Raw genomic sequence first — 230,686 nt, forward strand, 5'->3', positions numbered from 1 at the left:
TGTTGTGAAACATGCTTATGAGGCCGGCGCTCATGATGTCTATATCGAGTGGAACGACGATGAGATTACGCGTTTAAAATATGAACTTGCTCCTGATTCGGTGTTCCATGAATATCCGGTGTTCCGTGCAGCCGGTTGGGAGAATTTTGCCGAAAATAATGCTGCTTTCCTGACGATCACTGCACCCAATCCCGATCTTCTACATGGAATAGATCCACAGCGGATCATGAATTTGAATGCATCCAAAGGTAAGGCATTAGCCAAATTTCGCAGCTACGGCATGTCCAACAAGGTCAGTTGGTCTATAGTTACGGTTCCATCAACGGCTTGGGCAGCCAAGGTGTTTCCTGATGTTGCCGAAGAGTGTTTGATCGATACGATGTGGGAAGCTATCTTTAACGTTACGCGGATTAATTCGGAAGACCCCGTTGAGGCATGGAAGACACATCTTGAGCTGCTTAGAAACAAGACGGAGCAGCTTAATCGTAAAAAGTATCGAGCACTTCGGTACCGTGGACCTGGTACGGATCTGCGGATAGAACTGTCGCCTAAACATATCTGGGTAAGTGATGCGGACAACATCAACCAAAAGGGTGTTTCATTTTTGGCAAACATTCCGTCAGAAGAAGTATGGACTGTTCCGTTAAAGCAAGGGGTGAACGGCACGGTTCGCAGTACTAAGCCCCTAAGTTATGAAGGATATCTAATTGATGATTTCTCCTTGACGTTTGAAAACGGGAAAATTATTAATATTCAAGCAACGCAAGGGCTTGAGGTGCTAAAAAGATTAATTAGCATCGACGAAGGTGCGGCCTATCTGGGCGAGATTGCGTTGGTGCCGCATCATTCCCCGATTTCAGAATCAGGGCTTGTTTTTTACAACTCTCTCTTTGACGAAAATGCATCCAACCATCTCGCGATCGGTAATGCTTATCCATTCTGTCTTGAGGGAGGGAACGAAATGACTGAAGTGGAAAAGGCGGCAAACGGTGTCAACTCAAGCCTCATTCATGTCGATTTTATGATTGGATCGGCTAATATGGACATTGACGGAGAACTTGCAAATGGTGGCTTGGAACCTGTGTTTCGTAACGGTAACTGGGCGTAGAATTAATAATCATAGATCAATCATTGGTAATAAAACGGAGGAGGATTCAAATGTCACCCAGAAACATTCTGAAGGACCAACAAATGAGAAAGGAACGCATTGAGCATATCTTAAATTCAGCCTTACAAACCATGGCGAAACGTGGGATTGATTCAACCAATATTAAAGATATTGCCAAGGAAGCAAAACTTAGCGTAGGCAATATCTATACCTACTTTACTTCGAAGGACGAAATTTTCAGTGAGGTTCTGCGTCGAGGACAAACGATGTATGGGAGGACTATTGCACAAATAGCAGACATGGATATAGATCCTCGTGAAAAACTATTCGAGATTAGCAAAGGGTGGTTATCAAACGAGAGTAACTGGGCCTTCACCATCATGCTCCAAAGTATACGAACAAATCATGCCGTCAGCACTGAAATAAAACAAGCTGCAACCCAGAGATTTACGGACAATCTGGAACCTTTGGCAGAGATTTTTCGCCAAGGACAGGAGGCGGGCGGCATCATACAAGGCGATACTCGACAACTTGCATTTTATTTTGTAAGTCTGATTCAAGGTCTGACCTTGCAGCTCGCTCCCGGTTATGAAATACAAGTAGATATTGACCCCCAAAAAATTGTTCGACTTTTTATGGAACCAGAAACAGTGGTATCAACCTCTGGTCTATTTGAAGGAAATAACGATTTAAGTTACATAAATAAAAAAATGTTTGACAGGTAAGAAATGGTATTGGTAATATATCGTATAACAAAACGAACCGAAATTCACTTTGTTGATTTGCAATCGTAGAGATTTACACTGCCCCGCTTTATTTGCAGTGGAAAGGGGTAAATCTCTTTTTTTTGCCTCAAAACCAAGTAAACATGTAAGTATTATTGATTAAATGTGAAAGGGTGTCTTTAATGTCTGGGGATATGCTTATGATCAGTGACCTGAACAAAACGTTTGTCGCCCCTGTAGGCGAAATCATTGCGTTAAACAACATTCAGCTCAAAGTTCGAAAAGGTGAATTAGTAACTATCATTGGTCCGAGCGGATGTGGAAAAAGTACTTTGCTTAAAATTGTGGCTGGCTTAGATACACAGTATACGGGAACCATGTTGCTCAACGGCAAACCGATTGCAGGCCCCAGCATAGAGAAAGGATTCATTTTTCAGGAGCCCCGGCTATTTCCATGGTTAACGGTGGAGAAAAACATTGCAGCCAATCTCTCTCTTAGAGATCCTGTTGTCCGCCGAAAGGTGGAGGAACTAATTGAACTGGTCCGTTTAAAAGGGTTTGAAAAATCATACCCTCGTGAATTGTCAGGAGGTATGGCACAGCGCGTCGCCATTGCCAGAGCTTTGCTGCGTAACCCGGATGTATTGTTGCTGGATGAGCCTTTTGGAGCGCTCGACGCATTTACTCGGTCTCATTTGCAGGAAGTACTGCTTGATATTTGGCAACGCAATGGAACTACAATGTTGTTTGTAACCCACGATCTCGATGAAGCCGTCTTCCTAGGGGAACGAGTCGTTATTATGAATCCGCGTCCAGGTCATATTCGGAGTATTCTCTCGATTGATTTACCTTTTCCTCGAAAAAGATCAAGCAGTGCATTTCAGGAGATGCGGAGACTGGTATTAAATGAGTTCGAAAAAGTGGATGAGCCTTTATATGATGTAGGCGGAGGTATATAGCATTGTCCAAAGGATAAGAAGAATGTACAGCATATTAAAGGGAGAGTGGTTTATATGAAAAAATCTCATCTAGTTCTTGTTATGGTGCTCGCGTTGTCTTTATTGACTATGGCTTGTGCAACCAAAAGTTCAAATGAAAACGCAAGTGGTTCAGGCAAGAGCCAAAATGTAACCGTCAAAATTGGGATTCAGGGAAGTGGGGGCTTATTCGGTAAAGCACGTGAAGAAAAATGGTTTGAACAAGAATTTGAAAAAACAGGGGCCAAAGTGGAGTGGATTGAGTTTCAGAGCGGACCGCCCATGACAGAGGCTATTGCTTCCAATAAGCTGGATATCGCCAGCCTGGGGAACATGCCAATTATCGCAGCACAAGCAGCGAATATTCCTTTCAAAATCGTATCGCAAGTTCTAGACGGAAAAAATAACGTTGCAATTATTGTACCTGCCGGTAGTACCGCCCAGTCACTTAGTGACCTGAAAGGCAAGAAGATTGCCGTGACAAAAGGAAGCAATGCATATAACTTTCTATACCGTGGCTTGGAGAAGTCCGGTTTAACAGATAAAGATTTTGAAATCATTCAGCTACAGCCCGACGAGACACAGTCTGCGTTTGAAACCGGCAGTGTGGATGCCTGGGCGACATGGGACCCTTACATTACACTTAATACCTTAACGGGAAAAGGAAAAGTGTTGTCTGACGGAGAGCAGCTTGGCGTATTGTCTCCTTCGTTTACGATCGCGGGATCTGATTTTGCAGAGGAGCATCCAGAGCTTGTTACTCTGTACTTGAAGGTAGTTAATAAAGCATTGAAGTGGGAAAGCGAGCATGAAACCGAAGCGATCGACAGATATGCAGCTGAACGTAATGTTCCTGCCAGTGTTATTAGTGGGACATTCGAACGTTCCCGGATGATTAACACGCCAGTTAATGAAGATATCGTAGATGAAATGCAGCAAACAGCGGATTTCCAATATAAAGTGAAGAACATTCGGAATCAGGTTGTGATCAAAACTATAACGGACAATCAATATATCGACGCAGCTCTCAAGGATCCACTGAAATAAACATAATGACCCCTATAGAAGAGAGGCGTTCACTACATGCAAATGCGTGCGGAAAAGGCAGTTATTCCCCCTTTAATTCAAAAGAAAAACTCGGTTAAGAGGCGAAAGCTTTACTTAAGAGCTAGCAATATGGTACTAGGGCTTATCGTTCCGGTGTCTTTGTTAATTGTGTGGGAAGTAGCCGGGGCTATGGGATATTTGAACCCGGTTCTGCTTCCAACGCCAAGCAGCATATGGAAAGAGCTTGTCAGCATGACGGAGACGGGTGAACTTGTGAGGCATTTAGGCATATCGACGTGGAGAGCTCTGCTTGGTTTTCTGATTGGAGGCGGTCTTGGTCTAAGCATGGGCTTGTGGGTCGGATTTTCTTACAAGACAGAGCGACTGTTGGACCCTTCTTTTCAAATGCTGCGGACGCTGCCGCACTTGGCCATTGCCCCCTTGTTCATTTTGTGGTTCGGTTTCGGTGAAACTTCAAAATTGCTGCTGATAGCTAAAGGCTCTTTCTTTCCACTGTATGTTAATACTTTTCTGGGTATCCGATCCGTTGACAGCAAGTTATTTGATGTAGGAAAGGTGCTGCAATTCAGCAAATGGCAGATGATCACGAAGTTAATTCTTCCAGCATCTCTGCCGAATATCTTTCTGGGGATACGTTTATCCGTCAGTGTCGCCTGGCTGGGTCTGGTCGTTGCGGAATTGATGGGTTCTAGTGCAGGCTTGGGATATCTGATCAATGATGCTAGATCGTTCTCACTCACCACCGTAGTGTTTGTGGGAATCATTGTTTTTGCTGTCGTGGGCAAACTGTCAGATTCCATCATTAAGCTTCTGGAGGCGAGAGCGCTACGGTGGCAAGACGGTTTTAAAGGAGAAGAAGCAAAATGAGCAAGCTGGAGATTGGTAAACAAACCGAACGAGCAGGAGATTGGCTGAGCAGAATTCCGGGTCGTCTTCACGGGTGGATTATTCCGTTGGCTATTCTCCTCATTTGGGAATTGGCTTCTGCCCTTCAGCTGGTTTCAGCGACCATGCTACCTGCTCCTTCCAAGATTGCAGAGCAGTTCATCCGTCTAATCTTGAACGGCGAGTTGCTGGAACATCTCGGGATCAGCTCCTATCGAGCGGGCTTGGGTTTTCTGCTTGGAACAGCTACGGGGCTCATGCTAGGCCTATCCACAGGGCTTGGAAAATTGGCGGAGCGCACACTTGACCCTTCATTACAGATGCTGCGGATGATTCCGCTCCTTTCTCTCATTCCATTATTCATTTTATGGTTTGGTGTAGGAGAGTTTTCAAAAATTCTAATGATTTCGCTAGGCGCGTTTTTTCCTGTTTATGTGAATACATTTCTCGGTATACGAAATGTTGATATGAAGCTGATTGAAGTCTCCCGGATTTACCAGTATTCAAGATGGGAGCTACTTGGCAAGCTCATTATCCCTGCGGCACTTCCTAATATTCTGCTAGGAGTGAGACTGTCTTTGGGCGCGGCGTGGCTAGTCCTTGTTGTTGCTGAAATGATGGGAACCAGTGCAGGCGTCGGCTACATGATACAGGATGCTCGTGCTTACTCACAAACGGATATTGTATTTGTCGGTATTGTAGTCTTTGCGGTTGTAGGCAAGCTCTCGGATTCGGCTGTGCGACTGCTTGAAGACAGATGGCTAAGCTGGCGAGATACGTTCAAGGGATAATCCAAAAATGGAAACAAGAAGGGAAGATATATATGGGGACTAGACAAGAGCAGCTTCATCTAGGGGCATTCATTTATTATACAGGTCATCATCACTATGGCTGGCGCCGCTCGGATTCAGGAGCTGAACAGATTTTTGACTATAAGTTTTACCGGTCCATCGCACAGACAGCTGAACGAGGCAAGTTTGATATGATGTTTCTGGCTGATCTTCTCTATGTAATGGGTGCTGATCAATCGGCTGCAGGGATGCTGGACCCGCTAACGCTCCTGTCGGCATTGGCTACGGATACAGAAAAGCTGGGTTTGACCGCCACGGTGTCGACTACCTATAACGAGCCGTATAACGTAGCTCGAAAATTTGCCACATTGGACCATATCAGTGAAGGCCGCGCAGGATGGAACATCGTGACCTCCCAATTGGATGTGGAAGCAAATAACTATGGACGAACAGAGCATCCTGAGCATGGGCTTCGATATAAAATGGCCCGGGAATTTGTCGAAGTAGCCACTCTGCTCTGGGATAGTTGGGAAGATCACTCCTTAATTGTGGATCGGCAGGCTGGACTATTTGCGGACCCATCTAAATTAAAGGAAGTTTCATATAAAGGGCAGTGGTATTCCACCCAAGGTACGATCAATGTACCTCGTTCGCCGCAAGGATACCCTGTACTCATCCAAGCTGGATCATCCGGACCGGGACAGGATTTTGCTGCCAACTATGGTGAAGTGATTTTCACGGCCCAACAGTCTCTGAATGCTGCGAAAGAGTTCTATAATAACGTCAAATCCAAACTCGCTCTATATGGACGCGAACAAAGCAGTATGAAAATAATGCCTGGTTTATCACCGATTCTGGGTAAGACGGAGGAGGAAGCTCAGAGGAAATATCAAGAACTGCAGGAGTTGATCCCTCCGGCGGCTGCAGTTGGTATGTTATCCGGGATGCTTAAGTTTGACCTTTCGGAGTATCCTGTTGAAGGCCAGTTGCCTGACATTCCAGATCCCGTAGAAGCTTCCAATGGCATGAAAAGCCGGGTACAGCTGATTATGGACATGGCACGAAAAGATAAGTTGTCCATTCTCGAGCTGGGTCGGAGGCTGATAGGGGCAAGAGGGCACATGCAGTTTGTGGGGACCTATGAACAATTGGCTGATTTGATGCAACAATGGTTTGAAGAATATGGTTGCGACGGATTTAACATCATGCCACCCGTTCTGCCGGGAGATTTGAATGAATTTGTGGATCATGTGGTGCCGATTCTTCAAGCACGTGGACTCTTCCGTACGGATTATACGGGCAGCACGCTTCGTGATCATCTTGGGCTGGATCGCCCGGGTATAAGTCATTTTCAAAAAGAGAAGACGTTAGATAAGACCTCCATAACAATATGAAAACAGCTGTTTCAGTCTGATTTTCAATTGCTGGTCTCCCTAATGAAGAAAGAGAAAAGAAGTCGCCTATTGGCGGCTTTTTTTCGTTTGGGACGATATAAGTTCTTGTTCCCAAATAAAAAAAATTCATTTCTTTAAAACTATTTTCGACTCTCAGCTGTCTAACATGCGAAACAACATACAAAGTAAGCTTTATTAAAAATGCGGCAATAATCAAAATATACAGTCGCAACGGGGGTGGACAAACTGAGTAAGGAAAGTACAGCACTAACTGAACAGCAGTTCAGTGATCGTCTGGAGGCATGTAAAGAAAAGCTTTATCGCTTCGCGTTCTCTTATGTGAAAAATGAACAGGAAGCCTTGGAAATTATATCTGAGGCATCTTATAAAGGTTTTCTATCTTATGAAAAAGTGAAAAGTCCTGATTATTTTGAAACCTGGATGACCCGGATCGTCATCAACTGTTCTCTGGATCACATCAGACGAAAGAAGAAATACACGTATATGGAAGACAGTACAATACCGTTTGCAGCCGAGGAGAGTTCCATGGGGCTTGAAGAGCAATGGGATTTATACGAAGCACTTGATCATCTGCATCCCGAAGATAGGGCATTTATCGTTTTGAAATTTTTCCAAGATCAGCGATTCAAGGATATGGCGGAGGCACTGTCCCTGCCGGAAAGCACGGTGAAGACCAGGTTCTATAAGATCTTAAACAAACTCAAAAAACATCTGACCAAGGAAGAGGTTGATTTTACATGACAGGAAAAGAACGATATGAACAGATTAATATCCCATCCGGCCTTTCCGGAGTTATTCAGCAAGCCCGGCAGCGCGCACGAAACCAAAAGCGTAGAAAAATGATGATCTGGCGTAGTTCATCCCTGGTTGCTGCCTGTGCTGCAGTGATGATAACAGCTAACGTTCCAGGTGTAGCCAAGGCATTATCCGATGTACCTGTTATAGGTTCTGTCGTCAAAATTTTGCAAGTTGGTGGTGGCGGGGAGCGCACAGATGGGGTTTCGGTTACAACAACCAAAGAATCGGATACACTAAACATTAATTTTCAGATCGATGGTGAACAGATCACCTCTGCTCCATCGTATACTGTGGATCACAAAGAAGGGCCGAATCGTCTGATCTTCACCTTCAATGGGGTACGTCATCTGGATTATGACAAGTTGGAGAAGGATATTAAAGCACTTAAGAATGTAAAAGATGTCTATCAAAATATCATTTTGGATGATTCCGCGATTGGCTTTGTGGTTGAACTTAAGGATGATGTCGATTATTCCGTGTCAGAGTATCAGCAGCCTGGATATATTCAATTGAAGCTTTCTTCCGACGGGAAGTCAACGCAGTCGCATAAACTTTTCTTCGTACGGAGCGAAGACATGGAGCAGGGTGAAGCATTGGCTATGTTGGCTGAACAGTATTCTGCCGATGGCAGCAGCGTAGTGCAGACCCAAAATGGGAAATTCACCGTCGTTATGGGTGCCTTTGAGAATCGTGCAGATGCAGAGAAACACCTGAAAGAATTTACTGACCGGGAAGACTACAGTGAACCACTGCATGTCGACAGCTGGGGGAGTAATGAAAATCCTCAATAATGGAAGAAGCCTGCCCTAGCGCAGGCTTTTTTTGTTGTAACTATGAGATGTGGAGATGTGTAATCTTACATCGTTGTCAGTATTGTGTAAGTTTGATCGATAGGAGCTGAAGTGGCCTTAATATACACTTAAAACAATTCAACGCACTACATTCACACCTTTAGGAGGCCAAACAATGAAAAGTGCATATGCGGATCTACTGAAAATATTAAGTAAAAACAAGCTATCTATTCGGTTGAGGAAATCATTCGGATGTACCGAGATACTTGGGCTGAAATAGATTTAACGCAAATTCGCAAAAATATCATAGAGATCCGCAAATTTCTACCACGTTCGACCAAACTAATGGCCGTTGTTAAAGCAAATGCATACGGCCATGGAGATATCGAGACGAGCAAAGAAGCAGTAGAGGCAGGCGCGGATTATTTAGCGTGTGCCTTCATTGAAGAAGCCATCCGCCTAAGGAATGCGGGCTTAAAACAACCGATTCTTATTTTGACTCCGATTCGTCCTGAACTTGTACCTTTGGCTCTGGAACATAATTTGATGCTTACCGTTACACAAGCGTCTTGGTTTCAGGAGATGAGAAAATACAAGCCTGTTCACACCATGCATAAGTTATCTGTGCATGTGAAAATGGATACTGGACTTGGGAGAATCGGTATACGCACGCAAGAAGAGTGGCTTGAAATGGTTCCGTGGCTCAGAGCACCAGATGTAGTAGTCGACGGTTTCTATACTCATTTCGCGACAGCAGGCGAGGCAGACAACCGTTATCTACAGCTTCAGATTCAACGCTTCCTGGAAATGAAAGAGTGGAGCAGTATTTCACGGATTCCAATCAATCATTACCACTGTGCGGGAAGTGTGGCAGCACTTCGATTTCCGGAATTGTGCATGGATATGGCTCGAATAGGAGCTGCAATCTATGGCTTTTATCCGGAAAAATTAGTACCTAACATCCAACTAAAACCAGCATTCAGTTTACACAGTAGACTCTTGCAAACGAAAAGATTAAAAAAAGGCGAATATGTGGGTTACAACAATGCTTATCAAACAGACTCAGATCAATGGATCGGAACAGTGCCTATCGGCTATGCCGATGGATGGTCGCAGAGAATGCAAAATACGGAGGTGTTGGTGGAAGGGGTTCGTGCAGAAATTATAGGGAAAATCTCCATGGATCAATTGATGGTCAAGCTTCCCATGTATTTTCCGGAAGGATCAAAGGTGACCTTCATTGGCTATTCAGGTGAGCAGGAAATTCCGATTCAGGTACTGGCCAATCATATCGGTGGTGTCTCTCAAGAAATAACGAGTTCCATCACGGACAGAGTGTTACGAATTTATAAAGAAGGTGGGGAAGTTCATCATGAATTCACGGGAAGTCGTACAAAAACATATTGAAATCAGCGTAAGTAACGAAGAACGGTTTCAAGGACACTTAGTTTTAATAAATGATCAAAACCCAATCAGAAGGCAAGTACAAGTCCATCAACTAGAGTCACTGGATTCCTTGCCTTCAATAAAGAAGTTAAATAAGGAGATGCTTCTGGAGAAGCAGTGTTTCAATCAATTTCATGCTCTGCTTAAAGCTTGTGGGGGGACGGATGAAATTGTCGCCGTCAGCGCATATCGAACAAAAGAAGATCAAGTCCAGATCTATCAAGATTGTTTGATAGAACAGGGTTCGGAATATACTTCCAAATACGTTGCCTTGCCTGACCATAGTGAACACCAAACGGGGTTGGCTATCGATGTGGGTAAATTGAAATCGAATATCGATTTTATTGCTCCTTCCTTTCCGGACACGGGCATTTACAAGTCCTTCAGACAACATGCCATACAATTCGGTTTTATCCTTCGATATAAACAAGAAAAAGAATCGATCACTCGTATTGCTTATGAGCCCTGGCATTTTAGATATGTAGGATATCCCCATTCCAAAATCATGGAAGAAAACAAGCTATGTTTAGAGGAGTACATCGATTTTGTACAGCAATATCGGTACTCTGGAGAGCAGCTTACAATTAAAGAAAAGGACATGACAATCCAGATATATTATGTTTCCGCGGATAAAGGGACATCTAGCCATATCCCGATCTTGAGCTGTGATTCTTATCGCATATCAGGAACGAATCGTGAAGGATTCATTGTTACGACTTTCTCCAAAAATTAAGTTATAGCAATAAGGATGATCTAGATTCATATCACATTTTAGGAGGCTTTTACGATGCAGAAGAAGTCGATTGCGGTATTGTTTGGCGGATGTTCAGGGGAGTATAACGTTTCTTTGAGCTCAGCCGCTTCAGTGATTGAAAATTTGGATACCGAAAAATACAATCTTGTGTTAATTGGAATTACAGAACAAGGTTCTTGGCTCCGATATAGTGGAACGGTTGAGGATATTCGCAATGATCGATGGCATTTGCATCCGAGTTGTAACCCATCCTTTTTCTCGCCGAGCAGAGAAGTCAAAGGACTCATTGAGCTAGTTCATACGGAACATCATGTAACAACGATTGATGTTGTGTTTCCAGTGCTTCACGGCAAATACGGTGAGGATGGAACCCTGCAAGGATTATTGGAACTGTCGGGTATACCGTTTGTTGGATGTGGCATGTTATCCTCTGCGTTATGTATGGACAAGGAACTGGCTCATAAACTGGTGCAGGCAGCAGGCATAGATACGCCGTGTTCCCTTACAATACATAGGAGTGAACGGATGGAAGAAGTGTTATCAGAAGCAGAAGCACTGGGCTTCCCACTCTTTGTTAAGCCGGCTAGATCAGGATCATCATTAGGCATATCGAAGGTGAACAATAGGAAAGAGTTGATTACTGGAATTGAACACGCCTTCATACACGACAGCAAAGTTGTCATTGAGCAAAATATTAATGGTTTTGAAGTGGGGTGTGCTGTATTGGGCAATTCTGATCCCAAAATCGGCATGATTGATGAGATTGAACTACAGGGGCACTTTTTTGACTTCTCGGAAAAGTACTCCTTGATCAGTTCGAAGATTCACTTGCCAGCCCGCATTAATGAGGACACTGCAATAAAGGTTAAAGAGAGTGCCTTGACTATTTATAAAACGCTTGGGTGCAGAGGGTTTGCGCGAGTAGATATGTTCCTGACCACTGACGGAAGAATTGTGTTTAATGAAGTTAACACGATACCTGGTTTCACGTCGAATTCCCGCTATCCTAACATGCTCCAAGCTAGCTGCATGACTTATGCAGATATTCTTAACCAGCTCATAGAGCTTGCCATTGATGAGAACTGAGAGCGGCCAAATGGAACATAAAACTGAAAAGAAATATTTGATTACCCATTGTGTAATAATACATAATGGGTAATAGTATTATCATGAAGGAATGAAGACTAAATCTACCCTAACAGAAGGGCGGGCATTATTTAGCGATGAATAAACCAAGTTTGCGTGATATCAAAAGAGAGGCAACCACCAAAGCGCTGGCCAGCGCAGCGTTTGAACTTGCGGTTGAGCGGGGATTGGATGGATTCATTATCGATGATCTCGTTCAAAGGGCTGGGTACTCCAGAAAAACGTTTGCCAACCATTTCTCTTGTAAAGAAGAAGCGGTAGCCATGGCGGCAATACTTACAACAGACCATTACGATGACGAGCCATTCAATGAAATTACACAACAAAACATACTGCCGTTGGATGCTCTATATGTATTGATAAAGAGATCACTAACCGCAGAGTATGTTTCTAAAATGCGTCAACTCGTATCGCTTTCCAAACAGTACCCGACGCTAGAACCCTATCTTCTCAGCGTGCTTTCTCGTTTGCAAGCTACGGCTCAGGAAACACTAACCGATTTATCCCAGGGACGGTATCCCCAAGGATACTCCCATCTTCTTTCGGGGGCTGTATACGGCGCTGTCCTTGCGATATTCGACGGAAGTATCAACGTGCTGCTTTCAGGGCAAGGGACAACAAATTCTCCTGGGGAGATGACGTTGGATCAATATTTGGATGACATGTTCAACTACTTGCGAATCGGATTTTAGAAAACTCCTGAAAGGATGGGGAACATGATGAGAGTTACAACTAAAATGATTGACAAACAATTAAGAGTGAAAGGCAAACTGATTGATTTATTAATGAAATCTTCTCATGAAGAAAAGTGGCTTAACTCGATGAGGAAAATCAAAAAAAGATCGGATTCAACAGCGGGGAAAGACATCGACGGTTTACAGTGTAGTGAAGAATGGATACCACGTACAAGTGATGGCTCCAAGATACGTGTTCGAATTTATAAACCTCTACATGCCAAAGGTAATGCGCCAGGTGTTCTTTGGACACATGGAGGGGGATATGCCATGGGAAACCCGGAGCAATTCGGGGCAACCTACAAAAAATTAATTGATGCAGGGAACTGTGTAGTCGTTGCACCAGATTATCAATTATCGATTGATGCTCCCTATCCAGCAGCGTTAGATGATTGTTATGATACCCTTTTATGGATGAAAGGCCATGTGAAAGAACTTGGGATTAGAGAGGATCAACTCATGGTAGGCGGAGAAAGCGCTGGAGGGGGTCTAACCGCTGCACTTACTCTTTACGCCAGAGATAAGGGAGAAGTAAACATTGCATTTCAAATGCCGCTGTATCCCATGATCGATGATAGAATGATTACTGAATCCGCTAAGGACAATAATGCCCCCATTTGGAACTCTGATTATAATCAGTGGGCTTGGAAATTGTATCTTGGCGAATTGGTAGGGAAGGATGTACCTCCCTATGCGGCTGCTGCCCGAGCTACCGACTACAGCAATCTTCCTCCGACAGTCACTTTTGTTGGTGATTTAGAACCGTTTCGAGACGAAACGATTCAATATGTAGAAAACTTAAGAAAAGCAGGTGTACCTGTTGATTTTGAACTCTACAAAGGCTGCTATCATGGCTTTGATATCATTCAACCCAATGCAGAAGTGAGTAAAAAGGCAGTTTCAGTTTTTATTCAATCATTTAAATATGCAGTGGATCATTATTTTGCTGAGCAGACAGCGAAATAATGATATTAAAAGGCGGACATTCCATAGCATAGGAATGTCCGCCTTTTATAAACGAATTCTTGAATTATTTATCTATTCAACTTAAACCGTTGCTGCAACGTGCTTTTCACGAGCAATCTTGGTTGCATCAACCATGTTGCGCAAGGAAGCGACGGTTTCTTCGAGTCCACGAGTTTTGAGACCGCAATCCGGATTAATCCAGAACAATTTAGGGTCCAGCACACGCAAGGCGCGTTCGATCATGCTTGTCATTTCATCCACACTTGGAACACGTGGGCTATGGATATCGTATACGCCAAGTCCAATACCCAGTTTATAAGTGTTCAACTCAAAGCTGTGAATCAGTTCACCGTGACTGCGGGATGTCTCGATCGAAATAACATCGGCATCCATCGCTTCGATGGAATCAATCATGTCATGGAATTCGCAATAGCACATATGTGTGTGAATTTGAGTTGTGTCTTGAACCGTGCAAGTAGAGATACGGAAAGCTTTGACAGCCCAAGCCAGATAATCGGCTTGCTCGTTTTCCTTCAACGGCAGTCCTTCGCGAACCGCTGGCTCATCGACCTGGATCATACCAATACCTGCTTGTTCCAACGCTTCGACTTCTTGTCTCAGTGCATACGCCAATTGATATGCGATATGCTCGCGCGGAATGTCTTCCCGTACAAATGACCAGTTCATGATGGTGATCGGTCCAGTCAGCATACCTTTTACAGGACGTTGTGTCTGGGACTGTGCATATTTGGTTTCTTCAACGGTCATTTCTCCGGTAAATGCAACGTCTCCGAAAATAATTGGTGGTTTTACGCAACGGGAACCGTATGATTGAACCCATCCGAATTGTGTAAAGGCAAACCCTGCAAGTTTTTCGCCAAAGAACTCTACCATGTCGGTACGCTCAAACTCACCATGTACGAGAACATCGATCTCGATCTCTTCCTGAATTTTGATCCAGATATCAATTTGATCCCGGATGAAGGCAGCATACTGCTCATTGTTCAACTCACCCTTACGCCACAATTGACGTGCTTTACGCACTTCTGCGGATTGTGGGAAGCTGCCGATAGTCGTTGTCGGGAAAAGTGGCAATTTCCATTTGTTCTGCTGCGCGATATGACGCTCGGCAAACGGTCGGGAACGTTCCGGCTGTTGAACGCTGAGTGTTGCCACGGCTTCTTGAACAGCAACACGATTGCGCTCTTCGGATTGCTGGAGAGCCTGGATCGTACGATCGGAATTTTCAATTTCAGCGATGATTCCAGCATTTCTTGAAGTCAATGCTTTCGTCAACAGAACGATCTCGTCCAACTTTTCATCTGCAAACGCCAGAGCATTTTTCAGTTCGGATGTGAGTTTAGTTTCACGCTCTGTCGTTACCGGAACATGAAGCAAACTGCATGAGGATTGCACGATTAAACGTTCAGGTGTCACGAGTTCAGCCAGTTCATCCAACAGCTTCAGTTTTCCTGGCAAAGAGGCTTTCCAGATCCCACGGCCGTCAATAACCCCAGCACCCAAAACTTTATCCGCTGGGAAACCGGACGCTTGAATGGACTGAATGTTACCCGTAGCTCCATGTACAAAATCAAGTCCGATACCTTGAACCGGTAGGGCAACAATGTTGCTATAGTTCTCTACGGATTCAAAGTAGGTTTGCAGCATAATGTTCAGACCTGGTACAGCAGATGCAAACGTCTCATAAATTTTACTCAGCAGCTCTAGGTCAGCATCACTTGTTTTGGTAACGAGGATTGGCTCGTCAATCTGTACCCACTGAACTCCTTCATTTGCAAGCTCTTGAAGCACTTGTACATAGAGCGGAAGCAGGCGGTCCAGCCAAGCGTTCGTTTCGGATTTATCATATCCTTTGGACAGCTTCAGGAAGGTCAACGGTCCGACAAGAACCGGTTTTCCTTCAATACCGAGCTTCTCTTTAGCTTCGCGATAAGCAATAAGTGGTTTATTTTCCGTAAGGGCAGGGGAAGCACCGTCCAGTTCAGGCACGATATAGTGATAGTTCGTGTTAAACCATTTTGTCATTTCACTTGCTGCTGCATCTTTCGTTCCCCGTGCAATTCCGTAATAGACGGACAAAGGTACAGCGCCACCGTCATATGCAAACCGTTTTGGAACAATTCCGAACATAACGGCAGTATCCAGAATGTGATCATAGTAACTGAAATCATTGACAGGAATAAGATCGATACCTTTTTCTTGCTGCTTGCGCAGGTGATCTAACCGAATCTCCTGCAATTTTGCTTGAAAATCTGTTTCTTCGAGCTTACCTGACCAGAATGCCTCCAAGGCTTTCTTCCATTCCCGATCCGCACCAATTCGTGGATATCCCAATACACTGCTTTTTGCCATGACGTAAAACTCCTCTACAATATGTTACCAAAAAGTTATCACATATCCGGAGTTATAATGTAATTCCATTAAGTTATATCTAGCTATAGCCTATGGCTATACCAAAAAGAGGTTGAGAAAACCGCTGTCGATTCAGACTGGGTTAATCGATCGTTTTAGTATATAATGACGTTTGATTCAGAAAGGAGAGGTATCCATAATGCGCGGAATAGGGGCATTCACAGGTTCAAGGCATTTCCGATTGAATGAGGTTACTGAGGGTGTATTTGCTGCGATTGCAGTTCCCGGTACAGGTTCATTGGGCAATGCCACAATAGTTGACTTAGGCGATGAAACGCTAGTTGTGGACACATTCACGACGATACAGGCTGCAGAGGATTTGCAGGCAGCCGCTGAGTACCTCACGGGTAGAAAGGCTTCTTATGTAATCAACACGCATTGGCATAGTGACCACACATGTGGCAATCAAGTATTTGTCCCTGCAGCACAGATTATTTCCACATCGATTACTCGCGAAATTATGGATACTTTTGTTAGGAACAGGATAACGCAGCAGTTGGCAAAACCTGAAGCGATATATGATGCTATAGACGAACTCGATGAACAAATACAACGAGAGACAAACGAAAAGTTAAGACAGGAAATGCAATGGGATAATGCCAGTGACCGTGAATATATGAAGATGCTCCCCGATCTGGTATATTCATTACCGAACTTAACGTTTGATCAGCACATGACTATTCATGGCAGTAAGCGCAGTGTTGAACTTATTACTTTTGGCGGAGGTCATACTCAAAGCGATGCCCTGGTGTTTATTCCGAAAGACAGAATTGCGATAATGGGGGATCTGGTCTTATCTAAACATCATCCGGTTCTCATGTATGCTAATCCTCAGCAATGGCTGGATATTTTGAACAAAGTCGAACAGCTGGATATAGAAATCATCGTACCGGGGCATGGAGAAGTATGTTCATTGAACGCACTACATGAAGTCAAAGACTACATAACGGATCTATTGGAAATTGTGACCGATGCTGCTCAAAGAAACCAAAGCTTGGACGAAATTACTGTACCATCAGCCTATCAGGAATGGTTCTTCACTACGTATTTCAAGTCCAATTTGCAAAGCATGCATGAGTGGATCAAGAAAAGTGGTAAAAGTTGAACCTGACTCGATCCGTTATTGTCCTCACATCATACTTATAGTTTTTAAGAAGTCGCCCTATAAGGCGACTTTTTTGTTTTGATCCTTCTCAGCAGGTACTATTCAGGATCATGGTTGTTAAGAAGATAGACTCATAATAGAGACTCCTTAACAAATGTTGGGGAGCTTTTTTTTCGTTTTTTCAATCGTTTTTTATCTCGATTAGAAGGGACAGCTATACTTGATGCATAATAATGATAACTAGATCATTGTTGAACTGGAAAATGTGGAAAGGGTGATTTGATGGGTGTACCTACTTTTCTTGAAACAGGTCATATGACTGAAGGTTTTCCAATCAAGGTAATTCATACCGAGGAACAGTTTAATTTTGCCGCACACTGGCATGAAGAGGTTGAATTGGTTGTAGTCAATGGGAAAAGCGCGAGAATTGGCATCAATAACCATGTATTTGACCTTGAACGCGGAGATGTGCTGCTTATTAAACCGGGAGACATTCACTGTTTCTTGCCAGGTACAGATCATTTAACTATTATCCTGTTTCGGCTGGAGTTATTAACGGGAAGCTTCACAACCGAAAAAGAAACCCATGACCTGGGTGAGCTTTTCAACAAAACGACGGTCATCCCGTCCAACCTTTGTAATGAGAAAAATCTTGGGAAATATATAGATGCTTTAGCGAATGAAGAGAAAGATCAACAGGCGGGGTATCGCTGGTTAATGGTTGCCAGATTATATGATCTCATCGTTCATATGCTGCGCACAAAGGCACCGATTACAGATGAATTAACTTCAGGATGCCTTTGTACGCCTTCCAAAAAGTTTGAATTTCTTGAATCGGTCTGTGAATACCTGGAGGAGCACTACGCTGAACCCGTCAAACTGGATCAAGTCGCAGAGCACATTAAATTCAGCAAGTTTCACGTATGTAAATTGTTTAAAGAGATCAAAGGAATCACACTGATGGAATACCTGAATCATTTTCGAATAATCAAATCAGAATGGGCGTTATTGTTTCGCGACGAATCTATTCTGGATATTGCCATTGGTCATGGGTTCAACAATGTGAACTCATACAACCGTCTGTTCAAAAAATATAATGATTGTACCCCGTCCGAATTTCGCAAGAAGCATCGTACAAATATCACAACATATGAAGGATGATTCACAATATTTGGGGAGAAAGCCTTCTCCAAAATCCATATACTCTAATAAATTGTAAGCGTTTCCTTTTTGAAGGAGGGGGCCCATGAAGAAGTTTAAGCTTAAATATATCTCCATGATTGCACTCGTAAGCGCAGTGTTAATGGTGTCCGGCTGCCAACCAAGTGGAGCCAACCAGTCCAAGCAGGAGGAAATCACCGTCTGGAGTTTTACGGATGAAGCAGGTTATGCTATTGAAAAATTCGAGGAGAAATATCCTAACATTAAGGTGAATTTTGTCAATATTCCGGGCAATTTCTACATCACCAAGCTTAAGTCTGCACTACAGACAACGTCTAAGGCTCCGGATGTGTTTATGATCGAGAATGCAAATATAAGAGAGCTAATTGATGTGCCTTATCTGGAGAATTTATCGGCAGCACCGTATAACGCCAATGAATTAATTCCAGAGCAATATGCTTTTGTGCAGGCTAATGAGAAGGATAGCGAAGGAAATATTAGAGCGATCGGTTATCAGGGAACGCCTGGAGGTATTTATTATCGGAGAGATCTGGCCAAAGAATATTTGGGTACGGACGACCCGGAGAAGGTAGCGCCGCAAATTGATACATGGGAGAAGATATTCGAGATTGGAGAGAGAGTTGAGCAGGAGAGTGGAAATAAAGTTCATGCCCTTGCCAACTGGAATGCGATATCCAATTCATATGATGGTATCCCTTGGGTTAAGGATGGGAAGTTAGTCATCGATCCTACTTATATGAAGGTGCTTGACCTTGTTCGTGAAGCCCGTCAGCGGCATGTGCTTGCAGAGTTGGATGATGGTAGTGCCGGATATGCGGCTTCGATGCAAAAAGGCCAAGTGATGTTCTATCCGGGAGCAACCTGGGCGTTGCAATACACCTTTAAGGCGAACGCTCCGGATACCGAAGGATTTTGGGGTCTCGCGCCGGGGCCATCCGCTTTTAGTGCCGGTGGAACTTATATTGCGATGTACAGCAAAAGTGACAAAAAGGATCTGGCCTGGAAGTTTATTGAGTTTTATAACTTTGATCATGAATTTCTCTCTGGGCTGGCGAAGGAACAGGACTATTTCACAAGTAACATGGTCGTGAATGATCAGCTTGCGGGATCTGTATCTTCAGCGTATTTGGGAGGGCAGAAGCATTTTGAGTTTTTCTCGGAAGCAGCCAAGCAGGTTCCTGTATATGAGCGAACCAAATATGATTCAACCATTAACAATGACATCTTCAAAAATGTTCTCCAGTTGTATCTCAATAATGACATTCAGACCAAAGAAGAAGCCGTAAAACGAATCAAGCGTGATGTCAAATTGAGATTTCCGGAGCTGGAAGTGGATTAGCTTAGAAGTAAGCGAATGCCTTTTAATCATCCGATGACTGGGGGTACAAATCATGTTTGCCAAGTCAATCCGCAAAGATCATTACGGATACTATTTCATTGCTCCGTTTTTCATTCTTTTCGCCATTTTTGGGCTATACCCCATTCTGTATTCTCTCTATATCAGCTTCACCAACTTTGATGGGATTACTACGCCAGACTTCGTCGGAATGGGTAACTATATTGCTGTTCTGCAAGATCCTTTGTTCTACAAGACATTATTTAATACTCTTTTTATCTGGGGTGTCTCTGTGGTCCCACAACTTACTGTTTCGCTTGTACTCGCCTTTATCCTCAACGACAAGTTACTTAAGGGAAGAGACTTTTTCAGAGCGGTTTATTTCTTTCCCAACATCGTTACCGCTGCATCATTGGGTCTGCTTGTGAGTCTGATCTTTGATTGGCAATCCGGCGGTTTAAATCATTTTCTGGTTCAAGTTGGATTTATCGATGATCCAATTAACTGGAAAAATGATCCTTGGTTTATGCGACTGATTGTTTCATCCATTCTGTTCTTTCAATACTTTGGTTACTCCATGGTCATCTATCTGGCAGGGCTGCAGGGTATTGATCCGGCACTGCAGGAAGCCGCTCAAATGGATGGGGCGAAAAAGAAACATATTTTCATTCATATCATCGTTCCAATGCTCCGTCCAATCATTCTATTTCAGATGATCACGTCCATTATTGGGGGTATTCAGATTTTCGATCAGCCGTTTACATTGACGAATGGAACGGGTGGTCCGGATCGTGCAGCCATGACGAGTATTATGTATCTGTATAATGTGGCATTCCAAAGTACACGTTTTGGTTATGGGGCGGCCATTGCATTCTGTCTGTTCATCATCATTATCCTGCTATCGGTCGTATCCTTCATGATGACGAAGCGCAAGAGCCGTGCATAGGGAGGGGGAAATGAAATGCCAACCGTCAAACCAGTCGAACAACAAAAAGTTACTCTACAGCAGTACGATACTGTGAGGCGTCTGACACTGGGCAAAGTCATTATTTATCTGTGTTTGATTAGCCTAGCCGTGCTCTGTATCATTCCATTTTATCTCATGCTCATCTATTCCACACATAATAATGCGACGATTGCATCGACATTTACGTTTCTGCCAGGCCCCTTCTTGCTGGATAATTATACGAACATGGCTTCCAAAATCAATATCTGGCGCGGGTTTGCCAACAGCTTTTTCATTGCCGGAACGTCTACGGTGCTATCTTTGTATATCGGTTCACTAACGGCTTATGGCTTCGCCAAGTTCAAGTTCAAAGGTCGCAACTGGCTATTCCTGTTCTTGCTTGCCACCATGATGGTGCCTGGGCAGCTCGCGCTGATCGGGATGTATCGTCTGTTCAGTACGTTAGGTTTGCTGGACAGCTATGCAGCGATCATTTTGCCGGCAGCGGCGAATGCATTTAATGTGTTTTTTATCAAACAATTTATGGAGAGCAGCATTCCAGACGAGATTATTGAATCTGCACGTGTAGATGGTGCAGGGGAGTTCCGCACGTTCAATCAGATTGTCTTGCCCATTCTGGGACCGGCCATATCGGCCCTTGGCATATTCACCTTTATCGGTTCGTGGAATAATTTTCTCACGCCGCTGGTCCTGTTTTTCTCCCTGGATAAATACCCGCTTCCGGTACTCGTTGCGCTGGTACAAGGATATTATGGAATGGATTACGGACTGTTGTATTTGGGTGTTGCGATCTCGATCTTGCCTATTATCATTGTCTTTGCGATATTCTCCAGACAAATTATAGGCAGCGTTGCATTAGGTGCGGTTAAGGGATAGCACGTGTACGGAAATAGTCGCCTTTTTGGCGGCTTTTTTTGTTGTTTTACATGATATTTCTATGTCGCTGGGCACTTAAATCATGGACATCGATGCCTGAAAATTGGTGGATTACCTTTTTGAAAGCCCTTTCCTAAATCTATGATATACTACGATATGACTGAATACTATGTACACCAAGATAGTCCCCTTATAGTTTGCCTTCACTTTACTTGCAAAGGAGATGTCATGATGTTTAATGTTCTTGTTGTTGACGATGAGTGCGTGCAAAGAGAAGGCATTAAGGATTTGATCTCTCACTACGGCTTTCCCTTTCAAGTATTGGAAGCCGAGAACGGAAAGAGCGCAGAGCGAATTCTGGTAGAGAACGCGATTGATATCCTCATCACCGACGTCAAAATGCCTCTTATGGACGGACTAGAGCTTAGCAAACAAGCCAGGAAAACGCAGCAGAATATAAAGATTGTGATCTGCAGCGGTTATGATGAATTTGAATATGCCCGCAGTGCCATTCGACTGGGTGTGGTTAATTATTTGCTCAAGCCACTGGTTAGGGAAGAGTTTCTACAGGTGATGGAGGATATCACGCAGATCCGTGCTTATGGCGGAGGTCCCGAACCGGAATCCGTGGAATCGAAGGTCATTCGACAGGTGAAGGATTATGTGAAGGATAACCATCAGAGAGATATTTCATTATCCGAGGCAGCCCACGATGTTTATCTATCTCCAGGGTATTTGAGCATTTTGTTTAAAAAAGAGACTGGGGAGAACTTCTCGAAATATTTGACCGATTATCGTTTGCGGCGTGCAAGCCATCTGCTGGCTCATTCGAATATGAAAATCAATGATATTGCAGGGGCCGTTGGCATCGACAATCATTCTTATTTTGCCAAGCTGTTCAGAAACAGGTTTGGCGTCAGTCCGTTACAGTTCAGAGAGTGCGGGGTGCTTCATGATCGGATGGATCAAGAGCAAATTCAATGATATCAGGTTCCGAAACAAGCTGCTGTTATCCCATTTGGTGATTGCACTCATTCCGATCCTTCTGCTTGGACTGCTCTCCTTCATACAGTCTTACCGTATTCAAATGAAGGAGTTGCGGAGCGAAGCTGTAGCGAGTCTGGAGCAGGTGGCCAACATTATGGATTATAAGATTAATCGCTACAATACGCTAAGTGAGTTCATGGTGCTTAACCGGGATTTATCACAAATATTTACGAAAGACTACGAAGATAATTATTATAATATGTACCTGGATTTCCGGGACATTCTGGAGCCATTGATTTCGAACATCCGGCTGATGGATGATGATATTGAAGGCATTACCTTTTATACATCCGGGGAGTTATTGGGGATCCGCAATAATATTTTGCCAATTGGGGATCTCAAGAGTAAGGCTTGGTATGACGGATTTCGAGGCAGGCGTTGGATTGTGGATGGGGAGAAGCTTTATCTCGTTCAGGAACTGATCAGCAATCCGAAAGACAGCAATTTTATGGTGATCTCCATTCAGCATGATAGCATCTTTGCAGATCTGGACAATCTGTCGGAACATGTAGCTGTTCATATTGAGGACGCGAAGCAGCATGTGATATTTCAGGAAAACCACAAGCGTGTTGCTGTGCCCGCAGGTTCGAAAGTTGGGGAGTCTGGCGATCTAAGTCTTAGCCGCTCACTCGCCAACAACGGCTGGACCATTCACTATAATCTGCTGAATACCAATGCGTACGCCAATGCAATGAGTATTTTTCAAATTACGCTGTTTGTCATCATCCTCAGCCTGGTCATTACCTTCCTGCTCATTTATGTCATCTCTAATAACTTTACGCAAAGAATTATCCATATCAAGAACAAGGTGGACAAGGTAGAGCGGAACAATCTGGATGTGATTATCCGGAGTTCATCCAGGGATGAATTTGGTGAGCTGACTAACGGTATCGGTAAAATGCTGACAAGGATCAACAGCCTGATCTCTCAGGTGTATCACGCCGAAATTGCCAAGAAGGAAAGTGAATATAACAAGTTGATTAGTCAGATCAACCCTCACTTCCTGTACAATACCCTTTCATTTATACGCTGGAGGGCCGAGAAAAAGGTGGATATAGAAACGAGTTATATGGTATCTGCATTAGCCCGTTTCTATAGAACAACACTAAACCAGGGGAAGAATATGGCCACCATTGAGGCTGAGGTGCAGCATATTAAAGCGTATCTGGATTTGCAGCTCATCATGAACGATGGTCGATTTGATGTGGATTACCATATCAATGACGAGGTATTACATACCGAGGTGATTCATTTTATTTTGCAGCCAATTGTGGAAAATGCCATCAAGCATGGTTTTGTGGAGGCAGATGCGATAGATTATCGCATTCACATTACAGTTAACCGGGTGGGAGAAGGGATTAAACTAACCGTTTGTGATAACGGTGTTGGCATGACGCCTATGCAGACGGCAGGGTTGTTAACAGGAGAGAACGGCGGATGTGGTGTTCGGAACGTTAATGACCGAATCAAGCTGTATTATGGTCGGGATTACGGGCTCGTTATTCATAGTGAGCCAGGCAGCGGAACGGAAGTGTCAATCGTCCTTCCTGCCACATGATTGCGTGTAGTTACATTAAAAACATAGCGTTAGTACGGAAGCGGTTGCTGTTGCGACCGCTTATTTGTTACTGTTATAAACTTTTAATACAGAGAAATAAAGTAAATTGGAGGTCATAAAAAAAGTGTTACATATCCGAAAAATGTGGCATATACGCCAATTGTGAAAACGCATACAATTTGGTTATCAAAAGCAAATCAGATAAAGGGGATGACAGAATGAAGAAGCGCAGTAAGATGGCTACGCTGCTGATCGGAAGCATGATGATAGCTGTAGTCAGTGGTTGTACCGGGGGCAATAACGAGAGTGCACAACCGCAAATTTCACAACAGGACTATGAACCTTATGGTAAATATGAGACACCCGTGGAATTTACGATTGGCCGAAATACCAATCATGTGAACAATCTGCCTGCCGGCGATACCATTGAAAACAATTTGGCTACACGCTATGTAGAAGACCGGGTGAACGTCAAGGCCAAGGTAGCTTGGGAAACAGATGATATGGATCAGAAGCTGTCACTCTCGATGACGACAGGCGACCTCCCGGATGTAATGCTTGTCAGCCGCGAAATATTTAATCAACTGGTGGATAACGATCTCATTGCCGACATGACAGAGGTGTACGAGAAGACAGCATCCGAGGGTGTTAAAAATATTTATGGTTCCTACGGAGATTTGCTGCTGAATCAGGTAAAGGTGGACGGTAAAATCATGGGTCTGCCTATGACAAATATCGGAAACCAGCACCAATTGCTGTGGGTCCGGAAGGATTGGGTGGATAAAGTAGGCGCGAAGCTCCCGGAATCCGTCGAGGATGTATGGAATCTCGCGAGAACGTTTGTGGAGAAGGACGTTTCGGGAACAGGCAAGACGGTAGGCATGGTCATGGATTCCAATGCGATGAACTTTACGCCGATCTTTGCTGCACACGGTGCCTTTCCGATGAACTGGATTCAGAAGAACGGTCAGGTTGAATATGGATCTGTTCAGCCTGAAGTGAAGCAAGCGCTGACAGAGTTGAGTGCCATGTATAAAGAAGGTTTGATTGATAAACAGTTTGCTGTCCGGTCGAGTGAAGAGAAGGAAGCTCTCGTCATCAACGGACAGGCCGGAATGGTGTTTAATCCATGGTGGATCGGCTACACCAACTACAAGGATTCCATCAAACAAGATCCTGAAGCAGTCTGGGTTGCCGTATCTGCACCAGTGGATGAAAATGGCAAGTTCAAGACGATCCGGCAAGATCCGGTGGGCGGTGGCATTGTCGTTGTGAAGAAGGACTTTGCGCATCCTGAAGCGATTATGAAATCAGTCAATTTAACAACGGATTTCCTGTACTCCTTAACGGAGGACGCAATCAATTACAAGAAAGAGCATGCTGACGAGTTGCTCACCGATGCAAGCCGCTGGAACAATGATCCTACCCAGATTCCGATGCAAGTGGATTATGACGATGTGCTAAAGCGGTATTACGATGATCTGATCAAGGCGGATGAGGCCGGAGATGCTTCCGCTGTTCAAGAAGATCGAATGGTTTCTTTCAAGGCCTATCAGGAATTCAAAGAGAAAGGTAATGCGATCGATGCAAACACCTATGGTGAATATCTCTCCCGGATCGAGGGACAGCGTGAGGCGAATAACCCGAATTTGGAAGTGATTCCCGCAGGCTTCTACGGAACAACCGAGACGATGAAGCTGAAGTGGGCGAATCTGCAGAAGCTCGAAGAGGAAACCATGCTCAAGATCATTATGGGGGAAGCCCCTGTAGATGAATTCGATAAGTTTGTCGACACTTGGAAACGTACGGGTGGTGACGAGATTACAGAAGAAGTCAACGAGATGAGCAACAGATAAGGATCGCGTGAGCTTAGGTGCGGAAGCCTGATGGTGGACTTCCGCACGGGCTTTCGTCGATAAAGCCTGTCCAATTAGGCACATGATGGAGGTGGAAAGGACAATGCCGCAAATGGAAACAACCGTTAATCAAGAGCGGGAAGTGCGTTACCGGAGCAAAAAGAAACGTAAAACCTTTGACGAAATGACCTATCATTTTATGCTGCTGCCTGGCATGATCATGCTGTTCATTTTCTCAATTGTACCGATGTTCGGGGTCGTGATGGCATTCCAAAAGTTCATTCCTGCCAAAGGAATATTCGGGTCAAAGTGGGCAGGGCTTTCCAATTTCACATATATGTTTCAACTGCCGGACGCGAAGCAGATTTTCATTAATACATTGGTTATCGCGGTTGGAAAGATTGCTCTAGGGTTGATTGTACCCATCGTATTCGCTTTGCTGTTAAATGAGGTGCGTCTGAAAGTATTCAAGAGTACAATTCAAACCATCGTCTATTTGCCGCATTTTATGTCCTGGGTGGTTCTGGGCACCATGCTGACCATGATCTTTTCTTTCGACGGCATGGTGAATAACTTCCTTGAGTTTCTCGGACTGGAGCGGATTATGTTTCTGGCGAGTAATGACTGGTTTAGGCCGCTGCTCATTGTGACGGATACGTGGAAGGAATTTGGCTACGGGACGATTGTCTATCTGGCTGCATTAACGGCAATCAACCCTGCATTGTACGAATCTGCCGCAATGGACGGCGCAAGTCGCTGGAAACAGACGCTGAATATCACGCTGCCGGGTATGTTCCCAACGATTATCCTGCTGGGTACGCTGAGTCTTGGTAATGTACTGAATGCGGGTTTTGATCAGGTGTTTAACCTGTATAATCCGCTGGTATATGAAACGGGCGATATTATCGATACTTTTGTATACCGTATGGGTCTGATCAACATGCAATATTCATTTGCAACAGCGATTGGACTGATGAAATCGGTGATCAGCTTTGTTCTGATCGTGATTTCCTACAGACTGGCTTCGAGGTATGCGGGGTACAGAATTTTCTAGGAGGGTTAGCATGATTCAATCCAAATCGCTCGGCTCCAGGCTATCCCGCCTGTTGATTATGTTTGCGTTAATTCTGATTACGTTCATGTCCTTGGCGCCGATTGTCAATACCATTATGGTGTCCGTCAGCAGCAGTACAGCTGTTAATGCAGGTCGGGTCTATTTTTTTCCAGTGGAGCTGAATTTCTCATCGTATGGCCAGATTCTGAATGATACGAAGTTTTGGAAGGCTTTTTTCATCTCGGTCGAGCGGGTGGTGCTTGGGGGAGCAATCAACATGTTTTTGACCATTCTCATGGCCTATCCGTTGTCACGAAGCGTCACACAATTCAGATCGAGAAACACATATATGTGGATTATTGTGTTTACTATGCTTTTCAGCGGGGGGATCGTTCCATGGTATATGGTCATCAGCAAGTTGGGGTTGATCAACAGCATTTGGGCGCTGGTTCTGCCGGGGGCAGTTCCTGTCTTTAATGTGATTCTCCTCATGAACTTCTTCAAGGGAATTCCAAAGGAACTGGAAGAGGCCGCATTTATTGACGGTGCCAGTCCGCTTAAAATTCTGCTCAAAATCTTCATCCCCATTTCCATGCCGAGTCTGGCAACGATCATGCTGTTTGTTATTGTTGGGCACTGGAACAATTTCTTTGACGGCATCATTCTGATTAACGACAGCTCCAAAATCCCGCTCCAGACCTATCTGCAGCAGCTCAGCCTCACACGTGATCAGATGCAGAATCTTTCGGTCGAACAGCTGCAGCAGTTCAATAAAATCTCCAATACAACGTTGAATTCTGCCAAAATTCTGGTATCCATGATTCCCATTCTGATGATATATCCTTTTCTGCAACGTTATCTAATCCACGGAATCGTACTTGGAGCCGTAAAAGAATAGTTCTGGTTATCAGCATCATCTGCAGTTCTGCCTGAGAAATATGGAAGGGGGTGAAGGAACACCGTCAGGGACAGGCGTGAACAGAGCTGGAGCAAGGGATTGACACTGCTTTACGGGTAAAACTGTTAGTTATAAGTCGATTGGAGAAGGGAAGGGATCTGATGAGCAAAAGGAAAATGGTGAGCCTCACGCTGGTACTCAGCATTATTCTGGTCACCACCATGGGGGCAACAAGCGGTGGCAAGAATCGCTATGCAGATCAGGCGCAGTGGTCGCAAGAGAAGCTGCATGAATACTACTGGAACGATGCATCAAAAATGATGAATAATGCTTATCCATCAACACCAGAAGGTGAACAGGCATTGAATTACTGGTGGAAGGCCCATGCGGTCGATGCATTGGTGGACGGATATGAACGTACAGGAGACAAGGCCTACACTGAGCGTGCAGAAGAACACGTTCGCAGTATCATTGCACGCAATGGTTCACTTCACAATGAATTCTACGATGATATGGAATGGCTCGCGCTCGCCGGGCTTCGTCTGTATGATGCAACAGGCAGTGAAGAGATGAAGGGATACGTAATGGAGTTGTGGGATGACATCAAGACCGCCTGGTGGGAAGATGAGCTTGGCGGTATGGCTTGGAAAAAGGATCAGCGTTATAACCGAAATGCATGCTCCAATGGGCCTGCCGCTATCTTGGCTGCAAGGTTGTATGAACGTTTTGGCGATGAGCGGGATCTGGAATGGGCCAAAAAAATATATGATTGGGAGAAACAACATCTGGTTAATCCGAAAACGGGCCTGGTAGCGGATGGTTTGGTGCTGAAGGAGGATGGCACACTGGATGTGAATGAAGCATGGATCTTTACGTACAATCAAGGCACGTTTATCGGAGCGGGTGTTGAACTCTACCGGATAACAGGAAAGAAGACGTATTTGAAAGATGCCGAGAAAACCGCAGCTGGTTCTTTGAAAACCTTAACGGATGAGAAGACGGGCATATTTAAAGAGGACGGCGACGGGGACGGTGCGTTGTTCAAAGGCATCCTGATCCGCTACATGGTTGAGTTGTATGAAGTCGGGCATAACAAGAGCCTGAAAAAGGCAGTCTATCGCAATGCCGATGCCTTACTGAAAGGTAGCCGGGACACTGGATTATTCGGTCAGGCATGGGGTAAAGCAGCCCAGAACCCACTCCACCTTACGGCTCAGCTCAGCGGCGTATTTCTGCTGGAAGGAGCTGCTAAGCTGGAAGACGGCAAAGCGGATAAGCCAGGTAAACCGGATAGACCAGTGAAGAAGTAGCCATTTGAGTGGAAGATAGGTTGATAGGATAGTAATTATTAGAGGTCAGCGCCTGCATGAGTCTTTCCATGAGAAAGATCATGCGGTGCTGTTATGTTCCGGTGTCACTGTTAAACGGTAAATCAGCGGTGAGGCTTCATTCGAAAAAAGCATCGTACCCAATTACTCAGGGTACGATGCTTTTATGCGTCTGCAAATTCATTGTAGGTATGGTGATTACTTGCTAGCGGGTAAGTTGTAGCTTTCTCGGATTAGGGAGAAATAGTCATCAGCACGGACAACCTTGAATTCTGTTCCGAGTTCTTCGGTGATCGCCAGTGCATCGGATGGAGTCGTACTCCATGCAAGCAATCCAAGGGAAACGAACAATGGCGATTTACCATCCCAATTCGCTTTCGCTTCATTCAGCACCTGTAATCCATCCTGCACGGTACTTATCCCACGAATTGTGGATACGGGCAGGCTATCATCAACGATTTCCACACCATAGTTGTCTTCATAGCTGATGAATAAGCCGGGTGCATGATAATCCTGTGCATAAGCCTTGGCTTTAAATGGCGTGAGAGGTACATTCTCGCTGTCTACACGGTTCAACACATAAGGAATGGTCATGCCAGTCTTTTTCATATATTTTTCAGTTTGCTGCAAAAATTGCCGGAAGCTTGAGTCGGGCCATGCCTCTGGATAGAAGTATCCTGCACCGGATGGTCCTGCGATCAGCAGATCATTCGGGGTTGCGGTGTTCACATAATAATTCAATATTGCTGGTGCACCTTCGTAGAGAAGCGGGCTTGAAGTCCAGTTAATCGGAACCTTACCCCTGGCCGGATCATCCCACATCACACGCATGCGATGCTGGTTATACTGAAAATTATCGCCTTCCGTAAAGGTATACGTTACATAGATTTTGTTCTCCAGCGCAGGTCGCGGAGATTTTTTCACCGGGGTGAGATTCGGTTTTGTCCCCGAGAAAACAGTCAGGTTGCTGAACCAATCCGCTGCGAGAACATAGACGCCATATCGAGATGCGATCTCAACGGAGCTGAACTCACCTTCGACATCATTGCTAAACCAGCCAAGGTAGGGAGTTCCGGGTTTTACATCAGACATGATCTTCTCGAAGAGTGCTTTTTGCTCAGGTATATTGGAATCCAACCAGAATACCATCGCTTTATTAGCGACTGCATAATCCCTTAAATATGCATAGGGCTCCCGTTGCTCAGCCGAGAGAGGGCGGATATTACCCGCGGATACTTTATACTGATTCCACATGTCCACTTCAGCCGTCAGGTTCTGAGTACCCGCAGGAGGAGTGAATTCATACACAAAATAATTACCATTATCGGCGAAACGGTGGCCGCCTTCTCCTTCAGCAACCTTGGAATTCTGTCTATCATACAGGAATTGTTCTTCTTCCGGTGTTCCTGCGATGAAGTTAGCGATCTCTTTTCCATCGGCCTTGACCGTAACCTCATGTACAGCCGGTCCCCAGCCATCTTGAGTGAAAGCGTCATCAAATCGGAGATATACTGAAGATTTTCCCAATAGTGTAGAAAGATCCAGGGAATACGTATCACGGTTGCTTGCATCTCGAATCTGTTGTTTTTCCTCCGCAATCGTAACAAAGGATTCAGGCATGCCGGATGGAATGCGAATCGCCGTATCCGGATCGAGTCCAATTAACATCTGGTGGTTCGTTTTCTTCCACAGATTCTCATACTGCCAGGTATAGGCATCTATCCGACTATTGAATTTACCCCGCAGGTCATCTACAATCTTCAATTTGTAAGGGGCTTTGGACAATTTGACTGCTAACTCGGGACTGGCAACCACAGCATTCTTCAGTCCTGCGAGCGTGGTTGCTACGTTAATCGTATCAGGTACTTTGGGATCATATACAACCATGCCTTTGACTTCGTTGCGATAAGCAGAGAACACTTCCCAATAATCCTGATGAAGCGTGTAAGGCACCTTGATGTCCTTAAGCCAGGTCAATTTTCCTTCTTCCTGGGACTCAATCAGATAGATTCGGGGTTGTTCTCTGTTAACGATACCCTGTAATGTTCCCAGCAACAATTTGATGTCACCTGGCGCATCATAGATGTCGGCTGCATCCAAATGTTTCGGCTTTTTGAAACTTGGCAGTTCACGGTGTTTGGACCCATCAGGTTTGGCTGTCTGTACATCCGTTTCCGTAGCTGAAGCAGCGCCGGCGGTTAATGAAAAAGCGCATATGAGAGCTAAACAGAGCATCGTGAATCTACGAGCCATGGCGAATTCACTCCTTGTTATAGTCAAGAATTAGAGCTGTGCCTTCGTAATACCCACCCTCCTTTTTTGGTCAAAAGCCAATCCACACATCTCTATCCAACACATATTAAATATATTCATATATAATTTTACAAGGGGTTCGACAAAACTTCCCATTATACCTGGAAATCAGGCATATTAAATGCGATGATATTAAGGAGATAATCTTTGCAACTGCAGATAAGCTCAGCTTGTTTATTGCACTTGCAGGTGAAAGGATATATTATATATCTCAAATATTATGAATGAATTGGTGATGTGATCAAAATGAGTACAAATGATCGAATTCCACTGTATCAACAAATCCAGGACTATATCAGACATGTCATAACTCAAGAAAATATGAAACCCGGTGATCGCATACCGACAGAGAAGGAACTGATGGATCAGTTTCAGGTCAGTAAAATTACAGTTGCCAATGCCTTGACCGGATTAGCAAATGAAAAGTTAATTGCGCGTGTGCCGGGGAAAGGTAGTTTTGTAGCTGAAGAAGCGGATAGTGCTTTTATGACCTCAACGCAAGCGAACACAATGAAAGGTAGAGAGGGGACACTGTCTACAGGAATGATTGGCATCATTGTGCCCTCCATCCATGATTATTTTGCCATCCGGCTCGTTGAGGGAATTGAGCAAGCCTTGCGTGACGAAGGATATCGCAGCATGATCATGTTTACGCATGGCAAAGTGGATAAAGAGAAGGATGTCATCAAGGAAATGAAGGCGCTTGGGGCAGAAGGTCTATTAATCTTTCCTGTGGATGAAGAGAACTACAACGAGGAGATCCTTGGCATGAAGCTCTCGGGTTTTCCTTTTGTACTGATGGACCGTTATTTGCCAGGGGTCGAGACACATTATATTGCGGCAGATGGCAGACGGGGCACAAGGCTAGCTGTGGAGCATCTGTGGGAGCTGGGACACCGGGATATCGCTATTTGCTCGGATTCTCCCCTTCAGACGGTTACGGTTCAGGAGCGGATCGAAGGTTATATTGAGGCTTTAAAAGGCAAAGGCGCGTTAATTAATCCTGCTCATATGATCACAGATTTCCAACCGCTAACTGAACTTAAGGAAGCAGAGGCCCACCCTTTGTATCGATATATCCAAAATCGAATGGTCACAGCCTATGTTTCGCTTAACGGCAGGTTAGGTGTGCAAATCTATCAAATGGCCAAACAAGCAGGGCTTCGAGTGCCTGAAGATGTATCGATAGTAAGCTTCGATGATCCCACCTCAATCGTGGAGGAATTCAGTATATTTACCCATGTTAAGCAATTTGAGCGGGATATGGGGTATCGGGCGGCTGCTAAATTACTTGAAGTATTACGTGGTCATGGGGAAACGAAAAGTTATAGCAAAATGCTGATTGAACCCGAACTGGTCGTACGTCAAACTACCGGAACGGTTCCTCAAGCTTAATTTAACAAGAAAAGAAAACCTTTTCCGTAGAGAAGCGGAGAAGGTTTTTTTATGTTTGTATAAAAAACATATTGAATATATTCATATCATATATTATAGTCTAGAAAAAGATGGATAGTCATACATTGCAACCCAAATCAAATACGAGCTTGGGGAGGTTAAGAAAATGGCACGAGATCGAAAGGAAGAGCGTACGGGATTTCAAGAATCTGCAGCTTACCATCCGGATTATGATCTGCAGACTGACTTTGTGATGGTTTACGGGATTGATGAGTCGATGCAGGAACGCATTCTGAAGTGGAAAGAAAAAGGATATGTGGTTCATTTGATGACAGGAGTTGCTTGGGGGACCTACAACAGCTATTTGGATGGTGAGGTCGATGGAGCAACACATTGGGATGAAGCTCAAATGGACCGGGAAGGCAACATGATTCTTCATGGGAGCGAGCCAGTCATTCCATACATGGTGCCTACCATTTCCTTTGGTCATTACATAGCGGATCGAATACGTATTGCCGTTGACGCCGGTGTGGAAGCCATCCATCTGGAGGAACCTGAATTCTGGGTAAACGGTGGCTATTCAGAAGCTTTTAAACGGGAATGGCAGTTGTATTACAAAGAGCCTTGGATTCCGCCACATGCTTCACCTGATGCCCAATTTCGAGCTTCCAAATTAAAAGCGTATTTATATACACGTGTCCTGGACCGATTATGTGCCGAGATGAAGGACTACGCGTTAAAACGTTATGGTCGTGTCCTTCGCTTTTATGTTCCGACTCATAGTCTGATTAATTACACACAGTGGCGTATTGTCAGTCCACAATCTCAGCTTCTAGAGCTGCCCTCCATCGATGGGTATATTGCACAGATCTGGACCGGGACATCCCGAACCCCCAATGTGTATGAAGGGTTGCGTAAGGAACGCACGTTTGAAACCGCTTACCTTGAATATGGCGTCATGCAGGAACTGGTTCGTGGGACCGACAGACGAATGTGGTTCCTGCATGATCCGATCGAAGATAACCCGAATTATACCTGGGCTGATTACCGCCAGAACTATTTAAAAACGGTGGTTGCCTCACTGCTGCATCCCGGGGTCGCCCATTATGAAGTCGCACCTTGGCCTCGACGAATCTTTCAAGGCACTTATCCATCCGAGGATGGCTCTGGCAAGGAGCAAATTCCGTCAGACTATGCCACAACTTTGCTTCAGGTCATGCACACGCTTGGTAACATGAATCAGGATGTGATTGAAACAGCAGAGGAGACATTACAAGTTGGCGTTTTTATTGCTGACTCAGCAATGTTTCAACGAATGAAGCCAGATCCATATGCACCTCATGCCGGTAAATACGATGGGACAGATCCTGAAGGATTCCAGGAGGATGGCGATACAGAACTACTCGATTTTTCTCCTTTTTACGGTCTGACACTGCCGTTATTGAAACATGGTATTCCTGTCCGTCCACTTCAACTGGATAATGTAAGGCGGTATCCGGGTTACTTGGCAACTTATCGTGTGCTCATACTGAGCTATGAATTTATCAAACCGGAATATCCGGACATTCATTATGCCCTTGCACAGTGGGTACAGGATGGTGGAGCGTTAATCTATGTAGGCGATGACAGCGACCCGTATCACGATATTCGTGCATGGTGGAACCATGCACGCAAGCAAGAGCAGTCAGATCAGACGTATAACTCCCCTCGAGCACATTTGTTTGAACAGCTAGGTCTAAAAGATAAGAGGCAAGGTGTCAATAAGGTAGGAAAAGGGGTAGTTTGCTGGCTGGATGAACATCCGGCTGACTTCACTTTATCCAAGGCAGGGGCTGATCGGCTGCGCCAATCTGTGAAAGAAACGATGGAAGCTGTCCACGGACCAGAACTACAGTGGGAATCGAAACCATATTTCAAAATTAGACGAGGTCCCTATCTAATCGTATCGGTTCTCGATGAATCGGTCAGCGAAGAGGCAGTAGTCATTCCAGGTCCGATTGTGGATTTGTTTGATTCAAAGCTCTCAGTGCTGAACCAGGTGACCCTAAATCCGGGAGAGCAAGCCTTGCTCTATGATATTGAAGCGGGTCGTCCAACGGCTGGAGAAGTATCCGTCATTGCTGCTTCTTCCCGAATAGAAGGTCTGTCTCAGTCGGCCACAGGTTTTCGATTCATTGCAAGAGGACCTTCCAACATGAAGGCAACAGCAAGGTTGTATTGCAAGGCCAGACCATTATCTGCCCAGTATGTCATTCAAGAGCAGATGGTCCCCGTGGTATGGGAATGGGACCCGGATTCAAAGACAGTGCTTCTTCAGTACGAACATGGCAACGAGAACAATGCAGAGGTTCATGTCCGCTGGACTTCCTGAATTCACAATACAACCTGATTGATGTAACAGAGAGGAGTATACTAGTATGCCCTACGAACCGATAAGGCCAGAACGGTTAAAACAGATGTTAAACAAACTTCGGGAAGCCATATATGAGCCGATTGCCGAATTAGAAGTGACGGCTTGGATTACACCAGAGCCCGTACCTTACGAGGAACGGATGACCGGCACGAAAGTGACACTCAAGCAAGGAGAACAATGGGGAGAATTATGGGATTGTGCCTGGTTCCGTTTTGCAGGTAATCTTCCGGCAGTCACAGGTAACCAAACCACGGTCCTCTTGCTGGATGTCAACGGTGAGCTGTGTCTGGTTGACCATGAAGGGTCACCTATCCAAGGGTTGACGACGATTAACTCCGAATTTGATTTTTCATTAGGTCTGCCTGGCAAACGAGTCGTGCAGCTCCATGAGACATCTGTAAATGGACAGGAAGTTGAAGTGTGGGCAGATGCAGGCAATAACGATCTGTTCGGCAAGTATCGCGGAGGGACGCTGAAAGAAGCACTCATCGCCTACTGCAGGGGAGATATTCGGGATCTCTATTACGATACCGAGGTGCTCTTGGAGACCGCAGAGCAGCTCCATGAAGGTTCCGCCCGGAAGGAGAGAATCTATCAGACGCTCTATGATATTTCAGTACAGTTGATCGATTTCTCGAAAGGGAATGTCGAGCAAGCGAAAAAACGACTAAATGAACAGCTAACCCTAGAGGGGGGCGATCCGGTCTTAACCCTAAGCGCTGTGGGTCATGCTCATATAGATTTGGCTTGGTTATGGCCGATCCGTGAAACGATCCGTAAAGGAGCTAGAACGTTCTCAACTGTGCTTCGCATGATGGAGCGTTATCCTGATTATGTGTTCGGAGCGAGCCAACCGCAGCTGTACGATTGGATGAAGCAGCATTATCCCAAGCTGTATGAGCAGATCAAGGAACGTGTACGTGAAGGCAGATGGGAACCGCAAGGCGCCATGTGGGTAGAATCGGATACCAATGTGCCTGGTGGTGAATCACTCGTACGCCAGATTTTGTATGGCAAACGTTATTTCCAGCAGGAATTTGGTCTGGAAATGAAATCGCTCTGGATGCCTGATGTATTCGGCTACTCGGCAAGTTTGCCCCAGTTATTAAAGAAATCCGGTGTGGATTACATGATGACCCAGAAGCTCTCCTGGAGTGAGTATAACCGGCATCCCCATCATTCCTTTCTATGGGAGGGAATTGATGGTTCAGCTGTATTAACACATATGCCACCAGAGGATACTTACAACAGTCCTGCAGCTCCGCGTTCGATCATCAGTGCTGAACAGGGGTATCTGGATAAAAATGTATCAAACCATGCGCTAATGCTCTTTGGTATAGGAGACGGAGGACCTGGCGAAGAGCATTTGGAGCGGCTGACACGGGTGAAAAACCTGCTTGGCTTGTCCCCTGTTATACAGGAACCTTCTTGGAAATTTTTCGAACGACTTAATGAGGAACGTGAACGGTTCCAGACATGGCGCGGTGAGCTTTACCTGGAGAAACATCAAGGAACCCTGACCAGTCAGGCGCGAAGCAAGCGGTATAACCGGAAGATGGAGAAAGCACTGCGCGAATTGGAGTTCGCCTCAGTACTTGTAGCTTCACAGCTTGGCAAGTCTTATCCGTCCGAAAAACTGGAAACGATATGGAAGGAAGTCCTCCTGTATCAGTTCCATGATATCCTTCCGGGGTCTTCCATCAAGCGTGTGTACGATGAGTCACTCATACGATATGAAGAACTTTTAGATCAGACAGAAAATATGATCAACGAAACCTACAGCCATATGGCAGACCAGATCTCTTCAAATATCGAATCCTCATCCAGCTGCTCCGTGGTGATATTCAATTCATTGCCTTGGGAGCGTCAGGAATGGATTAAAACAAATGGAAACTGGCGCAAGGTTCAGGTTCCATCCATGGGATACACAATGGTATCAGATCATGTGGACCAGGGTGCTATAGAGGAAATCGCATCATGCGCCCAGTTAGTTCCGGGAATACAAGAGTCGGAATTTCACGTTTCCGCTGAAGAACGCTGTGTGGAGAACGACACATTCATCGTGAAGTTTGATCGGAATGGAGCCATTATCTCCATCCAGGACAAGGCTGAAGCGCGGGAAGTCATTCCGCAAGGTCATCCAGGAAATGCACTTCGTGTGTATCATGACGAAGGAGATGCTTGGGATTTCAGTCATGACTATTCCGCACATACAGGAATGCCATTAACGCTTCATGACATTCGTGAGCTTCGTGAGGGTCCAAAAGTCGGGCTGGTCTTCGAATATAACTATGGAGAATCCACGCTGATCCAGACGGTGGTTCTGACAGAAGGCAGCAGACGGATTGATTTCGAGACGACCGTGGATTGGAGAGAGAATGGTAAAATGCTTCGTACTTCATTCCCGGTGAATATCCGTACAGATCAGGTTCGCTGTGAGATCCAATTTGGCAGTTTGACCAGACCAACTCATCGGAATACGATGTGGGACTTCGCCAAGGATGAGATATGTGCTCATCAGTGGATTGATTTATCGGAGCCAGATTATGGAGTCGCATTGCTTAATGATTGTAAATATGGTCATAGAGCCATCAATAATGTGCTTGGTCTGAATTTGCTGCGCAGCAGCTCGTATCCTGATCCGGAAGCAGATCGTGCGGAGCATGCGTTTACCTACTCGTTATATCCGCATCAAGGCAACCATGTTCAGGCTGAGATCTATCGAAGAGGTAATGAACTGAACATTCCGCTTCGTACAGTTTCTTTATCATCTGTATCTGGTAAGCAGAACGGTAAGCTCCCATATTCGAAAACATTTCTTCAGCCGGATCATCCGCACATCATGGTGGAATCCGTCAAAAAAGCCGAGGATGGAGACGACATCATCGTCCGTCTATATGAAACTTCGGGAACACATGCCACCACGGCATTACATCTTGGATTCCATATAGCAGAAGCCTGGACGACTGATCTTATGGAAAATATCATTTCACCCGTTTCATTTGAAGGAGCATCCGTATCCTTCACGCCATTTGAAATCATCACGTTACGATTGAAGTTAGGGCAGTTATAGCTGGGATGGTTGACCGTCCATCATGAGAAAGGAGAGGTTGGAATGTGATCAAGACACGAGTGAGCAACAATCGATTGATGAAGCGAATCTGGCAGCATAAACTCTTTTATTTGTTTATGCTGCCCGGAATCGTCTGGTTTTTCCTGTTCTCCTATGTACCGCTATATGGAATTCAGGTTGCTTTTAGGGATTACAATTTCGTTGGCGGATTCACCGGAAGTCCATGGGCAGGCCTTAAGTACTTTCAACAGTTCTTCAATTACTATCAATCCGGTGACATCATCCGTAACACGATCATTATCAGTCTCATGAAACTGCTTATTGGCTTCCCGATGCCAATCATTCTTGCACTCCTCTTAAATGAAGTCAGAATGATTAAATTCAAAAAGACGGTTCAGACCCTTTCCTACTTGCCTTATTTCGTATCCTGGATCGTTGTGGTTACGCTGATGCAACGGCTCCTAACGCCGTATGGGGGGCCAGTCAATGACTTATTGGGTTCATTTGGAGCGGAGTCGATCCAGTTCCTGAATAATCCAACATGGTTCTATCAGATGATCGTCGGTTCAGACATCTGGAAGAATATCGGTTGGAATTCCATCATCTTTATGGCCGCGATTGCGGGTATTGATCAGCAGCTTTACGAAGCTGCCAAAATGGATGGTGCGGGACGCTTCAGACAGATGTGGCATGTATCGCTTCCAGGTATCCGCAATGTAGCTATCATATTATTCATACTCGCTGTGGGCAGTCTGATGAGCGCAGGTTATGAACAACTGCTTCTCCTGAATGGACCGGCAACCGCAAGTCTTGGCAGTGTACTGGACGTGCATGCCATTAACTCCGGGATTCGAGAAGGACGTCTCAGTTACGCTGCAGCTGTAGGACTATTCCAAAGTGTTATCGCACTCATTCTGGTTGTAACCGTTAATCGCATCGCCCGCAAAGTCAGTGATGTATCCCTGTTCTAAGGAGGTGACCTTATGGAACGAAAATGGTCCTTATTCTCGGTACTTAACTATATTTTTCTTGCTTTGGTTGGATTCTCGATGATTTACCCGTTTATATATATCTTGGCTTATTCACTGAACGACGGTAAGGATTCGATGCAAGGCGCGATTTATTTTCTTCCCCGCCAATTCACGTTGGATAACTATGCTCAGGTATTCGATAACGCAAGGATCTGGAAGGCATATCAAATTACGATTATGCGCACCGTGCTGGGTACTTTTCTCCACGTTGTATTGTGTACACTCATGGCCTATGCACTTTCCAAAAAAACATTGCCAGGTCGCTCCTTTTTCACCTTTTACATCTTTTTGCCTACGATTTTCAGTGCGGGGTTCATCCCGTTCTTCATTACACTTCAAAAACTGCATCTGATTAATAGTTTCTGGGTGTACGTTTTGCCCTTGTTGTTCAACTTCATGCACATCATCATCATTCGGACATTTCTGCAAGGGATACCGGAGGAACTGGAGGAATCGGCGCGTATTGACGGGTATGGTGATTTTCAAATCTTCGTACGTATCATTCTGCCTCTTTCCGGGCCGGTACTTGCAACGATCTCGCTGTTCATTGGGGTAGCCCACTGGAATGACTGGTTCTCTGGCGCCTACTACGTATCTAACAAAGATTTGATACCGGTACAGACCCTACTGCAAGAAATGCTGACAGAAGCAGAGGCATTATCCAATTCGATGCAGCGTGCAGCACAGCAGGGTGGTCAGACGGTTGGTGGAGTCGGTGGAGCAGGAGCAACACCTGAATCACTTCGAATGGCATTGCTTGTTATTACGGTTTTCCCGATCTTATGTATATATCCGTTTCTACAACGATATTTCGTGAAGGGGGTTATGATTGGTTCGGTTAAAGGGTAGATCATCCTGACCTGAATTTGCTAGAGCTTTACCGAGATCATTTATTCAAGGAGGCGATTGGTTTGAACAGGATTTGGTCGAAAGGCGTATCCATCTTGCTCGTGTCCATCATGGTTGGAGGTTTGCTGAGCGGTTGCACGAATTCATCAGGAAACGGGGAAGGCGCAGAAGGAGAGAACGGAAATAAACTCAAAATCTTGCACAATTGGAATGGCTCAGGCGGATCGGATAATGGGATAACCCCTGTCGAGGAAGTCATCAAAGAGAAAACTGGCGTCACATTAGAGTGGGAATATACGAAAGGCAGCGAGACGGAGAAAGTAAACCAGATTTTCGCCACACAGGATTTGCCGGATATCTACACCGGACCTGCATGGGGCGGCGAGCTGGACGGGATCATCAAGGCTGCCAAAGAAGGACAGCTGGTAGATATATCCGATAAATTGGGGGATTACCCAAACCTGGCGAAATCCATCGCGAAAGAGAATGTTCCGCCAGCATTGTATGAAAAAGCGATAGATGCGTATGACGGCAAGAAATATTTACTTTTACAAAATCAGCCCGCAACGAACGAAGATGGCATGGATTGGCTATATGGCTTCTATGTTCGCAAAGACATAGCCGAGAAAGTCGGCGTGGATCCTCAGTCTGTCGTGACGAAGGAAGACTTCTATAACTTCCTCCAAAAAATCAAAGATGCCAACCTGAAGGAGAGCGGTCAGCCCGTGTTTCCACTGGGCGGATTTAGTAACGGATGGTCCGTAGGCATCGGAAACACGATGTTCTATTCCGGAGCAGGCTATGTAGACAAAGGTGACGGAACGGTAGAACATAACTTTTTCACCAAAGGATACGAAGAATACACGCTGTTCTATCGTAAACTGGTTGAGGAAGGGCTGATGGACCCCGAAGCCTTTACTCAGACGGATCCTATTGCCAAAGAAAAAATTAATCAAGGACGCATTGCTATCCTTGCCGCACATTATCCGGCCATTTTGGACGCCTCCAAAGAATATGTTACTTCACATCCTGGAAGCGATTACATCCCGATCGGACCATTGGAGCGGGCAGATGTTGACCCGAGCCGGCCTGTTGATCTTGGCATTCAAGGAAACAACGTAACGGCTATCACCAGTAGCTGCAAGGGCGAGTGTGTAGATGCAGCGCTCAAGTTTCTCGATTACATGGCTTCTGACGAAGGTTTCATGCTGGCCCGGTACGGAGTTCAAGGGGTTCACTGGGATATGAAGGATGGTAAACCTGTACCGAATCAAGAATGGTTCGATAAGTTTACAGCAGATCAATCGGGTAAAGTCCGCAAAAACGAGGGCATTTCCATTGGGCTGGAATCGATCACGGGGCTTGACCGGATCAATTCGGCAGCAGGCGGCGACATCTGGGCAGACCAGGAAAGACTCGATGCCATGGAAAATGCCCGGAAAATCTTACGTCCAAACGGTATTCATGTAATCACAGCCTATAACCCGGGCGATGTGATCACCAAATCACCGGAATGGGAAATGTTGAAGCCTTCCATGGACCGGATGGGAGATGCCTGGAAGGAAGCTATTTTCGCAAAATCGGATGAAGCAGCCCTTAGCATTATCAACGACCTCAGGGAACAGCTTCGGAAGACCGGATACGACCAAGCGATGCAGTTCACCAATGAGAACCTGAAAGGAAAAGATATCGTAACTGTTCAAATGCCGAACTGATGCTGAAGAGTTAGGTTAACGATTATCACGGAAATCAAATAGGCTTTGCAGCGCCTTGGTCAACAAGGCGAGCGAAGCCTTTCCCTTTTGAATCAGGATGTACCGTTTTCGTTGAAAAAATGAATTGAAGGAGATGAAATAAATGACGACATTTAGACCACCATCCGTACCTTTGGTCACGGTAGACCCTTATTTCAGCGTATGGTCTGCTGCTGACCATCTCTATGATGATCACACTAGGCACTGGACGAATAAAACTCAAGGTATGGTTGGCATGATTGTCATTGACGGCAAAATCAGAAGGTTTATGGGGAAAGTAGGCGTTCACGAAAATTCAACCATTGAGGAGCCTGATGTGCTCAATCAGACGAATCTAACCGTTGAGCCTGTAACTACCCGTTACACCTTTGAAGGAGAAGGCATCGAACTTGAGGTTCATTTTACCACACCGCTATTGCTCGATGATCTTGAACTGTTATCCAGACCAGTGACGTATGTTACGTTCCATGTTCGAGCGATAGATGGTCAAGGCCATCAAGTGAAAATCTATTTTGATGTGACAGGTGAATGGTGTGTACATACTCCTGATCAGCAAGTCACCTGGGAGTCTCATATAATTAATGAACAGTTACACGCCATGTCTATAGGAACGGTGGAACAACCTATATTAAAACGTGCCGGAGATGATACGAGAATAGACTGGGGTTATATGTATCTGGTGGTTCAGCGATCTCATCAATCTCAAGCGGTCATCCATGCGGTATCCAAGCGTGAGGAGTATGCCCGGTCAGGTCTTTTTAAGACAGGAGATGATTCTATCCAGCCAAAATCCATATCTGGCGATATGGCTATTATGGCAACTGAACTGGATTTGGGTCTTATCCATGAAGAGTCGGCATCCCGCTACCTGATGCTCGCCTATGATGATATTCATGCAATTGAATATTTTCACCAACCACTGAATGCGTATTGGAAGAAAGATGGTGTGACATTTGAGGAAATGCTGGTAAAAGCAGCGGATCAATATGAAGAGGTAGTACAACGATGCGACCGCTTTAATCGGGAACTCTTAACGGAGAGTCAGGCTACAGGTGGGAACCAATATAGAGACATTCTGGCATTGACCTATCGGCAAGCGATTGCTGCACATAAATTGGTTGCTGATGAAGCAGGAGAAGTATTATTTTTCTCCAAAGAGAATTTTAGTAACGGCTGTATCGCGACGGTGGATGTGAGCTACCCCTCGATTCCGTTGTTTCTGAGGTATAACACCGAATTGGTCAAAGGTATGATGCGTCCAATCTATAAGTATGCCGAAAGCACGGATTGGACGTTTGATTTTGCTCCACATGACGTGGGGACTTACCCCCAAGCTAACGGCCAGGTTTACGGAGAGAACAAACTCGAATACCAGATGCCCATCGAGGAATGTGGCAATATGCTCCTGATGACAGCAACGGTATGCAAATATGAGAAGCATGCGGAATTTGCCCGTGAGCACTGGGGACTTCTAACAACTTGGGCTTCATATTTGTTGCAACATGGTCTGGACCCTGACAATCAACTGTGCACGGACGACTTCGCCGGACATCTAGCGCACAATGCGAACTTATCGATTAAAGCGATATTAGGCATTGCCGCCTATGCGTATATGTGTGATGAACTTGGTTTGCCGGATGGTGCCGTTTATCGTGAAGCGGCTGAAAAAATGGCAGAGGAGTGGTCATCCATTGCGACAGCAGGTGATCACTACAAGCTGACTTTTGACAGCTCGGATGAGTCATGGAGCATGAAATACAATCTGGTGTGGGATCGTTTGTTGGACTTCAACCTTTTCTCAAAAGAAGTGGCTGCTAAAGAGTTGGCTTATTATCAGCTAAAACAGAATCGATATGGCATACCGCTGGATAGCCGTGAGACATACACCAAGTCTGATTGGCTCGTATGGTGTGCCTCCATGAGCGAATCGCAGCCTCAGTTCGAACAGATGATTTCTCCTCTGTGGGACTTTATGAATGAAACATCGAGCCGTGTACCTGTAACAGACTGGTATGACACCATCACCGGAAAGCAGTTGAATTTTCAAAATCGGTCGGTTGTCGGTGGATTTTTCATTCCTTTGCTGAGAAAGACATCTGTATCAAAATCATGATGAGATCAGGTGATGAATTGGAGTTGAAAATCACGGATATTCATAAATTACAACAGCAGTTCAAAAATCCTGAGGCGACGTATCGTCCACAGCCCTTTTGGTTTTTGAACCACAGTTTTAGCAAGCCTGAGTTAGAAAACCAAATTCAATCCATGGTTGAAGCCGGTGTTGGCGGTGTTGTATTGCATGCACGTCACGGGATGCAGGCCTCGTACCTGTCAGAAGAGTTCATGGATACGCTGGATTTCTGCACAAAAGAGTGCCAGAAGCGTGATATGGTGGTCTGGCTGTATGATGAGGACAATTGGCCGAGCGGAACACTGGGAGGTAAACTGACTAGGCAGTATCCCGAATATCGTATGAGATACTTGAGGGTTGAGGAACGAAGATATTTACACGATGCACAGCAGGAAATGTTATCTCTCGATTTTGCCACCTACGCTAACAATGAACTCATCGCAATTCTCGCTTATCGTGCCATCCAGCAAGAAGGGGAATGGCTGATCTATGATCAACCTGAGGATATTACAGAGTTATGCGGACAGGAATGGAAGCCTGATAACGACGAGGATTATATTATACTTGCCTGCTGGTCCTGTGAAATTGCTGAAGGGATCACGTTTGCAAAAGGGTATTATCTGGACACGTTGAACCCGGAAGCCGTGCAGGCTTTCATTCAGTCGGCATATGAGCCGTTTCAGCAATTTCAGCCTCATTTCGGAGTGACCATTCAAGGTGTATTCACGGATGAACCTGGGCTCATGATCCACGACGGTTTTTTTGGAGTCGAAGCCATCCGAACGTCGGTTCAGGATGTGAATGCAACTCTGCCCGGAATCGTATTCGCTTGGACACATGGGATGGTGGAGCGGTATGAGCAGGAGAACGGATATGATCTGATTCCAAGATTAGGCGCGTTGTTATATGGTATGGCCGATGGCAGCAGGTCTGCGAGGCAGGACTATTATGATACGATTACCCGTTGGTATGTGGAAGGTTATCATGAAGCTATTCGTTCGTGGTGTGAATCACACAGCTTGCTGTACATCGGCCATACGCTGGAAGAACCCGTCTGGGGGCAGGCTCGGTCGCAGGGTAATCAAACCCGTGTATTGCAGCAGTTCCATTATGCAGGTGTGGACTACCTGACACATGGAATCGGTACAAAGGAGAATCCACATCGTATCGTATCCGTAAAGACGGCCGGGTCTGTCGCACAGTTGGATGGAAAAAAAAGAGTTATTTGTGAGTCATTTGGTGCAAGCGGTCATGCCTATGCCATGCGACAAAGGCGGCTTGATGCAAATTTTATGGCATTTTTGGGTGTTAATTTGTTTATCCCGCATGCATTTTACTATTCGTTTGCAGGGTATCGGAAAACAGACTTTCCACCTACGGAATTCAAGCATGCACCGCATTGGCCACATTATCGGGCTTTTGCCGATTATCTTGGTCGGTTGAGTGTACTTGGTTCTTTCACGAAGCGTACACCTGAAGTACTTCTGTTGTCACCTATCCACACGGTATATGAGCATATGTTCTTATCCGGTGAATCGAACCAGCATCCAGCTGCGGATCAACTGTTTTCGTTATTGTCAGACCGCATGCTGCGCAGCTCTATTGATTACGATTATGTGGATGAGTATCAGCTCAGAGAGGCAAAGATTACTCATTCTGGGGGATATCAGTTTAACGGAGAACGAAACGAATATTCGATTTTGATTTTGCCGGAAATTACGGTCATGTCTGTAGATATCGCAAAACAGCTTGTTACCTTTGTAAACTGTGGTGGAAGGCTTATTGCGGTTGGGGCAATTCCTTGTGACAGTGAGCGACAGCGCCAAGATCCGGAATTACGGAAGTATATGAACGAACTATATGGTTCCAATCCTCAAGACGGGAAATTACAAGCGGTTGGCAAAGGGTACAGCTTATTCTATTCCATGAAAAACACAGCTCATAACGACACACTTATGAACTTGTGTGTTCAGTTAAGAGAGTTAACGACATCATCACCAGCGATTGCCTGGAAACAGATCGAGGGGCAAGCTGAGGATCTCATTAGCGTTGAACGCAAAATTGAAGATCATGTGCACACATGGCTGATGAACTGGTCGGAGCAGCCCGTGACCATTCAACTCCATCAGAACCCTGTGAAAGAACACATAGAAGAACAGATGGAAGAATGGAACTTGGAAAACGGGAGTATAAACCCGTTGAGTCATGATGCTGTTCTAACATTTGTACCGGGAGAGCTTCGTCTTCTATCCGTTAGACTTGATCATTTACCTGATCCGCTTCACACTGAAGATTCGACACATCCCAAACCGCAAGAGCCTATAAATCATAAAGTGCAAGATACCTCCGATGTGTTGGTACTAGGTGATCATTGGCAGTTTCAGACCGTCGAACCCAATGTGCTTGTGTTGGATCAGTGGCAGGTCACATTGAATGACCGTCAGTCCAGAATGAATGCAACGATGCCAGGCCAAGTCAACACGTACCGGACGACGTTTGTCGTAACTGAAGAATGGATCGAGTTTACGAAATTACAGCAAGATGCAGTCCATTTAAACGAAGCTGGAAATGAGCGGATCTTCACGATTGAGCTAATCCTTGACGATATCGAGCAAAAAATTCCATCCCATATTGGTTTCCTCCAACGCAGACGTAATGTTGAAATCTTTGTTAATGGAGTACGGATGGAAGCACTCCAGCCTTCACTGTGGCAAGATATTCATTACGCTGGTGTGGACATTACCAAACAGCTTGTTAAAGGCGAGAATGAGCTTGAAGTTCTCACGGTTTCACTGCTGGAACCGATGCCAGCCATTTCCTTTCCTGCTTATCTGATTGGTTCATTTGCTGTAGAAAATCAGACTACATTAACCGTTGAACCTGAACAAATGACTGGGGTTTGGAATGTTGAAGGTTATCCTTTCTATTCGGGAGCAGGAGTGTACTCGCAGCAACTGGATTTGTCTGATTTCAGCTTGAATTCGGCAAATGAAATTTGGCTGGAAGCGGAAGATATTAGAGAGACGGCTTGCCTGTATGTGAATGGGGAGCAGGTTGGCGTCCGGTTATGGCCACCCTATCATTGGAACGTCACGTCTTACATGCTTCGAGGTAATAATTTAATCGACATTCATGTGGCTAATACACTGGAGAATCTATATGGAAAGTCTTCACTACCTTCGGGCATGTATGGGCAGGTAAAACTTGTAACTAAAATATAAAATAATGCATGATTCAGGTTTAGGTTTTGGATTCGCGGGGGAAGAATATGAACACGATAAAGTCGCCAAACTGGCGGCTTTTTTTGCATTGGAACAAAAAGACTGAGCTTTACTTCGCTGGAAATAATTATATTTGAACCGGGTTATTCATCAAATGATTAGACCTCATACGTAATGAAAGCGATTTAAAATTGTGTTGACGAAAACCATTTTCATAATTATTATGTAAATGAAAATAGTTTTAGAGAGGTGGATATCACTGTGAAGCAATATTTTGAGAAGGCTCAGAAGTTTGGTAAATCGTTTATGCTTCCTATTGCTGTTTTACCAGCGGCGGGTCTATTACTGGGGATCGGAGGGGCCTTGTCCAACGCCAATACGATTAACTCGTATCCATTTTTGCAGATCACATGGTTGCAGCAAGTGTTTACGGTGATGAGCAGTGCAGGAAGTATTGTGTTTGATAATCTGGCATTGATCTTTGCTATTGGTGTGGCTGTTGGACTCGCCAGAGCGGACAAAGGTACAGCAGGATTGGCAGCAGGACTGGCTTATCTGGTCATGAATGCATCGATCAATGCGATGCTGGTCAATTCGGGGAAACTTGCCGCGGATCATTTGGCTAGTGCCGGTCAAGGTATGGTACTTGGAATCCAAACCCTGCAAACCGGTGTACTCGGAGGGATCGTCGTCGGATTGGTTACCGCATGGCTTCATAATCGGTACAACAAAATAGAACTTCCTCAATTCTTAGGATTCTTTGGAGGTTCACGTTTCATTCCTATCGTTTCATCTTTTGCGGCCATCTTTATTGGTATTGCTTTGTTCTTGATCTGGCCAACCATCCAGCTCGGCATAACGCAGCTTGGAGGTTTGGTCGATAGAACTGGGTATATCGGAACACTGTTATATGGATTTATTTTACGGATGCTGGGTCCACTTGGGTTGCACCACATCTTTTATCTGCCTTTCTGGCAGACGGGAGTCGGAGGAACAATGGACGTTGCGGGAAAAGTTTACGAAGGAACACAGAATATTTTCTTTGCTCAACTGGGAGACCCTGCAACCGAGAAGTTCTTCTCGGGTACATCCCGATTTATGTCAGGACGTTTTATCACGATGATGTTTGGTTTGCTCGGTGCGGCACTCGCTATTTATCATACGGCCAAGCCTGAACGTAAAAAAGTAGTTGGCGGATTGATGTTGTCTGCGGCACTCACTTCGTTCTTGACAGGAATTACGGAGCCTCTGGAATTCTCATTCCTGTTTGTTGCTCCAATCCTGTATGTCATTCACGCCGTATTTGATGGATTGGCATTTATGCTTTCACATATTTTTGAGATTACAATCGGTCAGACTTTTTCAGGTGGATTAATCGACTTTATCTTATTCGGGGTACTTCAGGGTAATGCCAAAACGAACTGGATTATCGTTCCCATCATCGGAGTGGTCTGGTTCTTCCTTTATTACTTCACCTTCAGAATCTTGATTGTGAAGCTCAATTTAAAAACTTCTGGACGTGAGGAAGAAGTAACATCAGAGGCAGACGCCAAAACGCAAAGTCAGCCCTCCAATACACCCGCATCAACGAAAGGTGAAGAACGCTCCATCGCTATCCTGAATGGACTTGGCGGTGCAGACAATATTAACGAATTGGATTGCTGTGCAACACGGCTTCGCGTATCTGTGAAGGATATCGAGAAGGTTCAAAAGGATGCGCTTACAGCTACTGGAGCCAAAGGGGTAGTACTTGTCGGTAACGGAGTGCAGGTTATTTATGGCCCTCAGGTTACCGTGATCAAAAATGAAATCGAAGAAATTATGGAAACGGAGTAATTGCAATGAATTTAGATAAATTAGATAAATTAGGTTTACAAGGTGGTCTCGTTGTATCATGTCAGGCTTTGGAGCACGAGCCACTTCATAGTTCGCTGATTATGGGACGCATGGCAGTCGCAGCAAAAGAGGGAGGAGCGATCGGTATTCGTGCGAATACTGCTGTAGATGTGAAAGAGATCAAAGAACAGGTTGATCTGCCCGTCATAGGTATAGTGAAAAGAAACTACGGAACCAATCCCGTATTTATTACACCAACGATCTTGGAAGTAGATGAACTTGCCGAGGTCCAAGCAGAGATTGTTGCGGTTGATGCCACTTTACGTGCACGGCCGGACGGTAAATCACTGGATGAATTCGTACATGAAATTCGCACCAAACATCCTCAACTTCTATTAATGGGGGATATTTCAACCAAAGAGGAAGCCATCAATGCAGAACGACTTGGTTTTGACCTGATCTCCTCTACATTGGTCGGATATACAGAGGAGACAGCAGGGATTAAACTGTATGATAATCAATTTGCAGCCTTGAAAGAAATTCTAACTAGCGTACAAACGCCTGTTGTTGCGGAAGGGAATATCATGACCCCGGAGATGGCAGCAACGTGTCTCGAAGCTGGAGTCTATTGTGTTGTTGTTGGTGGAGCCATTACGCGTCCTCAACAAATTACGGAACGTTTTGTCTCAGAAATTGCTAAATTGAAAAAGCCTTCTCCTTCTGTCCAATAAAAAAAGAAGAAATCAACAAAACAGCCAACGAAATAGGTTGGCTGTTTATTTATTCAGCAGAATAAAGAGCTTTTAACGTTTGCTGCCGCGCATGGAGTAAATGTTCATCCTCAAGTAATAGAAGAGAAATCACATCCAGGATGTAAATAATGGCTAATTGGCTGTTGATGAAGCTCACATCTCCGGTTCGCCCGATATCAGGTGTGAAAATGCACAAATCCGAGACTTCAGACAGGGGTGTGTGATCAAAATTAGTAATTCCAACAACTTTGCTTCCTCTTTTTTTGGCTGCGTTTAATGCGTCACTGACTTCTAAGGTTCGTCCTGAATTGGATAAACCTACGACCAGATCATCTTCGCCCAAAAGAGAAGCACTCATGATCATCATGTGTGAATCCGTCACCGCATCAATGACGATATCCATCCGCATTAGTCTGTATTTGAACTCCAGAGCAGATAAACCTGAACTTCCCAAACCATAAACATAGATTCTGCGAGCTTTTTTTATGTACTGGACCACTTGTTTGATTCTGTCGGTATCCAGCATTTCTGCGGTAGCGTTGATGATATCATTGTGGATCTGCTGTGTTCTGATAAAGAAATCCGTTTGATTGCGGGGTTGATCCACTTCACGGTTAAGTCGAATTTTAAAATCTACAAAGGTAGAACAACCTACTTTTTTACAAAATCGAGTAATGGTTGACATGGAAGCATTGGTGTAAGCAGCCAAATCCCTAATATTAATATTATTAATGGATGATTTATTACGCATCACATAATCAGCTATTTCCTTTTCTTTCGCTGAAAAACGTTGATATTCAAGCTGCAGCATGTCGATGACACTAGATGACATTATGATTCCCCTTTCCCAGAACATGTTAACTTTTGTATAGTCTATCCTCATTAGTCTACTTCCTAAAAGCCAATTCATCAAACCTTTAAAAATAGTCTGTATATTTTGATCCAAATAGGAGGAAAACCATATTAATTATTATGTTAACTAAAAACATTGTCCATATTATAAGTCAAATAAATGTAAGAGTTTACATAAGTTTTACTTCCCGCTAACTGAATGCTGATCTTCTCTTGTTATGCTAGGCCTGTTTGGATTTACATAAGCCAACCAATCATACATACAAAGGAGAGAATTATGATCAGTCACCTCTACAAAAAAGTGTTATCCATCCTGTTATCGATTGCTTTGGTATTCGGATGGCTTGCGGGATTTGGGGGAGTTAATTCAGCCCAAGCCGCATCATTGTCTGAGCCTGAGATGCTGTTAGAGCGTAATGCCAATTGGCATTATTTCGATCAGGGTCAGGATCTACAAGCGGAATGGCGCGCTTCATACGATGATTCGTCCTGGAATTCGGGACAGGCTCCATTTGGTTACAAAGACAACGGTAATGGCGTAAGCACTTCCTATTTTGGATCACTCAAAACGGAAGTCAGCTACGGTCTGGACAAAAAAAATAAACCCCGCACAACCTATTTCCGGACAAACATTAACGTTAACAAGGATCAAATTGACGGTTACGGGCAAATTCTCGGCACATTCGGTATTGATGACGGTGCAGTGATCTATGTGAATGGTGTGGAAGTCATTCGTTTTGGCATGCCGGATGGAGAAATTGTGTACTCCACCCAAGCAACCTCAAATAAGGACTTGCCGGTAATGTATGAGAATATCGACCTGACTGAGCCAATGAAAGCCAATTTGCATGAAGGCTCAAACGAAATTGCGGTCGAAGTGCATCAACAGAGCGACAGCAGCTCGGACCTGTATTTTGACATGGAGCTTAAAGCCTTGGCTAATGCGCCATCGCTGGATATCAGCAAAATAACGGTTACCTTCTATGGAGATGCAACAAGTAGCAAAGGCTTCACTTGGTATACGCCTCTTGCATCTGCACAGAGCACTGTTCAAGTGGTGCCGAAACAAGGAGGAGGCGTTGCCGACTTCAGTCAGGCCCAAATTTTCAATGGGCGTGCAACCGTCGCTTCCAACTCCCCGGGAGAAATGGTGCATAAGGCGGAAGCGACAGGCCTTTCCCCTGACACTTCTTATTCTTTCCGTGTTGGTGATCAGGATCTGGGTATATGGAGTGAGGTTGGAACGTTTAAAACGGCTCCGGTTGACGGAGCATTTACCTTTATTGACCTGACGGATACACAAGCGAAGGAAGAGGATGAGGCGATCCTGTCCGGATCTACTCTGTCCAAAGCACTCGCGACTGTTCCGAATGCTGAATTTGTCGTCCATAACGGAGACGTTGTGGAGAATGGCACTTCAGAGCAAGAATGGAATTGGTTGCTTGGTCATTCGCAAGCCAGTCTTATGAACACGACCATTGCACCGTCTGCTGGCAATCATGAGAATAAAAATTATGCGTTCTACGAGCATTTTAATGTGAAGCAGCCAGACGGTGCTACAACGGTAACAGGCGCATATTATTCGTATAATTATAGCAAAGCTCATTTTATCGTATTGAACTCCAACGAGGATTCATCGGATTACGCCAACTTCTCGAATGAGCAAGTCGCATGGATGAAGCAGGATGTAGCGGAAGCAAAAGCCGCAGGAGCCAAGTGGATTATCGTGAACATCCATAAAGGTCCGTACACGACATCCAATCACGCCACGGATAACGACATTATTGGTGCGAACGGTGAACGAAAAAAAATCGCTCCACTCATGAACGAACTGGGGATTGATCTAGTCCTTCAGGGACATGACCATATCTATGCACGGACGAAACCAATCAAGAGCGATGGTACTGCTGAAGATGTGTCCAAAATAACGGAGACCTTCAATGGACAGAGTGTCGAATACGCGGTCAAACCGGATGGAACCATTTATATGATTCCTGCTACCGCCGGGGCTAAAGTATATTTCAAAAACCAGAAAACTGAATTAGGAGATGCATATTTTAATTTGTTCGAGCGTGCGGAGGAAAACCACGCTCGGCAATATGGCGACACCACGAGCGCAGCCAGAGGGAAGGTTCAGAACTTCGTTTCATTGACTATTGACGGAGACAAGCTGTCCGCCATAACGTATGAGATTGACCAAAATAAGAATGCAGAACCATTTGTCGTGGATACTTTCGGGATTATCAAGGAATCGGATACAGTTTCTGTTCCAGAACAGGTAAACAAGGTAACGGTAACGTTCCATGGAGATCCTACCAAGAGCAAGGGGTTCACATGGTACACTTCCGATCAAGTAACGAATAGCGACCTTCAGGTTGTGGAGAAAACAGCTGCAACACCTGATTTCACGCAAGCCAAATCGGTTCAAGGGCGCTTTGCACAACCTGCGAATGCTCCTACAGAACTGATGCACAAAGCAGAAGTGACAGATCTGAAAGCTAATACAACCTATTATTTCCGTGTAGGGGATGCTTCCCAGCAAGTATGGAGCGAGATAGGTACCTTCAGTACAGCACCGGAGAAAGGTAAATTCACTTTCATTGATCTGGCGGATACACAAGCGAAGGAAGAGGATGAGGCAATTCTGTCCTCTGAGACATTGGCCAAAGCATTAGCTACAGTACCGGATGCACAATTTGTCGTTCATAACGGGGATATCGTGGATAATGGTGTGAAAGAGGAGCAGTGGAACTGGCTGCTTGGGCATTCGCAGGAAAGCCTCTTAAATATAACCATCGTTCCATCCGCAGGGAACCACGAGGACGAAAATTATGCGTTTATCGATCATTTCAACATCCAGTCACCGGTAAATTCTGCTACGGAGACGGGAGCTTACTATTCTTATGATTACAGCAATGCGCATTTTGTTGTGTTGAACTCCAATGAGGATTCGGATGAGTATGACAACTTCTCATTAGAGCAAGTCGAGTGGCTGAAGAAAGATGTTCAGGCTGCCAAGAAGAATGGATCCCAGTGGATAATCGTCAATATTCACAAGGGACCGTACACGACGTCAAATCACGCAACGGATTCCGACATCATGGGAGCAAACGGTGTGCGTACCAAGATTGCACCGATCATGGCGGAGCTTGGCATTGATTTTGTACTCCAGGGACATGATCACATCTATGCGCGCACAAAACCGATTGATCAGAAGGGGAAAGCGCGTCAGCCAGAAATGATCACGGAGATGCAAAACGGACAGAAAATCGAGTACTCTGTGAATCCGGATGGCACGATCTATCTGATTCCGGCAACAGCTGGTCCAAAAGTGTATTACAAAAATCCGAGCACAAGTCTCGGTGATGCTTATTACAATCTTTTTGAACTGGCAGAGGAGAATCATGCAGCCAAATATGGCCCTGATCCGAATGACAACCGTCGTCCAATGCGCAGTCAGGTACAAAATTTTGTGGGCATTACGATTGACGGCAGCAAATTGACAGCTATAACGTATGAAATTGACCAAAATCAAAACGGAGCAGCCCCGTTCATTGTTGATCGGTTCGGTATCGTGAAGAAGACAGAACCATCGAATCCAGGACCAGGAACTTCCAATCCGGGAACATCGAATCCCGGCTCGGGTTCAGGTTCAGGTAATGGATCTGGCAGCGGTAATGGCTCCTCAGGAAGCGGTGGCGATACAACTACCGGTAACGGTTCGAACAGCGGTAGTGGTAGCGGAACTGATTCCGGCAACAAACCGGATACTGGATCAGGCAATAACGGAAACGGAGGGACTGCGCCAGCGTTGAAAGATACAGCCGGACACTGGGCAAAATCTGCAATTGATAAAGCCCTGGCGGCTGGATTCGTCAATGGCTATGGCGATCAGACCTTCCGTCCAAATCAGAAAGTCACACGTGCCGAGTTCATTACGATGCTGGGCCGTGCCTTGAATCTGAATACCGTAAGCGAGAGTATTCACTATACGGATGATAACAAGATTCCTTCATGGGCGAAGCCTTATATTACAGCAGCTGCATCCGCTGGCATTGTCAATGGTTACGAGAATGGCTCGTTCGGCCCTAGCAAGACGCTGAGCCGGGCGGAGATGGTAACTATGATTGCACGCGCTGGCGGAATCCAAACGGATTCCAATGCGAAACTGGATTTCAAAGATGCAAAAGATGTCCCAGCATGGGCAGTATCCTATGTAGCTTCTGCTGTGGAAGCAGGTCTGGTGGGCGGTGTAGGTGGCAATCGATTTGCTCCGATGCAGACAGCTACCCGTGCTGAAGCAGTTACACTTATTGTTGGGCTTCTTGAACAATCGAAATAACGCTAAACCTAATTTCCAAGAAACCAATGCGGGACGTTCCCGCATTGGTTTCTTGTTTTATTCTAGAGACCGGGAAATATTAGAGACATTGCAAAAGAATCAGAGTCCCTGTACAGTGGATGAATCATTAAGCAACAATGACTCCAAGAAGGAGGGTATTTATGAAGTCCCACACCTCTGAGCGTATTAAATTCCCGGCAGGGTTTTGGACAAGCTTGCATCAATTAGGGATTGCGGCCCACGATGTAGCTCGCAAAGCACAACTGCCGCTCACGATTATGACTGAACCAGCCGTCACGACTGCTCAATATTTCGCGATCTGGCAGGCATATTCTGATCTCGTCGGTGACACTGCCGAAGGAATCATCAAGCTTGCGACCGTCTTTGAAACGGGGAAATACCCGCCGAGTGTCTTAGCAACCTACCATGCGCGTGACTACCGTGATGCATTACACCGAATGGCTCGCTACAAAAAACTTTGTCCCCCTGAAAGCTTGCGTATTACTGAGGAGGGCGATGATTGTTCAATTGAACTGAAATGGTCTAACGAACAACCAGGTCCGTCATTGCTGGTTGGAGTCACACTGGCATTTCTCCTCGAACTCGGGCGCCGGGGAACAGGTCAACCTTTGACTGCGCGGCTTGTCGAATTTTCGCGCACCATGGGCGATGTTCGAACCCTTGAGACTTATTTTGGCTGCCCAATTCGGATGGGTGCAACTTGTAACCGGCTTACCTTACATCGTAAAGATTTGGACCGTCCGTTTCTTTCATACAACGAAGAGTTACTGGAGATCCTTACTCCCGCCCTGGACCGATCGCTGGATGAACAGCAGGGCAGTCGTTCTATTACAGACATGGTCAAATGGATTATGAAACGCAGTCTCACAGGAGGTCGCCCCGACATTCAAGTCGTTGCCAAGGAATTGGGTATGAGCGATCGGACCTTGCAGCGCCGGCTTACAGAAGAGAATACAAGTTTCAAGCATCTATTGACGCAAGCCAGACATGAGCAGGCACGAGCCTACTTGGCAGACCCTACACTGGATATTAAAGAAGTAGCTTTCTTAATTGGATATGAAGACCAGAACTCGTTCTACCGTGCCTTCCGCTCATGGGAAGGGGATACGCCAACGAATTGGCGTACGGAATATTTAGGAACGAATTCGCTATCCGAAGGACCGCCAGAATCATCAAGGCTTCATTAACTGAATGCTTTATACCATTTGGCGTGTTATGCAAGAACTTTGGCGCAACACGCTAGTTACTGGACAATGTAGACAAGGTAATATAAATCCTATCCGGAGCACAAGACTGTTTTTAACATGATAACAATTCAGCTTGCCGCTACAAGAAAATAAAAGGAGTAGTGTGATATGGATATGGGTTTATACGGTAAAACATCTTTGGTTACAGGATCGACGAAGGGGATAGGGAAAGCCATTGCCATTGAACTTGCCAAAGAAGGGGTTAATGTGCTCATCAATGGACGAAATGATGCAGAGGTTGAGCGCGCGGTTCATGAAATAAAGTCCGAGTTTCCCGCTACCTCACCTCAAAAAGCTACAGCTGATCTGGTGGACATTGGTCAAAGAGAAGCCTTATTTGAAAAATACCCCCAAATTGATATCCTAGTGAACAATATGGGGATTTATGAAATGATGCAATATGAAGATATCAGCGATGAGGTTTGGGAGAAATACTTCCGTACGAATGTGCTCACTGCAAATGCATTGTCCAAGTTTTACATGCCTAAAATGTTGCAAAATGATTATGGCCGCATGATCTTTATTGCGAGTGAAGAAGCCATCATGCCTTCAGGACAAATGCCTCAGTATTGTATGACCAAATCCATGTTATTATCGTTGTCCAAAAGTTTATCGAAATTAACGGTAGGAACAGAAGTTACCGTCAATACAATCATGCCAGGACCAACCCTCTCTGAAAATGTGCAAGAAATCATTGAGAGCATCTACCCTGATGAATCGATGACTTTTTTAGAAAAAGAGAAGGATTTTATGCGCAAAAACCTGCCTCAATCCGAAATCCAACGATTTATCAAGCCTGTTGAAATTGGCAGATTGGCCACATTTGTATGCAGTCCGTATGCATCGGCATTCAAAGGTTCTCCAATCCGTATGGATGGGGGAATGGTGCCAACCATCTTCTAAACTTTGTTTTTCACTATACAACTGAACGTAAAGAACCTTGAGGGAAGCCCAAGGTTCTTTTTTTGTTTCTATATATCTATAAGCTTAATGGATCAAATCCGATTCGTTTTCTGATACACTGATTGATTTTATAACAAGCTCACTGAAAGCTTTAATGGCTGGAGATAGCCATTTTTTCTTTTTAATCAGCATATGGGAGTAAATGAGGTCAAACTGTTCGGAATGACTCACAATCTTAAGTTTTCCTCGTTCCACGTCTTCTTTAACTGTCATGTAAGGTAAAAAAGAAAAGCCGAGTCCACTCATAACGGTTTGTTTGATGGCCTCAATACTCCATAACTCCATCGTTTGAAACGGAGGAATATCATGTTTTACAAGATATTTTTCAAACATGGTTCGATAACTGCATCCTTCTTCGTTGGTGATAAAAAAGGTGGGGTTGTTCTCCAGTTTATACGCATCAAAATGTTCCGGGCCGTCATTGCTGGAAACCAGTACTATTTTTTCCTCGATTAGCTGGTAATGAATGCATTTTTCCGGATGCAGCTCGGGGTACACCATCAAAGCTACATCTACACGCCCACTTATCAAATCAACCTGGTTTTGCTCACATGTACCGTTGGTAAGGATGAATTGAACTTGAGGATATTTCTATGAATACTCCTTGATGATCGGACTTAATCTGGAAATTGTTAAAGACTCTGGTGCAGCTACCCTTAATATACCTTTAACTTCCTGTTCGCTTCTTATGCTTTTAATCTGATCATGAGTTGCCAGCAAATCTTCTGCCAGTGGTATTAATTCCCTCCCAAGATGCGTAAGCTTCAATTGTCTTTTTTCGTATGTGAAAAGCTCCCCGCCAATCTCTTCTTCGAGGGACTGTATATGAGCCGTGATCGTGGATTGTGTGTAGCCCAATTGGGATGCGGCCCCGGTATAGCTTCCAACCTCGACAATCGTCTGAAATGTGACAAGATGTCTAATTTCCATCCAAGTTCTCCTTAGCTTGAGACATGTATCGATAAAAATGATAATGCTTTTAATAATTTCGATTTTATTAAGGGTTTAATTCATCATACAATAAAGTCCTTCAGATCGTAAATGATTTCATTGGGGGGTACAGCTTGAATATTGTAGCATTTCTAACGTATGTGATCGTGACCTCCATAACACCTGGACCAAGCAACATCTTGATGATGAATGAGGCACGGAAATTTGGCTTTATTGGATCATGGAGATTTAATGGTGGTATTTTAGCGGGGTTTGGCTTATTGGGGATCATAAGCGGCGTATTTACAACAAGCCTATATCACTGGTTGCCAGTTTTAGGGCCGTATTTTAAATGGGCTGGTGCAGCATATATGCTTTATCTGGTGTGGCTTATGATTGGGAATAAAAGCTCGGAAAAGGATTCGAGGGATGTGCAATCGTCATTTTTATCCGGTGTTATGCTCCAACTTATCAATGTCAAAAGTATATTGTTTTTTCTAACGGTGATGAGTGCTTTCATTTTGCCTTCTTCACCTTCTGGCGGGAGTCTTGTTATTTATTTGAGTTTATCGATCCTTCTGGGATGGTTGTCGTTACTTGTATGGTCGGGGTTTGGCTCCATGTTCAAAACCTTTCTAACTGTCCATGACAGGTCATTTCGATTGCTGATGTGTCTGTTGTTGACATACTCAGCGATACGTATTTTTATTTAACTCAAAACGTAGGAGGATAATTGAAATGAAACCGTTCAAGATCGCTATTCCAGAGCAACAATTACATGATTTATCTAACAGATTGAAACAGGTTCCATGGCCCTCTCGATTCTCTGAAGAACCATGGGCTTTGGGGACAGATCATTCCTTTTTGAAGCGATTAGTGGATTACTGGAGTTCGGAGTATAACTGGCGCGAGCAAGAAGCAAGACTGAATCGTTTCCCGCAATATATTGAGAACGTGGATGGTTTCGATATACATTTTGTTCATGTTCGAGGTGAAGGAGTTTCATCACGGCCGCTGCTACTGACTCATGGTTGGCCAGGATCATTCGTAGAAATGTTAGAACTGATTCCTTATCTAACAACCCCATCATTATATGGTGGACAGGCTGAAGACGCATTTGATGTGATTATTCCTTCTTTGCCGGGATTCGCATTTTCGAGTAAACCCACTCAGCCTGGGGTAGGTTCCAAATATGTAGCTACACTTTGGGCGAAACTGATGGATCGTCTGGGTTATGAAAGGTATTTTGTACAGGGAGGGGATATTGGAGCAGGAGTCTCAACGTGGTTAGCCTTCATCTACCCTGAGCGGGTGAGAGGACTTCATCTTAATTATATTCCTGGAAGCTACAGGCCACCACTTACTCAGAATACACCTTCGATGAGCAAAGAAGAGCGCACATACCTTGACTCCGTAGCGGAATGGTCGGAACGAGAAGGCGCTTATAGCGCCCTTCATAGAACCAAGCCGGAAACTTTGGCTTTTGCACTGAGTGATTCCCCGGCAGGTCTTGCCAGCTGGATGGTAGAAAAATTTCGGGGGTGGAGTGACTGTAAAGGAGATATTGAGAGTTCCTGTTCACTTGATCATATCCTCACGAATATCTCGATATACTGGTTTACCAATACAATTGCATCTTCCATGCGAATCTATACTGAAGGTGGCAAAATGCCACTGCATTTCACGGAAGGCCAGCGCATTACTGTTCCAACAGGGGTTTCCGTATTTCCCAAGGAGTTGCCGATGCCTCCACAAAGCTGGGTAGAGCGTGTGTATCATGTTACGTACTGGGAGGAAGCGGATAAAGGGGGGTATTTCGCTGCGATGGAACAGCCAAAGTTATTAGCTGAACATCTTCATCGTTTTATTCATTCCATTAATTAATTTCTCATACAATCCTTTTCTGGATTTAACGGGAACAAAACGTAACCATTCAGAAAGTCGCCTGTTGGCGGCTTTTTATATAGTTATGCAAGTTTGTTTGGTTACGAATGATATTCTCTAACCGTATATATGCAGTTTCTTCCTCCAGCCAAAATATACTCTCCACGTTCAATATGAACTTGATCCCCCAGAACCGTTTTGAATAAATGCAATTCATTCTTACATAAGCCGGTACATACTGCTGCAGCTTCACAGATGGGACAATGCTTCTCTATAAATAAGAGGCTACCATCGCCTTGATCCTTAACCTCGGCCATATAGCCTTCATTTGTTCGAATTTCAGCCAGTTTCTCCAGCCTTTCCTTCACGCCGGATGTATCGCCAATGTACTGTAGATATTGCTCTTGCATGTTCTTATTCCGAACATTGAGGAGCTTGTCCAGCCCTTCATTTCCGAAAGCTTCTTTCATGGAATTGATCAGACTGACGGATAACTCCGAATATCCACTAGGGAAAAAACGATCAGCAGCGGGGGTTAATCTCCATAGCTTGGTTGGTCGACCCATGGGACGAGCTTCTTCTTCGAAAGTAACCAATCCTTCTTCTTTCAGTGCATTTAAATGCTGCCTGATAGCCATTCCAGATAACGCAAATTGGGAGGAGAGTGCCACAACATCCATTCCACCTTGCTGTTTAAGCAGGTTAATGATTGCTTTTCGGGTACTGGTTGAGGCATCCTTTTTCGTTTGATCCCGGCTCATGGTGAACCTCCTTTTTAAGCAACTGAATCTTCATTATTTCATACATTTTAAACAAATACATTGACAAAGTCAAAGGCGAACTGTAGTTTAAACTTTGTAAAGTAAAATGTTTACTAAGTATCCGGATACGATGTATACATAAAATTCTCTTGGAGGTCACATACCATGTCGTCCCATTCACAAAGTATTTTCAGTCCGCGTTATTTTGCATTATCCATAGGAATTATATTGTCAGTAATGGCTGTTGGATTTGAAGGTTTGTCGGTAACGACAATTGCTCCTTCCATTGCTGGAGACCTGAACGGTCTTAACCTGTTTGGCTGGATATTCAGTACATATCTGCTTGCACAGATTATAGGCACCTTGGTTGTTGGTCGGATTATTGATAGAAGGGGACCCGCAGTACCATTTACGCTCGCACTTCTATTGTTTATTGTCGGGCTGGTCGCAGCCGCAACTGCAGGAGATATGTATACCATGATCGCGTCACGGGCCATGCAGGGTTTGGGTGCTGGAGCTATGATGACTTGCGTGTACACGGCCATTTCCTTAAGTTATCCGGACGAATTACGTGCCAAAATACTGGGAGCATTCGGTACAGCCTACGTTCTTCCGTCCATGCTTGGTCCATACATTGCAGGCCTTATTGCAGATCAGTGGTCATGGCGCTTTGTGTTCTGGGGGATTCTACCGATCTTGTTGATTTCAGCACTCCTTAGCCTACCTGCATTTACGAAATTAAAATCAGAGCCTGCACAAGGGGAGAATGGAGCTGCCGCTACTTGGATGGCACTGCTATTAACGATAGGTACGGGGACTTTATTAGTGGGACTTGGAAAGCTTCCGTCAATTATTGGATTTGTTATCGTCTTTATTGGGGGAGTACTGATGGTATACCCACTGCGCAAACTGCTGCCGGAGGGAACCCTTGCTTTGCGAAGAGGTATGCCCGCTATACTCGCTACGCGTGGACTGTTCTTCGCTGCTTATACCAGTACACAAAATTTCTTGGTATTGGCTTTAATTGAGGTGAAAGGCATTACACCTTCTCAGGCTGGTTTAATTGTAGCAAGCGCTGCACTGAGCTGGTGTGTCATTGCTTATTTGCAAGGGCGTTGGGACTCGGCAGATCAGGGTCGAGGACGTCATACACGAATTATTATTGGTGTACTCCTGCTTGTCATCGGAATTACCATCGTATTTTGGGTTCCTGTTGTGACCGTTACCGTAGCGGTTATAGGCCAAATCATAGCTGGAATAGGAATTGGATTGGCACATCCGATTAGTGGTGTTGTTGCGTTTTCCCAAACAGGAGAGGAAGGCGTTGGCAAAACCTCGGCAAATCTGCAATTTGCAGATTCATTTACACCGGGCGTAGTCATCGGGATCGGTGGTTCTATCCTGGTGGTGTGTCAAGCTGGCGGGATGTCATTGCAATCAGGATTAATCGTAACGATGGGCTTTCATCTGGTGTTAATCGTCTTGAGCTTGATTGCCAGTACTCGAATTGCACCAATAACAGACCAAATAAGAACGGGACTGCAATCGTTAGGCTTGAAAAACAAATAAACGGGGGTAAGCCAAGGAAGGTGTGTTCATGCGATGTTGACTTCGGATACCGAGAAACTTTTCACAGCCTATCGTATTATCGGAACGAAATGGACGATCCATATCCTATGTACTCTTTCGCAAGGTCCTAAGAAATTCAGCGAAATTTACGAAAATGTGCCTTCCATCTCAGAAGCGATCCTCTCCAAACGATTAAAAGATCTTCAGAATGATCAGTTGGTGAAGAGAAAAGCCCTAACACATCCCATACAGATCATGTATGAACTTACACCCAAAGGGGCCGCTCTAGCTGCTTTCATACCTTGCTTGATGGAATGGTTTACTACAAACATGAATTAACGCAAAGGAATATCCTGCGATTGCCATCATTTTATCCGGAGGTTTTCTGAATGAACCATGTGTTAATCCTATCCGATACGCATCACATTGTTAAAAGTTTAAGTTTGTTGATTCAAACCGAGCCGTCGTTACATGTACTGGAGGCTCCTCGTGATGTGATCGGCAACATGGATCAACTTCCGGATAATTCTGTGATCATCGTAGATATGAATGTGGACAATATTGAGCTGCTTATAGAACAATTTCCCGAGAAATATCGAGTGATATTGTATAGCGGGTCGCTGGAACTTATGGATATTCCTATCCATCTGCAATCAACAGGTTGTCGTTATTTTAATGCATATACGAGTCCTGAAGAAATCATTAAGATTTTAATGGGCTGCGTTTGAAAAACAACCGGCTAGCCAAAAAATACGCTCCAAGGAGGTATAACAATGATTCAGGTCAGTGAAGCAGCAGCAGAAAAAATCGTTGAAATCCTGGCAAGTACGGATACCCAGAATTCTTTCCTTCGGGTCAGGGTCGATGAGGGGGGATGCAGTGGTTTATCCTATAGCCTTATCGTAGATGAACAGCAAGCAGAAGGGGATATCTTATTAGATAAAGGTGTATTTCGTATATTGGTTCACACCAATACGGTTCCATATATTGAAGGACTTGAGATTGATTACGAAGAAAGTGGAATGTTAGGGGGATTCACCATGAATAACCCTAATGCAAAAGTTTCATGTGGATGCGGGGCCAGTTTCCGAATGGCGAATTACCGTGGTGAGGTCAAAAAATGTGATTAATTGTCAGGATGACGGAATATTTTCAACCAATATCTCATATTAAACATACAATGAAGGAGCTTTCTATTTGCCGATCGTGCAATCATGTCTTTTCAACTCAGGGAGAGAATGTCATGAATATTTTTGAGAATCACATACCTTTGGAAAAATTGAAATGGAATGAGCCATTAAAAGACCACACGTATATAAAGCTGGGTGGTAAAGCAGACATACTTATCCATCCCACAACGAAAGAAGAAATTATTAACGTGGTTAACATTGCAAAAACACATCAAATACCTCTAACGATTATTGGAAAAGGATCAAATGTCATTATCAAAGATCAGGGCGTGCGTGGAATAACGCTCTCTCTGAGCGAATTTGATCAGATTAAAGTCTATGGTGACAAGATTGTCGCGCAGAGCGGTTCCAACATTATTGATGTGTCACGTACTGCTTTGCATAACAGCTTAACAGGTCTGGAGTTTGCATGTGGAATACCCGGAAGTACAGGTGGCGCCTTATATATGAATGCGGGAGCTTACGGTGGTCAGATGGATGAGGTCGTTGAGCGAGCGCTAGTGGTTACTAAAAACGGAGAGCTGATAAACATGGTCCGAGATGACATGCAGCTTGGTTATCGAAACAGTATCTTTCGAACGGATCAATACATCATACTTGAAGTGGAATTTAAGCTTAAACCAGGGAATAAGGATGTCATTTCGAGTATCATGCAGGATTTAACGTTTAAACGGGAATCCAAACAACCGCTTGAATTTCCCTCTTGCGGAAGTGTATTCAAACGTCCAGAGGGACATTATGTCGGAAAACTCATTCAAGAGTGTAATTTACAAGGCACTCGCATTGGGGGAGCGGAAATTTCCAAGAAGCATGCTGGTTTTATCATTAATGCAGATGACGCCACTGCTGAGGATTATTTAGAATTAATCAAATTAATTAAAAAAACAGTACGTAATCAATTTAATATTGAATTGGAGACGGAAGTCATTATCTTGGGAGAGTAGGCAGCTATGAACAGTGAGCTAAGTGTTGTCATCTATATTCTGGTTCTCCTTAGTTCACATGAAAATGAGAAACTAACCAGTACTCAGATCTCTGAAAGGATTCGGGTGAACCCGGCGAGGATACGCCGAGTCCTTAGCTCGATCAAAAAAGTGGGATACGTTAAGTCAAAAGAAGGTATTGACGGTGGTTATGTTTTGTCTAAAGACCCGTATGAGATAACCTTGAAAGATGTGTACACCCTGGTGTCTTCCAAACCGCTTCAGATTCCCAAACCATCCATTATGAAAAAAGGGAGTTTAACTGCAGAGGTAGATATTCAGCTCGCAAACATTTTCATAGAAAGTGAACAACAGTTAATGCAGCAGTTAGAAAAAATCACCCTAGGCAGCATGCTTCATGTGATGAAGGAATGTGCGTTGGAAACCATGGAATAGTTTGATGATGAAGAAGAAATCATAGGAGGTTAATGTTGTGAAATTAATCGGATTATCCGGGTCACTGATTGGATCAAAGACACCAGTGGGTGTGGATGCTGTACTCCAATTCGTAAAAAATAATCATCCAGAAATTGAAGTGGAACTCATAGATTTAAGAGATTATAAAGGGATCGAATTTTGCGATGGTCGCAAGTTGGAGGAATACAATGAAGACACCCAGTTGGTGGTCCAAAAATTGATTGATGCTGACTTTTACGTTATCGGCACACCAATATATCAATCCTCTCTGACAGGCGTACTGAAGAATGTATTCGACCTTCTGCCCGTGCAGAGCATTTACAATAAAGTGATGGGTTTTATAGCAACCGGGGGCACCTATCAGCATTATTTGGTAGTGGAAAATCAATTAAAACCGATTGCCGGCTTTTTCCGCTCTTATGTCGCCCCAAGCTATGTATATCTGAATAGTGATCATTTTGATGCTGAGAATAACATTAAAGATACTGAAGCACTAAGTCGGCTGGAAAAGTTGGCTGAGGAACTGGTCTTCATGCAGACTCAACTAAAAGCTTCATCGAGCTGAAATAAGCAAGGATTAAATTTATGTTTCATTAAAGAACAAAGGTAGCCGATCAGTACGATCGGCTGCCTTTGTTTATTTTCAACTTCAAAAGTTAGCAGAATTCATATCAAAGAGGTGGGTAGTCAAAAGTTATTTTTCTCATGCGTGGCTTTTTTGCTTCCTCCGGTGTCTAATTATATGTAAATCAAGAGGAGGTTCCCCACCATGTCAGGAGCTCATGACACAAAACCTGTTTATCCGGATGAACAGGAAAGCATCACCATCTTTGAGAACACGTATGAGCAATATCGTCAACGAATCAGCAAATACTTCTCACTGAAATTGAACCCGTTGGTTGCAGATGATTTGACCCAACAGGTATTTTTGAAAGCAGTCGAAAATATTCACAGCTTTAAAGGAGGCTCTAATTTATTCACCTGGATCTTTAAGATTGCTCAGAACACGGTGAAGAACGAATATCGCAGGTTATCGCGACAAAAAGAATCTCCTTATGATTTTACAGATTATGAATCGCAATCGATCTCTCTTGAATTTACGAAACATGTTGATATTCGAATTGATATTGGCTCTGCATTAGTAAAGCTGGATGAGATTGATCAGGAAATTATTGCATTACGCTTTTTCGTTGACTGCACCTTGCCCGAAATATCCAAGATAGTTGGACGACGGGAAAGTGCAGTAAAGAACAGACTATACAGGGCTTTGGAGAAATTAAGAAAAGAACTAAAAGAGTGGGGGGATATTGCCATCATGTCTATTCATGAACTGATTTCCATTGTAAATAAAGGTGAAAACCATGATACGAATGATCGTACGAAGAAAGTGCATCAAGATTTGTTCGATGAACTCAATAATAGTGTTGAACGAGTGTCGACCAAATATAAACATCATCCATCACAAAAGGTAGTTATTGAAATTTATCCTGATCTACCAACATTCCATCAAGCCGTCGGCGAAACAGATGCCCCCAATTGGTTTATGGGCACATATGAAGGGCGTACTCTGAAGATTGTTTCTCCATTGAACCCGGGACCGGAGCATACGTATCAATCCATTCTGAAAGGCACAGTCCACTTGTTCGCCATGTGGCTAATCAGCGACATTAATCCTGCAGCTCCCAAATGGATAAGACAGGGCATTGGTGGATATGAAGCTAAACAGATGTCCCAAGATTTCATTAAAGGATCAACGGAAGATAGCATACGCAATCAGTCGATTCCATCTTTTGATGAATTAAATAACGATACGTGGGATTTTGAAACGATGAAAGGTTTTCAGTTCTCTTACATGATGGTGGAATTTGTGGTTGAGCGATACGGAGTAGATGCATTGAACAAACTAATCCGCAGTCCTCAAGATTTCGAAGGGATCTTTCAATGCAGTGAGACTGAACTGCATGAGCAATGGGTGAAGTATATAAAAATATAATTGAAATACAACCTTATACTTTTGATTGTAAGCCCCGGTGATGAACCGGGCTTTTTTTGTATGAGTAAAGGTTTGGGGCATTGAAGTAGATTCGTTAATATTTGACTTAGAGTACAGTCTAAGCTGTAAACTTGAAGAAGACCCCTCTGGAAGGAGATTATTTTGATGAACCAGAATAATAATTCAAAAACCTTACAACATAAAATCGGTTCCGGATTCAACCATCGCACGACAGCTGAGGAAGTATTGAATAACACGGATTTATCAGGAAAACTTGCTATCGTCACGGGTGGATATTCCGGATTGGGACTGGAAACTACACGTGCACTCGTTCGTGCTGGAGCCAAGGTTGTTGTGACCGCACGTCGGCCAGCCATCGCCAAAGAGGCTCTTGAAGGGCTAGCTGGTGTAGAGATCGATGAACTGGATCTCGCAGATCTCGCTAGTGTCCGTGTTTTTGCCGATCGTTTTCTGGCAAGCAACCGCAGTATCGACATGTTGATCCTGAATGCGGGAATTATGGCTTGTCCAGAGACTCGCGTAGGCCCGGGTTGGGAAGCTCAATTTGCTACGAACCATCTTGGACACTTCACCTTGACGAACTTATTATGGCCGGCACTCGTCAGCCATGGAGGAGCACGGGTTGTTTCCGTTGCATCAACAGGGCATCATTTCTCAGCAATTCGCTGGGACGATATGCAATTTGAGAACGGCTATGAAAAGTTCCCTGCATATGGACAGTCCAAAACAGCAACCATTCTGTTTAGCGTCGAACTGGATAGACGTGGTGCAGATCAGGGCGTGCGTGCATTCTCTGTACATCCCGGTGGCATTCTGACGCCGCTGCAACGACATATGCCGAAAGAGGAAATGATCGCATTGGGCTGGATTGATGAGTCTGGTCAAGTCGCTAATCCAAACTTTAAAACACCTGAGCAAGGGGCAGCAACGCAAGTATGGGCAGCGACATCTCCACAACTTGATGGAAAAGGTGGAGTGTATTGCGAGGATTGTGACATCAGTGAGCCAGCTCCTGCGGACGGAGCTTTCTTTGGAGTCAAGGACTATGCTATCGACCCTGAGCAAGCCCGTCGTCTATGGGAAGTTTCAGCCCAGTTGACTCAAACGGATCTACCAACCTCTTAAGATCTTTTTTTCTGTTCATGAGGAAAGTCGCCTGAAATGGCGGCTTTTTTTGTGTTGGAAATGCCCTTCGTTATGTAAAAGACGTTTTAAAATCGTTTGTTATATACGCCCCCAATGGTCTGTTCTGTATAATTCGTTGTACATCTGGATTCGCTTGCGGATGATGAATGAGGAGGACAATGATGACTTTTTTTCAAAATGGGACACATGAAGAACTTGAATGTTTGCTCGTTCAGGCGAGAAGTGTATGTCTAAGGGCATTAGATCAGTATGAATTAGCATGGGATTGTATACATTTTATTCAGTTGTCAGATACCATCACGTACAAAATCGATACATCTCCATTGAAAAGCTATTTGCTTCGCATTCATTCCAATCGGCTAAGTAAAGAGTCTATCCGTTCAGAACTTACTTTGCTTCAATCATTGGGCACATCTGATGATCTCCACGTACCTCAGGGTGTGGCGAGTCGCGATGGCTCGTATGTTTTGTTCATAGAGGCAGAAGAAGAGGGGATGTACTTTTATGTCACGATGATGAATTGGGTGGACGGAGAGCATATGGATGGAAATGAGGTTAATGAACATTGTGCATACCGTATGGGCTCTATGGCCGCAAAACTCCATGAAGCAATTACCCGTTTTGTACCATCTGTTGATTTTTCTCGTCCCATATGGGGAGAAGAGAGTTTTAAAGTGGATATGACCAAACTGAGACGTTATTATACAAGGTTTTTATCCGATCAGGCATGGAAGACGTATCAGAGAGCATCCCATAAAATATTATCCCAACTTGCAGACTTGGATCAGAATCCACAGCATTACGGAATCATCCACGGAGATTTACATATTGGTAACATCGTATTCAACGATGAACAACCTAATCCAATTGATTTTGGACGATGTGGCTACGGATATTATCTTTACGATATAGCAAACACAATATTAGGGCTTTTTCCCGCACAACGTTTGGAGTTCATCAGAGGTTATGAAAGTGTAAGGACACTGCCAACAGATTATGTTGAGGTTCTGGAAAGTTTCTTTATCATGTGCATAATTGAGAATTACAGCCACCACTCTTCCGATCCTAGAGAAGCATCACGATTAATTGATGAGCAGCCGTACGCACAAGCGTGTATCAGAGAATATTTAATGAATGCTCCATTTCTTTTCAATGGGATAGAAGTACAGGAAGTTACTTAAATGAATGTCTTGGAATCAGCTCTACTGCTTTTTATCTTGCTCGCATGGCATCACGTCTTCAGGAAGTTTCAGAAAAGTTCAAGGTTGAAATATAATCATTTCAAAAGAGAAACGTAAAACGCATCGAATCCATAGACGCGATGCGTTTATTTTATATTGAAGTCAAAGGTTTATTTTTTAGTATAAGATCCTAATTGTTTTTGTGAAAAAGGATGAACGGAGTTTTTGTTTCTTAGCCACATATTGCCTTTAACAATTAAAACATAGACAGCTACGACAAAGTAAATCATGCTCCAAAGCCAGTCTGTTGGTGTTAACATATTCTGTTCATAGGCACTTTTAATGTACCAGATTCCAATTGGCAAATGCAGAAATATCGCTGAAAATAATCCGGGATTATATATGCTTTTTGCTTTTATATTAGCGAAGATGCCATGCCAGATAATCTGGAAAAATCCCATTAATATAGGTGCCAGACCCAGCCATACAACGGAAGGGAAGAACACAGGCGGTAAATAAAACACATAGGCGATAATCAGATTAATAATCATGGCTGACTGCTGATTTAACGGATATCTCTCAGGTGTTTTACTTTGGAACAAAACTTTATTAAACAAACCTGCAAAGTAACCCGGCCATCGATATTCTTCAAATTGATGCAGGAGTATGGCAATAAAGCTTAACCATAAAATGCTGTTAATGCGCGGAAGTGTTCCCCAGTCCAAGATGAGATAAATACATACAAGGAATGCAATGATCGATCCCAAGTCTTGCCAATGTTTTCTTAACATGTTCAACTGAATCGCCTCCATCAATGTTGTTTAATGAAAGTATCTTTCAAAGAGCAAGTCAATTTGTGCTTCTATCGGAGCAATCTTCACAGAAGCGCCTTTTTCCAGAATAGGACTCATAAGTGCCGGGAGAAAAAGCGCCCCGAAAACTTGCGTCATCATTGTGGTCAGTCGTTCCGGTTGTTGCTCTCCGGTTATCTCTTTTAACGTATTTTGAACTTTGGGGAACCCCAATAAATTTAAGAATGAACCGTATTCCTGTTGAGATGAGAAATCTGCTGAACCCATAAGAATAATTCTGGATAACAATTCGGGATATTCACGGATGACTTGTAAATAGTCCATTAAGAATTGCTTTAATCGATCTCGGGCGGGAATGGATAATTCATCGAGTATAACAAAGGTATGCTGAAAGCTACTCAGAATCATTTTAATAGATTCACTGATCAAATTTTCTTTGGAGCCGAAGTAATAATTAACCAGGGATACATTTGTACCAGAGGCTTCGGCAATTTTTCGTATGGTGATGCCTTCAAATCCACTTTGTTTGGTGAACTCTAGTGTGGCTTGCATAATCTTTTCTTTTGTTTCACTTTTCTTGTCTGGTTCCATATGTAAAACCTCCAATAAAGTTATTCAAACAATGTTTTAAACAGTGTTTGAATTTATATTAGCACGTTTTCCTAATTTTGCAAGTTATACATTTGGAGTATTGACCATTAACTAAGAAACATCATTTCGAAGGCTTTTCATGAAGACATGTTCAGTTTTTCGTGGGTGTTTTATTATGAAATGCGAAAAGGTTGATGTAACAAAAATATCTCTAAACAAAAAGCGTTATACCTGTGGTATGTTTTACGTACGAATACCGCTTTAATGTGAGAGGAGATTGTATGCCACAAGTGAAAAGAGTAATTCGGAGCAAGTGGTTTCTATGGATAACAGGTGTTATCGGTATTTTTATCGCTGCATTTTGCGTATTATCCTTCTTCCTGGTAAATTCGGTATCGGCTACTTTTGAAGCCGGAAGTGTTGAAGAAAAATATGCTCTACCCGGCACGTACGAGGTAGATACGCTGGAGATCAAGGACGAGCAAGGCGAGAAGCTGTACAGGATTTATTCTCCGCAATCAACGGATGTCTTGCATCCCCTCATCGCTTGGGGCAACGGAACCGGAGCATTACCTGACAATTATGATCAGTTGTTAAGACACCTGGCCAGTTGGGGATTTATTGTCATTGATACATACAGTCAAACCACGGGTACAGGAAAAGAAATTATGGCTGCGATCCAATATATGCTCAGTGAAAATGAAGCGACGGTCAGCCCGTTCTATCACAGGATTCAAAAAGATCAGGTCGGTGCGGCAGGGCATTCGCAGGGATCAACGGGTGTGATTAACGCTCACACGAATTTTGAGAACGGGGATCTCATCAAAACGGTTGTATCGATTGCTCTGCCTGAGCTGAAATATTGTGATCCAGAGGACGTGTATGATACATCAGCGCTGAAGGTTCCATTTTTTGTTATAGGAGGAACCCGAGATTTCATCATCTCCCCGTCAGACTCCAACAAATTGGCCTTGAACAATACCAGTCCGGATCTTCCGGTCTTGATGGCCATGGCTAAGGGCGCTGCACATACAGCGATAGAGCAGGATGGCGGGCAGCATAGAGGTTATTTGACAGCTTGGATGAGATATCAATTGATGAATGATTCGGAGGCAAGCATGGCCTTTGTTGGAAAGCATGCTGAAATAGGAACGAATAATCATTGGAAGAATGTTACTTCCGCAAATTTACAATAGTCATGGTTCACATAAATCGAAGGACCCTTCTGAAATGGAAGGGTCCTTCGATTTATGTGGAAAACAATTTGAGGCATTGAAATGGCTTTATCTAATGCCACTATAAACGTTTTCAGAAAATTCATCCTGTTGAACACCATGTAACGGTAGCTATGATTTCGCCTTTGCTGTTGATTGTCTGGGAATAAGCATCGTAGGTAATTTAACTTGAAGGTACTCACTGTTTGGATTCTCCACTTGTTTCAGGATGACTCTGCCCGCTTCTCGTCCGAGTTCAAGTTCCTGCTGTACAACAGCCGTGGGCGGAATGATACAGAAATCCGGAAATTCGACATCATCGAAGAACACGACAGATAAATCTTCTGGTACAGAGATTCCCATCTGCATCGCCGCTTGAATAACATGAGGGCTGAAATTGGAGGATAGAAGGGCCGTCATCTGCGGATTGGCCTGTAAAAACTTCTGAATCATCATGATAACCTCTTCATCGCTAGCACTCATGGCCAGACGTGTCATCTGTATACTGCGATCAATCAGAATATGACGGTCCTCCAAGGCTTTCTCATACCCATGCAATCTGTCCTCAATACTTGATGTCCCCTCAGCAAGAGTGGAAATAAAGCCAATTCGATTGTGCCCAAGCTCATGAAGATGCTTAACCGCCTGAATAGCTGCCTCATGGTTGTCCGAGCTGATGGAGTTGGTCTCCACCCCTTTTAGATTGCGGTCCAGAAGGACAAGGGGAAAGCGATTTAGCGTAAGCGCAAGAATCTCATTGTTATAGTGCTCACCCTCAACGGGATAGATAATTAGTCCTCTGACGCCTGCCTGTTTCATTTCCTGAATTTTGAGAATCTCTGTCTCTTGTGAATCATTCGTCTTGGCAAATAACAATTGATAGCCATTCTCTGAAAGGGTGTCCTCAATTCCGCTCAGCAGATTGGCGGTGAACCTATTGTCAAGACGGGGGAGAAGGAACCCGATTGTTGGTACTGTGAGCTGCTCTTTTACCGCTGAAGTGATGTTATGAATTTCCTCTGGACTGTGATCGTTAACAAAGGTTCCTTTGCCTTGAAGGCGGTAGACCACTCCTTTATCAACTAGAGCAGTAAGGGCATTTTTCACCGTGATACGGCTCACACTGAATTGTTCAGCCAGTTCATTTTCGGATGGAATTCGGCTGCCCGGTTTCCAATTTCCGCTTCGAATCTGGTCAATGATATAAGTCTCGATTTTCTTGTACATTGGCTTGAAGGTTCTCACCATCGCATTTTATCTCCATTTCACTATTAGTTCGTTCTAAATATATTATATTAATACAACATATACAAGTTCTAAAAATCAATAACAAGTGAGTAAGACAAGAAGATTGAAAATACGAACAAATATGATGAAAAAACCTTATGAATAAACAATTTATTAGGAATACATTCTGTTAAGTTGTATCTAAAAATAAACATTTACAAGTAAAAGTATGTTGTTTATATTGTTTTTAAAGTTTGTTGGGTAAAGCGTTTCCAATGAGCCTTGACAATCTTATCTATGCCACAAATTTTTTCTCAAGTGTTCCTTAATTCGAAAAAGGGGGTGCAGCGGTTCTTAACACTAATTGGTTGCTGTGGAATATTCATTAAGCTAGGAAAGATCAAAAATTAAAGATAAGGGTGGTTAAAGGATGAAAAAAAGAGCAAGCATGATCGTTACTTTGATAACTGTTTTCTCACTCATTGTAAGCGCTTGCGGTGATGCGCAGTCCGGGGGGACGGAACCCAAAGCGAGTAAAGAGCTGACGATGTGGACGTGGAAGGTTGCTTACACGCCAGGGATTGAAGCAGCTGCGAAATTGTATGAAGAGAAAACAGGAATCAAAGTCAAACTCGAGACCTTTACACCAGATGATACGTATCGCCAAAAATTCCAGGCGGCAGCCAACTCCAAAAATTTGCCGGATATTGTGAACTGGTGGGCAACGGCAGGCGATTCCATCGAGAACTCAGTGCTCGAACTGTCAGGTGAAGTCGACGATGATCTGTTGAACAGCTACTACAGTGCTGCAATGGACCCGATCATTGTCACACAGAGCCAGGTTGATTCCTGGAAAGAAGACAAGAACGCCACCACAATTCAAAAGTCACTGAAGACTGGCCAGTTCTACGGACTGCCGCTTGATATCGGAGGATTCTTTACTTTCTATGGTAACAAGAAGCTGATCGAAGAAGCAGGGTTGACAGCCGAAGCGCCCAAAACGTGGGAAGAGTTCGTCACCATGATGGAGACTGTCAAAGAGAAAACAGGTACTCCTGGGCTAGTGTTTGGTGCCAAGTTGCCTGATCTGTGGGAGAACTGGGCCGGTTCGGCACTGTCCATCATGCTGAACGAACCTCAAGGTTATATTGATCTGCTCGAAAGAAAGTCCAAACTAAGCGACCCTTCAAATCTGCCGGTAGTAAAAGCGATGGAGACATTGGCAAACAAAGATCTGCTTATGCCGGGAATTTTGTCAACGGATATTGATGGAGCAGACCAGGCGTTTGCTGCTGGCAAAGCCGCTTTCGATCTCGGTGGTTCCTTCACAATGTCTACGCTACTGGCTATGGGAATGAGTCCTGACGATATTTTCACCTTCCCGGTACCTCCGCTTGAAGGATCGAAAATTAACAGCTGGACGACTGATCCATTCACGTTAACGATGTTGTCAGTAAATAAAGATTCGCAGAACAAGGCTGAAGCGCTCGATTTCATTAAATTCCTCACCGGTGATCCGGATGCTGCTGTTGCTTTTGCTAATGCGGCGTATACAGTACCTGCGCTGAATCTGGGCGATCGTGCAAATGATCTGGACCCGAACCTGAAATCAATTTCAGATGCATTCGCTGCCGAACCTGGTCCTTACAGTCAAGCTTCACCTGCAATCAATACGTATCGTGGCAAGCACAAAGAGTGGGAAGTGTATGCCCAGTCCATGCAATCCATGATCGAGAAAAAGATGACTGCTGAACAAGTCGCCAAGAAGTTCGACGACACCATGGAAAGTCTGAAAGCGAGCGGGAACTAGAACACCAAAGCAATTGGCAAGCCCCGTAAGGGGCTGTCGATTGCCAAATTGAGAGCAAAAGGTGATTGATCATGATAAAAAGTCGAAATAAGTGGATGCCGTATCTCTTTTTACTGCCTGGCGTGCTTTTGTTTCTAGCCATCGGCGTGTATTCGGTCGGATTCTCGATCATGCTCAGCTTTTATAACTGGTCCGGGATCGATTTTTCCACCGCAAGGTTTGAAGGTCTGGCGAATTTTCGTCAGTTCCTGCTTGGTGATGATCCGATTGTAACCCGGAATTTCTATAATGCCGTTCTGCACAATCTGATTATTGCCGTTTCACAGGTTGTGGTCGTCGTTCCAATCGCACTTGTGCTGGCTTTTGTGCTGCAAAATACGAAGGCAGCAACGTGGTACCGGACGATTTATTTTCTGCCGATGATCGCATCTGGCGTAGCTATCTTTTATGTATGGAAAGGTTTGTTTGAACCTAGTGGAGCATTCAACTCACTCTTCTTATGGATGGGCTTGGATTTCCTTGCTGTACCTGGTGGAATGCTGGGGAGTTCGTCTACTTCTTTACTCGGTATTATTTTGACATCAATCTGGGGCGGTCTGCCTGGAACGCTGATTCTGTACTACGCTGGTCTGACTTCCATTGATCCGACACTATATGAAGCAGCAAGTGTGGATGGTGCCAAGAAAACAACCATGATATTGAAAATTACCTGGCCGTTACTGAAGCCAATCACGCTTATTGCCGTCATTCAGATGGTGAACGGAGCCTTTCAGGCTTTTGAGAATGTGTTCATCATGACAGGCGGCGGACCGGCTGGCAGTTCGGAGGTTATTGGTACACTCGTGTACCGCACAGCTTTTCTAAACAATGATTATGGTCTGGCCAGCGCAATCGGCTGGGTATCATTTCTGATTACAGGTGCCATTGCCATATTCAGTATTCGCTCATTCAAGGCAGACATCTAAAAGGAGGAGCACATGGTCAAATATATTAAGCATATCATTCTAATCTTGTACGGATTGACCTGCCTGTATCCTTTTGTCTGGATGATCGGCACTTCGCTGAAGACATCACAGGATGCACTAGCCAATCCACAGAGTCCGTTTCCACAAGCTGCACCGATGTGGTCCACATTTGGTGACGTATGGAACAAATTGAATTTCTATCAGTTTTTCATCAACAGCGTGATCGTAAGTGCGGTCGTGATTATAGGCGTTATTCTCATCTATACCATGATGGCCTATTCGTTTGCCAAATTTGTCTATCGGGGCAAAAAATTCATCTATTACACGTTTATTGCCTTGCTGCTCGTTCCAGGTGTAACCACATTGATTCCGCTTTATATCAACATGACCAATCTCGGGCTGCAAAACACGTATATTGGCATGATTCTGCCCATGATTAATGGTGCTGCACCCTTCGCCATTTTCCTGTTCACCAGTTATTTCCGCACAATCTCACATGAGTTATACGAGAGCGCCGTACTGGATGGATGCAACAATTTCAAAATCTACTACAGAATCTATCTGCCATTAGCGTTGCCAGCTATCGGAACCATTGCGATTCTGAACTTTATCGGAAGCTGGAACAATATTTTGTGGCCGATGATCATCGTGGATAGCCGGGATATGTTTACGTTACCAATGGGACTCATGTATTTGGATTCATCTTCATTTAAGAAATGGAATGAACTCATGGCAGGGGCTTTGATTACGGTCATTCCAATCCTGCTAGCCTTCCCGTTCATGCAGAAGATGTATGTCAAGGGCATGACCGTAGGTTCAGTAAAAATGTAATTACACAACAACCAAACCATACAAGATTGGAATGAAATGAATGACTACAAAAACCGCACATATTGTCGCACATTCTCACTGGGACAGGGAGTGGTATCTATCCTTCGAGAAGCACCGAATGTTGCTTGTTCAGCTTATGGAGGATCTAATAGAGACGTTTGAAAATGACCCGGAATTTACGAATTTCCATCTGGATGGGCAGTTTATTGTGCTGGAGGATTACCTGGAAATCATGCCGCACAGGTCGAATCAGGTTCGCAAGTTAATTGAAGAGGGCAAGCTGATTGTCGGTCCATGGTACATCCTTCAAGATGAATTCCTCGTCAGCAGTGAAGCCAATGCACGCAATCTTTTAATTGGTATTCAAGCTTCAGAACAAATGGGAGGATATGCGAAAATCGGATATTTCCCGGATTCCTTCGGCAATATGGGTCAGGCACCACAACTCATTAGCCAAGCAGGCATTGAGGTAGCTGTATATGGACGTGGAGTGAAGCCAGTTGGATTCAATAACGAAATTCAGTCTGGCAATGAACATACCTCCAAATACTCGGAGATGTATTGGGAATCACCCGATGGTACTCGTGTACTGGCGATCCTGTTCGCCAATTGGTACAACAATGGCATGGAAATTCCGGTGGAACCAGAGAAGGCCAAAGCTTACTGGGCCAAAAAGCTGGCTGCAGCAGAAGAGTTTGCTTCAAGTTCGGAACTCCTGTTCATGAACGGATGCGATCATCAGCCGCTCCAGAAGGATCTGACACAAGCATTAAAGATGGCTACCGAGATTATGCCAGATGTGACGTTTCGTCATTCCAGCTTTCCCGAGTACATTCAGGCTTTTCAAAAAGCGAAACCCCAATCCTTGGACGTCATTCGCGGTGAACTTCGAAGCCAATGGACCGACGGCTGGATCACACTTGTAAATACTGCTTCAGCAAGGGTATATATCAAGCAGCAAAATGTAAAAAGCCAGACGCTACTGGAGAAAGTGGCTGAGCCATTGGCAGTCATGGCCTCTCTGTCCACAGGCATTTATCCACGGCATGAGCTGTTATATGCCTGGAAGACGTTACTGAAGAATCATCCTCATGACAGCATCTGTGGGTGCAGTGTTGACGAGGTTCATAGGGAAATGATGACCCGATTTGCCAAATCGCAAGAAGTGGCTGAAGCCATATCGGTTCAGAGTGCTCGTACAATAGCCGAATCCGTGGATACATCAGGCTTTGACGCAGATTGTGCGTTGCCTTTTGTAGTGTTTAACACTTCGGGACATCGTCGATCCAATGTGATTGTAAATAGAATGGATGTTGAGCGACGGTACTTTGACCACCAGCCTCCGCATGAAAAGTATCAGGAATTTAAGCGCGAATATGAAGCCTTTGACCCGAACGATTGGGTTGTAATGAACGCGGAAGGCTTGCAAGTAGAAGCCGTGATCACACCCATTGGACCGACATTTGGATATGATTTGCCGGATAATCGATTCCGTCAACCTTACTGGGCATATCAAGTGGATGTAGAGCTTCATGTCCAGAACATCCCGGGTTTTGGATATCATACTTTTGCTCTTGTGCCTAAGAGTGTTTCTGGAGAGAATGCGCTTAGCGAACTGACTACCACTGAACTTGTTACAGAAGAGCAAGTGATGGAGAACGATTATGTGCGGATCGAGATTGCGGGGGATGGATCGTTTACCATGTTGGATAAAGTGAACGGTCGTAATTATACAGGGCTTGGTATTTATGAGGATACGGGGGATATCGGAAATGAGTATATGTACAGACAACCGGATCAGGAAGCTCCGCTGACTACGCAGGGACTGCCTGCCCAGATTAAGCTGGTACATCATACCCCCCTGAAAGCCGTTTATGAGATCGTGCATAACTGGAAGCTCCCGGTAGGCGCTGATGAACTGCTGGATGAAGAGATCCGTTCCATGGTTCCATTTCGTTACCGGAAATCCCGGCGGCTGGACGAAACTAGAGAAGTGAGCATTCGTACAGAGCTGATCCTTGAAAAAACGGGACGTTCGGTTGGCATTAAAAGCTATATCGATAACACGGTTCAGGATCATCGTATCCGCATGTTGTTCCAAACGGGACTCGAAGCAAGTCATGTTACCGTCGACTCTATTTACGAACTGGCTCAACGCCCGATACAGCCGGAAGCGGAATGGAGAAATCCTAGCAATGCGCAGCATCAAAATGCATTTGTCAGTATCAGCAATGGTCGTGAAGGGCTAACGATTGCGAATAAAGGTCTTAATGAGTACGAAGTATTGGCTAATCAGAATACCATTGCTGTGACACTGCTGCGTGGGGTACGCGAGCTTGGGGATTGGGGAGTATTTGCAACGCCGGAGGCCCAATGTCTCGGACAGCACATTCTGGAAATGGAGCTCATCTCACATGATCTGGATGTTATTGAGTCCGATGCTTATGTGCAGGCGTATCAGTTCCCGGTTCCCTGGACCGTTCAACAGACAGGGGTACATGGTGGTACGTTACCCGTTACCCACGAGTTTTTGCAATGGGAGGGTGATCATCTTGCTTTTAGTGCGCTTAAACGGGGCGAGGCAAATGATGACATGCTGTTCAGGGTGTTCAATGTATCATCGGAGACGACTTCACTGAAGGTAACGCCTTCGTTTGAGGCTAAGGAAGTGTACGAAAGTACAATTGTTGAAGATCAAGGTGAAGCCATGAAAGTAGCGGATGAGGGAAGTTATGCTTTGAATGTGGGATCAGCAAAAATTCAGACGATCGGCATTCAACCCACAACACGTTTAAAATAAACAATTCAGTCTTGGAGTTCTCTCCACTGCTGCGAATTGAAAACGGATGCATCATGTTCCACATACGACAACCCTGTTTTCGTGCAGCTTGATTACATGATCAAGTTAATGGGAGGTACGATTGTGAACAAACGATTATGGTTAGGTGCCAGGTGTACCATTTCAGTGCTGTTGACTATTGTCATGTTATGTTCAGGGCTATGCATCACACCAGCAACCACACACGCGGCAGCAGAGAGGGAAGATATTACTGAACAGGGAGACGTCCATCCAAATGATGTGTCATCTGACTCGGTAAGTATTACGTTGGGGGAAACTCCTGTGCAGCAGGGCATAACGGCTCGTCCCGGCGATGGACCTCCAGCAGGTCTTCAAGTGGGGACGTTTGACGGGAAGGATTATTGGAAAACCAATCAGACGGTGAATCCAACAAATCCGGCCGATAACATCCTGTACTTTTACTTCAATGTTGCGGATGAATATTTGTTTGAAAATACCGATCAGGACGTGTTCGTCACTGTTGAATATTACGATAGCGATAGTGGAGCGTTGTCTCTGCAATACGATTCGAAGCAATCCAATTTCAAGGATGCTCCTTTGTTCCGGTATGAAAATACGGGAACCTGGAAGACACATACCTTCAAGCTCAGCGATGCCAATTTCGGTAACCGCACTCATGATGCGGATTTCCGAATCGGGGTTAGTGGCGCAGGGGCACCAGCCAACAATCCGGAACTTCATCTGGCGAAAGTAACCGTCCATAAGCAACCTCAGCAGCAGTCGGGTATTCAGACCAAGGTCTATGATACGGAATTCCCTACATCAGATATCGTCATTGCAGATCGAAGCGTAACCGATTATGGAGCAATAGGGGACGGGGTCTCAGACGATACTCAAGCATTCAAAGAATCGCTGGCAGTAGCCGGAAATCAAGGTGGGGGAGTTGTGTTCGTACCATCTGGAACCTATAAATTAACCGGAGAGCTGGTTATTCCAACAGGCGTTACGCTTCGCGGCGATTGGGGGAATCCCGACGAGCATGGCGGGCTAGTCAAAGGTACGATCCTTGCTGTATACGGCGGCAAAGGTCAAGCTAACGGGAACAGCTTCATAAAGATGGAACCTTCTAGTGGGGTAACACATGTGTCGATCTGGTATCCCGAACAGAATATGAATAACCCGGTGGCCTATCCATGGACGATGGAACAGCTTCCAGGTGACAGTGCCACGGTGAAAAATGTAACACTCGTCAATGCGTACCAGGGGATTAAGATTGGCCCGGAATGGAACGAACTTCATTATGTGAAGGATGTATACGGCACCACACTGAAAACCGGTATCTTTCTGGATTTCACAACAGACATTGGGAGACTGGAAGAGCTTCACCTTTCCCCGAATGTATGGGCGAACTCTGGTTTACCAGGAGCACCTGAGCAATCTCAATTGCGTGAATATATGATACAGCAATCAGAAGGTATCGTAATGGGGCGCTCGGATTGGGAGTATATGTCGAATATTCATATCTCGGGTTATAAGACAGGGATACGAATCACGACAAGAACAGGAAGCCTTGAAACAGCCAATGCGCAGCTGTACAAAATTCAGATCGACGACTGCAACGTAGCGCTGAAGATTGAAGGCGTCAATGATTATGGATTGCTGGTGACAGATAGCCAATTCGAAGCGAGTGCTGGTCCGAATCCTGTTGCCATTTATGCAACGGAAGGCTTTCACTCCATTGCCCAGTTTAACAGCGTAACGGTGGGCGGGGAGCCCAAACATGCGGTGGTGAATGAAGGGCGTGGAACGTTGTCCTTTGAGAGCAGCTCTTTCGAGAATTGGGGTGAAGGAAGCGGAGATTATGCCATTGTTGCCAAAAGTGGTTCGCTTATACTGGGTAGTTCTACCTTCGCCAAGCCGGATCGGCACCTGCTTCTTCAGGGAGATGTGGCCACAATCAATGCCATACATTCCGGACACGAAGGCAACCTTGCAGTGAACGATGAAAGTACCTCGGCGGAACTGAACATCCACCAGGAAGAAAATTTGGTGTTGGAAACCATCCCTAATGTTCCTTCAGTGGATATTGCTGTGCAGCCCAAGCCGGGTACTCGCGAGTTGTTTAACGTAGTGAGCCAGCCCTATTTGGCTGATAACACAGGGAATACCGATTCATCCCAAGCCATTCAACAGGCATTGAATGATGCCGAAGCAGCAGGAGGAGGAACGGTCTATATGCCGGCTGGCATATACCGCGTTGAGCAGGCTTTGGTGGTCCCGACTACTGTAGAACTGCGGGGTAATTATGATGTACCTCATCATACGATCGGGAATGGAACCGTTATTTTTACGAACTATGGAGAAAATGCTCCGGATGCCGATGCCTTCATTCAGCTAGAGGAAGCAGCGGGATTACGAGGATTATCCGTCTATTACGATCAACAAACATGGTCTGATGCCAATCCGGTGAAGCCTTATGCCTGGACTGTGCAAGGTCAAGGGAAAAACGTATACATGATCGATACAACCTTAGTTAATCCCTATCAGGCTGTCGACTTCGGCACCTATGATACAAGTGGTCATTATATCGATTATGTAGCGGGATCACCGCTCAAGGAAGGCATATATCTTGGTGGCGGGTCAGACGGAGGATACATGCGGAATGTGCAGTTCAATCCGCATTATTATGGTCGGAACAATTATCCGAATCATCCATCGAATGATGAAGAATTTAATCAAATTTGGAATTATCAAAAAGAGAATCTGGACGCCTTCCGTATTGGGGATGTCACAAATCAGGTTAATTTCAATACATTTGTATACGGTTCAAAGTACGGCATTCATTTTGAAGAACAGAATGGAAGAGGGCCTGAAGCCGTCGTTATTGGTCATGGCACCGATGGCAGCAAAAAGGGAGCCGTATTACAACATGCGGGAACAGCAGGTCTTTCGTTTATCAACACAGAGCTTGTTTCCATGAGTACAACAGACAAGGTATACGTGGAGGTTGGGCCTGACTTTGGTTCCAAAGCGGTGTTCTTCAATACGTCCATGTGGGGAGACACAACAAGATCTTTTGATATTCACGGAGGAGATATCCGCATACAGCAAGGAAACTTCACGAACGTTGGTGAAATCGGTATTAACGCAATCGGTGGTGATATTACCCTCTACAATTCCTATTTTCAACAGCCACGTACGAATCATGTGGTTGCAGGTCCAAACGTAGAGAAGATGGTGATATCCAACAACCTGTTTAATGGCGGTTTTCAGATGGAGAATGAAGCCCCACCTGGAAAAGTGACGGGTACCAATCTGTTTCCTTTGGCACTCAAACTGAACCAGCTTGGGTATGATCCATCCAGACCAGGTGATCCCGGAAGCATGCTGACTTTGACTAATGTTGCAGGTGAGGCTTTGCTTAAAGGGCAGATCGAACTGATTGAACCGAGTGTGTATCATGGGATGTTTAAGCCAGTACGATTTGAGGGGCTGGGCATTGGGAAAAGCATGGATGTGGCGCTTCCCTATATATCAAGTGACTTGCTCAAATTCAGAATAACGCTTGAGAATGGGTTCCGTTATGAGACTTCAGTCAAGCTGTCACAATCCTTTGCGGCACAAAAAAATGCTGTTGGAACGCTGCCATTCATTGAGGTTTCCAGTCCGGAGCATTACAACAGTGTCGGTGGAAGCTGGGGAGGTCCGAATGACCTCAGCATTCAAGCTAAAGCAAGTTGGGATACGGAAAATTTGGTTCTCAAGGTGGACGTCAAGGACGATATTCACCATCAATCCAATACCAATGGCGATATATGGCAAGGAGACAGCTTACAGCTCGGTATTGACCTTGGCAAAGAGGATGGTGCGGCCAGCAAACAGGTGAATGAGCTTGGTTTTGCACTGAATCAGGAAGGTGTCATCACGAAATGGAGATGGAGAGCTCCAGAAGGGGTTGCTACAGGATTATTGGAATCCGCTTCAGCAAACATTACCCGGGACGAGACGACCCATACTACTCATTATCAAATTACGCTACCTTTTGCAGCACTTCATCAGGAAGGATATTCATTCCAACCTGACAAACCTATCGGTTTTGCATTACTTGTCAATGAAAACGATGGCGAAGGACGATCAGGATTTATGGAGTTTAATGGAGGAATCGGTTCAAGTAAAGATGCACGATTATTCGGAAACTTGTATCTGCTTACGGGTGATTACGTGACATTGTTGGAGCTATCGGCCGAGTCGAGTGTTCGTACTGCGGAGCAAAAGAAAGATGTTACCTCTATAGATACAGCAGCCAACTTCGTCACTCTGCTACCGGGCGGTACGTTGAAGTCCTCATTACTCGTAAGACTCGCTGCTCTTACATCAGGTTCCAATCCGAATCCTGGGGGACCCAATCCACAGCCTGGCTCGGGTTCGCAGCCAAGTGCTGGAGGGGGCTCTACGACTGGAGGGAAGAATGAACCAACACCTGCCGCTCCTGGTGCTACAATGCAGATTCAGCCCAAGCTGGATAAAGCTGCTGCATTGGCAACAGCCGAGCTCACCAACAAGATGATGGAGGATGCATTCAACCGCATCACCCCTAATAAGGACGGGAAAAAGAAGCTGATTGTAGACATTGAATCCGTGGATGGTGCTGAAGGGTATGCTCTGACACTTCCATCCAGCTTTTTGCAGGAAAATCCATCTACCCATTGGTTGGAGATTCGAACAGCATGGGGAGTGCTGCAGGTTCCGAGCAATTTGCTGGCCAATACCCAAGGAACGATTGGAGATCGTATTACCTTGGTATTAAGTAAGGCCGACCGAAGCCCTTGGAGTGCCAAGATGAAATCAGACTTAGGAGAGCGGCCCGCGATTTCATTATCTGTGATATCGGATGGCAAATCCGTTGCATGGCAAAATTCCATTACGCCAATCACTGTAAGTTTACCTTATCAGCCTAATGTAACTGAACTACTGGACTCGGAAAAACTCGCAGTACGACGTATCTCGGATGACGGGCAAATGATCTCCATTCCCAATGGGAAGTTCAATAAAAAATCGGAACAAATGATTTTCAAAACACGGCAAAACGGAGTTTATGCAATCACTCAGGATAATCGAACATTCCAGGATATACAGCAGCTATCATGGGCCCACCATGCCATCGAAGTTCTAGTGTCCAAAGGGGTTATTCGTGGAATGACACCGACAGAATATCAGCCTCAATCCATGATCCGCCGAGCGGATTTCGTAACTCTGCTTACCAATGCCTTAGAATTACAACCTGATCAGGGAAGCAAGGTGGAACGCTTCGCGGATGTACCTGAGCATGTTTATTACGAACAGTCCGTGAATACCGCAAGAACGCTGGGCGTCATTCAAGGGGCAGGCGCGGATCGATTCTCGCCAGCGTCTCCAATTACCCGGGAAGAAGCAGCGGTTATGATCTACCGAGCTATGCAAGTTATAGGGATGCAGCCTCTTCCTGAAGGTGAATCCGGTCTGAATGACTATAAAGATACTCATTTGATTAAGGCATATGCCCGCGATGCCATTGATTCATTAACCAGATCAACAATGATGGAAGGAAGCAATGGCAGCTTCCATCCGGAAGATACAATGACACGTGCTGAGACCGCAGTGCTGCTGTATCGTTTATACAACCGTTTGCCTTAAATCTTCCAGTAGGATCGAAATGGAGCAAATGAGGAGAGTGAACGCATGGCTAAAATTACACGGATAGAATGCATACGTACAAGGCACGACGGAAGCTGGACCATTGTGAAGATTTCGACGGATCAGGATGGTCTTTACGGATTGGGTTCTGCTTCCGATCTTTATAATCCCGAAGCGGTGGTTCAGGTCATCGAACAACTGCTGGCACCATTACTCATAGGGAGGGATGCATCCCAGATTGAAGATTTGTGGCATCTCATGCATATGAGCGGATATTGGAGAAATGGCGCAATACTTCATACGGCCATTGGTGGAATTGACATGGCCCTGTGGGATATCAAGGGCAAGGAAGCGAATCTGCCGGTATATCAATTGTTAGGAGGGGCCTGCCGTTCGGCAGTTCCCTGTTACGGCCATGCCGGAGGTGCTGATATCAGCGAGCTGAAAGAAGATGTTTCTCGTTTTATGGAAGAAGGGTACACGGTCATTCGAGTGCAGATGGGAGGTTACGGTGGCGGGGGATTTGTCAGCGGCAAGGACGCGAATTTGCCACGCGAGCCCTGGAGCAGCGGTCCTGTATTCGATGAACATGCATATCTGCATGCCATCCCTGACATGTTCGAGAAGTTGCGCCTGGAATTTGGTAATGGGATTCAGTTTACTCATGATGTGCATGAGCATTTATCCCCCATTCATGCCATTCAGCTGTCGAAGCGGCTTGAACCTTATCATCTTTTCTTTCTGGAAGATGCACTTGCTCCGGAACAGATCGGATGGTATCGACAGCTTCGTCAACAGAGTGCTACGCCGCAGGCAGTGGGAGAATTATTTGTTAATCCTCAGGAGTGGACGGGTCTGATTCAAGAGAAGTTGATCGATTTTATCAGAGTTCGGGTATCGAAAGCAGGCGGAATCAGCGCTTGTCGCAAGATCGCTACGCTGGGCGAAGCCTACGGAGTACGAACAGCCTGGCAGGAGGGTGGGGAGAATGATCCTGTTAACCAGGCAGCTGCTGTCCATCTGGATATGGCCCTGTGGAACTTTGGTATCCAGGAAATCAATCATTTTAAACCTCATGAGTTGCAGGCATTCCCCGGACATATCGTCAGAGAGGGCGGATATCTATACCCTTCCAATAAACCGGGACTGGGCATTGAACTGGATGAAGTGAAGGCCAGATCATTACTAAGTGACTCATGGGATCACAACAAATATCATCGGCCGTATCCTCTAGACCGCAAAGCGGATGGGACATTGGTGCGACCCTAACGAAGTGACAAGAACAGACAGGAGAGATATAGGAATGAAGACGATTGCAGTTACAGGCGGAGGCGGAAAGCTGGGTTCACAGGTCATTGAGAAGCTGCAATTACAAGGTCATGATGTCGTATCGCTGGATAAACACCTGTCTGACCGGGTGCGTTGCAGACAGATTATTGTCGATCTGAACGATTATGGTCAAGTCGTGGGAGCACTTGCCGGAGTGGATGCGATCATCCATCTGGCCGCAATTCCTGCGCCGCTTCACTACCCTCACAGCTACATTTTCGCTAATAATACACTTTCCGGATACCATGTGCTGGAAGCAGCCTCTTTGCTTGGTATACAAAAAGTGGTCATGGGCTCCAGTGAATCATCCTACGGATTTGCCTGGGCCAACAAACCCTTCTCTCCCGATTATTTCCCGGTGGATGAACAGCATCCGCAACAGCCGCAGGAATGTTACGGCCTGTCCAAGATCGTTAATGAGGTCACTGCAGAGATGTTTCATCGGAGAAGTGGGATACAGGTGATTTCCCTCCGTTTTTCAATGATTGTGGGACCGGGAGAGTACAGACATCTGGCTATTGCGAAGGCGGAAACGTTCAAGCACATATGTTGGAGCTACATTGATATCAGGGATGCCGTGGATGCTTGTTTGGCTGCTCTGCACGCCGATTATGATGGGGCTGTTCACGTTAATGTTACCGCTAATGATACGTTAAGTGATCGGCAAACGACAGAATTGCTCGCCACCTTTTATCCCGATGTAAAAGATCTACGGACACCTTTCTCTAGTCGAGAAGCCATTGTTAGTAATGGAATGGTGAAAGAGCTTCTGTCCTGGGGCCCGAAGCATTCGTGGGCGGATGAAGAACAGGAGTAGCTTATGCGCAACTAAAATGAATAGGGGGATAATATGCTAAATTTCATGCAAAAAAACAAGAAGGTTTTGGCTTTTGCAAGTGCGGCATTATTGATTCTTACGTTGTGTTTGTCTATTTCACCTTCCATCGTATCGGCAGCTTCCGCGTTTAATCAAACGCAGGCTTCCAGTTATAACAGTCAATCCGGAGTCCAACTGGAAAGTTCCAGCGAGGGAGGGCAAAATGTCGCATTTATCGACAACGGCGATTACATTGTATTCAACAATGTGGATTTTGGCGGCGGTGCCAATTCAATCGACGTGAGAGTAGCCAGTAATAACAGTGGCGGTACGATTGAGGTCCGTCTGGATAGCCTAAACGGGACACTCGCGGGAACTGTTGCTGTTCCAGCTACGGGCGGGTGGCAATCCTGGCAAACGAAGTCCGGGTCAATCAGTGGTGCCACTGGTGTACACACAGTCTATCTTAAATTCACGGGCGGAACCGGCAATTTATTCAATCTACTCTGGTTCAAGTTCAGTGCTTCCGCCGCAGGCAGCGGTGGCGATGTCGTAGGCAAGCTGTATGCCGGGTATCAAGGCTGGTTCAACGCAGCCGGAGACGGTTCACCGAACGGGGGCTGGGTGCACTGGTCCAAAAATAGCAGTGCGCCATCAGCAAGTGGCAACGTGAATTTCGAGTTGTATCCAGACATTCGCGAATATTCAAAGCTGTATCAGACAAGTTTGGCGAACCTCGGTAATGGTTCTCCTGCCAAATTGTTCTCCTCTTACGATCAGGAGACGGTCAACAAACATTTTGAGTGGATGCAAAGCTACAATATCGACGGTGCAGCATTGCAACGGTTCGGCGCAGATGAGAGTGACACACCTAACAACTGGAAAAGCAACCGGGACAGCGTAGCCGTCAAGGTTAAAAATGCCGCGGAATCTTATAATCGCAAGTTCTATGTCATGTATGACATTACGGGCATGAATGCGAGCAATTGGGTGCAGGCAGTTAAGCATGACTGGACGACCAATGTTATGAACAACATGCACCTGCCATCATCTTCGGCCTATGCGAAGCAGAATGGCAAAATGGTTGTCTGCATCTGGGGTATTGGCTTCACGGATCGGCCGGGTACTGCAGCAGAGGCGGCCGATTTGATCGGTTGGTTCAAAAACCAGGGGATCTATGTCATCGGTGGCGTACCTACGTATTGGAGAACGGGAAATAACGACTCTCGATCTGATTTTATGAACGTCTACAAATCGTTGGATATGATCTCGCCTTGGTCCGTTGCCCGCTTCGGCAATATTCAGCAAGCGGACAGCTTCAAAACCAATCAGCTTCAACCTGATCTGGTTTTCACACAGCAAAATGGAATTGACTATCAGCCAGTGATCTGGCCGGGTTCGGCTTGGTCGAACATGACTGGTGGCCCAAGAGACGAGAATCCGCGTCTGCATGGAGACTTCATGTGGAGGCAGGCCTACAATCTGAAGAGCATCGGTATCAATACCGGATATATCGCGATGTTTGACGAGTACGATGAAGGTACGGCTATTGCCAAGATGGCAGAGAACAGCTCCATGATTCCAACCAATCAATATTTTCTAACGCTGGATGCCGACGGTGTTGCCGTATCTTCAGACTTTTATCTCCGACTTGCAGGGGATATCAATCGCATGTTCAAAAACCAGATTCCAGTGACGGCAAACCATCCAACAAGTCATCAATAGAGCCCAAATGGCATGATTTTAACAAGTTCGTATACGTTCAGGAGGATTAAAAATGACTACTAATGATATTGGCTTCGAAACCACACGCCAAAAGACGACATCCATGAATCCAGCAATCACATCTATATATACAGCAGATCCTTCGGCCCATGTATGGAACGACGGTAAAATTTACATTTACGCATCTCATGATATGGACCCAGCCAGAGGTTGCGATCTCATGGACAGATATCATGTTTTCTCCTCGGAGGATATGGTTCACTGGTTGGACGAAGGGGAAATACTCCGTTCAAACGACGTTTCCTGGGGCAGACCGGAGGGCGGCTTCATGTGGGCGCCTGACTGTGCATACAAGAATGGGACCTATTACTTCTATTATCCGCATCCAAGTGATTCGAACTGGAATGATTCCTGGAAGATCGGGGTTGCCACCAGTCGCTATCCAGCGCATGGCTTTACGGATCAAGGGTATATCGAGGGACTTGGCGGGTTTGCACTGATTGACCCGTGCGTAATTGTAGACGACGACAACAGCGCTTATATCTATTATGGTGGCGGCAGTGTCTGTCTGGGAGGCAAGCTCAATGAAGACATGATGTCCTTGGAGAACGGCATGACAGAAATGCAAGGACTTGAGGATTTTCACGAAGCTGCCTGGGTGTTCAAAAGAAACAATCTTTATTATCTTACCTATGCGGATAATCTGGAAGACAACAACCGTATGAGATACGCAACAAGCGAGAATCCGCTTGGTCCATGGACGTACCGTGGCATTTTCCTGGAGCCGACCGGCTGTTCCACGACCCATGGCTCTGTAGTAAAATTCAAAGGGCAATGGTATCTTTTTTATCACAATCAAGCGATCTCTGGAGAAGGTACGCTGCGCAGCGTATGTATCGACTATCTGGAGTTCGATGAAGATGGTTCCATCAAGCCTGTGGTTCAGACAAGAGAAGGTGTGTCGTCCGTTGGTCCAGCCCCGGTTCCTGCACGGCAACAGAAGGTTTATGAAGGTGCAGCAAGTCAGGTTTTTGGTGGAGCTGAAATCAGGATATTGCAATCCGGTCAAACCGTGGTCGGGAATCTTCAATCCTCAGAAGCGTACGCCTTGTTTAAGAATATAGATGGAGGCGAAGGCGGCAGAGCATCGATTGAGCTTCATTATGCGACAGGTGAACGACTGGCCAAATTGCATCTGACGATTAATGACCAGGACTATTCCTTGCTGAATGCGCTATCCACTGGCGGTTTGCAGGAGTTCGGCGGAATCACCAATATCACCGTTCATTTGGAGCCAGGTAATGTTAACACAATCCAAATTTCAGGTGGACATGGCGAGATCAATCTTTTAAGTCTCACCGTTACCCCGTTGTTGGATTAATACGTAAGAAACGGGATAGACGTTTAAACCTCAGGAGAGTGTTCCTGAGGTTTTTTCTTGTAAATATGAACGAGTGAGTTCTAATAAAAAATAAGCACTTTTTTCCAACAAAATGCCAAATAAATGACAACGAAATGTTATTTCTATTTGTAACTGCTTACTTTATGCTAGATTTCAACACCCGATGAATAGACTGGATTATGTCTGTACATACGGTTATGAGGGTTAACCGTTGTGCAGAAAAAACAAGTTCTTCGGATGTAAGACAGAAGCGAAAGTAGAGAACATTGATGTATTTGTAAGCGGTAACAAAAAACAGACTAGGAGGAAATCATGTGAGGAAGAGTCGTCGATTCATGTTCACGCTGTTGGTCATTTTATTAATGGTTTCGTCAGTGCCACTCCCTGCCACAGCCTATCAAAATCCGCAAACGTTACCGGATGAATGGGGACAATATGGACTCGGGGACCCCTATGTATTGAAATTTAATGGATACTATTACCTGTATGTAAGCACAAGAGATACGGACGACGGTGTCAAAGTCTGGAGCTCCAAAGACCTGGTGAATTGGTCGTACCGTGGATTAGCTGCAACAGATCCCATTACGCACGGAGCTTATGCTCCTGAAGTTGTTTACTGGAATGGCATGTTCTACATGTATACATCACCTGCCGGAAAAGGACATTACGTGCTGAGCAGCACAAGTCCTACCGGACCCTTCAATGTAGTAACGGGCAACCTTGGAAAGTCGATTGACGGTAATGTGTTCATTGACGATGATGGCTCGTTCAGCTTCTATCACGCAGCACAGGGCCGAATAGATGCAGCACCGATGAGCAGTCCGACTGAGATCGGAGTGAGTGCGTCTACAGGAGTGGGGATGGGAGGCTGGACTGAGGGTTCAACCGTCTTCAAACGAAATGGAAAATACTATATGACCTATACAGGTAACCACGTATTTAGCAAAGGATATCGGGTGGATGTGGCAGTTAGCACCACAGGTCCGAGGTCCGGATATGTTACGGATAGCACAAACCCGGTATTAATTCGTACAGAGGGTCCAACCGTGGGATTAGGACACAACACTGTAGTAACAGGACCTAATCTGGACACTCACTATATGATGTATCACAATTTGGAAGGTAACGGAATCATTGGACCGCTGCGGCATCTGAACATGGACCGAATTGTATGGAATAACGACAAGATGATCGTGCAAGGTCCGACTTCAACGGATCAACCCAATCCAGAAATGCCTGTTTTCTATGACTACTTCGATCGTACTGCAATCGGAAGTAATTGGTCCAACGTGAACGGTGGTAATTGGGGCATCTACAATCAGGAACTCATGTGGCAAAATTCAATGGGCAGCTCAACTTGGTATAAACAAGTGACGGCTTCGAGCAGCGCATCGGATTATACGGCTGAATTTAACATGAAGGAAATGAATCGGGGAACGTCCACCAATCCGAGATACGGCGCTACATTCTCCTATACGAATGAGAACAACTACGGTGTTGCGCTGATCAGTTCGAAAAACAAAAGACTTGAGACATTTTTCCGAATTAACGGTGTGGATCAGGCTTGGCAAACATTCGATCTGCCTGGCGACTTCAATTATTCGAAATGGCATAACATACGGATAGAAAAATCGGGATCAACGTTTAAATACTACGTAGATGGTATGTTCAAAGCAACGCGTACCGCCAATGTAGGAGCAGGCAAAATTGGTGTTCTGACAGAGGATACACATGCGGACTTCGGCTATACTGCTTTTAACAATGATGTGAACGGAAGCAGTGCATGGAATGCCTCCAAGCCGATTCCAGGAACAATCGAGGTCGTTCATTATATGAAAGGAGGCGAAGGTGTCGCTTATCACGATACAACGGCTGGGAACCTGGGCGGGGCTTATCGTACCGATGCCGGGGATATTCGCCTGAATAACGAAGGACTGTTCAACTTAGGCTGGAATCAGACGGGAGAATGGTATAAATACAAAGTAAACGTGGAGTCAAGTGGATATTACGATATTGATTTTCGCATGGCTATCTCGTTGGACGGGGCTCAGATCCGAGTGTGGGATGGTTCGACCGACTTAACGGGTATCGTCAATGTATCTAATACGGGCGGATGGGATAATTGGAAAAATATCTCCAAGAAAAAGGTTTATTTAAATGCTGGACAACGGGAATTAAAGGTTGAATTCGTAACAGGCGAGGCTGATTTCTCAAGAATGACGTTTCAGAAGAATGTTGATGTGACAAGTGTAAGTGATAATTTTAACGACGGCGACGATAATGGATGGACACGGTTTGAAGGAACCTGGGCTGTAGAGAATGGTGAATACAGTGCAGCGAGCACCGGACCTGCCAAATCTACATTTGGAGATTCAGGATGGGCAGATTATACGGTCGAGGCGGATATTAAGATGATTGACTCAGGGGGAGATGGGGGATTACTTGTCAGAGTGTCCAATCCATCCCACGGCACAGAACGAGGTCAGAACAATTATGATGCTTTACAAGGATATTACGCCTATCTGACCACAAGCGGAGTTAGTCTGGGCAAGATGAATTATAATTGGGCGCTCCTCAAGAGCAACGCGCAATCATATTCCACCAATACCTGGTATCATATGAAAGTTGCCGTTAATGGTACAAACATCAAAGTTTATGTGGATGATATGGTCACTCCGAAGATCGATTATACGGACAACAGCTTGAATCCGTTCACGCATGGCAAAATCGGTGTTAGAACGGCAAACAAGCATACACACTTCGATAACGTATCGGTTACTCCCTGAACCGGAAGCCAAGCGTTGAGAATGAAAATGGTTGTAACGAGAACTGAAATGCATATCAAGCCGCCAATTGGCGGCTTTTTTGCCTTAAACATGTAAGCTATTGCGACCAAATGATGCCTTCCTCTGATCTCCTTCACCACCGTCATTTCCCATTAGCCAATCCAACCCATTTCATTGATAATTAAATGATGGTTTCAACAGGAGAGGGTGGTTGGTAATGATGAAAAGTAGTGATCTGCTGATTGGATCGCATGTATCCTTTGGAGGAAAAGAGATGCTTCTCCAGGCTAGTAAAGAAGCCGCTTCTTACGGTGCATCTACTTTTCTGATGTACACTGGCGCACCGCAGAATTCGAAACGAAAATCTATTTCGCAATATAATATAGAAGCAGGTCATTTGCACATGAAGCAGCATGGCATTTCCAATATTGTCGTGCATGCTCCATTCCTGATTAATCTGGCGAATAGTTGCAAACGAGAGGTGTTTGATTTTAGCGTACAATTCCTGCGAGACGAGATTGAACGAACGGCATCACTTGGATCAAATCAGCTTGTTCTTCACCCCGGGGCCCACGTAAATGCTGGATTGGACATCGGTATTCGACAAATAATCCGGGGATTAAATGAAGTATTACAAGACGATAATCACCCGGAGGTACAGATTTCGTTGGAGACGATGGCGGGAAAAGGAACAGAGTGCGGAACAAGCTTTGAAGAACTGGCACAGATTGTCGATGGCGTGCAGCGGAATGAACGGATTTCCATATGTCTGGACACTTGTCATGTTCATGATGCCGGATACGATATTGTTGATAATTTTGATGGGGTACTTGAGCAGTTTGATAAGGTGCTTGGCCTTGATCGATTAAAAGTACTGCATATCAATGACTCCAAGAATGTGCGGGGATCGAGGAAAGATCGCCATGAAAACATTGGGCACGGACATATCGGACTTCAGACTTTGGATTATATCGTACATCATCCCCAGCTCGTGTCAATTCCGAAACTGCTTGAGACGCCGTCGATTGGCAAAATAAAATATAAAAGTGCACCTTATCGACATGAAATTGCCCTGTTAAGAAGAGAGTGCTCCGAACCCGTGCAGAAGGAAGAGGATTCTTTAGAAAACAGTAAATAGAGAGTATTCCAAACATTCGCTCACTCATTCCATGTTTATTCTCACGGGACATATGTTAAAATGGATGTAGAACGTTACTTTTTATTAAAAAGGAGGCCGCCATGCAGCCAATAGAGCCTCAAGACATCCAACACCGGATCAATCAACTTCTCGATCAGGACCTATATTTACACCTCGAACTCACGTCAGGTGCTTACGCCAGTCACTTCGATAGCACAAGGCATCCGGGGTCGGCATTCATTTCCAATGCGGTCATACGATATACGCAAGGATCTATCTCGGGCACAGGCCCATACCGAGTTGGTTTAAAAACCACTCACGGCTGGATATACGCTGAAGGACTTACACACATTGACGAGCTGGAACAAGAACGACTCATTCTGGCTGGTCACGATAGTCAAGGAAAGCTGGTTGTAGCTTTACAACTTAGTCGGGAATTGTTCTGATGAAAGCGGAGGATCAAATAAGCATGAATAACAAACAGATTGAACATCAGCGCATTTTAGTTGTGTTTCCCCATCCCGATGATGAAGCATTCACTGCTTCGGGAACGTTGGCGAAGTACATAGAAGGCGGTGCTCAAGTCACTTATGCTTGCCTGACTCTAGGGGAGATGGGACGTAATATGGGCATCCCTCCATTTGCCAACCGGGTCACCTTGCCAATAATCCGTAAGGATGAACTCATAGAGTCCTCCAATGCGATTGGTATTCAAGACTTAAGGATGCTCGGTTTTCATGATAAAATGATCGAGTTTGAAGACCCTGAGCTGCTAGATGGCCACATCTTAGCCCTGATCAAGGAGCTTAACCCTTCACTGGTCATTACTTTCTATCCGGGGTATAGTGTGCATCCCGATCATGATGCAACCGGAGCCGCGGTTACGCGAACGATTGGTCGATTGCCCGCAGAGGAGAGACCTATTGTGTACTGCTGCGCATTCTCGAACAATCACGAAGAGAGTATCGGGAAAGCGGATGTGATTGAAGACGTGAGCGGATTCCTTGCCAAGAAAATGGCGTCGATTCGAGCTCACCGTTCACAATTCCAAGCGCCGGAACTTGTCGGCAAGGGGAAATTGGACGATGAACAAATCCGAAATCGGTTTGGAAGAGAAGCATTTTGGACCTATAAGTTCAATTAATTTTACAATCTGTACAATCTAAATTACGTAAAAAGTCGCCATTATGGCGACTTTTTTTCGTTTTAAACATAACATATTGTTCAGATGGAGAATGGAGTGAGTAGGGGCAATCGTATGGTTTCCATGCGCTTCCATGGGTAATAACATATTGACTATTAAACTTGTAAGGAGTGATACAATTGAAAGAACTTCGTTCTGTTTTTATTAAAATCCCGATACTCGTTATGTTTGTTGCACTTACAGCTTGCTCTGGAGAAACAGAGCTGCCTGCAACCTCTGAACCATCAGCACCAACAAATGAGTCGGTTACAGCTCCAACCACAGAAAATGAGGAAACATCTGCAACGACAAGACCGCAAACAGAAAGTTTTGATTTGATGACAGGGGAGGGGAATTCATCACAAACGGCCACCTTGCATCAAGGGGAAGGTTTTACATTGTACGTGTTCGAGAAGTTTTCTTTTGATGCTGCCAAAGGCCGCTTGTCGCTGACAAGCAATCCGGACTACTATGTGGATATTGAACCACTGCCCTCAGATTATGATCTGGAAAAGCTTAAGACAACTGGTCAAGAGAACTTGGAAAAATTCGGTGCGGTGACTGATTATAGTGGCGAGTTGATTGAGCACCCGCTTGGTTTCGCCGAGCTATATCTTCAAGCTTCAGGTGAAAAAGGGATAAACGATTATATGGTCTGGAAATCAGAAAAAGGTGACGCTTTTTTATTCCGTCTTCACAATCCCAAAGGGGAAGAAGCTTCCGATTTCGCTAGTCCGGTCCTTGTTTCCTTATCTACGGTTCAGGGCGAATAGTCGTCATCGTCATCTTAAGGAGTGAATGGACATCGTAATGCCAAAAATGCGAAGAAAACGAATCATTCGAATTACTGCGATAGTCATTTTACTTTTGCTCATAACGTGCATCGCATTTGTTTATGTTAATGACAGACCTGGCGGACTAGCCGATCGGCGCATGTCCAAAGCAATGGGAATGAGTGAAACCATGCATATTCCTATAGGAAAAACTGCTGAAGAAGCGATCCGAAAGTTTAGAAATAATGATGATTCATTACAAATCATTCATCAAGAACCGGTAGACGGCGGCATAATTTTGTTCAAACAAAAAACGGGTCAGGAAAATAACAGCAATCTTCAGATGGAGTATGCTCGGAAAATAATATTCGGATGGAAGTGGGCATGGGGTGGCGGATATTCCATTGGTGAATCATCTCAATTCACGTCTGCACTGGATTACATGAGCATACCTGAATTGAGTCACATATCGACACCTTTCCCTATGCTGTTTGGACATATATTAGACCCGGCTATTCAGCGTGTAACAGTCGAGTTTGAGGGAAATGAGAAACCAGTAGTTGCCGAAGCCAAGTTGGTTGAGGTGGGGCCGGAAAGCATAATCTGGTTTGTATCACTGCCCTCGTCTGCAACAATTCCGTATGAAATGAAGGGATTCAACGATAAAGGAGAAATCGTAACCCATAAACAAATTGATGATCCGAATGGCATGGGCGCCATGGTTCTTGGAGAACGTTAAAGAGTGTTCGTACGGAACCTGCGAGTAGGGCGAGATCGTCAAGTCTGGAAGACAATAAAAAGGGAACAACCCACTGTTTAGGGTTGTTCCCTTATACGTTACAAGGAAAATTCGGGTTTACAAAAAAATAAGTAAAAGAATTCCGACTACGAAGCAATAGTATGAAAAGTAAATCAAGTTCCCTCTTGCCATAATTCCCATGAACCATCTCATTGAAAAGTAGGTTACGATAAGGGTCGTAATGAACGCTAAAATGTAAGGTATAGCTAACTGCGCTCGGTGCGGATCGGTTACAATGTCAGAAGCCCCTAATATTACCCCGCCAATGCTGATCGGAATGTAGAGCATAAAAGAAAATTTCAACGCCGTTTCTTGTTTCATCCCGACAGCAATAGATGCAATCACTGTTGCACCAGAGCGGCTTATTCCCGGAATAAGAGCCACCGCTTGAGCCAGACCCACCAGTACTGCGTCTTTCGCAGACAAATCCCCATCTCTTTTGCGCCCGCGAAGGTTTCGAATAAGCCACAGCGCAACCCCTGTGATCAGTAAACTAATCGCAACCGTATAGACAGAAGTGAATATTTCTTCAATTTTATCCTTGAATAGCACAGCCCCGATCGCAGCAGGCAGGGTACCAATGATTATGTATAGACAAAACATAAAATCTGCTCTGTACTCCGCATTGCGAGAGACTAGAAATCGCCAGCCTCCTACAATAAGTTTTTTGATATCTTCCCGAAAAATAAACATAATGGCAATCAGTGAGGCTGTGTTTGTCAAAATTTCAAAGGATAATCCGTTCTGCTGCATGCCAAGCAGTCGTTGAACGATAATCAAATGTCCGCTTGAAGAAACCGGAATAGGCTCTGTAGCCCCTTGTACGATACCTAATAACACATATTTCAACCACAAAATAAAGTCTTCCATTGTATACTCCTACTCATTATTTTCGATTAGCTTTGACATATTTCAGTTGGGCCACAATGATGACACTAATAATCACCAAAAGGAACCACGAACTTATCTTGCTAAAACTGACCAGTTGCCAGGAGTCATGCTGGTCAGGGTATTTCCAGCCGTTAAAAAATGTAGCTATATTTTCAGCAGTCCAGATGAAAAAACCTACGATGACAAAAGCGAGCGTTAACGGCATTCGATAGGTAGTTAATCGTACCCGATAGATAATCCATGTTTTACGAAAAACAATAAATACCAGAGCGGTCAACCACCAACGAAAATCGGGAATAAAATGATGTGTGAAAAAGTTGATATAGATGGCTCCTCCTAACAGAACCGAAGATGCAAACCCAGGCCAGCCTGTCATGTCCATACGCAATCTGCGCCATATTTGGCACATAAAGCTTGCTACACTTGCATACATAAATCCGCTATAAAGGGGAACGCCAAAGAGCTTGGTATAACCAGGCTCAGGGTATGACCAGGATCCCATCCACACCTTATACATCTCCAGTACCAATCCAATCACGTGAAATATACATATGACTTTGATTTCATCACGTGTTTCCAATCCGCTCCGGTACATAAGGTATTGTACTGCTAATAAAACAAGCAGAATGGCATCATAGCGATAAAGAAAGGGTATCTGAATTACGCTAGAAAGGGCCAACGTTCCAAAGATCGCCACAGGAAAAATGCAACTCATCGCCTGATGATAACCAAAATGCAGGAGCTGTACTAAAGGTTTCAAGTTATGTTTATCTCCTTCCTAAGCCTTGTTCATAATAATATATATTTGGTCGGTTTGTAAAAAGAGAAAAAAAGATCTATATATTTTCTTATTTTCAATTCGAGCTTATTCAAAGACAAAACAGGCCCCTCGTCAACTGGAGGGACCTTGTTTTTTGGCTAATTCAATTATGCATTTTCAGACAGCTTGTAGGCAGATTTAATCGTATGTTCAATGAGCGTCGCAATCGTTACAGGACCAACACCGCCCGGTACAGGTGTGATTGCTGAAGAAGGAACAAAGCAAGCTTCGTAGTCCACATCTCCGACGTTGCCTTTGTTATAACCTGCATCAATAACGACAGCACCTGGTTTAATCCAGTCTCCTTTAACAAAGAGCGGTTTGCCCACGGCTGCAATTATGATATCGCCAAGCTTCACGATTTCTTCCAGATTCACGGTTTTGGAGTGGCAAGTCGTCACCGTTGCATTCCGGTTTAGCAGCATGGCTGAGACAGGTTTGCCCAGAATTGGACTTCTTCCGATGACAACTGCATGTTTGCCCTCGATCTGAATATTGTAGAAATCCAAAATGCGCATAATAGCCTGTGGTGTACAGGAAGGGAATTCTGCGTCTCCAAAAGCATTAAGTGCAAAACCGAGAGTCGTAACACCGTCAACGTCTTTCTCGATACTAATGGCATCAAAAGCTGCTCTTTCATCGATATGATTCGGGACAGGGTGCTGAAGCAAAATACCGTGTACGGAAGGGTCATCATTTAGCTTGTTTATTTCTTGAATTAATTCATCCGTGGTGGTATCCGCAGAAAGAACGACCTTAATGGATTGCACGCCTAAGCGAGCACAAGCATTTCCTTTCATACGCACATAAGTCGCTGAAGAAGGATCATCTCCGACGAGAATTGTAGCGAGACAAGGCTGAATGCCTTTTTCCTTCAGAATGGCAACCTTCGAGGCCATGTCTTCCTTCATAAAATCCGCTACCGTTTGTCCATTCAAGATCAGTTTGTCAGTACTCATTTTCACATCGCCCTTTCAACATAAAAAAGAGGCAAGGAAATAAATATTCCTTACCTCTGCCCAGGCGTACGGCTTATTACTAAACCATATGCTCCCTCACGGTTCACCGTGTTCGCCAGTTACATATGATCGATTAAATTGTTTAGATTGATAGTACTTGAAAAAGCAAAATTGTTCAATAGTTATTGGATTTCTCTTATCAAGAGAGATGACCTTAAGGATTAAGTATCTCGTCTATTAATGAAAATTCAACACGATCTACTTTCCAGCCCTTATTTGTATAGACGAGTGTGGCACTTCGGTAGAGTGTTTCCTTGTTACCGTAAACGGAACTAGAACCCGAGTATTGACTTAATCTAGCTGTATTACTGTCAGGGTAAGTCAGGCTGGATTGGCTAATGATTTTGAATTTAAAGTCATATTCCAGCCCTTTATCCTGAATAATTTGATTGATAAAACGATCTGTAAAATAGGTGCTAAAGTACGTCCGAATTTGCTTAATCGACGACAGATTTGTCGCTTCATTTAATTTGTCAACGAAGATTTGCTGTTGTTTGGCCGTTATTCTCTTTGTATTGGGCACTTGCACTTTGGGTTTTGCCATCGTTACCTGTAGTTGCTTACCATCAAGAGTAATAGTTGCTTGGCTGGTTTGTTGATTCCATTGCACGTCAGCGCCTAAAGTTTGACTGATAAACCGCGCCGGGACATAGGTGGTGTTATCGTTTAATTCCGCAGGAACATCCAGAGAAACTACCTCTTGGTTAACCAGTATCTTTTTAGAGTTAATGGTCAAAAGTATTGTCGTTTCACCTTTGGTCATGGTGATATTTTTTAGTTCTTTGTTCCAGTTAACTTCCGCTCCCAAGTTTTCGGACACTGCCCGTAACGGAATTAGAACACGATTATTTTGTAGCATGCCAGTATCCATTGTGATGTACTGGTTTGCAGCTTCCCCGGTAGCCGCAAAGCTCGGCAGGATGAGCAGAGTCGTTGTCAGCAAGGAAATAGTGATTTTTTTAAACATAGGCTCCTCCACTAAGGATTAATTATTTGAATATGTAGACGTTATCAAAATAGAAAATGTTTCTGTATGTAAGATGCCATTTCCCAAGCAGTAAGGTAGCCTAGGGCTTAATTCTAATTTTTTTCTTTTACCAGAGGAAATAGTTGATAACTGTTCTCACTCGTGATATATTGTTAACAAGTAAACTATTTCGGATTAATTTCCTGAATTAGTTTAATCATTCAAGGTTTTTTTATTGTTTATAAGTAAATAAGGAGCGATTGAAGAATGGATTCAAACGATCGAACAAAACAGTTACTGTATGACCAATTTATCCGGTTTTTACATGTATATGAGAATCACAAGGATACGGAAATTGAACATTTTCTAAGTATCGCCCAGCGGGAAAGCATGGACAAAATCCCTCAGCATTTGACCGCGGTTCATATGATAGATTGCATTGGCAAGCATGAGCCTATAAACAACACAGGTATTGCTGAGGCGATGAATTTGTCCAAAGCGAGTATTACCAAGATCGGCAACAAACTGCTGGAGGAAGGATTCGTCAAACGTACGAAAATGAATGACAACAAAAAGGAGAGCTACTTCCGGTTGTCACCGCAAGGCAAAAAGATTTTTGAACTACATGAACGTTTACATGTACTTGAGGCTGAACGGTTCTATCGTTCTTTGGACAAATATTCGGAACCGGAGCTGAAAATAATACATCAATTTCTTCAAGACAGCAGCATGGATATGGAATCCAGATAAACTGAAGGAGAGTGAAACACTTGAGTCTGGCAGAATTAATCAGGGAACGCAGAAGTATTCGTAAATGTAGTTCTACACCGGTGGAACAGGAGTTGGTTGTTGAATTGCTGCACAAGGCTACGCGGCTTCAACCATCTGTTGAAGCTGGCTCATGGCGTGTTGTTTATGCCGGAACCCCCGAAGCACGCAAACGGTTGGTGGACTGCATGCTGGAACAGATGTCGCAGAGCAAGCTCGGCAAGTTGATTCCGGGAAAACTGCTGTATGTGTTTAAAAAGAGGTTTACCGATATTCCTGCTCATGTCATTGTTATGTCGACTGTAGGACCGGATCGTCTGACCAATGACCGCAATTATGCGGCTGCCTGCGGGATGATGCAGAGCTTCCAACTGCTGGGATGGGAACAAGGGTTAGGAATGCTGTGGGATACAGAGTCCATGATTCAGAATGAAGGCTTTTTCAAAGGAATTGGACTGCGTGAGGATGAAAGATTTGTTGGCATTCTTCATATGGGATATTACGACAAAGCGCCAAGAAGCCGGAAAAGAACACCAGCTGAGCAAAAGTGGACTGTATTTCAGGGTCAGACTACGTAGAAGGGAGGATGTAAATATGGAATTGTCCGATCTGCAAGGGGGCATACACAGTCCGAAATATTTTTTGGATCGACCGGTATCACAGGAGCTAATCCTTGAATTGCTCAATCACGCCGTGTGGGCGCCAAATGATGGACTTCGTGAGCCGTGGCGATTTATTTTTGCCGATAATCGTAATGGGAAACTCATGCAGGGAATGCAGGAGCACGCTCCAGCGTATCTTCTGGTTCTGGTGAAGGAAGAGGCGGATCATCATAAGCGGGAAGAGGACTTTGCAGCTGTCTGCTGTCTGATCCAAAATTTTCGTTTGCTTGCCCATGAACAGGGCCTGGGTGTGCGCAGTACGTTGCATGACTGGATGTACGACCGGAGTCGTGCTGAAAAGTTTGGCGTGTTAGGCAACGAGCGAATTGCTGCGGTTCTGGAATTGGGATATGGCGCTGTACAGCTGGAAGGGAAAACTGAGATAACAGAACCTCAGCTTCAGTTCGAACTGCTGTAGCGGAGAAGATATAGGAAAGAAAATTTAAATGAATGAGGAACGACAAAACCTTGATCGGGATTGTCGTTCTTTTTTGTGCGGTGTGTATCCGATTTGTAGATTACAAGTCAGCTATAGCGGATACACACACCTAATCCAGAGATTCACCTATTTTAGAAAAATGATATTCCTATAATGTGTTAATTACCTTGTTATGAGAATTGAATTGTGTTCTATTCTGTAAAGTAGATAAATCACCATCTAAATTCTTCAGGTTGGGAAGGAAAGCTGCGGCGACCGAACAAAGCAAGGGGAGCAGACCCAAAGACAAGAATAAGAAAGGCAGACCATAGAGTTCTGCAACCGCTGCACCTGCAAAAGCACCTACAGGCTGTAGTCCGCCACCAATGAGGAACCGTATTGAGTTGACTCGGCCTTGAAGAGGTCCGGGGACAAGTGTACCATGCAAAGCTGAACTGAGAGAACCAAAGAAAGGTCCTGCTGCACCAGCGGCACATAAGGCAACGAGCGCAAACGGATAACTCGGGAATAGGCCCAGTAAGGCGTTAAAAAGCCCGATGGCGGCTAGGCTGCACAACATAACTGTCCGTCGTCTTTTGATTTCACCCATCCACGAGATGACCAAAAGTCCTATTAATGTGCCACATGCTGAAGCAGTGGTGAGTGTACCCATAGCAGCGGCATCCCGATTTAACACTTCACGAACAAAAGGAATCATCATCGTCCAGATCGCTACAGAAGACATGTTGCTGATCGAAACCATTCCCATAATCGAAAGCATGGCCGGGAAACTACGATAAAAGGAGAAACCTTCATGGATATCTCTGAAATAAGCCTTAATTGAAAATGAGGACTTAGCTGCTACTGGCTTCTGCATTGTGGGCAGATAGAGCAACGTGGCAATGGCGGCGGTGTAACAAACGGCGTTGATGCCCAGCGTTGGCAACGCCCCAGCTACGGCAGTAAGAGCTCCGGCTAAGGCTGGGCCCAACAAAGCAGCTGCATTACGGCAGCCGTCGATTACCGCGAATGCACGCACCAATTTGTGTTTATCTGATAATCCTGGAATAATTGCCATTGCGGTGGGCATGAATAGGGCAGAACATGCCCCGCTTTGTCCTGCGGCCAGGAAAAGATGCCATAATTGCAAGTGGCCTGCGAGTCCCAGACTCAGCGGTAATAAGAGAGCAAGCAACCTAACAGAAGCAAGCACTGCCATGAACCGCCCTCGGTGTAACCGATCGGATAACGGCGAGCCGAGCAACCGAATGGCCACTTCTGGAATGCTAAAGCTTAGTGCCATCGCACCCATGGCCATCTTAGATGCAGTTATTTCATAGACAAGCCATTCCATAGCCAGAAGACCAAATACGTCACCAAATGAACTCAGAGTGACAGTCGCTAGTAAACCATAATAACTGCGCTTAAGCATGAGTGTTCCTCCGTGTGCGTAGGTTAAAGGGCATGATCATCATTCTTCAATATAAGCTGAAATCTGTTCCGAAAGCTTGTTGAGAGCTTCTAAACGCAAGCTGTAAGAGGTCGTTTTCTGGTTATAATGCACGATGACAAGCCCCGCTGCCCTTAATGAAATCAGGTGGTAGTGAACCGTACTTTTAGAAAGTTTAACCTCGCTAACGATCTCAGTGAATGTTAACTGCCTTCCAGCCAACAGGCGGAGGATATATAATCTGGTCTCGTCGGACAAAGCTCGCGTTAGACGCAACAACCGATGTTCAGGCCGACCCGTTGCTGGTGGGAGAATATCGGCAGAGTAACTTGTGAAAATCACTTCATCAAAGATGGCTGAGGTGACAAAGGGACGAGCATGATATTGAGGGATTAGAATCACTTGTTTGAGCAGAGGGGTGGGGTATAGACGCATACCTTCTGTTGCCTCCTCATAGACCTCTAAGTCATTGGTTCCGTTTAAACTGGACCGTCTGGTTTCAGCTTCTAAGGCGAGACCTTCGATAATCGCCGAATCAATTTGGCTGAAATAGTGGGTATCCCATTCACGCAGCGCTTCGGATGTCCGGCTGCGCAGTTCCGGGAGATTGGAGGGAACGGACAACTTCACATTAGCAGCGATGTCATATAGCTGGCCCGTGGTTAGGTCTTCAAGCCAATCCAAAAAACTACTCACTGAGCGTTCACCAGGACAACTCCAAATATAAGGTGCTAGGCTAAAATCATCTACAAGTTTCATCGTCTCCCGCATTTGTTGTAGTTTGGCAGGTGCGAACCGATCTTGTACTTCTCTGACCCATAGTTTTCCAGCATCCAGAGCATTATGATTCTGTTTACTCATGAAAACCGTCAGGCTGCTTACACATTCATAAATGGGCGCGAAATCAACTTCCACTTTGTAGTTCATAGCTCGAATTTCCCCCTGTTCTTTCTTGTTCTATGTTTATAGAACAACTAATTTGTTTTATTTTATACGAACAATCATGGGTTTGCAACAAAAATGTCCAATGATTTGCTTATTCTCTTCAACGAAAAAAGACGTTCCCACGGGTGGCGAGCACCTGAAGAAGCGTCTTTATGATTTATAATGACAGCAAAATGAGCAGTCTGGTTTTAAAATAACTGAATAATACTCACCGATAGTGTATATTGAAAATTTAATCTTGGTTGAGTGCTGCTATCTGATCTTTCACATTTACATTACTTAATCCCCCGTGGTAACAAATGACAGATGTAATATCGAAATCTGCATATTTTCTCAACGAGAGCTTTGCTGCGTTCATATCCGGTGTAGTCGGGGCGTGAATTCCACCAAGTATACCTTCTACACTGTACATGGAATCCCCGGCAATGAGCGTTTTACTTTCCTTCAAATAAAGACTGATATGACCGGGTGTGTGTCCAGGCGTGTGAATAACGCGAATCCCGCCGCAAAACGGCAGTTCCTGACCATCTATTAAAGTATGGTTTACTGTGCCCTTTGGCGGATTATCCAGGTGACCATCTTTTATCAGAGGCAGTTCCCCTTGGATGTACGGCTTATCCAATTCGTGTGCATATACATAAACAGCGTTGCCACGCGTCTGTAAAATCTCCGGTAGATTCCCTATATGATCGACATCCTGATGGGTCAAAATAACTGCATTTAATTGGTCTATTGAAACGCCAGCCTTCTCCATTGCCACACGTAAATCCTTAAATTGATCTGGAAAACCAGTGTCTATTAGAATAGTCATTTCTTGATCCTTTAAAAGAATAGGGTGTATCACATTCCCATGATAGTCCAGATGGAGCATTTCGACTCCCTTTGAAATTTCCATAATATTAATCCTCCGTAGAAAGAAATTTATAAATAAAGTATCTCTTTGTAAACGAATCAAGTCATTAAAAAGATACGGGATAGAATTGGAAAAAAAGATTATTGTTTTCTCGTGAACCAAACCAAGTATAGGATGATCTAATGAATAGAAGGAATGAAGGGAAGGGGGAGCATTGGTGGATTTATCAGAAAAAGCCGAACTTGCAAGGCAAGGAGATAAGGAAGCTTTTGTATTTTTAATACGTGCTGTTCAACAAAGCCTATTTGTTATAGGAAGATCAATCGTTAAAACGGATGAAGATTGTGCAGATGCGATACAGGAGACCATTGCTAAAGCTTTTTCTAATGTACATACACTGAAAGAGCCAACTTATTTTAAAACTTGGATCATTCGGATTTTAATCAATGAGTGTAATCGGATTATTAAGAAAAAAAAGCGAGTATCCCTTGTCCCTTATGATATGAGAAAGACATCTTATAAGGGGGATTTTGAACAAATTGAGCTGTTTGAGGTAATTGACGAATTGGATGAACAGCTTCAAACCATCGTGACACTTTTTTATATCGAGGACTTATCGGTCAAGGAAATATCTAGAGTGCTTGAAGTTTCTGAAGGAACAGTAAAGTCAAGGTTATTCAGGGCCAGACGACAATTATCAGAGCTCGTTCTAGAGGAAGGAGAGGGCAAATATGAATTTTCATGATCCGGTTGACCGTGAGATCAAGCAATTATTAAATGCTAAAAGAAAAGACCTGATCATTCCTGATAAAGTACAACTTGCTATGGAGAACGCACTTTCCTCCATTTCGGAGCAGAAGGTAAAAAAGAAATATCCCCATAAAAAATGGAGATGGGCAGCAGCAGCTTTAGCCCTCTTTTTCATCCTAGGAGCGGTTTCGATTTATTCCGTACCAACATTTGGTGAGATGATCCGGTCTTTATTTGCCAAGGATAACCCGGATATTGGACTTTTGCGGGCACAAGAATTGGGACTAGTGCATAATCCTCACATTAAAGTCAAGGACAAAGGTTATACGCTGGTAATTGATGAAGCAGTTGCAGACCCTACCCGAGTGACGATGGCTCTTCAACTCTTTGATAAAAAAGGTAAGCACGATCGCTATAAGTTACTCCTTGGAGATCTGAACAACATTACAATCAAAGATGCTAACGGTAAAGACTTGGACACCATGTACGATATGGGGTACACAAATGATTTTTATTATATGGTTGCTTTCTTCAATGAGCCATTGGAGACAGACAAGATTACGATAGAAGGGAATATTGGGACGCTTGGCAACAGAAACGAGCCTTCCATTGAAGGAGAATGGAACTTTAGCTTTGATATAGATATGAGAGAGGCTAACCAGCAAACGAAGATAGAAGAATTATCAGGTAGCTACACAACGCCACACGGAATGACAGTCACTTTAAAGAGGTTAACGAGAATGGTACAAGGAGTCCGTTTTGAACTGGAGACTGAACTTAATGATGCTGCAATGGCAAGGTCACCCGGTGATTTATGGGAAAAGCAGATGTTGAGCTTTCACTTTGAAACTAAAGAGAATGAAGAAATTCATTCGGTAAATTCGAGAAAGAATGGTGACATGGTTAGTCTGATGTCTACTGATTATGCAGTCATTGGAGACGGGAAGATTCGTTGGAGTTATATTTTCAAGTACTTGCCAGAGCATGAACCATATCGTTTTATTTTGGATGGTTACTCGGTCGCGGAAACAGACGGTAGCAGAATTTCCTTTAGGCCATCGGAGCTGATAGAACCCAAATCTTTTCAAATATTAACAGACCGCATAGAGTTGGTTGGGACGTCGCTTGAGGACTCACAAAACCCTGATGCCACATTTGAAACAGCCGTATCGTTCTACGGGGAAATGGATAACGAAATAAACAATGAAGAATGGAAAGCATACGATTCATCAGGCAAGCAGTATGACGTTAGTAAGTGGGGGATTTCAACCTTAAAAAATACGCTTTCTAATAATTGGAGAGAGGGATTTATTAGTATGGGGAATCGCGATACGCAGCAGCCTTATGAATATCGGATTATGGGGTTAGACGACATTCCGGAGGAACTTATCCTGGTAAGACGTGTAGTGGATAAAAGGTACAAAGACCCGGACTGGTCCGTAATGCTAAAATAATTTATTAATGTGTAGTCTATCCATCACTAATATCCTCAGCATCACTTTCACAGCCGCCCTTCTGGGCGGCTTTTTGCATATTTGTTTTCTTATAGGTACAAGTCGATTTTTAGAAGGAAAGCAGATATAGATCTAAACATATTAGAGATTAATCTTTAATTTGTCAGGTTTTTATGTAACCGCTATCATTCTATAATTTAGTCAGAAAGGAGGTGGAAGTAAAAAAAATAATTGCATCAAATGGTAATTGAAAACTTCAACCGAGAATCAGACGAAAGCAGTCGATAGGGCAAATACAATCATATTGGGAGGTAGAGTATGTTTAAATTTAGCAAAAAAATGATGACGGTCATTCTTGCGGCTTCCATGAGTTTTGGCGTGTTTGCAGCAACCTCAAGTGCAGCGACAGATTATTGGCAGAATTGGACCGATGGCGGCGGTACGGTTAATGCCGTGAATGGATCAGGCGGCAATTACAGTGTGACATGGCAGAATACGGGGAACTTTGTTGTTGGTAAAGGCTGGAATGTTGGATCTCCAAACCGGACAATTAACTATAATGCTGGGGTTTGGTCTCCATCCGGTAATGGATATTTGACACTTTACGGGTGGACAAGAAATGCACTTATTGAATATTACGTTGTAGATAGTTGGGGCACATACCGACCAACCGGAACGTTTAAAGGTACTGTCAACAGTGATGGAGGAACCTATGACATCTATACAACGATGCGATACAATGCACCTTCCATTGACGGTACACAAACCTTTGCCCAGTACTGGAGCGTAAGACAATCGAAGAGAGCGACCGAGGTTAACTCCGCTATTACATTCAGCAACCATGTGAACGCATGGGCAAGTAAAGGAATGAATCTGGGTAGCAGTTGGTCATACCAGGTGTTAGCGACAGAAGGATATCAAAGCAGCGGAAGTTCCAACGTAACGGTGTGGTAAGTAATCCACGGTAAGCAACCCCATTTAACGTAAGTAAAACAGATTTTTATACATTAAGGACAGGCTCAATGCCTTTTCCTCAGTTCTACTTTCAGTCCGGATATGTTGAAGGCCGTTTCAGCCAGACAAATGGCCTTCGACGTTGCCGGATACGAAATGATAGGTATCATAGGCCATTTTTTATTTTCCATTCGCTTAAAGGAGATTGTTCAATGAGAAAGCTATTAATGTTCTTTTTAATAGCAACAATGCTAGGGATTACTGCCTGCTCGCAGGATAAACCCGAACCGAAGGATAACCTTGTATTCGTGCAAGGTGGAATGTTTAAGAGTAACAAGTCCAATTTTGCTGGAAGAAATGCGACCCTTTCGAACTTTTATATCGGAAAATATGAGGTAACTCAAAAAGAGTGGGAAAATGTCATGGGAAATAATCCCTCCGAATTCAAAGGAGATCAATTACCGGTAGAAATGGTGAGTTGGTATGATGCGATAGAGTATTGCAATCTAAGAAGTATACAAGAGGGCTTGAAGCCGCATTACAACATCGATAAGGATACCCAAGACCTTAATAATAAGAATGAGAACGATAATATTAAATGGATAGTAACGATTAATGAGGGAACTAACGGTTACCGACTGCCTACAGAAGCGGAATGGGAATATGCCGCAAGCGGAGGTCAGGAGAGCAAGAATTACACATACAGCGGCAGCAACAACGCCGACAAAGTCGCATGGTATTGGAAGAACGCCGGGGACAAAATCTTAACTGGAGACTGGAACTGGCCTGCCATAGAGAGCAACAAAACCAAAACCAAATCGATTGGTACCCAACAGCCCAACGAGCTTGGAATCTACGATATGTCTGGCAATGTAAGAGAATGGTGCTGGGACTGGTACAGCGATGCTGAGAGCCAAATGGCTTCATTTCGGGTAATAAAAGGCGGGGGCTGGATCGGTGGTGTCAACAATAACGAGATCGCTTTTCGAGGCAAATTCGATGCAAATGGTTTTGGTCTGGATCAGGGGTTTCGTGTTGTTCGCGGAGAATAGTCGAAACGTTGTAAAGTACCCAAATAGTTTAAGACGGCCCTATATGCTGCAAAGTAGGTCGTTGAACATAAAGAGATGCCCACGCTAATGCAGATTAGCCGGGGCATCTCTTTTTGAAATGCTTGTATTTCATTCTAATGCACAGGATCGGAAAGGTGATGCATTGTTTGTCGTACAAATCGACCCTTTATTTTGCAGGATCAAAAAGTATCCTACGACACAAAAATGATCGGATCATACAAAAAAGTGCGTACTATTCAACGATCAGGGCACCTGATAATCTAACATTCGAAGGGCAAGTTGAATTGTAGTTCAATATAAAAATCGTACTGAAGGGGTGGGAAAAATGCCAGCGTATCAACTTCACTTGAAAGATAAACGGATCGTATGGGGAAACGCAATAGATGTGGAGTCTCTCATTGGCACATATCCACAGGATTCAATTAGACCAGGAGAGAATGCGGCTTTGGATTGGAAATTGCCTAATGGCATATATAGAGCAAAAGAGGTCGTCATAGAGCTGGATAAACTGTTTGAGGCGATACTGGTTCAGCTGGGCGAACCGATAGAAGGTAATCCTTCGGTGTTATTGGACAGCCTTCAGGCCAATTTGGCGATCTCCGGTGATCTTTCATCACTACCGCTTGGACCTTTGGCTTTGAAGGATAAGGCAGGTGTTGAAGTTACGGCACAGGCGGCACGTATCGGTGAACAATTGGTTCTCTGGGCACGAGAGATTAATTCTGAAAAGAGGGCACTGGCACAATATGGACCGGAAACTCTAGGAGAGCTGGAATTTAGAAGTCATTGCTATGGTCATACCCTGATACCGGAAGCTATTGCTCAGGTTTGGGGTCCCGCTGGGGGACCAAGAGTTATGCAGTTATATAATGAATACTTGCACCAATTTGTATTGCTGCGGGATGCATTACTTCCCTTTGCCAATTGGGAACAAGTACCGTTTGAAGTCATGGAACACACGCAATTCAAAGGATTACGTTTTCTGGAGCCTGCCCGTAAGGTCTTTTTAACTCAATTGCTCGGGAAGGAATTAACTCACAAGGCGATTGTTCAATATGCACAGAGTGTGCTTAGCTCGAGTTTGACCTCTGCTGGTTACGGCTTTCAATATCCTTTGGGAACTGTGTTGCCCGCTGGCTTGGGAGAGTCGGCTGGTACGGCTGCACGTTATCTTCTGAAGTGGCATCCGGTACAAACCATTGAGACTGAAGATACAAAAGATTTAGTTGCCATCTCTTTCGAATATGAATATGACGATTATTATGCTGCACCACGCGACGAAGCAGGAACGGGTATACCTGGCAGCAAGGATCACTTTCACATTTCAGAGGATCATAGTGATCTTCCATCCATCGCACGGCTGCTTCCGAATACAGATTCAGATCGAACGACCTTGCGTTTCAGACTGGAGAGGGAAGGTCATGTATCATCTAGTGTAGAATCTAGTGTGGATCTCGGTCAGCTCTTCAGGGGACATCGATTTTCATATCGGCCTGAAAAGAACAACCATTCCAAGGATGCTACTGTGAAGCGAACATCGACCAGCATTCATCAGGTAGCAGACATTTTGTCGCATTCCGGATTGGTGACAAATACGGACAATGGAGTCCATGTCATACCAACAGGCGGAAATGAACTTGTACAGTGGGCTTTGTTAGGCAAGCTGTATCCCGAAAATGTGGTGTTAGTGGACAAAGGAGATCAAGAGGAGCTGGAAGCAGCTTTGGTTTCTGGGAAGGGGTATGGAACGCAATTTTTGGTGTTGTAATGCTATAAACCATTCGTGACAGATGATATGACGACGGCAGCGTACTCGTACAGAGCTGCTGCCGTCTAATTACGACTACTTTAATTTACATTAGCGATGTCGCGGCGAGAGTCATCATTGTCGCAAGATACTTCGTCGGGGAATTTCTCGATATAAGTCGTACCAAACTTGCACAACATCTGTAGCATGGGGGCCAGTTCCTCGCCCAGATCGGACAAATAATATTCTACTTTTGGCGGTGCAACCGGATAGACCTTGCGAATAATCAAACCGTCGCTTTCAAGCATTCTGAGCTGCATTGTAATCATGCGTTGAGTTGCGTCCGGAAGAAGTCGCTGAAGTTCATTAAACCGAATGGGACCTTTAGTTAAGTGATTGAGTATAGAAATTTTCCATTTACCGCTAAGTAAGCTCATGACAATTTCCGAGGTACAGCTATAGGTTTTATTTCTAAAGTTAATCATCCTCCAACACATCTCTTTCACTTTGATTTTGTACTCCCCACTCACATAAACCTTCCAGAACAGGCAATAACGTTTCCGCTTTATCGGTCAGTCTGTACTCGACTTTAGGCGGGACTTGTGGATACTCTTTCCGTTCGACCATACCATCCGCTTCTAATTCTTTTAGTTGTGAACTCAGTGTTTTAAACGTAATCGCTCCAATTTGTCTTTTCAGTTCATTAAAGCGTACCGGTTGGTTTTCTGCCAAAAGATAAATAATGACCATCTTCCATTTGCCGCCAATGACAGACAATGTATAGCCAAAAGGCGTATCTTGAATATGTTTAACCTTACCTTGATATTCAGCCATGCTCATATTTATGCTATCCTTTCGGGTAGTACCTGTCATAATAGTGCGTACTACTTTTTGATTTGCGTTCAGTTTATACTAACCTTACTTTGAAGTAAAGGAGAGAAAAACTTGAATCAAAAAACAATACGTCTGTTAATGCCTCAATGGCAAGGGGGAAATAATCCTAACTACTCTTTTGGGGCGGAACTGCTTGCCTGGCTGGCTCCTGATAATGATCAACCCCTGATCCAAGTTCCTGTACAAGCATATGATGGAACTCCACTGGAAAACGAGAATGGTGTAAATGGGAGAAAACAGCTCATTGAACAATTGGAAGCAGCACAGCATATTATTCATGCTCACAAGCCTGACCGCATCGTTATGTTTGGTGGAGACTGCTTGGTCGAACAAGCTCCGTTTGCCTATTTAAACGAACGGTATAATGGAGAATTAGGCTTGATCTGGATCGATGCGCACAGTGATTTGGTTGGTTACGCGGGTTATGATAACGGACATACGCTACCTCTGGGTAATCTTTTGGGAGAAGGGGATGAAGAGTTTGCAAAACATGTAAAAATCCCTCTAAAACCTAAAAATGTCTTTATCGCGGGGTTGGCAACACCTACAGAACAGGAAGACGAAGTGATCTCAGAAGCTTTTAAACGATTAGGTATAACGACTGCAGAATCAGATACTGAAATGATTCAAAGACTTGGCATTAAAACTGCCGGAGTCAAAGAATTAACGAAAAGTACAGCATCCATCAAACAGTGGATCAAAGAAAGCGGCATTAAACATCTGGCTATTCACCTGGATCTAGATGTGCTTGATCCTAAGGCTTTTCGCTCGTTATTATTCGCTAATCCTGAAGGCCCTTATACGTACTCTCCTGCGGGAAGCTTGCAAATTCCTCAGCTCCTTCATCTGCTCAAAGAATTGTCGGAAGAAACAGATGTTGTGGGATTGGGTATTACCGAGCATATGCCATGGGATTCAATCAACTTGAAGAACCTGCTAGGGGAAATACCTATTCTAAATATATAATATCATTCAATATACTCACCAACGGATTTATAATACTAGAATAATAGGTTGACCATAAAAAATACACTCAGACACTTTATCATTGTGTGAAGTGTATTTTTTTGTGACTGTACGTGAGATAAAAACTTAATAACATTTGAGTCCTGATGATTTGAAGCTATGGCTGGTGATCTGGGGTGCATTGTAAGACACCATTGGTCATTCACCTACATACATTATCTCAGGACAAATGACTATTGAAGTCAGTCATGGAGGTTTTAATCTTATGTCAATTAATCATCATTCGAATACATCACATCCTTATTGGATCGAGAACGTGGGCGGGAGAGAAAGGGAAGCTATGACTCCTCATCCTGTAGTTGTGGAGGTTAGGCAAGTCGCATCCAATCAGATTGTAGTGACGTACGATCAGCCAGCGGATTTAGCATCAGCAACAAACATATCGAATTATTGGATAAGAAGTAATATGTCTAGTCCATCAGATATAGCCAGTGTAGGAATGGGAGAAGCCATCACGAAAGAAAACACGATTCGTGCTGATCGGGGGATGATAGCTCCTATTAATAATTCCAAAACGAGATTTGTTATAACCTTCAATGTTAACGCGACTATGGGTGTTCTTTATATTTTGCTTCCATGCTTTGTCAATTTGGAGGGGAGATCCGGATTCACTGGTGGAAATTGGGGACCGTTCAGTAGAAATATGTTTATTGGATTGTAGTAAACAGTTCAATAGGGCATGAACACAAAAAGTCGCCAGAAATGGCGACTTTTTTATCGATAGAAAGGGTCAGATTTCAAGTTTACGTGTACCGAGCCACTTCACCATTTCTGGGTCGTTATGAGAAAAGAACAGACTTTGCTTCGTATCTAATGCAGTAATTGATTCCATATCATTTTGGCTTAATTCAAAGTCAAAGATATTGAAGTTCTCAACAATTCTCTCTTTACGAACAGACTTCGGAATGACAACGACTTCTCTTTGTGTCAACCAGCGTAAAACGACCTGTGCAACAGATTTATTCACCTTTTTCGCAATGGATAGCAATACATCATTCTGGAAAAGATCATTTCTTCCTTCAGCAAAAGGCGCCCAGGATTGAATCTGAACATTATTTTCTTTCATAAAAGCAGCACTTTCGATTTGTTGATTGAAAGGGTGTGTTTCAACCTGGTTTACCGCAGGAACTACCTCATTATGAATGATTAAATCGATCAGACGATCCATCTGGAAGTTGCTAACTCCAATAGCACGGACCTTTCCTTCACGATACAATTCCTCCATAGCGCGCCAAGAGCCGTACACATCGCCAAAAGGCTGATGAATTAAATACAGATCCAACACATCCAATTGCAATCGATCCAGAGATTTTTGGAATGCTTTTTTAGTGTTTTCATATCCAGTATCCTGAACCCAAAGCTTTGTAGTAATAAATAATTCTTCTCTTGGGACACCACTTCGTTTAATGGCTCGACCAACGGCTTCTTCGTTTAGATATGAGGCAGCTGTATCAATCAGGCGATATCCTGCCATAATGGCATCGTAAACGCTTTGTTCGCATTCATTTTGATCTGCAATTTGATAAACACCAAAACCCATAATGGGCATCTCCACACCATTGTTAAGTATTACTTTTTCCATGTTAAAGCCCTCCTTCTTATAGGTTTATTATGTACCAAATCATCATTCTAGCGTTATATCATTCATATCAAATGTTTGCCTAATTATCTCACGGGACGCATGAAATTGATTTTTGACCTTCAAGTAAAAGACTTCTATTCTGCTGAATAGAAGTCTTTGAATCTCCCTCTGAAAATCCCCTTTTCCAACCTTCCAAGCCAATTGAAAGAACAAAGCTATCTTTTATAGCTTGACCCAGGCCACCAGCCCATCGGGCTGATCCGGGTTAATACCATGGCGTTCGGCATTAGCCAAAGCAGCGATTTGCGAGATGAAGATGAAAGGAATACCCCGCACCGCTGTATTAAGCGGATGACTAGTTGTGATTTCAAGGTCGATGAACTCCTGCGGGATGCCCATCGCCCGATCGGCAAATGTAATAATGGTGGCTCCACGCTCCTTAATATCCCTCAACAGATTGCGTTGATGCTCAATACCGCTGTCCGACAAGGCAGCAATCACTAAAGTATCCGAACCCACGGTGACCATCGGGCCGTGCCGAACGTCAAGAAGATGGTATGCGTGGGCTTGTGTCTTGGCAATTTCGGTCAAAGCGATGGCACCCTCGGCTGCCAGGCCTTGTAGTTCACCGTCTGCAAGCAGGACTGTATTCGTCCAATTGAAGTTGGAGACACGGCGGATGCTGTCCTCTACACATGCCATGTAGGCTTCACCTTGATGAATCGCTTCCTGCATATCGATAATCAGCTCCTCATCACCAGCAAGAAAAGCGGCAAGCAGCAGATTGGCTGCATACAGATTGGTTACTGTGCGGGTCTGGCAAACGCTATGGTCAAAAGCCCAGGGCAGTTCCAGAGGGAAATCAGCGTTTTTGGATAACGGCGAGCCCGTTACACAAGAAATCGTTAATAATGGAATACGTTGATCGGACTGAAGTAAACGCAATGCTTCAACGACCTCACTCGTACTGCCAGATCGTGACGGCGCTATGATCAGGCTACCCTCCAGCATGGGACGATAGCGTTCTGCATGGAGCATGAGATCACCAGCGGCAAGTGACATTGCAGGCAGGCCAGCACGCAAACGGAAGGAAAAAGCGGCCGCTTCGCTCAAGCAATAGCTGGACCCGGCGCCAACAAAGGTTACGGAGGTAATCGCTTGAGCTTGGACAAAGGCAGTAAATTCCGTGCGCTTGGCCAGTAAATAGTTGTAGGTCTGCTGTAGGGCCTTATATTGTTCTTTTACTTCAAGATACGTCAAACTCATAAAAATACCTCCCGGGAATGATTTAGATTGATAGCTTCAGTTTGTGATCTTTTCGATCAAATATATAGTTAAATGATTGTGATAATCATAATTATGCCTTTATATCCCTGTAAATTGCAATAGTTTTCCAAAATAATGATTGATTTAATCAAATAAAAAGATTATTATGATCACAAGCTAGAAATCATCAAATGTTTCCCATACTCATCTGACCCGTGAAGGGAGGTGCAGGATCGTTCAAATCGTCGCTATGTAACGACGAAACCTTAAAAGGGGGAATGGATATGCCACTGATCTCGTCCACTGAAATGCTGCAAACAGCTCGCAGGGATCAATACGCCATCGCTGCATTTAACGTTCATACCCTGGAAATGCTTCAGGCTGTCGTTGAAGCGGCTGTAGAAACCGAATCACCGCTCATTATTCAAACCACGGTGGGCACAGTCAACCACTTGGGACCAGATTACATTGCTCATGCGGCTAAAACCGCAGCGGACTTGACGGATATCCCCATCGCACTTCATTTGGATCACTGCACTGATTTTTCAACGATTATCCGATGCATACGAGCAGGTTATACCTCCGTTATGATCGATGCATCCATGTATCCTTTTGAAGAAAATGTGAACCTAACCCGTAAAGTGATGGAGGTTGCTCAGGCATCTGGCGTAAACGTGGAGGCTGAGCTTGGTAAGGTTGGCGGCGTTGAGGACGATATTGTCGTCGAGGAACAGCATGCTTCCCTAGCAGATCCGGAAGATTGCGTGCAGTTTGTTGAACGTACTGGTGTAACTACACTGGCTCCAGCAATCGGTACCGCACACGGTATTTATAAGGGACAGCCGAACATAGATTTTGAACGAATTGAAACCATTGCGAATCGAGTATCGGTTCCTTTGGTGCTGCACGGTGGTTCGGGCATACCAGCTGAACAGATTCATCGGGCGGTTGCACTTGGGATGTCCAAGGTAAATATAGCCACAGAGCTGCGTATTGCTTTTTCCGAAGCTATCAAAGATGTATTTTTAATCCATCCAGAAGAGAATGATCCACGTAAATACATGGCTCCGGCGAAGGAAGCAGTTAAACGGCTTGCCATGGAGAAAATACGGTTATGTGGAAGCACTGGCAAAGCCGGCGTAGTCCGATGATTACCACGGTCACACTCCATGCGGCCATCGACCGGACATTATACGTTGACAAGTTTGGCGTAGGTCAAATGCATCGGGTGACAAGACAGGTTAATGAGCCGGGCGGCAAAGGCAATAACGTAGCCAAGGTGATCCGGCAGCTCGGCGGTGAAGTCACAGCTACAGGCATTATTGCCGGCAATAACGGTGTATTTATTGAGAGAAATCTGACTGAACGAGGGATACGGACTGCTTTTATCCAATCAGCGGGAGACTCACGAGTCTGCCTCAACATTGTGGATGATTCCAGTGGTAGCTCTACCGAGCTGCTTGGGCAGGGTCCAAATATGTCAGAAGCTGAAGTTGAAGCGATCAAGAAAAAAGTACAGGAGCTCGCCATCCAGTCTAGTGCAGTTATTATGTCTGGAAGCTTGCCCCCAGGTGCACCGGACACATTGTACGCAGAACTGATTTGTATTGTTCGTTCAGCAGGCGCGCGAGCCTTTCTGGATACAGGTGGAACAAGTTTCACCATTGGGCTGAGTGCAACACCCCATTTCGTGAAGCCGAATGAGCAGGAGCTGGCCGAATGGCTGGGGCAGAAGCCAAGAAACGTGAGCGAATGGGCCCGTGCAGCGCACAGGTTGGCGGATCAAGACATTGATGAGGTGTGCATAACACTCGGCAGTGACGGTGCTCTGGCTATTTTAAACGGAAAAGCATATATGGTGAAGCCGCCAACCATTCAGCCTGTGAATACGGTAGGTTGCGGAGACGCCTTTGTTGCCGGCATGGCATATGCAGGAGAGCGCGGCGATTCGGATGAGTCCAGACTGCGTACGGCTGTCGCGGCTGCTGCTACGAATGCAATGTCTTCTAAAGCAGGTGACATCGACTATGTTCTGTTTGAGGAGTACGAACATCAGGTGCAAATTATACCTTTATGATGGTTGAAGGTTTTGAAAATCAGCTTCATATCCCTCATGAATAACCGTTAGAGAGATACTTTTCTTATGGGATGCAGTTCACGTCGACATATTGCAATCCATCCTTTCATCCTACACAATAGAGCTAGCACGGGCTGAAGTTAACGGATATCATGCAGGCCCAGACATATTAAAGGAGAGACTTATGCAATATTCAAAGGGTGAACTGCGCAGAGCACAAACATTGGAACTGATTAAATCGCATGGAAAAATATCGCTGCAAGAGATTGTCCAGACGGTTGGCTGCTCGGAAGCAACCGCAAGACGTGACTTGGACGCACTTGAAAAAGCGGGCGAAATTATTCGAACAAATGGGGGAGCCATATATGAAGGGGGCCTGACGTCGGCGGTATCGGAGCTACCATTTGCAGCAAAACGCGATTTCCGACGGATGGATAAGGAACGGATCGCTGCCACGGCCGCTGCCCTTGTTAAAGAGGGAGACATTATCTGCCTGACGGGCGGTACAACGACGTTCTTTATTGCGAAAGCACTCAAAAAGCATCGTAATATTACGATTGTCACCAACGCGGTGAATATTGCTTATGAATTGGCTGATGCCGAAGATATTCAGGTTGTGGTCATTGGCGGCGTTATGCGGTCTAAAAGCTACGAGTTATGCGGTCCGCTGGCAGAAAGTGTGATCGACAAAATTAACATTACGAAAATGTTTCTCGGGGTGGACGGAGTAACGCAGAATTTTGGCTTTACGATGCATTCCGAGCTTGAAGCTCGTATTGCCCAATTAACAATGGAACGTTCCAGCGAAGTTTATGCTGTATTCGATCAAAGCAAGATTGAGAAAAGTGCTTTGTTTACGATTGCTCCCTTAACTCAGGTGACAGGGGTAATTACGAATAAACAGCCGGAGGGATGGTTTGAGCAGGCGTGCCAGGAGCATCAGATTGCGATACATACAACTACAGACCACATTGCTTCTATTTAAATACGCGTAATACTCAAACGCCCTTCCCTTCATATGCTGGCTAATTTGCAGGACAAGGGAGGATATGCGAATGCATTTTTCCAAGTTTATGCTGATCATTGCGATGGTTTGTGTTGTATTCGCTGAAGCGGGCTGTTCCAGCTCCTCCTCTTCAGGCGGCGATACATCCGCAGACCCGCAAGGTAAGGTGAATCTGGTCTTTTGGAGTCATCAGGAAGATGCCATTGTGGGCGCATACAAGAAATTAATATCCAAATACCAGACCTTACACCCCGATATAACGATCGAGTATCAGACCTTTCCATATGATGTATACAGCCAGAAGCTGAAAGCCTCATTCTCCGCGAAGAAACCACCCGATATTGCCGAATTTTTCGGTACGTGGGTGCCCGAATATTCCAAGAACGATCTGCTTGTCGAAATCCCTGATAGTGAAAATGTAAAAAAAGAGTACTATGATGCTCCCCTTGGGGGATATTTGCGAGACAACAAGTTATACGGGCTGCCACTTGAATACAACATTGAGAACGGCGGCATGTTGATTCACCCGCAAATGCTCAAAGACCAAGGCTTCGATCACGCACCGTCCAACTGGACAGAGCTTGTGGATTACGCCAGAAAATTGACTGTCCGTGAGAACAATGTCATCAAAGTCAAAGGTTTCGATTTTGTATCAGCAGACAATATTACGTTTACTTTCTTATCCCTTATTTTGCAGCAAGGTGCAAGTTTTATGGGTGAAGACGAACATGTTAATTTCCACTCACCGGAGGCGGAGAAAGCGATGTCCACCTTGGTCTCGCTCGTGGCCGATGACAAAGTTGCGGATTTAACCACGTTCGGCGGTGAGCTGGATACCTCTGACTATTTTTTTCAGGGGAAATCAGCCATGACCTATCGCGGTCCCTGGACGATTGCTGCGGGACAGAACAACTATAAGGTTGATGATTTTGAATACGTTTCCGTGCCTTCCTTTACGGAAAATCCACCCGTTTTTGCTGCCGAATCCGGTTGGGGTCTTGCGGTATCCAAGAAAAGCAAACAGCAGGAGGCTGCGCTTGATTTCATCCAATTCATCTCGGAGAAGGACAACCTCTCGACATGGAATACGGATACCTTTACCGTACCAGCCAAAAAAGAAATTGCCGAAAACCCGGAATTCCTGAAGAACAATCCTCATCTAAAGCCTTCGCTGGACATATTGGCGTTAGGTCAATGGATCGGCCCTATAGCAGACCGGGATTTCTTCTTCAAGCAGGTTAACGACAATTTCCAGCTGATGGCTAGTGGACAGCAGAGTGTCCAGGACGGGTTAGCGAACATTGAACAGACGATCAATGATAATCAGGATCAACATAAGTGATAGGGGTGCTGGGGCATGAGTACTGCTATATCTACCAACAAGGCGGACAAGGTTAACCCAGCGGTAAAGTCAACAGCTTACAGGGCAAAACGAAGGTTCATCATCATCTCACTCGTACCGATCTTGCTTCTGTTCGGGGTGTTTGCTTTCCTTCCCATCGCATGGAGCCTGGGCTTATCCGCATTCAAGTATGACCCGCTCAGCTCAAACGCGATATTCGTGGGGGCGGAAAACTATATTCGCATGTTCCAGGACTCCATCTTTCTGAAGTCACTGTGGGTAACCTTCAAATTTGTATTTATCGCCGTATTGATCAACATTGTCATTACGCTTTTGATTGCTTCAGCGATTCAGCGAGTCCGCATCCCGTGGCTTAAAAATGGCTTTCGGACTATATTCTTTCTTCCCACGATCGCTCCGCTGGCGGGAACGGCCATCGTCTGGAATACCATGTTCAATTACAATGACGGCTTGTTCAACATGATTCTCGCCAAGATGAATATGGCGCCGATCCAGTGGCTCAGTGATCCGCATTATGCGCTCTACTCCGTCATTATGATGACCTTGTGGGCTGATATTGGCTATAATATCGTTCTTTTCATTGCTGGACTGGATTCTATCCCGGATATGTACTATGAAGCAGCGACGCTGGAGGGGGCGGGCCGATGGCATGTCTTTCTTCACATCACACTGCCATTGCTGCGCAGAACGTTGCTGTTTGTTTCCATCACGACAGTTGTTTCCTATTTTCAGGCCTTCCCACAATTTCAGATTATGACCAAGGGCGGACCCTTCAACGAAACACGAGTGCTGTCACTGCAAATCTATGAACAGGCCTTCTCCAGCTCCAATATGGGGTACGCATCTGCTATGGCAACCGTATTTCTAATGATCATCCTGCTTGTGACGCTGCTGCAACTTCGGTGGGGACGCACGCAATGGGAACATTAAGAGGAGAGGGGAGTAGAATCCGATGCCGCGTAAATTCAGCCTGTGGGAAGGGTTTACTATCGCAGTTCTTGCAGTTATAGCTTGTGTTATGCTTTTGCCTTATGTCTGGATGGTACTTTCATCTCTGAAAAGTAACATGGACATCGTCTCAGGTTCCGCCGGTTTTTTACCAAGTAAGCCGAGTCTGGACGGATACCGAACGGTTTTTAGCGAGGCGCCGTTTGTCACGTGGCTGCTGAACAGTCTGATGACTTCCGTCATCATAACGGTGGTGACCTTGTTTACAAGCGCTCTAGCCGGATATGTCTTTGCCAAGCATCAGTTTAGAGGTAAGAAACTGCTGTTCATTCTGATCCTGGCAACCATGATGATTCCCTTTCAGGTTATTATGATTCCCACGTATCTGATCACGGCTGAGCTTGGACTGGTTAACCATTTGCTGGCGATTATTTTGCCCAATCTGGTTAGCTCCTACGGCGTATTTCTGGCTAAACAATTCATAGAAGAGATTCCACAGGAGCTGCTGGAGGCAGCAAGGATGGACGGTTCTGGCGAATTCAGGCTGATGCTTCGCATCGTCATGCCGCTTATTCTGCCGATGCTGTCAGCGTTGGGAATATTCACGTTTATGAACTCCTGGAATAACTATCTGTGGCCACTGATTGTATTAAATGATGAGAGCAAGATGACCGTTCCGCTGGCATTGGTCTATTTTAACGGAACGCACCAGGTCAATTACAACGTCGTCATGTCAGCTGCGGTATTGATTACAATACCGGTTATTATAATGTTCCTGATCTTCCAGAAGCAATTTATTAAAGGCCTAGCTATGACGGGCATGAAATAACGGGTGAGGAGAAGAGTTATGACTAAAATCTCAATTATCGGAGCAGGCAGTGCATTTACACGAGAGATCGCTATGGATATCCTGCTGATTGAAGGCTTGGAGGGTGGAACTATTGCCCTGGTTGATATTGACGAGCGGCGGCTTGAGTTGGCACGCAGGCTGGTGCTTCAGATCGTGGAACAGACAGGGAAGACGTGGGAGGTGATTGCCTCTACAAATCGCAGAGAGGTCATCGGCGGTTCACAGTTCGTGATTAATCAAATTGAAGTAGGCGGGCTGGAGACGGTTCGTTATGAATATGAAATTCCGCTGAAATATGGGGTAAAGCAGTGCATTGGCGATACGCTGGGACCAGGGGGACTGTTCAAGACACTCCGTACCCTTCCCAGCTGGATGGAGATTGTGCGGGATATCGAAGCGCTCTGCCCAGACTGCATCATTCTAAACTATACCAACCCGATGTCGGCGGTTACACTCCTGACTTCCCGCATTACGGATATTCCGGTGGTGGGACTATGCCACTCTATCCAGAACACGTCGGCTCAACTGGCTGAATATGCAGGAGTTCCATATGAAGAGATGTCATGGAAAGCCGGAGGTATTAACCACATGTCCTGGTTCGTGGAGCTGTCCCACGCCGGGAGAGATCTGTATCCAGTATTACTGGAGAAAATACAAACTCCTGAACTGCTGCGGCAGGACCCGGTCCGCTTTGATGCGATGAAATACCTGGGTGCATTCGTTTCGGAATCCAGCGGCCATTTCTCGGAATATATCCCGTATTACCGTAAACGCCAATCACTTATCGACCAGCACTGCAACTCAGGTTATAACGGAGCTACGGGATTCTACGCTGACAACTGGCCGATCTGGCGGAGAGAGAATGATGAGCAGATCGTTTCACAGCTTGAGGGAACGGCACCGCTTGAGCTGAAATCCAGTAATGAATATGCAGCCATTATTATCGAAGCAGTATTGAAGAATGAGCCGAAGGTCATTTATGGTAACGTTCCTAACCGGGGGCTGATTGAAAATCTGCAGGCTGATGGTGTGGTGGAAGTGGCCTGTCTCGTTGATAGGAAAGGCGTTCAGCCTTGTCGCTTTGGAAGACTGCCCGAGCATTTGGCCGCATTGTGCCGCTCGAACATGGCTTTTTTTGACCTGGCAGTGGAAGCTGTGAGGAGGAGTGACAGGGAAATGGCTCGCCATGCACTGATGCTCGATCCACTAACTGCTGCTGTATGCTCCCTGGAGGAGATCGGAAGTATGTTCGATGAACTGTATGAGGCGGAACAGGGATTTGTTCCGGTATTGAAATGATGCAGAGACAACAAACAAGTCCCGTTGTTGTCATTGCTGGCGAGCTAAATGTAGACGTCATTGTATCGGGAACGGATGTCATGCCGGAATGGAATCGGGAGAAAATGGTTGATGGCTTCGAGATTGTACTTGGTTCCTCTTCAGCAATTACGGCCTGTGCGCTGGCAAGCCTGGGAGCGGATGTGAGATTCGTTAGCGTAGTGGGAGATGACGATTTCGGAAAATTCTGTATAGCTGAGCTGCAGCGTATGGGCTTAAATACAGAGCATGTTACCCGATTGTCTGGCATCAAGACAGGTGTAACTCTGTCGCTCTCCACACCCGATGACCGCGGGTTGTTAACTTACGCTGGCAGTATCCCATTGTTAACACCGGATTATATCCCGGAGTCCCTGCTACAGCAGGCCTCACATCTTCATTTTGGTTCCTATTATTTGCAGGATGGAATGAGACCTCATTGGCGAGAGCTCTTTACAAGATTGCGGGCAGATGGAATCAGCACGTCTTTTGATACCGGCTGGGATGTATCCAATCAATGGGACCGCGAGGGCATAAGTGCACTACTGACGGTAACTGATTTGTTTATTCCCAGCGAGGATGAACTGCTGCACATTTTCCCTGCCGCTGGGCTAAGCCATGTGCTTGATTCCATGTTTCCTGATGTGGCAGGAATTGTAGCGGTCAAACAAGGGTCAAAAGGTGCTACACTACGTCAACTGGACGAAAGTAGAATATCGGCCGGATCTTACACTTTGACACCCGTCGATACGACAGGGGCAGGAGACTGTTTCAACGCAGGAATTATATATGGATACTTGCTTGGGATGCGAAGTGATGAACTGCTGCGATTTGCCAATGCATGTGGAGCATTGTCCACACTTGGCATTGGTGGCACAGGGAGTTTGCCGACAATGGAGGCTGTTCTTCTTTTGCAGGCTGAGCATGAACAATAAATCCTTGTTTTAATCTAACACAACCAAATTGATCAAAGGGAGTTGAGAATATGTTGAAATTCGGTAAAACATTGCTGGTGGGATTAAGTATGGCGGTAGGGATAGGACTGGTTTCAGGCATTGAATGGTCCTCATCTGCTGCCGCAGCAGGCACAGATTACTACGTAGCGACAAACGGAAATGACTCCAGTGCGGGAACGAGCAGCGCGCCATGGAAGACGCTCCAGCACGCAGCGGATGCTGTTCCTGCAGGCAGTACGGTGCATGTTCGTGGCGGTGTGTACAACCAGAAGCTGAAGATCACCCGCTCAGGCTCCGCTTCACAGGGGCCGATTGTATTCACTAACGATGGCACGGAGACTCCGATTATTGACGGTACAGGACTTTCGGTTAGCGGGATTGAAGGGTTGATTGACCTGACCGATGTGAATTACGTTACCCTTCAGGGATTTGAAATTCGCAATTATACTACAGCTACCAAGGACGTCATGCCCGTAGGCATTTATGTTCACGGATCAGGCAGCTTTATCAATTTGTCTGGTAACAAAGTCCATGATATCAAAAACACGGCCACCCCAACCGGCAGTGATCTCCTTGGCCGTGACGCACATGGGATCGCCGTATATGGAACAAAGGCACCGGAATCCATTCACGATATTACGATTAATGGTAATGAACTGTATAATCTTGTGCTCGGCTCCAGCGAATCCCTGGTTCTCAACGGTAACGTGGACACCTTCTCGGTGACGAATAATGTCATCCACGATAACGACAACATCGGCATTGATCTCATCGGATATGAGGGTAAAGCGCCAAATACGACTTACGATCAGGTACGGAACGGACTCGTGAAGGGCAACAGAGTCTACAATATCACTTCCAACAATAATCCTTCGTATGGGAAGTCACTTCCGAATAACAGTAATGCGGCCGATGGCATTTATGTCGATGGTGGCAAGGATAGTATTATTGAACAGAACTACAGCTACAACAATGATATCGGTATCGAGATTGCGTCCGAGCATGCCGGTAAATCTACCAGCAATATTACTGTTCGCAGCAACGCAGTCTACAACAACCGACTCACCGGCATCGCGATGGGCGGGTATGATACCAAACGCGGCTCCACCGTAAACTGTAAGATCGTTAACAATACCGTATACAAAAATGACACGCTTGGCGATGGCAGCGGCCAGCTTTACGTTCAATACGACACACAAAATAACGTAATTAAGAACAACATCTTCGTAGCCAGCTCTACAGATGTATTGATTTACAATGAATACACCAAAAATTCCGGAAACGTTGTGGATTATAATCTTTATTTTGCCCCTGCCGGAAGCAATGGAGCCAGCTGGACTTGGAAAAATAAAGATTACACAGGATTCTCCGCTTATAAAACGGGAACTGGCAATGACGCGCATTCCTTGTTCATCGATCCCAAATTTGTGAATGCTTCAGGATACGATTTCCATCTTCAATCTACATCTCCAGCGATTGATGCCGGGAACACGGACAACGCAATTATCGGAACACTGGACATTGAGGGGAAACCGAGAGTACAGGGGGCTGCTGTGAATATCGGCGCTTACGAGTGAGACTTATAACCTAACGGGAAGACTCTCCCGAAGGCAATAAAACAAAGGTAGCTGAGTAATCAGCTGCCTTTGTTTTATTTTATTTAAAGAGTAATAATCCTCTTTAAATAGCCGTGCCTGAGTTAGAACTTATCTAAACCAATATTTAGGTAGTCAGCGCCATTTCCATTTCGATCCAAGGATAGTAAAATCGGTTATAGGATGATTAATGCAAAGGTTAATTCACAACTGTAGTCAAGAAAGGAGGATATGGAATGAAACCCGGTTCCATTAAGCACAGCATGGTCATCTATGGGACCATAATCTTAATGCTGGTTTTGGCCGCGTGTTCCCAATCAGAGCAAAGTGAAAATCCATCACTCCCACAGCCCGTTCATCCTAAACAACAGCCGATTGAATACAAGTTGAACCCTGATGAACCCGCATGGAAGCTTGATACCACGCCTGTGGATTTGACCTGGTTTGTAGGTGCGAACTGGTATGGGCACACATGGGGTGAGAGCATGACCTCCAAAATTGTAACAGAGAAAACAGGTGTTAACATCAAATTCGAAGTACCATCGGGTGAAGCAAGCGAACAAATTGCGCTCATGATGACTTCCGGTAAGCTGCCTGATTTGATGACAATAGGCTCGTGGGAAAGTGCGATTAATAAGTTGTGGGAAGGGGATCAGGTGTATGCCTTAAATGAACTGGCGGAGCAATATGATCCCTACTTTTTCAAGGTCGCGGGGGACGGTACACTGAAGTGGTATCGTCAGGAAAACGGCAATACATATGGCATTCCAAATGATTCATACAGCCCCAGCCTAATGCAGACAACCGGTTTGACGGCTGCGAACCAAACCTTTTTGGTAAGAAAGGATCTCTATGAGGCTATGGGTAGACCCGATTTGAGCACTCCGGAAGGCTTTCTGAACGCATTGCAATTGTTAAAAGATCAGTATTCTGTGTATAAAGGTCAGCTCATTAGTCCCTTCTTTGCTCAGGGGAATGTCTCTTATGGGATGACCGAGTACCTGCAAAACCTGCTGGCTATTCCGCATGAAAAGGACGGGAAATTTAACGACCGTATGACCGACCCAGACTATATCACCTGGTTGAAAACCTTCCGTACAGCTTATGAGCGTGGCCTGATTAATGTGGATTTTCTGGTGGATTCGAATGCTCAGGTAGAGGAAAAAACCAGTAATTCCCGTTATTTTATGATGATTCGCGAGTGGACTGGCATGGCGGCTATCAATCCGATATTGGCGGCAGGTGCATATCCAAACTCATACTACATCGCTGTGGATGGCCCGCAAAACAGTCACGGTGATTCCGCCAGATTGTTCCCTGGTAACATGGACGGTTGGATGGTTACGATGATTAGCAAATCCACCAAGAGTCCTGAACGAGCCATCCGATTTTTGAGCTATTTAGCGAGTGAAGAAGGCCAAAGGGATGTATTTCTGGGTAAAGAAGGCGAAACATGGGCGATGAGGGATGGCAAACCGCAGTTGACGGCGGAAATGGTCCAATTGCTTGACACAGATAGGGAGCGTCTGGAAAAGGAATACGGTATCATGGATACCTACTGGATGCTGCGCAACCCTGCCTTCGTTAACCAGTGGAGACCAGAAAAGGCGCCATCCGTTAAGCAAATGGAGGAGTTCGCGAACAAACAGGCGGATATGGACAGCGGCATCTATAAGGGAATAGATCCTATAGGAGATTCCGATATAGCCTTATCCTGGTCGCGTATTTCTCAGAATTGGGAAGAAGTTCTGCCTGAACTGATTACTGCCAAAGATGAAGCTGCTTTTGATAAAATTTTCGAAAATTTCTTGGCCCGTCGTGTGAATTACGGTTTTAATCAGGTAATGGAATACCTTCAGACCGAGCTGAAAGCGAGAAAAGCCAAGATGGCTGAATAATCATTCCCTAACAACCTCGCTCTCTATCGACTAACTTGTAATATATGGTATAACAAAGGTGGTGAGGATTTCAGAGTGAATTACCTACTTACTAGAATGAGGAAACTTTACCGCAATGCCCGTATATCCCAAAAGCTGTTTCTGGCGTTTAGCCTGATGATTGCCATACCCGTTATTTTAGTATCCTTTTTATATATTCGCATGCAGGAAACCCAGCTATACAAGGACGCTATGTCAGCGGGCAACAGCCACGTTTCATGGCTAAACGAACAATTGCGCAGCAGAATGGATATCATTGAGAACGCTTCCAACACGGCACTCACTCAAAAGTCATTTGTGGATTTTATTCATTCCAATATGCTTGTGGATGGACTACGACTGGTGAAATTTAAGCAAATGCAAAATATCATTCAGAGTAATGCGATGATCAGTGAGCTCAGCTTTTACGTGGATAACCCGAACTTGTATGAAATCTGGCCTGAAATCTATCATTATCAGAAATTTTGGCCGCAAGATTACTGGGCTAAACTTCGGGATGAAGGTGGTGCGGCTTACCGCTTATTTTCTTTTAAGGATGGTGAACATACGCTATCATACTACCGGCTGGTTCGCCTTCAGGGTCAGGAGAAAAAAAGGCCTAGTATTATGGAAATTCGCGTTCCACACAGTATGTTTTTCAGCGATCTGCTCCAGGAGAGCAAGGGAGACTTCTTCTCTGTTTTAATGAACGAAAGCGATCCTCCCCAATATGTTTATAACCCCCAGCATGAGTTTTCTCGAAAAGCCGGAGAAGGACTGGACGAAATCCTTGGTGGTATTCATCGCCAGCTGGATGTAATGCCACAGGAAAGTCCCGTTAAGATTAAGGTAGGTGATCAGAGCTACTATGCACTGTACCGATATATCGCTCCGCTAAATACTTATGTGGTCGATATCGCCTCCCATCAGGCATTAATGAAGGGGCCACGCAGCTGGTATGCATTTGTGGTAACGATTACATTATTTGTTCTGCTGCTCATCATGCTGCTCGTATCACATACAACTCGGCGCATTTTCCGACGACTGGACAGCGTACTGGCTTCAATGCGTCAGGTACGAAAAGGAGAACTGGATGCAACGATTGATACCGGCCTAGATAAGAACGAAAGAGGGGATGAGATCGATGAGGTGGCTGTGTCTTACAACAAAATGTTACATGAGGTTAAACGTCTGATGACACAGGTCGTGGATAAACAATTAATCGCCAAAAACGCACAGCTGCATTCCCTGCATTCGCAGATCAACTCTCATTTTTTGTATAACGCATTGGAATCTATTCGAATGCTCGCGGAGGTTCAACGGCAACCCGCTATTGCAAATTCATTGGTATCATTAGGTTCGCAACTTCGCTACAGCATGCAGTGGCGCAGCGATACGGTTGCGCTTCGCGAGGAACTAGCCAACATTCAAAGTTACATTCAATTTATTAATTTAATGGAAGGCGGCAGCATCATGTTGACGGCAGATCTCCCGCAGGAGGTGCTCCGCTATGCAATTCCTAAAATGTGCATGCAGCCTATCGTTGAAAATGCAGTGCATCACGCTGCACCATCAGGCGGGAGTGTGTGTATTCAGATCACCGTTTCAGTGGAGAATGAACGCTTGCTTATTAACATACAAGATGATGGAGAGGGGTTAGACCCGGAGATGTTAGTTCGACTGCAAGCGGCACTGCGGGGAGACTCGGATTCGCCGATTGTTACCAGCAAGAACGGACTTGGTTTGGAAAATGTGAATAAGCGGCTGCAGCTTCATTATGGAGAGAATTGCGGTCTTTGGATTGATAGTGTTCAGGGCGCTTATACCTGTGTAACGATACATTTGCCTTGGGAAAATGTAAATCTTGGAGGGTGGTAGGAGTGATCAATATTCTGGTTGTGGACGATCAAAAGCACATACGTGACGGTCTGCAGGCGATGCTGCATCAATTTCCTCTGGAGCTGAACAACATATACTCTGCCGCAAGTGGGATGGAGGCGCTAATCCTTTTGCGCCAGCATAACATTCACATCGTTATTACTGATATTATGATGCCGGACATGGACGGACTCGCACTGATGGCAAAGACCAAAGAGGAGCGCATCGAGGTGGAATACCTCATTATTAGCGGTTATAGTGATTTTACATATGCTCAAAAAGCCATCGAACTTGGGGCAAAGGGATACTTGTTAAAACCTCTGAAGCGAGAGGATCTGCAAACTTCACTAGAGCATGTATGGCAAGAAATCCAGACACGGCAGACGCTTACGTACAACATGCAGCATGTCTCCCGTCTCGCCCGAGAGACAGATCGTAAAGAATTACGAATGTTTATGCAGGGAGCGTTAAACGATGAGGCCTGGATCCTCCAAATCCAGGAACAAAATCCTTCGCTTTGGCACAATTATCGCTTATGTTTGCTGCGAGAGAAATGTTGGATCAACCAGCCGGGTTCCAGCAGCGTCCATAGCATGGAAGCTATTGCTTATAGTGTGTTCGGTAGACAAGGTTGCGTTTGCCTGCAACACAGCCCGTATCTGATCCTTGCAGTGGATGCAGCGATAGATCCGGATGCTTTGCCAGCGGCACTCAAGGAAGGAATGATCGATGCCATAACCGTTATGACTGACCCGCAGCAAGGATTAAAGATGTTGCCCGGCAGCTATACACAAGTACATGAGCTATTCCACCATAGTTATCTGTTTCCAGATCAATATATCATCCTGCCAGCAGCTATTGAGCATATGGAGCAGCAGTGGCAACTTCCCTATGAAGAACTGTATGAACTGTTCCAGTCTGTTGGGACCGACGATAGTGGTAAAATTGCTCAGGGCATTTCCGCAATATTTCATAAAAATGTGCTTCAACGCTATCATATTGGCTATACCCAACAGCTCTGTGGTGCCACAGTGCAGATGATGGAGGAATACGAACGAGTAATTCGCCCCTACATGGGTGAAGAAGCGCTGGATCTTGAATCTTTGCGTAATCTCTTTGATTATCCGGGGATGCGCGATTATATTCAAGCGCTGCAACAGCAGCTGCTTCGACTGAATCAGTTCTATTTTGAATATAAGCACAGTTATCGCAATTCTCAGGATTTAAATGAAGCCATCCGTTTTATACACGAGAGCTATCATAAGCCGCTGGACCTCGCGATGGTATCCAATCATGTGTCGCTTAATTACGCCTATTTCTCAAATCTATTCAAGAAGAACATTGGCAAAGGTTTTGCCGAATATCTGAGAGATGTACGTATGGATAAAGCACGGCGTCTCCTAGCCGAAACCGATCATAAGATTGTTGAAGTTGCTGCTATGGTAGGCTATGAAAGCTACAAAAGCTTTACGCGAGCGTTCCGCCTTGTGATGGAAATTCAACCCACAGAGTATCGACAAATGATGCGCCAAAAGGTAGAACGTGAAGTGCAATATCACAGTACAAATATATAAATTGAATCAAAACCCAAAAAAATGGGATATAACAAAAATAATTGTACCTTTTCAGCAGATTATCCTATTCGATAGAATAAAGATATTCCCCGATGTAAGCGATTACCTTTATACGCATAGATTGGGTGAAACTATTATCCTATCAAAGGAGGGCAATTATGAAACCATCTCACTTTACGGAGAAACGGTTTATGAAAAAGGTACTTGGTTTGTTCTTAGTGGTTGTGATGCTGGCTAGTGTTGGCGTGCTGCCAACTTCAAAAGTTCAAGCAGCTGGAACGACAGTTACCTCAATGGAGTACTTCTCATCAGCAGATGGACCTGTTATTTCAAAATCAGGGGTTGGCAAAGCCAGCTACGGATTTGTTATGCCTAAGTTCAATGGGGGCACCGCTACGTGGAATGATGTCTACAGTGATGTGGGTGTCAATGTGAAAGTGGGTAACAACTGGGTTGATATTGATCAAGCCGGAGGTTATATCTATAACCAAAACTGGGGGCACTGGAGCGATGGTGGTTTCAATGGCTATTGGTTCACCCTTTCCGCAACAACCGAAATTCAACTGTACTCCAAAGCAAATGGTGTTAAGCTTGAATATCAACTTGTATTCCAAAATATTAACAAAACAACCATCACAGCGATGAATCCGACACAAGGGCCGCAAATTACAGCAAGTTTCACAGGCGGTGCAGGCTTTACATATCCAACGTTCAACAATGATTCTGCGGTAACCTATGAAGCCGTAGCGGATGATTTGAAGGTGTATGTAAAACCTGTAAACAGCAGCACATGGATTGATATTGACAATAATGCAGCTAGCGGCTGGATTTATGATCATAACTTCGGCCAATTCACCGACGGTGGTGGAGGGTACTGGTTTAACGTAACGGAGTCGATCAACGTCAAATTGGAATCAAAGACTTCTTCAGCTAACCTTGTTTATACCATTACGTTTAATGAACCTACAAGAAATTCATATGTCATTACGCCATACGAAGGAACAACCTTCACAGCAGATGCGAATGGTTCCATTGGAATTCCACTTCCCAAAATTGATGGGGGTGCGCCAATCGCCAAGGAACTGGGCAACTTTGTATACCAGATTAACATCAATGGGCAATGGGTGGAGTTGAGTAACTCCAGTCAGAGCAAGTTTGCATACTCCGCTAATGGCTACAACAATATGTCTGATGCCAACCAGTGGGGATACTGGGCCGATTATATCTATGGTCTTTGGTTCCAGCCAATCCAGGAAAATATGCAAATCCGTATCGGATATCCGCTGAACGGACAGGCGGGTGGAAATATTGGCAACAACTTTGTCAACTATACCTTCATCGGTAATCCAAATGCTCCGCGTCCGGATGTATCCGATCAAGAGGATATCTCCATCGGAACACCAACTGACCCAGCTATCGCGGGCATGAATCTCATCTGGCAGGATGAATTCAACGGAACTACGCTGGATACAAGTAAATGGAACTATGAAACAGGATATTATCTCAATAACGATCCGGCTACTTGGGGATGGGGTAATGCAGAGCTGCAACACTACACGAACAGCACCCAAAATGTTTATGTACAGGACGGGAAGCTGAATATCAAAGCCATGAATGATAGCAAATCTTTCCCGCAGGATCCGAATCGGTATGCACAGTATTCTTCAGGTAAGATTAACACCAAGGATAAACTTTCCTTGAAGTACGGCAGAGTAGATTTTCGTGCCAAGCTTCCTACAGGTGATGGCGTTTGGCCAGCACTGTGGATGCTTCCAAAAGATTCTGTATACGGCACATGGGCTGCATCAGGTGAAATCGATGTTATGGAAGCAAGAGGACGTCTACCTGGGTCTGTAAGCGGTACCGTACATTTTGGCGGACAATGGCCGGTGAACCAGTCTTCGGGTGGCGATTATCACTTCCCAGAAGGGCAAACTTTTGCCAATGATTATCATGTATACTCGGTTGTCTGGGAAGAGGACAACATTAAATGGTATGTCGACGGCAAGTTTTTCTATAAAGTCACTAACCAGCAGTGGTATTCCACAGCTGCACCGAACAATCCGAACGCACCTTTCGATGAGCCGTTCTATCTCATTATGAACTTGGCAGTCGGCGGAAACTTCGACGGTGGCCGTACTCCGAACGCGTCCGATATCCCGGCAACTATGCAAGTGGATTATGTACGTGTGTATAAAGAACAGTAATAAAACAGCCGTTTCCGCGATTGGGGTCGTGTCGAGGCCATTCACCATAGTTATGGGTGATAAGGCAAGCTGAACGGAGAAGAAAAGACAGGCAAGACCAACAACAAAATGTTGTTGGTCTTTGTCGTTTGAGAAGGTAGCCGGTTAGTCTCAAGCGAAACTAATCTTTTCTACAATAATGAAGCAGCCTTCGTTCAACAATTGAACGAAGGCTACTTGGAGTCTTTATATCAAGCCTATTTATTTTGTAATTTCATGAAAATGCTTTTAATGACGGGAAGATTCTTGCGCGGGTACTACAGAAGCCTCTTCACGAACTGCCGCTTGAGCCGAGGGACGAGCTACTACAGCTGCTTCTTCACGAACTGTGGGTTGTGCTGCCGAACGTGCTACTACAGGAGATTCTTCAGGCACAACCGCCTGTGCTGATGGACGCGTTACTACAGGAGCTTCTTGACGGGCTACCACTTGGTCATCCGAATGTGGTACCACAGAAACTTCCTCGCGAGCTGCCGCTTGAGCTGATGGGTGTGTTACTACTGGAACTTCCTCACGAGCTGTCGCTTGAGCTGATGGACGTGTTACTGCAGGAGCTTCTTCACGGACAGCCGTTTGCTGCGATGGACGCGTTACCGCGGAAGCTTCCTCACTCGCAACCACCCTCGGAGTATTGCTCGAAGCCCAAGCCGTTGTCACTGTACTAACTGCACCAACAACAAATAACGTCGATATCGCTATAACAAAGGTTTTCTTGTTCACATTCTTTACGTTAAGCATAAAAGTTAATCTCCTTTTTAGTTGTTTGCCGTCCCCGGATAAAGAGGAGCAGAATTGTATAGGTAAATTCCTTGATCCTGCCACTACGTTCAGGATGGTTTCCCCATAGCGTTTACGATCCGCAAGGGTCATTCCCTTTACAACTTCTTCATCGCAGGACAGTTCACTCCATGTATGAATATCTTTGGAAAGCATATGAACCAATGGATTGAACCAATGCAATGCACGGGCTACTAATATGAGCGCCTTGATCCATAGGTCTTTCCTTTTCAAGTGGATCAGTTCATGATGGAACACCATACCGATATCCACACTTTCAGAATTCTTTAGAGGCAGATAAATAGTAGGTTTCCTCAATCCAATTAGAAAAGGACTGCGAATTAGAGTGCTGTAAGCAAGCCGAACCTCTCTCTTGAGACCCAGATTCTCCTTGATTACAGGGAGCAGCATCGCAACTTCACTGTTCTTCGGAACGATAGTTCGCGTAAGTTTTAATGTCTTGAGAAACCTGTGATAACAATATGTTTGCCATGCTGCAAAAGCTATGACCCCGATTACCCATAAGCATATTAAAGCGAGAGCTACATTTGCTGAAATGGTCTGTACCTGGATGGCAGGAGTCGTATTGAATGCTCCAGGTAACACTTGTTGAACATTTAAGGGTAACTCGTTTACTGTAGTACTGGATGTGAACAACGAAAAAATCCAATTAAAGACCAGAAAGATGGGCAATAGATACAAAACTAAAGCCATTTTCCCAATTCCAAAACGCCATTTTGCAGGAATGACTTGAAAGGGAGCAAGGCGCAAAGACAGAATGAAAGCGACAACGACACTTCCGGCAACAGTCAGCGTAGACAGTAATACAAGAATGGTATCCATAGACTACACCTACTTTTCTGAAAACCATTGTCTCAGCTCTGCAATGTCTTGATCAGAAAGCTTGTCGCCATCATACAAAGCTGAAATCAAATTTTTTACAGAGCCTTGATATAATCCATCCAGGACTTGTTGTGCCTCCAATAGCTTGTAGTCTTCGGGCGAAATACAGGGAACATACTTGTTGGTACGTCCATCCCTTGTAGCTGTAAGGGCCCCTTTGTCTACTAGCCTAGAGAGAAAGGTGGAGATGGTTTGCGCCTTCCATGCTTTACCCCTTTGGGAAAACATGTTCAGCAGTTCGGTGGAGGTGACAGGTGGATCACACTCCCAGATCACTTCCATCAGCTCCATTTCAGTATCCGATAATTTTTGAAGATGGTTCACGGTGAACACTCCTTAACTTCGTTATGCGTCCATATCGAAGGTTATTACTACACTACGTAGTAGATACAATTTACTACAACGTGTAGTAGGTAGTCAAGTATTGAATGGATGCTGCGGAACCAGAGTCAGGTTTGTAATAGCTATATAAGTTCAACTAATGAATATTTACACTGACACTCCGATGACAGAACAACCTTCCGATCGCTGTTATCCCCAGATTTTTTTGATTCCTTTTTGAAAAGGGGAAATCCGGGGATAAAGGCGAACGCTTCGCTTCTTCAGGTTATTTCTGTCCTCTCCGTTATCGTGTAAATGTTTAGTTGAACATATATAGTAAGTTCAATCTTTGATTGATTTTAATGCAGAGACGAATGTCTGGAGTATATACTTAGTCTTAAATCCTGAAATCACTATAGAGGAGAAATCATATGAATCTGTTTCATATACAATCTACATTGCAAGAGGTCGACTGGACCGCGTCGTTCCTGGAGAATAACTTTATCGGCATTGGTTGGCCGGCGACAGGAGATTTGGAGCACGAGTCTACAGAAGAATGGAAAGCGCAACTAGTTCAACGCTACAGGATAGGAAAGGCGGAACTTCGTGATGTCCTGGACACGCTCCATACTTTTGTCTACGTCATGCAGGATGGGGATTATGTCTTGATAAATGATGATCAATGGGCATATGTTGGGGATTTGGGCGATTATTTTTACGATGATTCCAACGGAACCGGAGAGGAATACATATGTCATCGACGAGGTGTTACCTGGCTGGGACGTATTCCCTTAGCAGAGTTAAGTGACAAAGTACTTGCACTTGTAAGTCATTATTCAATCATTGCGAAATTCGAACATCCAATTTCTCAGGCTCAACTGGAACCTTGGGTTTCGATCACCTCTGAAACCACTGAAGGAGATAATGATTCTTCAGTTAGAGTAGATGAAGGTACTATTCAAGAAGCGCTCAATGTTCTAAAAAAGGCATTGCATAGCGAAGAAGAAGATCTGCGAATCCGTGCAGCGGCGGCAATTTTACAATACGCCAAATCCTAGGGGCTTTCTCACTTTGATTTCTTTATAATCGGCTTTCTAGTAAGGGATAAGAGGTGGGACAAAGGACATATGTATATGAGTTAAATAATAGTTAGTGTTGACCAGACGCCAAATGGTGTCATAATATTTAAGCGACACTACATGGGTTCGAATGAAATTAACTGCTTTCTCTTGGCAATCATATGTAAGAGAAGAATTATTTTAGAAAACACAATAATATGACTAGCATGATGAAGGATGGTCCCTGATGACAATTAATAAAACAAATCCCAAGGTGGATGAATATTTAAACAAAGCAAAGAAGTGGAAAGAAGAATCGGAGAAGCTAAGAGAGATCGTTCTATCCTGTGGCCTTACAGAAGACTATAAATGGATGCATCCTTGTTACACGTTGGAGAATAAAAACATCGTTATCATTCATGGATTTAAGGAGTATTGTGCGCTTCTTTTCCATAAAGGAGCCTTGTTAAAGGATAAGCAAGGTATTCTAATCCAACAAACAGAAAATGTACAAGCTGCTCGCCAGATCCGGTTCACCAATCTTCAACAAATCGTTGACATGGAAACTATCCTGAAAGAGTACATTCTTGAAGCCATTGAGGTTGAAAAGGCCGGATTGAAAGTGGAACTCAAAAAAAATACAGAATATGATGTTCCAGAAGAGTTTCAAACTAAACTGGATGAAAATCCTGCTTTGAAAACGGCATTTGAAGCATTGACGCCTGGACGTCAACGGGCATACCTTTTTTATTTTTCGCAACCAAAGCAATCCAAAACACGCGTGTCAAGGGTTGAGAAATCTACACAGCAAATTCTGGATGGTAAAGGGTTAAATGATTAAACCGTTAATGTACCGGGGAAGCAGTTTGTTTTGAAAATCATTTTTATGCGTCGAAACACCCGCCTTAGTGGGTGTTTTTTTGTTTTGTCTTTTGTCGAATATGAAAGCATCTTGTCAAATGCAATATTGCATGGTATCGTTGATAACGATTATCAATATCACTTGAAGAAGGTGGGTTTATTTTGCTGAAACGAAGAAACTCGATATGGCTTTTGTCTGCTCTCATTATATTGCTTGTACTGAGTGCATGCGGTCAGGCCGCAACGACAAGCAATACAAGGGAGACAACAACAACCGGTGCTGCGGACACTGAATCATCAACCGACTCCACTTCTGCGTCTGATGCCGCTACCACAACAGGTGCCGAGGGAGAGACCGTTACATATCAGTCAGATGCAGGTGAAGTGGAAGTACCTGTGGATCCGAAGCGGATTATCGATCTGACCGCATTTTCAACAGGGTACTTTGTCGCACTTGATGCTCCAGTCGTCGGTGCAACGTCAGGCGCTATAAACAACAAGTACATCAAGGATCAGCTCAAAAGTGAGGGGGCAACAGATCTGGGAGAGCAGCCAACAGCCGAGCAACTGATCAGCCTAAAGCCTGATCTGATCATCGCATACACCAGTATGGAGGGTCTCGACAAGTTGTCGCAGATTGCACCAGTGGTACAGTTACAATATGGTAAGCGCAATTTCAAGGATCTCATGTTGGAGATGGGTAAACTAACCAATAGAGAAGCCCAGGCAAAAGACTGGATTTCGCAATGGGAAGCGAAGATCAATGAGCTCAAGCCAAAAGTAATTGCCGCTGTGGGAGATCGTACAGTCTCCATTTTGAATCCATACGCCAAAGGATTATTTGTATTTGGGCATAATTACGGTCGTGGTGGTGAAATACTCTATGACGAATTTGGCCTCAAGGCACCAAAAAGGGCTCAGACAGAGGCAATTGACAGTGGCACAGGCTGGGCATCAATCTCGATGGAAGTGTTACCGGAATATGCAGGCGACATCATTTTCACCAGCCCGTGGTCAGGAGATACAACCGATCCGAAGATTGTTTATGATAATACGGTGTGGAAAAATCTAACTGCGGTCAAAGAGGGCCATGTGTTCCAGCTTGATCCGACCTCCGATACATACAACGACCCTGTATCGCTTGAAGGTCAGCTGAAATTTATCTCGGACAGCCTGCTTTCGGTGAAGTAGTCCTTGAGTAATATATATTTTTTCAACCCTTTGGCGAATCTGGCCCAAAGGGTTTTTCAATTTCATTTTCATGATAATATGAGATGAAGTATGCGAAATAAATCTGGGTTAGGAGAAGATAATATGGACGTTTTTGCAGAATATCTAGCACGAATTGATAACCTGGGACATCGGGATCGTACGGAAGAAGTTTTAGAATGGATTATCAAGAAATACCCCAATTTAGTACCTAAAATAGCGTGGAATCAGCCCATGTTTACCGATCATGGCACATTTATTATTGGATTTAGTGTATCCAAACATCATTTGGCTGTGGCGCCTGAAAAGGCAGGGATTAATCATTTTTCCGATGAAATTGTGAAGGCCGGTTATGAGCACACCAAGGAGTTGGTGCGTATCCGGTGGGATGGGCCGGTTGATTTTTCATTACTGGAACGAATGATTGATTTCAACATTACGGAAAAAGCAGACTGTTCAACCTTTTGGCGGAAATAGGCATGATCGATAGCCTACAACAAAAGACCTCGCTCTCACTTACGTCGGTGAGCGGGGTCTTTGTAATGGGTCATTCAGCAATTGATTTGCACATTGCACTAAAATAATCTATGACTACGCTGCGAAACGCGATAGCTGCTTTCGAGATATATCTGTTTTTATGCGACAATAATGCAATTTCCCGCACAAGGTTCTGATCCTCGATTCGGAGATATACAATGCGTTCCTGCGGGTTTCTTGCTGTATTGGGTATAAAGGCAATCCCAATCTCCGCCTCCACAAGTGCAGTTAATCTTGCAGGCTCATCTCCTTCATAAACATACTTCGGTACGAATCCGATGGATTGGCATTTGGAGTCCACCAGATCACGAATACCATATCCTTTTGTCACCCCCACAAACCACTCATCCTTAAGCTCCTCTAATGTGATGCTGCTTCGATCCGCATATCGATGACCGAGAGGCACAGCTACTACAATCGGATCCTGGAACAGCATCTGACATTCGATATCATCTCCCTGGATTGGAGGGGAAGACAGGCAAAAATCAATTTCGCCTCGGTGGAGAAGGATGCACATGTCTTCCAACGTAACCATTTGTACATGAAACTGAACATTCGGCTTATTTTTTCGGAATTCCCGCAAGATTCCTGGTAATGTGCTTGCTGTAGTGACTGCCAATTGAAGTGTACCGTGATCCGGGTTGGAGAGATCAGCAATTTCCTGTTTTCCCTGTTCCAATTCGAATAGGGCTTTTTCGGTCCGTCGAAGGAATGTTCTTCCGAATTCGTTTAACCGCAGTTTTCTGCCCAATCGATCAAATAACGGTGCACCCAAGTCATCCTCCAAACGTTGTATCGTCTTGCTCAGTGAGGATTGAGTGACATGCAGCTTACCCGCAGCTTCTGTAACATGTTCACATCGGGCTAACGTCAGAAAATAGCGTAGCTGAAGAAGTTCCATTTTGCACCACTCTCTTATTCCTTTTAGTTCATCAAATCATAACATAAAATGCGTTGGAATAAATAAAGGGATTCCATTAAGATGACAACAGAAGAAGGAGGGATATACATAATGAATGCTCGAAATATATGGTTAATGATATCTGTGGGCTTGGGAATCATGCTGAATCCGCTCAATTCCTCCATGATATCTATAGCGATTGCAAGACTACAACAGGAGTTTATACTTGATGTTACGACCGTGTCGTGGATTATTTTTTCCTTTTACATTGCAAGTGCTGTGGCTCAACCGGTCATGGGCAAGTGCAGTGATCTGTTCGGCCGCAGAAAGATATTCCTTATCGGTCTGGTTGTTGTCTTTGGTTCCTCCATGTTAGCTCCGTTATCTCCAGACTTTTCTTGGCTTATCGTATTCCGGATCATTCAATCTGTTGGCACAAGCATGATGGTAGCCGTCGGAATGGCGATTGTAAGAATCCACGTTACTGAGAAGCAGACTGTTGCCCTGTCTATCCTTGCGATGTTCCTGTCTGGTGCAGCCGCGGTAGGCCCTTTTATTGGCGGTGTATTGATTCATTGGTGGGACTGGCAAAGTATTTTTCTAGTGAATATTCCATTGGTAATCGCAAGCTTTATATTCGCCTGGAAAACTATTCCCAAAGAAGCGACCCTCAAATCCAACTATGGCGACATGTCCATCAGAAAATGGTTCCTGCTGATTGATGCGCCCGGCATACTTTTGTTCACCGTCGCATTGGTGACTCTCCTAATGAGCGTGCTTTCCGTTAAATCAACCGGACATCTTTTAACTTGGCACCTTATGGCAGGAGGGATCGGATTGCTTGCATTAGCAAGTTTTATCCGACATGAATTGAAAACAGCGTCCCCCTTTATTCCGCTGAGGGTATTTGCCGAATATCCCGAAATGACCTGGGTGAATGTACAATTTATGCTGGTTAACACTCTGTTTTACGCTCTGTTTTTTGGTGTGCCATCTTATTTACAGCAGGTACGCCATCTGAACGAAGTTCATACAGGACTATTGATGCTAACCCTTGGTTTATGTTCACTCATCAGTTCTCCTCTCGCCGGACGCTGGATTGACAAATCAGGTACGCGGCCAGCTTTGATCGTTTCAGCGGTGTTAATAACGTTCGGGTCCATCTTGATTGTGGCATTGGATAAAGGCTCACCAGTGGTGAATGTCATATTGCCCTTAGCTGTATTTGGTATAAGTAATGGGCTCAACAGTGTTGGTATGCAGGCGGCTTTGTTTAAGAGCACACCCAAAGATATGATCGGTGTCGCTTCAGGTATTTTTAATACATCGAGATATCTGGGGACCATTTTGTCATCGTTGTTGATTGGAATTGTCATGGGAGACACATTCAGTTTTATAGGATTTCAAATGCTCGGAATCATCCTGACGGTATTAGCTGCATCTTTAATCATGATGACCTTACGACGCCAGAAATCATCGGCAACGCAGACGTTATAGTGTCGAATCTCATAATTCACATCATTACGTAGTCATATATTGCTTTCGAAATTGAAGCGGAGACAATCCGATATAGCGTGCTCATTTAATACAAACAGCTTCTTTTTTTAAACGAAATTTAAGATACGCATTAATCCAGTGTAAGGTTGATCTTCTATACTTGCCTCTGAGCTTCAAAAATCATTCGAGGGAGAGATTTATATCAATCATTCACGTTCATACACATCAAATCGAATCAGAATAACAGCCATCAGCGCACTCGCTATGATTCTGACCGCATGCCCAATCATAAGTACGGGTAGTGCTGCCGCTAATGCAGCTCCTGTATCTGCGATTACACAGGCCACAAAAGATATTCAGGCTCAAGTGCCTATCCAATATCAAATTCAAGCACGGCTGGATGAGAAGAAGATGACCATAGAGGGGAGTGAATCCATTACTTACCGAAATACAAGCAAAGATACATTGAAGCAACTGGTTTTTCATACTTATGCTGATGCCAACCTTTCGGAATCGACGCAGACGACCATGTTTAAACATTCCAATGAAGAGATTAGCAAAAATAACCTTGATAAGAAACCGGAAGACTTTCTTGGAGGAATTGATATTGAGAAGGTGACGACCGGCGGAAAAACCCTTGATTTCAGTAATAAAGACCAAGCTATGTCGGTGAAATTAGAGCAAGCCCTTCAGCCTGGTGAATCCGTGTCGGTTCAAGTCCACTTTAATCTGAAGATTCCCTATGGCTCACAGCGGTTATCGTATTACAAAGATATTATCAATGGGGCTCATTGGTTCCCTGTAATGTCAGTCTATGATGAGGCCAAGCATGAATGGGATAGCAAACCTTATAGTAAAACATTTGAAACAGATTATTATACTTCCGCGGATTATGAAGTTGAGTTCAATGTTCCCGATCAATATCAGGTAGTTATGCCTGGTACGATAACTACACGGGATGATGCAGAGACTGGACGCAAAGTGGTATCCACCGTAGCCGAGAATACGAGGGAGTTTGCTTTCTTTGCCAGCCCGAACTTCAAAGTGGACAGCGTAACCCGGAATGGCCTTACCGTAGAGTATTATTATTTTGATAACCAGCCAGGTAAGAAAAAGATCATTGACGGGTATGTGGATCAAGCATTCAGAGCCATTGATTTTTTCAGTGATAAATACGGTAAATACCCTTATCCTGAATTCCGGATTGTTGAATCGTATGTAGAAGGTGTAGCTATCGAGTATTCAAGACTTATCCAAATGGGGCAAATCGGAATAAATTCTGCTCCAGAACAAGACACCGTATTTGTGCATGAAATCGCCCACCAGTGGTTTCATGCATTAATCGGGAATAATTCGGAGACAGAGTCTTTCCTGGACGAAGGCTTTGCAGATTTCTCCAAAGTGTATTTTTCTGAGAAGCAGGGAGATACGATGAATGGGTTCAAGTCCATCCAATTTGACGATTCCACTGTGGATAAGGCTATTGCTTCAACTAATGACGAGGTGGGAGATTGGGCAAGCCCAGTTTATTACGATAAAGGCCGTCAAGCGATATATCAATTGTACCGTTCCGTCGGGGAAGAGAAATTCGATGCCTTTATGAAAGAGTATTTTAAACGCTATGTGTACCAAAATGCTACGATTGACGGACTTCTGCAAACGATAGAAGATGTACTGGGGAAAGAGGCGTGTAATGATATGAAGACGGCTTTATATGAGCCTAATTTTACGCTGAAGCCCGAATATCAACTGTCGAATGAGGAGAAAACGGCATATCTGCATGATCAGTTTCAATCGTTGTATGAATCAGCATTAACTCAGGTTCCGAATTTACCTTTTGAAACGATGAGCCGTGTGATGGATAAAGCCCTTCAAGGTGAGCCATTAGCCATTGTGCTCAGTGATCAGGAGAGCAAGGCAGCGAACAAACAACAGGAAGCTATGGTAAACCAACTGACAACTCTGCTGGATTTAACCGGAGTGAAGTATGACCTGATTCAGGACCGGCAGGAGTTGAAGCGAAAAATGAAAAAAGAACTGGCTACCAGCAACCTGATTGTACTTGGCAACGCCAAATCAAATGGTTTTGTACAAGCATTAAAATCCAGCATTATAGACCGTGCTACCCATATCGGGTTTAAATGGAAAACGACTATGAACCAACCGTCTGCTGCTGGAGCCTATGTGATCAAACACCCTTATAATCAAAATCGTTTGATGCTGCACTACTTCTGGAATGAAGATCATCTGAGCAGCGGGAGTCTTGAACCATTTATGATGAAGATGCAGCAATCCATTGGATTCAGCAGCGCTTATTATCAGTATTATGTGTTGAACAAGACTGGCAAGGTAACATTGGATAAAAAAGTGGAAAATCCACTTTCAAAATTATTCGCTGAGGAATAACCCGAAGTGTTCATTCTTTTAAAGAAAGATTAAATTCCCTTTGGCAATTGTCATTGGAAGATCATCATATTGTCTGTTATTGAGTCGCCTATATGGCGACTTTTTTTATTTAAGTTCATTTTAGGTTTTTAAAACCTGTCCTGAAGGGTAAATATAACGTGGATCTTTAAATGGATGTCAAATAAAACGTTGCGGAGGAAAGTGAAGAATGTTAGGGAAAGCATTGATTGTTAATATACTGCAAATAATAACAATATAATGTGCAAAGACACCTAAAAATGTACGACAGTAACATCAATGACAAGAAAATGATTAGGATTCGGAGAACACCGAGATGAGGAGGACATATGAAAACAACCAAGGTCTCATTTTATGTACTATCACTAATTCTGCTCCTAGTGGCGGGGTTATCCGGATGGTCGGGGGATGCCAATGCAAACTCCAATTCAGGTAAAACCTATGTGATCGGTACGGACATCACATTTGCACCATTTGAATATCAAGATGAAAACGGGGATTATGTAGGCATCGATATGGATTTGCTGGATGCGATCGCCAAAGACCAGAACTTCAATTATCAAATCAAAGCGCTGGGATTTAATGCGGCTGTGCAAGCTCTTGAGTCCAATCAGGTGGATGGCGTTATTGCTGGAATGAGTATTACAGATGAACGAAAACAAAAGTTTGATTTCTCAGAACCTTATTATCAATCAGGCGTCGTAATGGGTGTTAGCATAAATAACGATACCGTAAAAAGCTACGAAGATCTCCGCGGTAAAAAGGTCGCCGTGAAAACAGGCACAGAAGGGTACACCTTTGCTGAATCCATTGCCTCAAAATATGGTTTTACCATTGTTCCATTCGACGATTCTTCGCAAATGTATGATGATGTGAAAACTGGAAACTCGGTTGCATGTTTTGAAGATGAACCTGTCCTAAAATTTGGGATAAAACAGAATAACGGTTTGAAAACCGTTACCGATAGAGAAGACGGAGCTTCCTATGGATTTGCGGTAAGCAAGGGGAAGAATCAAGAACTCCTAAAGATGTTTAATGAAGGATTAGTGAATATCAAGGCTAATGGTGAATTTAAGCGCATTACCGAGGAATATGTTGGCGAGAATGCCACTGTCGCAAACCAGGGTCGTTGGGAATTAGTTCAGAAATCTCTACCTGTGCTGTTCAAAGGTATGGGGAAAACACTCTTGTATACGATTATTTCGCTGTTTTTCGCCTTTATCATCGGCTTGATTTTTGCTTTTATGAAAGTGGGTCAAAATAAGTTCTTTCGTGTTGTTGCTACCGTATTTGTGGATATTTTCCGCGGGATACCGTTGATCGTCCTAGCATTCTTTATTTATTTCGGGATTCCTCAGGCGATGGGCTTCACCATGCCGCTGTTCCTGGCCGCCATTCTGACGTTAAGTCTGAATGCAGGGGCGTACGTAACGGAAATTATACGCGGGGGTATTCAATCGATTGATCGTGGACAGATGGAAGCTGCCCGTTCATTGGGACTTCCTTATCGCAAAGCGATGATAAAGATCGTAATCCCTCAGGCCATACGGGTTATGATTCCTTCATTTATTAATCAGATGGTTATTACATTGAAAGATACGTCGATCTTGTCCGTCATTGGTCTGGTGGAGTTGACGCAATCCGGTAAGATTGTCATCGCAAGAACTTTCGCCTCTTTCGACATTTGGTTGACCGTTGCGATTATGTACCTGATTGTTATCATCACATTGACTAAAATAGCTGACTACCTGGAGGTGAGGGTTCGTCGTGGGTAAAATTAACGTTGAAGGATTAAAGAAAAGTTTTGGCACGAATCATGTGCTGAAGGGCATCGATATATCGGTTAACGAAGGTGAAGTTGTCTGTGTTATTGGACCTTCCGGATCGGGTAAAAGTACGTTTTTGCGTTGCATTAACCAGTTAGATGAGATCACAGCAGGACGGGTTATCGTAGATGATCGGGATCTAAATGATCCCAAAACGAACATTAACAAAGCTCGCGAGAACATAGGTATGGTATTTCAGCACTTTAACCTGTTTCCTCATTTCAGCGTGCTCAAAAATATTATGTTTGCACCCAGAGAACTTGGGATATTAAAAGAACAGGAAGCACGTGATACGGCACTTCGTTTACTTGATCGGGTTGGTTTGTCGGATAAAGCAGACAGCTATCCCAACCAACTTTCGGGCGGACAAAAACAACGCGTAGCGATCGCCCGTGCGCTTGCCATGAATCCGGACGTAATGTTATTCGATGAACCAACTTCGGCACTCGACCCCGAGATGGTAGGCGAAGTCCTTGGTGTAATGAAGGATCTTGCGAGCGAAGGTATGACGATGATCATCGTGACCCATGAAATGGGGTTTGCCCGTGAAGTTGCGGATCGGGTTGTCTTCATGGACGGTGGATATGTTGTAGAACAGGGCACGCCTGATGAAATATTCGGAAATCCAAAAAATGAACGAACGATCAGCTTCCTGGAGAAAGTACTCTAAAACCATACCAAAAAGCCTTCAAGGCTTCGTTCTTGAAGGTTTTTTGGTATGTTGTAATTACCTGCTTTTACACCCGGACCTCTCATATCACTCATCCAAATTGAAATTCTTCAACGAATAAGTAGTCATTTGCATGTTATTGGCGTAGTCAATTTGAAAAATACAGGAATAAATCACGTTTAATACGTAGTCAAAGGCAATTTGTGATGAAAATGTACCGATCTTTGCATGTTTTGTTTCGTCATTCGGCACCTGGATACAGATCGTGCTCATTTTGGCCAACTCACTTTGATGATTCGCGGTAATCGTGATAAATGGAATTTTTTCACGCGAGAAATGTTGGGCTGCCTTTAGGAAAATGGGCGATTTTTCATGATAGGTCAAAAAAATGGCGCAATCCTGTGGGGTAAGATTTATGGTGTGGTAGGCCCATTCAGATAGCTCTGTTGTGATCACGACGTATTTATTGATTTTAATCAATTTATTCTGAAAGCTCTTCGCGCGAATCTGAGAATCCCCCAACGCATAGATGAAGATTCGTTTCGCCTGATCGAGCAAATGGGCTGCTTCTGTTAGAGAGGCTTCATCCATAAAAGCAAAGTTTTTCTCAATCGTTTCTTTCATTAGTTCAGCTATATCTTTTGCCACCTGGAGTGAAGATTCACCGAGAGCGAACGGATAATTGGGATCGATATTGGAGATGTTCTGAGCATCTTGTTGAAACTCTCGAGCAAGCTTAATGCTGAACTCCTTAAACCCCGAAAGTCCAAGCTTATGAGTCAATCGATTGATGGCAGAATGTGACGTGTATGTAGCTTTGGCAAGCTCTTGAATATTCAAGTGAAGCATTAGCTCCTTATGAGTCAGAATATAAGAAGCAATGCTTTTTTCATTTGGTGTAAAGTTGTTCATGTCTGTTAATTGGGTCAATATTTTCAACAGGTTCACCCCGGATTCATTGAAATAACGTTGATGTAGAGCGTCCAGTAAACATTTTGTTTAAAGAGAGGGCATCCGAAATACGAATTATTGGTCAAATGTACCGTAATTTCTTCAAAGCTCCTCCGGAGGATTTTCTTCTTCTATAATAAATGAAAAAGAGCCTAAGGGGGAATTCATATGTTAACCATCGGTTATATTGGCAATGGCAAAAGTACAAATCGTTATCATCTTCCTTTTTCATTGAATCGGGATCATTTGAAAGTAAAAACGATATACGCCCGTCATCCGGAGAAAACAGAGTGGGAGAAGGCTCCTGGTGTTCTGTATACAGATGATCTTGCAGCTTTAATGAATGACGATGACATTCAGTTGGTCGTGGTCTGTACACATACCGAATCCCATTATGAGTATGCAAAGAGGGCACTTGATCACGGAAAACATGTACTTGTTGAAAAACCTTTTATGCTGACCAAAGAAGAAGCCGAATCCATTTTCCAATACGCCAAAGAAAAAAATCTCTTGATTCAATGTTATCAGAACCGACGATATGACTCGGATTTTCTGACGACCAAGAAAGTGATTGAATCAGGAAAGCTTGGCGATTTGCTGGAAGTGGAGATGCATTACGATTATTATCGACCGGAGATTCCGAATGCTACCACCCATTTTTCCAAATACAAAAGTTATTTATACGGGCACGGTGTTCACACCATTGATCAGGTATTATCCTATTTCGGGCAACCGGACAAGATACATTACGATGTTCGTCAATTGCTGGGTCCTGGCAGAATGAATGATTATTTCGATCTAGACTTTTATTATTCTTCGCTGAAAGTATCAGTCAAATCCAGCTTTTTCCGCTTAAAGCCACGCCCGAGTTTTGTAGTATACGGCAAAAAGGGGGTATTCGTAAAACAAACTGAGGATCGTCAAGAGGAACATCTGAAGTTATTTTACCTTCCCAAAGGACATCCCGATTTTGGTAAGGATATGCCTCAGCACTATGGCGTACTGACGTATCTGGATGAAGAAGGAATCTATCATGAAGAAAAAGTAACTTCTGAACAAGGCGATTATGCAAGAGTGTACGACGATATCTATGAAGCCATCAACCATGGCAAAGAAAAAGTGATTCAAGACCAAGAAACGATCGCGGTTATGGAAATATTAGAAAAAGGTATGGAGGAGTGTAACTAATATGAAACTCGGAATTGTCGGAGCTGGAATGATTGTAAAGGATCTATTGAGCTTTATTCATGAAATTCCAGCGATTACCTTGGAGGCCATATGTTCCAGACCTAGTCATCTGGATAAATTGCTGACTCTGCAAGAGCAGTATGGAATTGCTCGAATACATTTAGAATATAGCGAAATGATTACGAATGATGAAGTGGATACGATCTATATCGGGCTTCCGAATCATCTTCATTATGCATATGCCAAAGAAGCGTTATTGGGCGGCAAACATGTTATCTGTGAGAAGCCGTTCACTTCCAACCTGCAAGAATTTCTTGAACTTAAAGAGATTGCACGGCAAAAACAGCTAGTGTTGGTCGAAGCCATCACAAACCAATATTTGAAGAACTATTTGTCTATGAAGGAGAATCTGCGCAAACTGGGTGACATCAAAATTGTGGAGTGTAACTATTCCCAATATTCATCCCGCTATGAGGCTTTTCAGGCTGGAGAAGTGCTGCCAGCATTTAATCCGGAAATGTCTGGTGGAGCCTTGATGGATATTAATTTGTATAATATTCATCTGGTCGTAGGGCTTTTCGGAAGCCCGAAGAAGGTGGAATACTGGGCCAACGTGGAACGCGGAATTGACACTTCAGGCATGTTGCTTTTGGACTACGGTGAGTTCAAGTGTGTTTGCATAGGCTCCAAAGACAGCACAGCCTCCAATGCAATGAACATCCAAGGGAATAAAGGATATATCCATATGACGAGCTCGGCCAACAAATGTGAATCCTTTGATCTTGCGCTTCATAAGGAAACGCCGATTCGGGTAGATATTAAGGATCATCCTCATCGCATGTATGACGAGTTTGTTGAATTCGAGCGTATGATTCGTGAACAAGATCTGGAGAAAGTCACAGCTATGCTTGAGCATAGCGAGAAGGTGATGGAGGTTATTGAACAAGCCAAACAATCTGCCAATCTTGTATTTGGACCTGATCGATAATATATTTTGAAATTTCAGAATGATTGTATTGTAACTTTTTGTGCACTTCCAAGATGACTGTGTTAAAATGCGGTGAAAGATATAAGAATTCATGTGTCAGTGAACCAATAACAGTCTTCTTGGGGAGTATTTAATGATAACGATTAAAGACGTAGCAAAGTTAGCGGGTGTCGCGAGTTCAACCGTGTCCTATGTACTCAACGGCAAAAAACATGTAAGTGAGCACACAAGACAGAAAGTACTTGCAGCAGCAAGTGAGCTTAATTACATCAAGCATGGAGCCGCATCCGAATTAAAGCGAAAAAACACACAAACGATTGGTGTTATTGTTCATGATATGTCCGTCCCCTATTTTTCAGACTTGGTGAGTGGGATTGAATCCAGCGCCATAAGTCAGGGATACGACTTGATCGTATGCAGCTCTTTAGGCGGAGAGCGATCGACAGCTGCACGCTTTATCAGGGAGAGAAGGCTGGACGGCGTGATTGTAATCGCTGAAAATATTGAAGATGAGTTGTTGTTGCAGGCTGCCGAAACGGGATTTCCTATTGTAGTGATGGACCGGGAACTCGATAGTGAGCATATTGTAAATGTTCTGATGGATGATGAGCAAGGTGGTTATATGGCAACCCGTTTTCTTCTGGATAAAGGTCACCGCGCAATAGCCTATATTAGCGGGCCTTTAAGTTCGGATTGTAATCTGATGCGATATCAGGGTTATCTGAGAGCTATGCATGAAGCAGGGGTGGAAGAGAATGAGAATTGGAGACTTGGCGGCCAATTTCTGAAAACAGGTGGCTACAACGCAGCCAAGTTGCTAATGGAGGGAGAGCTTCCAACGGCAGTCTTTTTTGCGAATGATGAAATGGCCATTGGAGGCTTAGAGGCTTTTAAAGAACATCAGGTCTCCATACCCGAAGATCTATCCATTATTGGATTTGACAACATACATGTATCCGAATACTTAAATCCACCTCTTACGACTTTTCGACAACCCAAAACAGACGCAGGCTCCTTTGCTGGACATGTACTCATTCAAATGTTAAAAGGAGAGGCTGTTGAGTCTACTTACAGGATCAATATACAGTGTGTCGAACGTGACTCTGTTTCGCAGATGATCCTTTCTGAACGATGAGTGCACATACATTTTCAATGAACAGCCCTACAGCCCTAATCACGGGGCTGTTTTTCTTTTTGTAGAAACCATCCATCACATTCGCCATATCTGACACTTGTCTTAAAGTCACAATGTTGACAAGAGGAGAACTCTCCGTTTAATATTTAATAGAGATTAAGTGGAGAGATCTCCTCTTATCCTTTAAGTACGCCATTTTAGAAAATGATTCAAATTGTTCGCTTCATAATAACAATCTGAGAGGATGGATTGAAGATGGTATTGATGAAGAATAAAGTAGTCATTGTTACAGGTGCAGGAACCGGCCTTGGTAAAGCTGTGGCGATAAAACTGGCTGAAGAGGGAGCACAAGTTGTTTTAGTTGGACGTCGAAAAGAAAAATTGCAGGACGTGGCACAGATCATAAAAAACTCAGGAGGCCAATCTTTGATCATTCCTGCGGATATAACGGATCAGGATGACGTTCAGCGCCTCCGTGACCAAGTGCTGGAGCAGACAGGACGGATAGACGTATTGATCAACAACGCAGGGGGTACAGGTGCGCACATCCCCATTCATGATATGACATTGGAAACATGGGATGATAACATCCGCCTCAATTTATATAGTCCATTTTTGGTGACCAAAACATTTCTTCCAATCATGAGAGCTCAGCATTATGGACGCATTGTATCCATTACTTCCATAATGGCCAATCTGAACTATCCGGGATTCGGGGCATATTCAGCTGCCAAAGCCGGGCTGGAGGCATTAATGAGAACGATAGCAATTGAGGAAGCAAAACATGGAATATTGGTTAATATGTTCGATCCGGGCAATTTGAGAACTGAACAAAATCCAAGGGGTGAGAAGGAACCGGATTCAGTTGTTGATAAAATTGTTAATCTTGCTCCCTTGACGGAAAATGGCTCCAGTGGAGAAGTTGTCAGAGCACTAACGTAGGTTAGAGAGCCCAAAATGCATTGAATTCCGTTTCCTGTTATTCTATTATTAAAAGCTAAAAAGGCGGGACTATTCATGTCCATGAGAAACGGGAAGATAATCAAAGCACCACAAGGACTGGAACGTGCACCAGACAAACAAGGAAGCTTAAAGCAGAATGGGTTATCCGTCATTCAATTCTGTTTACACACACAAGGGACAACAGGCTCCTATTTTCTGAAAGATCATATGTTGTTGTTCGTTATATCAGGCATGTACACGGTTCGATTCATGGATCAGGAGTACACTGTATGCAGTAATGAAATGGTGTTTCTTCACAAATCAATTCGCATTGATTACATAAAGTCGGGTGAACAAGGATCGGAGTTCATACTGGACTATATGATGTTTTTCCTGAACGAAAATATGCTTGCGGAGTTTATTCAGTTTTCTGGCTTCAAACCGACGGATACCGTGAATGAAATCATGCCGGTGTCCATTATTCCGGTCAATGAACTCACTCGCTCTTATATAGCGTCATTGAAACCCTATTTCGAAAATCCAGATGAGGTAAAAGACGGTCTGATCCGCCTCAAATTCATGGAACTCCTGTTTCATCTGGCGCAGGCCAATGATCATTTCTTACACCAACTTCTGCTACCGAATCATGATAAAAACAGTAACATCGGCAAAATAATGGAGGAGAATATCACCAATCCCATCTCCATAAGTGATCTGGCTTATTTGTCCGGCAAAAGCCTGTCTACCTTCAAAAGGGATTTTCAGGCCCTCTACCACACTTCACCCTTGAAATGGATTCGTAATCAGAGGCTGGATAAAGCCAAGAAACTGTTGGCCGAGACGTCTCTGTCCGTTACCGATGTCTGTTTCTCAACAGGTTTCGAAAACGTTGCTCATTTTTCCAAAGTGTTTAAGCTTCAGGTCGGGCTTCCGCCCTCGGAGTTTAGACAGCAATGCAAACGAAGCGAGGGAAAAACAACATAAAGCCAGCTTAATCGGTCCATACTTTAAGCATAAGTGACTATGTACCACTGTTGAGTAAAGCGCTTCGCGATAAAATATCGTGAAACGCTTCTTTTCATTATTTGAGACAAATGAGCTAAATAAACAAATCCAATGAGCTTAGCAGCAAAGAAATGCATCTATTTTCTTGTTATTCTTGTCTCATGCGTTACAACGTTGTCTCAACCTAAATATCTGAGGAGGATTAACCAATGAAATATGTGAAATTAGGAAATACAGGCATGGAAGTATCTCGACTTTGTCTTGGCTGCATGGGATTTGGTGAACCAGGGCATGGATTTCATCAATGGGTGCTGGATGAAGAGAATAGTCGTCCCGTCATTCAGAAAGCCTTGGAGTTAGGTATTAATTTCTTTGATACAGCAAATGTATATGCAGGCGGAACAAGTGAGGAAATCCTCGGTCGGGCTCTCAAGGACTACGCTAATCGAGATGAAATTGTCCTTGCAACAAAAGTGTTTTCCCGCATGCATGATGGTCCGAATGGCGCCGGACTTTCTCGAAAGGCAATTATGAGTGAGATCGACAAGAGCCTCAAGAGGCTGGGAACGGACTATGTGGATTTGTATCAAATTCACCGCTGGGACAACCATACCCCTATTGAAGAGACCATGGAAGCATTACATGATGTGGTGAAGGCAGGGAAGGCAAGATATATTGGTGCTTCTGCCATGTCAGCATGGCAATTCCAAAAGGCTTTGTATGTCGCCGAGAGAAATGGATGGACTCGCTTTGTATCGATGCAGAACCACTATAACCTGATCTACCGTGAAGAGGAAAGGGAAATGATGCCTCTTTGTCAGGAAGAGAAAATCGGAGTAATTTCTTACAGCCCACTTGCTTCTGGTCGGTTGACCAGGGATTGGCAGGAAACAACACAACGTTCCGAGACGGATCAGGTTCAAAAGGCCAAATACGATGCGACAGCCAGCACCGATCAATTGGTGGTAGAGCGGGTTGCAGAAATCGCCGAAAAACGCGGCGTTCCCCGTGTACAAATCGCTCTTGCCTGGTTGCTGCACAAGAATCCGGTTACGGCTCCGATAATTGGCGCTACGAAGACATCCCATCTCGAAAATGCAGCTGAAGCTCTGTCGATTGCATTAACATCAGAAGAAATAGCGTGCTTGGAAGAGCCGTATGTACCTCATCCGGTATATGGACTAAATATTGGATTTAAGTAATGTAAGAAGAAGAACCAATCCGGAAAGCGGATTGGTTTTTTTTGAGCAGAACAACAGAGAAAACAGACTAATTCTTTCTTTGTTGTTTGATCTCATTACTCGAATTCCGAAAACCCTTAGGCGTTTGGTTTTGATGTTTTTTGAAAGACTGAATGAAGTTATTTACATGGTTAAAACCAACCCTATGAGCTATTTCAGTTACTGTATAATCGGTTGAAATTAATAACTCCATGCTCTTTTTGATCCGGTACTTAATTAAGTAATCATACGGTGTCATATGAATGGTCTTCTTAAAACTCCGTGTGCACTCCGAGATGCTCAGATGTGCTGTATCAGCAATTTCTTGCAGTGTGATATTCGTTGAATATTGTTGATGGATAAAGCTGAGCATGAGTTGAAGGCGCTCTTGCTGAAGTTTTACATATTTGGGCGCTTCCTCGGAGGAAAGCGTAATATTATGAATCAATATTAGCCACAATTGTACGGTTTTAATGGAAACCTCATATTCCCATCCCCACTTTTTTTTCATATCAAATCTCTTTTTCATATCCCATAACATATCTAGCACAATCTGTTGCCATTCTACATCGCCCTTGATTACCAGCGATACCAGGGCAGAGTCCGTATAAGGTAATACATAATTTTTCTCCATGGCACTATCCGCGTAGAAGGCTAATAGCTTTTCAGGGAAATTAAAGCTCACATATTGTCCGTTGTGGGTCAGATGCGTCGTAACATGCAGAACTCCCTTATTAATTAGGATAGCTTGACCAGCCAATAGCTCATGATCAACACCGTTTACCTGTATAACTAACCTTCCTTGAGTAACCAATGTAATCTGTAGCTCTTCATGCCAATGCAGGTCATTAAATCCTCTACCTTCAGGAATAATTTTCTCGGAATTAGCTGTGTACATAATGTATGGAAATGAAGCATCAGGGAAAAGAATCGTCTCGTGAAGCTGCTTTGACATTTAAATGTGTCCTTTCGAATGATGATATTTATATATAATATAGCGATATTATTACACAATTAAAACATTAACGATGATATTATTATATCCAATCTTTGTTTTATCACTATAATCCTGTGCACAGAATTTGGATAGAACATGTTGAAGGAGCAAGTTTAGAAATGAATAAATCGTTGTATCCGCCTCATCCGTACATGCTGCTATTTATCAGCATTTTGTCCATCTCAATCTCTTCCATATTGATAAAGTCCTCAGAGACGCCAACCTCTGTAGCTGGGATGTACAGATTGTTCATAACCGTAATACTAATGCTTCCTTTTGTACCTTGGAAAAGTCTTCGAAACCTTAAGATGAACAAAAAAGATTGGAGTGTTGTGTTGTTAGCCGGACTCTTTCTCGGGTTACATTTCTTATTTTGGATGGAGTCATTGGTGCATACCTCTGTTGCAAGTTCCATGGTCATTTTATCGTTGCAGCCCTTATTTGTAATGGTCGGGTCATACTTCATCTTCAAGGAACGAGCAAACATGGTTACCATCCTATGCATGGTCACTGCTCTTGCAGGATCAGTCATTATCGCATGGGGCGACATCGGGGTGTCAAGAGAGGCACTGATCGGAGATGGATTATCTTTATTAGGTACAATCGCGGTTTCGGCATATATGCTTGCTGGACAAAAAGTAAGTCATAAAATCAATGCAAATGTGTACAGCGTTATTGTTTTCTTCCTTGCGGGAAGTGTCTTGCTTATCTACAGTCTATTCAATCATATCTCCCTGACCGGATATAACACTTCAGATTGGATGTATTTCTTGTTGCTTGCCATAATTCCAACCATCTTTGGACAATTACTAATTAATCTATTATTGAAATCTTTAGGCGCAACGACTTTATCTGTGGGTATTATTGGAGAGCCTGTTCTTGCCATCATACTCGCCTTTGTATTTCTGGGAGAAACCATCTCTCTGTTTCAGTTTATAGGCGGGATGATGACCGTACTCGGCATGGGGGTTTATTTTTGGGCAAAATCATTGCCTTATACCATTTCTAACGTTTCTGAGTATCGAACTTGACATGAATTTACAGGAATTATTCTAACCATTAGACAAGTAGAAGAGGAGAATATATATATGGCTACCATTGATGATTTTTTGAAACTGGATATTCGCGTCGGAACCGTTACAAAAGCTGAGTTTTTTGCAGAAGCGAAAGTGCCTGCGATCAAACTTGAGATTGATTTTGGACAAGACATTGGAATAAAAAATTCAAGTGCACAAATTACTAAAAGATATGCCGCCGAGGAACTGATCGGGAAACAAATCATAGGAGTAGTCAACTTTCCACCGCGCCGGATAGCTGGGTTTAAATCAGAAGTATTGGTTCTGGGAGGAATACCCGAAAAAGGGGATGTCGTTCTGTTAAAACCAGATATCAAACTGCCCGATGGAACTCCGATTGGATAATAGCTCGTTTTGTCATATTGGCGTAACAGACAACGGGTAAGATGGCTATCGAGGTGATTGACTTTGAAGAAAATATCAACCAAATCGAGTTGGCCTATCGGAAAAAATGTTTTACTCTCAGCGGCCATTTTGATTGCACTAGCTGGATGCAGTTCTAATTCAGCTTCTCCAAAGCCATTGGAGATTTCAGGGATGAACAGCAGTCAGGAGGAGAAGGAGGCCGTTCCTTCGGAGAAAATGAGCTATTGGAATGAACAGCGAAAAGGGACTAATTTTATGAACTCCACATCCCTCCCTGACAATTATGAAGCAGCCAAGGAACAGGGCATAGAGTTTGTACGGCTTGCGCCCGATAAGTGGAGTAAGGATCGAGATTTTTTGTTTAACGACAAGCCAGATGCCAATATCAACGCAGATTTTTTGATAGGCAGCTCGGATAAGTACGAAGGTATCGTGGAAGAAGATTTTGCCCGACTCAAAGCGGATCTGGACGCCGCGGAAGCTAAAGGGATGAAAGTGATTATTACGGTGCTTAGCTTACCAGGAGATCGTTGGCGGCAGTTCAACGGGGCCAAAAATGATGATCGGATCTGGAATAATACTGAATATCACAAGCAGGCCGCTCAGTTTTGGAAGGATCTTGCACAACGATTGAAGAATCATCCTGCCGTCATCGGCTATAACCTGATTAATGAGCCTCATCCGGAAACGGGTACGGGTTTTCATGACTTCTGGACGCAGGATTATTCAGAGTGGTATACCAAAGTGGAACATACCGCAGCTGATCTGAATTCACTCTATGACACGATAACCAAAGAGATCAGGACGGTAGACCAGACAACTCCCATCATTCTGGATTCGGGGCTCTACGCAACACCTTGGGCTTTTACGTATCTGAAACCGATTGATGATCCTAATGTGCTGTATGCTTTTCATATGTATGAGCCTTATGAGATGACAAGCCAGAACAAGAAAAAAGGATTTACGTATTCTTATCCGGGGAGCGTAAAGGTTGGAGATGATGAGACGGAAAAAGAGTTTAACCGTCAGACTCTGAAACAATTTGTCGAGCCTGTCGCCAAGTGGGCTTCTGATCATAACATACCTGCGAACCGGATTATAGCTTCGGAATTCGGAACGAACCGAATGGTTCAAGGTGCAGATCGCTACATGGCGGATCTGATATCTATCTTTAATGAATACGGATGGCATTGGGCTTTCTATGCATTTCGTGAAGATACATGGGATGGGATGGACTATGAATTAGGCAGTGAGAAGCCCAACTTGAAGTATTGGGATGCCATTGAAAAAGGAGAGCAGCCAGCACGCGGTACGGCAGACAATCCGATTTGGAATGAGATCAAGGAAAGCCTGACGAAGTGAAATGGAGAAAGATCACCATTGCAATATTGCTTGTTCTATTAGGAATCGGCTGTTATGCAAGGGAGATTGAACCTAAAGCACTGGCAGTAACTCGCCTGGATATCGACAATGAATTCGTGCCAATATCAATGAATGGAATTCAAATCGTGCAATTCTCTGACACCCACTTGGGTCCTAATTATTCGGTGGATCAGCTTCAATCTTTAGTTGATCGTATGAATCGTCTGAAGCCAGATATCGTGGTGTTCACTGGAGATTTAATGGATCATTACACACGCTTTGGCTCGGAAAATAGAATGAAAGCACAGCGAGTGTTAGCGAAAATAAATGCCCCTCTCGGAAAATATGCGGTTTACGGAAATCACGACAGGGGAGGCGGCGGCAGCCAAAAGTATAAGCAATACATGGAGGACGCGGGGTTTACCGTATTGGTCAATGAGGTGCACACGATCCGTACCACCACAGGGGATACAATAAACATAGCCGGACTCGATGATTTTTTGCTTGGAAAGCCGCAAGTTAAGCGTACGCTGCAATCGCTCCGTAATGAGGATTTCAACCTGCTACTCGTTCATGAACCGGATGTTGCGGATCAATTGAGCGCATATCCGATTGACCTGCAGCTGTCCGGCCATAGCCATGGAGGGCAAGTCAGAATTCCTTTGATTAAACCGCTTATCACAACTGCATTAGCTCACAAATATGTCGCAGGACTATACTCTTTGCAAGGCAAAAGCAAGCCGCTAAAGCTATATGTCAACCGAGGAATTGGAACCACCAGAATGCCTCTGCGCTTCTTCGCAAAACCGGAGTTAACCGTGATCCGTTTGACTGCCGCAGTAAGCTGATGTTAACTAAGTAAAGCTCCACTCAGGGCAGATGCAACCTAGAATGCAGAACAGCCTCCGAAAAATTATTCGGGGGCTGTTCTTGATTTGAAGTTCATTCTGATGATGAATTCTGGAATAACTAGCAGCAAAGCAATAGAGCCATAAATACTTACAGTGTAGCTTGTAACATAAGCCAACCCGAATCCCAGATGAAAAAGGGAAGTGATGAGGTGAATCAACATGTTCGTGAAGCAAAAGGCATAACTTCGAATCATCCAGTTCCGGTGTTGAACCATTCGTTTCTGTTTAATTTGAATGAGAGCGGTAATCGTAATGAATAGCCAGATGATATTAAGCGCATTGAAACCGATACTGCTTATTTTCCCTCCAGTAGCGTAAGGGGCCATATAACCGGAAGTCAGTACAACAAGCGCTACGGACACAATGTAAACATAACCATTTATACGGTGGAACCTGCGGCTCTTTTCAAAAATCCGATTAGAGAAGTTGAGTAACCCAGACACCATGGCCAAACATGCAAACGCAACATGAACGTACATGACATTCAGCCAGATCGGAAGATGAAGCTCACGCTTCGAACCGGTCTTATGGCTTAAAAAGCTTGAAGCTTCAGGGTCTATCCAATAGTTCTTCACTAGAGCATACACAATAAAGAAAATACTGACGCAGGCCAGCCATCCGTATAACGTTCCTCGTTTCTTCATATCAAACTACAACCCCCGAAACTCTTTTTTGTGCACATAGCTAACCAGGCTAGTTTATTCGTTTTCCTGTTAATTTGGAAGCAGGAAGAAGGCCAGCCTTAGCGATTCCATTCATTTGATCTCCATCCACGGCAACTTCGAATTTCAGATTCAAACGCATAGGTTTAGTAATTGACAGGCTCCAGGTCAACTTGTTGTCGCAGAGTACAGGGTTCATAAATGGGATTGTTTCGTTACCTTGTGTTGCTGTGCCCTGGATCACATCAGAAATTGTCTTTATGTAGAGTTTGACCTCCAGTTTACCGACAGGTGTAGCGATTGTTGTGTCCCAATTCCCATCAAAGACGGTTGTCTGAGTGTTCTCATTAAGCAGTATGCCAGAGGTCACTACCGTTTGATTCATTACAATGTTCGGTTCGTTGTCCGTCAACGACTTGTGAGTGGTGGGCGCAATGCCCTTTGCTCTCCAAACGGTTCCTCTACGCTCATACTCAAACAACTGCTCTATCTCGTGTGCGATACGTGGTCCCAGTTCACGTTCGACCAGATACAACGCAACATCAAGCCCCGAGGTCACACCGCCGCCAGTAACCAGATTACCATCATCCACTACGCGTGCCGGGACAGGAATTGCCCCAGTCGCACCAAGTAAATCCATACCCAAACGATGTGTTACAGCAGATCTTCCTTCCAGGAGTCCTCCCATAGCTAACAAGAGGGAACCACCGCAGACTGTAGCGACTAAGATGTCTTTGTGGTCGAGAGCTGTCTTGATCATTGTAGTCAATTCCGTATTCATGGCTTTACCAAGAATGGCAGGAATCGAGTCTGGACCATCTCCTTCAACATTACCGGCTGCACCAGGCACAAGTATGATACCCCCACGTTCCGGGTCAAGTGTGTTGTTCGCTTCAATTGTCAAACCATTCATACCACTAGTCACTGGTCTTGGACCTTCAGCCGTGACCATCTCTACTCTTACGGCGTTGTCGGTATGCATGGAAGCGGCGCAAAATACTTCGTAAGGTGCAACGGCATCCAATAGGTCGAAGCCATCAAATAACACGATTTGAACAGTTAACATTTCATCCATCCCCTTATCTTTAAGTCGTCCGTACTCACAGTTAGAATCGTAACAAACGAATATCTCAAAGGAAGTCCTAAAAAGGTCACAAAACGATAAACAAATCATCACAGAATTTAGTCTCGACTTGGTAAAGGAAGAAAAAATGATAAACTAGATGGCAGAGGTGGGATAAGCATGAGTATGTATCATACGATACTTGTTGTAGATGATGATCAGAGCATCGTCGAGCTATTAAGGGACTTTCTAGAGAATGACCAATTTCACGTAAAGACTGCTTGTGATACGGAACAAGCTTGGGCCATACTGCAACAGCATTCCATAGATTGCATTGTACTGGACATTATGATGCCGGGACAAAACGGATTTGAGCTATGCCGTAGAATTCGAGGGGACAGCAATGTTCCAATCCTTTTCTTGAGTGCTCGCAGTGATGATGTGGACAAGATCCGTGGCCTTACGCTCGGAGGAGATGATTATATCGTCAAAACGGCTTCGCCTGGGGAAATTGTTGCCAGAGTGAAAGCCGTGTTACGGCGCACTACTTCCAGGCAACCCATGAAAGGGAAGATCTTAGATTATGGACGCATCCAGTTAAATCTGACTGCAAGAGAAGTCCTGGTCGAAGGGGGAAAAGTCGAGCTTACACCTAAAGAATATGAGTTGTTGCGATTATTTGCGGAGCACCCGAGGCAGGTTTTCTCCTACGAACAACTGCTTGCAAAGTTTTGGGAAGGTGTAGGCGACAGGCATACCATTCGGGTTCATCTTAGCCGGCTTCGCGAAAAAATTGAATCCGATCCAAACCACCCACAATTCCTCATCAACGTGTGGGGAGTAGGATACCGTTTTGAGGGAGTGTAACATGAGAAAACTCCGTATTCGTACATTTACTATGCTTTGTTTATTCTTCTTGCTTACATTGCCTTGGATCTTTTTTGTCACGGCTCACTTTATGGACACTCAGTCGTTTAGCATCTCTACAAGCCAACAGCAAAATGAAACGCTGCAAAGACATCTCAGTGAGATGATCCACATGATTGAAGTTGGTACGGATAAATGGACGGATACCGGTTGGCAAAACGAACTTCATACTGAGTTGAGCAAAGCAAAGATGGATGTGGAGATTGAATCTGCGTCCAATGCGGAAATATATCGTTCCAGCCCGAAGCGTCACAGTCGATTCTCGTCGACCGAACAGTTCTCTGTCATAAAGGATGGGGAATTGCTGGGGAGGGTTGTTCTTTATCTGCCTAAATCCAACGGAGTTCCAATGATTGCTGCATTTTTCGGACTGCTGCTTTCTTTCTTTATGGTTGGAGTTGAAATGAGAAGATTCCTTCTTAAACCTCTTGAGAAAATGAGCAAGGCGGCCAGAAAAATTGCAGCAGGACATTGGGAAGTCCAATTACCTAAATCCAGAATCACGGAAATTGCCGAAGTCCGTGATGGATTCGAAGTTATGGTGAAGGGGCTTGAACAATCCCACCGTAAACAAGTGGAGCTTGAGGAAGAACGCAGATTTGTCACCGCAGCCGTTGCACATGATTTACGCACACCGTTGTTTGCCTTGCGGGGGTATTTGGATGGATTGGAACAAGGAATAGCTCAGTCACCGGAGAAGGTCACCCGATATATTGCCGTATGCAAAGAGAAATCCGCTCAATTGGATCGATTGGTTGAGGACCTCTTCACTTTTACAAAAATGGAGTACTTGGAAAGTGAACTTAACACAAGAACGCTAGATTTAACACAGATCCTCCGAAGGTCGATAGAGAGTGTGAGTCCACAAGCTGAGCAGAAACATATTTCTATCTTAAACCAATTAACTGACGGTTGTTTTATTAACGGAGATTCGTATGTATTGGAGCGTGCGATGAACAATATATTGGAGAATGCCGTAAGATATACGCCATCAGGTGGCGCAATAACAGTCCGATGCTGTAAAGACGGCAAGAAAATCAGGTTTACAATCCGTGATACTGGACCTGGTTTCTCTTTCGAAGAATTAGAGCGCGTTTTTGAACCTTTGTATCGTGGGGAAACGTCTCGAAGTCGTGCAACTGGAGGCAGTGGATTAGGATTAACGATCTCACAACGAATGATGAAGCAACATGGAGGCGAACTTATGGTAAGTAACCACCCTGACGGTGGAGCAGTTCTGACAGGATGTTTACCGCTAACTGACCCGAATTAAAAAGATTTGAGCGGTCCTTGTCTCCTAAGATTAGGGTATGTTATTTAACGCATATTATGATGGATTTTGACTTCAGACTGGAAGAGAGGTAAGCCTTATCCCAGCTTCCAGTCTGGATATCACGATATTATGCTTGATTTGTTAACGTGTTAGTTATAATATGTTCATATGTTTAAACTCTTAAACGTAATGGAGTGATTTAAATGCAAGCCATGGTAATTGAGAAATACGGGAAGAATGTTCCCTTGATACAGAAAGAAATGCCTATTCCTCAAATCGGAGATCATGATGTATTGGTGGAAATCCATGCAGCAAGCTTAAATCCGATTGATTTTAAAATAAAAGAGGGCAAGGTAAAGCTCCTGCTGAATTACAAGATGCCATTGATCCTTGGAAATGATTTTTCCGGTGTTGTGGTCAAGGTAGGTAAACAGGTAAACGCTTATAAACATGGAGATGAGGTATATGGCAGACCTCGTAAAGACAGAATTGGAACATTGGCTGAATACATTGCTGTCCATGAAGAAGACATCGCGCTGAAGCCCCAAAACTTAAACTTTGAAGAAGCAGCATCCATACCACTGGTCGGTCTTACGACATATCAAGCCTTTTACGATATTTTGAACCTTCAGAAAGGCCAAAAAATTTTGATTCACGCAGGATCAGGAGGGGTTGGCACGTTCGCCATTCAGTTGGCCAAATTAATGGGAGCTTATGTTGCCACTACTGCCAGCGATAGAGGTTACGCATTGGTCCAATCCCTTGGTGCCGATCGTATTATCAATTATCGTAAAGAAAATTTTGAAGAAATACTGTCGGGATATGATGCGGTGTATGACACGATAGGAGGCGAGGTGCTGGAAAAATCCTTCCAAGTACTTAAGCAGAATGGGAAAATAGTATCTATTTCCGGTTTGCCGAACGCGAGATTCGGGCGAGAAGCCAACTTAGGCTGGTTAAAGACCACACTGCTATCGATTGTGAGCCATAAGATAACAACTCTTGAGAAGAAAAACCAAGCAAAATATCATTTTCTGTTTATGAAACCAAGCGGGATGCAATTAGAGCGAATAAAGGGTTACTTGGAGGAAGGTCTCATTAAACCAGTGATTGATAAGGTTTATGATTTCAAGGATGTCGGGCAAGCATTTCAGTATCTTGAAGGTGGAAGTGCTAAAGGAAAGGTCATCGTTAAAATGAAGTAAAGTGTTCAATGGAGATGGATACCGTTCTTGTCCGAATGGTGGGCAAGAACGGATACTATAATTCTCTTTATTTTATCGGTATCCAGATTTGAGGCGGCTGATGAGGTCCTGGATATACTTCAAGTTCAGGTATACCCGCATGCTTGTAAGGGTTGGAAGGGAACCATTCAGAAATAATCTGCTTCCATAAACGCTGCATACTCTCCGGCATTGGACCTTCGACTTCAAAGACACTCCATTTGGAAGCTGGAATTGTAAAGGATGATAATCCTTCAGGTACTTCACCATCATACGACGTAGCAATCCAGTACTCCATCTGCTTCTCCTGAATCTCGTTCTGATCCACACAGACACCTAATAATCCTTGAATTACACCATTATTCAATTCAAATAAACGATCTTCTGTACCACTCGTATACGCATCCTGCCACATTTTGGCTATGCCTCGTAAGTTTTCCCCATCAATATAAGAGAAAGCCTGCTTTATCCCTACTAATGTAAACGCAGCTTGTTCAACAATTCTGTGATTCATCGGTTCTGCTCCTTTTAGACTTAATTGAATAACCAAACGATTATACGATTTGATAGAAGTACTCTTCTTACGCGCTTCACTGGGGGCAATTCCGTGCTGCCTCCGAAAAGCTTTGGAGAAAGATTCAGGAGTGTCATAGCCATACTTGAGCGCCAGATCAATGATTTTGTGATCACTCTGTATAAGTTCATTTGCTGCCAATGTTAATCGTCTTCGTCTGATATATTCGGCTACGGTAACATCAGTTAATAAGGCAAACGTACGTTGAAAATGAAAGGGAGAAATATGAGCTTGTGCTGCAATTTGCTCCATTGTCATATTTTCGAGTAAATGTTCTTCCATATATGCAATAGCTAGCTGTAATGATTCGATCCAGTTCATACGGTTAACCACTCCTTGATTCTTATAATAGATGAAGACTGATTCAAGAACCTGTCATTATGTGCTTTCATTTGTCCGGTTAGGGAAAGAGGGAGAGGGAAACCCAATACACACGAAAAAAGATGACCCCCTGATAAATTCAAAGGCCATCTTTTGGCAAACGAAAAAAAGAATTGAACGAAAAATAACGCTATGATATAATCGTTAGCGCCATTGACAAACAAAATTAAAGTATGTACTTATTTTTATCCCTACTTTAATTTTACATCTGGAATTTTGATTTGTCAATGCTCTTTTTCATCCAAAAATAGGAAAAGGAGTGGTTAGAGAGATGCAAACAAAAGATTGGCAGCTGGAACAGGAACGGCTGGAGTCTGTAAGGAACAAACTGCAGGCCAAAATCGCAGAATTGGAGCCAAAGGTTGCCGGAATGCATGACCAGGCTACGGAAATTCGCAAGCGCTTTTGGGAAGAAGTTACGATCAACACGAGCACCCATGAAGATTTCGAAGAGACTTTCTACACCATTAACCAGCAGTCCGCGGTATTGGCCGAGCGGGAACGTGGTCACATGCGGTTGACGCAGCAATGGAATAACATGAAACGTTTGCTCCCGTCCCCTTATTTTGGCCGCATCGACTTTCAGGAGAAAGGTCTGGCCCACACCGATCAGATCTATATCGGCGTATCTTCTTTTGTCGACCAAGATGGATTGAGCTTTCTGATCTATGATTGGCGTACACCGATCGCGAGCATGTACTACGATTCTTCCCCCGGCGTAGCGTCCTATGTGACGCCGATCGGAAGAATCGATGGCACAATAGAGCTCAAACGGCAATTTCAGATCCATAACGGAGAAATCCGCAACATGTTTGATGCAAACGAAACGATTGGAGACCAATTGTTGCAGCAAGTGCTCGGCAAAGGTGCGGATTCACAAATGAAAAGCATCGTGGCAACCATTCAGAAGGAACAAAACGCCATTATCCGTAACGACACAAGCCGAATGCTTATAGTACAAGGAGCAGCCGGTAGCGGTAAAACTTCCGCAGCCTTGCAGCGGGTGGCGTACTTATTGTACAAACACCGCCAGACGATCAGTGCTGATCAGATCGTCCTGTTCTCACCGAATCCGATGTTTGGCAGTTATATTTCCACTGTCCTTCCGGAGCTCGGTGAAGATAATATGCAGCAGACCACTTTTCAACAATTTCTCGACTATTGGCTCGGCTCTTCGTTGCGTCCGGAGGATGTTTTTGATCAGATTGAATATGTACTGACCGCGCATGAAGCTCCAGGCTATGAGGCGCGGCTTCAGGGAATCGAATATAAAGCTTCAGATGCTTTTCTGCAGGCCTTGCAGAACTATGGAAACTGGTTGGGGCAGGAAGGCATGCGATTCAACAGCATTCGGTTTCGAAATCGTAATTTGATTACGGCGGAGCAAATGAGAGCCAAATTTTACGGTTATGATCGTTCCCTGCCCTTGTTAAATCGCGTTGTACTCTTGCAGGAGTGGCTGCTGAAAGAGCTGGCTTCCCTGGAACGTATGGAACGTGAAGAATCATGGGTAAAGGAAGAATTGAATTATCTCGACAACGATCAGTATGCGGATATCTTCGAAGTACTGCATAAAGATAAGGAAGTATTTGATATCGCAGAACAGTACGCCCAAATTCGCGAGAAAATAAGCAAGAAGCGTCGAGAAGATGAAGGTGATTTTGACTTTGCCCAGAAGGAGGAGGAACTGCTCGGCCGCAAGATCGTGAAAGAACGGTTTAGCCCACTAAGAAAAGGTATCAAGAAATTCTCGTTTGTTGATATCAAAGGCATATATGGCGAATTGTTTGTTGACGAAGCCACTTATCGGGAGAAAACAAATGCTACGGTTATCCCCTCGCTATGGCCTGAGATATGTAGTCAAACCAAGGAAAGCCTGCTCCGGAACGAGTTGTTCCATGAGGATGCGACTCCCTATTTGTATGTAAAAGAAATGATTGAAGGTGTCCGGACAAACACGGAAATTAAGTATGTCTTCGTTGACGAGGGTCAGGATTATTCAACATTTCAATATGAATATCTCAAAAAGCTGTTTCCTCGAGCCCGTATGACCGTGCTCGGCGATTTCGGGCAAGCGATCTTCACGCAGGCTACTAATTTAGCCGCAGCTGATTCACCATTAGTCCGTCTCTACGGTGAAGCCGAAACAAGTCTTTTCTCCCTAGTACGCAGTTATCGCTCAACGAAGGAGATCGTTGAATTTTCAAGAGCGATGCTTCCAGACGGAGATGAAATTGTACCCTTTGAAAGAAAAGGCCTAAAGCCCCTGCTGACGAGAAGCAACGACAGAGAGCAGCTGGATGCACAAATGGTGGCAGATATCGCTGGGCTAAGAGCCGAGGGCTTTGATTCCATCGCTATTATTACGAAGACCGCCGCCGAAAGCCACAAGGCCTATGAATCGTTACAGATTCAAGGAGGCGAAGCTTTACAGCTCGTTACAAAGGAAACGTTCAACTTCGAAAAAGGTGTAATGGTCATTCCTGTGTACCTTGCCAAAGGTGTTGAGTTCGATGCAGTCTTGGTCTATGATGCTTCGTCTGGAGCTTATAGCCGCGACAATGAACGCAAACTTCTTTATACGGCTTGTACGCGCGCTATGCATCGCCTTCATCTGTACATGGCGGGCGATTGGTCGCCTTTCATACAGGCCTTGCCAGCGGATTTGTATGAGGAATCAGAGGCCTATACAACCAAGTAAACATGCCGGGACTGTCAGATCTAACAGCGTATGAGAATTGACTACTCAAATAAGTAGCACTAGTCGCCTTTTAGGCGACTTTTTTTTGAATTTCTAAGTCATTATAGAGACGAACTTGTCAGCGATAACCTTTGGATTATTTCCATATTGTTATACTCAGCATAAATTTTATTATATGGGTGGACTAAGATTACAGTTATATAATAGAAATACGTAAACAGAAGAATAGATTGTATACATAAAGTATAGAGGAGCTAAGATCATGTTAACCAAAATGAACTTGCAGGGAAGCTGGGAGCTTCAACTGGATGAACATAAACAAGGCGCTCAAGGCCCATTTGACCATACCATAACGCTGCCGAACACGACTTCTCATGCACGCAAAGGAAGAAAGAATGATGTAGCTCACATCGGGTCTTTGACTGATGAATATGCATATGAAGGATGGGTGTGGCTGAAAAGGGAGATTGATATACCTTCAACGCTTGCTGGCAAGAAATGCAGTTTGTATCTGGAACGCACGCGCATAACCAAGTTATGGGTCGATGGTGAAGAAGTTGGAGCACAGGATAGTCTTAACACCCCCCATATATACAGCTTACCGGAAGGGCTATCGCAGGGAGAACACACCCTCACCATCCGAGTCGATAATACGGAATATCCGACGAAAGGCGGACATCTTACATCCATCGATACTCAGACCAACTGGAACGGAATTACCGGGAAGCTGGAGCTTCATTTTTACCACGACGTGCACTTGGGTGAGGTACAGATCTATCCCAATGCTAAAGAGCGAACATTCAGAATCACAAGTACATTGTCCAAATCGATACCAGGTACTGTATTGTCCGTTACTGCGCAAACCTTCAAGCCCCTCTTAAAAGAGACTCATGGATATGTGGCATCAGACAGAAATCATGTGGTGAATGAGCAAACCTATCCATGTAGCCAGGACGAAGTTCATGTGCTCTACAACATGGGAGACGACGCATTTCTCTGGAGTGATTCTGACCCACATCTGTATGTGCTGACCCTTACTCTGATGGGTGAACATGGCGATGTGCTGGATACAACTGAAATCATAACAGGACTGCGAGATTTTGAAGCGAATGGAGATGCTTTTACCATCAACGGTCGAAAGACCTTTCTTCGTGGAAAACATGATGGTCTAATCTTCCCACTTACAGGTTACGCGCCAACCGATGTGGATGAATGGCTGCGAATCCTGAGCATTTCCAAATCATACGGTATAAATCATTATCGTTTCCATACCTGTTGTCCGCCTGAAGCAGCGTTCACCGCTGCAGATCTGCTTGGCATCTATATGGAGCCTGAATTGCCATTCTGGGGAACAATCACGGATGAACTTGACCCACAGCATAATCAGGCTGAACAGGACTATCTTATTCGTGAAGGCTTTGCCATGCTCAAGTCGTATGGGAATCATCCTTCTTTTGTAATGATGTCACTCGGTAATGAACTTTGGGGCAGCAAAGAAAGACTGAATGCCATTATCAAAGCGTATAGAGCATTTGATCCACGCCCTCTGTACACCCAGGGTTCAAACAATTTTCAGTTCACTCCGCTGATTCTAGAGGAAGAAGATTTTTACTGTGGCGTACGTTTTTCCAAAGATAGACTTTTCCGCGGCTCTTATGCCATGTGTGATGCCCCGTTGGGTCATGTTCAAACCGACGTGCCTGGTACTCTGAAGGACTACAACGACATGATTTTGCCCGTTGGAACAGTTTCAGAGAATGAGAGAATTCAAGCAGAAGAATCTGAAATTCAAATTCAATATGGCACGGAGGCCAAGATCGTGAAAGCCGCTTCTGTTGAACAACAGCTCATTCCACATTTACCCGTCATCTCCCATGAGATTGGACAATATGCCATGTATCCCAATTATGAAGAGATCGAGAAGTATACCGGATCGCTGAAGGCAAAAAACTTCGAGGTGTTTCGGGAACGATTGCAATCCAAAGGAATGGGACATCTGGCTGAACCCTTTTTCAAAAGCTCTGGCAAACTTGCAGTAGCCTGCTATAAGGAGGAGCTTGAGGCGGCATTTCGATCCAATCATCTGGCAGGATTTCAATTGCTCGATCTTCAGGACTTTAGTGGACAGGGGACCGCACTGGTAGGTATTTTGGATGCCTTCATGGATCCGAAAGGGCTGGTTACTCCTGAGGAGTGGAGGACGTATTGCTCCGATGCAGTACTTCTGGCCCGATTCGAGAAATTTAACTACAATTCGGGTGAAGATTTCAATGCCTTTATTCAATTAAGGTACTACCGAACAGATTCATTGAGGGGTCAGACTGTGGAGTGGGAAATGCGTGATTCGGATCAGCGGATTGCACAAGGAAAAGACGAGATTTCCTTTGTATCTGGAGAAACTTGGTTTGAGATTAGCCAAATAAAGTTCAAGCTGCCTGATGTGAAAAAGATGACGCCAATCACTCTATCCCTGCATATTCCAGGTACCGATATTCGGAAACAATATGACCTATGGGTATACCCTGATCATGATGTGACAGCTATTGAACATGACTATATTTATAAGGAATTGTCCGATGAAGTAATTGCCTTACTTGAAAAAGGTGAGAGCGTGCTGCTGCTCCCAACACTCGAAGATAACGACAGTTCAGTCGAAGGCACATATTGTACCGATTTCTGGTGTTATCCGATGTTCCGATCCATTTCGGAAAGCATGAATAAGCAAGTTCCCGTCGGCACACTAGGCCTTCTAATCAATAACTCACACCCGGCATTGAAGCACTTTCCAAGTGAGAACCATTCCACTTATCCTTGGTGGCATATCGTTATGAATTCACGGTCTATTATTTTGGATAAAGTCGCAGAGAATGTTCAACCTTTCGTTCAAACCATCGATAATTTTGAACGTAATCATAAGCTGGGGCTGCTGTTTGAATGCCAAGTTGGAAAAGGCAAGCTGCTGGTTGGAGCACTACATTATGAAAAATTGATTAAACAGACAGAAGGGCGCCAGTTACTTTACAGCCTTGCACAATATGTAAAAAGTGAGGACTTCCAACCGGAAGCGAAGATAGAACTGGATGAGCTTCAACAGTTGTTAGGCAAGAAATAGAAACTGCATAATGCAGGTTATTACCGATAAGAACATACACCGATCAGATTCGCCATACTAAACGAGAAGTTTGTTTTCAGAAACTAACAAGAAACCCTTCAAACTGTTTTTTTTACAGTTCGAAGGGTTTTTCTTTAATTATAGCCGTTTAAAGAATCACTTAAGATCTGTTACCAAAAGTATCGACACATCAACAGTAATGATATTAGTTAACGTAAACATTATTATGTAAACTTATTTAAGTCAGTTTTATTTCTTTTTACCTTAATGACATAAAACCTCCATCATATGTAAACCGTAATGGGGTACGCATGAAGGAGGATACATATGAAAAGTCATGTGCATCAAAAAGAAGAAGAGAAACTGAGCTGGATTAGTCTTTCCTTATTTGGAGCGGGGTGTACGCTGGGAACCGGATTTTTCCTCGGAACAAGTCTGGCTATTCATTGGTCCGGTTTATCCGTGCTTGTACTTTTGGTGCTGGCTGCTGCGGGGACCTATTTTGTATTTGGAGCATTAGCTCAGATGACGGCAGAAGATCCGAAAGAAGGGGCTTTTCGAACATATGCCGGTGAAGCGTTCGGCCCATGGGCCGGTTTCGGAAGCGGATGGATGTATTGGTCTTCCGAAATGCTGATCATGGGCAGTTCATTAACTGCTCTCGGATTATTCTCTCAATTTTGGTTTCCCAAGTTTCCGTTGTGGGTGTTTGTGGCAGTATACGCATGTATTGGATTGTTCATCGCCGCATTGGGAGCCAAAGGGTTAACTCAAACAGAAAATGTACTCGCAGTAATCAAGTTAGCTGCAACGGTTGCTTTTATCGCAATTGCAGCAGCGGCTTGTCTGGGCTGGTTAGATGTGAAGATTACGCCGCAGAAAATAACGAATGAATGGTTCCCTCACAAAATAAAAGGCGTGTGGACCGGGTTTATTTATGCCTTTTTTGCCTTTGCCGGGATTGAGGTCATGGGTTTAATGGCAGCCAAGCTGAAAGAACCTAAGGATGCTGTGAAGTCAGGCAGAGTGATGTTATTAACCGTCAGTACGCTGTATGTTGTGGCGATTGCCTTGATCCTGCTACTGGTCCCTGCTGCTAAGTTAACACCAGACGAGAGTCCTCTCGTCAAAGCGATGTCATCGATTGGATTTACGGTCGTGGTTCATATTCTCAATGGAATTTTGATAATCGCCGGATTCTCCACGATGGTCGCTTCAATCTATGCGATTACGTCCATGTTGGTTAAACTGGGTGAAGACGGAGATGCACCGAAGATGTTTACGAAGACTTGGGGAAAAAAGAACATGCCCCTATATGCATTAGGATGCACAGCGGCCGGATTAATTCTTTCTACTCTCATGGCGTTATGGATGCCTAAGAGCTTATTTGAATATGTAACAACCGCAGGCAGCTTGGTATTAATGTATACCTGGCTTCTGATTTGCATCACGTATATCAAGAAAATGAAGCCAACAAGTTGGAATCGCATCAAAGTATGGATCGCCATGGTCCTTATACTTGCAGCAGTAGCTGGCACGGCTATGGAAAAAGCCAGCAGAAGAGGTCTGCTGGCAAGTATAGGTCTTGTTGTATTGATAGCCTTGATTACTTACATTGTAAACAAAGTACGAAAACCGCAACCTTCGCCATCTACTGAACCATCAAAGCCCTGAATGGGTGACTCTGGTATCAGCTATTTCGTCAATTTGCTAATGGCTTGCTTCATGCGCAAAAAAGGACATTTGGAAGGGGTCTGCTCGTCATCGGGCAGGAAATATTGTTTCCATTCCAGATTATCCTGCTCCCCATACCACATGAGCGAAGGATGAGCCGGAACGGCATCATAAGCTGCCAAACGCTTACGAATCAAGGTTTTCATTTTCCGGCCAAGAGGTGTGTTGTCATTAATCGATTCAAACACCCACCGTGGTTGAAAAGCAAACATAAGATAAGGGAAGTGCCTACTGGCTCTAAGTTCGTGCGCGGGAGTGGCACAGAAACAAAAGTAAGGCTCCCCGCCAAAGCAAAATTCCCATGTGGCTTCATGCGGATCAGTCGAAATATGTTCAGGCCAGGAGGCAGTATCCAGTGAACTTACCCGGTTAAGCATCTCCCAGAACAAGGACTGATACTGCTCAACTGTTGTGTTGTTTCTCAAATCATCCGGTGTCTCGCAAATGACAACCAAAGAAGCATAATGTCCCGTATCCCGGGATACGGGTCCATATTGACTAAGTAATTCCGCCATGTCTTCAGCAGAAGCTTGGGTTCGCGGATCCCTGGTGAATCCGTATCTCAAATGTCCGGAGAGAAAACCCATCCGTCCGGGTACACAAGGATACGTATTATCCTCATCTGCAATCATATTGGAAAATTTTGAATAAGCGTCCTGCTGCCATTCGGGCAGACCTTTGAATGATGCATTTATTTCATCGGCACTGTACAGCTCTGCCATGGATTCCCCAACTCCATTCCACATGATACCGTTAACGTATTAATGCGGATGGCGTTGGGTGACTGTCCAGTGTAGTTTTTATGTCAGAAAAAGATAGATCGTACAGCTTCAAAACCGAAGTACAGGCCAAATCCGATCAGACAGATCCCTGAGATAATGGAGATCCAGCGCAAAACGGTTTCGTTGCTGCGTTTATGAAATCGACTAGCCATGCCAGCCATGATGACATCCCAGACAAGGATTCCTATGAAAATACCAGAACTGTATAGTAGCAGATGAGCGGTGTCGGTATGCTTCACGGTTGTAGCAAGGATAGAGCCGTAAATGCCGAGCCAGAATAAAATATTCAGGGGATTGGACAGGGCCATGAGAAAGCCAGAGACAAAAGATTTCCCAACCCTCGCTTCTGCTGTAGAAGAGGTTTGGATACCGTCTTTTAACTTGGAAAGTGTTTCCACACCGGTATACACCAGAATAAAACTGCCAAAAGACCAAAGAAAAGAGCGCATGAAAGGCGTGTCCAGAAAATGGGCAACTCCAAAGTAGATCAGAAGCATGTACACCAAATCGGCAAACATGGCTCCCAGTCCCAGAATCCAGGCATGCATAAATCCGTGGCGGGCTCCGCGATCCAACTGAGCGGCATTAATCGGACCAATTGGAGCGGATAGTGAGATTCCCAGAATAATATAACTAAACAGTACAGACATATACGCGTTCACTCCTTAACGAGTTCGACGAATTGTACCGGTAAGACACACACATATGGGTACAAGTCATCGTATTCCCGTCTGGAGCAAATTAGAACAAGCTGTGCGTCGCTTAATCTGATAAGGACTCTACATCCAGCTGAATGGCTGTACAATGATATCCATTGCATGAGCTTTCTTCACAAGGACAAGCTGACAGACCGATAACCAAATCAATCAATGCTTCCATCTCCACATAATCACCGGCGCGCGAATCTGGAGCTACGACATCAATCTTGCCCAGATCATCTACGACCGATTTCATAAACAAATTAAATGGATAATGCTGATCCGGCGGCAAGATCCCGAACGGTTCAAGAGCCTGATTTAGGTTATGATAGCAGCTGGCATGATCCTTTTTGTCATATAATACTTCATACATTTCCGGACGACAGGCAGAGTTGAAGAAATCATGAACACCAACCGTGTCACGAACGATCTTAAGCAACGGCTGATATTGATTGGAATACACAGACTGTCCTGGTTTGATCCGGTAGGACCGCAGTACGTCCATCGTTACACCTGGGTCTAGTCGATTATTGGCATTTTGAGCATCATATGCAACAAAATCAACGACCTGCTGCCCCTCCAAATCGGTCACCCGAATTAATGAACCTTTATTTACCTTGACGGCATAACCGGTTTTGGCCGGGATACGAACAGACTGTTTATGGCGTTGCGTTGTATTCATATTCATTCGTTACATTCCTCCGCTGTTTTTGCTTTCAGTATGCGGAGCTGACATGGCTTTCATGCACATTGGAAAACATAAGTCTCACATTGAAAATGATACAGGTTGTATTCAGCGTTTATGCTGGAAACAGTGGATTACCCTTCATGCCGACCCATAGTTCGGATATTTCCAGCTGACCAGCCAGATGAAGCAACCAGTCTTCACGGCCTTTCGTTGCCATAATCTGTACACCCATGGGCAGGCCTTCAGGAGTCAGATGCACAGGAACACTCATGGCGGGTTGACCCGTCAGATTCGCGAGCTGAGTGAACGGAGTGTAGGTAAGACTTGGTTCAAACATCTCATAAATCAACTGCTGCTGCTGGATCTTGTCCAAATCGCTAATACGCATCAGATGCTGAATTTGTTCATCATGAGGTGTCAATTCGCCGATTTTGGGTGCCGGAAAAGCATTGACAGGTGTGACATAAAAATCATAGCGTTCAAACAATGTGGACATCTGAGCTGCGGCAACATCCCATTCGGCCAGACTATGTACGAATTCGGCAGCGGATACTTTTTTGCCTGCTTCAGCCAGCACCCAGGACTCGATCTCCATATCAGCAGAGGTTAATGCTCTGCCCATAGAACGTTCCATCGAAGAGATCATCGCCGCCATTTCGCCGCTGTTCATCATGTAATAGTTCTCCATCAATTTGACTCCATTAACCGGACTCAGCTTTTCTTCAACCTCATGACCTTGTTCTTCCAGCCAGCGGACGAGCTTGTATACAGATTCTTTGGCTTCCGCGCTGACAGGTGTCCCCACAGGCGAATCCGTAGTATACGCAATTTTCAGTTTGCGTTGATGAGGATAATTCATATCAGCCAAGTAGCTGCCTGGAAAGAGGGGAGCATGAAACGCAGCTTCGGGTTGAATCACTTGCAGGGTATCCAGCAAAGCAGCACTGTCGCGAACGGAGCGGGACAAGGCAAAATCAATCGAAGCACCCTGCCACTGACGACCAACTCCTGGTCCAACAGGTGTCCGCCCACGTGTAGGTTTTAGTCCGAACAAGCCGCTGAATGAAGCAGGGATCCGGATGGACCCGCCACCGTCACTGGCTCCCGCAAGGGGTACAATTCCCGAGGCTACCGCGGCAGCGGCACCTCCACTTGAACCGCCTGGCGAGTGATTTGTATTCCATGGATTTCGACTTGGACCGTGAAGACGGGGCTCAGTAATATTTTTCAGGCCAAATTCCGGTGTATTGGTATGTCCGATGATAATGAAGCCTGCATCGCGCAGACGGGAAACGAAATTAGAATTCCGCTGTGCCCGATGCTCACTGAGAAGACGAGAACCCGAGGTGAGAATTTCACCTTCCAGGGATTGAGAGATATCTTTCAATAACAAGGGCACGCCGGCAAAGGGCTGCTCTCCCGGGCGAACTATACTCGCTTCCTGACGTGCACGTGTTTCATATGTACGAATGACTGCATTGAGCTGCGGGTTCACTTCTTCCAGGCGTGCATACGCCGCTTCCAGCAATTCGACAGGAGATATCTCCCGTGCGCGAACCAATTCAGCCAAACCTATAGCATCGTAAGATGTATACGAAAATGATGAAGACGAAGACATGATGATCGTTCCTCTCTAAATTGACTTAATCTACTATTCCATAAGTCATCGTACCACCGGAATAGCGAAAAGACAAAAGGCACTGAACATCTCAAAGGATGTCCAGTGCCTTAATTGATTTGCTTTTATATAAAATAAAATTCAATCCGTACGGAGCTTTGGTGCACCGTCAGCCGGAGTCGCTGATCGTTCTTGCTGTTTGGAGATGGCGAATAGGGCAATCCAGATGAGGATGAAGCCCACCAGTTGCTCCCATGTAATTAATGTACGTAATGCAATCCAGTTTACCAGTACACCGGCCATCGGGAAGCTCAGTTCTGCGAGCGTTGCGACTGAGGCCTTGGTGGAGGAGAGCCCTTTGTAATATAACAGAAGACTCAGTAACCCTGGCAGTAATGCCTGACCCAGAATATTAAGTGCTACAGCCGCCTGTTCACCTGTAGCGGAAGGGAATGTCCAGGCAGCACCTTCGTTCCACGTCATTAAGATCAGCAGTGGCAAGGCTACGACAAAGCGCAGAGAGGTGACCGTTTCATAACGGGTTTGCCCCAGCATCAGCCGCCCCATAACTGTTGAACCGCCCCACAATGCAGCTGCACCCAGTGATAACAGGCTGCCTGCATGAACCCAATTGTCCCAGTTGCCAAGGGGAAGGGTAAATCCAAACGTGAGCAGGTATGTTCCTGCAAGTGCAATGATAAACAGTCCACCGAAGCGGCGAGGCAATGTTTCTTTCAGCAGCAGCTTAGCCAGAACAATCGCAAATAGCGGCTGCATCTTTTGCAATAACAAAACGGTGTTGGGATCGTTATGCGTAAGTGCCAGGGTGAACAATACCGTGGCGAGAGCAGATCCTCCCCAGGAGATAAATATCACGGCAATCCAGTGGCGAGCACGCAGGTTTTTCAGATCGGCCCGGAACTTCCATAACACGGGAATCGCCACAAGGCTGACAATAATATGTTCCACCAGTACAATCTGCGTGGAGGTCATCGTTTTGAGCAAAATAATACGGAACAGTGGATCTACACCCCAAAGGGCGGCGCCGAGCACGACGAGCCAGAATCCGGTATTACTTCGTTCCTTGCGGTAAACTGTTGATGCAGGTTGTGTCTTTTCCATATTCAGGACTCCTTCGTCAGAACACGGAATCTTCAGTTGGCAAAATCGACAAAAGCCCCCGTTTTGGTATACACCAAATAAACGGGGGCTCAATCATTGACATGTCGTACGAAAATAAGCCTTTCGGTAACGGCATGTCAATGTGTTGATCTTCTCTCATCCGGACTTTACCGTCGGCCTTGGAGTCACACCAAGTCAGTCGCTGAATCCCTACATCGGGTCAAACAGCGAGTCGCGGGCTGGTTCCGAAGAACATCACCGCCGGTTGGGAATTGCACCCTACCCCGAAGATCCTATTCAATTATATTGTGTATTGAACAAGCTGTAACATTAATAAGTCCATCTTATTCCTGTAAGCGCTAGCAGTTCAAGTGTTTTTTTAGAATATGATATTCCAGCTTCCTTGTTGTCTGCGTAATAATACAATCTGTCCTGCATGATACGCATCGTGGAGTACCCAGCGGGCAAGCTCATGTGCCCATTTTTCATCTGTATCCATGTACGGGGCTTCAAGATCGGATTCTTCTAATGAAGCGAGCTGATCACGAAGTTGTCCGGCTAATTGCGTTGTATTTTGCACAAGTACACTCCAGCCAGCAGTATCAGAAGGGTCGCCCGGATCTCCGAAGGTGGATTCATTGTTTTCGGCAGGAGCACCAGAGGGTGTTGTGCCCTGAATACGACTCAACAAGCGATGATTATAGTAATACATATGGTTAACCAACTGCCAGATGCTTAATCCACCGGATGATGGAACCCAGGCTGCCTGTTCAGTAGTCAGTCCTTCGAGTGCCTTGGATAAAGGCACAATCCAGTTACATTGATCCCAGGTATCATCTTTCTGAATGAGCAATAGTTCTGTTGCTGTTGTAGTCATTGATTTTTCCTCCCTAAAATGAATTCATGGTAACTAGCTAAAGTGCTTAAATGTGGTTACAATTAATATAACCCAAACATGAATGTTTGTAACTATCTTTTTTAATCTAGGTAGTTACATTTTAGCGGAGGTACGTATGGATAGACTATGGACTGATTTTGTGAACAGTGATTACCATGACTGGCGTGGCGGGGATCGTTCAGAGGACAGGCTTGGCAAAACCGAATGGCAGCAAGGATTTCTCAAACAATGGCAACTGAATGCATCTGTACCTGCTTCTTCTGAAGAGGAGGGAGCACTGAGGAACTTCAGAAATGAATTGCAGGCTCTTGCAACTCGTTTATCTGACGGAAATGCATTATCGAACCAAGACCTGGAATGGCTAAACGCCATGATGAAGGAAGGTCAAGTTATAAGAAAACTGAACGTTGGAAATGAGGGACTTAAGCTTGCACTTATTCCTGTAGGAACTCAATGGAAGCAGGTCATGGCTGAGATAGCAGCCGATTTTGCCATCACCGTAGTTGAAGGGGATGGGGGAAGGATTCGTATCTGTGACAATACGGATTGTCGTTGGATGTTCTATGACGATACGCGCAGCAGAACCCAGAAGTATTGTGATGACAAGATGTGTGGTAATCTGATGAAGGTTAGAAGATTTCGGGCAAAACAGAAGAAGGATCAGCAGCAAGAGTAGAGTGTATGAGAGTACGGCGTATGCACAGAGTGATTTGCGGTACTTTTCGACAACCGGGAAATGTTCAATAGGTTTTTTTGTAATCAAAATTGAATGTTTCCATCCTCTTCTATATAATGGTTATATACTTAAAATATTTCAGCTAGTCATTTCATCATCAGAGACTAACATCCGGGATTCAAGCGTATATCCAATAAAAAACAATGATTGGAGATGTGTCTTGTGGGGACAAGTTATCTACTGAAAAATGGTTGTGTATTGTCTATGGATTCGTCGGTAGGTCAGTATAAACGGGCGGACGTTCTTATTGAGGATTCTCTTATAACTGCTATCCGGCCCGACCTGAGTTGTATTGAAGCGGAAGTAATAGATGCATCGGAGATGATCATACTCCCTGGACTTGTAGATACGCACCGGCATGTATGGGAATCACTTGTAAAAACAGCGGGAACCAACTGGTCACTGCCGGTCTATCTGCAGAATCTCTACTATGGAGCGATGGGAAGTAAACTCCGGCCACAAGACAGCTATATCGCCAATTTTCTCGGTTCTTTGGAAGCGCTTAATGCAGGAGTGACCACGGTGCTTGACTGGAGTATGCCGTATTCCCCGGAGCATACGGATGAACTGATTCGCGGACTTCAGGATGCGGGTATTCGGTCGGTTTTCGCTTATGGTCTACCGGGTGAGACGCCCTACTGGAACAGAGAGAGCAAGCTGACGTATTCGAATGATGTGAGAAGAGTCAAGGAACAGTATTTTTCTTCACGGGATCAGCTTCTCACGTTCGGCCTTGCAATTCGTGGTCCGGAGTTCAGCCATTGGGATACTACAGTGAAAGAAATTCAGCTTGCCCAAGAGCTTGATGCGATATGTTCAATGCATGTTGGCTTTGGAATCTGGGGATCCGTAGATCGTTCGATAAGTAAAATGTATGAGGCTGGTTTACTGAGCCCAGGTCTGAACGTCGTACACGGAAATACGATGGATACGGATGAGTATAAAATGTTGGCCGATAGCGGCGCCTCACTGTCCGTCACACCAGAAGTAGAGATGATGATGGGGCATGGGTATCCGGCAACGGGGTACTTCATTGAAAACGGAGGAACTCCAACGCTCGGAGTCGATGTTGTAACATCGACGGGTGGGGATATGTTCTCCCAGATGAAATTTGCACTTCAAGCTGAACGTTCCCGTGAAAATGAACAACTTTTGCTGCAGGGTGAAATGCCTGGCGAGCTTAATCTGCAATCCGGTCAAGTTCTAAGATTTGCAACTTCTGCTGGGGCGAAGGCTCTGGGACTTGAGCGGAAGATCGGTACACTTACGCCAGGTAAAGAAGCAGATCTGATTATGATCCGAACCACCGATCTTAACTTGTTCCCGGTGCATGATCCGGTTGGAGCCGTCGTTCAATTTGCCAATCCATCCAATGTGGATACCGTGTTTGTAGCAGGTCGGCCGGTGAAGCGCGAAGGCAAGCTGCTGCATGTCGATCTGAACGAGGTTCGGCGGAAGGCTTTAGACAGCAAGGAATATCTGCTATCTCAATATCAGATGTCGGATGCAGAGCGAATTGTATTTTCATAAGTTAGATGATCCGTGTGAGTGAAAGAGTGATTCTCTTCCGGAATGAATAGAGTGGATGTTCTTATCTCGTTTATAGATCTATTAGCGTTACAAGTGATGGGCCGCATACGGATATGCGGCTCTTTGGCGTAGTGTTTATCGTGCAACAGCACAGGGGGAGCAAGGAATAAACCGCAAAAAGAGGCGAAAAGGCACTGTATTAGCATAGTTGCATTTAACAACGAGTTTATGATGTTTTGGTTAAGAAAAAAGCTATTAAAAAACTGCGCATAATATAAATTATACGCAGTTTTCTTTTAAATCGATTTTCATATTCTCCCCTGTCCAACAGATCATGATAAATTTCGTCTAGAACGCACAAAATATACCTTCATCCGAAAAATAAATTTAACAAAGCAACGCGACAAAGTGTAGAAATCGATAGATTTTTGTAGTTGATCGGTAAGATAGAACAAAGGACTTTTTCATAGAACAGATGACCCAAACAAAATATTTTAAGTAAAGAGACACATTCATCATTTTCAATACGAGAGGAAACTGTGTATGAACCAAAACCAGAATCGATCTTCCCTGTTTAGAAAAAAGCCAATTGCCACCGGAGATAACGAAAGCAACATGTTGAAGAGGGTGCTTGGCCCATTGGATCTGATGACTCTCGGGGTAGGTGCGATTATCGGTACGGGGATCTTTGTATTAACTGGTGTTGCTGCCGCAAAATATGCAGGTCCCGGTTTGGTACTTTCTTTTCTGCTGGCAGGTATTATCTGCGCCTTCGCTGCATTGTGTTACTCGGAGTTTGCTTCCAGTGTGCCTGCTTCAGGAAGTGCGTATACATATAGCTATACCGCTTTTGGCGAAGTCATTGCCTGGATTCTCGGATGGGATCTTATTCTGGAGTATGGATTTGCGAGTGCGGCTGTTGCCAGCGGCTGGTCTGGATATTTTCAAACGTTATTGTCCGGATTCGGGTTGCAATTACCCCATGCGCTCACAAGTGCATTTAGTCCTGAAAAGGGAACCTATTTTGATATCACCGCAGCGGTGATTACGTTAATCATTACATTCCTGCTCACCCGAGGGGTGAAAGAGGCTGCTCGTGCCAACGGAATCATGGTAGCGATTAAAATTATCGTGGTGCTGATCTTTATCGGAGTGGGTGTGTTCTATGTGCAGCCGGATAACTGGCAACCATTCCTTCCGTTTGGCATCTCAGGGGTAACCGCAGGGGCGGCAACGGTATTTTTTGCTTACATTGGTTTCGATGCGGTATCCACGGCTGCGGAAGAAGTGAAACGTCCTCAACGGGACTTGCCAATCGGTATTATTGCATCTCTTGCAATCTGTACCGTGCTTTACATCGTTGTATCGTTGATCCTGACAGGGATTGTACCTTATCACATGCTGAATGTGAGTGATCCGGTTGCCTTTGCCTTTGAGTTTGTGCAATTGAAAGGATTGTCCTGGATTGTTTCGCTTGGAGCGATTACCGGAATTACCACTGTATTACTTGTAATGATGTATGGTCAGACACGTTTGCTTTATTCTATGTCAAGAGACGGACTATTGTCTCCGGTGTTCTCCAAAGTCAGTGGCAAAAGCCAAACACCTGCTACAGGTACTTGGGTTGCTGGGATCATCGTCGCTTTATTCTCGGGTTTCATCTCACTTGGCCATCTGGCGGAGTTGACCAACATCGGAACACTGTTTGCTTTTGCGGTGGTAAGTCTGGGGATTATCGTATTGCGAAAAAACAACCCGGAACTCAAAAGGGGATTCCGCGTACCTTTCGTCCCATTGATTCCTATTCTGAGTGCTGTTGGTTGTATGTATCTCATGACACGTCTTGCAGCTCTCACCTGGATTACGTTCTTCGGTTGGTTAATTATTGGTTTAATCATCTACTTTGCCTACGGTCGTCATCACAGTCATTTGAATCCGGCACGGCGTATATCGGACACGTTCAAAACAACAAAGGGGAAATAGCTGTCATAGCTGATTCCTACATTGTAGAGATATCTTGAAAGATTAGTAAATTAATTTGTCACACTGAAACTATACGTTAATAGAGTCAACTGCATTGTCTCATACTGCATCGCCAAAGCGGCGCGGTATGGGGCTTTTTTTGTGAGAGCAGTTCATGTAATGCGAAAAAAAGCAGAGATAGATAAGGCTATATTTGGGTATCTAATAAGTAATACATCTATCCTTGTGAGCGGAACCGGGGTTGCGGTCAGGGCAAATATGACATATATTTGGGGGTGTGATATGCCATCAGACATAGGAGAGGGGATGTATCATGAACACACCATTACATACCAATCAACATCACCATAATTCGAATTTCGGTTTTGCATTGGCTGACTCAGCCGTACTTGCCGAGACGAAGCTAATCCTTTCACATCCAGAGGACACAAAACAATTTCAATTGGACATTGATCCGCAGCGCCTTTTGAAGGATGGACGCAAAGTATCGGTTGTTGCACAACATATGAATGCACCGCTGGATCGACAAGATGCCATTATCATATATGGGGAGGAGCTGGGATTTGCACAATATGCAGTTACCCTGCGACCAGACAGTACATGCTCACTCACTCCCATTGAAGGAATAGATCATCCGATCGTATTGAATTTGGGTGACTTTGCAGAAGGGGAATACGAGCTGCGAATTTCACTGCATGTCAAAACACCCCGCATCGCAGAGGGACCGCTGGAGCCCGAGCAGCATGCCATGGTGAAATACGCTCAGGTGGTAACAGTTGCGATATGTCTGTTTCCAGCCGAAGCTTCGCAGATGAATACAGCGCTTGAAACGGTATGGACACGGGATAATCATGTGTTTGACTCCTACGGCAGTGGTGGCTTTATTCTCGCAGATCTGCCTCGTATGGCGAAACGTGTAGAAGATCTGATAGGTTCTGGAAACCATAATCTGATTGAACAATTCAGTGAGGGTGACCTTTCGGACACCTTGCTTGAGGAAGGTCTCATGGCGATTGCCTGGGGAGTAACACCTTGGTGTTATTCGATATATTCGGCTCCGGATGAACATTCGAGAACTATACTTTCGGTAGACAAGCTGGGTGATGAACCTCAGACCACGGGGATATACCGTGTGCATCCTGAAATTAAACAATTAAGTATCGTGCCGGTAAACGAATTGGCATACTGGCCATCCTGTGCAGAGAAAGCATGGCCTGTAATTGATGTTGCGGGTGAAGGCGAGACGTTGCGTATGGACTTGTATGTTCAGATCTGTGAATCAGTGAATGGACTGCACGAAAATCCACTACCTTCATTTGTACTCACCCGCAGTGAGGGACAACCCGAAGCGATCATCCCACTAATCAACGTCGTAATTGTGGACTAATAAATAGAAGTGTGGTGACGAACACAGATGATGACTGAAGAAATTCAGGAGCAATACGCCGATGAGCTTGAAGCTTTTCACATATGGATGAAAGATGCGGGCTACACGGGACATACGGTAAAATCATACACAGGTGATGTTGCCGAATTTCTCGTCTCCATTCATGGAAAGTCACTGGACCAGGTCAAAAAACTTCATGTGTTATCCTTCTTGTCCCGGGCGCGGGAAAGAGGGGTCAGTGACTCGACGCGGAATCGGAAACACGCAGCGGTGAACTGTTTTTATAAGTCATTGATTGAGCTTGAATTGGTGACCAATAACCCCGCTTTCGGAATCAAGAAATCCAAAACCGAGCAAAATCGTGCCCCCGTCTTCCTTGATGAAAGCGGTTTGGAACGATTTTTGCAATCGGTCGAGGGTAAGTATCGAACACGAAACTTGGCTATTTTTCTGCTCATGGGATACATGGGATTGCGGGTCGGAGAGGTACATGCCCTGAACTGCAAAGACTATAATGCGGAACGACGAACGCTGGACGTATTCGGTAAGGGCCGGAAATGGCGTACACTGCCTGTGCCTGAGACCGTTGCCGGACTGTTATCCCAGGCTCTTCAGGAGCGGCTGGATCCATGGCGGGCGAAGGAAGAGGCATTATTCGTCTCGCAAAAGGGGAAACGATTGTCGATTCGCAGTATTCAGCTTATATCGACCGAAACCTTTGAACGCTTTCAGCAGGAATCAGCCTCCAATCAGCGTGTGAACTATTCCAGTCATAAACTGCGTCACTCATTTGCGACCATGATGCTTAGACGCGGAGCAGATCTGCGAACGGTTCAGGAGCTGTTGGGTCACTCCTCCATTCAAACCACCACGGTTTACACCCACGTAACCAGCCGTGAGAAGGAGGAAGCGATGGCCTTGTTGGATGTCAAACTTCCCGCGTTTGTGGCTGATATGTAAAAGATAAGCTTCGCTTATATATTAGAAGAAAGTAATGATAGAAAAGCCTGTCCAAAACGACAGGTTTTTTTTCATTTTGATGGAGTGGATTATTAATACTTTTAATGGAAAATGAGAGGCGATCTGAAATTACAAAATAATTCCGTTTTTATTGTTACAGAATAATTATTATGTAAACTAAAAATCGAAATCAATGTTTACTTTTCTTACCCATATGTGATAGGGTGATAAACTAGCCAGAGGATGACCTTCAATTGAAACTTAACGATATACAACAGTGTAAGCTATTAATAAGACCAAAGGACCACTCGCATCTTCGCAATGAAGATACAGGTGGTCCTTTAGTTATACAACCTTAACGCTATTTAATCATTATAAAATAACGTGATTAGTCAAACGCCTGGATTTGGATTTACTCCAGTCCGGCAATTTGTTCCTTCAATTTGTTAGCAGAGGCTTGGAAAGCGACTTTCTCCGTCTCATTCAAAGGAAGTGGCAAAATCTCACGCACGCCGTTGCGGTCAACTACACATGGAACACCCAGATATACATCGGATACGCCATTGTAATCTTCCAGCAATGTGGAAACGTTCAGTACGGAGCCTTCATTGCCCAGAATGGCAGCCACAATACGGTCCAAAGCGAGCGCAATTGCATAGGAAGTGGCACCTTTGGCATTAATAATCTCATAAGCCGCATTTTTAGTCCGGTCGAAGATATCTTGTTGTGTTTCTTCATCCAGATCCAGATTCGTTCCTGCAACGTTGGCGAGACTCCATACCGGTACTTCGGAATCGCCATGCTCCCCGATAATATGAGCGTGAATACTGCGTGGATCAATTCCTTTGTTTTTACCAATAAGGTAACGGAAACGTGCGCTGTCCAGCAAAGTACCAGAACCAATTACGCGTGAAGCGGGCCAACCGCTTTGTTTCCAAGAAGTATAGGACAAAATATCTACAGGGTTCGTTGCAATCAAAAGAATACCATGGGAATTAACCTCAGTTATACGTTCAATGATCTCTTTGAAAATGCTTGCATTTTTCTTCAGTAGATCAATGCGAGTCTCTCCTGGTTTTTGGGAAGCACCTGCAGTAATAATAATGATGTCTGCGTCTTTGCAGTCGGAGTAATCGCCTGCCCATACTTTAACGCCTCCGGTAAATGGGAGACCGTGGTTCATATCCAGCATTTCGCCGGTAGCCTTATCATGATTCACATCCACAAATACCAACTCGGACGAACGCTGTCTTAACATCAGCGTGTATCCCGTTGTTGTTCCCACCGCACCCATGCCTACAATAACGACACGACTTGGTTTGAGCGCTGCACTGTTTACCATTTTCATATCCTCTCCTTTTTGGGGTATACTTCCATCCATATTAAGGGATAAGCGTGCGAAAAGCGAGCCATGTCTATAAACTTTTTCACATTTCATGTCTTTTTACGGAGGATTTCGTCGAAAACCTGGTTTATGTTTTATACAAGAAACAGATGCACTAAAATGATCGCTGTCTGCTTCCAGAGAGTGGAGATGAACCTTTTCGACATCGTTTGTGGTAGAATAGGAGCAGTGGATTCAGATGAATCGTAAAAACAACATGAATGGACAGGCATGCGCGCCTGCTTATTGGATGAGAGAGGTGGAAACCACTTGCGTTCGCAATGGATCAAAATCGCGCAGACAGCATTGCTGTCTATCGGTATAGCTGCTCTGCTGGCGGCTTGCACCGATTCGGGAGAGACCCCGGTGGCAGAGCCGCCGCAGGAGCAAGAAGATAACGGGAATATGGGCCAGACCTTAACTGTTGTTCCCCCCGCAAACAGTACACAAGCTTCGGATACAGCCAAATATCAAATTCAGACCCGTTTAACCGATTTCCAGTTGCTTAATGGTAACGGTGGATTAGCGTGGGGAGTGACGCGGAACGCCTTGCGTCTGTATTATACTCAGGATCAGGGAAGTACCTGGACCAACATCTCACCTTCGGAAAATGTTCAGTTTCCGGCTAATCCGCAATATGGACAAAGCATTTATTTTGTAGATAGTACACATGGATGGATTGTTCGTGAAGGAATGGGTGGAACAGATACGATGGTGCTGCGCACGAATAATGGTGGAGCGAGTTGGAGTCTGTCCTCCTTATCGAAGACGGATAAAGTGACGGCCATTACATTTGTTTCTCCTGAGAAAGGCTGGATACTGACAACAGTGGATACTTCCATTGGCAAGCAAGACAAGAAATTGTATCTTACCGAAGATGGCGGTATTACCTGGAATCAGATGACTTCGAGTGACGAAGATGGTAAACCAGCATCTGCAGAGATCCCTACACGGGGTTATTCAACTGGGATGACGTTCTCGGACTCGGATCACGGGTTCTTGACCGCTCTAGAGTTCGGTACGCCGAAATTGTACGTTACAGCGGACGGTGGCCAACATTGGAAGTCGGGCCCGTCATTCTTTGACCGAAACAAATTTAACGGATGTGGTAATTTTAACATCAGCTCGCCACAGTTTTTTGGACGGGAAGCTCAAACTGCCTGGATGTCAATATCCTGTTCTCAAGGGGAAAGCACCAAATTCAACGGGTTTTTCACAACAAATGGCGGAGAGAGCTGGCAGTTATCAACGTTCAGTCTGAATAAACAAACCGGAATCAATCGCGGTCTGACTCCTACATTTCTAAATCCCTTGGAAGGCTGGGTCATGCAGAAAGGCAAGACTTATTACACGAAAGATGCCGGCAAGACTTGGAAAGCACTTCCTACAAGTGAAGTACTAGAAAACATTCTTAAAGAGTACCCTGAGATCGTCAAGCTCCAAATGGTTTCTTCGAAACTAGGCTGGATTTTGGTCGAAAATACAGATGCCAAAAGATCACTGTTGCTGCAAACCATAGACGGCGGTGTGCGTTGGAAAGTACTATAATTGCGTTCGAATAAAACGTCTTAAGAAAAGGAACCTACGGGTTTCTTTTCATTTTAATTACTTTGTGAAATAAATCACAATAAATCCCTTCAAATGATGTTATATTGAATTCAAGAAGAGATGGGAGTGATGAACATGAGAACGAATGAACAAGCTCAATTCACGCAGGCGGACGAGTTAACCAGATACATGCTCCAATTATGCTACACATGTGATGATGCCAACCGTTGTACCACCGAGGAAGAAGTCAAAGCCTGCATGGCGAAGCACGCACAGGCAGATGAACCGGAGCAAGCGGATGGTGAAGAAGTCACTCGCGGATTCATGGATCTGATGTACGCGTAGACTCATAGGAAGAATATTAAGTGTTCTGAATATAACAGTCAGATTGTTAGGAAACATCTCCAAGCGGGGATGTTTCCTTTTTGTGCGGATTGACTCTTGCTTATGGAATCAAATCACAAAAGAAATTTATAAGAGAAAGATACATAATTGGTTAAAACATAATAAATCAAAACTATATACTATCACGATCAGAGCCTTTTTTTTGCTTTACTCCTCTTAAAAAGGGCCAATCTACCACGTTAATAGCCTTTTTTTCCTAAATATAGGTTGTAGTTTAGTTGAATATGGTTTTTCGTCCATACACCAAACTAACCACATACGTACGTTAAACTATGTCTATAGGGAGGTGTCCACACGATGAGCAGTTCAGAAGATAAGAAGCGATCTAAGAGAAAAAAGGTAACGGCATATCCTTGCAAATCTAAAAGAAAAGATTGCAAAGTGAAGGTGGCTAAAAAAATAGTTCAGGTAAAATGTCCGCCACCTAAAGTGAAAATTATTACGCCTACGGTCACTGGTCCAACAGGACCACAAGGTACTCAGGGCGCACAGGGAATTCAAGGACAGCAAGGGGTGCAAGGACCACCTGGAGCTCAGGGTCCGGCCGGAGGCCCTCCAGGTCCACAAGGACCTCAAGGTCAACCTGGACCAGCGGGAGCCATGGGTCCACAGGGGCTGGCTGGTCCAGCCGGACCGATGGGCGTGCAGGGTATTCCTGGGGAACAAGGACTTGTGGGTCCACAAGGACCTCAGGGTGTGCCGGGCCCAGCTGGCGCTATTGGACCGCAAGGCTTTCCCGGTGCGACTGGGGCCACGGGCGCAGCTGGTGTTGCAGGTCCAGCAGGTGCCACGGGTGCCACGGGTGCCACGGGTGTTACAGGAGTGGCGGGTCCAGCGGGGCCTACCGGAGTGACAGGCGCAGCTGGAGTGGCAGGTGCCACGGGTGCTGCAGGATTGGCAGGTCCAGCGGGGCCTACCGGAGCGACAGGCGCAGCTGGTGTAGCAGGTCCAACGGGCGTCACCGGAACCACGGGAGTAGCTGGACCAACGGGTGTTACTGGCGCTACAGGAGTAGCCGGAGGGGTTCTTGGATTTGCCGATTTTTTTGCGCTGATGCCTCCAGACAATGCAGCAACGGTTGCTCCGGGCGCGGATGTAAGTTTTCCGCAAGATGGACCTACAAGTGGGACTACAATTACTCGTACAGGACCGAGTACATTTAATTTGGCTGCGATCGGTACGTATCTGGTTTTGTTTCAGGGGAGTATGAATGAAGCTGGGCAACTTATGTTAACACTTAATGGCGCTGACCTCTCCAATTCAGTTGTGGGGCGGGCAACAGGTACAAGTCAGATGCCAGGAATGGCTATCGTGCAAACAACAGTAATTAATACAATACTCACTGTACGCAATCCAGCTGGAGAATCAACGGCATTAACCATGACTCCGCTCGCAGGAGGAACAAGGCCAGTTTCGGCACATCTGGTTATTACTCAATTAGCATAGAGAGGGGGTAGGGTACCTCAACTGGGATAACGTTCATTCATCAAGGCGCTATCCCAGTTGGTGCCAAGGATTTGATTAGGACGAGGCGCATTGATATGTTAATACATATTGGATTTGAATACGAATAACAAGTTCCCTGTTAACGTGCATATATATTACAGAAGACGGGTCAAGACTCCGGCTGTCCTAGGTTTGATGAACGGAGGGGAGAGACATGGGCATTGAATCATCCTGGATGTTTGATTTTTTTGGAACCGTCTTTCCGGTAGTATTTGTCCTGATTATAGGTATCGTTCTTCTGTCGGTAGGGAAAGAAGTATGGAGATGGGGTCGTAATAACTCAGAGCCTCTGCTTACCGTACCTTCACGGATTACCAGCAGGAGAATGCAGATGAGTCAGTCGCACTCCGAACCAGGAAGTACAGCCCGTACGCTTTATTACATCACATTTGAAGTGGAGAGCGGGGATCGTCTCGAATTCAAGGTGAATGGTGATGAGTACGGCTTGTGCGCCGAGGGAGATGAAGGTCGACTCTCTTTCAAGGGAACGCGTTATGTAGGCTTTGAACGCTACAATCGTTTGTATTCAGAGCGTGTACGCGGATAAACCGGCTGGCTTGCGCCATAGTGGCGTAAGCTTTTTTTAATTTCTTTTATGGACAAGCGTTTCTTAATGGGGCTAACGTGTTTTTATATAAGAAGAGACTTTATTCAATTTATGGTCCATATTCGGTGAGTTGATGTAGGCTTATGTAATGAATGGACCATCCCAATAGAGGAGGAAATGATGATGTCATTTACAGATCAAGTCGTGGTTGTAACGGGAGCAGCCCAAGGAATCGGACGAAGTGTAGCTGAGGCCTATGCGGTTGCAGGGGCTAAAGTCGTACTTGCCGACTATCAGGAAGCCGAAGGGGCTGCTGCGGCAGCTTCGATTCGCAATGAAGGCGGAGAAGCCATCTTTGTCCAGTGTGATGTACGTCAAGAGAAGGATATAACAAACCTCATTCAAACGACAATGGATGAATTCAAACAGATTGATGTGCTTATAAACAATGCGGGTGTCTCCAGATGGAAGTCTCCCTATGAGCTAACGCTGGAAGAGTGGGACGATATACTCAATACCAATGTGCGAAGTTGCTTTCTCGCAAGCCGGGAAGCGGCCAAACATATGAAGCACAACGAAAATGGTGGAGCAATTGTGAACATGGCCTCAACACGTGCGTTGATGTCAGAGCCGGAAACAGAGGCCTATGCTGCGTCCAAGGGAGCTATCGTGGCGTTGACACATGCGATGGCCGTATCCTTGGGTAAAGACAAAATTCGGGTCAATTGTATCAGTCCGGGATGGATTGAGACAGGAAATGTGGAGAAATTGAAGCCAGAGGACCATGAACAGCACCCGGCAGGACGTGTAGGTGTTCCTTCGGATATCTCCCGCGCTTGTTTATATTTGTCCGATCCGAGCAATACCTTTGTCACAGGGACCAACCTGATTATTGACGGGGGCATGACCCGAAAAATGATATATGAGGACTAGTACCGGGATTTCTCCGGTCAATTGTAAACTTTTGAAAACATAGCAGAAATAAGCCCAAGTTAAGCACTTGGGCTTATTTGTTTTTGGTAACTCGGTTGCTATAATAAATGTGATTTTACCACAGTACAGGAATGGAGGGAGAATATGTTCGGGACCTCATCCCGGAAAGTGTTTTGGCTATTACTGCTGATTGGAGGGATTATAATGACAGGCTTTGAATCTACTGCTGAGGCTGACGCAGACATAAGAGCAGCCTGGGTATGGCAGGCCAAATCTGTCAGTGATGGAGGAAACGAGCTGCTGGACAATGCAGCTAAACATAAGATTAACAGACTGTATGTGAATGTGGATATGAATCTGTCAGAGGATGTCTATCATACGTTTATATCCAAAGCCAGCAAGGCTGGAATTGCGGTTGAAGCTCTGGGTGGAGATCCGTCATGGGCAGTGAGTGGTCGTGAAGGTCCAATGCTCAAACTGGCGTCCTGGGTAAGTAATTATAACCTCGCTGCAAAGCCGGAAGAGCGATTTGACGCCCTTCACCTGGATATCAAACCTTATGTACTGCCACAGTGGAAAGAAGATGCTAAGCCGCTGGTCCAATCCTGGGTTGTCAATATGAAGCTCTTGCTGGAACAGGTGAAGCAGGCTGGGGCGGTTGAAGTGAATGTCGACTTGCCTTTTTGGCTCGATTCTTATACTGTAACGGGCAGCAGAACTACTGACGATGCGGATAACGAGTCGTTGTCACACTGGTTTATCGGACAATTTGATCATATTACGCTGCTCGCTTACCGTGACAGCGCGCAAGGAAACAATGGAATTATACGTTTGGTAGAACAGGAAATGATGTGGGCGGACGCCAGAAATGGTTCTATTACCGTTGGGGTAAATACCAAGCCTATGCCTGGGGAAGAGTTCACGACGTTTGCCGGAAAAGGCGCTGCGCAATTGGAGAGTGTCATAAAGGAAGTGGCGTCTGCATTCACAGATCATGCTTCCTACGCAGGATCAGCTGTGCATGACATCGTGTACTGGGGGCAGCTGGAGCCAGAGGAAGTACCATTACCGGAGAATCCATCCAATCAACCGGAAATCCGGGGAACCTATATCTGGCAGGCTTCTCAAGTTACGAATGACGGTGGAGATCACATTCTGGAGTTCGCCAAAGAACAAAACATCAATTGGTTATACGTCCGGCTTGATTTGGATCAACCGTACTCCAGTTATCGCAGTTTTGTGAAACGCGCACAGGCTCAAGGTATTGAGGTTCATGCCATGGGCGGCCATCCAATCTGGGGTAAAAAGGAAAATCGGCCACGGATACAGCGCTTGATCGATTATGTGAAAAATTATAACGCCGAATCTGAACCGGATGAACGTTTTAAGGGAATCCATCTCGATATTGAACCATACACCTTACCTGAATGGGAAAATGATCGGGATACGCTGCTGACCGAATGGGCTGCCAATATTGCTTATTTCCATGAAGAGACGAAAAAGGACAGCGATCTCGAAACGAGTGCCGATCTGGCCGTTTGGCTAGATACGTTCCCGTTACCAGGAAGAGACATGTCTGTCAGTGAATACATGATCACAACGCTGGATCACATATCTCTGATGGCATTCCGTAACATCGCTGAAGGCTCCAATGGAATTGCCGACGTCGTCAGTCAGGAAATGAAAATTGCGGATCGTTTGGGTAAACCACTGTTGATCTCGGTGGAGATGAAAGAGAATTTTGAAGGTAGACATATTTCATTTTATGATAAGGGAGCAGCGGAAATGGAACGCCAGCTGGCACTGCTTCCCGATCTGTTAAGCGAGTATAAAGCCTACAAAGGCAATATCGTACATGCTTACGATTACTGGATTCAAGCCAAGCCCTGAGTAGGCAGGTTATATAGGAAATGTTATGTCTCGGGACTTCACATAGGGTGAGGTTCCGGGCTTTTTTTTATGAGAAAAAGATAAAATCGTGTCACCGAATGGGCATCTGCACAATACGATATACGGTGATGAAGAGGTTCAACAAGGGAGGAAACAGGATATGGCTGTTATTAAAGCCAACTCGGAAGACGTCAAGCTGCTCGCTAGACTGATGAGAGCGGAGGCTGAAGGTGACGGCGAACAAGGCATGCTGCTTGTAGGCAATGTGGGTGTAAACCGGGTGCTCGGCGATTGCTTGGATTTCGGTGATATTAGGGACATTAATCGAATGGTGTTTCAGAACCCGGGTGGCTTCGAATCTACGCAAAAAGGATATTTCTACCAACGGGCAAGACAATCGGAAATACGCTTGGCACAGCGTGTCATTAATGGTGAACGCTTCTGGCCAGCCAGCAACTCCCTGTGGTTTTTCCGTCCGGTGGGAGAATGTCCGCCAACGTGGTATGACCAGCAAAATACAGGCCGCTTCAAGGCGCATTGTTTCTTCAGTCCGACAGGCGAAGACTGTCCAACCGTATATTAAATTTTGGGAGGAATCATTATGATTAACCAGCCTTATCAACCAACACAGGTTATGGGCCAACAGGCCAATTCGCAAGTTCAAGGAACATCATATAAAATCGGTAACGGTATGCCGATGATGTCCCCAACACCAGGCATGGTTTCACCTAGCTCCACAGGCGTACCACCGCTTGTATCAAGCGGTGCTCCAATGACACCTACGGGTGGAGTTGTAACCACAACTGCGCCACAGTTTGAACAATCCTACATCGAAAATATTTTACGGCTTAACCTGGGTAAATGTGGAACATTCTACATGACATACGAAGGTAACAAAGAGTGGAATGCCCGCATTTTCCAAGGCATTCTGGAAGCCGCTGGTCGTGACCATATCATCATCAGTGACCCGAACAGCGGAAAACGGATCATGCTTCTGATGGTCAATTTCGACTACGCTACATTCGATGAGCCGTTGTTGTATCAATATCCAGGTGTGATCGGAAACTATCCGCAACAACCGAGCAGACGTTAATCTGTAGGAAAAAAAGAACATAATATAATACGGCCATACAGAGGCTGTCTCGATTGCGGATGTTATTCCGCAAACGGGGCAGCTTTTCCTATATGATGATAAAGAGCATAATCAAATAGAAAATTAAACATAAGCAGAAGTAACCTTTTTCTCAAATCAGGGCACTTAAAGATAAATACATCAAGCAGCAAGCGCACAGGAAGGAGCGAAACATATTGAAGATATGGATCGATGGAGCAATCAAGGGCGAAGCCGAGGCATATGAACAGCTGGTGACGCAATTTCGGGGGATGGCACTGGCTGTCGCCTATCAAAAATTAGGGGATACGTTCCTGGCCGAAGATGTAGTACAAGAGGCATTCACGGAGGCCTTTGCGAATTTGTCCAAACTGGACAACCCTGATGCTTTTCCCGGGTGGTTCAAAGTCATCGTGGAGAGACAGTGTTACCGTCTAATGAGGCGTAAGCAGCATGGCACCGTCCCGGTCCTGGAGATTCAGGATGTAATTCAAGAAGAGGATCAGACTCATAACCCTGAAGAACAGGCTTTGAAAGGAGAGGTGCATCGTATCCTGCGAGATTCGATTTCCATTTTGCCAACTTCCATGCAGCTTGCTGTTGAACTGTTTTATTTTCAGGGCTACTCGCTCAAGGAAATGTCGGAATTCCTCGGGGTTAATGTTCCGGCTCTAAAGAAACGGTTGTATGATGCCAGATCCAGGCTCAGACGTTCATTGCCTGTGGCGGATGTGATTTCAGTATTTAGTGATCTATACGAAGGAGGAAAAGGGATGCTTCACATTATGAATGGTGACCATGCGGCAGATCGATTAAGACAAAGCGGGATTCAAGGTGAAATTCTGGTCTGGCGAGAGCTCTATACATTTGGACCGATAACAAGAAATATGAGGAATGAGAAAGATCGAAGTGGACGTGCACAATATTTGCAGCAGCACTTGGGTATCCCACAGACTGAATATTTGAAAATTAAGGAACTTGAGCAGACGCTTAAGTCATTCCATCAGCACGAAGAGATCGTCCTGTGGTTTGAGTATGACCTCTATGATCAGGCGATGTTATCGTATTTGCTGCACTATTTCAAGGAACAGGACCTGAAAAATACAAAGCTGAATCTGTTATGCATCGATGCCTATCCAGATATTGAACATTTTCGGGGACTTGGGCAACTTACACCCTCACAGATCGGACGTTTATCAGGTACCTGGCATGTGATGGGGGCAGAGGAAATCAAGGCTGGCAGCGATTTTTGGGGTGCGTATGCATCCTCTGACATTCAGTATCACAAGGACTACTTGCTGAAAAATACATCGGTGCTCCCTTTTGCACATGCTGCATTCAAGGCCCACCTGTCCCGTCTGCCTTCTGTATCGAACGGACTGGGCATAATTGAGCAATCCACACTGGAGGCCGTAAGAGAGGGCGTGGATAGCCCTTATCCATTATTCAAGCATGTTGGAGATCAACTGCATATCTTGGGAATGGGTGATCTGGAGTACTGGGCTCATCTGAAGAGAATGACGGAGCAACCTCATGCTTTACTTCAATTAAGCGGTGTACAAGCTTTTCCTAACTTCCAGCAGCATCATGATGAATTCCGTCACGGTGTCTTGTCTTTGACCAAACTCGGTATTCAGGTGCTGAATGGAGAAGCAGATTGGGCACTATTAAGACATGATACATCTTGGATTGGCGGTCTTCAGATCGGCAAAGGGGAAGACACGCCGTGGCGCTGGGACACCGTTAATGGGAACGTAGTGATCCTATAGAGAATGAGTTGGCATCAGAAAGAGAATAAATCAGTAGAAGCAGTAGAGCAAAGCGTTAAGTAAACGTGCTAGCTAATCCTCATTATCCATAAAATCATGAAAAAAGAGTATCCCGCCATGCCTGAGCATGAGCTAGGATACTCTTTTGTTAGTTCACCGTTGTGCTACTTGGACGCATCCAACTTCAATGCAGTTACCATCTTACGGAACACATCCGTATTATCGAGATAGCCGGAGAACAGACGGGACCCTGGTCCCGAGGCATTGATTGGCACATCGTCGAATGTGTGGACTTCCTGGCCTTCATCATGAGGCAAGTTACCCGTGTAGTGAACACCGTCCGGATCTTTGTCCGGGTTAGCGATATACCATGTTTTGTCTTTGACGTTAGGGTCCTGAATGGTAGGGCTGATTGGTACCGGATTAGCAAGATAGTCCTCGTTGTTATCCGGCATATTGCCCCAGCCGACAGCAATCTTCCACTCGGAATCCGGATTATCCGGGAAGCCATCTCCGTTTGCATCCACATACGTCGGGAACTTGGAATCAGCATATGTGCCGATCAATTCACGGAGTTCGTCGCCCGATTTACCTTTGGCGGATTCCGTGTTATACGTTCCGTTGAGGGTAAGGGAATGACCATGGTCGGATGTGACGATAACGAGCGTATCCGGGTGTTTCTTCGCATATTCCTTAACCCGACCAACCGTTTGATCGAATTCAATTGCATCCCATACGGAACGTTCAAAATCCATCGTGTGAGCCTGTTTATCAATTGATGCACCTTCGACCATCAGGAAAAATCCGTTCTTGTTCTGTTCCAGCACCTGAAGGGCTGTGTCGGTCATTTCCATCAACGTTGGCTGATCGGTATCCTTGCCCACAATTTCTGCATTGTTAGGTTGAGTATACTCCCGGTCATAATATACGTTCATGTTGCCTTTGCGGAATAATCCAAGCAATGATTTGGTAGAGGCAGACTTGTCCAGATTCGTTGCATCTGTAACATAGGTATATCCTTCTTTTTTGAACTCCTCCACAATATTGCGTCCATCTTTGCGTTTTCCGCCGTCAGCTGCTGGAAGGAACCACTCCAGTCCACCGCCCAGAATTACATCCGGTCGATTGGCTTCATTCAGATACATGCCGGCGATCGCTTCTTGCTCTCCGCGCTTACGTGTATGTACAGCCATCGCAGCAGGTGTCGCATCTGTCACATCCGCAGTCGTTACAAGGCCGGTAGCCATGCCACGTGTCCGTTTCACCAGCTCAACGATGTTTTCCACCTTCGGATCGTCAAAAGGGTCTGGTGTATTGTCTGGGTAGACACCCTCGGCATTTACAGCTGTTTTGTGACCGGTTGCATAAGCGGAAGCACTATTGGCGGAATCGGTGACGATGGAATCCATGCCAGACGTGGTGACCATGCCCATGGCATCCATTTGTTCCATCTCCAGCCAACCCTTGAATTTGCCTTCGTTAATACCCTTGGATACAACACGTGCGGCGGTACGAATATTGGCACTCATGCCATCGCCGATCATCAGAACGACATTTTTGGCTTGCTCACCGTTTGTCAATGTGGCTGTGTCTTTGGAAGGATCGAACACTTGGTATACGACCCGTGAATATGTACGCTTGCCTGTAGCAGTCGTTTCGGCGGTTACCACGATGGAATCGCTCTCTTTGAAGGCAACATCCCGTATGGTGTATTCTGTACTCAGGTCGGTGCTGGTTGTCCATGTTCCGGACTTGCCGAAGTATTTGTCCGGTGACAAACCATTAACCTGGATTTTAATGTCTTTCGAATTCAGCTTGGCACCGTTCAGCTCAACCCGGAAATCCAGCTTTTGGCCTGCGAGAATCTGAGCACGGTCGATAGGTAAAATGGTAAATGCGGCCGGGGCCGTCTGTAGCTGGGCAGATACGGGTTCAGCATGGACCTGCCAGGGCACTGCTGTGATCGCAACAGCCGCGCTGAGTAGTAGAGCATTCCATTTCATAGCATGATGGCTTTTCAATGTACATACCTCCGGAATCAAAAATTGTTGTTCTATTTGGAAGTATATCGCTGAATGATTAACTGAGCGTAAGAGAAAAGTTAAACCGTACGCAAGAAGATGCATATATTTGTTAGTAAAACGTAAAAAAAACTGCGCATTCGGTACATTTGTTAACGAAATAGCCTGTATGCATCATTTCGTTGTCATAGGACACGGATTGACTGTGTAGTGTAGAATTATATAATAAAAGAAGCATATCCTTGTTAATCGACAGAAGAAGGTGGAGGTGAACGCATTGGGAAGTTGAAACTGCATATGAGCGGCAGAATGGCAAATATCCTACATTTTCGAAGGAGGTGGACCTATTTGCCGAAGAATGACGGCGAATAGGATGATAATTTGAGTGACCCCTTACCGAGTATATTAAATTTATTTTTAATTGCTTTGCTTGTATTGATGAATGGTTTCTTTGTCTCGGCAGAATTCGCGATGGTCAAAGTTCGTGGTAGCCGGATTGAAGCTTTGGTGGAAACAGGTAATAAAAATGCGATTTATGCTTCCAATATTGTACGCAACATGGATGCTTATCTATCCGCGTGTCAATTGGGCATAACGCTTGCTTCACTTGGACTCGGTTGGCTGGGAGAGCCAGCGATTGCTCACCTGTTAGAGCCCATGTTTACTGCATTTGGAATGGGTCCGGTATACGTACACGGTATTTCCATTGCGATTGCTTTTGTTATTATTACGATTTTGCATATTGTACTCGGGGAACTTGCTCCCAAGACGATGGCCATCCGCAAATCAGAGACGATCACGTTATGGTCTGCGGCGTTGCTTACGTTCTTTTACAAATTAATGTATCCCTTTATATGGGCATTGAATGGTATGGCGAACAGCCTGCTGAGAGTGTTTCGCATGGCACCGGCCTCGGAGCATGACTCAGCGCATAGTGAAGATGAAATACGCATTCTGATGAAAGAAAGCAATAAGAGCGGTTTAATTGACAATACTGAATTGGCACTTGTTGATAATATATTTGATTTTACGGCAACAACCGCCCGTGAAATTATGATTCCGCGGACGGAAATGATCTGCCTGAATGCCAATCAGTCCATGCTGGAAAATCTGGAAATTGCCAGTGAAAGCATGCGTACCCGTTATCCGGTTTATAACGGTGACAAAGACCATATTATCGGTTTTATTCACATTAAAGACCTGATGCGATCTCAGCTTACAGATACCATCTCGGTGATTCGGCCGATTCTCGCAGTACCCGATTCCACTCCCATCAGTGACCTGCTCAAGCGGATGCAACGTAGCAAGACACAGATTGCCATCCTGATTGATGAGTACGGAGGAACCTCCGGCCTTGTAACGCTTGAAGACATCATGGAAGAGATTGTGGGCGAGATTCAGGACGAATTTGACCAAGAGCGTCCATCAATTGAGAAAGTGGATGAGATGGAATATTCCATTGACGGCCTCATGCTGATTGAAGAGGTTAGTGAACGCTTTGGGCTGGATATGGACCGGGCGGATTATGATACGATTGGCGGCTGGTTATACTCCAGAGTAGAGGCCATCCCACCAGAAGTGGGGCAATCGGTAGAGTATGGTGGATATGTCTTTGTTATTCAAGAGACCGAACATAAGCGGATTTCACGTGTGAATGTGATTAAGCTGGAACTGATGGTTGAAGGCGAAGGAGCCTGATTCAAGGTATTATTTTTGGAGACAGGAGATCCGGTCTATTGAGAAGCCGTACGGTGGAATATTTCACTGTGCGGCTTTTTGTTTACCCTATAATCGTAGCATGCACGGCTGCAAACAGGGTATAATGGAACGACTTTGCAAGATAGGAGAGGTTGAGATTGAGCTATCGCATTGAGGTTGGATTTACGTCTGTATTTGAATTCATGGCTAGTTTGCATACATATATTTGCCGAAAATCGCATAAAAAGATTGATTTATCCATAGCCTGGGCGCTAGAAACAGAAGGACAGCTAACTCCTGAGCTTGCTGCTGTCTTGCAAAATATGAACGTGGATGATGATTGGAAATGGATGTATCTGCTTGTCTGTTTGCAAGTGGAAGCCGAGGAGCCGGAGGATTTTATTGAATGGTTCAGCCAACGAACAGTGCTTGAACTCCATGACATTTTTAGTCGGTACAGCTTCCCGTATACAGATGATATCGCTGCTTTCCAGACTAAGATGACCTATGTCTTAACCGGGTGGAATGAGCAATATTTTCGCTTGCTTGATCCCGTAATCTTACAACATCTGCGCCAGGAGGTTCTGAACCGCAAGGAACAGTTAAGTCAATCTCCCCAGGAAAAAGTACTCGACGATGCGACCAACGGTTTGATGTTCCGGGACATAAAGGGGCTGGAGAGACTGCTGCTTGTACCACAATTTCATTTTCAGCCGCTAAATGTCATCCTGCATTTTGGGGATACTCTGCTGTGCCATTATTCCTCCAGATTGTATATGGGAGACCATGAGTATATTCCGACCCATCATTTGCGTGTGATTCGCAGCTTGGGAGAGAAGAACCGACTGAAAATCATGCGTTTTCTGCATCAGGGACCGCGTTCGTTCATAGAAATTGTTCGTCACTTGAAGCTCTCCAAAGGAATTACTCATGACCATCTTTCCAAGCTTCGTGGAGCAGGGTTGGTCTATGCTCATTTTGAAGGAGAGAGCCTGGTTGAGTATTCACTTCGTCTTCATGCACTGGAGCAAATTTTACCGAATGTGATGAATTATTTGGAACAATAACGTTTATCAAAATGTGGTTTTTAGAAAAAAAGTATTCCTCTGATACAGCCGTATGTTTGTTGTGGCCGAACTGAAATTTATTCAGGAAATCCGCGCAAAACATACGGCTATTTTATCGCTTTAAAGTGGATATTAATGGGTTTAATATAAATATTTTTTTGTGGTTCTCTATTTACAGAACCGAATGCGGTTCTTATAATAGGGCTTATCGAACTTATACCTTACTAATTTCATAGGAATTATATATATTCTGGATTATTTCGGGAATTAGGAACGGCTGAGCGAGAAAAATATGGATCATTTATGAATTGGGGAGGATTTTATGAGAGTGAAAGGTTTATCCGTGGCATCGTTAATTATCAGTAGTGCAATTGTGTTATCGGCATGTGCTGGAGGTGGGGGAGCAGAGACCACTACTGCTGGAAGCGGGACAACGAATCCGGGTACACAAGCCACTCCGGTTTCAGCAGCACTGGATGCACCATTTCAGGCGACGGACTTGAATCAATTACCTGAGACGGCAAAAAAACGGACGGATACGGTGATTGTGGGACTTACGGATCCCAGCGGGGCTTTCACACCGTACTTCCATCAGAGCGGATATGATGGCAACGTTGCTTCATTGCTTTTTGCTTCGCTTGTGACCGTAGATGAGAAGGGATTGCCTATTCCTGATCTCGCTGAAAGCTGGGATGTGTCCGACGATCAGCGTACATACACGTTTCATCTGAGAAAAGATTCCAAGTTCAGTGACGGCTCCGCGCTCACCGCAGATGATATTGCTTTTACATGGACCATTCTGCATGACAAGTCGTATGACGGTGGATTCGATATTTTCTCCACCAAGGTAAAAGGCGGCAAAGCGTATACCGAAGGAAAGGCAAATCATATTGAGGGTATTAAGGTCATTGATCCGTTAACGATCTCGGTCACGCTGGAACAGCCTAACGCAACTGCTTTGCTTACATTGGGCTCAGAGGTGTTGTCCAAAGCCTACTACGGCAAAGACTATCAATTCGGAAAGCTCGAATACATTAAAAATCTTCATGCAACACCTGTAGGCAATGGTCCTTATAAACTCGAAAAGTTCATTCCGGGTCAGGAAGTCCGATTCGTTGCCAATGAATTCTACTACAAGGGCAAACCGAAAACCGAGCACTTCATATATAAAACATCGGAAGGAGACACCTGGCAGTTTATTGAGACCGGAGAGATCGACTTCACTTCGTTCACGGCTACCCAGGAGAATATTGATAAGCTGAAAAATATCCCATACCTCAACCTTCTGCCTTACACACCAAGTACATACGGATATTTACAGCTCAATCTGGAACATGAACAGCTTCAGGAAAAAGAAGTACGGCAAGCCATTACCTATGGCCTGGATCGTCAGTCCATCTATGTGGACGCCAACCAAGGGGCAGGGGCTGTTGCCAACATCCCGACTTCACCTATTTCCTGGTCATATACGGAGGAAGGTATTAATCCATACGCCTATGATCCGGACAAAGCCAATCAATTGCTAGATGATGCAGGGTGGGTGCCTGGAGCCGATGGCATCCGTGAGAAAAACGGGAAGAAGTTGTCCCTGCATTTCCTCGGAACGAAGAGTCCGGCCACGGATATCTTCATTGCGGTGGCCAAAGAAAACTTTGAAGCGATTGGCGTGCAGTTCCAGCCGGAAGTCTTCGCGGATTTCAACTCACTTGTATCCAAAGTAGAGGGCGGCGATTATGACGTGGCTTCCTTCTCTACACCGATGTTAACGGATCCTTCGGACGGGGTGCTGCAATTTGTGGATGGTGAGCTGAAGGGCTACGACAATCCCAAAGTGAAAGAGCTGTACAACAAAGGTCTGGCTACGACAGACATTGAGGAACGCAAGGCAGTATACAAAGAGTTGTATCAGTTGCTCAACGATGAGCTGCCTGTCATTTTCACCAGTTACAAAAAAACAGTCTATGCCTATAACGGTCGGATCGATGGGCTCTCTGTCAGTCCATACCGCGGGATTGCAACCAGTTTGCCGGAATGGTCTCTGAAATAAGCGGTGGTATGAATTAAGAAACATCAATACCGAAATAAACAAAACGTCCCTTGTGTTTGCGATGTCGCAGATGCAGGGGACGCATTGATAAGGAGCCTGATATGAGCACTTACATTGTGAAACGGATGACATATATGGTTCTTATTTTGCTGGCCGCTTCCGTTCTGATTTTCAGTCTGTACGCACTTACCCCTGGCGACTACATCTCCAGCAACATTAAGCTGAGTCCTGAGCGCAAGGCCGAACTTCGCGAATTATATGGACTGGACAAGCCCGTTATCGAACGATATCTCATCTGGATGAAAAATGCTGTACACGGGGACTTCGGATATTCATTGGCACAACAAAAGCCAGTGCTCTCGCTGTTCAACGAATATATCTGGAATTCATTCCTGTTAGCTGTGGTGACTACGTTCCTGACCTGGTTTATCGCGGTTATTATCGGTGTGATCGCTGCCTATAAGCAGTACTCGTGGTTCGATACCTTCGTGATGATAGGCATATTTGCAGCCATGTCCGTGCCATCCTTCTTTATCGGATTGTTTTTGATTAAACTGCTGGCGGTTGACTTAAAATGGTTGCCTCCAGGCGGCATGATGACTACAGGAAGTAATGCCACCGGTCTGGCCTATGTCAAAGAGGTGATTCAGCACATGACCTTGCCTGTAATTGTCATGACCCTGCTCGGGGTAGGCTCACTTACCCGTTACTTCCGCAGCAACATGATTGATGTGATCAAGCAGGATTATATTCGAACAGCGCGAGCCAAGGGTTTAAAAGAAAGCAAAGTGTTATATACCCATGCCTTGCGCAATGCTCTTTTACCTGCAATTACACTGATTGGATTCGAGCTGCCGTCCTTATTCGGCGGTTCACTGATTATTGAGAAAATATTCAGCTGGCCCGGTATCGGCCAGTTATATATGCAGTCCTTCTCACTGCGTGATTATCCGCTGCTGATGGGCTTTACCATGTTTATCGCCATCCTGACCGTCATTGGAACGCTACTGTCTGATGTGCTCTATCACATCGCAGATCCGCGTGTCCGTTTGCAATAGGGGGCTATGAAAATGACAATCTCTTCATCGTCTGTAACGAGAAATGCCGCAGAAGCTGCCTTACCTTTAAAGGTTCCTACCAAGTCTTCTTTATGGAAATTGTCGCTCCGAAGACTGCTCAAGAACAAACTTGCCGTTGGCGGATTCATCGTGGTTTTGTTGATGTTTGTGGCTTGTTTCATTGGACCGCTGTTCTCACCTTATACCGATAACAAGATCAATATGGCGGCGATGAAACAAGGTCCAGGCATTCATCATTGGCTTGGTACAGATGCGCTTGGTAGGGATGTGCTTACCCGTGTGCTGATGGCTGGTCGTATCTCGCTCACTGTTGGTTTGGCTTCCATGGTTCTATCCGTATTTATCGGCTCCTTGCTTGGAGCCATCGCCGGATATTATCGTGGCATTGTTGATCAGGTCATTATGCGGATTGCCGACTTGCTGCTTACGATTCCGGGATTGCCGCTGCTGTTCATTTTCGGCGCGTTGTTATCGGATTGGAAAGTTCCACCGGATTCCAGAATGTATATCGTCATGCTGATGCTCAGCTTTGTCAACTGGCCCGGTATGGCCCGAATGGTACGGGGACAGATGTTAAGCTTGCGGGAGCGTGAATTCATGCAGGCTGCTGTTGTTCTTGGCTTGCGTGACCGTCGCAAACTGTTTCACCATCTTCTGCCCAATATTGTCCCGCTGCTCATCGTCATGGCGACTCTGAATATCGGCGGGTCCATTCTCAGCGAGTCGGTACTCAGCTTTTTTGGACTGGGTGTCATGCCGCCAACGCCTACATGGGGCAATATGATCGATGCGGCCAACAACATGATTGATTTTCAACAGCATCCGTGGTTATGGATTCCGCCAGGGCTGTCCATTTTCGTGACCGTTATTGCGATTAACATTTTTGGTGATGGTCTTCGAGACGTATTAGATCCCAAACAGAAGAGAAGGTGAGCACGCCTCATGCAAAATATGATTGAAATTGAACAACTTGAAACTCATTTTTACTCAGAAGAAGGCAATGTCAAAGCCGTGGACGGCGTAAGCCTGAATGTACGTGAAGGGGAGACGGTGTGCATCGTTGGTGAATCAGGTTGCGGCAAAAGTGTAACCGCCATGTCGATTATGGGATTGATTGAAGAACCGGCTGGCAAGGTAGTAGGAGGTGTGATCCGTTTTGATGGACGGGATCTGCTCCGTGAAAGTAAATCTTCGCTGCGTGCCATCCGGGGCAATGACATCTCCATGATTTTTCAGGAACCGATGTCCTCGTTGAATCCCGTGCTGAAGATCGGTGAGCAATTAATGGAGCCGCTGATTGTACACTTGAAAATGAGTAAAAAGAAGGCTCGTGCCAGAGCGGTTGAGCTGATTGCCGAAGTTGGTATTTCACGACCGGAACAGATTGCAAACAGCTATCCGCACGAACTGAGTGGAGGTATGCTGCAGCGCATTATGATTGCCATTGCCATCTCATGTAACCCGAAACTGTTAATCGCGGATGAACCAACCACCGCACTGGATGTGACCATTCAAGCGCAGATATTGGATATGTTACAACATATCAAGTCCCAGTCAGGAACCTCCATTCTGATGATTACGCATGACCTTGGCGTTGTAGCCGAAATGGCGGATTATGTCGTTGTAATGTATGCAGGCAAAGTGGTGGAAGAGGGGGAAGTTGTGCAATTGTTCGAGTCTCCCAAACATCCATATACCCAGGGATTACTACGCTCCAAGCCGATTATCAATCAACGACAGGACGAATTGTATTCGATACCCGGACATGTACCTGATCCACTATCCTTAAAAGATTCCTGTCATTTTGCTGATCGTTGTGAGCACTGTATGTCGATATGCACCACGCAAATGCCTACGCTGAAGCAGCTTGGGCCCGGACAGAAGGCTGCATGCTGGCTGTATGAGGAGGCATTGAGTCATGTCTGAACCTCTATTGGAAATCGAACATCTCAAAACCTATTTTCCTGTGCGCAAAGGTTTATTGAATCGTACAGTAGCCCATGTGAAAGCAGTCGATGATATCAGCATCACAATCCATGAAGGCGAAACGTTTGGATTAGTGGGTGAATCCGGAAGTGGCAAGAGCACCGTTGGAAGAACGATCGTGCGCTTAACGGAAAAAACGGAAGGACAGATTCGTTTTCAAGGTGTTGACTTGCATCAGTTATCTATGCAGGAAGTGCGGAAGATCCGTCCGCAGCTTCAACTTATTTTCCAGGACCCCTACAGTTCACTGAATCCGCGCATTCGCATTGGTGATGCGATCGGGGAGGCTGTATTGGATCACGGATTGGCTACCGCAAGCGAGGTTCGTGATCTCGTCAAGGAGGTACTCGGAGCCTGCGGATTGTCATCTTATCATATTGATCGTTTTCCCCATGAGTTCTCTGGTGGTCAGCGACAACGGATTGGGATTGCGCGAGCTTTGATCTTAAATCCGAAACTGATTATCGCAGATGAACCGGTATCAGCACTGGACGTGTCTATCCAGGCTCAGATTATCAACCTGTTCAGACGACTTCAGCAAGAGCGTGGCCTTGCTTACTTGTTTATTTCGCATGATCTGAGTGTGGTGGAACATCTGTGTGACCGCATTGGAGTGATGTATCTGGGCTCCATGGTCGAGACGGCCTCCAGAGATGAGTTATTCGGCAATCCACTGCATCCGTATACGAAAGCGCTGCTATCAGCTGTACCTGTGCCGATTCCCAAATTGAAACGGGAACGAATTGTGCTTAAAGGGGATATCCCCAGTCCGGTGAATCCGCCAACTGGATGCAAGTTCCATACACGTTGTCCATGGGCAGAAGATATCTGCAAGCAGCAAATTCCAGCGTATCGGAACTTTGGAGCGGATCATTTTGTAGCCTGTCATTTGGTCTGAGGCATGTGAGAATAATTTCATATCAACGTTATCTTATGGATACGGAATGGAATTATTTAGGTTTCATCCATTCAGTATGTATTTACCCGATGATGCATCAGAGAACCAAAAGACGCTGCCGACATGTAAGTCGGAGCGTCTTTTATTTTTTTGAAACCTTCTAACCACTACATCCGTTTAATACTTACACAAAATCAAATTTGGAAAATGAAGGGTGGATACCTATGCGGAAAATAAGAATAACGTCCATGTTGAAAGTCATGATTGTTGCAGCACTATCGGCACCCATAATTCTTGCTATACCAACCGCCGGGGTAGCTGTCGCCAGTCCAAGTATCCAGCCTCACGCGCTTACTCCACCACCACCGCCCTTGGAACCAAGTGTTAATATGTTGTCTTCCCCAAATTATATTTATCAGGCAGAGGGGACGGTTACACCTGGAGGGGGGCTGACTGCGGTTGTAAATACAACAACAACGACCTTCTCGGAAATGAAATCGCTGCAAGTCGATTATCGACTTGAGCGCTGGACGGGATCGGCCTGGATACTCTATCAATCCGGTTCCAAGAAGAAATCGCAAACGCAGACCCTGAATGCCCAATCGAACTGGACCGTTATAACCGGATATTACTATCGGGTTGTCAGTCTTCATACGGCCAACGATGGGGTCAAACCTGAGACGACAACACATATTTCAAACAACGTATTATTTTAATTTATTTTTGAGTACTACCTGGAAATTTTTGTTCCTGCAGGTCATTGGCAATGGCAATCATCTCTTCTTCCGAGACGGTTCCGAATAAGCTCATGTTGACAGAACCCATCATCCATTGAAAGGTATTATAGGGGGGACCGAGGTACATAAATGCATCGCTGCCATCAGCCAATTTGACGATACTTGTTTCGCGAAGCATGGGCCCCTCAATGACCTGACCAGGCGAAACATAGGCATAATCAAACTGAATGACTTCTTCTTCACCATTTTTGCCTTCGCCGCTATAACGAACCCTCATTCGTTGAGATTCGTAATAATCTTCCGGATTGACGGGATTGAGGGTATCCAGCATGAGCTCAAATTTGATCTTTGTAAACCGCTCGGGAATCGCTTTTGATAACAAAAAATCACCCATAAATCCCGAGCGTGCTATTTCCTTGGTTACAACAATAGGTTCAAGTAAATGTGATGTCTCATAGAAGGGGAGAACAATATCTTCATCCTCTTCTGGTTCGTCTCCAGAATAGAATTTGGGAGCTTCATTAACTCCTCGTTCAGGAGGTGGAGGCGTCTTGGCAGTCGACGGATCGGCGCCTAGTTGGGTGGTACGATCCTCAATAACAATGGATTTCATCCCATTGCCCCAGTCCTTGATTGATTGTACAAAAGGGGAGACGGCTTGCGTCCCGGTTGGCATACTGAAGATGACGGCGCCGATGGTCACGGACGCAGCAACAATGACGGACAAACGTATGGTGCGCATTCTTTTCTTGCGTACGCCAACCCGGTCAATCTCCTTTTGAACTTGGAGCCAGGATTGGCGCATGGATTCGGTGTTGGAAGCAGGGGTGGCAGATACAGCCTGATGGAAGGCTTCGTCAAAAGCCATATCAAACGCGGCATCGAAAAAATCGTCTTCCAGCTCTGAATCGAATGAATCAATATGCTTATCGGACTTGCCTTTGCTCAATGCTTCCACCCCATTCCTTATGTAATTTCTTCTTGATACTTCCGCGGGCTCTGAACAAACGTTGCTTCACAATTTCTTCGGATGTATCAAGCAGATCGGCCATTTCCCGATAGGAAAGACCCTCTTTCCAGCGCAGCTCCACGAGTACACGGTATTCCGGCTTAAGCTGTTCCAGATAGAACTCGATGGATTCCTGCATCATTTGAGTCTCCACCGTGCTCTCCACGGAAGCTGCCGTCTGATTAATTGTCTCCATATCTATAAAAACACTATCCGTATCCAGTTGGTTACGGTTATTTTTATTTTTTCTCAGATAATTAATGGCGGTATTCCGTGTGACAACCTTCAGCCAGGCTTTCAGCTTGACTTCGTTGTCAAAGAGAGGTTTGTTTTTAATGATTTTGATAAAAGCTTCCTGAATGATATCTTCTGCTGCAGCACGTTCTTTGATGATGTAAACGATGAGACCATGTACCATATTATAGTATTCGTAGTACACTTCTTCTTGAAGCTGAGGGCCCAAATTATGGAAATCTGAGGCTAAGAGTAATTGGAGCCGATTGGCCATGATGTTCTCCTTTCTGGTGAACAATCCACAAACATTGGTATCATTTCATTTTACAACATTATATGGAAGCGATACAATGGGAGGTTAGTCCGACAGAAGCAGAAAAAGTATAGCCGAAATAGAGAGAGGCCGCCTCACTAACCAGTAAATTATGGTTAGTAGGGCAGCCTCTATGTGTTATTTAATAATCGTAGAATAACAGATACAAATGGCTTAGAAAGCCCAATCGCCGTTCAGGAAGATGGCTTCACGCTCGCCATTCGCTGTAACACCGTAAATGTTCGTTTCCGGCGATCCCATCATGAAGTCCACATGTGTAATGCTGGAGTTCATGCCGCGAGCTGCAAGCTCTTCGGTTGACATGGTTTTGCCACCATCGATATTGAAAGCATAGGAACTGCCGATAGCGAGGTGACAAGATGCATTCTCATCATATAGCGTTGTGTAATAGAGAATACCACTTTCCGAGATTGGAGAATGGAAGGGCACCAAAGCGACTTCACCGAGATAATGCGAACCTTCATCCATTTTAATGAGTCTTTCAAGGGTATCTTGACCTTCTTCGGCGTGGAAATCAATGATGCGTCCGTTCTCAAATGTAAGGGAGAAGCGATCAATGATACTTCCGCCATAACTGAGTGGTTTGGTACTAGACACTTTACCGTTTACCCCATATTTAGCCGGCGCGGTGAATACTTCCTCTGTCGGAATGTTGGCTACAAAACGAGTACCTTGTTCGTTAATGCTGCCAGCCTGCGCCCAAATGTGCCCTTCAGGAAGATCAACGGTAAGGTCGGTTCCCGGAGAAACAAAATGTAGCGTTTTATATTTTTTGCTATTTAGGGCAACTGCTTTGTGCTCCAAACGCTCAATATGCTGCTCCCAAGCCGCTACAGGATCTTCCAGATCGGCTCTTACAGCAGCAAAAATGGCTTCCCAGAGCTGTTTCATCTGCTCGGCAGGGGGCAGGTCAGGGAAGACTTTGGCGGCCCAATCCGGCGAAGGACAGGCTACTCCTGTCCAACTCATTTTGTCTGCCTGCTGATACTGACGGTATTTGGACATCGCCTGACCGTATGTACGCTGATGAGTGGAAATGCGTTCTGGATCGATGCCTTTTAGCAGGTCTGGGCTGGATGACAATATGGTCAAGAACGCAGCATTGTTCGCTGCCAGCTCCTCAAGTTCAGCGGCATGCCATTTCGGTGCATCTTGGAAAGAGTCCTCAGGCGCCATTTCAAAGCGCAGCCGATTGACAGTTTCGTCTCCATATTTGACGATGACTTTCTTTGCTCCGGCCTCGTAGCCTTTACGCACCAACAAACGCACGAATTCAGCTGTATCAATCATCGCGCTGATAACGAAGATTTGTCCGGGCTGAACGTTGGCTCCAACTTTTACAGCCAGTTCAGCATAACGATCCAGTTTTTGTTCAAAACTCAACATATCATGTTCCTCCATATCATGAATGCCCCGCATACGCAGGAAAAGAGAGGAGTGACCCTCTCTCTCATTTACATCGTCTAAATTAGAAAGCCCAGTTGCCTTGCAGGAAGATTGGCTCTTCGCTGCCTTCGGAAGTGACACCGTGAATGTTCATTTCTCCTGATCCAATCATGAAATCCACATGAGTGAGACTGGAGTTCATGCCATGGCTGATCAATTCATCCTTGGACATCGTTTTGCCGCCTTCCAGACAGAAGGCATAGGCGTTACCGATAGCCAGATGGTTAGATGCATTTTCATCAAAGAGGGTGTTGTAGAACAAAATATTCGTATCCGAAATTGGTGATTGATGTGGAACGAGAGCTACCTCGCCCAGATAATGTGCGCCTTCATCCATTTCAATCAAGCTTTTCAATGAATCAAGTCCTTGTTCAGCAGTATAATCGACAATTCGACCATTTTCGAAAGTGATGGAGAAGCCGTCGATCAGATTGCCACCATAACTCAGTGGCTTAGTGCTGCGAACTGTACCGTTAACTCCGGTTTTCAGTGGAGCGGTGAACACTTCCTCTGTAGGCATATTGGCAACGAAGACGTGTCCCTGCTCATTAATGCTTCCACCGGATACCCACAGATGACCTTCAGGAAGCTCGATCGTCAGGTCTGTGCCAGGGGCAGTATAGTGAAGTTTTTTGTATTTCTTCTCGTTAAGCAGATCAGCACGGGAGTCGAGATTCAGCAAATGTGTTTTCCATTCAGCGACAGCATCCTGCTCACCAATGCGAACGGTTTTGAAGATGACATCCCACAACTTATCAATTTGCTGCTCAGCCGGAAGATCAGGGAATACTTTGGCTGCCCACTCAGGGGAAGGAACTGCCACAATGGACCAGCTGAATTTGTCTGCCATCTGATAGGAACGATATTTCTCCATCGCTTTACCGCGAACTTTCTGACTAGTCACGATGCGTTCTTGAGGAACACCGGCAAGCAGGTCCGGATTTTCTGCAATAACATGCAGAATGGCGGCACCTTCTTCTACGAGTTCAGTCATTTCCCCTGCAAACCATTTTGGTTCAATGGAGAAGGATTCCTCTGGTGCGAGATCATAGTGAAGACGTGTAATTACCTCATCACTCCAGTTTACTTTGACCAACTTGGCACCTGTGCCATAAGCGGCTTTGACGATCAGGCGCACAAAATGTGCTGCGGAAATGGGTGCGTTTACGACGAGCGTCTGCCCAGGATGGACATTGACACCCACTTTGACTGCCAGTTCGGCATATTGTTGTAAATTCGTTTCAAAATTGTTCATGCTATTTGTTCCTCCTGTTTGGTATAATGTCGTAGCTGTTTGTTATTATAGTCCTCATTACAGGTATGTAAGGAGTCAGTAAGGTTCCCTCATTGAATAAGGTATACGTTGCTACGATATATATTGTACAATTAACCAATAATAATTACCAAACTAGGTTTACCATAAATTGTGGAGACCTGCAACTGAAGAGAGATTAAAGGAGAGAACGATTGTGAATATTGAGATTATTCGTGCAGAGATGCGTCGTGAAGATGAGAAGAATTATGTAGGAAATACGGTTTTTCGTGCAGAAGGCGAAAAGTCAGTTTATGAGATTACGTTTATGAGCAAGAACGGCAAGGATTGGGACTATAGTCTGCATTTCACTGAACAATCCGGTGATGAAGATGAATTGCTGCGTATGGACGAGCTGCTTGAAAACGATGATGATATGTACAATCAACTGCTTGATGCGGCACTGGATGCTTACCCGGCATAATAGGACCGAGAGGTTCTTGTTCTAATATGGAATGTAGCTGATTATACTAGACGGTGTATGCCTGAAACAGGGCGTCCACCGTCTATTTTATTGGGAATAAGGAATAGTTACTCCAGAAAAGGGAAGTCTATGACAGATGAATGGAACCAGAGAGACAATCCGCCTGAATGGGAGGTAACCGTGAATGGCATCTGACAATCTGATTACATCAGGAATGACGGGACTTGAAGAAGTCGCGCACGATATCCTCAGTCTGCGTACACTGTTCGTTAATGTTGTGTTCATCGGGGAGCCTGGAAGCAGGAACTGGGTGCTCGTGGACACTGGAATGGCCAGTTTCACTGATCAGATTCTTCATGTTGCAACTGAACGCTTTCCTGGTCCACCGTCTGCGATTATTTTGACACATGGTCATTTTGATCATGTAGGGACCGTCATCGAACTCGAACAATTCTGGGGTGTCCCGGTGTATGCACACCCACTGGAACTGCCTTATTTGACAGGTGTGAAAGATTACCCTCCGGCGGACCCTACTGTAGGTGGCGGTTTGATGGCACGGCTGTCATTTGCTTATCCTAATGAAGCTATTAATCTCGATGATCGGATATTCAGTCTGCCGGATGATCATTCAATCCCAGGTGTTTCTGGATGGGAATGGCAGCATACTCCCGGTCACACACCGGGCCATGTATCGCTATTTCGAAAAGAAGACCGTATCCTGATTGCGGGAGACGCGATCGTCACTGTAAAACAGGAATCGCTCTGGAGTGTGCTGCTTCAGGACAAACAGTTGCACGGTCCACCTGCCTATTTCACGACGGATTGGCAAGCGGCTCATCGATCAGTTCAGCTTATTCGACGACTGGAGCCCATAGTTGCTGTTACCGGGCATGGTCATTCCTTAACCGGAGAAATGCTGAGAGATTCGCTGGAGCGACTCGATCTTGATTTTGAACAGACCGCCGTTCCGGATCACGGCAAATATGTGGATTAATAGAGCCGATGCCATACATGGGTATTCCATTGAAATCAGGAATGATTTCAGTACGGCAACATAAGGGGATGGAGACAGCCACGGAGCATCGTAGCTGTCTTTTTTGTCGTTCTATCATGAATTTGTTCTCTATCATAGATTGGTATTTTGTGCGCGGTCATGATATAGTCGAGCCGTATAATATAACCTTAGTATGCAGGAGGTACATATAACGATGACACAGCAAAATGCAGCTTTCGAAGAACAATTTGGAGGTATACCAGCCGTCTGGCTTCGTTTTAATCAATTCGAAGCAGCTGTTATTCCGAGCGTGGGTGCCAACCTTGTTGCTTTCCGTGATACAGAGCAGGGATTCCGTTATTTGCGTGAGCCAGACCAGGAACATATGGACGAGTTTATGGCTGCACCTGCCGTTTACGGTATACCGATTCTTTCTCCACCAAATCGCTATGAGGATGGTCGATTCCCTTGGAACGGCGAAGTCTATCAACTACCTTTAAACGAACCAGCTACAGGCAACCATCTGCATGGATTTCTGCATGATGCCGAGTGGAAGGTTGAGGGCTACGGATCTAACGAGCTAGAGAGTTATGTTTTGCTTAGTCAGGAAGTGAAAGAAGGACATGTGTTCTACAAATACCTGCCATTCACCTTTACAGTGACACTCCGTTATTCGCTGAGTAGTCTGGGACTTCAGCAGCAATTGAATGTCCGCAATAACGGGAAGGAACGTATGCCGAATTTGTTCGCATTCCATACAGCCATTAGCGTACCTTTTGCACCTGAAAGCCATGCATCCGATTACACGGCCAAAATAACGATTGGTCAGCGTCGTGAATTAAATGAACGTTCTTTGCCTACGGGACAATTTCAACCGCTTACACCAGAGGAAGAGCAATTAAAGGGTGAGGGTGTTAGTCCGTTTTTTGCAGCCATGGACAACCATTACACTGCAGAACCGCAGAATGGGCGAAACTATATGGAGCTTACCGATCATCGTACCGGTGACAAGTTGCTATACGATGTAGGCACGTCATACAAGCACTGGATGATCTGGAATAACAATATGACTGGCGGATTCTTCTGTCCTGAGCCACAGATGAACCTGGTTAATGCCCCGAATGTACAAGGCATTCCTGCTGAAGAGATCGGTCTGATTGGTCTTGAGCCGGGCGAATTATTTGAGCAAACCAGCCGTCTTTATCCGATTAAACCGCAAAAATAAATACTCGGACATTTTGCGTCACGCTTACATTTTTGTCGAAAAGGTGAAAACCGGTCAGGCAATCATGTATAATATGACAAGATACACAAGCTTTGCTCATAAAAGCATTTTGCATAAAGCCCAAAGTTAATTTTGGAATCAACAGATGCAAGATGCTGTGAAGAAAAGAATGTATACGTATTTTTGTAGAGACCCAAACCATCTTTTTGGAGGAGGAAAAGCAAGTGGAATACCGCATTGAGAGAGATACGTTAGGTGAAATGAAAGTACCAGCCGACAGGCTGTGGGGAGCTCAAACGCAGCGCAGCAAGGAGAACTTTCCGATTGGTCGCGAGCATATGCCGATGGAAGTTGTACGTGCTCTTGCCATATTGAAAAAAAGCGCTGCTGCCAGTAACCATAAATTAGGTAAATTATCCGCTGCCAAATCGGATGCAATCGCTTATGCTGCTGATGAAATTATTGCAGGCCGAATTGATGATCATTTCCCGCTCGTGGTATGGCAGACGGGTAGCGGAACACAGTCCAACATGAACGTAAACGAGGTCATTGCCAATCTGGGTAACCAGCTGCTGGAACAAAAGGGCAAGGAAGAACGTCTGCATCCGAATGATGATGTGAACATGTCCCAGAGCTCCAATGATACATTCCCAACGGCTCTGCATGTTGCAGGTGTACTTGCTGTTGAAGATCAGCTCTTGCCGGCAATCGCGGTGCTGAAAGCCACTTTTGCAGACAAATCGGAACAATTCAAAGATATTATCAAAATTGGACGTACTCATCTTCAGGATGCAACGCCAATTACACTCGGTCAGGAGATCAGCGGCTGGGAAGCGATGCTCGATAAGAGTGAACGCATGATCCGGGATAGTGTTAATTATATGAAAGAACTCGCAATTGGTGGTACAGCTGTGGGAACCGGAATTAATGCACATCCTGACTTTGGTGATTATACAGCCAAAGAAATTGGCAAGCATACCGGCAAGGATTTTGTATCCGCTCCAAACAAATTCCATGCGCTTACAAGTCATGATGAAGTGGTCTACGCTCACGGTGCAGTTAAAGCGCTTGCAGCTGACTTAATGAAAATTGCCAATGATGTTCGCTGGCTGGCTAGTGGCCCACGAAGTGGTCTGGGAGAGATTCGTATTCCAGAGAACGAACCGGGCAGTTCCATTATGCCGGGTAAAGTGAATCCAACCCAGAGCGAAGCGATGACCATGGTGGTTACGCAAGTGATGGGGAACGATGCGGCGATTGGCTTCGCGGCAAGTCAGGGTAACTTCGAGTTGAATGTGTTCAAACCGGTTATTATCTATAACTTCCTGCAATCTGTTCAGCTTCTCGCTGATTCCATCGTTGCATTCAATGATAAGTGTGCGGTGGGTATTGAGCCTAACCTCAGTCAGATAGAACATAATCTGAATAATTCGCTTATGCTGGTTACTGCTCTTAATCCGCACATCGGTTATGAGAATGCAGCCAAAATTGCCAAGCTTGCGCATAAGGAAGGACTGTCTCTGAAAGAAGCCACTTTGCAGACAGGTCTGCTTACGGAAGAGCAATTCGATCAGTATGTTGATCCAGCGAAAATGATTGCCCCGAAAGCCTAATCAATCATTATCATGCGAACTTCATTCTAATAAACAAGCGACCTGCATCCGCAGGTCGTTTTTTAGCTCGTGAGGTTTCGTGAACTAATACTTGTCAGTCTATACGTATACATATAAACTACATATGCGACTGTTTTTTTAATCGATCGGAATTGTTTATTTCATTGGAGGTTTCTGCGTTGTCGAAAAAGAGAAGATTCACGATACGCTCCAAAATTCTATTGGGCTATCTAGTGGTTGTGTTGTTATTTGGTGCTGTGTTGCTGGTGTTATCTGCCCAAATTGATGCATCGCAGAAGGAAATCGATTTTATCAGCCACCACGACCTGGAAGTGCATAACCTGACCAACGCAATTGAGAAAAATGTTCTGAATATGGAAACAGGACAGCGGGGATTCATGATTACCGGGGAAGAAAGTTATTTGGAGCCATACACCCAAGCAATGACCCAATGGAACTCCAATTATGCCCAACTGTATGAGCTGGTTAGCGATAACCCATCCCAGCAGAAGAGCCTGGAGAACATCAAATCACATATTGTCCGCTGGATTGATGTTGCCGGAACAGCCTCGGTAGCCCTAAAAAGACAAGGGGATCAGGAGAAAGTTATTGATTTTTTCCATTCCGATCCGGGGAAAAGCGAAATTGATCTGTTACGGTCCCAGTTTGAAACCTTCCGCAACACAGAGATGGGCCTTACGGAGAGTCGGGTGACTGAGCTCGCCGAACGAAGCTCCACACTGCTTACGATTATGTACACCTTATGGGCTGTCGTTGCTGGACTATCTGTTGCCGCAGCGCTTGTCATTTCGGGTAATATCGTCAAAACCCTGCGTGAAGTCAAACAAACCATCACTGACATATCCCAAGGCGGCAATCTTACACAGCGTATTGTTGTCCGAACACATGATGAAGTCGGTGATTTGGGCCAAGAGACCAATATATTGCTGGACACGGTACAGGAACAGAATCGACTTAAGGATCAGGTCGCCAACATCGCCACGCTCCTACAGAACCCTACGAGCCTGGAGGGACTGTCACGCTTGTTCCTAAACCAGGTCGCGATCCTGTTAGAAGCCCCGTATGGCGTGTTATATGCGATGAAAGAGAATCGTCTCATTCGTGTAGCTGCGTATGCAGCAGATGGCGAGAAAGAGCGTTCCCTTGGTAAAGTGTCCGTTGCACCGGGTGAGGGATTAGTTGGTCAGAGTGCAATTGAGAAGCGGGTTCTGCAAATGAACGACTTGCCTCAAAATTATATTCGTATCTCATCGGGTCTTGGTGATGCGTCAGCTGCATCACTCACGGTAGCCCCTGTGGTATTTGAAGGTAAAACGATAGCTGTAATCGAACTGGCTTCCATGAAGCCAATCGAATCTAAGGAAACAAAGCTGCTAACCGAACTGATCGAAATCTTCGGGGTGTCGCTTCATTCCACCGTCACACGCATGGAATTACAGCATTTGTATGATGAATCCCAGGTACTGAATGAAGAATTGCAGACACAATCAGAGAAATTGCAGGCACAGACCGAAGAGATGGTGTCTCAGACGGAAGAGTTACATATGCAGACAGAAGAACTGCACATGTTGAACGAGCGTCTGGAACTGCAGAAAAATGCGGCTGAGACCTCTGCCAGTGAACTTGCAGAAGTAGCGGATCAGTTACGGACAAGCTCTGGTTACAAATCTGAGTTCCTGGCGAATATGTCGCATGAACTGCGTACTCCGCTGAACAGTATGCTGATTCTGTCCGAGATTTTGGCTGAGAACAAGCATCAGCACTTAAACAGTGAAGAACAGAAATATGCTTCGGTGATCCATGCATCAGGCAAGGACCTGTTGAATCTGATTAACGATATTCTCGATCTTTCCAAAGTGGAGGCCGGGGAGATGGAAGTGGACTTGGATGATGTCTATCTTGGAAGCCTGCCCGAAGCGATGAATCAATATTTCCTGAAAACGGCTGAGCAAAAAGGAATTGATTTCCGTATTCAGCTTCAAAGCCCTCTGCCGGAAACGATTTTTTCCGACGAGATGCGGTTACATCAGATTCTGAGAAATTTGCTTTCCAACGCATTCAAATTCACCAATGAAGGAGAAGTGGCCTTAACTATTTCCAGAGTGAGTCTGTCCAATCCTGAAGGGAACGGAGCAGAGACGGATGTTATAGCTTTCTCGGTTAGTGATACCGGAATTGGTATTTCGGAGAACAAACTGCTGCAGATCTTTGATGCGTTCAAACAGGCCGATGGAGCCACAGCTCGAAAATACGGTGGAACCGGACTGGGACTGTCGATCTCTCAATCCCTTGCCAATCTGTTGGGAGGATCAATCTCGGCAACGAGCCGCGAAGGACAAGGAAGTGTCTTCACCCTATTCCTCCCGCTTAGAAGGGAAGAGCCTGAGGTTATGCAGAACTCCAGATTGTTCTTGAATGAGGTTGCTGTGACTGCTCCTGAAATAAACAGTGCTTCAGGAATGAATTCAACCAAAATCGAGATGTTGCTGACTCCACTTGAAGAATCATTATTGAATGGTCGTCAGGTTCTCGTTGTCGATGATGATATTCGAAATGTTTATGCCTTGGCAAATGCCCTTGAGCAGTATGACATGAAAGTGATAACAGCTCAGAATGGCTACGAGTGTCTGGAGATGTTAGAGAGCGGAGAAGCGAATCCGGATATTATCTTGATGGATATCATGATGCCAGAGTTGGATGGGTATGAGACCACTCGCCAGATCCGTGATAGATTGAATCTCAAGAAGCTCCCTATTATTGCTTTGACTGCCAAAGCCATGAAAGAAGATCGTGATAAATGTATCGCGGCAGGAGCTTCGGATTATATTAGCAAACCGCTCAATATGAAAGAGGTACTCTCACGCATGAAATTATGGCTGAGTCATGAAACATTGGGAATCTGATCTTTTCCGTTTGAAATTCAACAGTATTAACTCAAAAATAAAACCTATGCCAGTTGCGCAATAATTGCTGCAATTGTGTCATGGGTTTTATTTTTTTCTCATGTAAGCTATTAAAATAAAAATGATGTTATAATACTTAACAACAATCAAGGTTTATTTCAATAAAATGGTTAAAACCAAGTATGGAACCTTTGTTCAATTCCAAATTAAGGATATAAACGGCTTCATGCGTTATATATATGGGAGGTAATGTCCATGCAGCTCACGGTTAAAGAGGCTTTACAGGTATACCCGTTGTCTGAGGCCAGACTGGTTGCAGGTGGGGAAGGGACTTCGCGGATGATGAAATCCGTTAACGTCATGGACGCTCCAGATATAGCGGATTGGATCAAATCCGGAGAACTGCTGTTCACAACCGCGTTTATTATGAAAGACAATGAGACGGATGCACTTCGTTTGATGCGCCGCCTGAACGAACGTGGTTGTGCTGGGCTTGGCATTAAATTGGGCCGCTTCTGGCAGGCCATTCCGCAAGGAATTATCGAGGAAGCAGATCGACTGCGGTTACCGCTACTGGAACTGCCGTTTCAGTTTACATTTTCAGACCAGATGAATGCGTTATTCAAGGCTGAACATGAACGCAGCAATCGTTTACTGCACGAGGTGGTGCAAAAACAGAAAAAATTGATGCAGTTTGCATTGCAGCAGCAACAGCATCGGAATGTATTTGCCGAACTAGCTACCGTGTTGAATTATCCACTTGCGGTTATTGGCTCCCGCGGACATGTGCTCTATGGTAGCGAAGGTATTGCGGGAGATGCTGTAGTACAAGGTTGGCCTTGGAAATCCGTCATGCACCGAGTGAAATGGAATCAGGGAAGCTGCCACCGGGTACCCATCAAGCAGAATGATGAAGAATACGGATTTTTGCTTGTCTTCACAGACTCGGCGCTGTCACTTAGAGCGGAGGAAGAATTGTTTCAGCAGGCTGCGGATGTCTTGGCATTCTATATGGATATGACCTATCGAGAACACATTAACCCCACCGTTCAGGATGAGATGCGTACGCTGTTAACCCAATATCTAGATAACAAAATGACGGTAGATGAACTCACCAAGCTCAGCGAGAATAAAGGCGTTCATCTGTTCCAGGGGACCTACCAATGCGTGTTGATCACACTGGAACCGTCTGTTTTTGCAGAAGGAAAGCTGTTGAAGCAGATCCACCGTGAGTTGCAGTACAATCCGCTTATGCAATTCACGGCCTCACAGCATTTTCAGATCGAAGATGGCATACTATCCATCTATACCTGTCCAACGGGGAGGGATTATGGAGAGGAATTATCAGCATTCCTGCTTAATCGATTCGGGGATGTTCTTGCAGCACAGGAAGCCAAGGGAGCATCTGCACCGCGTTTCTGGATCAGCAAAATGAAGCATGAGCCGAAGTCGCTACGCGAAGCCTATCAGGAATGTCTGGATACTCGCCAACTGGCTCGCCGATTCGGTATGAAGGATCGGGCTCTCCAGTTTGAGATGCTGGAATTCGCCTATGTGTTCCAACATGTTCCAGATAACATCATGGAGAATTACTGCAATAAAGTACTTGAGCCTTTACTGGCCAGGGACGGCGATCCCAATCAGGTGCTGATGAATACGTTGGAATCTTTTATCGAGAATGATGGACTCATTAACGAAGCTGCGAAGCAACTATTTGTGCATCGGAATACCGTTACCTATCGAATGGAGAAAGTCGGAAGTTTGCTGCAAATGGACTTTAAGAAGACTAATGATTTGCTGAAATTAAAGCTCGTGTTCACCTTCCGTAAGTTTGTGCGGGACAAAACTACGGCTAGGCCGTATTCGCAGCATTATTAACTGAAGAGTGGACCTACTTAATACGTAAATACTTTTATGATCATAATCATTATCCAGAACAAGTGTTGTGCAGCATGACAATGAAACAGGCATGTCAGATAAAACCGTATTTCCCTTGAGGAAGTGCGGTTTTTTTAGCTTTTCATTACATTTGAACAACCAAATCCCGTGCATTGCTAACAAATCACATAACTGATGTTATGTTATATTACAAAATTACGTAAATATTGTTGTCGCAGTATCGAGAGACACTTAAAATGAAAAACAACAATCCACAGAAGACCGGAGGTTCTAACATGGGCGACTTCATTAAACTCGTTAACAACTGGTCTATCACACAGTTCGTGCATACGTTTGGCGGACTATTCGAAGAATCACCTTGGGTGGCGGAGCGTTCCTGGCCTTCACGGCCATTTGACTCTTTTGAACACATGATGAATGTCATGAAGAACACAGTTCAGACATCCGATGAGAAGGTCAAGTTGCAGTTGCTTTGCAATCACCCGGATCTCGGTGCGCGGATCAGCATGAGCAGCAATTCTGTTCAAGAACAGGCTGGTGCAGGGCTTAATTCACTTTCGTCGGAGCAATATCACGAACTTAGTAAACTAAACAAAGAATATACAAGCCAATTCGGCTTTCCTTTTATATTGGCCGTGAAAGGTCACACAGCTCAGTCCATCCTGGAGTCCATGCGGAAGCGCAATGGGAGAGGAAGAGAGGAGGAATTCCAGACCGCCCTGAAGGAAGTGTTCAAGATTGCTTCCATTCGATTGGAGCAGTGGCTGGTGCAGATTGGTCATGAACATGAGATTGAATTTAAGCCATCCGAAGTAAAGCAACGGACCATGTATTACGGCAAAGGAGATGTATGGATGTACCGCTCATACGGCAAACCGTTGACGGGTATTCAGCCCATCCCGGAATCTCCATTCACCGGACGGAATAATATCCTGTTCGGATTAAACATTAAAGTAGCCGTGCAAGGCGACGAATTTCTGCCTTCTTTTATCGAAGGAGATAACTCTCGCGTCGTTGCAACGGATTCAATGAAGAATTTCATCCTGAAACATGCTGCGGATTACTACGGAGCTACGGTGGAGGGTTTTCTCGATTACGTTAGCCGACGTTTTCTGGAGACATATCCGCAGATGACCAAAGTGCAAATGACGGCAGATCAGATTCCTTTTGAAGATGTGCCTGTTCGCAGAGAAGGAAGCCTTCGTGCAAGCGAGCTGGTATTCCGTTATTCCCAGAATGATCGCGCGACGGCTGCAATTGAAGCGCAGCGAAAAGGAAATCAGGTTGAACTGAACAATCATTTCAGTGGTGTCGCAGATATCAGGCTGATTAAGGTCAAAGGCAGTGAATTTGCCGGTTTCGTCAAGGATGAGCACACCACCTTACCCGAGACATGGGACCGTCCACTGTTCATTTTCCTGAATATCAATTGGCGTTACGAAGACCCGAGAGATGGCATGGACGATCAGCGCGGACGTTATGTAGCGGCGGAGCAGGTAAGAGATGTAGCTGCAGCCGTGTTCCATGCGTGTCGTTCGGCATCCATTCAGCATCTAATTTATCAGATTGGACTAAGGCTATTGCGACGATTTGGACAGCTCAGTGAGGTTTCATTTGAATCCAACAATCGGACATGGGAAACGGTGCTGGAGGAAGTAAAAGAAGGAGAAGGCAAAGTATTCACCGAGGCCAGGCCTCCTTATGGGTTTCAGGGTTTCTCAATGACAAGGGATGATCTAGAGGCTGACCAGAGGGGCTCGAAGAGAGAAGGTGAGGCATGATGTCGGTAGCTGGAGGACGGATTACTACGCATGTGCTGGATACTTCCAAGGGCGTTCCGGCCGCAGGCGTGCGGGTTGAACTTTTTGTATTACACAGAGATGGCGAGAAGGAAAGCAAAATGAAAGTTGCTGAATCGTTGACCAATGCCGATGGGCGTCTGGATGCACCTTTGCTTGAAGGCGGGAAGCTTGAGCAAGCGGTCTACGAGCTTCATTTCAACGTTGAGGGATATTACTCACAGCGATCTCTTGAAGAATTAGGGCAGGTATTATGGACGGTTGTGCCGATCCGGTTTGCCGTATCCGATGCTTCAAGTCACTACCACATTCCTCTGTTGATTGCGCCTGGAGGTTACAGTACATACCGGGGAAGCTGAAATATACGAATCCAGTTCTGATCAGAGGAGGGTCATCCATATGACAAGATTAGATACGATCATCCGGGGGGCCCGGGTAGTGTTGAGAGATAGCGTGGAAGAACTGGATATTGGGATTACTGGTGAACAAATATCAGCTTTGTCCTTACACCTGGTGGGTGATGAAGATACTGAAATAATAGAAGCAAATGGGCTTACTGTGATGCCAGGGGCGGTGGACATCCATGTTCACTTTAATGAACCTGGACTCGCGAGCTGCTGGGAGGGATTTAAGTCGGGATCCGCATCACTGGCTGCTGGTGGAATTACGACGTACGTTGATATGCCTCTTAATGGTGTCCCCCCAACGATAAGACCGGAGGCTTGGGAGTCGAAAATGAAAGCAGCCGACGGTCAATCCTATGTTGATTATGCGTTCTGGGGAGGACTTGTTCCCGGCAATCGGGCCGAGCTTGCACCTTTGGCCGATATGGGTGCGGCCGGATTCAAAGCATTTATGTCCGAACCTGGCGGAGAAGGGGAAGACATCTTCGCCAGAGCGGATGACGATACACTTTTGAATGGCATGTACGAGATTGCAAAGCTAAACCATATACTGGCGCTTCATGCGGAAGACGAAGCGATGGTTGCTGAACTTGGGGCCAGAAGTGTTGCAGATGGACGAATCGGACCGATGGATTACGTGCAATCTCGCCCTGCAGAAGCAGAGGTTCGGGCGGTGTCACGAGCGCTGCAATATGGGGAGCAAACCGGATGTGCACTGCATTTTGTTCATATCAGTACACGGGAAGCGCTTGATCTGATTGCAGAGGCAAAACAGCGCGGGCTGGATGTAACTTCTGAAACATGTCCACATTACCTGACTCTGACAGAGGAGGATGTTGTCCGGTTGGGAGCTGTAGCCAAGTGTGCGCCGCCATTACGGAGTCAGGCTGAGCAAGATCAGTTATGGGATGCGCTGGCAGCAGGACTGATTGATGTTATTGCATCCGACCACTCACCCTGTCCGCCATCGATGAAACAATCTGATAATTTCTTTGAAATCTGGGGTGGCATCTCGGGTGCGCAAAGCACACTGCTGCTCATGTTGGATGAAGGACATCTACAGCGAAATGTAGACCTTCCGTTGCTGGGAAGAGTCCTGGCTCTGCAACCTGCCAGAAGGCTTGGATTGGAGAACAAAGGTGAAATCGACATCGGCAAGGACGCGGATCTGGTACTGATTGATTGGGAGAAGAATACCACCTTAAATACGGATGACCTGCACTACACACATAAACAGAGTCCTTATGTGGGACGCACGTTTTCCTCTAGCATTGCAGATGTGTTCTGCCGGGGCACACGAGTATACAGTTCAAAAACAGGATTGTCGGATGAACCTGTGGGACGATTTATCCGTGCTAACTCATCTGTTCCGGTTGGTGTTGAAGGAACGGAGGGGTATCATGACGGACTTTGAAGTACACACGTCTTCCGGTACGGAACGTCCCACCCAGGCTTTGCCGCAATTGGAGCAGGTGCAGCTGCAAGGCATGCTTGACTGGTTGTCTACATATGGCGCTGATCCCCAGGGAGGTGTGACACGTCTTTTGTACGACCAAGCATGGTGTAAGGCACAGCATGCGCTAGCGGCAAAAATGCAGGAGAAAGCGTTGGCTCCTGAATTTGATCAATCGGGCAACCTGTATGGAACTCTGCACGGTACGGGTTCAGGAACAGGAATGGAAGAGGCGCCGATTGTTACGGGTTCCCATATCGATACCGTGGTACAAGGTGGGAAGTATGATGGTGCATATGGCGTAGTTGCAGGAGTGCTCGCGCTAGAGTATCTACAGAAAAATTTTGGGGCACCCAAACGAACGCTTCAAGTCGTGTCCCTATGCGAGGAAGAAGGTAGTCGATTCCCCTTCGCTTATTGGGGATCACGAAGTATAACGGGGGTAAGCGTGCTGGAAGAAGTTCAGCATTTGAAGGATCAAGAAGGCATTACCTTTGCACAGGCAATACATGATGCAGGCTTTGGACCAGATAGTAGCTATAGAATGGCTTCACACACATACGGTGCATTTATCGAACTTCATATCGAGCAAGGTCAGGTCCTTGAACGATTGGGCCATTCGATTGGTATTGTATCGGATATTGTAGGCCAGAAACGCTTTAGCATTACAGTAAGTGGCGAAGCCAATCATGCCGGAACTACACCGATGTCCTGGCGCAAGGATGCACTTGCAGGTGCAGCCGAGATGATCACAGCCGTAAGACGCATTGCGCTTGAAGCGGGAGAACCACTTGTAGCCACTGTGGGTCGAATAACAGCTGATCCGGGTGTGGGTAACGTCGTTGCATCCCGAGCCGTATTCTCGCTCGATATCCGGCATATCAGGCAAGAGAGCATTGATCGATGCTGGCACAATATGCTACAGGAATTTAGCAGAATCGCAGCCGAGCAACAGCTCGGACTGAACTGGGAGGAGCACTTGTCTGTCACACCTATTCCGATGAACGAACAGATTACGTCAGACATTCGTGATATTTGTGAAGTGGAGCAATTATCCTATATGCACTTGCCAAGCGGCGCAGGACATGATTCGCAGATCTTTCAGCCGGCTTGCCCTACAGCGATGATCTTTGTACCTAGCCAAGATGGCATTAGCCATAATCCCCTTGAATATACAGCTGAAGAGGACCTGATGAAAGGTTTCCGGGTTCTCGTTCAGCTACTCTATAAATACGGTTACGGGAGTTGAGTGAAGATGTCCAACTATAAAGAATTGTCCCCTTCCTTGCGGACGATCATGACACCGGGGCCAGTTGAAGTTGACCCAAGAGTTCTGAGGGCATTATCCTTCCCGATCCTGGGGCAGTTTGATCCGGAGTTCACTTCCCTGATGAATGAGACGATGGCTATGCTGCGTGAACTATACATGACAGATAATGAGTGGTGTTATCCGGTGGATGGCACATCACGCTCAGGGATTGAAGCCGTGTTGGTCAGTCTGATTCAACCGGGGGACAAGGTGTTAGTCCCCATCTATGGACGCTTCGGACATCTGTTGGTTGAAATTTCGGAACGCTGCGGTGCCGAGGTTATCTTTTTTGAAACAGAATGGGGAACGGTATTTGATCCCGAAGAGGTAATCAAGGCGATCCATGCACATAAGCCGAGTTTGGTTGCGATGGTTCACGGCGAGACATCAACCGGGCAAATGCAGCCCCTCGCCGAGATTGGCAAAGCCTGTCGTGAACTCGATATTTTACTTGTCGTCGATGCAGTTGCCACAATCGGCGGTACACCTGTCGAGACGGATGCCTGGTATCTGGATGCGGTGATGGGTGGAACGCAGAAGTGTTTGTCCGTTCCATCCGGGATGGCGCCAATAACGTATAACAGCCGTGTGGAGAAGAAACTGATGAGCCGCAAAACCGTCGAACGAGGGCTCCGGGATGCAACAAGTGCTCGGGCTGAAGGGCGCACGATTGCCAGTAATTATTTTGACCTGAGCCAATTGCAGGACTACTGGAGCTCGGCACGGTTGAACCATCATACGGAGGCCACTTCGATGCTCTACGGTCTTCACGAAGGACTGCGAATTTTGCTTCAGGAAGGTCTGGATGCCCGTTTTCAGAGACATCGGATTAATGAACGAGCGTTGGTTGCGGGGATTCAGGGCATGGGGCTGAAACTGTATGGAGAGATGTCCAGTAAACTTCCAGTGGTCACCTGTATCGAAATACCCGATGGTATGGATGGTGAGTCGGTACGCAACATGCTTCTGAACGATTTCAGTATTGAGATTGCCAGCTCATTTGGACCACTGAAAGGCAAGATTTGGCGTATTGGTACGATGGGATTCAGCTGCCAGCGCAAAAATGTACTTCATGTGCTGGGCGCACTGGAAGCTGTACTGTTGCGTCATCGTCACGCCTTGCCAGCAGGCGAGGCCGTGCAGGCAGCGCTGGATGTGTATGCCGGAAAGGAGGGCGTCTTATGTTGAACCAGATGCCGATATCCAGAGAGGTGATGGTTACCTCCCCGCATTATTTAGCGAGTGCGGTTGGCAGCGCAATCCTCCAGCAAGGTGGTAACGCTTATGATGCTGCTGTCGCTGTAAGTGCCGCACTGGGTGTAGTCTACCCACACATGACAGGACTTGGCGGAGATGCTTTCTTTCTAATTCACGATGGAGCAAGTGGTGACATAACGGCCTACAACGGTAGCGGTCGTTCAGCAGCAGGCATTCATGCCGACACGTTCAAAGCGATGGGGATGAGCACCATTCCTCAGCGAGGTGTACTTAGTGCGATTACCGTTCCTGGAATGGTAGATGCATGGTGGGAAGTCTGGTCCCGCTATGGGAAGTTAAAGTGGGAACAGTTGCTTGAACCAGCTGCGCTATATGCGGAAGAGGGATGTCCTGTATCCCGAAATCTGCATTTGTGGCTGGAACGTGATGAGGATTTCATTATGGGGCATTCACCGCTGCGAGCGGTATTTGCCCCTTTTGGTACACTTTTGCAGGAAGGCGATCTACTCTTGCAGCCTGATCTTGCCTCTTCCATTCGCCTGATTCAGACAGGTGGACGCGATGTTTTTTATACCGGGGAACTGGCGGAGCAGCTAACTTCGGCTATTCGTGAGGATGGAGGCATGCTTGTCCCGGCGGATTTCGCAGCTCACAAGGGAGAGTGGGTGAAGCCGATCACTACCGATTACCGTGGCTATCAAGTTCACCAGATGCCGCCCAATTCACAGGGCTTCTCGATGCTGATGATGTTGAATATGCTGGAACATATTGATCTCTCTTCCGTTGCGCGGACGTCCCCCGAGTTCTATCATCTGATGGCTGAAGTGGTCAAAAAGGCTTTTCGTGACCGTGATCGTTATCTCACAGACCCGGATTTCAGGGATATTCCGCTGGGAAATTTGTTGTCCAAGGTTTATGGAAATGAATTATGGAACGAGATTCAGTCCGCTCCACCTGCTGTGGCACAGCCTTTTCTGTCCAAAATGATGGGTCAGGATACGGCTTATGCGGCGGTTGTGGACAATGAAGGCAATGCCGTCTCGTTTATCCAGAGCCTGTACTTTGATTTTGGCGCTGCTTATGTGCCCGGGGATACGGGTGTGATCATGCAGAACCGCGGTTCCTTTTTCTCACTTGATCCGAAGGACGCTAACGTATTGGAACCAAATAAACGCTCATTCCACACCCTAATGCCGGGTCTTGTCACTCGTAACGGGAAACCTTATATGCTCGTAGGTACGCAGGGCGGTGAGGGCCAACCTCAGACACAGTTATCAGTTCTTACGGGTGTGCTGGACTATGGTCTGAACATTCAGGAAGCCATTGGGTTACCGCGTTGGGTGTATGGGCGTACCTGGGGCGAGGAAGGCGACACGATGAGAGTGGAGAACCGCTATCATGACGACGTATGTGACACGCTTACCCGGTGGGGACATAACGTCGAAGCCAGAGCGCCTTGGGACGGAATTATGGGGCAGTCACAAGGGATTGTCATCCGTGAAGATGGCATGATTAGCGGGGCAGCAGATCCCAGGGGAGATGGCATGGCTATCGGGTGGTAGCGTGATTTATGTAAAGCATCATGCATAGATCCAAAGAAGATCATCTTTAAAATGCAGGATCAGAATAAGTAAATTTACGCAGATAGAAACGGATAGGGGAGATTATCATGGGAACGATCCTGCTAAAAGGTGCACAGCTCGTCACAATGAATGCAGAAGAGGATGTATTTACGGGAGATTTGCTGATCGAGGACAATAAAATCAAAGAAATTGCAGAGCATATCGATGTTCAGGCAGATCAGGTCATTGATGCTCGAGGCAAAGTGCTGCTTCCAGGTTTTATCCAGACGCATATTCATCTGTGTCAGACCTTGTTCCGTGGACGTGCGGACGATCTGGAACTGATGGATTGGCTTCGTCAACGCATCTGGCCGCTTGAGGCAGCGCATGATGAAGAGTCTGTCTATTACTCGGCGATGCTCGGCTTGGGCGAATTGATTTCCAGCGGGACAACAACCATTTTGGATATGGAGACCGTGCATCATACCGATTCGGCTTTTCAGGCGATGGCACAGAGCGGCATTCGGGTGATTTCCGGTAAAGTGATGATGGATCACGGGGATGAAGTTCCTGAACCGCTGCGTGAAAATACGGCTACCTCGCTGCAACAAAGTGTCGATTTGCTGGAGAAATGGAATGGATTCGGCGGTGGCCGTATTCAGTATGCGTTTTGTCCACGCTTCGTCGTCTCGTGCACCGAAGAATTATTGGTTGAGGTGCGTGACCTGTCGAATAAGTACCATGTGAAAGTGCACACCCATGCCTCCGAAAATCGTGGCGAGATCGAACTGGTAGAACACGAGCGTGGCATGCGCAACATTGTCTATCTGGATCATATCGGTCTAGCTACCCCAAGACTGGTGCTTGCCCACTGTGTGTGGCTGAGTGAGGAAGAGAAGGAGATTATTCGCAAACGCGGGGTAAAAGTCACCCACTGCCCTGGATCGAATATGAAACTGTCCTCAGGTATAGCGGATATTCCTGATCTGCTGAATCGCCAGATTGCGGTAGGGATTGGTGCCGATGGTGCGCCGTGCAACAACAATCTGGATATGTTCCAGGAAATGCGTCT

Annotated in this window: 186 protein-coding genes, 2 pseudogenes and 2 riboswitches (2 of these 190 cut by a window edge); of the genes and pseudogenes, 149 read left to right on the forward strand and 39 right to left on the reverse strand. The window is 45.0% G+C overall.

What is annotated here, in order from left to right:
- The 14 genes from AC4PM4_RS02765 to AC4PM4_RS02830 all read left to right on the forward strand — a co-directional run.
- Positions 1 to 1,108, forward strand: partial view of an aminopeptidase gene (locus AC4PM4_RS02765; protein ID WP_491613064.1) — the 3' portion only. It extends 122 nt beyond the left edge of the window; 1,108 of the gene's 1,230 nt are visible here — the last part of the coding sequence; its start codon lies off the left edge, out of view; it ends in the stop codon at positions 1,106 to 1,108.
- 50 nt (positions 1,109 to 1,158) lie between these two features.
- Complete coding sequence (locus AC4PM4_RS02770; protein WP_491612690.1) at positions 1,159 to 1,833, forward strand: TetR/AcrR family transcriptional regulator; 675 nt, start codon at positions 1,159 to 1,161, stop codon at positions 1,831 to 1,833.
- Between the two features lie 182 nt (positions 1,834 to 2,015).
- The gene (locus tag AC4PM4_RS02775; RefSeq protein WP_491612692.1) at positions 2,016 to 2,792 is read left to right on the forward strand and encodes an ABC transporter ATP-binding protein; all 777 of its coding nucleotides are present in this window, start codon (positions 2,016 to 2,018) and stop codon (positions 2,790 to 2,792) included.
- 54 nt (positions 2,793 to 2,846) lie between these two features.
- Entirely contained in the window at positions 2,847 to 3,857 is a 1,011-nt protein-coding gene (locus tag AC4PM4_RS02780) for an aliphatic sulfonate ABC transporter substrate-binding protein (protein ID WP_064638503.1), read from the forward strand.
- 42 nt (positions 3,858 to 3,899) lie between these two features.
- Positions 3,900 to 4,745, forward strand: coding sequence for an ABC transporter permease (locus AC4PM4_RS02785; protein WP_072733481.1), 846 nt, complete (start codon positions 3,900 to 3,902; stop codon positions 4,743 to 4,745).
- Complete coding sequence (locus AC4PM4_RS02790; RefSeq protein ID WP_072732792.1) at positions 4,742 to 5,554, forward strand: ABC transporter permease; 813 nt, start codon at positions 4,742 to 4,744, stop codon at positions 5,552 to 5,554. The genes AC4PM4_RS02785 and AC4PM4_RS02790 overlap by 4 nt, the downstream gene beginning before the upstream one ends.
- A 32-nt stretch (positions 5,555 to 5,586) precedes the next feature.
- Positions 5,587 to 6,948: an LLM class flavin-dependent oxidoreductase gene (locus AC4PM4_RS02795; protein WP_090806215.1), complete on the forward strand. Its 1,362-nt coding sequence runs from the start codon at positions 5,587 to 5,589 to the stop codon at positions 6,946 to 6,948.
- 237 nt (positions 6,949 to 7,185) lie between these two features.
- On the forward strand, positions 7,186 to 7,710 hold the full coding sequence (locus AC4PM4_RS02800) for a sigma-70 family RNA polymerase sigma factor (protein ID WP_491612695.1): 525 nt from the start codon (positions 7,186 to 7,188) through the stop codon (positions 7,708 to 7,710).
- Positions 7,707 to 8,558, forward strand: coding sequence for a hypothetical protein (locus AC4PM4_RS02805; RefSeq protein ID WP_491612696.1), 852 nt, complete (start codon positions 7,707 to 7,709; stop codon positions 8,556 to 8,558). The genes AC4PM4_RS02800 and AC4PM4_RS02805 overlap by 4 nt, the downstream gene beginning before the upstream one ends.
- Positions 8,559 to 8,810: 252 nt before the next feature.
- A complete protein-coding gene (gene alr / locus AC4PM4_RS02810; RefSeq protein WP_491612697.1) occupies positions 8,811 to 9,965 on the forward strand; it encodes an alanine racemase in 1,155 nt (384 codons plus the stop codon).
- A complete protein-coding gene (locus AC4PM4_RS02815; RefSeq protein WP_491612698.1) occupies positions 9,931 to 10,737 on the forward strand; it encodes a D-alanyl-D-alanine carboxypeptidase family protein in 807 nt (268 codons plus the stop codon). Before alr ends, AC4PM4_RS02815 begins: the two co-directional genes overlap by 35 nt.
- 54 nt (positions 10,738 to 10,791) lie before the next feature.
- Entirely contained in the window at positions 10,792 to 11,844 is a 1,053-nt protein-coding gene (vanG, locus tag AC4PM4_RS02820) for a D-alanine--D-serine ligase VanG (RefSeq protein WP_491612699.1), read from the forward strand.
- Positions 11,845 to 11,981: 137 nt separating this feature from the next.
- A complete protein-coding gene (locus AC4PM4_RS02825; protein WP_491612700.1) occupies positions 11,982 to 12,596 on the forward strand; it encodes a TetR/AcrR family transcriptional regulator in 615 nt (204 codons plus the stop codon).
- Positions 12,597 to 12,620: 24 nt separating this feature from the next.
- Positions 12,621 to 13,604, forward strand: coding sequence for an alpha/beta hydrolase (locus tag AC4PM4_RS02830; RefSeq protein WP_491612701.1), 984 nt, complete (start codon positions 12,621 to 12,623; stop codon positions 13,602 to 13,604).
- Between the two features lie 81 nt (positions 13,605 to 13,685).
- Here the strand turns inward: AC4PM4_RS02830 and metE are convergent, their stop codons facing one another.
- A complete protein-coding gene (gene metE, locus AC4PM4_RS02835; protein ID WP_491612702.1) occupies positions 13,686 to 15,977 on the reverse strand; it encodes a 5-methyltetrahydropteroyltriglutamate--homocysteine S-methyltransferase in 2,292 nt (763 codons plus the stop codon).
- Positions 15,978 to 16,176: 199 nt separating this feature from the next.
- Here metE and AC4PM4_RS02840 point away from each other — a divergent pair, with 199 nt between their 5' ends.
- The 11 genes from AC4PM4_RS02840 to AC4PM4_RS02890 all read left to right on the forward strand — a co-directional run bounded on the left by AC4PM4_RS02840 (position 16,177) and on the right by AC4PM4_RS02890 (position 29,226).
- Positions 16,177 to 17,142, forward strand: a complete 966-nt coding sequence (locus AC4PM4_RS02840; RefSeq protein WP_465116462.1) for an MBL fold metallo-hydrolase — start codon at positions 16,177 to 16,179, stop codon at positions 17,140 to 17,142.
- Between the two features lie 282 nt (positions 17,143 to 17,424).
- Positions 17,425 to 18,303 (forward strand): AraC family transcriptional regulator, encoded by an 879-nt coding sequence (locus AC4PM4_RS02845; RefSeq protein ID WP_063565080.1) that lies wholly within the window; start codon positions 17,425 to 17,427, stop codon positions 18,301 to 18,303.
- Between the two features lie 85 nt (positions 18,304 to 18,388).
- Complete coding sequence (locus AC4PM4_RS02850) at positions 18,389 to 19,663, forward strand: ABC transporter substrate-binding protein (RefSeq protein ID WP_491612703.1); 1,275 nt, start codon at positions 18,389 to 18,391, stop codon at positions 19,661 to 19,663.
- A 52-nt stretch (positions 19,664 to 19,715) separates the two neighbouring features.
- On the forward strand, positions 19,716 to 20,606 hold the full coding sequence (locus AC4PM4_RS02855; RefSeq protein ID WP_491612704.1) for a carbohydrate ABC transporter permease: 891 nt from the start codon (positions 19,716 to 19,718) through the stop codon (positions 20,604 to 20,606).
- Positions 20,607 to 20,621: 15 nt separating this feature from the next.
- Positions 20,622 to 21,503: a carbohydrate ABC transporter permease gene (locus tag AC4PM4_RS02860; RefSeq protein ID WP_064638483.1), complete on the forward strand. Its 882-nt coding sequence runs from the start codon at positions 20,622 to 20,624 to the stop codon at positions 21,501 to 21,503.
- A gap of 231 nt (positions 21,504 to 21,734) precedes the next feature.
- Positions 21,735 to 22,487, forward strand: a complete 753-nt coding sequence (locus AC4PM4_RS02865) for a response regulator transcription factor (RefSeq protein ID WP_064638482.1) — start codon at positions 21,735 to 21,737, stop codon at positions 22,485 to 22,487.
- A complete protein-coding gene (locus tag AC4PM4_RS02870; protein WP_491612705.1) occupies positions 22,456 to 24,108 on the forward strand; it encodes a sensor histidine kinase in 1,653 nt (550 codons plus the stop codon). Before AC4PM4_RS02865 ends, AC4PM4_RS02870 begins: the two co-directional genes overlap by 32 nt.
- Before the next feature lie 218 nt (positions 24,109 to 24,326).
- Entirely contained in the window at positions 24,327 to 25,964 is a 1,638-nt protein-coding gene (locus AC4PM4_RS02875) for an extracellular solute-binding protein (protein WP_064638480.1), read from the forward strand.
- A 184-nt stretch (positions 25,965 to 26,148) separates the two neighbouring features.
- Positions 26,149 to 27,018 (forward strand): ABC transporter permease, encoded by an 870-nt coding sequence (locus AC4PM4_RS02880; RefSeq protein WP_063565231.1) that lies wholly within the window; start codon positions 26,149 to 26,151, stop codon positions 27,016 to 27,018.
- A gap of 10 nt (positions 27,019 to 27,028) precedes the next feature.
- Positions 27,029 to 27,916: a carbohydrate ABC transporter permease gene (locus AC4PM4_RS02885; protein WP_063565073.1), complete on the forward strand. Its 888-nt coding sequence runs from the start codon at positions 27,029 to 27,031 to the stop codon at positions 27,914 to 27,916.
- 161 nt (positions 27,917 to 28,077) lie between these two features.
- Positions 28,078 to 29,226, forward strand: coding sequence for a glycoside hydrolase family 76 protein (locus AC4PM4_RS02890; RefSeq protein WP_491612706.1), 1,149 nt, complete (start codon positions 28,078 to 28,080; stop codon positions 29,224 to 29,226).
- Positions 29,227 to 29,442: 216 nt separating this feature from the next.
- Here the strand turns inward: AC4PM4_RS02890 and AC4PM4_RS02895 are convergent, their stop codons facing one another.
- Positions 29,443 to 31,497 (reverse strand): GxGYxYP domain-containing protein, encoded by a 2,055-nt coding sequence (locus AC4PM4_RS02895; RefSeq protein WP_491612707.1) that lies wholly within the window; start codon positions 31,495 to 31,497, stop codon positions 29,443 to 29,445.
- 306 nt (positions 31,498 to 31,803) lie between these two features.
- Between AC4PM4_RS02895 and AC4PM4_RS02900 the strand changes: the two genes are divergently transcribed.
- From AC4PM4_RS02900 to AC4PM4_RS02945, 10 genes are all read left to right on the forward strand, one after another.
- Entirely contained in the window at positions 31,804 to 32,952 is a 1,149-nt protein-coding gene (locus AC4PM4_RS02900; protein ID WP_491612708.1) for a GntR family transcriptional regulator, read from the forward strand.
- A gap of 166 nt (positions 32,953 to 33,118) precedes the next feature.
- Entirely contained in the window at positions 33,119 to 35,323 is a 2,205-nt protein-coding gene (locus AC4PM4_RS02905; protein WP_491612709.1) for a hypothetical protein, read from the forward strand.
- Positions 35,324 to 35,369: 46 nt separating this feature from the next.
- Complete coding sequence (locus AC4PM4_RS02910; RefSeq protein WP_491612710.1) at positions 35,370 to 38,438, forward strand: alpha-mannosidase; 3,069 nt, start codon at positions 35,370 to 35,372, stop codon at positions 38,436 to 38,438.
- Positions 38,439 to 38,482: 44 nt separating this feature from the next.
- Positions 38,483 to 39,409, forward strand: coding sequence for an ABC transporter permease (locus AC4PM4_RS02915; RefSeq protein ID WP_082935088.1), 927 nt, complete (start codon positions 38,483 to 38,485; stop codon positions 39,407 to 39,409).
- A 12-nt stretch (positions 39,410 to 39,421) separates the two neighbouring features.
- Positions 39,422 to 40,318 (forward strand): carbohydrate ABC transporter permease, encoded by an 897-nt coding sequence (locus AC4PM4_RS02920; RefSeq protein WP_063565068.1) that lies wholly within the window; start codon positions 39,422 to 39,424, stop codon positions 40,316 to 40,318.
- 62 nt (positions 40,319 to 40,380) lie between these two features.
- Positions 40,381 to 42,033: an extracellular solute-binding protein gene (locus AC4PM4_RS02925; RefSeq protein ID WP_079696098.1), complete on the forward strand. Its 1,653-nt coding sequence runs from the start codon at positions 40,381 to 40,383 to the stop codon at positions 42,031 to 42,033.
- A 142-nt stretch (positions 42,034 to 42,175) separates the two neighbouring features.
- Complete coding sequence (locus AC4PM4_RS02930) at positions 42,176 to 44,185, forward strand: glutaminase family protein (protein ID WP_491612711.1); 2,010 nt, start codon at positions 42,176 to 42,178, stop codon at positions 44,183 to 44,185.
- Entirely contained in the window at positions 44,182 to 47,424 is a 3,243-nt protein-coding gene (locus AC4PM4_RS02935) for a glycosyl hydrolase (RefSeq protein WP_491612712.1), read from the forward strand. The genes AC4PM4_RS02930 and AC4PM4_RS02935 overlap by 4 nt, the downstream gene beginning before the upstream one ends.
- A gap of 261 nt (positions 47,425 to 47,685) precedes the next feature.
- Positions 47,686 to 49,260, forward strand: coding sequence for a glucose-specific PTS transporter subunit IIBC (gene ptsG, locus AC4PM4_RS02940; protein ID WP_491612713.1), 1,575 nt, complete (start codon positions 47,686 to 47,688; stop codon positions 49,258 to 49,260).
- Positions 49,261 to 49,265: 5 nt separating this feature from the next.
- Positions 49,266 to 49,991, forward strand: coding sequence for an N-acetylmannosamine-6-phosphate 2-epimerase (locus AC4PM4_RS02945; protein ID WP_491612714.1), 726 nt, complete (start codon positions 49,266 to 49,268; stop codon positions 49,989 to 49,991).
- A 49-nt stretch (positions 49,992 to 50,040) separates the two neighbouring features.
- On the opposite strand, the gene AC4PM4_RS02950 is transcribed toward AC4PM4_RS02945, so the two are convergent.
- Entirely contained in the window at positions 50,041 to 50,823 is a 783-nt protein-coding gene (locus AC4PM4_RS02950) for a MurR/RpiR family transcriptional regulator (RefSeq protein ID WP_176854346.1), read from the reverse strand.
- A gap of 318 nt (positions 50,824 to 51,141) precedes the next feature.
- Here AC4PM4_RS02950 and AC4PM4_RS02955 point away from each other — a divergent pair, with 318 nt between their 5' ends.
- The 3 genes from AC4PM4_RS02955 to AC4PM4_RS02965 all read left to right on the forward strand — a co-directional run bounded on the left by AC4PM4_RS02955 (position 51,142) and on the right by AC4PM4_RS02965 (position 57,377).
- Positions 51,142 to 55,206 (forward strand): S-layer homology domain-containing protein, encoded by a 4,065-nt coding sequence (locus AC4PM4_RS02955; RefSeq protein WP_491612715.1) that lies wholly within the window; start codon positions 51,142 to 51,144, stop codon positions 55,204 to 55,206.
- Positions 55,207 to 55,367: 161 nt separating this feature from the next.
- Positions 55,368 to 56,414, forward strand: a complete 1,047-nt coding sequence (locus tag AC4PM4_RS02960) for a helix-turn-helix domain-containing protein (RefSeq protein ID WP_491612716.1) — start codon at positions 55,368 to 55,370, stop codon at positions 56,412 to 56,414.
- Positions 56,415 to 56,582: 168 nt separating this feature from the next.
- On the forward strand, positions 56,583 to 57,377 hold the full coding sequence (locus AC4PM4_RS02965) for an SDR family NAD(P)-dependent oxidoreductase (RefSeq protein ID WP_491612717.1): 795 nt from the start codon (positions 56,583 to 56,585) through the stop codon (positions 57,375 to 57,377).
- A gap of 84 nt (positions 57,378 to 57,461) precedes the next feature.
- Here the strand turns inward: AC4PM4_RS02965 and AC4PM4_RS02970 are convergent.
- Positions 57,462 to 58,367: pseudogene (locus AC4PM4_RS02970) on the reverse strand (LysR family transcriptional regulator).
- A gap of 134 nt (positions 58,368 to 58,501) precedes the next feature.
- Between AC4PM4_RS02970 and AC4PM4_RS02975 the strand changes: the two are divergent.
- Both AC4PM4_RS02975 and AC4PM4_RS02980 read left to right on the forward strand, forming a co-directional pair.
- Positions 58,502 to 59,080: a LysE family translocator gene (locus AC4PM4_RS02975; RefSeq protein ID WP_090806263.1), complete on the forward strand. Its 579-nt coding sequence runs from the start codon at positions 58,502 to 58,504 to the stop codon at positions 59,078 to 59,080.
- A 25-nt stretch (positions 59,081 to 59,105) separates the two neighbouring features.
- Entirely contained in the window at positions 59,106 to 60,251 is a 1,146-nt protein-coding gene (locus tag AC4PM4_RS02980) for an epoxide hydrolase family protein (protein WP_491612718.1), read from the forward strand.
- Between the two features lie 101 nt (positions 60,252 to 60,352).
- Here the strand turns inward: AC4PM4_RS02980 and AC4PM4_RS02985 are convergent, their stop codons facing one another.
- Positions 60,353 to 61,012: a helix-turn-helix transcriptional regulator gene (locus AC4PM4_RS02985; protein WP_063565058.1), complete on the reverse strand. Its 660-nt coding sequence runs from the start codon at positions 61,010 to 61,012 to the stop codon at positions 60,353 to 60,355.
- Positions 61,013 to 61,177: 165 nt separating this feature from the next.
- Between AC4PM4_RS02985 and AC4PM4_RS02990 the strand changes: the two genes are divergently transcribed.
- From AC4PM4_RS02990 to AC4PM4_RS03035, 10 genes are all read left to right on the forward strand, one after another.
- The gene (locus tag AC4PM4_RS02990; RefSeq protein WP_488730709.1) at positions 61,178 to 62,581 is read left to right on the forward strand and encodes an MFS transporter; all 1,404 of its coding nucleotides are present in this window, start codon (positions 61,178 to 61,180) and stop codon (positions 62,579 to 62,581) included.
- Between the two features lie 33 nt (positions 62,582 to 62,614).
- Positions 62,615 to 62,920, forward strand: a complete 306-nt coding sequence (locus tag AC4PM4_RS02995) for a winged helix-turn-helix transcriptional regulator (protein ID WP_072732816.1) — start codon at positions 62,615 to 62,617, stop codon at positions 62,918 to 62,920.
- Between the two features lie 50 nt (positions 62,921 to 62,970).
- Positions 62,971 to 63,309: a hypothetical protein gene (locus tag AC4PM4_RS03000; protein ID WP_274566921.1), complete on the forward strand. Its 339-nt coding sequence runs from the start codon at positions 62,971 to 62,973 to the stop codon at positions 63,307 to 63,309.
- A 45-nt stretch (positions 63,310 to 63,354) separates the two neighbouring features.
- The gene (locus AC4PM4_RS03005) at positions 63,355 to 63,711 is read left to right on the forward strand and encodes a HesB/IscA family protein (RefSeq protein WP_488730708.1); all 357 of its coding nucleotides are present in this window, start codon (positions 63,355 to 63,357) and stop codon (positions 63,709 to 63,711) included.
- Positions 63,712 to 63,824: 113 nt separating this feature from the next.
- A complete protein-coding gene (gene murB / locus AC4PM4_RS03010) occupies positions 63,825 to 64,715 on the forward strand; it encodes a UDP-N-acetylmuramate dehydrogenase (RefSeq protein ID WP_072732818.1) in 891 nt (296 codons plus the stop codon).
- 6 nt (positions 64,716 to 64,721) lie between these two features.
- On the forward strand, positions 64,722 to 65,150 hold the full coding sequence (locus AC4PM4_RS03015) for an Rrf2 family transcriptional regulator (protein ID WP_491612719.1): 429 nt from the start codon (positions 64,722 to 64,724) through the stop codon (positions 65,148 to 65,150).
- 37 nt (positions 65,151 to 65,187) lie between these two features.
- The gene (locus AC4PM4_RS03020) at positions 65,188 to 65,736 is read left to right on the forward strand and encodes an NADPH-dependent FMN reductase (RefSeq protein ID WP_063565051.1); all 549 of its coding nucleotides are present in this window, start codon (positions 65,188 to 65,190) and stop codon (positions 65,734 to 65,736) included.
- Positions 65,737 to 65,940: 204 nt separating this feature from the next.
- On the forward strand, positions 65,941 to 67,164 hold the full coding sequence (locus tag AC4PM4_RS03025; protein WP_491612720.1) for an RNA polymerase sigma factor: 1,224 nt from the start codon (positions 65,941 to 65,943) through the stop codon (positions 67,162 to 67,164).
- Positions 67,165 to 67,329: 165 nt separating this feature from the next.
- Positions 67,330 to 68,310, forward strand: a complete 981-nt coding sequence (locus tag AC4PM4_RS03030) for an SDR family NAD(P)-dependent oxidoreductase (RefSeq protein WP_491612721.1) — start codon at positions 67,330 to 67,332, stop codon at positions 68,308 to 68,310.
- A 179-nt stretch (positions 68,311 to 68,489) separates the two neighbouring features.
- The gene (locus AC4PM4_RS03035; protein WP_090806273.1) at positions 68,490 to 69,512 is read left to right on the forward strand and encodes a phosphotransferase; all 1,023 of its coding nucleotides are present in this window, start codon (positions 68,490 to 68,492) and stop codon (positions 69,510 to 69,512) included.
- A gap of 170 nt (positions 69,513 to 69,682) precedes the next feature.
- Here the strand turns inward: AC4PM4_RS03035 and AC4PM4_RS03040 are convergent, their stop codons facing one another.
- Together AC4PM4_RS03040 and AC4PM4_RS03045 are read right to left on the reverse strand one after the other, a co-directional pair.
- Positions 69,683 to 70,309, reverse strand: a complete 627-nt coding sequence (locus AC4PM4_RS03040) for an HXXEE domain-containing protein (protein ID WP_269056448.1) — start codon at positions 70,307 to 70,309, stop codon at positions 69,683 to 69,685.
- 24 nt (positions 70,310 to 70,333) lie between these two features.
- Positions 70,334 to 70,915 carry a TetR/AcrR family transcriptional regulator gene (locus tag AC4PM4_RS03045; protein WP_072732822.1) on the reverse strand — a complete coding sequence of 194 codons (582 nt, stop codon included), beginning with the start codon at positions 70,913 to 70,915 and terminating at the stop codon, positions 70,334 to 70,336.
- A gap of 281 nt (positions 70,916 to 71,196) precedes the next feature.
- Here AC4PM4_RS03045 and AC4PM4_RS03050 point away from each other — a divergent pair, with 281 nt between their 5' ends.
- On the forward strand, positions 71,197 to 72,111 hold the full coding sequence (locus tag AC4PM4_RS03050; protein WP_274566928.1) for a poly(ethylene terephthalate) hydrolase family protein: 915 nt from the start codon (positions 71,197 to 71,199) through the stop codon (positions 72,109 to 72,111).
- A 150-nt stretch (positions 72,112 to 72,261) separates the two neighbouring features.
- Here AC4PM4_RS03050 and AC4PM4_RS03055 read toward each other — a convergent pair whose 3' ends face one another.
- On the reverse strand, positions 72,262 to 73,356 hold the full coding sequence (locus AC4PM4_RS03055; RefSeq protein WP_218843446.1) for a GntR family transcriptional regulator: 1,095 nt from the start codon (positions 73,354 to 73,356) through the stop codon (positions 72,262 to 72,264).
- A gap of 430 nt (positions 73,357 to 73,786) precedes the next feature.
- Here AC4PM4_RS03055 and AC4PM4_RS03060 point away from each other — a divergent pair, with 430 nt between their 5' ends.
- From AC4PM4_RS03060 to AC4PM4_RS03130, 15 genes are all read left to right on the forward strand, one after another.
- The gene (locus tag AC4PM4_RS03060) at positions 73,787 to 75,166 is read left to right on the forward strand and encodes an ABC transporter substrate-binding protein (protein WP_491612722.1); all 1,380 of its coding nucleotides are present in this window, start codon (positions 73,787 to 73,789) and stop codon (positions 75,164 to 75,166) included.
- Between the two features lie 71 nt (positions 75,167 to 75,237).
- The gene (locus AC4PM4_RS03065) at positions 75,238 to 76,131 is read left to right on the forward strand and encodes a carbohydrate ABC transporter permease (protein ID WP_024631712.1); all 894 of its coding nucleotides are present in this window, start codon (positions 75,238 to 75,240) and stop codon (positions 76,129 to 76,131) included.
- A 12-nt stretch (positions 76,132 to 76,143) separates the two neighbouring features.
- Complete coding sequence (locus AC4PM4_RS03070) at positions 76,144 to 76,962, forward strand: carbohydrate ABC transporter permease (protein ID WP_024631711.1); 819 nt, start codon at positions 76,144 to 76,146, stop codon at positions 76,960 to 76,962.
- Between the two features lie 40 nt (positions 76,963 to 77,002).
- Positions 77,003 to 79,762, forward strand: a complete 2,760-nt coding sequence (locus tag AC4PM4_RS03075) for an alpha-mannosidase (RefSeq protein ID WP_491612723.1) — start codon at positions 77,003 to 77,005, stop codon at positions 79,760 to 79,762.
- Between the two features lie 123 nt (positions 79,763 to 79,885).
- Positions 79,886 to 85,435 (forward strand): glycosyl hydrolase family 28-related protein, encoded by a 5,550-nt coding sequence (locus AC4PM4_RS03080; protein ID WP_491612724.1) that lies wholly within the window; start codon positions 79,886 to 79,888, stop codon positions 85,433 to 85,435.
- 45 nt (positions 85,436 to 85,480) lie between these two features.
- Positions 85,481 to 86,704 (forward strand): enolase C-terminal domain-like protein, encoded by a 1,224-nt coding sequence (locus AC4PM4_RS03085; protein WP_064638441.1) that lies wholly within the window; start codon positions 85,481 to 85,483, stop codon positions 86,702 to 86,704.
- 34 nt (positions 86,705 to 86,738) lie between these two features.
- The gene (locus AC4PM4_RS03090) at positions 86,739 to 87,581 is read left to right on the forward strand and encodes an NAD-dependent epimerase/dehydratase family protein (protein WP_491612725.1); all 843 of its coding nucleotides are present in this window, start codon (positions 86,739 to 86,741) and stop codon (positions 87,579 to 87,581) included.
- Between the two features lie 45 nt (positions 87,582 to 87,626).
- Positions 87,627 to 89,306: a carbohydrate-binding protein gene (locus AC4PM4_RS03095; RefSeq protein ID WP_491612726.1), complete on the forward strand. Its 1,680-nt coding sequence runs from the start codon at positions 87,627 to 87,629 to the stop codon at positions 89,304 to 89,306.
- 52 nt (positions 89,307 to 89,358) lie between these two features.
- On the forward strand, positions 89,359 to 90,687 hold the full coding sequence (locus tag AC4PM4_RS03100) for a family 43 glycosylhydrolase (RefSeq protein WP_491612727.1): 1,329 nt from the start codon (positions 89,359 to 89,361) through the stop codon (positions 90,685 to 90,687).
- A gap of 335 nt (positions 90,688 to 91,022) precedes the next feature.
- On the forward strand, positions 91,023 to 93,494 hold the full coding sequence (locus tag AC4PM4_RS03105; protein ID WP_491612728.1) for a family 43 glycosylhydrolase: 2,472 nt from the start codon (positions 91,023 to 91,025) through the stop codon (positions 93,492 to 93,494).
- 217 nt (positions 93,495 to 93,711) lie between these two features.
- Positions 93,712 to 94,632, forward strand: coding sequence for a deoxyribonuclease IV (locus AC4PM4_RS03110; RefSeq protein ID WP_240321384.1), 921 nt, complete (start codon positions 93,712 to 93,714; stop codon positions 94,630 to 94,632).
- A gap of 101 nt (positions 94,633 to 94,733) precedes the next feature.
- Positions 94,734 to 95,078 (forward strand): YojF family protein, encoded by a 345-nt coding sequence (locus AC4PM4_RS03115; protein WP_024631702.1) that lies wholly within the window; start codon positions 94,734 to 94,736, stop codon positions 95,076 to 95,078.
- Positions 95,079 to 95,101: 23 nt separating this feature from the next.
- Positions 95,102 to 95,776: a bacillithiol biosynthesis deacetylase BshB2 gene (gene bshB2 / locus AC4PM4_RS03120; protein ID WP_079696165.1), complete on the forward strand. Its 675-nt coding sequence runs from the start codon at positions 95,102 to 95,104 to the stop codon at positions 95,774 to 95,776.
- Positions 95,777 to 95,955: 179 nt separating this feature from the next.
- Positions 95,956 to 96,588 (forward strand): DUF8580 domain-containing lipoprotein, encoded by a 633-nt coding sequence (locus tag AC4PM4_RS03125; protein WP_274566939.1) that lies wholly within the window; start codon positions 95,956 to 95,958, stop codon positions 96,586 to 96,588.
- A gap of 46 nt (positions 96,589 to 96,634) precedes the next feature.
- On the forward strand, positions 96,635 to 97,327 hold the full coding sequence (locus AC4PM4_RS03130; protein ID WP_491612729.1) for a hypothetical protein: 693 nt from the start codon (positions 96,635 to 96,637) through the stop codon (positions 97,325 to 97,327).
- A gap of 117 nt (positions 97,328 to 97,444) precedes the next feature.
- On the opposite strand, the gene AC4PM4_RS03135 is transcribed toward AC4PM4_RS03130, so the two are convergent.
- From AC4PM4_RS03135 to AC4PM4_RS03150, 4 genes are all read right to left on the reverse strand, one after another.
- Positions 97,445 to 98,257 (reverse strand): undecaprenyl-diphosphate phosphatase, encoded by an 813-nt coding sequence (locus tag AC4PM4_RS03135; RefSeq protein WP_063565034.1) that lies wholly within the window; start codon positions 98,255 to 98,257, stop codon positions 97,445 to 97,447.
- Between the two features lie 16 nt (positions 98,258 to 98,273).
- A complete protein-coding gene (locus AC4PM4_RS03140; protein ID WP_072732831.1) occupies positions 98,274 to 99,038 on the reverse strand; it encodes a DUF817 domain-containing protein in 765 nt (254 codons plus the stop codon).
- Positions 99,039 to 99,205: 167 nt separating this feature from the next.
- A complete protein-coding gene (locus tag AC4PM4_RS03145) occupies positions 99,206 to 100,057 on the reverse strand; it encodes a bifunctional 5,10-methylenetetrahydrofolate dehydrogenase/5,10-methenyltetrahydrofolate cyclohydrolase (RefSeq protein WP_063565033.1) in 852 nt (283 codons plus the stop codon).
- A gap of 51 nt (positions 100,058 to 100,108) precedes the next feature.
- Positions 100,109 to 100,190: riboswitch (ZMP/ZTP riboswitch) on the reverse strand.
- 81 nt (positions 100,191 to 100,271) lie between these two features.
- A complete protein-coding gene (locus tag AC4PM4_RS03150) occupies positions 100,272 to 101,084 on the reverse strand; it encodes a stalk domain-containing protein (RefSeq protein WP_491612730.1) in 813 nt (270 codons plus the stop codon).
- Between the two features lie 267 nt (positions 101,085 to 101,351).
- On the opposite strand from AC4PM4_RS03150, the gene AC4PM4_RS03155 reads away from it, so the two are divergent.
- From AC4PM4_RS03155 to AC4PM4_RS03165, 3 genes are read left to right on the forward strand one after another with little or no spacing between them, the layout of a single operon-like run.
- The gene (locus AC4PM4_RS03155) at positions 101,352 to 101,834 is read left to right on the forward strand and encodes a MarR family transcriptional regulator (protein ID WP_175382819.1); all 483 of its coding nucleotides are present in this window, start codon (positions 101,352 to 101,354) and stop codon (positions 101,832 to 101,834) included.
- 11 nt (positions 101,835 to 101,845) lie between these two features.
- Positions 101,846 to 102,430 (forward strand): nitroreductase family protein, encoded by a 585-nt coding sequence (locus AC4PM4_RS03160; protein ID WP_491612731.1) that lies wholly within the window; start codon positions 101,846 to 101,848, stop codon positions 102,428 to 102,430.
- A gap of 16 nt (positions 102,431 to 102,446) precedes the next feature.
- Positions 102,447 to 102,932 carry a nitroreductase family protein gene (locus AC4PM4_RS03165; protein WP_063565029.1) on the forward strand — a complete coding sequence of 162 codons (486 nt, stop codon included), beginning with the start codon at positions 102,447 to 102,449 and terminating at the stop codon, positions 102,930 to 102,932.
- 169 nt (positions 102,933 to 103,101) lie between these two features.
- Here AC4PM4_RS03165 and AC4PM4_RS03170 read toward each other — a convergent pair whose 3' ends face one another.
- The 3 genes from AC4PM4_RS03170 to AC4PM4_RS03180 form a co-directional block, all read right to left on the reverse strand.
- The gene (locus AC4PM4_RS03170) at positions 103,102 to 104,364 is read right to left on the reverse strand and encodes an MFS transporter (RefSeq protein WP_491612732.1); all 1,263 of its coding nucleotides are present in this window, start codon (positions 104,362 to 104,364) and stop codon (positions 103,102 to 103,104) included.
- 39 nt (positions 104,365 to 104,403) lie between these two features.
- A complete protein-coding gene (locus AC4PM4_RS03175) occupies positions 104,404 to 105,309 on the reverse strand; it encodes an ArsR/SmtB family transcription factor (protein WP_079696066.1) in 906 nt (301 codons plus the stop codon).
- A 250-nt stretch (positions 105,310 to 105,559) separates the two neighbouring features.
- On the reverse strand, positions 105,560 to 106,222 hold the full coding sequence (locus AC4PM4_RS03180; protein WP_491612733.1) for an MBL fold metallo-hydrolase: 663 nt from the start codon (positions 106,220 to 106,222) through the stop codon (positions 105,560 to 105,562).
- A 175-nt stretch (positions 106,223 to 106,397) separates the two neighbouring features.
- Here AC4PM4_RS03180 and AC4PM4_RS03185 point away from each other — a divergent pair, with 175 nt between their 5' ends.
- The 5 genes from AC4PM4_RS03185 (at position 106,398) to AC4PM4_RS03205 (ending at position 112,179) form a co-directional block, all read left to right on the forward strand.
- Positions 106,398 to 106,925, forward strand: a complete 528-nt coding sequence (locus AC4PM4_RS03185; RefSeq protein ID WP_090806298.1) for a sigma-70 family RNA polymerase sigma factor — start codon at positions 106,398 to 106,400, stop codon at positions 106,923 to 106,925.
- Positions 106,912 to 108,384: a DUF4179 domain-containing protein gene (locus AC4PM4_RS03190; protein ID WP_491612734.1), complete on the forward strand. Its 1,473-nt coding sequence runs from the start codon at positions 106,912 to 106,914 to the stop codon at positions 108,382 to 108,384. Before AC4PM4_RS03185 ends, AC4PM4_RS03190 begins: the two co-directional genes overlap by 14 nt.
- A gap of 318 nt (positions 108,385 to 108,702) precedes the next feature.
- Complete coding sequence (locus AC4PM4_RS03195) at positions 108,703 to 109,338, forward strand: glycoside hydrolase family 11 protein (protein ID WP_491612735.1); 636 nt, start codon at positions 108,703 to 108,705, stop codon at positions 109,336 to 109,338.
- Positions 109,339 to 109,550: 212 nt separating this feature from the next.
- Positions 109,551 to 110,390, forward strand: coding sequence for a formylglycine-generating enzyme family protein (locus AC4PM4_RS03200; RefSeq protein WP_491612736.1), 840 nt, complete (start codon positions 109,551 to 109,553; stop codon positions 110,388 to 110,390).
- Positions 110,391 to 110,736: 346 nt separating this feature from the next.
- On the forward strand, positions 110,737 to 112,179 hold the full coding sequence (locus AC4PM4_RS03205) for a hypothetical protein (protein WP_491612737.1): 1,443 nt from the start codon (positions 110,737 to 110,739) through the stop codon (positions 112,177 to 112,179).
- Positions 112,180 to 112,259: 80 nt separating this feature from the next.
- Here AC4PM4_RS03205 and AC4PM4_RS03210 read toward each other — a convergent pair whose 3' ends face one another.
- Positions 112,260 to 112,643, reverse strand: coding sequence for a winged helix-turn-helix transcriptional regulator (locus tag AC4PM4_RS03210; protein ID WP_491612738.1), 384 nt, complete (start codon positions 112,641 to 112,643; stop codon positions 112,260 to 112,262).
- Positions 112,636 to 112,998 (reverse strand): winged helix-turn-helix transcriptional regulator, encoded by a 363-nt coding sequence (locus AC4PM4_RS03215; protein WP_063565019.1) that lies wholly within the window; start codon positions 112,996 to 112,998, stop codon positions 112,636 to 112,638. Before AC4PM4_RS03215 ends, AC4PM4_RS03210 begins: the two co-directional genes overlap by 8 nt.
- Positions 112,999 to 113,130: 132 nt before the next feature.
- Here AC4PM4_RS03215 and AC4PM4_RS03220 point away from each other — a divergent pair, with 132 nt between their 5' ends.
- Together AC4PM4_RS03220 and AC4PM4_RS03225 are read left to right on the forward strand one after the other, a co-directional pair.
- Positions 113,131 to 114,018: an arginase family protein gene (locus tag AC4PM4_RS03220; protein ID WP_491613066.1), complete on the forward strand. Its 888-nt coding sequence runs from the start codon at positions 113,131 to 113,133 to the stop codon at positions 114,016 to 114,018.
- A gap of 265 nt (positions 114,019 to 114,283) precedes the next feature.
- Entirely contained in the window at positions 114,284 to 114,739 is a 456-nt protein-coding gene (locus AC4PM4_RS03225; protein WP_329959852.1) for a hypothetical protein, read from the forward strand.
- Positions 114,740 to 114,808: 69 nt separating this feature from the next.
- Here the strand turns inward: AC4PM4_RS03225 and AC4PM4_RS03230 are convergent, their stop codons facing one another.
- Together AC4PM4_RS03230 and AC4PM4_RS03235 are read right to left on the reverse strand one after the other, a co-directional pair.
- On the reverse strand, positions 114,809 to 115,660 hold the full coding sequence (locus tag AC4PM4_RS03230) for an aldo/keto reductase (protein WP_063565018.1): 852 nt from the start codon (positions 115,658 to 115,660) through the stop codon (positions 114,809 to 114,811).
- Between the two features lie 222 nt (positions 115,661 to 115,882).
- Positions 115,883 to 116,926: an SIS domain-containing protein gene (locus AC4PM4_RS03235; RefSeq protein WP_063565017.1), complete on the reverse strand. Its 1,044-nt coding sequence runs from the start codon at positions 116,924 to 116,926 to the stop codon at positions 115,883 to 115,885.
- Between the two features lie 284 nt (positions 116,927 to 117,210).
- Between AC4PM4_RS03235 and fba the strand changes: the two genes are divergently transcribed.
- The 13 genes from fba to AC4PM4_RS03300 all read left to right on the forward strand — a co-directional run bounded on the left by fba (position 117,211) and on the right by AC4PM4_RS03300 (position 134,613).
- The gene (gene fba / locus AC4PM4_RS03240) at positions 117,211 to 118,077 is read left to right on the forward strand and encodes a class II fructose-1,6-bisphosphate aldolase (protein ID WP_063565016.1); all 867 of its coding nucleotides are present in this window, start codon (positions 117,211 to 117,213) and stop codon (positions 118,075 to 118,077) included.
- Positions 118,074 to 119,003 carry a 1-phosphofructokinase family hexose kinase gene (locus tag AC4PM4_RS03245; protein ID WP_063565220.1) on the forward strand — a complete coding sequence of 310 codons (930 nt, stop codon included), beginning with the start codon at positions 118,074 to 118,076 and terminating at the stop codon, positions 119,001 to 119,003. The genes fba and AC4PM4_RS03245 overlap by 4 nt, the downstream gene beginning before the upstream one ends.
- Positions 119,004 to 119,187: 184 nt before the next feature.
- Positions 119,188 to 119,988 carry a DeoR/GlpR family DNA-binding transcription regulator gene (locus tag AC4PM4_RS03250; RefSeq protein WP_063565015.1) on the forward strand — a complete coding sequence of 267 codons (801 nt, stop codon included), beginning with the start codon at positions 119,188 to 119,190 and terminating at the stop codon, positions 119,986 to 119,988.
- A 70-nt stretch (positions 119,989 to 120,058) separates the two neighbouring features.
- The gene (locus AC4PM4_RS03255; RefSeq protein WP_063565014.1) at positions 120,059 to 121,351 is read left to right on the forward strand and encodes an ABC transporter substrate-binding protein; all 1,293 of its coding nucleotides are present in this window, start codon (positions 120,059 to 120,061) and stop codon (positions 121,349 to 121,351) included.
- A 15-nt stretch (positions 121,352 to 121,366) separates the two neighbouring features.
- Entirely contained in the window at positions 121,367 to 122,302 is a 936-nt protein-coding gene (locus tag AC4PM4_RS03260; RefSeq protein ID WP_063565013.1) for a carbohydrate ABC transporter permease, read from the forward strand.
- 22 nt (positions 122,303 to 122,324) lie between these two features.
- The gene (locus tag AC4PM4_RS03265; protein WP_063565012.1) at positions 122,325 to 123,149 is read left to right on the forward strand and encodes a carbohydrate ABC transporter permease; all 825 of its coding nucleotides are present in this window, start codon (positions 122,325 to 122,327) and stop codon (positions 123,147 to 123,149) included.
- Between the two features lie 18 nt (positions 123,150 to 123,167).
- On the forward strand, positions 123,168 to 124,469 hold the full coding sequence (gene melA / locus AC4PM4_RS03270) for an alpha-galactosidase (protein ID WP_063565011.1): 1,302 nt from the start codon (positions 123,168 to 123,170) through the stop codon (positions 124,467 to 124,469).
- The gene (locus AC4PM4_RS03275) at positions 124,466 to 125,422 is read left to right on the forward strand and encodes a carbohydrate kinase family protein (protein WP_491612739.1); all 957 of its coding nucleotides are present in this window, start codon (positions 124,466 to 124,468) and stop codon (positions 125,420 to 125,422) included. Before melA ends, AC4PM4_RS03275 begins: the two co-directional genes overlap by 4 nt.
- A 50-nt stretch (positions 125,423 to 125,472) precedes the next feature.
- On the forward strand, positions 125,473 to 127,020 hold the full coding sequence (locus AC4PM4_RS03280) for a right-handed parallel beta-helix repeat-containing protein (protein WP_063565009.1): 1,548 nt from the start codon (positions 125,473 to 125,475) through the stop codon (positions 127,018 to 127,020).
- 254 nt (positions 127,021 to 127,274) lie between these two features.
- Positions 127,275 to 128,936, forward strand: a complete 1,662-nt coding sequence (locus tag AC4PM4_RS03285) for an extracellular solute-binding protein (protein WP_491612740.1) — start codon at positions 127,275 to 127,277, stop codon at positions 128,934 to 128,936.
- A gap of 96 nt (positions 128,937 to 129,032) precedes the next feature.
- Positions 129,033 to 130,832, forward strand: a complete 1,800-nt coding sequence (locus tag AC4PM4_RS03290; protein WP_491612741.1) for a sensor histidine kinase — start codon at positions 129,033 to 129,035, stop codon at positions 130,830 to 130,832.
- Positions 130,833 to 130,834: 2 nt separating this feature from the next.
- On the forward strand, positions 130,835 to 132,406 hold the full coding sequence (locus AC4PM4_RS03295) for a response regulator (RefSeq protein WP_491612742.1): 1,572 nt from the start codon (positions 130,835 to 130,837) through the stop codon (positions 132,404 to 132,406).
- Between the two features lie 158 nt (positions 132,407 to 132,564).
- A complete protein-coding gene (locus AC4PM4_RS03300; protein WP_491612743.1) occupies positions 132,565 to 134,613 on the forward strand; it encodes a glycoside hydrolase family 16 protein in 2,049 nt (682 codons plus the stop codon).
- Between the two features lie 267 nt (positions 134,614 to 134,880).
- Here the strand turns inward: AC4PM4_RS03300 and AC4PM4_RS03305 are convergent, their stop codons facing one another.
- Positions 134,881 to 136,272, reverse strand: coding sequence for a M56 family metallopeptidase (locus tag AC4PM4_RS03305; protein WP_491612744.1), 1,392 nt, complete (start codon positions 136,270 to 136,272; stop codon positions 134,881 to 134,883).
- Between the two features lie 9 nt (positions 136,273 to 136,281).
- The gene (locus tag AC4PM4_RS03310; protein ID WP_491612745.1) at positions 136,282 to 136,656 is read right to left on the reverse strand and encodes a BlaI/MecI/CopY family transcriptional regulator; all 375 of its coding nucleotides are present in this window, start codon (positions 136,654 to 136,656) and stop codon (positions 136,282 to 136,284) included.
- A 428-nt stretch (positions 136,657 to 137,084) separates the two neighbouring features.
- On the opposite strand from AC4PM4_RS03310, the gene AC4PM4_RS03315 reads away from it, so the two are divergent.
- The 4 genes from AC4PM4_RS03315 to AC4PM4_RS03330 all read left to right on the forward strand — a co-directional run bounded on the left by AC4PM4_RS03315 (position 137,085) and on the right by AC4PM4_RS03330 (position 140,258).
- Positions 137,085 to 137,711 carry a DUF8426 domain-containing protein gene (locus AC4PM4_RS03315; protein WP_063565002.1) on the forward strand — a complete coding sequence of 209 codons (627 nt, stop codon included), beginning with the start codon at positions 137,085 to 137,087 and terminating at the stop codon, positions 137,709 to 137,711.
- A gap of 247 nt (positions 137,712 to 137,958) precedes the next feature.
- Positions 137,959 to 138,552 (forward strand): YdeI/OmpD-associated family protein, encoded by a 594-nt coding sequence (locus AC4PM4_RS03320; RefSeq protein WP_090806322.1) that lies wholly within the window; start codon positions 137,959 to 137,961, stop codon positions 138,550 to 138,552.
- 182 nt (positions 138,553 to 138,734) lie between these two features.
- Positions 138,735 to 139,763 (forward strand): ABC transporter substrate-binding protein, encoded by a 1,029-nt coding sequence (locus AC4PM4_RS03325; RefSeq protein WP_491612746.1) that lies wholly within the window; start codon positions 138,735 to 138,737, stop codon positions 139,761 to 139,763.
- 123 nt (positions 139,764 to 139,886) lie between these two features.
- Positions 139,887 to 140,258 carry an iron chaperone gene (locus AC4PM4_RS03330; RefSeq protein ID WP_063565000.1) on the forward strand — a complete coding sequence of 124 codons (372 nt, stop codon included), beginning with the start codon at positions 139,887 to 139,889 and terminating at the stop codon, positions 140,256 to 140,258.
- A gap of 70 nt (positions 140,259 to 140,328) precedes the next feature.
- Here the strand turns inward: AC4PM4_RS03330 and AC4PM4_RS03335 are convergent, their stop codons facing one another.
- Complete coding sequence (locus AC4PM4_RS03335) at positions 140,329 to 141,219, reverse strand: LysR family transcriptional regulator (protein ID WP_491612747.1); 891 nt, start codon at positions 141,217 to 141,219, stop codon at positions 140,329 to 140,331.
- Positions 141,220 to 141,330: 111 nt separating this feature from the next.
- Here AC4PM4_RS03335 and AC4PM4_RS03340 point away from each other — a divergent pair, with 111 nt between their 5' ends.
- The 4 genes from AC4PM4_RS03340 to AC4PM4_RS03355 all read left to right on the forward strand — a co-directional run bounded on the left by AC4PM4_RS03340 (position 141,331) and on the right by AC4PM4_RS03355 (position 147,636).
- On the forward strand, positions 141,331 to 142,716 hold the full coding sequence (locus AC4PM4_RS03340) for an MFS transporter (protein WP_491612748.1): 1,386 nt from the start codon (positions 141,331 to 141,333) through the stop codon (positions 142,714 to 142,716).
- A 264-nt stretch (positions 142,717 to 142,980) separates the two neighbouring features.
- On the forward strand, positions 142,981 to 145,122 hold the full coding sequence (locus AC4PM4_RS03345) for a M1 family metallopeptidase (RefSeq protein ID WP_491612749.1): 2,142 nt from the start codon (positions 142,981 to 142,983) through the stop codon (positions 145,120 to 145,122).
- A gap of 347 nt (positions 145,123 to 145,469) precedes the next feature.
- Complete coding sequence (locus tag AC4PM4_RS03350; RefSeq protein ID WP_491612750.1) at positions 145,470 to 146,915, forward strand: amino acid ABC transporter substrate-binding protein/permease; 1,446 nt, start codon at positions 145,470 to 145,472, stop codon at positions 146,913 to 146,915.
- Entirely contained in the window at positions 146,908 to 147,636 is a 729-nt protein-coding gene (locus AC4PM4_RS03355) for an amino acid ABC transporter ATP-binding protein (RefSeq protein WP_072732861.1), read from the forward strand. The genes AC4PM4_RS03350 and AC4PM4_RS03355 overlap by 8 nt, the downstream gene beginning before the upstream one ends.
- A gap of 87 nt (positions 147,637 to 147,723) precedes the next feature.
- On the opposite strand, the gene AC4PM4_RS03360 is transcribed toward AC4PM4_RS03355, so the two are convergent.
- Positions 147,724 to 148,575: a MurR/RpiR family transcriptional regulator gene (locus AC4PM4_RS03360; RefSeq protein ID WP_072732862.1), complete on the reverse strand. Its 852-nt coding sequence runs from the start codon at positions 148,573 to 148,575 to the stop codon at positions 147,724 to 147,726.
- A 180-nt stretch (positions 148,576 to 148,755) separates the two neighbouring features.
- On the opposite strand from AC4PM4_RS03360, the gene AC4PM4_RS03365 reads away from it, so the two are divergent.
- From AC4PM4_RS03365 to AC4PM4_RS03390, 6 genes are all read left to right on the forward strand, one after another.
- Positions 148,756 to 149,775, forward strand: a complete 1,020-nt coding sequence (locus tag AC4PM4_RS03365; protein WP_090806332.1) for a Gfo/Idh/MocA family oxidoreductase — start codon at positions 148,756 to 148,758, stop codon at positions 149,773 to 149,775.
- A gap of 1 nt (position 149,776) precedes the next feature.
- Complete coding sequence (locus AC4PM4_RS03370; RefSeq protein ID WP_491612751.1) at positions 149,777 to 150,763, forward strand: Gfo/Idh/MocA family protein; 987 nt, start codon at positions 149,777 to 149,779, stop codon at positions 150,761 to 150,763.
- A 133-nt stretch (positions 150,764 to 150,896) separates the two neighbouring features.
- Complete coding sequence (locus AC4PM4_RS03375; RefSeq protein WP_491612752.1) at positions 150,897 to 151,898, forward strand: LacI family DNA-binding transcriptional regulator; 1,002 nt, start codon at positions 150,897 to 150,899, stop codon at positions 151,896 to 151,898.
- Positions 151,899 to 152,162: 264 nt separating this feature from the next.
- Entirely contained in the window at positions 152,163 to 152,840 is a 678-nt protein-coding gene (locus tag AC4PM4_RS03380; RefSeq protein ID WP_491612753.1) for an SDR family NAD(P)-dependent oxidoreductase, read from the forward strand.
- 75 nt (positions 152,841 to 152,915) lie between these two features.
- Positions 152,916 to 153,824, forward strand: coding sequence for a helix-turn-helix domain-containing protein (locus AC4PM4_RS03385; protein WP_491612754.1), 909 nt, complete (start codon positions 152,916 to 152,918; stop codon positions 153,822 to 153,824).
- 230 nt (positions 153,825 to 154,054) lie between these two features.
- Positions 154,055 to 155,047, forward strand: a complete 993-nt coding sequence (locus AC4PM4_RS03390) for an aldo/keto reductase (RefSeq protein WP_491612755.1) — start codon at positions 154,055 to 154,057, stop codon at positions 155,045 to 155,047.
- A gap of 67 nt (positions 155,048 to 155,114) precedes the next feature.
- Here the strand turns inward: AC4PM4_RS03390 and AC4PM4_RS03395 are convergent, their stop codons facing one another.
- Positions 155,115 to 156,020: an AraC family transcriptional regulator gene (locus AC4PM4_RS03395; protein WP_063564987.1), complete on the reverse strand. Its 906-nt coding sequence runs from the start codon at positions 156,018 to 156,020 to the stop codon at positions 155,115 to 155,117.
- A gap of 194 nt (positions 156,021 to 156,214) precedes the next feature.
- On the opposite strand from AC4PM4_RS03395, the pseudogene AC4PM4_RS03400 reads away from it, so the two are divergent.
- From AC4PM4_RS03400 to AC4PM4_RS03420, 5 genes and pseudogenes are all read left to right on the forward strand, one after another.
- Positions 156,215 to 156,541, forward strand: a pseudogene (locus tag AC4PM4_RS03400) (EamA family transporter); the annotation flags it as partial.
- 6 nt (positions 156,542 to 156,547) lie between these two features.
- A complete protein-coding gene (locus AC4PM4_RS03405; protein ID WP_491613067.1) occupies positions 156,548 to 157,093 on the forward strand; it encodes a DMT family transporter in 546 nt (181 codons plus the stop codon).
- Positions 157,094 to 157,150: 57 nt separating this feature from the next.
- Positions 157,151 to 157,483, forward strand: coding sequence for a chaperone CsaA (csaA, locus tag AC4PM4_RS03410; RefSeq protein WP_063564985.1), 333 nt, complete (start codon positions 157,151 to 157,153; stop codon positions 157,481 to 157,483).
- Between the two features lie 192 nt (positions 157,484 to 157,675).
- Positions 157,676 to 158,866: a glycoside hydrolase family 5 protein gene (locus AC4PM4_RS03415; RefSeq protein WP_491612756.1), complete on the forward strand. Its 1,191-nt coding sequence runs from the start codon at positions 157,676 to 157,678 to the stop codon at positions 158,864 to 158,866.
- The gene (locus AC4PM4_RS03420; RefSeq protein ID WP_491612757.1) at positions 158,863 to 159,714 is read left to right on the forward strand and encodes a metallophosphoesterase; all 852 of its coding nucleotides are present in this window, start codon (positions 158,863 to 158,865) and stop codon (positions 159,712 to 159,714) included. The genes AC4PM4_RS03415 and AC4PM4_RS03420 overlap by 4 nt, the downstream gene beginning before the upstream one ends.
- Before the next feature lie 65 nt (positions 159,715 to 159,779).
- Here the strand turns inward: AC4PM4_RS03420 and AC4PM4_RS03425 are convergent, their stop codons facing one another.
- Together AC4PM4_RS03425 and AC4PM4_RS03430 are read right to left on the reverse strand one after the other, a co-directional pair.
- On the reverse strand, positions 159,780 to 160,421 hold the full coding sequence (locus AC4PM4_RS03425; protein WP_488730665.1) for a DUF2306 domain-containing protein: 642 nt from the start codon (positions 160,419 to 160,421) through the stop codon (positions 159,780 to 159,782).
- A gap of 49 nt (positions 160,422 to 160,470) precedes the next feature.
- Positions 160,471 to 161,505, reverse strand: coding sequence for a DJ-1/PfpI family protein (locus AC4PM4_RS03430; protein WP_274566986.1), 1,035 nt, complete (start codon positions 161,503 to 161,505; stop codon positions 160,471 to 160,473).
- Between the two features lie 177 nt (positions 161,506 to 161,682).
- Between AC4PM4_RS03430 and AC4PM4_RS03435 the strand changes: the two genes are divergently transcribed.
- The 3 genes from AC4PM4_RS03435 (at position 161,683) to AC4PM4_RS03445 (ending at position 164,907) form a co-directional block, all read left to right on the forward strand.
- Positions 161,683 to 162,369: a response regulator transcription factor gene (locus AC4PM4_RS03435; RefSeq protein WP_090949953.1), complete on the forward strand. Its 687-nt coding sequence runs from the start codon at positions 161,683 to 161,685 to the stop codon at positions 162,367 to 162,369.
- A gap of 1 nt (position 162,370) precedes the next feature.
- Positions 162,371 to 163,702: a sensor histidine kinase gene (locus AC4PM4_RS03440; RefSeq protein WP_491612758.1), complete on the forward strand. Its 1,332-nt coding sequence runs from the start codon at positions 162,371 to 162,373 to the stop codon at positions 163,700 to 163,702.
- Between the two features lie 203 nt (positions 163,703 to 163,905).
- On the forward strand, positions 163,906 to 164,907 hold the full coding sequence (locus AC4PM4_RS03445) for an NADP-dependent oxidoreductase (RefSeq protein ID WP_491612759.1): 1,002 nt from the start codon (positions 163,906 to 163,908) through the stop codon (positions 164,905 to 164,907).
- Between the two features lie 67 nt (positions 164,908 to 164,974).
- On the opposite strand, the gene AC4PM4_RS03450 is transcribed toward AC4PM4_RS03445, so the two are convergent.
- On the reverse strand, positions 164,975 to 165,820 hold the full coding sequence (locus AC4PM4_RS03450) for an AraC family transcriptional regulator (protein WP_110000126.1): 846 nt from the start codon (positions 165,818 to 165,820) through the stop codon (positions 164,975 to 164,977).
- 331 nt (positions 165,821 to 166,151) lie between these two features.
- Between AC4PM4_RS03450 and helD the strand changes: the two genes are divergently transcribed.
- From helD to AC4PM4_RS03465, 3 genes are all read left to right on the forward strand, one after another.
- Entirely contained in the window at positions 166,152 to 168,581 is a 2,430-nt protein-coding gene (gene helD, locus AC4PM4_RS03455) for an RNA polymerase recycling motor HelD (protein ID WP_491612760.1), read from the forward strand.
- Between the two features lie 262 nt (positions 168,582 to 168,843).
- Positions 168,844 to 171,693 carry a DUF8487 domain-containing protein gene (locus AC4PM4_RS03460; RefSeq protein ID WP_491612761.1) on the forward strand — a complete coding sequence of 950 codons (2,850 nt, stop codon included), beginning with the start codon at positions 168,844 to 168,846 and terminating at the stop codon, positions 171,691 to 171,693.
- Positions 171,694 to 172,020: 327 nt separating this feature from the next.
- The gene (locus AC4PM4_RS03465) at positions 172,021 to 173,367 is read left to right on the forward strand and encodes an amino acid permease (RefSeq protein ID WP_488730659.1); all 1,347 of its coding nucleotides are present in this window, start codon (positions 172,021 to 172,023) and stop codon (positions 173,365 to 173,367) included.
- A 20-nt stretch (positions 173,368 to 173,387) separates the two neighbouring features.
- Here AC4PM4_RS03465 and AC4PM4_RS03470 read toward each other — a convergent pair whose 3' ends face one another.
- The 6 genes from AC4PM4_RS03470 to AC4PM4_RS03495 all read right to left on the reverse strand — a co-directional run bounded on the left by AC4PM4_RS03470 (position 173,388) and on the right by AC4PM4_RS03495 (position 179,212).
- Positions 173,388 to 174,149 carry a YqcI/YcgG family protein gene (locus AC4PM4_RS03470; protein ID WP_090949966.1) on the reverse strand — a complete coding sequence of 254 codons (762 nt, stop codon included), beginning with the start codon at positions 174,147 to 174,149 and terminating at the stop codon, positions 173,388 to 173,390.
- 83 nt (positions 174,150 to 174,232) lie between these two features.
- Positions 174,233 to 174,859: a LysE family transporter gene (locus AC4PM4_RS03475; RefSeq protein WP_063564972.1), complete on the reverse strand. Its 627-nt coding sequence runs from the start codon at positions 174,857 to 174,859 to the stop codon at positions 174,233 to 174,235.
- 112 nt (positions 174,860 to 174,971) lie between these two features.
- On the reverse strand, positions 174,972 to 175,595 hold the full coding sequence (locus tag AC4PM4_RS03480) for a DUF1989 domain-containing protein (RefSeq protein WP_240321381.1): 624 nt from the start codon (positions 175,593 to 175,595) through the stop codon (positions 174,972 to 174,974).
- A gap of 112 nt (positions 175,596 to 175,707) precedes the next feature.
- On the reverse strand, positions 175,708 to 177,213 hold the full coding sequence (locus AC4PM4_RS03485) for an amidase (protein WP_063564971.1): 1,506 nt from the start codon (positions 177,211 to 177,213) through the stop codon (positions 175,708 to 175,710).
- A 141-nt stretch (positions 177,214 to 177,354) separates the two neighbouring features.
- Positions 177,355 to 178,335, reverse strand: coding sequence for a DMT family transporter (locus AC4PM4_RS03490; protein ID WP_491612762.1), 981 nt, complete (start codon positions 178,333 to 178,335; stop codon positions 177,355 to 177,357).
- Between the two features lie 144 nt (positions 178,336 to 178,479).
- Positions 178,480 to 178,631: riboswitch (FMN riboswitch) on the reverse strand.
- Positions 178,632 to 178,714: 83 nt separating this feature from the next.
- Positions 178,715 to 179,212 carry a DinB family protein gene (locus AC4PM4_RS03495; protein WP_400344871.1) on the reverse strand — a complete coding sequence of 166 codons (498 nt, stop codon included), beginning with the start codon at positions 179,210 to 179,212 and terminating at the stop codon, positions 178,715 to 178,717.
- Between the two features lie 136 nt (positions 179,213 to 179,348).
- On the opposite strand from AC4PM4_RS03495, the gene AC4PM4_RS03500 reads away from it, so the two are divergent.
- The 5 genes from AC4PM4_RS03500 (at position 179,349) to AC4PM4_RS03520 (ending at position 185,829) form a co-directional block, all read left to right on the forward strand.
- Positions 179,349 to 179,909 (forward strand): CGNR zinc finger domain-containing protein, encoded by a 561-nt coding sequence (locus AC4PM4_RS03500; protein WP_491612763.1) that lies wholly within the window; start codon positions 179,349 to 179,351, stop codon positions 179,907 to 179,909.
- A gap of 213 nt (positions 179,910 to 180,122) precedes the next feature.
- Entirely contained in the window at positions 180,123 to 181,499 is a 1,377-nt protein-coding gene (locus tag AC4PM4_RS03505) for an amidohydrolase family protein (RefSeq protein WP_491612764.1), read from the forward strand.
- Positions 181,500 to 182,042: 543 nt separating this feature from the next.
- Positions 182,043 to 183,482, forward strand: a complete 1,440-nt coding sequence (gene bcaP / locus AC4PM4_RS03510; protein ID WP_420800338.1) for a branched-chain amino acid transporter BcaP — start codon at positions 182,043 to 182,045, stop codon at positions 183,480 to 183,482.
- Positions 183,483 to 183,795: 313 nt separating this feature from the next.
- Positions 183,796 to 184,869, forward strand: coding sequence for a hypothetical protein (locus AC4PM4_RS03515; protein ID WP_491612765.1), 1,074 nt, complete (start codon positions 183,796 to 183,798; stop codon positions 184,867 to 184,869).
- A 27-nt stretch (positions 184,870 to 184,896) separates the two neighbouring features.
- Positions 184,897 to 185,829, forward strand: coding sequence for a tyrosine-type recombinase/integrase (locus tag AC4PM4_RS03520; protein ID WP_491612766.1), 933 nt, complete (start codon positions 184,897 to 184,899; stop codon positions 185,827 to 185,829).
- A 412-nt stretch (positions 185,830 to 186,241) separates the two neighbouring features.
- Here the strand turns inward: AC4PM4_RS03520 and AC4PM4_RS03525 are convergent, their stop codons facing one another.
- Entirely contained in the window at positions 186,242 to 187,171 is a 930-nt protein-coding gene (locus AC4PM4_RS03525; protein WP_063564963.1) for an L-lactate dehydrogenase, read from the reverse strand.
- Positions 187,172 to 187,483: 312 nt separating this feature from the next.
- On the opposite strand from AC4PM4_RS03525, the gene AC4PM4_RS03530 reads away from it, so the two are divergent.
- The 9 genes from AC4PM4_RS03530 (at position 187,484) to AC4PM4_RS03570 (ending at position 196,922) form a co-directional block, all read left to right on the forward strand.
- Entirely contained in the window at positions 187,484 to 188,761 is a 1,278-nt protein-coding gene (locus AC4PM4_RS03530; protein ID WP_063564962.1) for a VPS10 domain-containing protein, read from the forward strand.
- A gap of 135 nt (positions 188,762 to 188,896) precedes the next feature.
- Complete coding sequence (locus tag AC4PM4_RS03535; protein WP_063564961.1) at positions 188,897 to 189,106, forward strand: hypothetical protein; 210 nt, start codon at positions 188,897 to 188,899, stop codon at positions 189,104 to 189,106.
- Between the two features lie 447 nt (positions 189,107 to 189,553).
- Positions 189,554 to 190,612 carry a collagen-like protein gene (locus AC4PM4_RS03540; RefSeq protein ID WP_491612767.1) on the forward strand — a complete coding sequence of 353 codons (1,059 nt, stop codon included), beginning with the start codon at positions 189,554 to 189,556 and terminating at the stop codon, positions 190,610 to 190,612.
- Positions 190,613 to 190,826: 214 nt separating this feature from the next.
- Entirely contained in the window at positions 190,827 to 191,219 is a 393-nt protein-coding gene (locus AC4PM4_RS03545) for a DUF2500 domain-containing protein (protein ID WP_062319566.1), read from the forward strand.
- A gap of 183 nt (positions 191,220 to 191,402) precedes the next feature.
- Positions 191,403 to 192,152, forward strand: coding sequence for an SDR family NAD(P)-dependent oxidoreductase (locus AC4PM4_RS03550; RefSeq protein ID WP_090806376.1), 750 nt, complete (start codon positions 191,403 to 191,405; stop codon positions 192,150 to 192,152).
- Positions 192,153 to 192,320: 168 nt separating this feature from the next.
- Entirely contained in the window at positions 192,321 to 194,042 is a 1,722-nt protein-coding gene (locus tag AC4PM4_RS03555) for a hypothetical protein (RefSeq protein WP_491612768.1), read from the forward strand.
- 160 nt (positions 194,043 to 194,202) lie between these two features.
- Positions 194,203 to 194,625, forward strand: coding sequence for a cell wall hydrolase (locus AC4PM4_RS03560; RefSeq protein ID WP_063563952.1), 423 nt, complete (start codon positions 194,203 to 194,205; stop codon positions 194,623 to 194,625).
- Between the two features lie 18 nt (positions 194,626 to 194,643).
- Positions 194,644 to 195,135, forward strand: a complete 492-nt coding sequence (gene gerQ, locus AC4PM4_RS03565) for a spore coat protein GerQ (protein WP_063563951.1) — start codon at positions 194,644 to 194,646, stop codon at positions 195,133 to 195,135.
- Between the two features lie 215 nt (positions 195,136 to 195,350).
- A complete protein-coding gene (locus AC4PM4_RS03570) occupies positions 195,351 to 196,922 on the forward strand; it encodes a sigma-70 family RNA polymerase sigma factor (RefSeq protein WP_491612769.1) in 1,572 nt (523 codons plus the stop codon).
- A gap of 164 nt (positions 196,923 to 197,086) precedes the next feature.
- Here the strand turns inward: AC4PM4_RS03570 and AC4PM4_RS03575 are convergent, their stop codons facing one another.
- On the reverse strand, positions 197,087 to 198,943 hold the full coding sequence (locus AC4PM4_RS03575; RefSeq protein ID WP_491612770.1) for an alkaline phosphatase: 1,857 nt from the start codon (positions 198,941 to 198,943) through the stop codon (positions 197,087 to 197,089).
- Positions 198,944 to 199,324: 381 nt separating this feature from the next.
- Between AC4PM4_RS03575 and AC4PM4_RS03580 the strand changes: the two genes are divergently transcribed.
- The 8 genes from AC4PM4_RS03580 to AC4PM4_RS03615 all read left to right on the forward strand — a co-directional run bounded on the left by AC4PM4_RS03580 (position 199,325) and on the right by AC4PM4_RS03615 (position 208,434).
- Complete coding sequence (locus tag AC4PM4_RS03580; RefSeq protein WP_063563949.1) at positions 199,325 to 200,641, forward strand: hemolysin family protein; 1,317 nt, start codon at positions 199,325 to 199,327, stop codon at positions 200,639 to 200,641.
- Between the two features lie 158 nt (positions 200,642 to 200,799).
- Positions 200,800 to 201,708, forward strand: a complete 909-nt coding sequence (locus tag AC4PM4_RS03585; RefSeq protein WP_244552079.1) for an ArsR/SmtB family transcription factor — start codon at positions 200,800 to 200,802, stop codon at positions 201,706 to 201,708.
- 322 nt (positions 201,709 to 202,030) lie between these two features.
- Entirely contained in the window at positions 202,031 to 203,755 is a 1,725-nt protein-coding gene (locus tag AC4PM4_RS03590; protein ID WP_491612771.1) for an ABC transporter substrate-binding protein, read from the forward strand.
- 101 nt (positions 203,756 to 203,856) lie between these two features.
- Positions 203,857 to 204,813, forward strand: a complete 957-nt coding sequence (locus tag AC4PM4_RS03595; RefSeq protein WP_491612772.1) for an ABC transporter permease — start codon at positions 203,857 to 203,859, stop codon at positions 204,811 to 204,813.
- 12 nt (positions 204,814 to 204,825) lie between these two features.
- Positions 204,826 to 205,767: an oligopeptide ABC transporter permease gene (gene opp4C / locus AC4PM4_RS03600; RefSeq protein WP_063563945.1), complete on the forward strand. Its 942-nt coding sequence runs from the start codon at positions 204,826 to 204,828 to the stop codon at positions 205,765 to 205,767.
- 9 nt (positions 205,768 to 205,776) lie between these two features.
- On the forward strand, positions 205,777 to 206,760 hold the full coding sequence (locus AC4PM4_RS03605) for an ABC transporter ATP-binding protein (RefSeq protein WP_488730649.1): 984 nt from the start codon (positions 205,777 to 205,779) through the stop codon (positions 206,758 to 206,760).
- Positions 206,753 to 207,718, forward strand: coding sequence for an ABC transporter ATP-binding protein (locus tag AC4PM4_RS03610; protein ID WP_072732894.1), 966 nt, complete (start codon positions 206,753 to 206,755; stop codon positions 207,716 to 207,718). Before AC4PM4_RS03605 ends, AC4PM4_RS03610 begins: the two co-directional genes overlap by 8 nt.
- A gap of 248 nt (positions 207,719 to 207,966) precedes the next feature.
- Entirely contained in the window at positions 207,967 to 208,434 is a 468-nt protein-coding gene (locus AC4PM4_RS03615; RefSeq protein ID WP_176854359.1) for a hypothetical protein, read from the forward strand.
- A gap of 1 nt (position 208,435) precedes the next feature.
- Here AC4PM4_RS03615 and AC4PM4_RS03620 read toward each other — a convergent pair whose 3' ends face one another.
- From AC4PM4_RS03620 to AC4PM4_RS03635, 4 genes are all read right to left on the reverse strand, one after another.
- Positions 208,436 to 209,404 carry a hypothetical protein gene (locus tag AC4PM4_RS03620; protein ID WP_491612773.1) on the reverse strand — a complete coding sequence of 323 codons (969 nt, stop codon included), beginning with the start codon at positions 209,402 to 209,404 and terminating at the stop codon, positions 208,436 to 208,438.
- Positions 209,382 to 209,972, reverse strand: coding sequence for an RNA polymerase sigma factor (locus tag AC4PM4_RS03625; protein ID WP_063563940.1), 591 nt, complete (start codon positions 209,970 to 209,972; stop codon positions 209,382 to 209,384). The genes AC4PM4_RS03620 and AC4PM4_RS03625 overlap by 23 nt, the downstream gene beginning before the upstream one ends.
- A gap of 213 nt (positions 209,973 to 210,185) precedes the next feature.
- Entirely contained in the window at positions 210,186 to 211,418 is a 1,233-nt protein-coding gene (locus AC4PM4_RS03630) for an aminopeptidase (protein ID WP_491612774.1), read from the reverse strand.
- Positions 211,419 to 211,500: 82 nt separating this feature from the next.
- Entirely contained in the window at positions 211,501 to 212,733 is a 1,233-nt protein-coding gene (locus AC4PM4_RS03635; protein WP_063563938.1) for an aminopeptidase, read from the reverse strand.
- A 214-nt stretch (positions 212,734 to 212,947) separates the two neighbouring features.
- Between AC4PM4_RS03635 and AC4PM4_RS03640 the strand changes: the two genes are divergently transcribed.
- The 13 genes from AC4PM4_RS03640 to AC4PM4_RS03700 form a co-directional block, all read left to right on the forward strand.
- Complete coding sequence (locus AC4PM4_RS03640; protein ID WP_079696002.1) at positions 212,948 to 213,214, forward strand: hypothetical protein; 267 nt, start codon at positions 212,948 to 212,950, stop codon at positions 213,212 to 213,214.
- A 184-nt stretch (positions 213,215 to 213,398) separates the two neighbouring features.
- Complete coding sequence (locus AC4PM4_RS03645; RefSeq protein ID WP_090806384.1) at positions 213,399 to 214,208, forward strand: MBL fold metallo-hydrolase; 810 nt, start codon at positions 213,399 to 213,401, stop codon at positions 214,206 to 214,208.
- A gap of 214 nt (positions 214,209 to 214,422) precedes the next feature.
- Positions 214,423 to 215,433 carry an aldose 1-epimerase gene (locus AC4PM4_RS03650; protein WP_491612775.1) on the forward strand — a complete coding sequence of 337 codons (1,011 nt, stop codon included), beginning with the start codon at positions 214,423 to 214,425 and terminating at the stop codon, positions 215,431 to 215,433.
- A 224-nt stretch (positions 215,434 to 215,657) separates the two neighbouring features.
- Complete coding sequence (gene fumC / locus AC4PM4_RS03655; RefSeq protein WP_079695999.1) at positions 215,658 to 217,046, forward strand: class II fumarate hydratase; 1,389 nt, start codon at positions 215,658 to 215,660, stop codon at positions 217,044 to 217,046.
- Between the two features lie 179 nt (positions 217,047 to 217,225).
- Positions 217,226 to 219,970 (forward strand): CHASE3 domain-containing protein, encoded by a 2,745-nt coding sequence (locus AC4PM4_RS03660; protein ID WP_090950003.1) that lies wholly within the window; start codon positions 217,226 to 217,228, stop codon positions 219,968 to 219,970.
- A gap of 255 nt (positions 219,971 to 220,225) precedes the next feature.
- On the forward strand, positions 220,226 to 221,848 hold the full coding sequence (locus AC4PM4_RS03665) for a PucR family transcriptional regulator (RefSeq protein ID WP_274567018.1): 1,623 nt from the start codon (positions 220,226 to 220,228) through the stop codon (positions 221,846 to 221,848).
- A gap of 296 nt (positions 221,849 to 222,144) precedes the next feature.
- Positions 222,145 to 223,650 carry a factor-independent urate hydroxylase gene (gene pucL, locus AC4PM4_RS03670; protein WP_491612776.1) on the forward strand — a complete coding sequence of 502 codons (1,506 nt, stop codon included), beginning with the start codon at positions 222,145 to 222,147 and terminating at the stop codon, positions 223,648 to 223,650.
- The gene (uraH, locus tag AC4PM4_RS03675; RefSeq protein WP_491612777.1) at positions 223,647 to 224,027 is read left to right on the forward strand and encodes a hydroxyisourate hydrolase; all 381 of its coding nucleotides are present in this window, start codon (positions 223,647 to 223,649) and stop codon (positions 224,025 to 224,027) included. The genes pucL and uraH overlap by 4 nt, the downstream gene beginning before the upstream one ends.
- Positions 224,028 to 224,067: 40 nt before the next feature.
- Positions 224,068 to 225,486: an allantoinase AllB gene (gene allB, locus AC4PM4_RS03680; protein ID WP_491612778.1), complete on the forward strand. Its 1,419-nt coding sequence runs from the start codon at positions 224,068 to 224,070 to the stop codon at positions 225,484 to 225,486.
- On the forward strand, positions 225,473 to 226,774 hold the full coding sequence (locus AC4PM4_RS03685) for a Zn-dependent hydrolase (RefSeq protein WP_491612779.1): 1,302 nt from the start codon (positions 225,473 to 225,475) through the stop codon (positions 226,772 to 226,774). Before allB ends, AC4PM4_RS03685 begins: the two co-directional genes overlap by 14 nt.
- A gap of 6 nt (positions 226,775 to 226,780) precedes the next feature.
- Positions 226,781 to 228,022, forward strand: coding sequence for a pyridoxal-phosphate-dependent aminotransferase family protein (locus AC4PM4_RS03690; RefSeq protein WP_072732905.1), 1,242 nt, complete (start codon positions 226,781 to 226,783; stop codon positions 228,020 to 228,022).
- Positions 228,016 to 229,614: a gamma-glutamyltransferase gene (gene ggt / locus AC4PM4_RS03695; protein WP_491612780.1), complete on the forward strand. Its 1,599-nt coding sequence runs from the start codon at positions 228,016 to 228,018 to the stop codon at positions 229,612 to 229,614. The genes AC4PM4_RS03690 and ggt overlap by 7 nt, the downstream gene beginning before the upstream one ends.
- Before the next feature lie 107 nt (positions 229,615 to 229,721).
- On the forward strand, positions 229,722 to 230,686 hold the 5' portion of the coding sequence (locus AC4PM4_RS03700) for a 5'-deoxyadenosine deaminase (protein WP_090806403.1). Its footprint extends 358 nt past the window's final position; 965 of the gene's 1,323 nt are visible here — the first part of the coding sequence; its start codon is at positions 229,722 to 229,724; its stop codon lies off the right edge, out of view.

It is taken from the genome of Paenibacillus sp. MDV22-iso6 (assembly GCF_058408365.1).

Bases quoted from the DNA above. Each gene is read 5' to 3' on its own strand.
- AC4PM4_RS02770 (WP_491612690.1), top strand. From the start codon at position 1,159: ATGTCACCCAGAAACATTCTGAAGGACCAACAAATGAGAAAGGAACGC.
- AC4PM4_RS02775 (WP_491612692.1), top strand. From the start codon at position 2,016: ATGTCTGGGGATATGCTTATGATCAGTGACCTGAACAAAACGTTTGTC.
- AC4PM4_RS02780 (WP_064638503.1), top strand. From the start codon at position 2,847: ATGAAAAAATCTCATCTAGTTCTTGTTATGGTGCTCGCGTTGTCTTTA.
- AC4PM4_RS02785 (WP_072733481.1), top strand. From the start codon at position 3,900: ATGCGTGCGGAAAAGGCAGTTATTCCCCCTTTAATTCAAAAGAAAAAC.
- AC4PM4_RS02790 (WP_072732792.1), top strand. From the start codon at position 4,742: ATGAGCAAGCTGGAGATTGGTAAACAAACCGAACGAGCAGGAGATTGG.
- AC4PM4_RS02795 (WP_090806215.1), top strand. From the start codon at position 5,587: ATGGGGACTAGACAAGAGCAGCTTCATCTAGGGGCATTCATTTATTAT.
- AC4PM4_RS02805 (WP_491612696.1), top strand. From the start codon at position 7,707: ATGACAGGAAAAGAACGATATGAACAGATTAATATCCCATCCGGCCTT.
- alr (WP_491612697.1), top strand. From the start codon at position 8,811: ATGTACCGAGATACTTGGGCTGAAATAGATTTAACGCAAATTCGCAAA.
- AC4PM4_RS02815 (WP_491612698.1), top strand. From the start codon at position 9,931: ATGAATTCACGGGAAGTCGTACAAAAACATATTGAAATCAGCGTAAGT.
- vanG (WP_491612699.1), top strand. From the start codon at position 10,792: ATGCAGAAGAAGTCGATTGCGGTATTGTTTGGCGGATGTTCAGGGGAG.
- AC4PM4_RS02825 (WP_491612700.1), top strand. From the start codon at position 11,982: ATGAATAAACCAAGTTTGCGTGATATCAAAAGAGAGGCAACCACCAAA.
- AC4PM4_RS02830 (WP_491612701.1), top strand. From the start codon at position 12,621: ATGATGAGAGTTACAACTAAAATGATTGACAAACAATTAAGAGTGAAA.
- metE (WP_491612702.1), bottom strand. From the start codon at position 15,977: ATGGCAAAAAGCAGTGTATTGGGATATCCACGAATTGGTGCGGATCGG.
- AC4PM4_RS02840 (WP_465116462.1), top strand. From the start codon at position 16,177: ATGCGCGGAATAGGGGCATTCACAGGTTCAAGGCATTTCCGATTGAAT.
- AC4PM4_RS02845 (WP_063565080.1), top strand. From the start codon at position 17,425: ATGGGTGTACCTACTTTTCTTGAAACAGGTCATATGACTGAAGGTTTT.
- AC4PM4_RS02850 (WP_491612703.1), top strand. From the start codon at position 18,389: ATGAAGAAGTTTAAGCTTAAATATATCTCCATGATTGCACTCGTAAGC.
- AC4PM4_RS02855 (WP_491612704.1), top strand. From the start codon at position 19,716: ATGTTTGCCAAGTCAATCCGCAAAGATCATTACGGATACTATTTCATT.
- AC4PM4_RS02860 (WP_064638483.1), top strand. From the start codon at position 20,622: ATGCCAACCGTCAAACCAGTCGAACAACAAAAAGTTACTCTACAGCAG.
- AC4PM4_RS02865 (WP_064638482.1), top strand. From the start codon at position 21,735: ATGTTTAATGTTCTTGTTGTTGACGATGAGTGCGTGCAAAGAGAAGGC.
- AC4PM4_RS02870 (WP_491612705.1), top strand. From the start codon at position 22,456: ATGATCGGATGGATCAAGAGCAAATTCAATGATATCAGGTTCCGAAAC.
- AC4PM4_RS02875 (WP_064638480.1), top strand. From the start codon at position 24,327: ATGAAGAAGCGCAGTAAGATGGCTACGCTGCTGATCGGAAGCATGATG.
- AC4PM4_RS02880 (WP_063565231.1), top strand. From the start codon at position 26,149: ATGACCTATCATTTTATGCTGCTGCCTGGCATGATCATGCTGTTCATT.
- AC4PM4_RS02885 (WP_063565073.1), top strand. From the start codon at position 27,029: ATGATTCAATCCAAATCGCTCGGCTCCAGGCTATCCCGCCTGTTGATT.
- AC4PM4_RS02890 (WP_491612706.1), top strand. From the start codon at position 28,078: ATGAGCAAAAGGAAAATGGTGAGCCTCACGCTGGTACTCAGCATTATT.
- AC4PM4_RS02895 (WP_491612707.1), bottom strand. From the start codon at position 31,497: ATGGCTCGTAGATTCACGATGCTCTGTTTAGCTCTCATATGCGCTTTT.
- AC4PM4_RS02900 (WP_491612708.1), top strand. From the start codon at position 31,804: ATGAGTACAAATGATCGAATTCCACTGTATCAACAAATCCAGGACTAT.
- AC4PM4_RS02905 (WP_491612709.1), top strand. From the start codon at position 33,119: ATGGCACGAGATCGAAAGGAAGAGCGTACGGGATTTCAAGAATCTGCA.
- AC4PM4_RS02910 (WP_491612710.1), top strand. From the start codon at position 35,370: ATGCCCTACGAACCGATAAGGCCAGAACGGTTAAAACAGATGTTAAAC.
- AC4PM4_RS02920 (WP_063565068.1), top strand. From the start codon at position 39,422: ATGGAACGAAAATGGTCCTTATTCTCGGTACTTAACTATATTTTTCTT.
- AC4PM4_RS02930 (WP_491612711.1), top strand. From the start codon at position 42,176: ATGACGACATTTAGACCACCATCCGTACCTTTGGTCACGGTAGACCCT.
- AC4PM4_RS02935 (WP_491612712.1), top strand. From the start codon at position 44,182: ATGATGAGATCAGGTGATGAATTGGAGTTGAAAATCACGGATATTCAT.
- AC4PM4_RS02945 (WP_491612714.1), top strand. From the start codon at position 49,266: ATGAATTTAGATAAATTAGATAAATTAGGTTTACAAGGTGGTCTCGTT.
- AC4PM4_RS02950 (WP_176854346.1), bottom strand. From the start codon at position 50,823: ATGCTGCAGCTTGAATATCAACGTTTTTCAGCGAAAGAAAAGGAAATA.
- AC4PM4_RS02955 (WP_491612715.1), top strand. From the start codon at position 51,142: ATGATCAGTCACCTCTACAAAAAAGTGTTATCCATCCTGTTATCGATT.
- AC4PM4_RS02960 (WP_491612716.1), top strand. From the start codon at position 55,368: ATGAAGTCCCACACCTCTGAGCGTATTAAATTCCCGGCAGGGTTTTGG.
- AC4PM4_RS02965 (WP_491612717.1), top strand. From the start codon at position 56,583: ATGGATATGGGTTTATACGGTAAAACATCTTTGGTTACAGGATCGACG.
- AC4PM4_RS02980 (WP_491612718.1), top strand. From the start codon at position 59,106: ATGAAACCGTTCAAGATCGCTATTCCAGAGCAACAATTACATGATTTA.
- AC4PM4_RS02985 (WP_063565058.1), bottom strand. From the start codon at position 61,012: ATGAGCCGGGATCAAACGAAAAAGGATGCCTCAACCAGTACCCGAAAA.
- AC4PM4_RS02990 (WP_488730709.1), top strand. From the start codon at position 61,178: ATGTCGTCCCATTCACAAAGTATTTTCAGTCCGCGTTATTTTGCATTA.
- AC4PM4_RS02995 (WP_072732816.1), top strand. From the start codon at position 62,615: ATGTTGACTTCGGATACCGAGAAACTTTTCACAGCCTATCGTATTATC.
- AC4PM4_RS03000 (WP_274566921.1), top strand. From the start codon at position 62,971: ATGAACCATGTGTTAATCCTATCCGATACGCATCACATTGTTAAAAGT.
- AC4PM4_RS03005 (WP_488730708.1), top strand. From the start codon at position 63,355: ATGATTCAGGTCAGTGAAGCAGCAGCAGAAAAAATCGTTGAAATCCTG.
- murB (WP_072732818.1), top strand. From the start codon at position 63,825: ATGAATATTTTTGAGAATCACATACCTTTGGAAAAATTGAAATGGAAT.
- AC4PM4_RS03015 (WP_491612719.1), top strand. From the start codon at position 64,722: ATGAACAGTGAGCTAAGTGTTGTCATCTATATTCTGGTTCTCCTTAGT.
- AC4PM4_RS03025 (WP_491612720.1), top strand. From the start codon at position 65,941: ATGTCAGGAGCTCATGACACAAAACCTGTTTATCCGGATGAACAGGAA.
- AC4PM4_RS03030 (WP_491612721.1), top strand. From the start codon at position 67,330: ATGAACCAGAATAATAATTCAAAAACCTTACAACATAAAATCGGTTCC.
- AC4PM4_RS03035 (WP_090806273.1), top strand. From the start codon at position 68,490: ATGATGACTTTTTTTCAAAATGGGACACATGAAGAACTTGAATGTTTG.
- AC4PM4_RS03045 (WP_072732822.1), bottom strand. From the start codon at position 70,915: ATGGAACCAGACAAGAAAAGTGAAACAAAAGAAAAGATTATGCAAGCC.
- AC4PM4_RS03050 (WP_274566928.1), top strand. From the start codon at position 71,197: ATGCCACAAGTGAAAAGAGTAATTCGGAGCAAGTGGTTTCTATGGATA.
- AC4PM4_RS03055 (WP_218843446.1), bottom strand. From the start codon at position 73,356: ATGTACAAGAAAATCGAGACTTATATCATTGACCAGATTCGAAGCGGA.
- AC4PM4_RS03060 (WP_491612722.1), top strand. From the start codon at position 73,787: ATGAAAAAAAGAGCAAGCATGATCGTTACTTTGATAACTGTTTTCTCA.
- AC4PM4_RS03065 (WP_024631712.1), top strand. From the start codon at position 75,238: ATGATAAAAAGTCGAAATAAGTGGATGCCGTATCTCTTTTTACTGCCT.
- AC4PM4_RS03070 (WP_024631711.1), top strand. From the start codon at position 76,144: ATGGTCAAATATATTAAGCATATCATTCTAATCTTGTACGGATTGACC.
- AC4PM4_RS03075 (WP_491612723.1), top strand. From the start codon at position 77,003: ATGACTACAAAAACCGCACATATTGTCGCACATTCTCACTGGGACAGG.
- AC4PM4_RS03085 (WP_064638441.1), top strand. From the start codon at position 85,481: ATGGCTAAAATTACACGGATAGAATGCATACGTACAAGGCACGACGGA.
- AC4PM4_RS03090 (WP_491612725.1), top strand. From the start codon at position 86,739: ATGAAGACGATTGCAGTTACAGGCGGAGGCGGAAAGCTGGGTTCACAG.
- AC4PM4_RS03095 (WP_491612726.1), top strand. From the start codon at position 87,627: ATGCAAAAAAACAAGAAGGTTTTGGCTTTTGCAAGTGCGGCATTATTG.
- AC4PM4_RS03100 (WP_491612727.1), top strand. From the start codon at position 89,359: ATGACTACTAATGATATTGGCTTCGAAACCACACGCCAAAAGACGACA.
- AC4PM4_RS03110 (WP_240321384.1), top strand. From the start codon at position 93,712: ATGATGAAAAGTAGTGATCTGCTGATTGGATCGCATGTATCCTTTGGA.
- AC4PM4_RS03115 (WP_024631702.1), top strand. From the start codon at position 94,734: ATGCAGCCAATAGAGCCTCAAGACATCCAACACCGGATCAATCAACTT.
- bshB2 (WP_079696165.1), top strand. From the start codon at position 95,102: ATGAATAACAAACAGATTGAACATCAGCGCATTTTAGTTGTGTTTCCC.
- AC4PM4_RS03130 (WP_491612729.1), top strand. From the start codon at position 96,635: ATGCGAAGAAAACGAATCATTCGAATTACTGCGATAGTCATTTTACTT.
- AC4PM4_RS03135 (WP_063565034.1), bottom strand. From the start codon at position 98,257: ATGGAAGACTTTATTTTGTGGTTGAAATATGTGTTATTAGGTATCGTA.
- AC4PM4_RS03145 (WP_063565033.1), bottom strand. From the start codon at position 100,057: ATGAGTACTGACAAACTGATCTTGAATGGACAAACGGTAGCGGATTTT.
- AC4PM4_RS03150 (WP_491612730.1), bottom strand. From the start codon at position 101,084: ATGTTTAAAAAAATCACTATTTCCTTGCTGACAACGACTCTGCTCATC.
- AC4PM4_RS03155 (WP_175382819.1), top strand. From the start codon at position 101,352: ATGGATTCAAACGATCGAACAAAACAGTTACTGTATGACCAATTTATC.
- AC4PM4_RS03165 (WP_063565029.1), top strand. From the start codon at position 102,447: ATGGAATTGTCCGATCTGCAAGGGGGCATACACAGTCCGAAATATTTT.
- AC4PM4_RS03170 (WP_491612732.1), bottom strand. From the start codon at position 104,364: ATGCTTAAGCGCAGTTATTATGGTTTACTAGCGACTGTCACTCTGAGT.
- AC4PM4_RS03175 (WP_079696066.1), bottom strand. From the start codon at position 105,309: ATGAACTACAAAGTGGAAGTTGATTTCGCGCCCATTTATGAATGTGTA.
- AC4PM4_RS03180 (WP_491612733.1), bottom strand. From the start codon at position 106,222: ATGGAAATTTCAAAGGGAGTCGAAATGCTCCATCTGGACTATCATGGG.
- AC4PM4_RS03190 (WP_491612734.1), top strand. From the start codon at position 106,912: ATGAATTTTCATGATCCGGTTGACCGTGAGATCAAGCAATTATTAAAT.
- AC4PM4_RS03195 (WP_491612735.1), top strand. From the start codon at position 108,703: ATGTTTAAATTTAGCAAAAAAATGATGACGGTCATTCTTGCGGCTTCC.
- AC4PM4_RS03200 (WP_491612736.1), top strand. From the start codon at position 109,551: ATGAGAAAGCTATTAATGTTCTTTTTAATAGCAACAATGCTAGGGATT.
- AC4PM4_RS03205 (WP_491612737.1), top strand. From the start codon at position 110,737: ATGCCAGCGTATCAACTTCACTTGAAAGATAAACGGATCGTATGGGGA.
- AC4PM4_RS03210 (WP_491612738.1), bottom strand. From the start codon at position 112,643: ATGATTAACTTTAGAAATAAAACCTATAGCTGTACCTCGGAAATTGTC.
- AC4PM4_RS03215 (WP_063565019.1), bottom strand. From the start codon at position 112,998: ATGAGCATGGCTGAATATCAAGGTAAGGTTAAACATATTCAAGATACG.
- AC4PM4_RS03220 (WP_491613066.1), top strand. From the start codon at position 113,131: ATGCCTCAATGGCAAGGGGGAAATAATCCTAACTACTCTTTTGGGGCG.
- AC4PM4_RS03225 (WP_329959852.1), top strand. From the start codon at position 114,284: ATGTCAATTAATCATCATTCGAATACATCACATCCTTATTGGATCGAG.
- AC4PM4_RS03230 (WP_063565018.1), bottom strand. From the start codon at position 115,660: ATGGAAAAAGTAATACTTAACAATGGTGTGGAGATGCCCATTATGGGT.
- AC4PM4_RS03235 (WP_063565017.1), bottom strand. From the start codon at position 116,926: ATGAGTTTGACGTATCTTGAAGTAAAAGAACAATATAAGGCCCTACAG.
- fba (WP_063565016.1), top strand. From the start codon at position 117,211: ATGCCACTGATCTCGTCCACTGAAATGCTGCAAACAGCTCGCAGGGAT.
- AC4PM4_RS03245 (WP_063565220.1), top strand. From the start codon at position 118,074: ATGATTACCACGGTCACACTCCATGCGGCCATCGACCGGACATTATAC.
- AC4PM4_RS03250 (WP_063565015.1), top strand. From the start codon at position 119,188: ATGCAATATTCAAAGGGTGAACTGCGCAGAGCACAAACATTGGAACTG.
- AC4PM4_RS03255 (WP_063565014.1), top strand. From the start codon at position 120,059: ATGCATTTTTCCAAGTTTATGCTGATCATTGCGATGGTTTGTGTTGTA.
- AC4PM4_RS03260 (WP_063565013.1), top strand. From the start codon at position 121,367: ATGAGTACTGCTATATCTACCAACAAGGCGGACAAGGTTAACCCAGCG.
- AC4PM4_RS03265 (WP_063565012.1), top strand. From the start codon at position 122,325: ATGCCGCGTAAATTCAGCCTGTGGGAAGGGTTTACTATCGCAGTTCTT.
- melA (WP_063565011.1), top strand. From the start codon at position 123,168: ATGACTAAAATCTCAATTATCGGAGCAGGCAGTGCATTTACACGAGAG.
- AC4PM4_RS03275 (WP_491612739.1), top strand. From the start codon at position 124,466: ATGATGCAGAGACAACAAACAAGTCCCGTTGTTGTCATTGCTGGCGAG.
- AC4PM4_RS03280 (WP_063565009.1), top strand. From the start codon at position 125,473: ATGTTGAAATTCGGTAAAACATTGCTGGTGGGATTAAGTATGGCGGTA.
- AC4PM4_RS03285 (WP_491612740.1), top strand. From the start codon at position 127,275: ATGAAACCCGGTTCCATTAAGCACAGCATGGTCATCTATGGGACCATA.
- AC4PM4_RS03290 (WP_491612741.1), top strand. From the start codon at position 129,033: ATGAGGAAACTTTACCGCAATGCCCGTATATCCCAAAAGCTGTTTCTG.
- AC4PM4_RS03300 (WP_491612743.1), top strand. From the start codon at position 132,565: ATGAAACCATCTCACTTTACGGAGAAACGGTTTATGAAAAAGGTACTT.
- AC4PM4_RS03305 (WP_491612744.1), bottom strand. From the start codon at position 136,272: ATGGATACCATTCTTGTATTACTGTCTACGCTGACTGTTGCCGGAAGT.
- AC4PM4_RS03315 (WP_063565002.1), top strand. From the start codon at position 137,085: ATGAATCTGTTTCATATACAATCTACATTGCAAGAGGTCGACTGGACC.
- AC4PM4_RS03320 (WP_090806322.1), top strand. From the start codon at position 137,959: ATGACAATTAATAAAACAAATCCCAAGGTGGATGAATATTTAAACAAA.
- AC4PM4_RS03330 (WP_063565000.1), top strand. From the start codon at position 139,887: ATGGACGTTTTTGCAGAATATCTAGCACGAATTGATAACCTGGGACAT.
- AC4PM4_RS03335 (WP_491612747.1), bottom strand. From the start codon at position 141,219: ATGGAACTTCTTCAGCTACGCTATTTTCTGACGTTAGCCCGATGTGAA.
- AC4PM4_RS03340 (WP_491612748.1), top strand. From the start codon at position 141,331: ATGAATGCTCGAAATATATGGTTAATGATATCTGTGGGCTTGGGAATC.
- AC4PM4_RS03345 (WP_491612749.1), top strand. From the start codon at position 142,981: ATGATTCTGACCGCATGCCCAATCATAAGTACGGGTAGTGCTGCCGCT.
- AC4PM4_RS03350 (WP_491612750.1), top strand. From the start codon at position 145,470: ATGAAAACAACCAAGGTCTCATTTTATGTACTATCACTAATTCTGCTC.
- AC4PM4_RS03365 (WP_090806332.1), top strand. From the start codon at position 148,756: ATGTTAACCATCGGTTATATTGGCAATGGCAAAAGTACAAATCGTTAT.
- AC4PM4_RS03370 (WP_491612751.1), top strand. From the start codon at position 149,777: ATGAAACTCGGAATTGTCGGAGCTGGAATGATTGTAAAGGATCTATTG.
- AC4PM4_RS03375 (WP_491612752.1), top strand. From the start codon at position 150,897: ATGATAACGATTAAAGACGTAGCAAAGTTAGCGGGTGTCGCGAGTTCA.
- AC4PM4_RS03380 (WP_491612753.1), top strand. From the start codon at position 152,163: ATGAAGAATAAAGTAGTCATTGTTACAGGTGCAGGAACCGGCCTTGGT.
- AC4PM4_RS03385 (WP_491612754.1), top strand. From the start codon at position 152,916: ATGTCCATGAGAAACGGGAAGATAATCAAAGCACCACAAGGACTGGAA.
- AC4PM4_RS03390 (WP_491612755.1), top strand. From the start codon at position 154,055: ATGAAATATGTGAAATTAGGAAATACAGGCATGGAAGTATCTCGACTT.
- AC4PM4_RS03395 (WP_063564987.1), bottom strand. From the start codon at position 156,020: ATGTCAAAGCAGCTTCACGAGACGATTCTTTTCCCTGATGCTTCATTT.
- AC4PM4_RS03405 (WP_491613067.1), top strand. From the start codon at position 156,548: ATGGTTACCATCCTATGCATGGTCACTGCTCTTGCAGGATCAGTCATT.
- csaA (WP_063564985.1), top strand. From the start codon at position 157,151: ATGGCTACCATTGATGATTTTTTGAAACTGGATATTCGCGTCGGAACC.
- AC4PM4_RS03415 (WP_491612756.1), top strand. From the start codon at position 157,676: ATGAACAGCAGTCAGGAGGAGAAGGAGGCCGTTCCTTCGGAGAAAATG.
- AC4PM4_RS03425 (WP_488730665.1), bottom strand. From the start codon at position 160,421: ATGAAGAAACGAGGAACGTTATACGGATGGCTGGCCTGCGTCAGTATT.
- AC4PM4_RS03430 (WP_274566986.1), bottom strand. From the start codon at position 161,505: ATGTTAACTGTTCAAATCGTGTTATTTGATGGCTTCGACCTATTGGAT.
- AC4PM4_RS03435 (WP_090949953.1), top strand. From the start codon at position 161,683: ATGAGTATGTATCATACGATACTTGTTGTAGATGATGATCAGAGCATC.
- AC4PM4_RS03440 (WP_491612758.1), top strand. From the start codon at position 162,371: ATGAGAAAACTCCGTATTCGTACATTTACTATGCTTTGTTTATTCTTC.
- AC4PM4_RS03445 (WP_491612759.1), top strand. From the start codon at position 163,906: ATGCAAGCCATGGTAATTGAGAAATACGGGAAGAATGTTCCCTTGATA.
- AC4PM4_RS03450 (WP_110000126.1), bottom strand. From the start codon at position 165,820: ATGAACTGGATCGAATCATTACAGCTAGCTATTGCATATATGGAAGAA.
- helD (WP_491612760.1), top strand. From the start codon at position 166,152: ATGCAAACAAAAGATTGGCAGCTGGAACAGGAACGGCTGGAGTCTGTA.
- AC4PM4_RS03460 (WP_491612761.1), top strand. From the start codon at position 168,844: ATGTTAACCAAAATGAACTTGCAGGGAAGCTGGGAGCTTCAACTGGAT.
- AC4PM4_RS03465 (WP_488730659.1), top strand. From the start codon at position 172,021: ATGAAAAGTCATGTGCATCAAAAAGAAGAAGAGAAACTGAGCTGGATT.
- AC4PM4_RS03470 (WP_090949966.1), bottom strand. From the start codon at position 174,149: ATGGCAGAGCTGTACAGTGCCGATGAAATAAATGCATCATTCAAAGGT.
- AC4PM4_RS03475 (WP_063564972.1), bottom strand. From the start codon at position 174,859: ATGTCTGTACTGTTTAGTTATATTATTCTGGGAATCTCACTATCCGCT.
- AC4PM4_RS03480 (WP_240321381.1), bottom strand. From the start codon at position 175,595: ATGAATATGAATACAACGCAACGCCATAAACAGTCTGTTCGTATCCCG.
- AC4PM4_RS03485 (WP_063564971.1), bottom strand. From the start codon at position 177,213: ATGTCTTCGTCTTCATCATTTTCGTATACATCTTACGATGCTATAGGT.
- AC4PM4_RS03490 (WP_491612762.1), bottom strand. From the start codon at position 178,335: ATGGAAAAGACACAACCTGCATCAACAGTTTACCGCAAGGAACGAAGT.
- AC4PM4_RS03495 (WP_400344871.1), bottom strand. From the start codon at position 179,212: ATGACTACAACAGCAACAGAACTATTGCTCATTCAGAAAGATGATACC.
- AC4PM4_RS03500 (WP_491612763.1), top strand. From the start codon at position 179,349: ATGGATAGACTATGGACTGATTTTGTGAACAGTGATTACCATGACTGG.
- AC4PM4_RS03505 (WP_491612764.1), top strand. From the start codon at position 180,123: ATGTGTCTTGTGGGGACAAGTTATCTACTGAAAAATGGTTGTGTATTG.
- bcaP (WP_420800338.1), top strand. From the start codon at position 182,043: ATGAACCAAAACCAGAATCGATCTTCCCTGTTTAGAAAAAAGCCAATT.
- AC4PM4_RS03515 (WP_491612765.1), top strand. From the start codon at position 183,796: ATGAACACACCATTACATACCAATCAACATCACCATAATTCGAATTTC.
- AC4PM4_RS03520 (WP_491612766.1), top strand. From the start codon at position 184,897: ATGATGACTGAAGAAATTCAGGAGCAATACGCCGATGAGCTTGAAGCT.
- AC4PM4_RS03525 (WP_063564963.1), bottom strand. From the start codon at position 187,171: ATGGTAAACAGTGCAGCGCTCAAACCAAGTCGTGTCGTTATTGTAGGC.
- AC4PM4_RS03535 (WP_063564961.1), top strand. From the start codon at position 188,897: ATGAGAACGAATGAACAAGCTCAATTCACGCAGGCGGACGAGTTAACC.
- AC4PM4_RS03545 (WP_062319566.1), top strand. From the start codon at position 190,827: ATGGGCATTGAATCATCCTGGATGTTTGATTTTTTTGGAACCGTCTTT.
- AC4PM4_RS03550 (WP_090806376.1), top strand. From the start codon at position 191,403: ATGTCATTTACAGATCAAGTCGTGGTTGTAACGGGAGCAGCCCAAGGA.
- AC4PM4_RS03560 (WP_063563952.1), top strand. From the start codon at position 194,203: ATGGCTGTTATTAAAGCCAACTCGGAAGACGTCAAGCTGCTCGCTAGA.
- gerQ (WP_063563951.1), top strand. From the start codon at position 194,644: ATGATTAACCAGCCTTATCAACCAACACAGGTTATGGGCCAACAGGCC.
- AC4PM4_RS03590 (WP_491612771.1), top strand. From the start codon at position 202,031: ATGAGAGTGAAAGGTTTATCCGTGGCATCGTTAATTATCAGTAGTGCA.
- AC4PM4_RS03595 (WP_491612772.1), top strand. From the start codon at position 203,857: ATGAGCACTTACATTGTGAAACGGATGACATATATGGTTCTTATTTTG.
- opp4C (WP_063563945.1), top strand. From the start codon at position 204,826: ATGACAATCTCTTCATCGTCTGTAACGAGAAATGCCGCAGAAGCTGCC.
- AC4PM4_RS03605 (WP_488730649.1), top strand. From the start codon at position 205,777: ATGCAAAATATGATTGAAATTGAACAACTTGAAACTCATTTTTACTCA.
- AC4PM4_RS03610 (WP_072732894.1), top strand. From the start codon at position 206,753: ATGTCTGAACCTCTATTGGAAATCGAACATCTCAAAACCTATTTTCCT.
- AC4PM4_RS03615 (WP_176854359.1), top strand. From the start codon at position 207,967: ATGTTGAAAGTCATGATTGTTGCAGCACTATCGGCACCCATAATTCTT.
- AC4PM4_RS03625 (WP_063563940.1), bottom strand. From the start codon at position 209,972: ATGGCCAATCGGCTCCAATTACTCTTAGCCTCAGATTTCCATAATTTG.
- AC4PM4_RS03630 (WP_491612774.1), bottom strand. From the start codon at position 211,418: ATGTTGAGTTTTGAACAAAAACTGGATCGTTATGCTGAACTGGCTGTA.
- AC4PM4_RS03635 (WP_063563938.1), bottom strand. From the start codon at position 212,733: ATGAACAATTTTGAAACGAATTTACAACAATATGCCGAACTGGCAGTC.
- AC4PM4_RS03645 (WP_090806384.1), top strand. From the start codon at position 213,399: ATGGCATCTGACAATCTGATTACATCAGGAATGACGGGACTTGAAGAA.
- AC4PM4_RS03650 (WP_491612775.1), top strand. From the start codon at position 214,423: ATGACACAGCAAAATGCAGCTTTCGAAGAACAATTTGGAGGTATACCA.
- AC4PM4_RS03665 (WP_274567018.1), top strand. From the start codon at position 220,226: ATGCAGCTCACGGTTAAAGAGGCTTTACAGGTATACCCGTTGTCTGAG.
- pucL (WP_491612776.1), top strand. From the start codon at position 222,145: ATGGGCGACTTCATTAAACTCGTTAACAACTGGTCTATCACACAGTTC.
- uraH (WP_491612777.1), top strand. From the start codon at position 223,647: ATGATGTCGGTAGCTGGAGGACGGATTACTACGCATGTGCTGGATACT.
- allB (WP_491612778.1), top strand. From the start codon at position 224,068: ATGACAAGATTAGATACGATCATCCGGGGGGCCCGGGTAGTGTTGAGA.
- AC4PM4_RS03685 (WP_491612779.1), top strand. From the start codon at position 225,473: ATGACGGACTTTGAAGTACACACGTCTTCCGGTACGGAACGTCCCACC.
- AC4PM4_RS03690 (WP_072732905.1), top strand. From the start codon at position 226,781: ATGTCCAACTATAAAGAATTGTCCCCTTCCTTGCGGACGATCATGACA.
- ggt (WP_491612780.1), top strand. From the start codon at position 228,016: ATGTTGAACCAGATGCCGATATCCAGAGAGGTGATGGTTACCTCCCCG.